The sequence below is a fragment of the Sphingomonas flavida genome, from assembly GCF_036663655.1.
Taxonomy (GTDB): domain Bacteria; phylum Pseudomonadota; class Alphaproteobacteria; order Sphingomonadales; family Sphingomonadaceae; genus Sphingomonas.
Genome location: NZ_JAXOJH010000009.1, coordinates 1 through 177,408, shown reverse-complemented (window position 1 = coordinate 177,408; position 177,408 = coordinate 1). Strand labels below are relative to the sequence as shown.

The window sequence follows — 177,408 nt, the reverse complement described above, 5'->3', positions numbered from 1 at the left end:
ACGATAGCCCACCCTCAACAGCCGCAACGACACGGTCCCGCAGATCACGTGATAAAGCTCGACCCATTCGCGCCAGCCTCCTTCCCCAGCACGGATCGTGAATCAGAAAACGGCCGTGGCTGTTGAAAAACTCGTTCGGCGCTGACCCCATCCCCCGTTGGAATTGGCGAAGGGGAAAATTTGAGTGTCCCGAAACCGATGCCTCCTCAAGTTTCAGGGCACCCATGGGTTCTGATCCGCTCGGTATTCCATCGCATCAGGTCCGGTAACGTAACGCCTCCAGCACTCTCACAACGGCGCCAGAGGCAAAGAGGCGGTCAACATGGCCCTGACCGCGATTGCCGGAGCGCCGAACGCAGCCATGGCTGTGGCGCAGAGAAACACTGCGAACCACTTCGACATTAATGAATACCCCTGTTCGCGGTCCCTTTGGCTGCATTATATTCGCGAGTATATCGAGTGTGTATCTGCTCTTATATAAAGAGTTGCTGCCAGCGGCCGATCGGGCTGCGCTCAGTCGTTCGTGACTAGGTCGTCGCGAAGGTATCGCCACAGCGTATTTATCGGTGTGCGTGGCGAAAACGGGAAGCAATTGTATTGTAGATTTCCAGTTGTGTAACGCAAAGATAACGTCACCAATCAGCGTTGGCGGCGTCGCGCATCAAGTGGTATGACTAGGTCGCATCGAGCAGGCATTTCCACCAGAATATGCCGGGTCAGTCGTTCATAATGGCTGACGAAGACTGCGATGGCGTCGTCGTCCATCACGCCCTGCCCCAGTGCACCACTGCGTTTGAGGGCGTGTTCCTGCTCAAGGCGCCAAGTGAGGACCGTCTCGAAATCGGGCGCGGCCAGCAAGATTTGCAGGTCGCATCGGGCGAACAGCGTCTGATAGTCTCCAGCGAGTGCCGCATTGACGTAGCGACGCCATACGCCGTGCGGGTCCTGCGTGCGCTCGAGATCGTTGACCGAAGCGACGAGGTCTGCCTCTGGCTGCGGCAAGGCACCGACGCACCAACCCTCAATAAGCACCGCCTGCGTGCCGGCAGGAGCAACTGGCCATTCGGACTGCGGCAGCCGATCGTCGATCGCCTTTGAAAAGCGCGGCAGCGGCGTTGCAACACCCGCCGCGATCCCGTCAAGCGTCGCCAACCCGAGCGCGACGTCGTGCGTGCCGGGTACGCCGCGCGTGCGCAGTAGCGGATGGACGTCGCGCGCCAGCTGCTCTCGTTCGGTGCGTGTCCGGTACAGGTCGTCGAGCGACAGCGTCACCGTGTCGTCCAGTCGGGCACAGAGCGCGGCGGCAAGCGTCGACTTACCGCTGCCCTGCGCGCCACAGATACCGACGACGATCGGGCGGTCGGGATGGGCCTTCGCCACTGCCTCGATCAGCGGCGCGACAGCTTCGTCAAGCGACACGGTTGGGAAGTTCCTCGCCGGCTTGGAAGGCGTCGATGTTGGCGATCACCTGCAACCCCATCGCGGTCCGCGTCTCGGTCGTTGCGCTGCCGAGGTGCGGCAGTAGCACAGAGCGAGGATGATCGAGCAGCCCGGGGTGCACCACCGGCTCGCGCTCATATACGTCGAGTGCCGCTGCCGCGATGGTACCGACTGTGAGCGCGTCGGCCAGCGCCGCTTCGTCTATCACCGGCCCGCGCGCCGTGTTGATCAGAATGGCGTCGGGCCGCATCGCTGCAAGGAACGCCGCATCGACCATATGGCGGGTCGCCGCTCCGCCGGGCACGTGGAGTGAGACGACGTCCGAACCGCCCGCCAACGCCTTCAAGCTCTCGGAACGCTCGGCCCCGAGCGCGGCAGCGATGGTCGGATCGGCGGGGGTACGGCTGTAGTAACGGATCGCCATACCCAAACCGCGGGCGCGGGCCGCAGTCGCCTGCGCAATCCGACCGAAGCCGACCAGCCCCAGCACCCGCCCGGTCAGGCCGATGCCGATCAGATGGGTCGGCCGCCAGCCGGTCCATTGCCCGGCACGTAGCTCGCGCTCGCCCTCGCCCGCGCGGCGCGCGGCCATCAGCATTAGCAGGATCGCCAGTTCGGCGGTCGCATCGGTCAGCGCGTCCGGCGTGTTGGTCACCGCTACGCCGGCGCGCTTGGCCGCGGCGAGATCGATATGGTCGACGCCTGCACCGAAATTGGCGATCAGCTTTACCCGCAAGCCCGGCATTGCGAACAGATCGGCGTCGATCCGGTCAGTGATCGTCGGCACCAGTATGTCGTAGCGTCGCATCGCATCGGCCAGCCCGTCGCGGTCGAGCGGCGCGTCGGTCGCATTCAAATCCGCGGAGAAGCGCGTTGACAACACCTCCTCGACTGCCGGCGGCAGGCGCCGGGTGACGCGGATCGCGCTAGGGGGGCCGGTCTCGGTCATTCCGTGGGGTCCTTGACGAAGCTTGTGTCCGACAGGCTGTCGGGTCGGATCAGTCCCTGCGCGACCAGGTCCAGCCAGAACCCTGACGGAATACGATGGCGATAGCCGGCCAGCGCCTGTTGCAGGCGGGCCGGGCTGGCGACGCCGGGCAGCACGCTGGCGACGCAGGGGTGCGCGAGCGGGAATTGCAGCGCCGCGGCGGCCAGTGGCACGGTCCATGCCTCCGCCACCGCTTCGATCCGGCGGACACGTTCAATGACCTCCGCCGGTGCTGGTGCGTAATTGAAGGTCGGCGTCGTGACGCCGCGCGTGCCCGTCGCCAGGATGCCGCTATTGTACGGCGCGCCGGCGACGACCGCGATGCCGCGGGCCGCACAGGCGGGGAACAGGGTGTCGAGCGGCACCTGCTCGAGCAGCGTGTAGCGATTGGCGAGCAGCAGCACGTCGAGCGGCGCGGCGTCGATCGCCTCGAGACACACTTCCACCTCGTTGACGCCGATGCCGAAGGCGCGGATCGCGCCCTGCTCACGCAACGTCGTCAACGCTGCGAAGCCACCGCCGCGCGTCAACTGCTCCCAACCCTCGGTATGCGCGTCGCCGCGGCTCCAGCGCCCGATGTCGTGGACGAAAAGCATGTCTATCCGGTCGAGCCCCAGCCGGTGCAGGCTGGCCTCGAACGAGCGGAAGATACCTTCGCGGGTATAGTCATGGAAAACGCGAAACGGCATCGGCGAGACGAAGCCATCAACTTCTTCGCCCAGTCCGCAGGTAGCGTCGGGGGTAAGCAGCCGGCCGACCTTGGTCGACAGCACCATCGTGTCGTCGTCCTGCTCACGCACGGCGTCACCGAGACGGCGCTCGCTCAGGCCGCGCCCGTAGAACGGCGCAGTATCGAAATAGCGGATGCCCGCCGCCCAGGCCGCAGCCACCGCATCGCGCGCCACATCGTCCTTGACCGGGCGGCCGGCATTGCCGATCGAGGCGGCCCCGAAGCCCAGTTCGGTAACGTGCAGCCCGGTGTCGCCGATCGGCCGCGTCGGCAGCGTAGGAGAAGGAATCATACGCGGTATCTTTCGCGAAAGGTCGACCGTGACCGCCGCCGGCAGCCACGGCCGAGGCCAGAGGTCAGTTCGCGGGCGAGGCCGCGACGAAATGCTGGTGCTGCTCGCCCAGCCCGGCGATGCCGAGGCGCACTTCGTCACCGGCCTTCAGGAACCATGGCGCAGGCTTCTGGCCGAGGCCGACACCCGGCGGCGTGCCGGTGGTGATGATGTCGCCCGCCTCCAGCGCCATGAATTGCGAGCAATAGGCGACGATCTCGGCGACGGTGAAGATCATCGTCGCGGTGTTGCCGTCCTGCAGTCGCTTGCCGTTGACGTCGAGCCACATCGACAGCGCCTGCGGATCGCCCACTTCGTCCGCCGTCACCAGCCACGGGCCGATGGGGCCGAAGGTCGGAAAGCCCTTGCCCTTGTCCCAGGTCGCGCCGCGCTCGGCCTGCCATTCTCGCTCCGAGACATCATTGATGACGCAATAGCCCGCAACATGGGTGAGCGCGTCGGCCTGGGCGATGTTGTGGCCGCCGGTGCCGATCACCACCCCTAGTTCGACCTCCCAGTCGGTCTTTACCGAGTTCCGCGGAATGGTGACGGGATCGTTCGGCCCCTGGATGCAGTTGACCCATTTGTTGAACACCACCGGCTCGTCCGGTATCGGCAGGTTCGATTCGGCGGCATGGTCGGCATAGTTGAGGCCGATCGCGATGAATTTGCGCGTGCCCGTGACCGGCGGGCCGTAGCGGACCGGCCCTTCGACCAGCGGTAGCGCCTCCAGGTCGAGCGCGGCCAGTCGCGCGAGCGCTTCCGGCCCGATCGAGTCAGCGCCGAAATCGGCGATCTGCGCGGACACGTCGCGGATGCGACCAGCGTCATCGATCAGGCCGGGCTTTTCCTGGCCCGCTTCCCCGTAACGGCAGAGCTTCATGATGATGGTTCCTTTAGTCGTGTCGGTTGGAGAGAATATCGCCGGTGATGGCGGGAACGGAGGCGACGCCGGTCAGCGTCATGGCGACGCGCATCTCCTGCGCCAGCATGGTCAGCATCCGGTCGACGCCCGCCTCGCCGTGTGCCGCCAACGCCCACAGCCACGCCCGGCCGAGCAGCACGCCCTTCGCGCCCAGCGCCAGCAGTCGCACGACGTCGAGGCCCGAGCGCACGCCCGAATCCGCCAGTACCGTCAGCCGATCGCCGACCGCTGCCGCGATCGGCGGCAGTGCCTGTGCGCTCGACAGCACGCCGTCGAGCTGCCGCCCGCCATGGTTGGAGACGACGATCGCCTCCGCGCCATAATCGGCGGCGGCGCGCGCATCCTCGACGTCGAGAACGCCTTTGATGATGAGTGGCCCGTCCCATTCGGCGCGCAGCCAGTCGAGATCGCGCCAGACGATGCCGGGATCGAAGTTCGCGCCCAGCCAGCCCATGTAATCGTTCATTCCGCTGTCGCGACCCAGCACGGGCTCCAGATTGCCGAGCCGGTGCGGTCGTCCGCGTAAGCCCACGTCCCAGGCCCAGCCGGGCTTGGCAATCGCCTGGATTACCCGCCGTGCCGGGCCGAAGCGTCCCGACATGCCCGAATGCGCGTCGCGATAGCGGATGCCGGGGATGGGCATGTCGACGGTGAACACGAGCGCCTCCGCCCGCACCGCCTTCGCCCGGGCGATCAGTTCGCGCATGAAGCCGCGATCGCGGATGACGTAGAGCTGGAACCACAAGGGCCCGTCGGGCACCCCGCCACGCAACTCGTCCATCCCGCAGATGCCGACGGTGGACAAGGTGAAGGGGACGCCATGGCGATGCGCCGCGCGCGCCGCCTGGATCTCGCCACGGCGCCGGAACATGCCGCCGATGCCGATCGGGCCGAGCATCACCGGCAGCGGCAGGTCGTGCCCCAGGATATTGGTGCTCAGATCGATCGTCGCGACATCGCGCAGCACCCGCTGCCGCAGCGCCAGCCGGCGCAGATCGTCGACGTTGTTGCGCAACGTCTCCTCGGCAAAGGCCCCGCCATCGGCATAATCGAACAGGAAGCGCGGCAGGCGCCGGCGCGCCGCGTTTCGGAAATCCGTCACGGATGCGATCGTCGCCACGGTCGTTACGCCATTGTCCAGCCACCATCGACCGCCAGCAGGCAACCGGTGGTGTAGGCGCTTTCGTCGCTGGCGAAGTACAGCGCTGAGGCGGCCACCTCCGCCGAAGTGCCGATCCGCCCCATCGGTTGGCGTGCGATGAACGCGGCGCGTGCCGCCGCCGCATCGCCTGTCGCCTCCAGCCGCTGGTCGAGCGATGGCGACTGGACGGTGCCCGGGCAGATCGCGTTGCAGCGAATGCCCTTAGCGACGAAATCGACCGCCACCGATCGGGTCAGCCCGGCCAGCGCGCCCTTCGACGCGCAATAGGCCATGCGGTTGGGTACGCCTATCATCGCCCCCGCGACCGAGGCGATGTTGACGATCGACCCCCGACCTGCCGTCACCATGGCCGGCAGGACCGCGCGGATCACGCGCATTGTCGCGCGGACGTTCAGGTCGAACGACAGGTCGTAGCCGTGATCATCGGCGTTCAGTATGTCGCCGGCATCGACATAGCCCGCGCAATTGACCAGCACGTCCAGCGTGCCCACCCGCGCTGCCAGCGCATCGACCTCGCCTCCGTTCAGCAGGTCGACGACCAGCGGCGTGCACCCTGCCAGTCCTGCCAGCCCATCGCCGTTTCGGTCGAGCGCGAACACCGTCGCCCCTTCCACTGCGAACAACTCTGCCGTCGCGCGGCCGATCCCCTGTGCCGCTCCGGTCACGAGCGCACGCTTGCCCGCCAGTCTGGTCATATCTTGTCCTTGTTCGAAAGGTGGTCGCTTTGCCGAAAGACGCGGTGCGCCTCCGGCCACGATATGCCGTCCGCCAAGGGCGGACGCTGCAGCGCGCCCATGCTCTGCTGCCAAGCGATCAGGTCGGGATGCTCGCGCTCAACGCAATGCAAGGCGTGGCCGTCGAAATCGTCGGCGAGCGTTAGGAGCATGACCAGCCGGTTGCCGACGCGGAAAATCTCCATGTCGAGGATGCCGTGGCGATGCTGCGCCTCAACTACCGCAGCCGGTGTCCGTCCGACGCGGTGAGCGTCGTCATAGGCGGCGATAGCCTCGGCATCGCTGTTGAGGTCCATGATTCGAACGACCCGGTGCACACCCATCACTTAGCCTTCCAGCCCATAAAATTGGGTAGCCGCGTCGCGGTACAGGCTCTCCCGCGAAAGCCCGCGAAAGCCTGTCAGCCAGTCGGCATCACTAAGCCATGCCCGGAAATCATCGCCCGACAGTCGCAGCACCGGCCAGTCGCTGCCCCACATCAAACGATCATCGAAGCAGGCAACGAGGTGATCGACATAGAGCCAGAGCTGATAGGCAGGCGCGCCCGGTGCCTGTTCGGTCCGCAAGCCGGAGAGCTTGCACCACGCGCCCCGTTCGGCGAGTGCCGCCATCTCCGCGCGCCACGGATCCAGCATACCCTGCAGGACGAACGGTTTAGCCGCGTGATCGATCACGACTGGCAACTCAGGCCAGCGATCCATGAACCGCGCCAGCATCGGCAGGTGACGCGGCTGCACCAACGCATCGAAGCGCAGGCTATGTTGCTGCATAGCTGCAATCGCCGGGGTCAGCGCCGGGTCGAGCAGCCAGTCGGTATCGTCGATCGCCTGCAACATCGGCCGCAACCCGCGCAGTTTCGGCGCAGCGGCCAAAGCGGCGATCCGCTCCGGCGCGTCCGGCGAGGCGAGATCGACCCAGCCGACGACGGCGGCGATGCGCGGATCGTCCGCCGCGACCGCCAGCATCCAGTCGGTATCGGCATCGGTCGGCTGCGACTGGACCAGCACGGTTGCGACCAGATCGACATCTCCCGCCGCCGCGACCAGATCGCGCATCGCGAAATCGCGGTGGATCGATGGTTCGGCAGCGGTCGGCCATTGGTGCCCTTCGGTGTCGAGCGCCCAGAGATGATGATGGGCGTCGATCACTTGCACGACGTCACGCCATGCCGAGAATCCGTTGCAACGCCTGCTGGAAATGGGCCGCGAGCGCCGCTTCCGCAGCGTCCGCATCGCGACTGGCGCAGGCCTCCAATATGTCGAGATGCTCGCGCAGGGTTCGGAGTGCCAGCGGCCGCGTCACCAGCCGGTCGAGCCGGACCAACGTGACATAGTTCTTCAACCGGCGCGCCGTCATTTCGATAAGCGGGTTGCGCAGCGACGAGATCAAGGCGCCGTGCAACTGCTCCTCGAGCAGGTTGAGACGGTCTTCCTCCGCAGAACCCATATCGCGCTGCTCCAGGTCGGCGATCAGGTCGCGATGTGCCGCGATCATCACTGCGATCTCGGCCGCCTCCCCCGTCTCCGCGAAGCTGCGCGCACCCGCGCGCTCGATCAGCGACCGGAACTGGTAGGTCGATCGAGACAGCTCGAGATCCGCCTTCACGAACCGGATACAGGATCGAGCGTGAATCGTGACCAGCCCCTCGGTTTCCAGCGTCCGCAGGGCGTCGCGCAGCGGTTGGATGGTAAGTCCCAGCATCCGCATCAGTTCGCCCTGCGACAGCTCCGCCCCGACCGGGATGGTCCGGTCGAACAATCCCTGCAGGATCGCGCGATAGGCTTTTTCGGCCAGCGGCGGTTCGAGACCCTTCGTACCCGACGTCGCGCCGGGCAGTGGATCGGTTGCCGGAGCGGCAGAGATTTTCGATCTTGGCATGGGAAAACCGAATGGCCTCATCACCGGGTAGGTTCAACCGCAAAGCCGCCGGCGGGCCGGGGATCGGACGATCGTTCATCGCACAGACCGGATCGGCAGGACGAAACACGCCCCCGCCAGCACGAACACCCCGGCGACGATGAACAGCAGCGGATAGTCGTTGCCGGTCGCGCCGAGCAGCATCGCGGCCAGCACCGGGCTGAGAATCTGGGGCACGTTGACCGCGGTGGTCAGGATGCCGAGATCCTTGCCGGTGTCGTCGCCAGCCTCTGTCTCGGGGAGCACCTGCGTCATCAGCGCAAGGTCGACCGACATGAAAGCGCCATAGCCAAGGCCGATCAGCACCGCATAAGCGAGCATGCCAGTAGCGTTCGGCTGCACCAGCGGCGCGGCGACGGCCAGCGCCATCACGATCCCCGCGACGAAGACCAGCGGCTTGCGACGCTGCCAGCGATCGGAGAGCCAGCCCGAGACAAGGCCGGAGAAAACGAGTGCGACGAACGTCACCGACGATAGCCGCGCAATGGTCGTATTGGCGTCGTCCTGGCTCAGCCCGATATGATCCTGAAGGATATAGAGCAGATAGGTGACGATCGCTTGATAGCCCATATAGATGGTGAAGCGGCCGAGAAACGCCCAGGCGAAATCCGGATGCTCGCGCGGGTCGATCCAGAAGGAGCGCAGGAACGCGCCGAGCCGGAACGGCGGCGCCGGCGGCAGCGACTGGCGCGGTTCGGGGTTTAGCGCCACGAACCCAAGACAGGCGACGATGATCGAGCCGCCGAGCATGCCATAGGCAAGCGGCAGGTCATGCGCCAGCAGCCCGCCATAGATGGTGCCCGCCGAGATGCCCGCGGTCATCGCCGCGCCGACCACGCCGGACACGAAGCCGCGCTCCTCCGTCACGAACCGGTCGGCGACGATCGTCGTGATCGCCGGTTGCATCGAATTGAGGCTGATCGTCGCCACCACCCACAGCGCGGTGACCGCGACGATGCCCGAGCCATAGGGTACGAGGATGATGGCGCTGCCGCCGACGATCGCGCCGATGACGATCCATGGCGTCCGGCGGCCGAACCGGCTGCGTGTCCGGTCCGAGAAGGCGCCCGCCAGCGGCGTCGCCAGCGTGCTGAAGACCGATGTAATCGCGAACACGATCCCCAGCGTCTTCGTCTTGGTTTCGGGAGACAGTTCCTGGATCTGGTTGGGCAACAGCACACCCAGCACGGCGGCGTAGAGGGTCAGCAGCACGAAGAAGACAATGCCCAGCGAGACGATCAGTCGCCAATCGCGCCGGCCGGTCGCGACGCCGTGGGCCGGGGGTGCGACGAAGGCGGTCATGCCGCCACCGCCGCCGCGAGGTGCGCGCAGTCGTCCTGCGCAGTCGGGCTGAGCCGCAGACCGTGGCCCGGCGCATCGCTGCCGAAGATCATGCCGTCGCGGATGGTGAAGGTCTGTTCGACCAGATGGTCGAAATTCTGGAAGCTGTATTCCAGCCAGCGCACGCCCGGCAGCGCGAGTGCCATGTTGACCCCGACTTCAAGGAAGCTGTTGCCCAGCGTCACCTCGACATTGTGTTCGCTGGCCAGCCAGCCCGCACGCATCACGTCGCCGATCTGGGCATGGACGTTCAGCATATCGCAGACCTCTTGTTCGAGCAGGCGGCGTTTGCCCGACAGGTCGAGATATTCGCCGGCATTGACCTGGGTCATGCCGGTCTGGCGGATCAGCTTCAGGCCCTGAATGTCGTCGCGTGGCACGGGGTCCTCGACCCAGTAGATGCGATGGCCAGCTCGCTCGAACGTCTTGAGCGCGTGGATCGTCTGTCCAGCGGTCCACGCCTCGTTCGGATCGATCATTACCGGACGGTCCGTCCCCACCGCGCGCCGGAGCAGATCGAGGCGGTGGACGTCCCGTTCCAGATCAGGATGGCCGACTTTGATCTTGAACCCGCGATAGCCTTGTTCGGCGGCGTTGCCGAACAATTCGGTAAATGCATGGTCGGACAGGTGGAAGTCTAGCCCGCTCGCATAGACCGGCACGCCCTGCCGTTCGGCGCCGAGCATCCGCCACAGCGGCATGTCCTGCTGCTGCGCGAACAGGTCCCACACCGCCTGCTGGATCGCCTCCTCGAACGGCAGTGACATGCGTCGGACATTACCGCCGCGCGGCCGCCGCACCGCCAAAGCGAGCGCGACCGGTTCGCGTCCATCCAGCGCAGGCCATGCTTGGTCGAGGAAGATTCGATCGATCTCCTCGGCTTCCGGCAGGGGACTGAACAGCGACTGGGCGAAGCCGAGGCCGACACGGCCTGCCGAATCGATCAGTTGAATCGCAGCGACATGGACGTCGGTTGTGTACACTTGCGAGTCGCCGACGGCGCGGTCGCGGGGATAGTGGAATCGGATAATCCGATATGCTGTGATCCTCATCCGCTACCCCATTACCTACGTTCTGATATCTCAGTTAAGCATTTCAGAAAGAGATGGTTCGCGCAAGCCGTTAAAATCACGATTGTCGCTCACCGTCGAAAAGGGTTGGCATAGGGGGTCTCCGCGTTCGCGATACCCCTTCTGTAAGGACAAAAGCCTAAAGCCCTTGCGCGCCAAATTTGCACTGAAATATCAGTAACAACTTCTGATCGATTTTTCTGCTTGCATGAAATATTGGATCACGGCATCAATCGCGTCAGCTGCGACGGTGGACCGATCGTGGATGGGGAGAGGATTGATGAAGAAAACCCGAATCATGTGTCTGTGCACTGCGGCCACGCTGTCGGTAGTGCAGGTGTCTGCTGCCTATGCTCAGGCCGGCGTCGCCGCGACGGTCCCGCCGCCCGGATCGCCGGTCCAGTCGCAGAACCCGGTCGACACGTCCACCGCACCGTCCGCTGCCACGACAACGGCACAGGATGCCGAAGCCGGCGATATCATCGTCACCGGCTATCGCGCCTCGGCCGCGCGCGCGGTCGCGGTCAAGCGCGAGGCGGCATCGGTGGTTGAGGCAGTGACCAGTCAGGATCTCGGCCGGTTCAGCGACGTCAGCATCGCCGACGTCCTGCAACGCGTGCCGGGCGTCCAGATCGAGCGCAACGACAGCGGGACGGCGGGCGACCGCGCCTCGATCCGCGGTCTCGGCCCAGGCTATACCCAGGTCACGATCAACGGACGCATTCCGTTGACCGGCGGCAACGAGGGCATCAATTCGCTGCGCCAGGTCAATCTCGATGTTCTGCCGACCGAGGTGATCTCGGGGATGCTGGTCTACAAGACGCCCACCGCCGACCTGGTCGAAAGCGGCATCGCGGGCGAGATCGACGTACAGACGCTCAAACCACTCGACTATCGTGCGCCCAGTGGCGGAACGTCGTTCGGCAGCCTGACCGTCCGCGCCGATTACGACGACCAGACGGAAAACTTCATCCCGCGGATCAGCGGCGTCGTCGGCACCAAGCTGCTTGACAACCGGCTCGGCCTCTACGTCGCGGGGCTGTGGTCGCGCGGCGACACGTCGAGTTCGGAACTGTTCTCGCGCTTCGCCACCCGCGACCTGTCGTTCGACGATAATTCGGATGGCCGCGTCGACCGGGTCGAGCGCGGCGTGCTGGTGCCTTCGCGGATCACTGCGTCCAAGAACGACGGCAAGATTGACCGTCTCGCGGCGAGCGGTGGGCTGCAGTTCCGCCCGGACGACCAGTGGGAGATCAACGTCGAGGGCACCTATTCTAAATATCTGAATCAGCAGTTCCGCCCGACCAACGACCTCCAACTCAACGGTGCCAGCAGCGTCTATGACGGCGTCGCCCGTCCCGGTGGCTACACGGTTCGCGACGGGCGCCTGCTCGCATTCGATACGTCAAAGCTGGTGTACGCCGGCGGTACCGGTCCGGGCGTTACGCTGGATCCGCAGCCGCTGAAACTGTTCAACAACCAATATGCGATCGTTGCCGGCGGCAACGTCAAATATAATGGCAACGGTTTCCGCGCGAGCCTCGACTATGGCTATTCAAACGGCCGCTACGATCAGGACCTGCGCCTGTTCTTTGGCGGGACCAGCGCCCCGAACCGCAACGTGCAATATGATGGCGTGCCAATGGTGCCGACGATCACCGGCATGACCAACGTCGTGACGCCGCCAGGCGGGGTCTTCAACGGCTTCTTCGGACGCAAATACTTCAATCGGTCCCACGCCCATGCGCTGCGCGGCGACGTCGCGTTCGATGCGTCGCCGGATACCGTACTGAAAGCTGGCATGCGCTATCAGGATACGACGATCCGGTTGCGCAGCACCTCGTTGTTCGTACCGGCGCCCGACGCGGCGACCGGCTTCACCACTGCGGTGTCGCAGCAGTTGCCGAGCGTGGTCTTCAACGGACAAGGCGCTGATTTCCTGACGCGTTTCAATTTCGGCGTGCCGATCCCGTTCCTCGATTATCCTGCCGCAGCCGACCTCGTGCCGGCACTGCGCGACGCGGCGATCGATCGGGAGGATGCATCTTTCGCTATCGCCGCGCATGAAAAGACCACTGCCGTCTACGTTCAAGCGGATAACGAGGGGACTCTGGGCGGGGTGCCGCTGAAGAGCAATGTCGGCATTCGTGCGGTCTATACCGACCTGACGTCGCAGTCGGCGCAGAGCACGACGATCCTGAACGGCCTCAACGCGACCCTCAGCCAGGTGCTGACGCCGACCAGCGATACCAATCGCTACTGGGAATTCCTCCCCTCGGCCAATCTCGACTTCAATCCCTCCGAACCACTGCACGTCCGGGTCGGCATGTCGCGGGTCATGTCGCGCCCGGAATATGAGGATACGGCGCCGCGCAACGCCGTCAGCTATTATGATCCGAACGACCCGCGCGTCGATCGCAGCCAGCGCGGCACCGCGACGCTCGGCAACACCCGGCTCAAGCCGCTCACCGCGTGGCAGTTCGACCTGACGCTCGAATATTACACCGGCGGCGGCGGTGCGCTGTATCTCGGCGGCTTCTACAAGGCGGTCGACGATTTCATCCTGCGTACGGTGACGCTGGACACCACGATCCCGGCGCAGGGTGCCACTCGCCTCGACGTGACCCAGCCGGTCAATGCGTCCAGCGGCCGGGTCCTCGGCGCAGAGGTCGGACTGAACCAGCCGTTCAGCTTCCTGCCCGCACCATGGGACGGGCTCGGGGTACAGGCGAACTATACCTATATCGACTCGAAGATCAGCATCGACAGCGAAGCGTCGACCACCTCCTACGGATTTCCGGGGGCATCGAAGCACAACGTCAACACCGTTGCCTATTATGAGAAGGGCCCGTTCGCGACCCGCATCGCCTATGCCTATCGCTCCAGCTATTTCCAGGCGTTGGGCGGCGGCAACGATCGTGCCGCGCAGCCGACCTTTACCAAGGGATATGGCCAGCTCAATGCCAGCATCTCGTTCCGTCCGCTCGATCATCTCGAACTGAGCGTGACCGGCACCAACCTGACCCGCGCCGACCGACGGGACTATATCGTCGATCCCGACATGTTCCGATCGTTCATCCAGCGCAGCCGCACGGTTGCCTTCGCGGTGCGCGGCTTCTTCTAAAATCCTGAGACGACACAGTTCCCCCTCCCTCTCCCCGTTCCACGGCATCCTTGACGCCGTGGAACGGGGTTTTTTTGTGCAATCCGAACGGACGGCTAGAGAACTTGCAGCGCACGGTGCGCTCGCCCGTCAGTCCTCCGATCGCGCGACGCGGCGGCCGTCGCAGTAGCGCACGCGCTCGTAAAGAGAACGAACGCGGCGTTCCTGAAAACGAACGATTGATGGGAAGTCGGCCACGCCGATCATGCTGACGGTCGCCCGTGAGGTCCGTTTTCCCAAAACCTGTTCCCGATTGCCTTTTCCCGAAACTGCCGGGTGAAGACGGAGAAACGGGAAAGGCGCGATCTTCCCCAACGGCACGTTTCGGGAATGCGGCACGCAAGCCAAGCGGCCGAAACCGACTACATTGAAACCGGGCGCTCAGCCGCTAAGAGGACCCAATTCCGGCCGTTCGCTGGTGCCTTCTCGCTTCCCGAAAGATGCCGCTCGTTCATATAAGCGGACCGGCTGCTTGAGCGAGCCCGATCGGCCCCTCGGAACGGCGAGGATGGGTGGTTAGCGGAGATTCCGCCGGTGCGCTAAGGGCGGTCCATGATTGACCGCACGATGCTCCAGTTCGACTATGATCAGGTTCATGGGGAAGTTGCGACCGCTGTGCTCGGCCGACGCGACGGAGCGGCTGGCTGGCGCGATGTCGCGGTGGTGATCGAGGACCGCGCAGTCATACTGCGGGTCGATGCGGATACCGACGAGATCGCTGTGGAGCTTGAGGTGGCGCCGACTTCGGATGACGGTTGGCAAGCTGTCCCCGAGTTGTCCGACTACGCAGGATCGGAACTAGGGTGGTGCTGGGTAGGTCGAAACTATCTGGGCTATCTCGACATGTTCACGCTGTCATTCGCTGACCTTGAGCCGCAGTTGTGCTTCACGGGCGAAGCGGCAGTCATCTGCATAAGGCGCATTCTGCCAGCCTCATGAACGTGTGCTAATGGGCGATGGCGGACGCTCCGGGAGTGTCAGGAATTTCGTGTGCGGGCGGGCATAAAGGGGAAGAAGGAGACCCGATATGTCCCGACGCAAAGAGCCTGCGATACCGAACGAGCTGCTTGATCAGCTACTGGCTGGCGCTGATGCTGGTACCGCCCTGGCGCAGGGCGGCCTGCTGGATGCGCTGAAGAAGGCGCTGACGGAGCGCGCTTTGAACGCGGAGATGGATCATCATCTGGCCGGAGACGAGGGCACCGGCAACTCGCGCAACGGCTACGGCCGGAAGACGATCACGACCGATACCGGCAAGCTGGCGATCGACGTACCACGTGACCGGCAGAGCAGTTTCGACCCGCAGCTGATCGCCAAATACCAGCGGCGCTTTCCGGGCTTCGATGAGAAGATCGTGTCGATGTACGCGCGCGGCATGAGCACCCGGGAGATCACGGGTCGCCGGACAGCATGGGAGTTCCTCGAACACCTGCTGAAGGCCGTGCCGTACCGCATCCACACCATTCTGACGGACAACGGCATCCAGTTCGCCGAGCAGCCTCGTAACCGCAACACCGCCTGGTCGCGCCAAATGCGGTTCGACATGATCTGCGAGGCAAACGACATCGAGCACCGTCTGACGAAGCCGAACCATCCGTGGACCAACGGACAGGTCGAACGGATGAACCGGACCATCAAGGAGGCGACCGTCAAACGCTTCCACTACGAGAGCCACAACCAACTGCGGATGCACCTCGCCGACTTCATGGCCGCCTACAATTTCGCCCGCCGGCTCAAGACGCTCAGCGGGCTTACACCCTACGAATACATCGCCAAGATCTGGACGTCAGAGCCAGATCGGTTCATCGTCAATCCGATCCACCAGATGCCAGGACTGAACACCTAGGGGTCACCAATGGCTGAAATCAGCCATTCTTGGCTATCTCCATAGCGACTTGTGTCTCCGACAAACCAATGATTTTGCCAGCGGTCATCCGGTTGGCAGCGCCACGGGCAACCATGAGGGCGCGGGTGCGCTTGCCATAGTGGGGGACGATCTCGGGCGACATGCCCAAGATTGAGCCTACTTCACTATCGTTCAGAGCCGTCTCCAACAGATAGCAGCAAGCATTCTTGCGTAGGCCGTGGAACGTGAATGTCGCCCCGTTCTTGATCGTCTTGCGTGCGATCAAATCCTCCAGGACCTCGCGCACTGGCTCCTTATCCATCAGCTTGCGCAAGCGCTCTTGGATCGCGCCGGTCGTCCTGAATGGTGCGCCCGTGAGCGTATGAACGACCTCGCGACTAGCACGACAGCTCAGTTCCGCGTGGTCAGGAGCGGTGCTGCCGCCTGCTTGGGATCGGGCGTCACCGGGTCCATGCCCTTGCCCGACGGCAGGGGGAGCGGCGGCGGATTCTCGTCCATCAGGTTGCGCACGAAATAGTCGCGCAGCTTGCGCCAGAAGAATGGCTGGTACACGAAGTGGCGCGTGTTGGGCAGGATGACTACGTCCACGTCGCGGCCCTTGGCGATCAGCGTGTTGGCGAGGCGGAAGCTCTCCGTCACGGGGACATTGTCGTCGATATCGCCGTGCACCAGCAACAGCTTGCCGACCAAGTTGCCCGCCACCGACATGTTGGAGTTGCGTTCCCAGACCTCGGGCGGGGCCAGGCCCATCGACACCTCCGGCCACCACGCCTTGTCGAGCCGCAGGTCGTGGTTGCCCGCGCCCGCGACGGATACCTTGAAGAAGCCGGGGCGCCGCAGGATGAAGCGCGCCGCGTCATAACCGCCCGCCGAGAAGCCGTAGACCCCGACCCGGTCCAGATCCATATAGGGGTAGCGCGCCGCCATCTGGCGCATTATCGCGATGTGATCGTCAATGCCGACCTCGCCCAGATTCTGATAGGCGGGCAGACGGAACGCCTGGCCCCGCTGCGACGTGCCGCGTCCGTCGATCGCAACGACGATCGCACCCAGCTGCGCGACGCTGTTGGTGTTCAGCCGCACGGCTGAGGCCCAGTCCTGGGGCACGACATGGGTGGTCGGCCCGGTATAGACATAGTCGATCACCGGATAGCGGCGGTTCGGATCGAAATTCGCGGGCCGCCAGATCATGCCGTACAATGGCGTGCGACCATCCGCTGCGACGCCGGTGAAGGGCTCCGGAGGCACGAAGCCGCTGGCAAACAGCGCCCTGGCATCGGCCTTGGCCAGCGTCTTCAGGATATGGCCATCGACCGCCGAACGGATGACGGTCACGGTCGGCTGCATCGGGCTGGACATGCTGTCGAGGAAATAGCGCCCGTCGAACGAAAGGCTGGTGACGTGATCCAGCGGTTCGGGCGTCAGCAGCACCGGCTGGCTGCCGTCCAGCACCACGCGGTAGAGTTGCCGGTAATAGGGATTGCGATCCGGCTCGCGCCCGATGCCAGTCAGCAGCAGCGTCTTGTCCTGCGGCCGATAGTCGGCGATGCCGGTCACCTCCCACTTGCCGCGCGTCAGCGGATAGCCGCCATCGGGATCGTCCGGCCGGACCAGATAGAGCTGCGCCCAGCCCGAGCGTTCCGACACGATCAGTTCGCCGCCCAGGTCAGGCGCGCTACGGAAGGACGTGGCGGTGACCGTCACCAGCGGCTTGACCGCCTCACGCGCGAGCAGCGTCGCGACGCCGGTATCGGGATCGGCGGAGAAGGATTCGATCTTCGAATAACCGCGCTCGGTCCGCTGGAAGCGGAGGTGCCCGCCCATCCAATAGCTTTTGATCTCGTCGGGATAGAGCCGCGCCTCAGGCGGCACCTGGATCACGACCGGCCGTGCCCGTCGCCGCTTCAGCGCATCCTCGACACTGACGGTATAGAGCGTGCTCTGCGGCACCTTCTCCGCGCCCGCGAGCGGGTAGATATAGCGGAAGCTGCGCGGATAGAAGCTGCCCGGCGGATTCTCCTGCGTGACCGACAGGAGCACGACCCCGCGCGTATCGAGCCGCCAGGTCACGACATAACGGCTGTCGGGGGACCAGCGGACCTGGACGGGCCGTTTGGGATCCTCCGTCCCCTGCTCCAATATGTCGCTGAGCTGGGGGATGGTCCGGCCATAGGATTGCTCGGGTGTGCCGTCGGTGGTCAGGGCGACCTCGCGCCCGCTCTTCCGGTCGCGCGCGACGAGATTGTCATGGCGGACAAGCACTTCGAACCGGCCGTCGGGTGATACCCCACCGTCACCCTGCGGCGGGCCGACCGGCGCCGCCACGACCTGGCCGTCCGCTCCCAGGGTCCAACGCCGCCCCGCGAAATTGAAAACCAGGGCACCCCCAGAATAGTCGAGCGCGTCCAGGACCATCTGCTTGGGATCGACCTCCTTGCCCGTCGCCCGGGCGAGCTGTGCGGCGAGCGCGTCCTCACCGATGATCCCGCGCGATGTGCCGCTGGCGAGGTCGTAATAGGTGAAGATGCGCGCACCGACCGTCCCCGCGCGATAGAGCACGCCCTTGCTGTCAAAGGTGAATTGCGGTCGCGGCATCGCATCGGCGAGCAGCGTGTCGAACGCGGGCGCCAGATATTTGTCGGCGAGCGCATAGCGTTCCGCGACGGAGGGCATTGCCTTCGGCGCGACGGGCAGCGACTGGGCAAGCACCGGTTCGACAAGAACCGACTGGGACAGGACAAGCGCTAGCAGCACCGGTCGGTGGATGGTCGTGGATATCATCATCATGCTCTTCGTCGTCCCGCAATCCCTTACGCCACGTCCCAGGTCAGCGGACTGGCACGTCAGCCAGCATCCGCAGCAGGACGGCGGCGAACTCGCGTGCCCGCTCGCCCACGCGACGATTGGTATAGGTGAGATGCGCTTCATAGCGGCGGCACAGATCGGGTTTGGCCGCCAGGAACAGCGCGGGGTAGCGAACCACCTCCCCGGCCTCGCGCGCGGGCGCTGCTTCCTCCCAAAGCCGCTCCAGCACCGCCTGGCTGCGGCGGTCGTCCTCGGCCGACCAGTCCGGCGTCGCCTCGATCTCCGCCAGATCGACCCAGCGGCGCAAGATGGCGGGCAGCGTCGACTGCCCGTTATCGGCGGGCCAGCACGCCGCTTCGCACATCAGGGTCGCCGACCGCTCCTGCCGATCCCCGGCGGGCGGCAGCGCCAGCACCGCTGCGCGGACCGTCTTCCAGCTCGTCCGGTCTGGAACATCCCCGTCATGGCTGCGCCGATGCAGCGCCCGCATGTCACCCAGCAGCGCGACCGCCGGGCCGGGACCATGTGCAAGCTCCGGCGCGTCGAGCAGGACGAGCGCCGCGCCGTTCGCCACGCGTGACAGGTCCGCACCGACCGGAATGGCCTTCAGTGCCGCGTGGAGAAAGGGCTCCCCGTCCGCCAGGGTCCGCACCCGCTCGGTCAGTGCCAGCAACAGCGCCGCCACGGGTATCGGCAACCCAGCCCGTGTCGCCAGCGCCTCCGCATCGGCGGGTGGTTCGGAGTCTTCGAGCATGCCCGACTTGACCGCCGGATCGCCATGAAACGCAGGGGTCACGCCGCCGCGTCCAGCATCGCCGACAGGCGGGCCCGCGACTGGACGCCGATCATGCGGTCGCGCATCTCCCCCCCGGAAAACAGCAGCAGGGTCGGCAGGGTCGAGACGGCGAAACGGTCGCGAAGGCCCGGCTCCTCCTCGACATTGACCTTCACGATGCGCGCCTCTTCGGCATGATCCTGCGCCAGATCCTCCAGCGTCGGCATCAGCCCCCGGCACGGGGCGCACCATGGTGCCCAGAAGTCCACCAGCACCGGCACATCCGCAGCCAATACCATATCGTCGAACGTGGCGACGGTCGCCACCTGTACGCTACTCACATCACCTCTCCCTGAATGTGATCATCCACCGCGACCGCCGACCATCATCGCATCGATGCGGATCGTCGGCTGGCCGACGCCGACGTCCAGCGTCTGCCCTTGCTTGCCGCAGGTGGCGACACCGTCGTCGAGCGCCAGGTCGTGACCGACCATGCTGATATGCTTCAACGCCTCGTGCCCGACGCCGATCAGCGTCGCGCCCTCGATCGGCGCGGTCAGGCGGCCGTCCTCGATCAGCCAGGCGGCCGTGGTCGAAAAATTGAACCGGCCGCTGGTGATGTCGACCTGTCCGCCGCCGAACGCGGTGGCATAGATGCCGCGCGAGACCGATCGCAGGATGTCGGCCGGATCGTCCTGGCCCGCGGCGAGATAGGTATTGGTCATGCGCGGCATCGGCAGATGCGCATGGCTCTGGCGACGGCCATTGCCGGTCGGTCGCGCGTTCATCAGGCCCGCGTTCAACCGGTCCTGCATCAGCCCGGTCAGGATGCCGTCGCGCACCAGCACGGTCTTCTCCGGCGCGGTCCCCTCGTCATCCATGCCGAGCGAGCCGATCCGACCGGGCAGCCCGCCATCGTCGATCACGGTGACGCCCGGCGCCGCGATCCGCTCACCGACCCGTCCGGCAAAGGCGGACAGCCCCTGGCGGTGATGATCGCCCTCCAGCCCATGGCCGACCGCCTCGTGGAACAGCACGCCGGGATAGCCGGGGCCGAGCACGATCGGGAACGTGCCTGCGGGTGCGGGTCGCGCGTCCAGATTGACCAGCGCCATGGTCGTCGCCTCGCTGACCGCGCGGGCGATCGCATCCTCGCGCAACCCCGACAGGTCGTGACGCCCGCCCAGCCCGCCAAAGCCGCGCGCGCGCCGTCCATTGGCCTCCGCGACGATGGTCAGGCGCAGCTGAACCATCGGCCGCACATCGGCACGCATGTGGCCATCGAGATCCGCGACGAGCACGACATGTTCGCTCGCCGACAGGTTCGCATCGACCCGAACGATGCGGGGATCGGCGGCACGCGCCAGCGTCTCTACGCGTTCGAGCAGCGCGATCCAGCGCGCCGCATCGGCGTCCGCCACCGGGTCGAGCGCGGGATACAGACCATGGTCCGCCGATGCCGCGTTCAACGTGATGGGTGCGGTGACGTGACCGCCACCGGCCCGGCCCAGCGCGTAAACGGTGTCGGACAGGATCGCCAGCGCCTCGGGCCGCATATCTGCGGAATAGGCGAAGGCGACCTCCGCTCCCCGAGCGATACGCGCGCCGACACCCTGGTTGATGCCGAAGCCCCCGGCGGTGACGCGGCCGTCCTCCAGCCGCCAGTTCCGCGAACTGCGCGTTTCAAAATACAGGTCGCCCAGATCGGCACCCCCGACCGCCAGCCTGCCAAGCGCACGCTCCACGTCTGTCCGGTCCAGCCCGGCGGGGGCGAAAATACGGGTGCTGGCCCGGTCCATCGCGGCGCTCGTCATGCGCGTCCTCCGATCTGCATATCGTCGACCAGAATGGACCCGGTACGCACCGCCCCCTGCCGTTCGCGGTCTCCGCCGACCGCCACGACGCGGCGCCACATGTCTGGCAGGCGACCGCCCAGCGTCACGTCGATGACGGGATGGACGATCTCGCCCCCCTCCACCCAGAAGCCGGAGACCGCCTGGGTCCAGTTGCCGGTCACCGGATCGCTGCCGCCACCCTGCAATTGCGTGACGATCAACCCGGTGTCCATCGCCTGGCGCATCGCCGCGGCGGTGCCGCCCGGCGCATGGCTCGACAGGGTCAGGTTCCACGGCCCGTCGGCATTGCCGGTCGAACGCATACCGAGCTTCCTGGCGGACCGGCTGCCGAGGAAATAGCCCTGGCACCGTCCACGCGCGATGATCGCGCGGCGGCTGCCCGCCACCCCTTCATGATCCCAGCCGCCGCTCGCCATGCCGAAGGGCTCGAACGGATCCTCGACCAGATCGAGATGGTCGGCGGCGATCGCCGTCCCCAGCGCGCCCGCAAGCCAGCTCGCGCGGCTGTGTTGCGCCTGACCGAACAGCGCCTGGGTCAGCGCATGAATCAGCGTCGGTGCGATCCGCGCCTCGAACAGGACCGGGGCGCGGCGCCCCGCGATCGAGCGTCCCCCGCGCTGTGCGACGGCGCGCTCCACCGCCTGTCGGGCCTGTGCCGATACCGGACCGAGCGCATCGAAGCGGCGATCGCTCGCCTGAGCATATTCGCGCACGCTCGGCCCGTTCGGGTCGTCCGCCAGCGCGGTCGCCCATTGGGTGTGGGTCGAGGCCGCGATCGACCGGCAAAAGCCCGCCGACGTCGCCAGCGCCGACAGATGATCGCTGGAGCCGACCGCCACTTCCCCCGCCCGCACGCTACCGCTGGCCTGCGCCGCGGCATCGGCGGTCAGGGCCTCCAGTTCCAGCGCACGCGCCATCAGGCTTTCAGGCGATTGTCCCGAATGGGCGAACATCTCCGGCGCCGGGCTGTCCCAGGCCAGCGTTTCGGGGTCGGCCAGCCCGGCATCGGCGTCGGGCTGGACCAGCCCGGCAATTGCATGCGCCTCCGCCACCACCCGCGCGATCGAGGCGTCGTCCAGCGCCACGGTGGAGGCCCCGCCGGTGCGGCCATCGCGGTACACGGTCAGCGACAGCGACTGATAGGCGTCGCGCACCGCGCTCTCCGCCACGCCGCCGCGCACCTTGATGCTGATGCCGCCGCCCGCGCGCACGGTGGCGGACGCCGCGTCGACGCCGAGCGCCCTGGCCTGTTCGACCGCCGCCGCCGCCGCGTCGCGCAGACTTGCCTCGTCGCGGGTGCAAAAGCCCGTCATTCCGTTTCCTCCGGGATCGTCGAACAGGCCGCCTGGCCGTCGGCGATGGTCAGTGCATGGCTGTGATAGCGGCGCAGCCGGTTGTCGTGGACCACGCTGACCAGCGTGATGTCGGGCAAGGCGGCCAGCAGTTCTTCGTGGAAGAAACGGGCATTGTCGGCATCTAGCGCGCTCGTCGCCTCGTCGAGCACCAGCAGGTCGGGGCGGTGAAGCAGGATACGCGCCATTGCCACGCGCTGCTGCTCGCCCGGTGACAGTTCCTCCTGCCACATCCGCACGGCATGCATGTGCTCGACATGCGCGGCCAGCCGGACGCGGGTCAGCAGCGCAGCGATGGTCGCGTCGTCATGGGCCTCGGCCGCATCGGGGAAACAGATGGCGGCCTTCAGATTGCCCAGCGGCAGATAGAGACGCTGCGGCACAAACATCACCGTGCCCTCGCCCTGCAACGTCACCGATCCCGCACCATCGGGCCACAGCCCGGCGATCGCGCGCAGCAACGTGCTCTTACCCGCGCCCGACGGTCCCTGCACCACCCAGCGCTCGCCGCGCCGCACGGTCCAGTCGCCGATGTCGAGCATCGCCTCGCCGCTGGGCCGGGCGATCCGCAGCCCCTGCGTCGCGATTGCGGTCGAGGGTCCGGCGTCGGGCCGGAAGGTGAAAGCGATCCCGCGCGGCCGCCGCGCATCGATCGCGTCGTCCAGCGCCTTCAGACGGTTGATGTTGGCGACCTGCTGGCCGATCCAGCTGAACTGCTGGACGAAGATGGACAGGTTCTGCACCATCGTGCCGAACGCATCGCGCGCGCCCATCACCTGGCCGAAGCTGATCGCTCCGGCAAAATAGCGCGGCACCAGCAGCATGATCGGAATGATCCCGCCGATCCGCTGGTAGACACCGTCACCCGCCTGGATGCCCAGCGTAGTGAGGATCAGCCGACGAAAATTGCGCCGGATCTGGTCGAAGGATTCGACAAGCGCGGCCTGCTCGGTCGCCACCGCGCCCGCAAAGCCGATCTGCGCGGCATTGCGCCGCACGTGCATCAGGTTACCACGAAAATCGGCTTCGACATGCTGCAACCGCATCGTCGCGCGGATGAAGGGGCGCCCGATCCACCCGATCACGAAGCTGCCGAACATGGCGTAAAGCACCGCGTACCAGACCGTGCCGCCGGGAATGGAGACGGCGGCACCGAACAGGCTGAACCGGATCGGCTCGGCCGTTTCCATCAGGATCATCGCGAAGGTGATGCTGCCGACGATACTGCCGACGAAGCCCAACGCGATGGTGACGACGCTGGGCATGTTGCCCTTCGTGCCCGTCAGCGCGCCGATATCGTCGGCGATGCGCTGATCCGGGTTGTCGATCATCCGCAACCGTTCGATCTCGGCATAACGGTTGTGCGACAGATAGCGCCCTATGTAACGATCCGTCAGATAGCGCCGCCAGCGGATGCCCAGCACCATCCTGATGAAGGTTTCGACCAGGCTGATCGACACCTGCAACGCCATGATGCCGAAAAACAGCATCATCAACCAGGCGAAGCGGCCTACCTCCCGCTTCTCGATCCCGTCGTAAAAGGCCTGTTGCCAGCGATTGGTCGCGACGAACAGATAGGTGGTGCCGAACTGGAAGCCGAGCAGCAGGATCACCGCGAACCACGCGAATTTCCAGTCCTTCGACGTCCAATAGGCCCCGACCAGCCGGAACGCATGACGCCAGCGCTCTCCGGCTGGTTGCGGAGGGGAAAGATGCGTCTCGCGACGCACCTCCCCGCTTTGTGTCGGTTGCGGCATCATGGCGGTTGCGTATCCCGTTCAGCGTATCGTTGGCTGCCGTCCTTACCGGAAGCGATAGGACAGCGTTGCGCGCACCGTCCGCGTCTCCTGAATCGGCAGATAGGTGGTGTTGTAGCTGATCCCGTAATTGCGCCGGTCGAACAGGTTACGGATGCCGATGTTCAGATCGAATTTCTGCCAACTCAGGAAGCCGTTGAGATCGATCTGGATGGCCGGAGGCACATAATAGGAACCCGTCCGCGTCACCGCCGCGCTCGACCGTCCGAACGCCCCCGCGCTGAGGCCCGCTGTCACGTCGTCCGACAGCTTGTGCCGATAGGAGGAATAGAGACTATAGGATTCGCGCGGCTGACCCTGTACCGTGTTGCCATACTGGCTGAGCGTCAGCACCTCGGGCTTGGCGTTCACATAGGAGCCGGAGATCATCCAGTTGGGCGTGATCTGGCCGATGATGCTCAGGTCGATGCCCTGCGACTGCAATCCCGGCGCCGCCGTCACATAGCCGGGATGCATCGGATCGGCGATGATCGCGACACTCTGGCGCAGCTTGAAATACGAACCTTGCAGCAGGACCTTGCTGTGGAACAGGTCGATCTTGACGCCCGCCTCGCTGTTGCGGGTCTCGACATCCGGCAGCAGGTTGCGATTGAAGTCCACCACCACCGTCGGCGTATAGCCATAAGCCAGCGTGCCATAGATGCTGACATTCTTCGTCACATCGAACACCGCGCCGAAATTGGGCGACGAGGAAGACCGGCCTTCGGAATTCGGCCGCCGGTTCGAGAAGAAGCGGATGTTGCTGCCGTAATCGTTACCGCGAACGCCCGCGACCAGCGAGAGCTTCCAGACGTTCAGCATATACTGGCCATAATAGCCGGTCTGGTGCGTCTTGGTGATATAATCCTGCTGGTCGATGGCGGGCAGCGGCGGCGGTGCCGGCGGCGTGAACAGATTATAGGGCGCCATGAACCCCTTCGACGCGCTGGCCGAGAGCGTCGAATTCTGGACATAGGTGCCGCCGGCGATGATCATGTGGCGCAGCGGGCCGGTCTTGAATTCGAACCGGCCATAACTGTCGACCGTGTCCAGCGAGATGGTGTTCCGGGCGTGTCCGCCATTCAACAGCACCGTGCCGGACCCGCTGAACACGGCGAACGGACCATAGGACGCCACGTCGGTTACGATGTCCTGATGCTGGCCGCGCACAACGAAGGTCAGCCAGTCCGTCACCTTCTGCGTCAGGTCGACATAGGCCTGCACCGTCTCGGTACGGGCACCCTGGTTCTTCTGCCCCCACAGCGGCTTGTCGAGGCTGACGTCGAACGGCTGGTTGGTATCGGGATTAAGCAGCGTATAGGGCGCCGCCGGGGTGAACTGGTCGCCCAGCGACACGCCCGCGATCACGTCGGTGGTCCCGTTCTTGAAGCGGATGCTGGGTGCGACAAGGTTGTCGCGAAGACCGGCATAACCGCCCCAGTTGCGATCCGCCTGGTTGACGCTGACGATCATGCGCGCGCTGACCGTCTTGCTGGAATTGACTGCGCCGAACGCGTCGCCGGTGAAGCGATACTGGCCGAAAGATCCCGCCTCGGCGGTGGCTTGGACAAAGGTGTCTGCGCTCGGCTTCTTGGTCACGATATTGATCGCGCCGCCCAGATTCTGCATCCCCGCCAGGATCGCGTCCGGCCCCTTCAGCACCTCCAGGCGCTCGACATTGGCGACCGGCTGGGTCGAGGCGCCCGCGACGCCCGTGGGCATGCCGTTGGTCAGCCCGCTGGTCGCGAAACCACGCACCGAATAGGTGACGCCGCCCTGCACGGTCGCCGTATTGACGGTCACACCGCCGACATTGCGCAGCGCGTCGAAGACCGACTGCGACTGCTGTTCTTCCATCAGCTTGCTGGAGATGATCTGCGCCGTGCGCGGCTGTTCGCGCAGCGACTTGCCGGTGCGGCTGGAGGTCGAAGTCGCCCGGACGAGGTAGTTCGTCTCCGCAGCATCGCGCCGCGCGACCACGAAGATGTCGTTGAACACCGCGAGGCGGCCGTCGCGCATCTCGACCGTCAGGCCGCTGTCATGCGTCGCCTCGCGGACCGCCTGCTCCGCCGTTCGGGCGGAGCGGACGGCGACGGAATTCTTGCCTCTCACCGCGTCGGGGTCAAAATCGACGGGGACGCCCGTCTCCCTGGAAATCTGGTGCAGCGCATCGGCGAGCGGCATTTCCGGCACCGATATGCGGCTGGATTGCGCCATCGCCGGTGCCGCGCCCGCGATCATCGACAAGGCGCTGCCCCCCACAGACAAAGACACCAGCATCAATCGTAGATTCTTCATCACCTGCCCCCTTCCCGTGCTGGCGAGATCCCACGATCTTCCATGCTTTGGACAAACAAGCCAAAGTCCCGTTTCGCGGGTATCCGCCCTGACGGTTGCCCATGATGATCCACGATCGGTTCTCAAGAACCGACCTTGCCCTGCCCGCAGGATCAGGATCACGCGCCTGCGGTAAATTCGGCGTCCCCTATATCCGACCTGTTCGGGTCGCGCTGGGTGCGTCCTCCTTCTGGAGAAACGATGCAAAGGAACAAGGATCAGGGCAAATCACTAATTATGATATATTCATCAGCCACATTGATGGCCGAAACAGTCACTCAGCAGGCCATGCCATTCGATGCCGGTCTTCAACGCATCGAGCACCCATTCCAGATACGGTGCACCGTCGAGATGGACCGGCCATTGGGCCGCAACAGGCATGGGTGACAGTTCGCCGGGCATAGGGATCAGCCGGATCGGCATGGTCGACGCATAATACTGCCCCGACCAGGAAGCGACCGTGGCGATCAGGTCGGTGCGTTCGACCAGCGCGGGGAGCATCGCATACATGCTGGTGCGGACCAGCACATTGCGGCGCGCCAGCAGGGGATGGTCGTGGATGCCCATATTGCCGTCCTCCATATCCTGGGACAGGGCGACGTGACGGCCGTTCAGATATTGTTCGACCGTCATGCGATCGCCCAGACTCGGATGATCGCGGCAGACCATGGCGGTGTGCGACATTTCGAACAGCGGCCGAACCGGCAGGGTCGGATTGACCATCCGTCCGGGCAGGATCGCAAGGTCGACACCGCGCTCGAACAGCGCCTCGACCGAACTATAGTTGAAGGGCACCAGTTCGACCCGCAATCCAGGCGCTTGGCGCAAAAGGCTGGGGATGGTGGTACGCAGCAACATCAGTTCGATTTCCTGGGGTGCCGCGATTACGATCACGCGCGACGTCGTGGCGGGGTCGAAATCCAGCCGAAGGTCCAGCACGTCGCCTGCCTCGCGCATGATGCGCATGATCCTGGGGCGCAGCGCCTCGCCCAGCGCGGTCAGACGGCGTTCGCCATGTCGGTAGACGACCAGCGGATCGTCGAAATTCTCGCGCAACCGCCGCAGCGCCATGCTCATCGCAGGCTGGCTAAGCGCGATCATCCGCCCCGCCTCGGTCAGGGTGGGCGCCCGCAGGATCGCCGCCAGCGCGTAGAGAAGGTTGAGATTCAGCCGCCGCAAAATCTGCTGAGGTGGCCCTCTGTCATCGCTCATTACGTTCCCGCCCCACTATCGTAGGCAGATCATCCAAGGCAGCGCGAAGCGTGTCAAACTGAGTAGCCCCTGGATTTCCGGACGCCTTGGATCCTAATTTTGAGGACAAGCGGCGATGATGGAGAAGCCTAATTTCAGCGATGAGTTCAAGCGCCAACGGCTACCCGGCGCCGTATCTGCTGACGCACAGCTGCCTGCCGTCGAAATGGGTCTTCCCCGGCCACCTCAACACCCGCAACGAAGCTGACCTGCTCCCCGGAAATCATGCCATTGGTAAGTTAGCTCGTCAGATGGAGACGAGCGATGCGGCGAGGCCGTTTTACCGAGGATCAGATCATAGGCGTGCTGCGTGAGCACGAGGCTGGCGAGAATACCACCTCGCGGCCTGTATCCCCACCGGGCCGGACCGGATGCGGCTGATCTATCGGCCGGGCGCAGGCAGTGCGGCTGGCCATTGTCCCAGCGCAAGCGCGCTGGCGGCGATTCCATGAAAAATCCCCGCCGGCATGGCCGACGGGGATAGGCATTTCGGGTCCTGGATCAGAAGTTCGTCGTGACCGAGAACTGAATGTACCGGCCATAGATATCGTAGAAATTGACCGGCGAATTCTGCCACCCGTTGATCGAGTAGGTATTGTTGCCGCCCCGCGCCGGGATGATCGGCGGGTCCTTGTCGAGCAGGTTGTTGATCGTCACGCCCAGCGTCATCCGCTTGGCGATGTTCACATTCGCCGCCAGGTCGAAATAGCTGTAATTGGGGATGCGCGCGAACGTGTTCTGGACCGTGCGACGCACGGTGCCGCTCTGGGTGGCCGAGATATAGCGCCAGTTCAGCGAGACCTGGAAGATCCCTTCCGCGCCGGTGAAGGTGCCGCGCAGATTGTGGCGCCACTTCGGAATGGGATTACCCACGCCGTCGCCGAAATAGCCGACATTGCCCGACTGGTTGGTGATCGAGGCCGCGCTGGTCACGAGACCGCCGTTGAAGTCGCTGGCAAAGGTGCCGCCAGCGACCGGCAGGTCGTAATGCGCCTGGAAGTCATAGCCGGTCGTGCCGATCTGGTTGGGCACGTTGAGCACCAGCGAGCTGACATAGCCCGAATTCGGATTGTTGATGTTGCCGAACAGCGTGCCGTTGCCGTTGCGCACGAACTGCTGGCACGAAATCCGGTTCAGCTCGGTCGGATCGGTCGCATAGTTGATGCAGTTGTTGACGATCGTATCCTGATCCAGCCCGACGATCTGGTTGGTGTAGCGGATCTCGTAATGATCCACCGAGAAGCTGAAGCGCGGCAGGAAGCTGGGCGTCAGCACCACTCCGTACGTCAGGGTGTTGGCGGTCTGCGGCCCCAACGCCGGATCGACTGCGCCGTTACGGTAGATACAGCCCGCATCGGGGCAGCGGATGGTCGTGCTGCCATAGCTGGCCGGGTTGAAGCCGGGCTGCAACTGGCACGCGGCCAGGCTGGCGAGCGGGGCACCGCCCGCGGCGGTCGACGCGCCGCAGATGTCGACGAAGTTCAGGCTGCGGGCGAAATTGATGTTCTCGGTTGCCTCGAACACGTTGGGCGCCCGCGAGGCGAAGTTGCGCGCCACGCGGAAGCGGATGTCGCGGATCGGCGCCCAGGTGCCCTCCAGCTTCCATGTGCTGAAGAAGGTCTTGGACGACGTGTCGTAGTTGGACGCGCGATAGCCACCGCTGAAGCCCAGCAAATGGGTCCAGGACTGATCCTGGATCAACGGCACCTGGATTTCGGTCGCCAGCTCCTTGGCGGTCTGGGTCCCGCGCGAGAAGGACGACGGGTTCGGCGTACCCTGGATGATCGTGTTATAATCGGCGCTGGTGAAGTTGTTGGCGATGTCGCGACGCAGTTCGGCGCCGAAGCTCACCTGCACGCCATCGGTCGCCAGTGGCGAGCGGATGCCGTATTTGCCCAGGTCGCCGCTGATATTGGCCTGCACGTCGAAGAAATAGCCGACATTGCGACGCGGCCCGTTGGGGCCATAGGCGAAGATATAGTTATAGGCAGCGGGATCGTTCGAATCCCCGCGGAAGATGTCGAGCGGCACGCAGTTCGGATCGGTGCCGTTGACCTTGGCCACGCAGGTCGGCACGCCGTTGACGTTGACGACGTTCAGAGCGCGCGCGATGTTGGTGCCGGAGGGTGCCCAGTTGCGGTTGATCGCGCTCTTGACCAGGCTCTTGGCCCAGACCCCGCCGACATCATAATGCCAGGCGCCAGCAAAGTCGCCGCGAACGCCCAGCGCCGCGCGGTTATAGACCTGCTCATAGTCGATCGTACGGGTCGGATAATGCTGGAAGCGATAACCGAAGTCGATCGGCACGGTCGCTGAGGTACCGGCCGCCGCGCCGCACAGCACCTGCGCCTGCTGCGCCGACATCAGCGGGTTGTTGCAGTTCAGCTGATAGCCGCCCGCGCCGTTGGTCCCCTCGCCGATCGTGGCGGGCAGGTACGTCCCCTGGCTGGTGTTGCGGGTGTACATGTAGCTGCCGTAGATTTCAGCCCAGTCGGTCGCCTTGAACGACAGGAAGCCGCCCGCATTGTACCGCTCGTTGGCGCGCAGCATCTGATAGCTGTCGTCCATGCGGTTCTGGCGGTCGGTGGTCGCGTCCTGCGTGTTGCGATACGGGCGGAAGACGCGGCTGCCGTCGCTGGCGTTGATCTGCGGCGTGCCCGGCGTACCGTTGTTCAGCCTGTAGATATAGCCGTAGCGCGAGTAGATCGTGCTGTCGCAGCTGAGCGCACCGTCGATCCCGTTCTGCAACAGGTGGCACGCCTGCGACGAGCGCGAATTGTACGGCAGATTGTCGGTCTGGCGATAGCTGAAATAGCCCGAGAGCGAGAGCCGGTCGTCGAACAGCTGCGTGCCCGCCGCCACGTTGATCGTCGCGCGCGCGCCGTCATTGGTCCAGCCCAGCGGGGTCGGGAAACCGCGTGATTGCGCGGTGTCGGTGACGATGTTGCGGCGATTCAGGTGATTGAAGAAGCCGTAATTGGCGTCGACCTGCACGCCCTTGAAGTTCTTCTTCAGGATGAAGTTGACCACGCCGGTCAGCGCGTCGGGGCCATAGACGGCCGCGGCACCGCCGGTCAGCACGTCGACCCGCTGGACGAGCGCGGGCGGGATCGAGTTGATGTCGGCCGCCACCTGGCCGCCGAGGCGCATGCCATCGAGCAGGATCAGCGCCGCCCCGCCCGAACCACCGATGTTGCGCAGATTGATGCGCCCGGTGCCGTTGCCCTCGTCATCGGCCTGCGGGGCGTAAGGTACGACCTGCGGCAGGCGGTTGAGAACATCCTCGATATTGACCGCGCCGCTCAGCTTGATCTCCTGCGCGGAGACGGCCTGGATCGGTGCAGCCGAGGCGAGGTTGGGATTGACGATGCGCGAGCCGGTGACGACGACGTCGCCTGCGGCCGTATCACCGCCCTGCGCCTGATCGCGACCGTCCGACCGGATATCCTCGCGCTCGGCGTTCTTGCGGCTCTCGCTCTTGGACGTATCCGACGTGCCGCCCGTCGTCTGTTGCGACTGTGCGGCGGCCGGAACGGCGCAGAGCGCCACCATCGCGCTGGTCGCAAACAATATTCCCGTGTTCTTCATGAACTCCCCCTTCTCAGTGATGATCGCGCCCCCGCGACTTCACCCTATGTCTTTTGAAGTCCGCCGATTTTTGGTCATCGGTCCGATTTTTCGCGAAGGCACCCGGCAATGACGGCGTTGCTTTCAGCCCGGCCTGGAATAGCAGGACCCGAATTCTGCGCCGTCATCACCGGGGACCATGCTTGCAGAAGGATCGGGGGCTTTCAATGGTATCCTACCAATGGCCACCATGTTCATTGCCCCAACCAATGCGCGATTATTATTTAATTTCATTAGCTTGTCTGATGAATAGACGTTTTCCGCATCGATTAAATAAATATGAAATCACTATTTTTTACTAGTCGATCGGCAAATTGGTATGCCCTGTCCGCATTGGTAATACTTGCGGCAAGCATCGATGAATGTTTCGTATTTTTAGTGCCTTACGCGAATTCGGATTAGCCGTATTGGCACCCCGCCTTCCTGACGGGATCGCGACGCTCCGATGCGCCGCCTGGCGCAGACGACTGCGGAAAATATGGACGCGCAGACGATTCGCATGAGGTCGTCCATCGGCGCCCACGCCGATGGGGCCGTGGAGCTATCCCGGGGTGGTGCTGCGCCCAGTCCCCTCAACCACCTCCCATGCGGGCGCGATGGAGATCAAGGGTCTCTGGTACCTGACCTATCACATCGCAGATGCGAAGGGCGGAGGCATTCCTGCCGTTCGGTTGCGATCGCCCCGAAGAGCTGGGACGACAGCGCCCCCCTCCCCGCCATCGGCCCGGCCACACCCACCGAGGCCCCTGTGCATTGTTCGAACACAGATCCACGGCAGCGGCTTGACAAGCAGCGGCACGAAGCCGTTGGCGTCGCGATCAAGGCGATCAGACTAGACGTAATCGCCAGTCAGATTGATGCTGTCCAAGCCAAGCGGCAAGAGCCGGGACAGCCTAGCCGCTCAGCTCCTGCTCGCCGATGATGCATATGACGCCGTACACTCGCGCCCCCTCATCGCTGAACGCGGCGCGGTGGCCGTCATTCCCAACACACCCCAGCGTGCCAGCAAAAATACATTCGAAAGCCAGCTCTGTTTCGAACACCACCTGTCGAGTTCTGCTCCTCCCGATCAACGCCATTCCACCGCGTCGCCACACGCTTCGAGAAAAACTGCGCGAACCTATCTCGCCATGGTCATTCTGGCCGCCACCATCCGACGGCTACCTGTCAAATGCGTTCGTATGGCAGTGAGCGAAACGCCGTTCGACGGGCTGGATCTGTCCTGACAGGCAACCGCATCGACCGGCCTGTTCGGCCGCGTGACTGGCTCGCTGCAAATCGCTTGCAAGTCTGCCACCTTAGCTCATACATTACGATTTAATGACACCCACCATCCCCGACACGTCACGGGACCGTCGAATAGAAGATCCGACAAATCTCTGGATTATCCATCCAGCGGCACGCTTTCTTCTGCCCTGGTTCATCGAGCGCGGAATCTCCGCCAATGCCGTTTCCCTGGCGGGGCTGGCTTTGGGCACGTCGGCGGCGCTGGCCTATACCCAGTGGGAAATGTGGCCATTCAGCTTTGTCGGCTTGCTGCTGTCGGTCTGCTGGCTTGTCGCCGACGGCTTGGATGGGATGATCGCGCGGGCGACAGGCACCGCCAGTCCGCTGGGGCGCGCGCTGGATGGGTTGTGCGACCACGGCGTTTTCATCCTGATCTATGTCTCGCTGGCCTTCTCCATCGGCACATTGGAAGGATGGGCACTGGCGGTGGCCGCAGGCTTCGCACATATGGTCCAATCCAATATGTACGAGAGCGAGCGAGCCCGCTTTCACCGTCGTCGCAATGCGGTGGCGACGATCGCCCGCCCTGCCCCCAGCCGCAATCCGCTTGTCCAACTCTACGATCATTGCTGGGGATTATTGGATCGCGTTGCCGCGCGGTTCGATCACGCACTGGGGCAGCACCGGGCTCCCTCTGAGCTTGCGGCAAGATATGCCGCTATGGCCGTCAGGCCCATGCGGCTGATGAGCCTGTTGTCCGCCAATGTGCGGGTCTATGCCATTTTCCTTGCCTGTTTTTTCGGCAATCCGCGCCTGTTCTGGTGGTTTGAGCTCATTCCGCTGAACATCGTCCTCATCCTCGGACTTTTCCAGCACCGCACTGTCGAAAACAGACTAACAGTGCCGGCAAATTCTTTTCCAGAAAATAAAAGGAATTAAACAGCAATGCCGGCCATAAATATCGCCATTATCGGGGTAGGAAACTGTGCCAGCTCTCTGGTGCAGGGGCTTTCCTATTATCGCGAGGGTGCAAATGAGACAGTCGGGCTCATGCATTGGGACCTGGGCGGTTACAAGCCGAATGATATCCGCGTCGTCGCGGCTTGGGATATCGATCAGCGGAAGGTCGGCAAGGACGTATCAGAGGCGATTTTCGCCAAGCCCAATTGCACCACCGTCTTTTGCGAAACCGTGCCTCCCACGGGGACCAAGGTCCAGATGGGGCATATCCTTGACGGCGTCGCCGAACATATGTCGGATTATGACGATCATCGGACATTCCTGATCGCGAATGAGAAGGAGGCGTCCAAAGCGGAAGTGGTCGCCGCCCTGCGCGAGACCAAGGCCGATGTGCTGATGAACTATCTGCCGGTGGGTTCGCAGGCCGCCAGCGAGTTCTATGCCGAATGCGCGCTCGAGGCGGGTGTGGCGTTCGTGAACAATATTCCCGTGTTCATCGCAAGTGACCCCGTATGGGCGGAACGCTTCACCAAGGCTGGCGTGCCGATCATCGGCGACGACATCAAGGCGCAGCTCGGCGCCACCATCGTTCATCGCGTGCTGACCGATCTGTTCGCCAAACGGGGCGTCAAACTGGAGCGGACCTATCAGCTGAACACCGGTGGCAATACCGACTTCCTCAACATGTCCAATCATCGCCGCCTCGCCTCCAAGAAAATCTCGAAGACCGAGGCGGTGCAATCCGTTGCTGCGGAGCGGCTGCATGACGACAATGTTCATATCGGCCCGTCCGATTATGTGCCCTGGCAGAATGACAACAAGATCTGTTTCCTGCGCATGGAGGGGACGATGTTCGGCGGTGTGCCGATGAACCTTGAGTTGCGCCTGTCCGTCGAGGACAGCCCCAACAGTGCGGGCGTCGCCATCGATATGATCCGGTGCGCCAAGCTGGCGAAGGATCGCGGTCTGGCGGGGCCGATCGACGCTGCATCGGCGTATTTCTGCAAGCATCCGCGTATTCAGATGACCGATGACCTTGCAGCGCAGGCGGTCGACGAGTTCATTGCCGTAGCGGCGGAATGATCGAAACCGGTATCGTTCTTGCGGCAGGCGAAGGCTCCCGCCTTCGCGCTGTCGCCCCGCTCAAGCCGCTCTGCCTGGTGGCCGGGCGGACACTGCTTGCCCATGCCGTGTTCGGCATGGCGCAGGCGGGGCTGGCCCGAACGGTCGTGGTAGTCGGCTATGAGGCAGAGACGATCGAAGCCTATGTCGCGGCGCAAGACTGGCCGATCAAAGTCGAAACGGTCCGGGTAGAAGATCATCGCGATCCCAACGGTTCGTCGTTGCTCGCAGCGGAACCTTTGCTGTGCGGTGAGGAAGCGATCCTTGCGATGTGCGACCATCTGGTCGAACCGGGATTCTATCGGCGAATGGCCGGTGCCGATACGGGCGGCGGTGCGTCGCTCGGTATCGACCGTCGGATCGATAGCGATTGGATCGATCTTGAGGATGTGACGTGCGTTCGGACGGACGGCGACCGCGTGGTCGGCATCGGCAAGGGCCTGGCGCTCTATGATTGCTTCGATACGGGCGTCTTCGCGGTTGGCCAGGGCCTCTTCGACGCACTGCGCGGATTGGAAAAGCCCTCTCTTACCGAGGGGATGCGGTGCCTGGCATCCGACCGGGCCGCTGGCATCCGCGATTGCAGCGATCTGGGATGGATCGATGTGGACGATGAGCGGGCATGGCTCATTGCAGAAACATGGCTCACCTCAAGTCGTCGTAGCGCAGGTGGCGCTTAACGCCCAAGCGGACAGCGGCTTGGCGGCCCCCTCCCAGTCTAACGCAAGCGCCGACACACACGCTGCATGCCGATCTTGAAGGGGTCGGCTCAGCGGCGCTTCAGTGGCATCAGACCCATCTGCACACGCCACTTCGGCCATTTCAGGGCATAGCCGTCGGCCGTGTCCAGATGTACAGCGCACAGCCGCCAAAGACGACGGCGACTATGATGCAGGCCATGGCAGTGGGATGCGCGGTCATAAGGAAGACGGCATAGCCGATCGCCATGCCGCCATAGGCCATCCCCTTGGCCCGGCGCCCCATGGCACCGTCGCGCCGCCACGCGCGAAGCGTCGGCCCGAAACGAGGATGGCTCAGCAACCGCGCCTCGAGACGGGGTGACGAGCGGGCGAAGCATCCCGCCGCTAGGATGAGGAAGATCGTGGTCGGCATCAGCGGCAGCAATGCGCCGACGATCCCCAGCCCGACGCAGAACAGTCCAAGCAACAGCCAACCGAATCGTATCGTCCGCCTGACACGGCTCCCCCGCCAAGCATCACGCAAAGCTGTCATCGGCCAGTGTCCGAACATAGAGGAAGGCGTCACGCGCACCGTTGAGCATCAGCGCATCGTCCACCTGATCCAGGTCCAGCGCATCCACGGCCGCCGTAAAGCTCTTCCAAGACTTGGCGCGTCCGTCCGGATGCCCGGCCAGATGACGGGCTCCGAAGGTTTCGTCGAGCCCCAATGCCACCGCGCGCTTCAACAGCGAGGCCGCGCCCAGCGTCGATCCCTCGGCGACCCACAACCATCCGATCGTCGTGGCGGGATCCAGCCGGGCCGCGTTGAACGGCGAAGGGAGGTCATCCGGCGGCGACCGACCGAGATCCGCCAGATCCTGCCGCACCTGATCCAGCCGCCCCCTGCCGGGCAGGTCCAGCGCCGGCGGGAGGGGCAGCGCCTTGCAGTAGAGCTCATGGATGGAGCGGTGAAAGCGATACTGCATCTCCAACAGCCGGACATAGTGATCGCGGTCCCGGAAGGGCTCGGCCGAGATGATCCGGTTGTCGAGCCCGTCATGCGCGCTTCGCGTGGCCTTCATCAGCCGCTGGGAGCGGGATATCGGGCGGGTTGGTATGGCCGCCGGGCTGCTGGAATGGGCTGGAGAAGCAAGCGGGTTCATGGCGATGTTCCTTGAACGAAGGGAAAGGATCAGCGGCGCAAGGCGAATTCGATCGGCACCTCGACGGTGACCGGATCGCCGGGAACGGCGTCATCGACGGCGGGCAAAGGCGCGGCGCGGCGCACCGTGTTCCGTGCCTCCATGTCGAGCAGCGGATATCCGGTGCCATGGACCAGTTCGACCGCGATCACCTCGCCTGATCGACTCAGGGTGATGGCAACCCGCGCGACGCCCTGTTGTCGCGTGGCCTCCGCCTGACGCGGATATCGGCGATAGCGTTTGAGATGGCCGAGCAGCCGTGCGCGCCAGTCCGCCGCAGCGGCGGGGGAGGTTGCCGCGGAGCTTTCGGCCGACTTCGTGCCGGATAGAGCCGATGGTGGAAGCGCGACCTCCTGCACCGATTGGGCAGGCGGCGCGGTGGAGGGCGCCGCGACCGATGACGGGACAGAGGTCGTGGGGACGGCCGAGGCCACCGATTGTGACGGCGGTTCTGCCGTCGGAAGCGGCGGTCTGGGATCGGCGGATGGCGGAACATGGTCCGATGGCTCCGGCTTATCGAGCCGAGGCTGCTCGAGATGCGGCTGGTCGAGTGGAATCGACTCCGCGACGAACACCGCCATTGGTCCGGCGTCGATGGCCGGGGTCGGCGGTGGGATTAACCGGATGCTGAGCAGTAGCACGCCGAGCAATCCACTCGCCACCAGCGCCGCCGTCCCGAACGCTCGCGCTTGCGCGGGCTGGCGATAGCCCGGGAGGGGTTCGTCAAAAGGCATGTTCCAGCCTGATGCTCGCAGCCGTGCGACGAAAGGAGTAGAGCCAGTCGACATTACTCATCACCCGATTGTGCTGAAGGAGGATGTTGGGCGTCAGCCCGGCGAAATGCAGCTTGGGCAGGCGCAGCACCGCGGTCAGGTTCACCTCGCGATCGTGGCGGACGGCGTCCAGCAATGCACTGTAGCTGCGGTAGTCACGCTGGCGGACCGATCCGATCACGGTCAGTTCGGCCCAGTCGGCAAAGCCGTGCACAACCCCCAGCCGCGCACCGACATAACGATAGGCGTTGGCACGCTCCGGCGCGCGCTTGTCGCCCGCTTCGACACCGCCGAACAGCGTCCAGCCGCGCGGACGCGACCACCAGCCGGTCAGGGTCGCTTCGGACAGCGCACCGTCGAGATCGTTAAAGCCCCGCCGATAATCGAACACCCGGCGCGCGATCTCCAGCCGCAGCGCGGTCGCTGGCGTCGGCGTGACCATCGCCTCGGCACGCAGGCCCGGCGCGGTATAGAGCAACCGGCTACCCAGTCCCGCCACGTCGATGGTCGGCGACAGGGTCAGGCTGCGCCTGGCTGTCTGGTGATCATATCCGATCTGTACGCTTAGTGTCGCCTGATTGAAGGCGCCGTGTCCGGGCCAGATATCGCCGTAGACGAACGCCCGGGCGAGCAATCCCCCCTGCCCCTTGAGCGCGACCCGGCGACTGAGGCTCCCCTCGATATTGAGGCCCACCGAGGCGATCGCAGGCGGCAGCGTGCGGTCGATCAGGCAAACGCCGTCCGCGCCGACCAGCAGACAGGTCTGGCTGGCGGATGTCTGATTGAGGTTACTGCTGTAACCCGGCCCGGCTGCGATCATGCCCTGCCATCCGTCGCGGCGCTTGAGCACGGTCAGGAAGGTGTCGACCGTCCGGCGGACCCCGGCAGCCCTTTCGCCTTGGCTGACCAGGTCCTGGCGGATCGCCGCAAATAGGCGCTTCGCCTCGCGATCCTTGCGGTTCTCGAACAACACGCGGCCGAGTTCCAGGCGGGCGGGCAGGAAGTCGGGCTGGATCGCCAGCAGGGCGCGATATTGCCGCTCCGCCTCGACCAGCCGCCCCTCGCTGCGCGCCAGGCCACCGCGCGCCCAGGCGACGAGCATCGGATCATGTCCGGTCAGCGTCCGGTAACGCGGCAGGAAGCGGCGGACATCGGACCAGTTCTTGCGCGCGACCGACAGATACAGCGCCCGGCCCAGATCGTCAGGGGTGTTGCCGACCGTATAGACCTGTCCGTCGATGGTGATGCGGTCGACCGGTTCGGTATGCTCGATCGCCGCACGTTCCTGCGGCGTGGTCCGGCGGTCGATGCCGGGATCGAGACGCAGGCGATTATCGTCGCTCCGCGCACTCTGGGCGGCGACGGCCGGAGCCAGCACGAGCGAGCCCGATATGGCAAGAAGAGGAAGGGTGGCGTTGCGCATCACGATCGGCACGGAACCGGGGCTCCCGCAAGGGAGAGACGAGAGCCCCAGCCCTTCGGCGTCAGTTCTTCGTGCCGCCGAACGCGGTGTCATGCTGGCGCGCACCGTCGAACTTGACGGTCCCGGCCAGCGCCGCGGCATTGGCGCCGAAGAACCGACCGCTCACCGCGCCGCCCGATGCGACGGCGGTTCCCGATCGGGTCGCGACGGCCCCGTTGCCCGTGAAGCTGGTCCCGATGATGCGGGCCGTGCCGATATCGACACCCGCGCCGGTCGAACTGTTGGCCAGGCTGCCGCTCAACGTACCCGACGTACCCGATCCGAAATTGGCGGTGAGCGTGCCGGTCAGCGCGCCCGTATTGCCGTAATCGCTGATCCCCTTGACCGTATAGGTCGCGGTGCCGCTGGTCGGCACGGTCGTGCCGCTGGTGTTGCCGACATAATAGACGGTGTGATCGCCCGCCGTGGCATTGCCCGTCTGCGACCATTCGCCGAACCACACATCCGCCGAGCCGACCCGCGCGAAGCGGAAGTCGCCATAGCGGCTATGATCCTGGGTGTTGCTGCTTGCCATGTTGAGATGGCGCACGCCGTTGAGATCGGGGACCGCGTAAAGGCTAAGTCCCTGGAAATCGACGCGCCGTCCGTCGGTGGCCGGCACGCCGATCCCGGCACGCCCTGACACATGGGGGCCGCCGTTCACATTGCTGGCGCCCACCGTCACTTTGCTGGGGTCGCTCGACCCGCCGGCGAACTGGGCCTGTGCCGTGCCGGCGGTCAGGACCGTGGCAAGGCCGGCGAGAAGGATGGTCTTCATCGTGATGGAGGTCATGCTATTACTCCTGCGGTTGTGTGCGCCCGATTGCTTCGGGCGCATCGATCCGGCCCCGCCATCCATGTCCGGCTTTCAGGATGGATCATGACGGCGGGGTCGAATTTCGGGATCGTCAGAAGCGGCCCGTCAGGCTCAGCCGAACGGTGCGCCCGGGGGCTGGCATCAGCGAACGGGTCAGCGGGTCCGCATAGTAACGATCGTTGAGATTGGTCCCGACCAGTTCGGCCGAAAAGCGATCGTCGAACCGGTATCGCACATAGGCGTCGGCGGTGACGATCTCGCCCCAGCTGAACGGCACGTTGAGCGAATAGACGTCGAGCTGCTGCTCGATCGGCAGGTTCGCGATCTTCTCGAACAGCGGATTGTTGTAGCGGCTATAATAGGTCAACCGCCCGCCCAGTTCGAGCCGCTTGTCGAAGAAGCGCCCGCCCATCGTCCAGTTGACCGTCTGTTCGGGGGTGGCCTGAGTCAGCAGAAAACCGTCCGGGAAACCATATTTGACGCAATTGGGGATGCTGCCAGTCTTGCGATCGGCCAGGGCGGCTGCGCTTTCGTCGCAGACCCGGTTGGTGGTCATGAAGGCCGCGCCAAGCTGGGTGTAGAAGCCGCCGGTGTCGATCCGCGCCTCCGCCTCGATCCCGGCGATCGTCTGTTCCTGGACATTGCTGAACTGGAGATTGGTGGATCGTTCGACCACATCGGTGATGTGGTTGCGGTAGAAGGTCAGCTTGAGGTCGGCACGCTGATCCGCCTGCGTCAGGTGCAACAGACTGCGCAGGTCGCGGACCAGCCCGACCTCATAGAGCCTGGCATGTTCAGGCCGCAGCGGCACGCCGGGGTTGAACGACGACGAGAAGCCCAGCGTGCTTTCGAACATGCTCGGGAATCGCCACGTCTCGATGTAGCGGGCATAGGCGCGCGTCTGTTCGTCGGCATAGACGGTGGCGGAGAGACTGGGAGCCCAGTGGTGGGCCGACCGGCGCGGTGCCGTGATCGGAACGGTCTCAACGATGTCCGACAGACGACAGCTTCCGTCGTTACCCGCGATGCTGTTGATCGCCCCGTTGAGGCAGGGATTGCCCGCGCGGCTGTAACGCCCCTGCGCATCTGGACGCCATGTCGGCCCCTTCTCCTCGAAAGAAATATTGTAGGGGTTGGCCAGGTATTCAGGCAACAACTCGGCAATCAGTGCATCGACCTCTTTCGGATCGACATCGGTCAACAAGCTGCGCCAGTATCGCTTGGCAATATCGGCGCCCGTACCGCTGACATTGAAGAATGATTCATATCCACGAAACATAGTCGAATTTAGGTTGGCATTTCCCTTGGCGATCTGGCTCCGCGCAAAATCGTCCACCGCCCAGTATCCGGCATAGCTCAGTCCCGCGTTCAGCTTCAGGAAGCTGGCGGGCCTCCACTCACCGTCGAGCCGGACGAGGAATTCCTCGCGCCGCCCTGCGCGCGGGAATTGACGCCACCCCTGGAAGCGCGCTGAATCATAGATGTCGCGCGACGCCAGCTTTTCATGCTGCCAGTTGCCACTCAGCGTCAGGTCGAAGGTCGAGCCGAACCGCATTCTGTTGCTGGCGTTCAGGCCATAGCGGTTGTTGATCGCATTGGCGCGGGCATTGTCGACGAGGATCGGATCGGCAAAGGTCGCGAAATTCGGCATGCCGCCCGAATTATAGGTGTCGCTCTTGGTATCGGTGGCCCAGAGATTGGCCTTCAGGTCGATCCAGCGGCTGTCCGGCTGCCACTTATATTCCCCATTATAGGCGCGGGCATGCACCTTGCTGAGCGGCCATTGGACATTGCCTTTGTCGATGGGGATGCGCGACGGCATGATCTCTCCGTATCGCGTCACGCTGTCGCGCAAGCTGACCAGCAGATACTGGTCGTCGGCGATGTGCCAGGTCGCCTTCAGCAGCACCGATTCCAGGTCGCTGGAGGTGTTGGGCACCTCGTTGCCCGGCGCGAAGGCCAGCGCCATGCGGCGGATGCGGTTCAGGTTGCGAGCGGGAAGCTGCGTCTGCTCATAATATCCCGGTGCGGACGTGCCGGAAAAATAATCGCCCCGTTCCCGAAAGGCATAGGCTCCGAACAGATCGAGCCCCTCGATCCGAAGCGCCCCGGCGACCCGCACCGCGCGATCGCCTAGCGAGAAGAAATGATTGTCGCCCCTGCTTCGCGGCACGACCACCAGTGAGGGATCGTTCAGCGCGAAGCTGGGCGAGTTTTGCTGGAAGCCCGGCACGGTGCGATAGTCGCGCCCCGTCAACAGCGTCGGCAGACGCGGAGCCGTCGAATTGTTGCCGCCCTCCAGCCGGACGTCGAGGCCGAAGGTTCGGCCGGGCCGCAGCACGTCATCGGCATCGAGCGTGTTGATGACGACCGTGCCGCCCGTCGAACTGCGGATATTGCCCTGATCGGTAGGGCCTCGCAGCACTTGGAGCCCGGAGATCAGGTTGGGATCGACATAGGCGCGGTTGCTGGCACCGTTATAACCGCGCCAGACGGTCAGCGCCTGTTCCGTCCCGTCGATCACCACCGGTACGCGACCGGGCCCCTGGATGCCGCGAATGCTCGGGTCCAGCGCGCCGCTGTTGCGGGCATCGCCGCTGAGGACGTTGACCAGGCCGGTCAACAGGTCGGACGTCGTGACGCCCTTGTACCGTTCGATCTCGGCGCGATCCTTGTAACCGCTGGCGAAGTCGGCGTCGAAGACCGCGTCATGGCCGCGCTCGGCGCGCGTCTTGGCGACATCATGCGGGGCGTCCTCGCCGTCCACCTGCAAGGCGTCGGTGACGAGCGGCGCTTTGGTCGCCGTGGCGCGCGCGGGCTGCTTTTGCAGAGTCAGCACGCCGCCCGCCAGCCGCCATTGAAGCCCCGATCCCGCCAGCAGCCGGTCCAGCGCGGCCGCGCGATCCATCCGCCCGACCACGCCGCCCGACCGCAACCCCGCGACCAGGGCGGCGTCGACCCCAAGTTGAAGATGCGCCTGCTGCGCGAACTGGGCCAGCGCGTTGCCCAGCGACTGCGCCGGGATGTTCACGTCGACGGTCACCTGCCGCGCCTGCGCCGCAACCGGCATGGCCGACATCGGAAACGTCGAGGCGGTCAGTAACAGCGCCAACCCCATCCGCTTCCCACGGAATGTCTTGTACCCGTTCGTCACCTGTAACCCCCAATTTGCAAGCTAGTATTGCTATTGCGTTTCGTTCGCATTCACGGGGTAGACGATGGTGCTTCAGGGTTTTTCGGAACTTTTTTTACTTTGGGTTGGAAAGTCGGCTCAGTCGGCGGTGACGACGGTAATCCATGGGGTAATCTGTCGCACCGTCACCCCATGCGCCCGACGCATCGCAGTCAGTGCCTGATCGGTATGGCGCAGGTCATAAACGCCCGTCACATGCCGGGCCATCCCCGCCCCGCCCGCCAGCAGCAACCCGTGATGCCAGGGACGCAAGGCCGCCACCACGTCGCGCAGCGGGCGATCGGTGACGACCAATTGCCCTTGTGTCCAACTCGCCATGGCGGAGGGTGCGGAGGTCGATGGCCGAGAGTGGCCCGCCGCACAGTCGATCGCTGCCATATCGCCAGATCGTAGATCGATGGGGGCGATGGCGCCGTCGCGACACATGGCGCGAACGCGCCCCTCCCGCACGGCGACATGCATCCCGTCATCGTCGTGTCGCACTTCGAAGGCGGTGCCAAGATCTGTCACCTCCGCCTCTCCCGCGAGAACTCGGAATGGATGAGCCGCGTCATGCCGCACCTGGAAAAAGGCTGTGCCGGACAGCAATCGCAACTGGCGGGACGGCCTGTCGAGCGTGATCGCGCTCCGCGCCGCCAAGGTGACGCGGCTGCCATCGGCGAGGCGCAGGACCCGCAATTGACCGGTTCCCGTGGTCACGTCCGCGAAGGCCAGCGGCAGGAAAGCCGATCCGGCGAACAGCCCGACGAAACAGGCCGCCATCGCTGCGGGCAGAATCGCTGTCTGGCGTCGAGCGAACCGGATCGGGCGCGCAGACGCCAACGCGCCGGTCTGCCGGATCAGGTCTCCAACATGATCGAGTTCCCGCCACGCCGCATCACAGGCCGGCTCCCTTCGCCATCGTTGGAATTCCGCCTGCACCGCACCATCGTCGGGCCGCTCCTGCAACAGGATCATCCAGTCCGCCGCTTCGCGTCGACAGTCGTCGCCGTCATTCATCCCGCCGCCTTTCTTCCGTGGAGTAGGGACGAACGGGAACGGGCATTTTTCAGCGTGTCCGTCAGTGTCGGCTCGATCGAAGGCATTTGCGGCACCGCTCGACCCCTTCGATTACCAAACTGTGAGCGGTGGTGACCGAAACGCCCAGTTCCGCAGCAATCTCGCGCAGGGGTGCGCCGGATAGACGATGAAGCTCGACCGCGCGACGCATCCGTGGCGGCATCCGGGCCAATTCCGCCGCGACCAGGGCCAGTTCCTGCCTTGCCATCAAGGCACGGTCGGCCCCTTCGGCATAGGCTGCCGGCATGTCCGGATCGTCGCCGACCTCGCATGCCAACACCGTTTCGCGCCGTTGCCGCTGGCGATATTCGTCCAGCGCCAGATTGCGCACGATCCGGCGGATATAGCCTACCGGCTCGACGATGTCGGTGGCGGCTGCATTCTGAGACAGGCGGATCCAGGCTTCCTGCACCACATCCTCCGCCGACGCCCGATCCCCCGTCATTCGCGCCGCCTCAGCGATGAGCCGTCGGCGCTGACTGGAGAAAAGAACCAGAAGGCGAGCGGGCCGCAGCATCAACGGCCGCCAAGTGTTCCATAGTAAGCCGAGGAGGCCCAACGCCCTCCTGCCTCTTGTCCCGGCTTCGTGACGATCAGCACGCCCTTCGGGTTATCTGTCCCGCCAAGACGACGCCGATGGGCGACAGGCGATGCCGAGACGACCGAAACGTTGATGCGCTGATCCTGCATGCTTCCTCTAGCGTGACATACGTCGCGGCCCCCGAGTTCAGGGCCCGAGCCTGCTATTCTGCATGTTACTGCGAGTCAATCTCATTAACTGCTACGCTGCCTTGGATGCCGCCACCTCTATCCAATAACCGGCTGTCGACGCGGACTATCGAGATAGATGAGGCCGGGATACGGCCATGCGCAGGCCGGTTGCAGGCGAACCGATCGGGCAGCTCAGTTTAGTCGATCGCGTAGGCATCGGTCGCATAAAGGCCGATCAGTTCGTCCTCGGCACCGATCACCACGACGGCGCGGACATGATCTGCTTCGGCGGGCGTGTCCGCGATCCGGCGACAGAGATTGTCGACATGCGTGGTGCCAAAAAGACGAAGCCACTCGACAGGATCGAGTGGCTCCATGGCGGAAGACTTTGCCTCGCTTGCCGCCGTCTACGATAGCGCCGACCTGATCCTGAAAGCCGAAAAGGGTTAAAAGCCGCCGCATTCAACCGTCCCACCTGCGATGTCACAACCGGACGGCTGTGTCGCCAGTGCCGGCGAGAACCCTGCAAAAACGCGCTTAACATTTTTGCTATTGATTAGCATTATGGTTGTTTGTAGCCCCTCGAAAAAGAGGGGCCACCATGAAACTGATCGCTTACCTGCTCTGCACCGGCACGTTGGTCGCTGCGACACCAAGCCTTGCGCAACAGGCGACTGCCGCCGCGCAAGACGGCCAACCGGGCGACATCATCGTCACCGGCGAGAAGTCGAACCGGACGCTTCAGGACACGACGACCAGCGTCGCGGTCACGACGCCGGAGCGCATCCGGCAGGAGAATATCCTGACGATCCAGGATATCTACAATCGCACCGCCAATGTCTCGGAGACCTATGGCGCCTCCGGTTTCACCATTCGCGGGATCAACAATCAGGGCGTGGGTGCCGGCGGCAATGCGGACACGGCGACCGTGTACGTGGACGGGGCACCCATCCCCCGTCAGGCGCTGTTCGGCGGCCCCACCGACCTCTGGGACATCGATCAGGTCGAAGTCTTCCGCGGGCCGCAATCCACCATCCAAGGCTTGAACGCGCTGGCGGGCGCGATCGTGCTGACCACGCGCGATGCGTCCGTCACCGACTACAGCGCCGATGGGCGTATCCTGTGGACGGACCGCAACGACCGCACCTTCTCGGCCGCAGCGGGCGGTCCGTTGATCCGCGACGAGCTGGGTATTCGCGTCTCGGCAGAGCATCGGGCCGACCGTGGTCTCATCCGCAACGTGACCCGGGGTGGGTATGACGACAGCCTGCGCTCGCTGAACCTGCGCGGCAAGCTCCACTGGACGCCGCGCGCGCTCCCCGGTCTCGATGTGACGGCAAGCTATAATCGCGTGCGGCGCGATGGCGGCTTCCTCTACGAATATACCAATATCACCACGCCCGACTTCTATGATCACCGCCGCTCGACCAGCGACCAGCCCAATCGCGGTCATGTCCGCTCCGACATCGCGGTGCTGAATGTCGGCTACGAGATCGCCCCTCGCCTGCGCCTGTCGAGCGTGACCTCGTTCAATCGGACGGCCACCCTGGCGCAAACCGATGCGGACGGCACGGCCGCCGATGTGCAATTCATCAGCAACGACAGCCGATACCGGACCTGGACGCAGGAACTCCGCCTCAATTATGATGGCGAACGGCTGAGCGGCGTGTTGGGCGCCTGGGCCTATCGGCGCTCCGGCGGGCTCGACGCCAACAACCGCCTGAACATCGCGACGCCCGTCACCACGATCGTCGGACTGTTGCAAGGTGGCGGCTTCCCGGCCGCTGCCGCACGGCAGATCGCAACCGCCTATGCCACCGCGCTGCCGCAGATACCGGTCCGTTACATCGCCGATCAGCCCTTGCTCGTTAGGAACGCCGCGCTGTTCGGCGATGGTCGCCTGCGTGTGACCGATCGCCTCTCGCTGCTTGCCGGATTCCGCTACGATCATGAGGACAATCGCTACGGCGCGGAAACGATCGCCACCTTCAACGGCACATTGCCCAATCCGGCCGCGTTCGGTGCAGCGGGCACCCCGCTCAACCTGGCGGTGACCGCGATCAATCGCGGCGTGCTCGGTCTGGTCGCGCAGGCGGCTTCGGCGCGGGCCAGCAACGCGCGCAGCTTCGACGCCTTCCTGCCGAAGGCCGGCGTCAGCATGGAGTGGACGCCTGACCTGACCACCGCCTTCACCGTGCAGCGCGCCTATCGCTCGGGCGGGTCGAGCCAGAATCCGGCGCGCGCGACGTTGGTCGCCTATGATCCGGAATATAGCTGGAACTATGAGGGATCGCTGCGCTCGCGCTGGCTGGGCGGCAGGCTGACGGTCAATGCCAACATCTTCTACGTCGATTGGAAGGACCAGCAGACGACCGCCTTTTTCGGCCTCAACGCCTATGACTATAATACGGTGAACGCCGGTAAGTCGCACCTCTATGGCGGGGAACTGGAGGTGCAGGGCCGCCTCAATCGCATATTCGACGCCTATGCCTCGGCGGGCTATGTCCGGACCCAATATGATCGTTTCGACCTGCCCGCGGGTTCGACCAGCACGGTCAACCTGGCCGGATCGCAATTCCCCTATGCGCCCCGCTGGACGCTGGCAGCCGGGATCAACGGTCGTGCCGGTGCCATCGTGGGCAACATCAACGCCAATTATCGCAGCGGCGTCTATACCGATGTCGGCACCACGCAGGGCCAGTCGCGCGTCTCGGCGCGCACGGTGGTGAATGCGCGGCTGGGCTATGACGCCGGTCGCTGGACGGTGTTCGCCTTTGCCCGGAACCTGCTGGACGAGGATTACCTCCAATACCGCACCCCGGACGGCAACCGCGCCATCGTCGGCGATCCGCAGACATTCGGTGCCGGTCTGGAACTGCATCTGTGACAGCCCTGGCCGCGCTCGTCGCCGTCATCGGTGGAGTGGCCGGTGCCACGCTGTTGCGGCGCGCATGGGCGGATCGGCAGCGCGAGCGTGTCGGCCTGATCGTAAGCGGTTGGGCGGTGCTCGTCGGCACCGTCCTGTTCGATGCGGCGTGGGTCGGCTGGGTCAAGGGAAGCGCGCTTGCCGTGGCCGGGATCGGCCTGGCCGCGCTGATCGTCGTGGTCCAGGGGCGAACCGTCCGTGCGGCGCGTGCCGGGCGAAGCGCGAGCCTTGCGCCCGAACCGCTCGAAGGACCATCGAAAGCGTGGCGCGGCTGGCTGAAGGCGCTGCTGGCCGGGCCGCTCGGCATGACTGCGGCCATGGGGATCGCCTTCTGCTACGCGACCTGGGCACCCGGCGACCCGCGAACCCGGATCATCATCGGCGGCCTGCTGATGCCGGTCGTCTGGGCGCTCGCCATGACCTGGACGCTCGCCGATCAGCGGCTCCTCCGTTCGCTGGCCGTTCTCCTGGGAACAACGGTCGCGGGCTTCACCCTGGCCGCAATGCGGGGCCTGGTATGAAAAACGCCGGTAAACAGGATGCGCCACGAGGCTGGCCATTGTCGCCGGGCACCGTGCGGGCGGTGCTGAGCGGCCACGGCATCCTCGGCCTGGCCTTCGCCGCGATCATCTATCTCGTCTGCCTGACGGGCACGCTGGCCGTCTTCGCCCATGACATAGCGCGCTGGGAACAGCCCGATGCGCCCTCGACCACCACGCTCGTTTCCGGCGCGCTCGACCGGGCCGTCCGATCCGCGCAGGCGAGCGGACCCGCTCATGCCACGCTATACGTCTCGTTGCCCTCGAGGGAGGAGGCGGAGGCGGGCATCATCGCCTATACGCCCGCGCTTCACCGCGAATGGGCGGCGGACCGGAACGGCACGCTGACCGAGCGACGAACGCCCATTGCCGACTTCCTGGTGGACCTGCATGTCGCGCTGCATCTGCCGCGCGCCTGGGGCGGTTTCATCGTCGGGCTGACCGGCGTGGCGCTGCTTTCCTCGCTGATTTCGGGCATCCTTGCGCATCCGCGCATCTTCAAGGATGCCTTCCACCTGCGACGGGGTGGCGCGCGACGGTTGCAGGAAGCGGACATGCACAACCGCCTGGGCATATGGGCGCTGCCATTCCATGTCGCCATCGCATTGACCGGCGCGCTGCTCGGCCTCAGCACGCTGATCGTGGGCGTTCTGGCAATGCTCCTCTACCGGGGCGACACGGCCAAGGTCTACGGGCTGTTCACGGAAGCGCCGCCTGCCGCGAACGCCACGACGGCACCGCTGCCGCCGCTGGAGCTGTTGCTGGCGCAGGCCAGGCAGCGAAGCGGTCGCGCCGAACCCATACAGATCATCATCGAGCGCGCGGGACGTGCAGACGCGCGCATCACCGTCACCTCCCGACGTGATCGCCTGCTCGTGCCGCAGGATATGACGATCTTCGACGTGCGGGGCAGGGTCGTGAAGGACCAGCATCCGGCCGACCTGGCGCTCGGCACCAGGATGCTGGGTGGGATCGGCCAGCTTCATTTCGGATGGTTCGGCGGTCTGCCGGTACGTCTGCTCTACGGCTTGCTGGGGCTGGCGCTCTGCATCGTCACATCGAGCGGCGTGACGATCTGGCTCGCACGGCGTCGCGATCGGGGCCGCGCCGTACCACTGTGGGAACGGTTGTGGGCAGGCGTCACATGGGGGCAACCCCTGGCCTTGGCGCTGACGGGAATCACCGGATTGGTCGCTCCCGCGCAAGGCGGCTGTCTAGTCTGGGTCTGGTTGGCAATAACGGCGGGCTCACTGATCATCGCCGGTGCCGCGAAAGGGTTCGATGCGTCGAACGGCGCTGCGCGAGTTCGCCATCTGGCCGCAATCAGCATTCTTGCGCTTGCCTTGGTCTATCTGGTCACCCGCCAGCCAGGCTTGTCGGGAATAGCCGTGGAGCTTGCGTTGCTGGCAGGCACCGGGCTGTTGTTCCGGCATCCGGCTACCAAATACCGGCGGGGAGGACAGACCGCCGGGTAACGGCAGGGTGCCGCACGCCCTGCCCTCTACACCCAAATTGATGCCCGGTGTCACAACCGGGGGCTGACACGGCATGCAATGCACGGTTCTCCGCGAGTTCACAGGTGTCAAAGTGTCGGGTTTTGGGATCGGCAGCGATGCGCTTCGATCACCGAAACGGCGTCCCACATTCGACGGCAAGGCACCGCGCAAGGCATTGCCGCGTAGCAAGGATGGCAGTGAAGCCAACCGAACTCCCCAAGAGGATTGAGGCCTCGCGCGGTTCTCCAGAGCTTTCCTTGCTGTTCTCCTTCATGCGCCGCACCTGATCCGCCGATATGCCCAGCCGTCGCGCGCGCCGTATTGGCAGGGCCGCCTCAGCCCCGGCGTATCGGTCGTCGTGTCCACCGCTTTCAAAATTTGGAGCCGAGATTTTCGCTCTGACCTCACCCGATGCTATTGCCGCACTTTGGTCCTACCAATACCGCTCAAACATGCGAAAAGTTACTATGGTGACGATTGAATTATGGTGGTACACTTCTCGTAGCTTGGAAATATTGGTTGGACCAAAATGAGCATGACCTTCTCTCCATGGCGAAACCCCGGCGCGGGCTTGCCCGATGCAGGCTGATACCCTGACCCGCCACAACAGCGGAGTCGTCGACCATATCGTCCGGGCGATCGAGGCGCTGATTGCGGAAGACCAACTGGCCCCCGGCCAGCGACTGCCCTCCGAACGCGCGCTGGCCGAGCGGCTGGGCACCTCGCGCGGGAGCTTGCGGGAGGCGATCCAGCGGTTGAGCGCCCGGGGGCGATTGTCGGTCGGAAAGCGGGGCAGCGTCATCGCCGCCCCGGTCGCCGAACATTGGGCGCAATCGACCATCTCGACGAAACTCGCCCCGTTGCTCGCGACCGATGCGGGGTACGCGCGCGATGTGCTGGAGACGCGGATGGGGCTGGAGCGGCAGGCGGCCTATCAGGCGGCGTTGCACGCATCGCCCGAGGATCACGACCGGATCCGGCGCAGCTTCGACGCGATGCAGGCCAGCCATGCGGGAGGCGATCCGATGGCCGAGGCGCAGGCGGACGCCGCCTTCCACCTGTCGATCGCGCAAGCGTCGCACAACGCCGTGCTCTATGCGGTGATGTCGAGCATGTTCGAGCTGCTGCGCGCCAGCATCTCCGACAGCCTGGCCAAGCTCTACACGGTGCCGCACACCCGCGAACAGCTGGCGGAGCAGCATCGCCGCCTGATGGACGCGATCCTGGCGGGCGACGCGGACAGCGCCCGCGACGCTTCGGACGACCATATCGGCTTTATCGAGGCGACGATCCGCCGGGTCGACGAGGAGCAGGCTCGCGTGGCACGCGCCTCGGCCCTGCATTCCTCCCTTCATGCACAGCAGGAGCATCGGGCGTGATCATTTCCGCTCCCACCGATTTTCGCGAGGCCGCACGGCGCCGCCTGCCCCCTTTCCTGTTCCACTATATCGATGGCGGCGCCAATGCGGAGCATACGCTGCGTCGCAATGTCGAGGACCTGGCGGACATCGCGCTGCGCCAGCGGGTGTTGCGCGATGTGGCCGAGTTGCGGCTTGATACCGCATTGTTCGGGCGGACACTGGCGATGCCGGTCGTGCTGGCGCCGGTCGGCCTGACCGGCATGTATGCCAGGCGTGGCGAGGTCCAGGCGGCGCGCGCCGCCGCGACGGCGGGCGTGCCCTTCACCCTGTCCACCGTCTCGGTCTGCCCGATCGCCGAGGTGCAGGCGGCATCGTCCGCGCCGATCTGGTTCCAGCTCTACGTGCTGAAGGACCGCGGGTTCATGCGCGACGCGCTGGAACGGGCGCAGGCGGCGGGCGTCGAGACGTTGGTCTTCACCGTCGACATGCCGGTGCCGGGTTCGCGCTATCGCGACCGGCATTCGGGCATGTCGGGTCCCAACGCGGCCTTTCGCCGGATGGTCCAGGCGGCGACCCATCCGCGCTGGGCATGGGACGTCGGCCTGCGCGGGCGACCGCATGATCTCGGGAACATCTCGGCCTATCGCGGCATGCCGACCGCGCTGGAGGACTATATCGGCTGGCTGGGCGCCAATTTCGATCCGTCGATCGCGTGGCGCGACCTGGAATGGATACGCGACCTCTGGAAGGGCTCGATCGTCATCAAGGGCATCCTTGATCCGGACGATGCGCGCGACGCGGTACGGTTCGGCGCGGATGGCATCGTCGTGTCGAACCATGGCGGACGCCAACTCGACGGCGTGCTGTCCAGTGCCCGTGCGCTGCCCGCCATTGCCGATGCGGTCGGCGGCTCGCTGAAGATCCTTGCGGATTCGGGCATCCGTTCGGGGCTGGACATGGTACGGATGATCGCACTGGGCGCGGATGCAGTCATGATCGGCCGCGCCTTCATCTATGCCCTGGCGGCGCGCGGCGAAGCCGGGGTCGCCGAGCTGCTGACGCTGTTCGCCACGGAAATGCGCGTCGCCATGGCGCTGACCGGGGCGAAGTCGGTCGCGGACCTCGATCGCGGAGCGTTGGCGGCATGAGCGCCCCGACACGGGATGCGGAGCTGATCGACGCGCTGATCGCGATCGTCGGCGCGGCCGAGGTGCTGACCGATCCGGCCCGCACGGCGCGCTTCCGCACCGGCATGCGCTTCGGCAACGGCCCGGTCGCCGCGGTCGTCCGCCCCGCCACGCTGGTCGAGCAATGGCGCGTGTTGCAGGCCTGTATCGCAGCCCACGCGGCGGTCATCATGCAGGCGGCCAATACCGGCCTGACCGGCGGATCGACGCCGGACGGTGACGATTACGGGCGGCCGGTGGTGGTCATCAATACGATGCGGATCACCGGGCTGCATCTGATCGACGCGGGGCGGCAGGTGGTCTGCCTGCCCGGCACGACGCTCTACGATCTGGAGCGCGCACTGGCACCGATCGGGCGCGAGCCGCATTCGGTGATCGGGTCGTCCTGCATCGGCGCATCGGTGTTCGGCGGCATCTGCAACAATTCAGGCGGCGCGCTGATCCGGCGCGGACCGGCCTATACGGAACTGGCGCTGTTCGCACGGGTCGACGCGGCGGGACGGCTGCATCTGGTCAACCATCTCGGCATCGCGCTGGGCGACGATCCCGAAACCATCCTCGACCGCGTGGAGCGCGGCGACTTCACCGCCGCCGACATCGCGCACGACCCGTCCCGCGCCGCCTCCGACCATCGCTATGCCGAGCATGTCCGCGCGATCGACGCTCCCAGCCCGGCGCGGTTCAACGCCGATCCGGGGCGGTTGTTCGAAGCGTCGGGCAGCGCGGGCAAGGTGATGCTGCTCGCGGCCCGGCTCGACACCTTCGCGCGCGACGCCGACACGGCGGTCTTCTATATCGGCACCAACGCCCCCGCCGAGCTGGAGGAGCTGCGCCGCGACATGCTGGGCGGGTTCGCCACCCTGCCCGTGTCGGCCGAATATATGCACCGCGACGCGTTCGACATCACGGCGGTCTATGGCAAGGATATCTTCCTCGCGATCCGCCATCTGGGGACCGACCGCCTGCCCGCGCTGTTCGCCATGAAGGCACGGGTCGATGCCCTGGCCACCCGGCTGCGCGTGCTGCCCCGGCATTTCAGCGACCGGGTCATGCAGGCCGCGTCCCGCCTGTTCCCCAGCCATTTGCCGGCGCGGATGATCGACTATCGCCACCGGTTCGAGCATCACCTGATGCTGCGCACCTCGGGCGACGGCATTGCCGAGACCCGCGCCTATCTGGCGGCAAAATTCCCGAGTGCGACCGGCGAGGTATTCGAGTGCACCGCGGACGAGGGCATCAAGGCCTTTCTCCACCGCTTCGCCGCGGCGGGGGCCGCGATCCGCTACCGCGACATCCATTCCGACACGGTCGAGGATATCGTCGCGCTCGACATCGCGCTGCGGCGGGACGACCGTGACTGGTTCGAGACATTGCCGTCCGCGATCGACGGGCAGATCCTGCGCAAGCTCTATTACGGCCATTTCTTCTGCCATGTGCTGCATCAGGATTATGTCGTGGCGAAGGGGTACGATCCCGCCGCCCTGGAAGAGGCGATGCTCGTCCTGCTCGACGCGCGTGGCGCGGAATATCCGGCCGAGCATAATGTCGGTCATCTCTATCACGCCAAGCCGTCGCTGGCCGCGCATTACCGCGCGCTCGATCCCTGCAACTGCATGAACCCCGGGATCGGCAAGATGACCAAGCGCCCGCATTGGGGAGCCTGATCATCACAGTTGCCCGCCTCGAACAGGCCGTCAGCCTGCTGGATACCGCAGCCAGAAGGGCCCGGCGGCGCGCCACCTGACCTTTCCTCGTCACCATTTGCACGGGAGCAGCGGCTTTTCGATCCGATCGCCTGCCTCTACAGGCGCACTCCCAAACCGATCCCGAACACCAGCGGGTCCAGCGATACGTTGACCCGCTGGCGCCCCAGCGCCGCCGTGTCGAGGCGGGCGTTGGTGTCGATATCGATGTACTTGACGTCGAGGTTCAGGAAGACCCGACGGGTAATGTCGACATCGATGCCCGCCTGCGCCGCCCAGCCTATGCTATCCTTGAGGTGTACCCTGGTCGGCCCCACCGCCGTCTGCAGCCCGTCCGACGCAGCCTCGTTCCAGAAGATCGTGTAATTCACGCCCGCCCCGACATAGGGGCGGATGTGCTGCGTCGGCGTGAAATGATATTGCACGGTCAACGTCGGTGGCAGGACCCAGGTGGAGGCGAGCTTGCCGATGCTGCCGGTCGTGCCCCGCACCCCGCTGACCGAATGCTTGGTGGTCGAGGCGATCAGTTCGACGCCGATATGGTCGCTTGCCATATAGGTCGCGTCGACCTCCGGCATGACGCTGTCGTCAACCTTCACCGGCTCGCCGGGGAAGCCGGGCAGGATACTGCCCGACCGTTCGTTGGGCGCGACGAGGATGGCGCGGGCGCGGAGCAGTACGTCTCCGCCGCGGACCCCGACCCGAGGGTCGTTCCCCGCGATATCCTGCGCCCATGCCGACGTCCCCATTCCCGTCGCGGCGAGCGCGAGCAGGACGGCGGCGGTTCTGGTAACGGTCATCGCTAGTCTCCTGTTGACGTACAGGAGGTCCGGATAGGAAGTCCCTGGCCACGCCGCCTTGACCATCGACAAGCGCCGGTTTGACGGCGGTCAAAGGCCCGCACGCGGCGTCGGGGCACGACATGGGCATGTGGCCCTATCATCCCGATCTGCTCGCCCGGCCCGTGCCGCGCTACACGAGCTATCCCACCGCCGCCGAGTTCGGCGACCATGTGGGTCATGCCGACATGGCGGCGGCGCTAGACGCGATAGGTGCAGACGAGATCGTGTCACTCTATCTGCACATCCCCTATTGCCGGGCGATCTGCTGGTATTGCGGGTGCAACACCGGGGCGGCCAACCGGACGGCGCGGCTGGATGCCTATCTCGCGCGACTGCATGACGAGATCGATCTGGTCGCCGCCCGGCTGTCGGGGCGCGGAAGGATCGGGCGGATCGCCTTTGGCGGCGGGAGCCCCAATGCGATCCCACCTGCCTCCTTTGCCGCACTGGTCGCCCATCTCCGCACGGCCTTCGCCAGCGACGATGCGATACTGTCGCTGGAGATCGACCCGCGCGGCTTCGACGCGGATTGGGCGGGTGTCATCGCGGACACCGGCGTCGCGCGGGTCAGCCTGGGCGTTCAAACCTTCGACCCGAGCCTTCAGGCTGCGATCGGCCGAGTCCAGCCACGCGACGACATTGTCCGCACCGTCACGCTGCTCCGCGCCGCCGGGGTCGGATCGATCAACATCGACCTGATGTACGGCCTGCCCGGTCAGGACGATGCGGCGCTTGGCGTAACGCTCGACGAGACCATCGCGCTGGCCCCGGAACGGCTGGCGGTGTTCGGCTATGCGCATGTGCCGCACCTCATCCCGCGCCAGCGCCGCATCGACGCGACCGCGCTTCCCGATGCGACGGCACGCTTCGGCCAGGCGGCGCTGGCGCATGACCGGCTGACGCGCGCAGGCTATCGGGCGGTCGGCTTCGATCACTTCGCACGAGAGCATGATCCGCTGGCGCGGGCGGCGGCGAACGGAACGCTGCGCCGCAATTTCCAGGGCTTTACCGACGACCCCGCCGACATCGTGATCGGCCTGGGGGCCAGCGCGATCAGCGCTTTTCCCGATCGGCTGCTCCAGAACTCCAAGAATGCGGGCGCATGGCACCAGGCGATCGCCGCCGGTCGGTTCGCGACCGCGCGCGGCATCCATCGCGGTCCGCTGGACCAACGCCGGGGCCAGGCTATTGCGGCTCTGCTGTGCCACGGCGTCGCCAATCTCGACGTCCTGCCGGAACGGGATGCCATTCGCGCACGGCTTCGTCGTTTCGAGGAGGTGGGGCTGGTCGCCTGGGAGGGCATGCGCCTTCGGCTGGCGACCGACGCCCTGCCCTATGCCCGCAGCATCGCGGCCGCCTTCGACGCCTGGCGCAACGAGGAGGATACGCGCTTCAGCCATGCCGTCTGACCTGCCGCCATGCTGTGCCGCCTGTGCCGCACGGAGCACGGCCCTGTGCGACGGCCTCGACGATAGGACCCTCACCGCGCTCCATCATATCGGGCGCCGCCGTCGGTTGCGCGCGGGGCAGGTATTTGGCTGGATCGGCGATCCTGCAAGCCATTGCGCCAATCTCGTCTCGGGCGTGCTCAAAGTGTCTCGCGTGGAGGCGGACGGCGGCGTCCAGATCGTCGGCCTGCTCTACCCCGGCGATTTCGTCGGCACGTTGTTCGCCGATCGCTCCGCCGATACGATCGCGGCGTTGAGCGATGCCGATCTGTGCGTCTATCCGCGCCGGGCGCTGGAGGAGATGCTGGTCAGCCACCCCGTGGCCGGGCGATTGCTGCTGCGCCGGACGCTGACGACGCTGGGCGAGGTGCGCCGCTGGACGCCGATGCTGGCCCGCGCGCGCGCCGATGCGCGAGTGGCCGCACTGCTGCTAGACATGGCGCGGCGGTGCGGGGTCGACGGCGACGACGTGTTTCGCCTGCCCCTGTCGCGGGGCGCGATGGCGGAGGCGCTGGGGCTGGCGGTCGAAACGGTCAGCCGCCACATGACCGCGTTTCGGCAGGACGGCCTGATCGCGCTATCCGGCCTGCGCGGCGTGCGCCTGATCGACAGGATGCGGCTTGCCCATATCGCGACGTAGGTCATGCGCCGCCCATCGCCACGCGCACAAGGCGGTGAGCACGGGGCAATGGCTGACCAGGATCATCCCCTGCCCGGTCCGCCGGAGCCGGGCATCCAGGCGGCAAGCGACCTCGGCCGCGACTTCGGCGTCCAGTCCCGCCCCCGGTTCGTCGAGCAACAGCCAGGGCGCGTCGGCCAGATAGGCGCGGGCGAGCGACAGCCGCCGTCGCTCACCACCCGACAACCGCGCCCCGTCATCGCCCAGCCATGTGTCGAGCCCATCCGGCAAGGCTCGCACCACCGCCTCCAATGCCGCATCGCCCAGCGCCTGCCACAGGCGATCCTCGCTTGCGTGAGGATCGGCCATCCGCAGATTGTCGCGAACCCTCCCCGCCATCAGCGCGGCATCCTGCGGCGCCCAGGCAAAGGTCGCGCGCAGGATCGCGGGCGCGAGATCGGCGGCATCCCGGCCGTCGATGCCGACCCTGCCGGGCCGCAGCGGACGCAGCCCCAGCAGCCCCTCGACCAGCGTCGTCTTGCCACAGCCCGATGGCCCGGTCAGCGCGATCCGGCTTCCCGGCATGAACCGGTCGCCATGAATGACGAGGATCGACTGGCCGCGCGATCCGATGGCCGGCGGCGCGTCCGTCGCCGCGTCGAACACCCCGTCCAGCCGCGCCTCCGCCTCGCAAAGGCGTCCGCTCTCGGTCAACGCCCGCAGGACGGGGGCGATGCCGTCGACGGTCATCGCCGCCGCTAGGGCCGCAAGCGCGACGATCGGTGCGCCGGCGTCAGACGACAGCATCAGGGCCGAAGCCGCCGCCAGGGCCACGCCGATCGCATGCAACGCCTCGAACCACGCAGCCACTGCGGCCTGCCGGACCTGCGCTTCGGACAGCCGGTCGCCCGTCGCTGCGACGCGCGCCGCCGCCCATTCCTCCAGCGCGAAGCAGCGCAACTCCGCCGCCGCGCCGCCGAGCATCGCCAGCTCCTCACGCAGCACGCCGGTCGCCTGTTGCACCGCGCGTCCCGGCTGTTCCAATCGACGTGCGCCATGGCGCGCCAGAGCCCATGTCCCTGCGGCACAGGCCAGCGTCGCCACCATCGCCCACCATCCCCCGAGCAGCGTCAAACCCGCCCCCGACATCACCGCCCCGATGACGCCCCACGGCCCCGACAGGCGAACGAAGCGCCATTCCACCGCATCGACATCGCCGATCAGACGCGCCGTCGCCTCGCCCCGTCCCAGCGCCAATGCGACCGATGGCGGCGCGGCGGTGATCGCGCGGTAAAGCGCAGGCCTCAGCCGGGCGAGCGCGCCAAAGGCTGCGCCATGGCTCGCCAACCGCTCACCATAGCGCGCGCCGGTCCGCACGATCGCCAGCAGGCGGATCGCGGCCGAGGGCAGCATGTAGTTGAACGCCTGTGCCGCGACGATCCCCGCCCCGCCCGCCAAGGCCGCGGCGCTCAGGAACCAGCCCGACAAGGCAAGCAGCAATATGGAGGCGATCGCCACCAGTGCGGCACATACGCCCGCCTGCCGCAGGCGACGCCCCTCCCTCCTGCGTTCGGTGGCGATCAGGCGATGAAGCGTCATGCGGCCGGTCCCAGATGAACGATGCGCGTCGCGATGGCGGCGAGCGCCGGGCTGTGGGTGGCGATCAGCGTCGTGCGCCCTTTCGCCGCGCGGGCGATCGTCGCGATCAGCGCGGTTTCGGCACCCGCGTCGAGATGCGCGGTCGGCTCGTCGAGCAGCAGGAACGGTGCGGGGTTCAGGAGGGCGCGGGCCAATGCGATCCGTCGCCGCTCCCCCCCCGACAGGCCGCTTCCCCGCGCGTCCAACACCGCGTCCAGCCCGCCCGGGCGTCGGTCGAGCATCGGCGTCAGCCCCGCCGCCGCGACCACGCGCCGGACCGCCAGGTCATCCGCCTGGGGGTGGGCCAGCAACAGATTTTCGCGGATCGTGCCCGCGATCAGCAAGGGATGCTGGCCCACCCAACTCGCCTGGCCCGCCAGGGTGGTGAGCGGGACACCCCCCGCCTCGACCGTTCCCGCCGATCGCGGCGCGAGGCCCAGCAGCAGATGCAGCACGCTCGTCTTGCCGCTGCCGGACGGACCCAGCAGCGCCACCGTCTCGCCCGCCTCGACACAGAAGGACAGGCCGGAGACGGCGGGCGCGTCGCTGCCGGGATAATGGATCGTCACATCCCGCAAGCTCAGGGGCGCCGCCGCCACGACCGGAACCGCCCGCACCGGCTCGACCAGCGGCATCAGCGTGTCGGCGGCCGTCTCGGCACCTTGCTTGTCATGATAGGCGGCGGCCAGGCGGCGCATCGGCCCATAGAATTCGGGCGCGAGGGCCAGCACGAAGAAGGCACGGCCCAGGGTCAGCGTCTCGGGAGCCGCAAAGGGCAGCAGGCCGAGCAGCGAAAAGCCGCAATAGACCGCGACCAGCGCGACCGATAGCGCCGCGAAGAACTCCAGCGCGGCCGATGACAGGAAAGCGACCCGCAACACGCGCATCGTACGCTCGGCCAGTTCCTGCGCCACCGCGCCGATCGCATCGGTTTCGCGCTCTTCGGCGCGGAAGGCCAGCACGACGGGCAGGCCGCGCACCCGGTCGGCGAAACGGGCGGACAGGCGGTGCAGGGCGATGAATTGCCGCCGCGACTCGTCCGCCGCCGCGCCACCCGCCAGGATCATCGCCGCCACGAAGGGCAGCAAGGTCGCCGCCAGGATGACGGCCGCGACCCAACTGGCGCAGGCCGTCGCCACAACAACCAGCAACTGCGCGATGGCGGCGGCGCGGCGCGCGGGCAGGAAGCGCGCGACATAACCATCCAGCGCCTCGGCCGCGTCCACCGCCTGCATCGCCAACAGACCGCTGTCGATCGGTGTGCCCGCCTGCCGATGGAGCGTGGCCGCGACGACCCGCCGCCGTTGCGCGCGCTTGACCGTGCCCGCCCGCGCGGCCCCCTGTCGCGCGGCCAGCATCGCGAACGACCCGCGCAAGGCCCCCATGCCGACCATCAACAAAGCCCAGGGCCACACCGCCCCCTGCCCCGCCACCGCCGCCACGGCGCCCGCAATCCCGGCCGCAAAGCCGATCGCGGCCAGTGTATCGAGCAGCAACAGGCCGACCGCCCCGTCACGGCCCCCGGCCACGTCCTTCAACCAGCGGTTTCGCATCCGGGCGGCCGGGGCGCTTTGGGCGATCGTCGTCATGGCCCGACCGTCGCCGCGACCGGCCGACCCGTCTTTGACCGCGGTCAATGTCGGCACAGAACCGCAAGCCTAGCGAGTCGGCCAGCAAGGGGCCGGGGGGCGGCTCCTGTTTTGGAGACATGCCATGGACCCCGGGGTCGTCGACCTGTCACGGCTGCAATTCGCCGCCACCGCACTGTATCACTTCCTGTTCGTGCCGCTGACGCTCGGCCTGTCGATGATGCTGGTCATCATGGAGTCGGTCTATGTCATGACCAACCGCCCGGTGTGGCGGGTGACCACGCGCTTCTGGGGCAAGATCTTCGGCATCAACTTCGTGCTGGGCGTCGCCACGGGCCTGACCATGGAGTTCCAGTTCGGCACCAACTGGTCCTATTTCTCGCATTATGTCGGCGACATCTTCGGTGCGCCGCTGGCGATCGAAGGGCTGATGGCCTTCTTCCTGGAGGCGACGTTCGTCGGGCTGATGTTCTTCGGCTGGGACCGCCTGTCGAAGCTGGGGCATCTGATCGTCACCTTCATGGTGGCGCTGGGCACCAATTTGTCGGCGCTATGGATCCTGATCGCCAATGGCTGGATGCAGAATCCGGTCGGGGCGAGCTTCAATCCCGATACGATGCGCATGGAAGTGGGCGACTTCGGCGCGGTGCTGTTCAATCCGGTGGCGCAGGCCAAGTTCGTCCACACCGTCAGCGCTGGCTATGTCTGCGCCTCGGTCGTGGTGCTGGGCGTGTCGGCCTTTTGGTTGCTCAAGGGCCGCTTCCTGCCGGTCGCGCGCCGGTCGATGACGGTGGCGGCGGCGTTCGGCCTCGCCTCCTCGCTGTCGGTCGTCGTGCTGGGCGACGAGAGCGGCTATGCGCTGACCGACAACCAGAAGATGAAGCTCGCCGCGATCGAGGCGGTCTGGCACACCGAACCCGGCCCCTCCGGCCTGACGCTGTTCGGCTATCCCGACACCGTCGCGCGCGAGACGCGCTACAAGGTCGAGATACCCTGGCTGCTCGGCCTGATCGCGACGCGCAGCCTGGACGGCACGGTCGCGGGCATGTCCGAACTGGTGCTGAAGGCGCAGGAACGGATCGCCTCGGGCGTCATCGCCTATGACGCGGTCCAGCAGTTGAAGGCGAACCCGACCGACCCGGTCCAGCGCGCCCGGTTCGAGGCGCACAAGCGGGACCTGGGCTATGCGCTGCTGCTCAAGCGGCAAATGGCCGACCCGCGCGCCGCCAGCCCCAAGCAGATCGAGGCGGCGGCATGGGATACGGTGCCCGATGTCGGCCTGCTCTTCTGGAGCTTCCGCATCATGGCGGCGATCGGCTTTGCGATGATTGCGCTGTTCGCGACCGCCTTCGTCCTGTGTTCGCTCAGGATGCACATGGACGCGCGATGGTTCCTCCGCCTCGCGGTGGCGGCGATCCCGCTGCCATGGATCGCGATCGAGCTGGGCTGGCTCGTCGCCGAACTGGGGCGTCAGCCCTGGGCAATCGAGGGCGTGCTGCCGACCTTCCTCGCGACCAGTTCGCTGTCACGCGGGGCGTTGTGGACCACGCTGGCAGGCTTCACTGCGCTTTATGGTGCGCTGGCCGTGATCGAGGTGCGGCTGATCCTCGCCGCCATCGCGCATGGGCCGGAGGAACGGGAGGGCAGGCTCGCCCCGGATCCCATCCCCGCCGCCATTCCCGTCACCGCCTGAAGGAAACCAGGACATGTTCGATTATGAGATGTTGCGCCTGATCTGGTGGGCGCTGCTGGGCGTGCTGCTGATCGGCTTTGCGCTGACCGACGGGTTCGACCTGGGGGTCGCCGCCCTCCTGCCCTTCGTCGCGCGCAGCGATGCCGAGCGGCGGATGGTCATCAACTCCATCGGGCCGACCTGGGAGGGAAACCAGGTCTGGTTCATCCTGGGCGGCGGCGCGATCTTCGCGGCCTGGCCGTTCGTCTATGCGGTCAGCTTTTCCGGCTTCTACCTGGCGATGTTCCTGGTGCTCGCCGCGCTGATCCTGCGGCCGGTGGGGTTCAAATATCGCTCGAAGAAGCCGGACCCGGCATGGCGTTCGCGTTGGGACTGGGCCTTGTTCGTCGGCGGCATCGTTCCGGCGCTGGTGTTCGGCGTGGCGGTCGGCAATGTCCTGCTGGGCGCGCCCTTCCGCCTCGACGGCGATCTGCGCGCCTTTTACGACGGCACGCTGCTGGGGCTGTTCACCCCCTTCACGCTGCTCTGCGGGCTGTTGTCGGTGGCGATGCTGGTGCTGCACGGCGCGGCGTGGCTGTCGATCAAGGTCGAGCATGGCGCCGTGCATGACCGGGCACGCGCGTTCGGGACGGTGGCGGCGATGGCGGCGATCCTGCTCTTCGCGGGTGGCTTGGCGTTCGTCGCCTGGGGCGACATGGGCTACCAGGTGGTCGGGACGGTCGATCCGCTGGGACCGTCCAATCCGCTGCGTATGACGGCTGAGCGGGCGAGCGGCGCATGGCTGGCCAACTATGCCACCCATCCGTGGATGATGGCGCTGCCTGTCATCGGCTTTGTCGGGCCCGCCCTGGCGCTGGTCGGCATCAGGAACGGACGCGAAGCCGTCGCCTTTGCAGGATCGTCGCTCGCCGCCACCGGCATCATCGCCACGGTCGGCTGTTCAATGTTTCCCTTCATCCTGCCGTCGAGCATCGACGCGCACAGCAGCCTGACGGTGTGGAACGCCTCGTCCACGCAAAAGACGCTGGGCATCATGCTGTTCGTCACCATCGTCTTCCTGCCGACCGTGCTCGCCTACACCGCCTGGGCGTACCGGGTGATGTTCGGTCGCGTGACGGCCGAGGCGGTGCGCACCAACCCCGATTTCTACTGAGAAAGGAACGACCCATGTGGTATTTTTCCTGGGTTCTCGGCCTCGGCCTGGCCATCGGCTTCGGTATCCTCAACGGCATGTGGCACGAATTCCACCTCCCGCAGGAAGACGACGTGTCGCCGCCGCGCTGACAGATAGGACAATCGGTCCGACGACAGGGGATCATGGCCACGCTATAAGACAAGGCCATGATCCCGAACGACGTTTGTGCCGACTGCGCGGTGCGCGACCGGGCCCTGTGCGGCAGCCTCGACGACCGTGAACTGATGGCACTCAATTCCATCGGTCAGCGTCGCCATGTCGCACGCGGCCAGACCATCGCCTGGGCGGGCGACGAGGCGGTCATTTGCGGCAACCTGTTGTCCGGCGTGTTGAAACTGGTCGCCTCCACCGCCGACGGGCGCGAACAGACGGTCGGCCTGCTCTATCCGGCGGACTTTTTCGGGCAGCCCTATGCGGGCGATGTCGACTTCACGCTGACCGCGCTGACCGATGCCGAACTCTGCGTCTTCCCACGCGCCGCCTTCGAGCGGGTGCTGGAAGATCACCAGCGCATGGAGCGCCTGCTACTCCGACGGACCTTCGAGTCGCTCAACGAAGCGCGTGGGCGAATGCTGGTGCTGGCGCGCAAATCGGCCGGGGAGAAAGTCGCGGGCTTCCTGCTCGACATGGCGGCGCGCGCGGGCTCCAGCGGATGCCGGGCCAGCCCCGACGGGCCGGTGACGTTCGACCTGCCGCTGACCCGCGGGCAGATCGCCGACGTGCTGGGCATGACGATCGAGACGGTCAGCCGCCAGCTGACCCGAATGAAGCAGAGCGGCGTCATCGGCCTGCCCGGCGGCCGCGCCATCACGATCAGCGACCCCGACGCGCTGGCCGCGCGTGCCGAGGCGGCCTGAAGGGTCAGGCCGCGACGCCGTCCGCCAGCGCATCGACCAGCAACGCGCGCGCCTCCGGGGTCAATCGATGCCCCGCCAGCGCGATGATGGTCAGGCCTTCGAAATCGACCGCGCGGCGGCACGCGGTGAAGAAGCTCCGCAGCATATAGCCCAGCGTTTCGGGGGTCGCGAACGCATCCCCCTCGTCAAGGGCGGCGATCAGCTCGCGGGCAGCGGCACCATCGGCCATGTGCCGATGGCGGACATGGTCGATCAGCGTCCAGGCCAGCGGGTCTTCGTGCCCGTTGAGCAGCATGGCCGCCAGGTAATCGCCATCGGCACGCTCGCCCTTCGTCACCAATTCCCGCAATGCCGTCAGGAATGCCGCCATTATCGGCTTGGCAGGACGGTCGGGCAGGCCATCCGCGATCGCCTCCGCCTGGGTGGCGAGGGCCAGCCGGTCGCGATGCTCCTGCATCAGGCGGATCAGGTCGATTTCGTGGATGACGTGCCAGCGACGCGCGAACGGCACGACGCTGCCTTGAAGCGGGTTGCGGTCCATCGCGCAGGGTCTCCTTCGCCGCCCTCGTGACGCGAAGGAGCGTCGACGACATTGACGATGGTCAAAATGCCGGTGGCTGGCCGTTCAGTGCCGACGCGCGAGATGCCGGTGAATGGTGCTGCGGTGGACGCCCAGTTGCCGCGCCGCCGCCGTGATATTGCCGCCGTAGGCCGCCAGTGCCGCGTCGATCGCCTCCGCCCGGTCGTCGGCCAGCGGACGCGCGACCGCCAGTTCGATGCCGCCACCCCGAGCGTCCGCATCCCAGCCGCCGATCAGCGTCGCGCCGTTGGCCAGCGTCAGACGCCCTCGCGCCGCTTCTCCGCGCATATCGAGCACCTCGCCCAGCGCGGTATCGTCCAGCGCCTCCCAGCTCCGCCCGACCAGCGACAAGCCGCGACGGTTGGCCGCGACCAGCCGGTCGTCGCGGAAGACCAATATCCCCTCGCGCGCGGTGCCCAGCATCGCCGCATCGTCGTGCATCCGCAGCACCTGGCAATCGGTGAAGCCAGAGCGGAACAGCCGGTGCTCGATCTGGTCGACCGCCAGCCGGATCAGGCCCAGCGCATGGCCGTGCCCACCGGCGAACGGGCCCGAAATGTCGAGCGCCCCGACGATCGCACCGCGCGGGTCGAGGATCGGGGTCGCCGCGCAACTCAGCACCGCATGTTCGGCGAAGAAATGCTCCGGGCCGTAAACCGCGATCGGACGACGCTCGGCGATGGCGGTGCCGATCGCATTGGTGCCGGTACTCGCCTCGGTCCAGGACATGCCGGGGCGCAGCGCCACCTGCGCCGCGCGCGACAGGAAGCCGGTGTCGCCGATACTGTCGAGGATCATGCCGTCCGCATCGGCCAGGATCACGACGCTGCCCGTCTCCCGCGCCTCCCCCGCCAGCATCTCCAGTTCGGGACGACACAGGCGGCGCAGTGTCTCGCGCCGCTGGCGAAGCGCGTGGAGTTCACTTTCGGTCAGCGGATCGCCGTCCCGCCGCCGACCCTGCGCCAGGCCCATATCGGTGCAGCGCAGCCAGGAGCGCAGCACCGGCTGGCGCACGCTTTCCAGCGGCAACTGCCCCTCGTCGAAATAGGCGCGTCGCCCCTGCTCTATTCCGGCGCCGTCCATCGCCGCATCCTTCTCCGCCACATCCTTCTCGGAGTGTCGCATATTGCGACACCGGCGCGTATCGCGCGTCGCGCCGTGCGACACATGCTACGCCTCCCGCGAAGAAAGTCCATCGTCGGCTACGCGCTTCGTCGCGGACCGGCTTGTCCCCGGTGGGACACAGGCAGACCTTTTGTTCAGACAAGACGAAGGAGAGGTTCCATGACGATCCAGGACGCCATCAAAGCCCGCACCGCGCCGTTCAAACAGCGTTACGCCAACTTCATCGGCGGTCGCTGGGTCGATCCGGTCGACGGTCGCTGGTTCGACAACCGATCGCCGATCGACGGACAGGTCATCTGCCAGGTCGCACGCAGCCAGGCCGCCGATGTCGAACTCGCGCTCGACGCCGCGCACAAGGCCAAGGACGGCTGGGGCCGCACCAGCGTCGCCGAGCGCGCGCTGATCCTCCACCGCATCGCCGACCGGATGGAGGAGAACCTGTCGCTCCTCGCCACCGCCGAAACCTGGGACAATGGCAAGCCGATCCGCGAGACGACCGCCGCCGACCTGCCGCTCGCCATCGACCATTTCCGCTATTTCGCCGGATGCATCCGCGCGCAGGAAGGCGGCATCTCGGAGATCGACCACGACACCGTCGCCTATCACTTCCACGAACCGCTGGGCGTGGTGGGACAGATCATCCCGTGGAACTTCCCACTGCTGATGGCCTGCTGGAAACTCGCGCCCGCGCTGGCGGCAGGAAATTGCGTGGTGCTGAAACCCGCCGAGCAGACCCCCGCCTCGATCCTGGTGCTGGCCGAACTGATCGGCGACCTGCTGCCCGAGGGCGTGCTGAACATCGTCAACGGATATGGCGTGGAGGCGGGCAAGCCGCTGGCGCAGAGCCCGCGCATCGCCAAGATCGCCTTCACTGGCGAGACGACGACGGGGCAGCTGATCATGTCCTATGCCTCGGAAAACCTGATCCCCGTCACGCTGGAGCTGGGGGGCAAGAGCCCCAACATCTTCTTTTCCGATGTCGCGGCGGCGGACGACGACTATTTCGACAAGGCGATCGAGGGTTTCGCCATGTTCGCGCTCAACCAGGGCGAGGTCTGCACCTGTCCCAGCCGCGCGCTGGTGCACGAATCCATCTATGACCGCTTCATGGAAAAGGCGGTCGCGCGGGTCGAGGCGATGATCCAGGGCGATCCGCTCGACCCCGCCACCATGGTCGGCGCGCAGGCCTCGCAGGAGCAGATGGACAAGATCCTCGGCTATCTCGACATCGGCCGCGACGAAGGGGCCAAGGTGCTGACCGGCGGCACCCGCAATCGGCCGGAGGGACTGGAGGGCTACTACGTCAAGCCGACCGTGCTCAGCGGCAACAACAAGATGCGCGTGTTCCAGGAGGAGATTTTCGGCCCCGTCGTCTCGGTCGCGACCTTCAAGGACGATGAGGAGGCGCTGCGCATCGCCAACGACACGCTCTACGGCCTGGGTGCGGGCGTGTGGACCCGCGACGGCACCCGTGCCTATCGCATGGGCCGCGCGATCCAGGCGGGGCGCGTGTGGACCAACTGCTACCACGCCTATCCCGCCCATGCGGCGTTCGGCGGCTACAAGCGGTCGGGCATCGGGCGCGAGACGCACCGGATGATGCTGGATCACTATCAGCAGACCAAGAACCTGCTCGTCAGCTATTCGGCCAAGAAGCTCGGCTTCTTTTGATCCCGGTCAAAGCGGGGACGGTCGATCACGCCCATCCCCGCTCCATCATCATCCGACAGGAGAAGATCCATGGCAAAAACCATGAAGGCCGCCGTCGTCCGCGAATTCGGCGCCCCGCTCACCATCGATGAAGTCCCCGTGCCGGAGGTCGGCGACGGCCTGATCCAGGTCGCGATCCAGGCGTCGGGCGTCTGCCACACCGACCTCCACGCCGCCGAGGGCGACTGGCCGGTCAAGCCCAACCCGCCCTTCATTCCGGGGCATGAGGGCGTCGGCTATGTCTCGGCGGTCGGCAAGGGCGTGAAGCATATCAAGGAAGGCGACCGGGTCGGCGTGCCGTGGCTCTATACCGCCTGCGGCCACTGCGTGCATTGCCTGGGCGGCTGGGAGACCCTGTGCGAGAGCCAGCTCAACACCGGCTATTCGGTCAATGGCGGCTTTGCCGATTATGTGATCGCCGATCCGAACTTCGTCGGCCACCTCCCCGCCAATATCGGCTTCACCGAGATCGCGCCCGTGCTGTGCGCCGGGGTCACGGTCTATAAGGGGCTGAAGATGACCGATACCAAGCCGGGTGATACGGTGGTCATCTCCGGCATCGGCGGTCTTGGCCATATGGCCGTGCAATATGCCGTCGCCATGGGGCTGAACGTCGCCGCGGTCGACGTCGACGACACCAAGCTGGACCTCGCCCGTCGACTGGGCGCGAAGGTCACGGTCAACGCCCGGACCGAAGCGGATCCGGCAGCGGCGATCAAGCGCGAGACCGGCGGCGGTGCGCAAGGCGCCCTCGTCACCGCGGTCAGCGAAAGGGCCTTCGCGCAGGCCGTCGGCATGATGGCGCGCGGCGGCACGGTGGCGCTGAACGGCCTGCCGCCCGGCGACTTTCCGCTCAACATCTTCGGGCTGGTGCTGAACGGCATCACGGTCCGCGGGTCGATCGTCGGCACCCGGCTCGACCTGCAGGAATCGCTCGACTTCGCCGCCGACGGCAAGGTGAAGGCGACCGTCTCCACCGCACCGCTGGCCGAGGTCAATCAGGTGTTCGACCGGATGCGAAAAGGTCAGATCGAGGGTCGTATCGTCCTCGACCTCGCCGCCTGATAACGGCGCGGGCGGCGGCTTTGGCCCCGCCCGTCGCACGGGGCATGACCATGTCCGGTCGCATGGCCTGACCAATCGAGCGACGCCGCTTTCTACCAGACAAGCGCGACGGGAATGATCGGCGCGACATCTGTTGCGGATCCGCGCGATATGATCGACCGCCACCCCTCGACCGATGCCTAAAAGACCTTCCGCAAATTGAAGCTGATGGTCCGCCCCAGCGGATCGAGATAGGCGGGCTGGTAGCTGAGCGGTGTCGTGCCGGTTCGGTCGCGAACGCGTGGCCGTATGTTGAACAGGTTGGTGACGCCCAGCGTGGCACGCATCCCCTTCACCCATCCGGGTGCTGCGGAACCGCCGAAGCGATCGGCAAGGTTGGCGAACACATTGAGGTTGACCGTTGCGAGACCGGCGAAGTGCAAATCGTCGCCGGCGCCGCAAATCTCGGTCCCGCTCCGCCATGTGGCCGCGACACGGGCCCCCAGGCCGCGCTTGAACGCTCCAGCCTGAAGCTCGACCTCGTGACGACGTCGGCCCCCACCGAAGTTGACCGCACCGCCGTTCAACAGATCGAGTGCGGGAAGTCCGCCGCGCAAGGTGATCGCATCCTCCAGATACCAGTTGTGATACAGGCTGACGAACACCCGGCTTGTCATATTGGCGGCGCTTCTCGCCATCGCGCTCCCAGGCTCGGCCTTGGTGAAGACGGCACCCGGCAATGCCCGCCGGGCTTCCGCTTCGCTGGCGAACACCCTTGTCCGAATGTTCTGCAAGCCCGGAGGCACCGGCCCCAATGGCCTGGTGAAGTTGATGCCCCAACGCACCTGCTGCTGACGAGCCTCCGCGAAATTGAGTGGCCGTGCATCGATCCGCTGGAGTCGCCCTTGGTCATCGCGTGAGAAGCGATCCGGGAAGGCCATCTCGATTTGCGGCGTCACGATGGGAAAGGCGGCGATCGGATCGTCGATGCGTGTGGCGACATAGTCGAGACTGAGGGTCAGGTCGGTACGGGCAAGGGGGTGGACATTAAGCCCCAGCCGGACGACGTGACGATCATCGGCGCGCAGGGCCGCATTGCCGCCGGAAACGCGCGTGACGTCGACCACCTCGCCCCGTCCGATATCCAACGTCCGGACATTGGGGGTGACCAGCAACGGCGCGCCGAGCTGCTCCAGCGTCGGCGCGCCCTGTTCGTCGGTAACGGAGGCAATGAAGCCCACCGCGTCGACCGGCGACCAGGCAAGACCATAGCCGAAGGTCCGCAAACCGCCCGCATCGGACAACTGCTCGACCGCGAGGTTCATATTGGCGGAAAGCTTGCCGATAGGAGATACCCCCCTGTCGGTGCGGCCCAGAAGCGGCAGGTCGATGCTGACCTGCGCCGCCGCACGATCGCGGGATAGAGTCGATCGACTGGCAAGGCCGACCCGCTGCGATCGGCCGTCAAAGTCGCGAGCATCGACACCGGCGCGCACACTTGCCGACAACGGCCCGGCAGGCAATTCCATGATCGGGCCGGTCAGCAGCAGGTCGGCATTGACCAGCCTATCGGTCGACCGGGCCAGATCGCGCCCGTCAGTTTCGTCGACGCGATCGGTAAGCACCTTGGTGAGGGTATGGTCGTAATTGCCGGTGAACGTCCATAGCCATCGGCCTTGCCTGCCGCCCAGCGTGGTGCCCAGATGCCCGACGCGCCGGTCGCTATCGCGGCGCAGTGGACCATCCTCGCCAAGCCCGAGCAAACTCTCGCTGCCAGTCACCTCGAAGCGGGCGTTCAGCGTCGCCGATACGTCACCCAGGACATGGCCGCTGACCAACCCGTTGATCGAGGCTTGTTCGCTTTTCGGCAACAGCGTTCGGAACTGCCCGAGCTCCGGCGAACCGGAAAACTGCCGTACATCCCGGTCGCTCTCCAACAGCGACGCGGTGCGATTGTATGTCGCCCCCAGACCGATACGGGTATCCGAACGAAGTCGAAGATAGTCGACATTGCCCACACCCGTGTCGCCTGCACCGTCGGTCGGTGCGAAATAACCGACCTGCCCAACCCGAGAGGTGAAACGCTCGTACGTCACCACGTTCACGACCTTCTGGTCGGCCCGATAGCCGTATTTGAGCGCCAGTTCCTCCGGGAACACCTCCATTCGCTCGATCGCCTCGGTGGGTATCCGCGCGATCTCGGAAAAGTCCGACACGCGCCGACCATTGAGCAACGTGACCGGGCCGCCATCCCCGCGCCCACGGTTGCTCGCCACCTGCGGGCCGATCGCTTCCAGCAGCGCGCCGATATTGTCGGCACCATAGGCCCTGATATCGAGCGGGCTGAACGTCCGCTCCGGCGGAAGATCGCCGACCACCGCACCGCGTGGCGTTTGTCCGGTCACGACGATGTCGCTTGTGTCCGTGCCAACACCGGCGGCCCCCGACGCCCTTTTCAGAAGCGCCGGGTTCTTGCGGAACTGCTCTTCGAGCCGCCGCTGGATTTCGGGGGGCAAGGGTTTCCCGTCGACACCACGGAACTCCATCCGGGGTGCGGCATCCTTGGACGGAAGCGGCGCATCGGTCGGCGTGTCCGTCCGGCTTGGCGGGGCCGGAACCTGGATTGGCGGAGGAGACGCGGCAGCCTCCCCTGACGTCTGCTGTGCGTGAAGCCCGCCCCAGGCCACCCCCGCCAGCAATCCCGCCACGACCTTATGCCCTACCTTCATGCCATTTCCCCCGACCATTCGTCAGGATGGCGTTCAAGCGGAGAAGGGTAGCGTGGTGATGGCCGTTCGGTAGCGGGCGATGATACGCAAATGCTACATGACCTTGGTAGAGCCATGTCCATGGAAGCCGATACCATAGCAGCCAGCACGATCCTTATCGTCGACGACGATGCCAGCATCCGAGATGCGCTCGCCGATTTCCTGGGCGGGCATGGCTATGCGGTCCGCGCCGTGGGCAACGCGGCGGCGTGCGAGCGGGAACTGTTGCGTGCGACGGCCGACCTGATCGTGCTGGACGTGATGATGCCAGGCGAGGACGGACTTTCCCTGTGCCGCCGTCTTGCGCCCGCCGGCACGCCGATCCTGATGCTCAGCGCGCTCGACGCCGTGACCGACCGCATCGTCGGGCTGGAGGTCGGCGCCTGGGACTATCTGACCAAACCGTTCGAGCCGCGCGAATTGCTGGCGCGGGTGCGTGCGCTTCTGCGCCGCCCCGGAGTGGAACGGGTCGACAGCGAGCGCACGAACGGCGGGATGGCTTTCGCCGGATGGTGGTTCGACATCGAACAACGACGGTTGCGCGACCCCGCCGGGCACCTCCTCTCGCTCAGCGAGGGCGAACATGCGCTTCTTGCCGCCTTTGTCCGGCGGCCGGGGCGGATTCTGACCCGCGATGCCCTCCTCGACCTGGCGCGTGGCTTGGACACGGCATCCTATGACCGAGCTATCGACATCGCCGTCAGCCGCCTGCGCCGCAAGCTTGCCGAGGCGCATCCTGCCCCGCTGATCGAGACGGTGCGCGGCGTCGGATATCGTTTCCTGCCATCGGTCCATCCGGCATGAAGCGCGCGCCCAGCGCGCTGGTGTCGATCGGCGGCTTCGGCATCGCCGTTGCGACGTTGAGCGTCGCGACCACGGCGACGATCGTCATCCTCGCGCCCCAGCCACCGGTGCAACGGATCAGCGTGGGGGAAGCGGTCGCGGCATTGCGGGCGCCCAAGCCGGGTTTCGAGCGTCGCCTAGTCGCCGGGCCCCCGCACGGCGCACGCCTGATGATGCTGGAAGGACTGATCGCAGCCGAACTGGGTCGCCAAACCAAGGATGTACAGGTGACATGGCCGGGCAGGACAGAACGGATCGGCGTGCATGTCGAGAAGGCAACCGTCAGCACGATGCTGCCCCCCGGTGCCAGGGCTCTTCCACCCTCGTTCGTCTTGCTGCGACGGGCGCGCGGCCGTTTCGAGATGGTCCCGCCCGGTGCCGCCAGCGGTGCGGTCCGCAAGGCGCTGATCGACTTGCCGATGACCGGCTTCACAACAAGCGTCCGCCAGTCGGATGGCCGATGGCTGAGCGTGGAGCCGGCCCGACCGTTTCTCGGTGGGTGGCAGCGCAACATCCTGATCGCACTGGCCGTCAGCCTGTTGCTGCTCGCGCCTATCGCATGGTTCTTCGCCAGACGGCTTACCCGCCCGTTTCGCGCGCTTGCCGGTGCGCTCGACGACGACACCGTGGAGGCGGTTCCGCAGGAGGGGCCGCGTGAACTGCGCGATGCGGCCGCGGCGATTGGCGCGATGCGCAACCGGCTGGCCATCGAGGCGACCGAACGCGCACGGATGCTGACCGCGATCGCCCACGACCTGCGCACCCCGTTGACCGGTCTGCGCCTGCGGATCGAAGCGACACCCGAGCCGCAGCGCGCGCGCATGGTCGCCGATATTGAGCGGATGCAGGCGATGATCGGCGAGGTGCTTGCGTTTGCGCGGGAAGCCGCGACACCGGCGGACGTGCTGGACGTTCGACCGCTGCTCGCGGCGATCGTCGAGGAGATGGCTCGGGACAAGGCAGCAGTCCGGCTCCTGCCGGGTGACGATGCCCAGATCCTGGTGGCCGAACCCGCATTTCGCCGAGCGGTCGAAAATCTGGTGCGCAACGCGATTGATTATGCGGGGGGTGGCACGATTGCGGTGCGCAACGACGACGCCACCATTGCCATTTCGATCGCGGACGACGGCCCCGGCATCCCTGCGGCGGACCGTGAACGCCTGTTGCGGCCGTTCGAGCGCGGCGACGCCTCTCGCAACCGCGACACCGGCGGTGTGGGCCTCGGCCTTAGCATCGTCCGCGATTTCGTGGCCCGGCATCGCGGTGAGTTCACATTGGCCGATGCTCCGGGCGGCGGGACGATCGCAACCCTGCGGCTTCCCTCGGCTTGACCTTCCGGCCCCCTCCCGGAGCCTGAATCAGATTGCCCTATCGGCGCATCGCCCTTCTGATGCTGTGATCGATGAACCTACTCGATCCCGACATGTTTCTTGTCTGGATTGCGGATAAGAACGGGCGCAGACCGCCATGATAAGGTACGGGGCCGCAAACGCCGGATCTACGACGGCATCTGGGAGAAATGGATTGCCTTCTTTCGCGACGGACGACGCCCTGACCGGCACGCGTGGACTGGACGATGTGCTCAGGGGCGGACTCGAACGGGCGCGGACCTTCCTGCTGGAGGGGAGCCCGGGCACGGGCAAGACGACCATCGCGCTCCAGTTCCTGATGACCGGCGCGGCGGCGGGCGAGCGGTGCCTGTACGTCACGTTGTCGGAGACCGAGGACGAATTGCGCACCACCGCGACGGCCCATGGCTGGGACCTGACCGGGGTTGAGGTCTATGAACTGATCCCGCCGGAAAACCTGCTCGACGACGACCAGCAGCAGAGCCTGCTCTATTCGTCCGACCTGGAACTGGGCGAGACCACCAAGCGCATCTTCGAGGCGTTCGAGCGGGTGAAGCCCCACCGCCTCGTCATCGACAGCCTGTCCGAGATCCGGCTGCTCGCGCAGAGCTCGCTGCGCTATCGGCGGCAGATCCTGGCGCTCAAACATTATTTCGCCAAGAGCCGGACGACGGTGCTGATGCTCGACGACCTGACCACCGACACCAACGACAAGACGGTGCATTCGGTGGCGCACGGCGTCATCCGGCTGGAAGAGCTCGCCCCCGAATATGGGGCCGAGCGGCGGCGGCTTCGCGTCGTCAAATATCGGGGGCGCCGGTTCCGTGGCGGCTATCACGACACGACGATCGAAACGGGCGGCATCCACGTCTTTCCACGCCTGGTGTCCGCCGAACATCGAACCAGCTTCGACCGCGACGTGCTGACCACCCAGTCCACCGAGCTGAACCAGTTGCTCGGCGGCGGGATCGAGCGCGGGTCGAGCGTGCTGGTGCTGGGCCCGGCGGGCACGGGCAAGAGCTCGATCGCGCTGACCTTCATCCAGACGGCGGTGGCGCGCGGCGAAAGTGCCGCGATGTTCGTGTTCGATGAGGAGGTCGGCCTGCTGATCGAGCGCGCGCTGGGGATCGGCATCGACCTTCAGGCGATGATCGACGACGGCAAGCTGCTGCTGCAACAGGTGGACGCCGCCGAGCTATCGCCCGGCGAATTTTCCTCCCGCGTACGGAGGTCGGTCGAGGAATATGGCGCCAGGACGGTCGTGGTCGACAGCCTCAACGGCTATCAGGCCGCGATGCCGGGTGAGCAGGCGCTGATCCTTCACCTGCACGAGCTGCTGCAATATCTCAATCGCCAGGGCGCAACGACGTTCCTGACGGTCGCGCAGCACGGGCTGGTCGGCGACATGAAGACGCCGGTCGACGTGACCTATCTAGCGGATACGGTGATCCTGCTTCGCTATTTCGAGGCGCTGGGCCGGGTGCGCCGCGCCATTTCGATCGTCAAGAAGCGCACTGGCCCTCACGAAAACACGATCCGCGAATACCGGATCGGCGGCAGAGGGATCACGCTCGGCGAGCCGCTGATCAAATTCCAGGGCGTGCTGCGCGGGGTGCCGACGCTGCATGGGACGAACGATCTGCTGAATGGTGACGATTTTTCGGACGGTGACGGGGCGTGAAGCGGACGACCGTTTCGGAACGTGCCCTGGTCCTGGCACCGCGCGGACGCGATGCGGTATTGGCGAGCGCGATGCTGGCCGAGGCGCATCTCGAAACCGCGATCTGCCCGTCCCTGCCGCATCTGGTCGCCGAACTCGACCAGGGCGCGGCGCTCGTCGTCGTCACCGAGGAAGCGATCGCGACCGCCGACCTGTCCGGCCTGTCGGATTGGCTCGGCAGCCAGGAGGAATGGTCCGACCTGCCGTTCATCCTGCTGACCCGCCATGGCGGCGGGCTGGAGCGCAATCCGGCTGCGGCGCGCCATCTCGAAGTGCTGGGCAACGTCACCTTCCTGGAACGCCCCTTTCATCCGACCACGCTGATCAGCATCGTGCGTTCGGCCGTCCGGGCGCGTCGCCGCCAATATGACGCACGCGCCCGCCTGATCGCGTTGCAGGACAGCGAGGCGCGCTACCGGACGCTGTTCGAGAATATCGAGGTCGGCTTCTGCATCATCGACATGATCTTCGACGAGGCGGGGCATCCGGTCGACTATCGCTTCGTCGAGGCCAATCCCGCCTTCGAGAAACAGGCCGGTTTTGAGCCTGCCGGCCGCCGGATCCGCGAGGTCGTGCCCCATCACGAACAGCATTGGTTCGATTTCTATGGCAGGATCGCGACGACGGGTATCCCTGACCGGGTGGAGGAAGGCTCCGCCGCGTTGAGGCGATGGTGGGATGTCCATGCCTTTCGCGTGGGCGATGCCGCCAGCCGCCGCATCGCGGTGCTGTTCAACGACATCACCGCGCGTCGCAACGTCGAGCTGCGTCTGAAGGAGATGAACGAAACGCTGGAGGCGCAGGTCGCCGCGCGCTCGGCGGAGCGCGACCGGCTGTGGAACCTGTCGCAGGACATGCTCGCCCGCGCCGATTATAGCGGGATGATGTCCGCGGTCAGCCCGGCCTGGAACTGGGTGCTCGGCTGGACCACCGAGGAATTGCTGTCGCGCGGCTATGCCTCATTCATGCACCCCGATGACACGGCCCCCACCCTCGCCGCGATCAAGACCATGGCGCGCACGGCACGGCCGACACGGTTCGAGAACAGGATCGCCACCCGTGACGGCGATTGGAAATGGATCGAGTGGACGGTCGCGCCGGAGCCCGACGGCGTCAATTTCATCGCGGTGGGACGAGACCTGAGCCATGCCAAGGCACGCGAGGCCGAACTCCAGACCGCGCAGGAAGCCCTGCGGCAAAGCCAGAAGATGGAGGCGATGGGCAGCCTGACCGGCGGCGTCGCGCACGACTTCAACAACCTGCTGACCCCGATCGTCGGATCGCTCGACCTGCTGCACCGCAAGGGGCTGGGCTCCGACCGCGAGCGGCGGCTGATCGACGGTGCGCTACAGTCCGCCGAGCGTGCCCGGACCCTCGTCCAGCGCCTGCTGGCGTTCGCCCGTCGCCAGCCGCTTCAGGCGATCGCGGTCGATGTGCCGCTGCTGGTGCAGGGGATGCGCGACTTGATCGGATCGACGCTGGGGCCGACCATCGCCTTGAACCTGGACGCGGCATCCGATCTGCCGCTCGCCAAGGCGGACCCCAACCAGCTGGAAATGGCGCTGCTCAACCTGGCGGTGAATGCGCGCGATGCCATGCCCGAGGGCGGCACGCTGACCATCGCGGTGACGCGCGAGTCCATCCTGGAGCCGCGTCCCGGCCTGGCGCGTGGTCACTATATTCGGGTCAGCGTCGGGGATACCGGCATCGGCATGGACGAGAAGACCCGCGCCCGCGCGGTCGAGCCGTTCTTCTCAACCAAGGGGATCGGCAAGGGGACCGGGCTGGGTCTGTCGATGGTGCACGGACTGGCGGCCCAGCTGGGCGGTGCGCTGACCATCGACAGCGAAGTCGGCCAGGGGACGATCATCGCGCTCTGGCTGCGCGTCGGCAACGACCTGCCCGAGGTCGAGCAGCGTTCGGCCCAGGCGATCGAGCATCACGACGCGCGCGGCGTGGCCCTGCTGGTCGATGACGAGGACCTGGTGCGCATGAGCACCGCACATATGCTGTCCGAATTCGGCTATGACGTGGTCGAGGCGCATTCGGGCGAGGCCGCCCTTCGGATGATCGAGGATGGGCTGGCCCCGAACCTTCTCGTCACCGATCACCTGATGCCGGGGATGACCGGGGCCCAGCTCGTCGAGACGGTAAAGGCGATCCAGCCCGCGCTGCCCGCCCTGATCGTGTCGGGCTATGCGGAAGCCGAGGGCATCGACCCGGCCGTGCCCCGGATCACCAAGCCGTTCCGGAGCAGCGAATTGGCCGAAACGCTCTCCGAAATCGTGAAGTGAGGCCGTAGAGGCAACGACGTCGATCCGTGTCCGCCCTATGCCACCTGCGGGCACCGCAAAGCCTTTGGCGGTCCGCCGGGCAGCGTCAGGTCAACGACAACAGGCGCTCGACGCCCGGCTGGCTCGCCTGCCAGTCGACGTCGCGCTCGGCCAGCCAGTTGTCGTCATAATAGGTGCAGCCATAGCGTTCGCCCCCATCGCATAGCAGGGTGACGACCGCCCCCCGCTCGCCCGCCGCCGCCATCTCTTCGATCAGTTGCGCGCAGGCGATCAGGTTGGTGCCGGTCGACCCGCCGACGCGCCGCCCCAGCCGGGTGGACAGCGCGCGCATCGCGCCGATGCTGGCGGCGTCCTCCACCGCGATCATCCGGTCGATCACGGAGGGGATGAAGCTGGGCTCGACGCGCGGACGGCCGATCCCCTCGATCCGGCTGGCGCAGCCATCGGGCAGCGATGTCACCGTGCGATCGCCGAAATGGCGATGAAAGACCGAATGGACCGGATCGGCGACGCACAGCCGGGTCGCGTGACGCTGATACCCGATATAGCGGCCGATGGTCGCCGACGTGCCCCCCGTCCCCGCGCCGCAGACGATCCAGGCGGGAATGGGATGCTCCTCGTCCGCCATCTGGGCGAAGATGCTCTCGGCGATATTGTTGTTGCCGCGCCAGTCGGTCGCCCGCTCGGCATAGGTGAACTGGTCGATGTAGTGGCCGCCCGTCTCGCTCGCCAGGCGATGCGCGACGTCATAGACGGTGCGGGGGTCGTCCACCGCATGGATTTCGCCGCCATGGAAACGGATGGCATCGAGCTTGGGCGCGGCCGTGGTCGCGGGCACGACCGCGATGAAGCGCAAGCCCAGCATCCGGGCAAAGTAAGCCTCGCTGACCGCCGTCGATCCCGATGACGCCTCGATGATACAGGTGTCGGGGCCGATCCAGCCATTGCACAGCGCATAGAGGAACAGCGAGCGCGCCAGCCGGTGCTTCAGGCTGCCGGTGGGATGGCTGCTCTCGTCCTTCAGGTATAGCGTGATCCCCGGATAGCGCGGCAGATCGAGCCGGATCAGGTGCGTGTCGGCCGAGCGGTTATAGTCCGCCTCGATCCGCCGGATCGCGTCGGTCCGCCAAGCGCGGACGGCGGCCATGCCGGCGTCAGCGGACATCGACGGCCAGCCCATGGCGCAGCAGCATCGCGGCCGGGTCGGCATCACGCCCACGGAACGCGCGGAAGCTGTCGGCCGCCGGACGGCTCGCCCCGCGCGCCAGCACTTCGTCGCGGAACCTGGCGGCGGTGAAACGATCGACCAAGCCCGCCTGGGCAAAACACTGGAAACCGTCCGCCGCCAGCACCTCGGCCCAGAGATAGCTGTAATAGCCCGAGGCATAGCCGCCCGCGAAGATATGGGTGAAGGCATGCGGGAAACGGTGCCACGATGGCGGGCGGACCACCGCCACCTCGTCGCGGACCGCTTCGATCACCTCCATCGGGTCGCTGCCCATCGTGCCCATGTGCAGGAGCAGGTCGAACAGCGCGAACTCGACCTGGCGGACGATGAACATGCCCGACAGGAAATGGCGCGCCGCCATCAGCTTGTCGAACAACGCGTCGGGCAAGGGCGCGCCCGTCTGGTGATGACCCGACATGTCGCGCAGGACATCGCGGTCCCAGGCGAAATCCTCCATCAACTGGCTGGGGAGTTCGATCGCATCCCATTCGAACCCGTTGGTGCCGGCGATATTGGGCCGGTCGACCCGGGTGAACAGGTGATGCAGACAGTGCCCGGTCTCGTGCAGGAAGGTCACGACCTCCTTGTGGCTGAGCAGCGAGGGGTGGGCGTCGGTGTTCGGCGCGAAATTGCAGACCAGATAGGCCACCGGCACGCGCTGGACATTGCCGTCGTTCAGCCGCGGCCGCGCCTGCGCCATCCACGCCCCGCCGCGTTTGCCGGGACGCGCATGAAGGTCGACATAGACGCCCGCGAAGACCGCGCCATCCTCGTCCGCCACGTCATAATAGCAGGCGTCCGGGTGATAGACGGCAATGTCGGGCCGCGCGACCAGGCGGATGCCGAACAGCCGATCGAGCAGCCGCTGCCACCCGGCCACGACACGGTCGACCGGGAAATGGGCGCGAACCTGCTGCTCGTCCACGGCGTAGCGCGCCTGGCGCAGCCGCTCGGCGACATAGGTCATGTCCCAGGGCTTCAGGTCGGTCAGGCCCAGATGCCCGGCGGCATAGTCGGCCAGCGAATCCACCTCTTCCTGCGCCGCCGGTTTCGCGCGCGTCGCCAGATCGCGCAGGAAGCGGATCACCTCGCCCGCGTCCGGCGCCATCTTGGTGGCGAGCGACCATTCGACGGGGGAGGCAAAGCCCAGCAGCCGCGCCGCCGCGCGCCGCCGGTCGAGGATGTCGGCGATCCGGCCGCTATTGTCGAACCGGCCCGCATCGGGGCCCTGGTCCGACGCGCGCGTACCCGATGCGGTATAGACCCGTTCGCGCAGGCCCCGATCCTCGGCAAAGGTCATGACCGCGTTGACGCTGGGCATCTGAAGCGTGACCAGCCAGCCGGTCAGCCCCTTGGCGCGGGCCGCATCGGCGAACATCGCCTTGTCCGCCTCGGACAGGCCCGCGAGCAGGCCTTCGTCCTCGACATGCTCGGACCAGGCATCGGTCGCGTCGAGCACCGCATTGCCGAAGGTGGTCGAGAGTTGCGACAGCTCGACCGACAATGCGGCGAAACGCTCGCGCTCCTCGGTCGCCAGCGCGACGCCCGACAGCGCAAAATTGCGGACCATATGCGTCACCGCCATGCGGTCGGCATCCGACCGGGCGGCGAACGCCGGGGTTTCCGTCAGGGCGACCAAGACGTCGTACAGTGCCTGGTTCTGCATGACGTTCAGATGGTTCTCAACCAGCCGCTTCTGCCCGGTGGCGAAGGCGGCGCGCAGGTCGGGCGTGTCGGCGACGCCGTGCAGGTGCGACACCGCCGACCAGACGGCGGAAATGGCCGTGTCCGCACGCTCCAGCGGCATCCAGGCCGTATCGAAATCGGTCGGGCGGGTTTCGACGATCCTTGCCACGACGGCCTGATGATCGGCGATCACCCGGTCGAGCGCGGGCGCGATGTGATCGGGTTCGATCTCACCGAAGCGAGGCAGATCCAGCGTGTCGAGCAAGGGGTTCGTCATCATGTCTTCCCTTCAAACCAGCAGGTCGGCGTCGGCGCCTTCGGCCGCGATCGCATGGGTGCTGTGCCCGGCCAGATAGCGTTCGGCCTCCAGCGCGGCCATGCAGCCCATGCCCGCCGAGGTGACGGCCTGGCGGAACAGCTTGTCCTGCACATCGCCCGCCGCGAACACGCCCGGCACGCTGGTCGCGGTCGAGCCCGGCTGCACCAGGATATAGCCCTCGTCGTCCATCGCGAGCTGCCCCTTGAACAGCGACGTCGCCGGGTCATGGCCGATCGCGACGAACAGGCCGTGAACCCCCAGCTCCGTCTCGTCGCCGTTGCGGGTATCGCGCAGCGTCACCCCCGTCACGCCACTGGCGTCGCCCAGCACCTCGGCCACCTCGGCGTTCCAGATCATCTGGATCTTCGGATTGGCATGGAGCCGCGCCTGATTGGTGCGGTCGGCGCGCAAGCTGTCGCGGCGATGGATCAGATAGACCTTCTCGGCGAAGTTGGTGAGGTACAGCGCCTCCTCGACCGCGGTATTGCCGCCGCCGACGACCGCGCAGACCCGGCCGCGATAGAAGAAGCCGTCGCATGTCGCGCAGGCCGATACGCCACGCCCGCGATACTCGGTTTCGCTGTCCAGCCCCAGCCAGCGCGCCGACGCGCCGGTCGCCACGACGATGGTATCGGCGGTGTAATGCGTACCGCCGTCGCCGACCGCCAGGAACGGCGTGGCGGTCAGGTCGACCTCCACGATCAGGTCGCTGACGACCGCGACCCCTGCCTTGCGCACCTGTTCGCCCATCCGCGCCATCAGGTCGGGGCCAAGCACGCTTTCGTCACCCGGCCAGTTCTCGACCTCGGTGGTGATGGTCAGCTGGCCGCCGGGCTGTGGCCCCTCGATCAGCATCGGGGACAGGGCGGCGCGGGCGGCATAGACCCCGGCGGTGTAGCCTGCCGGGCCCGAGCCGATGATCAGGACCTTGCTGTGCCGGGTCGCGGATGCGGTGTCGCTCTGCATCTCAGGCCTCCACGCTCGCGGGGCTTGGTATCGATGCGACGATGGGGGCCGTCTCCATCAGTTCGATCGCACGCCAGGCGACCGCGCGACACTGTTCCGACGACTGCCCCATGCGCTCCAGCCGCGTGCGAAATCCCGCCGCAAGCGCCGGATGATCGGCGTCGAGGATCGCAAGCAGGCGTTCCAGGCCGGAGAACTCGGCCTTGTAGCCGTCTTTTTCGGCCTGCTCGCGAATGCGGAAGACCTGGCCTTCCTTCTCCATGGTCCACCCGACCTCGGCGAGCGCGCGCGTCAGGCCGAACGAACTCCGCGCGGTCAGCGTATCGCGCAGGACCGTGCGCATCGTGCCGGGCCATGCCGCCGCCTCGACGACATTGCCCGCCTGGCGATCTAGCGGCGCATCGCCCACAGCGTCCGTGGCCGCGACCGCCTTCAGCCGCAGCGCCTTCCAGGCCTTGCGATCGGGCATCTCGCCAGCGAGCGCGCGTCGGTGCAGGTCTACGATCCCCGCACGACAATGTTCGAGGTCGGGGTGGACGCCGATGGTCTCCACCAGTTCGACGTCGTCGAGAAGTTCCACCACCAGTTGCGAGACGATGTGTGACAGGTCCGCCCCCACGGGCGTGCGCGCCAGCCAGGCCTCGGCAAAGATCGCCGCATCTTCCCGTTCGCCAAAGCCGTCATTGACGAACTTCGGCAGGGTCTCGGCCAGGGCGAAGGGATAGCCCAGCGTCTGGGCATAAAGCGGCGTATCGTCGGCCTCGACGACCGCGCCGATCACATTGGCATTGCCGTTTTCCCAGGCGGGAAAATAGACGAAGGTCCCGGCGGTGACGTGTCGGTGCAGCCGCTCCTGCGCCTGCGCCTTGACGGCGGGGTCGCCGTGGAATGCGATGTCGGCCATCATTCCGCCCCGATATGTGCATCGACGAACGCGTCGAGACGGCTGCGCGACATGGTGCCGAAGGCGCGAGCGGTTTCCGCCCCCTCCTTCACGATCAGCAGCAGCGGGATACCGCGCACCTCGAACCGTTCGGCCAGCTTGGGATTGGCGTCGATATCGACCTTCACGATCTCCATCTCGTCGGCATATTCCTCCGCCAATTCGTCCAGCGTCGGGGCCAGCGCCTTGCACGGCGCGCACCAGGGGGCCCAGAAGTCGACCAGCACCGGCTTGTCGTTCTTCATCACGATGTCGTCGAAATCCTGCTCGGTCGCGTTACGCATGATACTGTATCCTCTGGGGAAAATGGGGTTCAGCCGGCCTGTCCGCCGACCATCATCCGGTCGATGCGCAGGGTCGGCTGGCCGACGCTGACATGAAGCTGCTGGCCCTGCTTGCCGCAGGTCGCCATGCCGGTATCGAGTTCCAGGTCGTTGCCGATCATCGAGATATGGCGCAGCGCCTCGTGCCCGACGCCGATCAGTGTCGCGCCGCGCACCGGCGCCACCAGCCGGCCGTTCTCGACCAGCCAGGCCTCGATCGTGGTGAAGTTGAAACGACCGGTGACGATATCGACCTGCCCGCCGTCGAACTCGGTGGCGTAGATGCCGCGATCGATCGAGGCGATGATATCGTCCGGTTCGGCGGTGCCGTTTGCCAGGAAGGTGTTGGTCATGCGCGGCATCGGCAGATGCGCATAGGACTGGCGACGGCCATTGCCGGTCGAACGCGCGTTCATCAGCCCGGCGTTCAGCCGGTCCTGCATCAATCCGGTCAGCACCCCGTCCTCGACCAGCACCGTCCGGTCGGGCGCGCTGCCCTCGTCATCCACGCCCAGCGAGCCCAGCCGACCCGGCAGGCCGCCATCGTCGATCACCGTCACGCCGGGCGCGGCGATCCGCTCACCGACCTTGCCGTCGAACGCCGACAGGTGCTTGCGGTGGTGATCGCCCTCCAGGCCATGGCCGACCGCCTCGTGGAACAACACGCCCGGATAGCCCGGGCCGAGCACGACCGGCATCTCGCCGACCGGCGCGGCGATGGCGTCCAGATTGTTCAGCGCCATGTTGACCGCGGTCGCGACCATCGTGTCGACCTCGGCCGTCGGAAAACCCTCCAGCCCGGCGCGACGCCCCAGCCCCGCCTGCCCGCGAGCGCGTCGACCATTCTGCTCGGCGATCACGACCATCGACAGGATCGTCATCGGCCGGACGTCACCCGCGAGCAGGCCGTCGGCCTCCGCCACCAATATGGTGGTGTCGGTGGCACGGACATTGGCATCGACCCGCACGATGCGCGCGTCATGCGTGCGTGCCTGTTCGTCGATATGCTTCAAGATCGCGATCCAGGCGGTCGCATCCTCGACCGCGACCGGGTCGATCGCCGGATAGAGCGCATGCGCCGCCGCCCGGCGGTTGAGCGCCAGGCCGTGCGGGTGGCTGGCCACCGCGCCCCGCCGTTCCAGCGTCCGCACCGCGCGCGCCGTGTCGAGCAATGCGGCTTCGCGAATATCGGCCGAGTGCGCAAAGCTCACCTGGCCGCGATGCGCCGACCGGGCACCGACACCCTGCCGCATCGAGAAACCGCCCTGGGTGACGCGGCCCCCTTCCAGATGCCAGCTGCGCATGCTGGTCGCCTCGAAATACAGCTCGGCAATGTCCGCGCCGCCGCTCGCCAGGACGCCCAGCGCCCGGCCGATCGCCGCCTCGTCCAGTCCCGCCGGGCCGAGCAGCCGTATCCGCGCGCGGTCGAGCGCCGTGTCGCCGCCGTTCATGCCCTGCCTCCTACCTGCATATCGTCGATCAGGATCGCGCCCGTTCGGATCGAACCCAGCCGTTCCACGTCGCTGCCCACCGCGCGAATGCCGTTCAGCATCGCGTCCATCGTGCTGGCCAGCGTGACGTCGTTGACCGCATGGACCACCCGCCCGTCCTCGACCCACAGGCCGCGAACCGCCTGGGTCCAGTTGCCGCTGGCAGGATCGGTCTTGCCGCCCTGGAACTGGCTGACGACCAGGCCGGTGCCCAGCCTCCGCAGCATCGCCTCCCAGTCGCCGCCCTCCGCGCTGCTCGTCAGCCGCAGATTGTAATAGCCATCGGCATTGCCGGTCGAGGCGAGGCCCAGCTTGCGCCCCGAGAAGCTCGATAGGAACAGCCCCTCGACCACGCCGTCGCGCAGGATGGCGCGCGACGATCCGGCGATGCCCTCGCTGTCGAAGCCGCCGCTGGCCAGCCCCAGGGGCTCGAACGGGTCTTCGTGCAGGCTCAGATGCGGGGCCGCCACCCGGCGTCCGATCGGATCGGGCAGGAAGCTCATGCGCCGATAATGCGCCGCGCCGGTCAGCGCCCCCGCCAACTCGCCGACCAGGGTGGCGGCGGTACGCGGCTCGAACAGCACGGGACAGCGGCGGCTGTCGACGGCCTTCGCCCCCAGCGAACCGCGCGCGCGCTCGGCGGCCAGGGTCGCCAGATGCTCGGCGGAAAGCAGGTCTTCGACCCGGCGCTGCTGCGACTGGGCGAAGTCGGAAATGCTGCCGCCCGCATCCTGTGCCAGCATCACCGTCCAGCGCGTGTCGTTGGAACGCATCACGCTGCGGCAGAAACCGTCGCTGGTCGCCAGCGCCCACAGCCCCTCGGTCGCCACCGCCACCGACTCGCCCGCGCGCAACCGGCTGTCCGCTGCGGCGATGCCGCTCGCCACCCCGTCGAGCGTGGTCGCGGCGTCGAGCAACGTCTCGGGCCCGCGCGGGCTGTCGGCGTAGATCGTCGGGATCATGCCCGCAAAGGCCAGAGCGTACGCCGGGGGCATGTCGGCGTCGGGATCGGGCTGAACATGGCCCGCGATCAGCATCGCCTCCTCGACCAGTCGCGCGATCGAGGCCCGGTCGAACGCGGCGGTCGAAGCCGATCCGCGCCGCCCCTCGTGAAAGACGGTCAGGCCCAGGCCCTGGCTGCCGCTACGCTCGGCCGTCTCGACTTCACCGGCGCGCACCGCGATCTTGGCGATGCCCTCGTGATGGACCGAGGCACGGGCGCGCGCGCCGCGCTTGCCCGCCAGTTCAACCGCCATCTGCGCCGCGTCGCGCAGGTCGGCCTCGGTCTGGGTCAGCAACATGGTCATGATTCCACCTCGATCCGGGCCGGGGTCGCATGGCCGTGATGCAGTTGCAGGCGGTGGGTGTGATAGGAGGCGAGCTTGTCATTGTGCACGACGCTGACGATCGTGGAGTCGGGCATCGCCGCCAGCACCGTCTGATAGAAATAGGCCGCATTGTCGGCATCGAGCGCGCTCGTCGCCTCGTCCAGCACCAGCAGGGTGGGCCGCTGGAGCAGGATGCGCGCCAGCGCCACGCGCTGCTGCTCGCCGGGGGACAGTTCGTCCTGCCACATGCGCAGTTCGTGCATCGCGTCGACATGCGTTTCCAGTCGGACCGTTTTCAGCAGCGCGGCGACCTCGGCATCGTCATGATCCTCCGCCTTGTCCGGGAAGCAGATCGCGGCCTTCAACGTGCCGAGCGGCAGGTACAGCCGCTGCGGCACCAGCATCGCGGTGCCCGCGCGCGTCATCGCCACCTGCCCCGCCCCATCGGGCCACAGCCCGGCGATGGCGCGCAGCAGCGTCGTCTTGCCGTTGCCCGACGGCCCCTCGATCACCCAGCGCTCGCCATGGCGGATCGTCCAGTCTGCCACTTGCAGCAAGGGCTCGCCGTTCGGGCGACGCAGCATCAGCCCGGTCGTGCTGATCGCCACGCCATCGGGCGTGCCGCCCGGCGTGAAGCCGATCCCGCGCGGGCGTTCGTAATCGATCGCGTCGTCGAGCGCCTTCAACCGGTTGATGTTGGCGACCTGCCGCGCGATGCTCGGGTAGGACTGGACGATGAAGGACAGGCTGGAGGCGAATTGCGTGAAGGCATCGCGTGCCCCCTGAACCTGGCCGAAGGTGATCGCGCCGGCGAAGTATTTCGGCACGGTCAGGAACAACGGCACGACCTGCATCGTCCGCTGATAGATGTCCTGACCCGCGCTCAGCCCCGCATTGGCCAGCATCAACTGATAGAAGTTGCGGCGGATATTGGCGAAGGCGTTCTTCAGGCCGTCCTGCTCGATCGCCCGCGCGTTGGAAAAGGCGATCTGCTCGCCGTTGCGGCGGACGTGGAGCAGGCCGGCGCGGTAATCGGCTTCGTAATGCTGCTCGCGCATCTTGCGCCGGACGAACGGCTTGCCGATCCAGGCGATGAAGACCGTACCGAAGACGACATAGGCGATCGAGAACCAGATCAGGTCGCCACCGGGAAGCGGGATGCGATAGCCGAACAGCGGGATGGCGATGGGCGACGAGGTTTCCAGCAGGATCGCGGCAAAGGCGACCGCGCGCACCAGGCTGAACACCATCGAGATCGTGATGCTCAGCGGCGAATTGCCATATTCCAGGCCCATCGACGTGAAGGCCCGCAGGTCTTCGGCGATACGCTGGTCGGGGTTGTCGATCATCCGCAACCGCTCAATCTCGTAGAAACGGTCGCGCGCGAACCAGCGTCCGAGATACCAGTTGTTCAGCCACCGCCGCCAGCGGATCGACAACGTCCAGCCGACGATATTGTGCAGGAACTGCGTCCCGATCGCCAATCCTGAGATCATCATGAACGTCACGACCAGCGACAGGAACAGTCCGCCCTGCCGCTGCTCGATGGTATCGTAGAACTCACGCTGCCATGTGTTGGACAGCAGGAAGACGGAGGTCGTGCCGACCTCGATCACGCAATAGCATGCGACGAGGAACCACGCCCATTTCCAGTCGTCCGACACGAAGTAGCGCGTGCTGAGCCGCCAGGCATGGGCCCATCGTTCGCGCGCGGGCTGGGCGGGCTGGAGACCCGCCTCGCGGCGGGTCTCCTCGACATTGGCTGGGGGTGGCATCATGGTTCGCGTTTACCCGATCAGAACAGGCGCTTGGAAATGCTGAGACGGACGCTGCGCGGCTCGCCGACCGGCACATAGGTGAAAAGCGAGGTCGAACCGTAGTTTCGGCGGTCGAACAGATTGCGGACACCGATGTTGATGTCGAAACCGCGCACGCTCACAAAGGCGTTCATGTCGAACTGCCGCGACGGCGGGACGACATATTGTCCGAGCTGATTGGCGTAGGAACTGGATCGGCCGTACAGCCCCCCCGATACGCCGCCGGAAACGCCCTCGGCGATCTTCGTGCGATAGGTCGAGTAGACGCTGTACGTATCGCGCGGCTGGTTCGCCACGACGGTCTGCAGGGAATTGGTGGTCAGCAGCGCATATTTGGTACGCGTCAGCGACGCCAGCACCGACCAGCCCGGCAGCAACTGCCCGGCGATGTTCAGGTCGATCCCGCGTCCCCGCTGGCCCGGCCCCGGGAACAGGTTGGTCGGGTCTGCGGGATCGCGAACGATGATGTTGTCCTGCTGGATGTCGAAATAGGACGCATTGATCGTCGCGCGCTTGCCGAACAGGTCGAGCTTGACGCCCGCTTCCTTGTTGTTCGTGATGATGTTGGGCAGGATGGAGCCATCCTTGGCCGCCGTGAACGTCGCCTGCTCGCCGCGCGCATAGTTGGCGAAGATCGACAGGTTGTTCGTGGCGTCGAAGATGATGCCGCCGCTCGGCGACAGGCCGTTCTTGCGCTGCACCACCATTGGCGACGGGCCCGCGAAAAAGGTCTGCGACGTGCTTTCGAACCAGTTCTTGCGCACGCCGCCGAGGATCTTGATCTTCCAGAACTCGATCAGGGCCTGGCCATACACCCCCTCCTGCTTGCCGCCAGTGCGAATCTGTACATTGCCAAAGGGCGACCACGGCACGACGACCAGCGGCGTGGCCGCCGTGAGCGACGGGTTCGTGGCGCGGTTGTAGACCGTTCCGCTCTGCTGCTCGCCGGAACCGTCGCTGTAGTTATAGCCGACGTTGAAACTGGCCTTCACGTCGTCACCGATATGCGTCTTGATCCGCACGAAGCCGTCGAAGGCATTGGACGAGCCGTCCTGCCGCGAACCCTGGGTATCGGCGATCAGGGCGCCCGCACGGCTGTAACCGACATTTGCGGCCCGCGTCGTCAACAGGGTCTGGTCATGCATACCGCGCAGGACGAGGTCGATACCGGGTATGACCTGCCGCGTCGCATCGAAGTAGAAACGGCTCGTGTTGATCCGAATGCCCTGATTGTCGGCATAGATCGGACGCGATGGATCGCGGTCGATGATCTGCCGCGTCTTGTTGTCGAACAGGGTGAAGGCACCGATACCGCTGATACCCTCGTTGATGCTGGCGCCGACCACGATATCGGTCAGGCGATCCTTGTACCGCAGCGTCGGCGCGAACAGCCAGTTCTTGTCGCCGGTATAGCCGCCGTAGTTATGGTCCATCGTCTGTGCACTGGCGATGACGCGCCCCGACAGCTTGTTGTCGGCGGTGATCGCCTTGTTGGCATCGATCACCCCGCGAACCAGTCCGAACGAACCCGTGTCGACGCCGACCGCCAAACGCTCCTCGGCGCTCGGCTTCTTCGTCACGACGTTGATGTTGCCGCCCAGATTGCCGAACCCGGCGAGCAGCGCATCGGGCCCCTTCAGGACTTCGACCCGCTCGATATTGGCGACCGGCTGATCGGCCCCTGCGTTGACGCCATATTGCGATGTCGTCGTCAGGCCGTTGACCAGGCCACCCGCCGAGAATTCGCGAATGGTGTAGCTCGCGCCGCTGTTCGGGGTGTTGCCGAACGTCGACACGCCGCCCGCATTGCGCAGGATGTCGGTGATGCTGAGCGCCTGCTGCTCTTCGATCGTCTTGGCGGTGATGATCTGCGTGTTACGCGGCTGGCCGCGCAGCCCCAGGCCGTTGCGGTCGGAGCTCGACGCCTGGCGGACCAGCACACTGGTCTCCGCCTCGTCGCGCCGCGCGGTCACGACGATGTCGTTCGCGACGACAAGCCCACCCTGCACCGCCGGAAACACGGCGAGGCTCGTGCCCTTGATCGCCGCGCGGATCGCTTCCTTCGCCGAGTGTGCGCCGCGAACCGGGCGCGACGTAAGACCCTTGACTGCATCGGGATCGAAGTTGACGTTCTCGCCGGACTGGCGGCCGATGGTGTCCAGCGCGCGGTCCATCGCCATTGCGGGAACATCGATGGTGCCCGTCCGCGCGGCTTGCGCCAGGGCGGCGGAAGGAACCCCCACGCCGAGTGTCGCGATGATGCTCAGGCTGGCAAATCCCAGCAGACGACGCCCCTTAACGGTCAGATCCAGCATAAAATCCCCTCCCCAGGGCACACGCCACCCCCGCACGGCGAAGCCGCACGCTGGACAGAACGAACCCATGGTTAGACAAACGGTTAACGCCTTGCGGCGAACAATGCGGCGACGCCCCATGGGGCTGCGACCGCGGCCGTACTCCTGCTGACGATAGTCCGTGTCTTGGCCGTGGTGACGAACCAGCCGGGCTTTCTGTCATGGGAAAGGCTATGCTTCACTCATGTGACAGGCAAATTCGAAATGTTCATGCCCCCATGAGCCATATCGATCATGGCGGTGGTCGACGTTCCTGGCGGAAATACTCCTCGATCTGCCGGGCGAACCAGCCCAGCATCGGATCGCGCCGCTTATGGGGCGCGCATTGGGCAACGATCATCGTCCGTGGCCGCTCGAAGGGTGCCGCCACTACCTTCACCGGCAGGATGGAGGCGTAATGCTGGAACAGCCACACGCTGCCCGTGGCGATCAGGTCGCTGCCGATGATGATGCCGGGCAAGGCCGCCTGCGACGTCGTGCGCATCACGATCCGTCGCGCGCCCAGCAGCTCCAGCGCGTGCGCGTCGCCTGCGAACCCGGACAATCGCTCGTCGCGCGCCGTGATATGGCGCGCGGCCCGGTAGGTTTCCTCGTCGATCTCGTATTTGCCGTGCAATGTCGAATGGCCGGTCCAGACCATGCAGGACATATGATCCTCGATGATCGGCACCCGCTCCAGTTCGGGCAACGCCTCGGCGACGGGCAGCAGCAGCAGGTCCGCGCCCTGGTCCAGGACGCGACGCGGATCGCGGGGATCGAGCGGGATGACGTTCACCACCAGCTTTGGCGCACTTTCCACCAGCAACTGCTGCATCCGGCCGAGCAGTATCTGTTCGATGGCATCCGCCGCGGCCACGGTGATGGTGCCCGCCGAGGTCAGGGGATCGAAGACCAGCGAGAAATTGAACGTGCCATCGACCTCCCGCATGACGCGGCGGACTTCGTCGCGCAGCGCGACACCGAGCGGCGTCAGCTGCTTTTCGCCGTTCAGATAGGTGATCAGGTCATCGGCGAAATGCTCGCGCAAGCGACGCAGCGCGTGGCTCATCGCCGACTGGCTCAAACGCACGCGCCGCCCCGCTTCGGTCAGGGTCGGCGCATGGAGGATCGCATCGAGCGGGTAGAGCAGGTTCAGGTTGAACCGATGCACGGGCACCTGAAGGTCGCTGCTATCCGCCGTCAATGCCTGGACCTTCCATAACGATATGCCGCGAGCGGCATTATCGACCGGTTTCGCGACAGGCGAAAGCGCTCATTCGGCCGCTGGTGGCGACACCCGCAGATATTGTTCCGATCACGCTGCCATGATCGTGGACGGCACGTCTTCGGCGTCCGGTCCCTGTTTCTTGCGGCCGCGTCCTGTGCCGTTTCGACGCGGACGCGGTACGGCAGGCCCCGCCTGGACGATTGTGGGCACTGATCCCGCGGGATATGGCTTGGGCATCACGGGGGACGAAAATTGGCGGACAAGCGCAAAAGAATATTGGCGGTCGCGTCCGGCGGCGGTCATTGGGAGCAGATTCTGCTGCTGCGCGATGCGTTTACCGGCCACGACATCACCTTCGCCACGACGATGAACGGCCTGGGCGAGCGCGCCGGGATCGCGGGCGTGCGTGTGATCCATGATTGCAACCGCAACAGTCCGATGTCGGCCGTGCTGTGCACCCTGGACCTGTTGCGCGTCATCGCACGGGTCCGTCCGCAGGTGATCGTCAGCACTGGTGCGCTTCCCGGCTTCTTGACACTCGCGATCGGGCGGCGGTTCGGGATCAGGACGGTGTGGGTCGACAGCATCGCCAATGCCGAGGAACTGTCGATGGCCGGGCAAAAGGCCCGCCCGCATGCCGATCTGTGGCTGTCGCAATGGCCGTTCGTCGCCGAACGGACGGGCGCGGGCTATGCGGGGTCGGTGCTGTGATCTTCGCGACGGTCGGCACCCAGTTGCCCTTCCCCCGCTTCGTCGGAGCGCTCGATGCGATTGCCGGGCGGCGCGGCCTGCGCATCGTCGCGCAGACGTGCGGCGACACCGACGCCCGCCCGCACCTGGACCGGCACGAGCATCTCGATCCCGTCACCTTCGACCGGTTCGTCCGAGAGGCCAGCGTGATGGTCGGCCATGCGGGCATCGGCAGCATCCTGAGCGCGGGCCGCGCGGGCAAGCCGATCATCCTCTATCCGCGCCGCGCCAGCCTGGGCGAGCATCGCAACGAGCATCAGTTGGCGACGGTGGCCGCATTGTGCGACCGCCCGGGCATCCATGTCGCGCATACCGACGAGGAACTCGAGGCGCTGCTGACCACGCCCGACCTGACGCCCTTCCAGCTGGAACAGAGCGCCAACCGTACCGCGCTGGTCGACCGACTGCGCGCCTTCATCGCGGCGTGAATTTGCCACGGGGAATGAAGACGATGACAATGATCGACGAGAATAGCGGGCGCGCCATTCCTCGGCTCATCCATCAGATTTGGCAGGGCGACGAACTCCCCCCGGCCTGGCGGGAGACGATCGACAGTCTGAAGCAGCAAAATCCGAACTGGGTCCATCGCCTCTATGACGAGGCGGACGTCGAGGCGCTGATCCAGACGCACTATGGCACGGACATGCTGAAAAGCTACCGACTGCTCGATCCCCGCTATCATGCGGCAAGGTCGGACTTCTTCCGATATCTGGTCGTGCACGCCCTGGGTGGTGTTTATCTCGACGTGAAGAGCGGTGCCACACGACCGCTTGACGATATCATCGCGGACGAAGACCAGTTTCTCCTCTCCCTATGGTCGCCCAACTCACGCCCGGCCGAAGCGGGTTTCGGGCGTCACCGCGACCTCAAGCACATTGCCAGCGGCGAATATCAGCAATGGCATGTCATCGCCGCGCCGGAGCACCCCTTTCTGGCGGCGGTGATCAACCGGGTGGTCCACAATATCGCCAATGTCCGCTGGTGGCAGCGCAATGACGGGCGGATGGGCGTTTTGCGGACAACCGGCCCGGTGGCCTATACGCTGGCGATCGATCCGATCCGCGAACGGCACCCGCACCGCCTGATCACGGGCAATGAGGAAGCGGGCCTGCGCTACAATGCGTCGACCACGCCCAGCAGCGGACGCAAAGGCCATTACACCGTGCTGAAGGCACCCGTCGTCATGCGCCCCTGGTATCGCGAACGGATCCACGAGGGCGTTCGCCTCGCTCGCGAGACCGCCAAAACGATCATCCCCCGCTAAACCACGCATAGTGCGTGGCGTGGCACCAAAAAAATGCTTACGAAGCCGCTGTCCTACAGGAACATAAAAAGAACATAGTGGTAGCGACTCAGGGGGGAGCTACATATGATTCGTGTCTTTGGTTTCCTGACGCTAGTTTTGGCGTCATGGATCGGCGGCGAGGGCCTCCAGGCCCAGACCATGGGCAGTTCGGTCCAGTTTCCCGGCGGCTATGCCCCCGGCTCGGCGCCGTGTGTGCGACAGGCGGATGGCAGTTGCGTGCCCGTCGGTCCAGCGGCCCCCCTGCCGGTTGCGGGAAAACAGGAAAGCCTGGTCCTCGCCGCCGCCAACAGCGCGGCCGCGGCGCAGGTCGTTTACGGCGGCGCCTATGTCTTCGGTCAGGCCTGCGGATCCTATAATGGCGGGACGCTGGCGCTGCGATATCGCGGGCCGGACGGGGTCGCGATGCTGACGCTATTGACCCGGGGGAGCAGCGATGCGGCGGGCGGCGCGGCGCTGGTGACGCTAGGCAGCCATGCGATCGTCGACGTGGTCCTGCCGACCGGTGCGACCGAATGCGCCGCCACGCTCGCGCGGGTGCCGTGATGCGGCGGCTCTCGATGATGATCGCCGCATGGGCGGCGCTTTTCGGCGGACCGCTATCGGCGCAGGTCGTCGGCACCGTGCCGGTCGCCACCGCGAACGGCCAGCCCGCAGGCACGCCCAGCGGCCCGGCCTGGATGTTCGGCACCTCGTCCTTTCGGACCGCAGGCGCGGACCTGTACCGGATGGTCGCGTCGGACGCGAACCGGCTGACCGAATTGTCCGATCTCTATCTGACGCCGCAGCCGGCGGGGTGGCGCGTGGTATTCACCAATTTCGGCCTCGATCCTAATTCGCGCCCGGCAGGAACGGCGCGCGAGTTGCGACCGGGCAACGCCAACATGCTGGACTATGTCGTCGCGTTTACCGGTGCGAACGGCACCGGCACACGCATTGCGCTGACCTTTGGCGGGGCGGGCAGCGTGGTGATCGGCGATGGCGGCTTCGTCATCAGCGATCCCGTGCCGACGCCGTGGCCGGGCGGCTTCCTGCGCACCTCGATCAGTACCGCCATGGGGGCCGCGCGTCCGCGTGGTTTCACCAGCATGGGCCAGATCGGCGAGGCGCGGCGGCATCTGGCGGCGGCGAACCCGGCCTATGCCATGGGCGGCTCGATCACGAATGTCGGGCTGACCGCGAACACCACCAACGGCTATTCGCCCGTCGCGGTGCTGGTCCCGTGGACGCGGCAGCCGTCCATCCTGGAAATCGGCGACAGCATCACCCAGCAGGACGACCTGCCCCAGCTCGCCAGTGCGCGCGGCATGGTGGGCGGGGTCACGCGCGGGCTGGACGACGATGCGACGACCGGCCGCTTCGGCATCGGCAATTTCGGCCACCACGGCGCGCAGATGGCCGATTTCATGGATCTGGCCGAGGGGCGCTTCGGCCTGCGCTATGCCCTGCTCTCGCATATCCACACCGTGTTGAACGGGGGACAGGCCTGGCCGTTCTCGGCGATCTGGAGCCAGGGACTGCGCAACGACTTCTCGTCCATGTCCCATGCGGAGGGCACCGCGCCCGACATCGCCGTCAACGACATGGAAGCACGGGCGACCGCCTGGTGGAGCTTCCTGGCCAAGACCTTTCCCGGCATACCGATCATCCAGTCCACGGTCACCCCGCGCACCATCGACACGACCAGCGGCCGTACCGTGCCGTCGGCGCAGACGGGCAATGGCCTGGCCAGCCAGTCGCCGCTGCAGACCGTTAACGACTGGATCATGACGCGCCCCGCCCCGCTGGCGCTCGCGGTCGATCTGCGTCCGGCCTATCAGGCGGCAGACGACGGCACGGGCACGCCGAAATGGAAGCCGACGCCGGTGGCCGCGTCCGGCGGCGGGACGCTGGCCGCCGCGCTCATTATGGGGACCGATATTTCCGGTGCCGGGATACGGATGACCGCCACCGTCGCGCCCAGAGCGGGCGAATATCTGGTGTTCGAGCCGGGCGGCCCCAACATGGAAATCGCGTCGCAGGCCCTGTCGGTCGTGAACAATGGCGACGGCAGCTATACGGTCAGGACACCCTATTATGCCGCACGCAAGGCGCATCCGGCCGGGTCCATGGTCTCGACCTCCAACAGCGCGGATGGCACGCATCCAGGATCGGCCGCACAGCAGGCGGCAGCCGTCCCGGTAATCGCGGCCAAGCCGAAGATCGCGACGCTCGTCGCACGCTGATCCGCGCACGGACGGAGCCGGGGCGCAGGCGAAATGCGCGCCCGGCCTGCCCTGTTTCGAGAATGTTCGGGCCGCCAAGACCGTCGCATGGCCGGGGAAACCTCGCTAGGTCCGCGACATGGAGCGGATGGGCGACGGGCAGGTCAAGACGGAGTGGGGATCGAGGCGGACACGGGCCGCGGCGATCCTGTTGGCGGGACTGCTGACCGCCGAACAGCTGGCACTTGGCGCGAACGGTCCGCTGCTCGCGATCCTGGCGGCGGGCGCACAGATCGCGCTGGCCATCGCGGTCCTGATCCTGCTCGCGCCGCCCGCCGCCTTCTGGCGTCCGGCTGCGCCCGTGCTGATCCTGGCGCTGGCCACCATCGGCTGGATCGCGCTGCACGCACTGCCGGGGCGAGCCATTGCTCCCGATCTGGTCGCGCCCGGCCTCGTCCGGGCCATCGGTCTGCTCGCCTTGCTGCTGGCGGCGGCCTGGATCGGCTATCGTCGGGGATTGATGCGCATCGCGATCGGGTGGATCGTGCTGTTCGGACTGGCCCAGATCGCCACCGGCCTGATCCTGCGCGGGATCGATCCCGGCCATGTCTGGGGCGTCGGCAAGGGTATCCTGGCCGATCGCTTCACCGGCACCTCGCTCAACGCCAATGCCAGCGCCTGCCTGTTCGGCGTCATCGCGCTGCTGGGGCTGGGGCGCTGGCTGACGCTGATGCGGGAGAGTGGCGAGGATCGCGATAGCGGCATCGTCGCGCGGATCGCCGCGCTGCTCGGCCTGACCATGGGCACGGGCGCCTGTTTCATCACCGGTTCGCGTACCGCGCTGTTGCTGCTGATCGCCGGGCTGGCCTTTGTCGCGGGACGCGATCCGTTGCTGCGGCGACGGCTGCTCCGGCCGCGGGGCCTGGCGATGCTGGCGGTTGCCGGGTTCGTGCTGGTCATGCTGGCGCTGACCATCGGCGACGTGACGCTGGAGCGGATGGCGATGACCACGACCGATGCGGTCACGCGGGTCGAAATCTGGCGCCATTATGCCGGGCTTGCGGAGCGGTCCTGGCTATGGGGCTATGGGCCGCTGAGCTTTGACGAGGTCAATCTGATGAGCCTGCGGACCGCCGCGCAGGCCAGCCTGCTATGGTATGTCCACTCCGCGCATAACGAGATCCTGTCGCTGCTGCTGGAGGGCGGTGTCCCCTATCTGGTGCTGGCGACGGCGACGATGGCGGCGATCCTGCTGGCCATCCATCGCCAGCGCGACCCGAAGCGCGCCGATCCGCTGTTGCGCGCGATGATGGTCGCGACGACCTTCGTGCTGGCCTGCGCGATGGTCGACATCACGCTCGACGTGCCCGCCATGGCCGCATTGCAGGTGGTGCTGCTCGGCCTGCCCTGGGGCCGCGCGGTGCGACGCATGGTCGATCTGCGCCGGTCGGCGGAGCGTCTGCCCCCGCCGACCGGCGCTGCGCTTCACAGCCCGCGATAGCCCGGCGAGCGATAGTTCAGCCCCGCCGCGCCGTTGCGGACGAACTCACCGACCGAGGGCTGGCCGACCAGCGCGCTTCCGCTGATTTCCTTGATCGTCGGCCAGGTCAGGACATTGCCCTTCAGGACCGCGCCGCCCAGCTTGTTCCAGGGAATCTTGTTGCTGGCGGGCCAGACCACCTGTTCCTGCACCATCCCTGCCTTGTACGACCAGCTGCTGGTGCCGACATAGACCTGGTCGAGCAGGACCGGCTGGCGTTTCTGGTTCTGGTCGTCGAACAGCCAGAGCAGATAGCCGCTCTGTGCGGTCGGATCGATATAGCGCAGGTCGACCCGGTGCAGCTCGACACTGCCCAGCAGATGCTGGGGCGACAGGAACAGTCCCTGATATTGCGAGGTGCCGGTCAGCTTGTCGATGCGCAGGTTGCGGCACGATCCATATAATTGGACGAGGTCGGCGTGCAGGCCGCTGGTCGTCGACATCGCGCCCAGCAGGCGGACATTCTGGATCGTATAGTCGGGCCCCGGCACCGCCTGGTCCCACCCGCCGATCTCGATCGCGTCATAGCCATAGGACTGGCCCAGATCGATCTTCACCCCTTCGATGAAGGTCGTGCTGCCGCTGGGCTGGCCCGAGAATTTCAGCGCGGCGCGCGGGTGCAGGCCGACATAGCGCCATGTGACCGTGCCGTCGGTGATCGACGTGCCGGTGCCCGACGGGGTCGAGGATGCGCCCGTGCGGCCGCCGGTCGTCGCCTGGTACATCGGGAACGACCCCGTCGACAGGACGACCAGGTCCCCCTTGGCGACCGACGCGCCCGCCGCATAGGCCTTGACCGCCGGGACATGGATTTCGCCGCCGACCAGCACGATGTTGCGCCCGCCGATGATCTGCAACGGCTCCTCGACCGCCCGGTTGGTCGGCAACAGGATGCGCAGATCCTGCTCATAGGGGAATTTGTACGACGCCTCGAGATGCGCGACCGAGCGCAGGTCGACGACCTTCTCCTTGGTCAGCGTCGGGGGCGCCCAGCGCAGCGCATCGCCCACCGGAACGGACGACACCGCATCGCCCTGCGCCAGGGTCGACGCATCGGCGGTGACCGGTGCGGGCGTCGGCGTGGGGGTCGCCGCGGGCGTGGGGGTCGGGGTCGGAGTGACGACCGCAGGCGCGTTCACCACCGTGATCGACGACGGCGTGCTGGCGGTCGTTCCCGATCCCCCTCCGCAGGCACCGAGCATAAGGCATGATAGAAGCGTCGCGGGCATCGGGCGCATGATGACACTCTTGCAGTTCGATTGTCTGCAATCGTTTTGGACGCCCCGGCTTCACCGGGGACTTTCGCGCCGAGGTTAACGCGCCGTTCGCCGTGATTTTGCTTATAGGGTCCGAGCGATCCGATCGTTCCACTGCGGGGCAGGCCGCCGCGCATCGCCCCTTGCGGCAGGGCGACGGGGCGATAGAGCCGGGGGGGACGCCGGTGCGCCCGAACCCCGTGCGCGCGAAACAGGACATCGCATGTGATCGGTTACCTCATCCAGGCCCATGCGAACCCCGCACAGTCGCTGCGACTGGTCGAGGCGCTGCAATCGCCGGTCGCGCGCACCTGGATCCACATCGACCGCAAGGCCGACCGCGCCCCGTTCGAAACCGCGATCGGCGCGCGGGCGACGTTCGTGGACGACCGGGTCGAGGTGCACTGGGGCGGCTGGTCGCAGGTGCAGGCGACGCTGAACCTAATGCGCCGCGCGCTGCGCGACGCGCCGGACCTGACCCACCTTGCACTGCTGAGCGGAGCGGACTATCCCCTGTCCTCGCCCGAGACGTTGCTCGATTATCTGCGCAAGAGCGGACAGGAGCATATCGACACCGCCCCCTTCCCCTCGGTCGAGCTGAAAAAGCCGTGGAGTCGAATTTCCAAGCGCTTCGTCGAGGGTGGCGACCGGGGCGGCAGCGTGAAGGCGCGCGCCATCCGGCTGCTCAACCGCGCGTTTCGCCTGTTGCCCGACCGCGCCGTCGACCGGCGACTGGGCGGTTTGACGCTCCACACCGGCGGCAGCTGGTGGGTGATGTCCGCCGATGCCGCCCGTGCCGTGCTGGACCTGGTCGATAGCGGCCACCCCAGCCTCGCGCTGTTCCGCTCGGCGCGCTGCCCGGACGAGATGTTCTTCCAGACCTTGCTCTGCTCGGGGCTGACCGGCCGCCCGATCGGCTGTGCGCTCACCTGGGCTGACTGGAGCCGCCGAAGCGCCAGTCCCGAGGTGCTGAACGACCGTCACGTCGCGCTGTTCGCCGACCCCGATTTCCGCCTGGATGGCATTCACGGCACGGGGCCATGCTTCTTCGTGCGCAAGATGCCCGCCGACGATGCGGACATGGCCGACCGGCTGCGCGCATTGTGGCGCAAGCCGAATATGACGACGACCTGACCCATATTGGCCCGGTCGGGCATCGGATCGTTGCTTTTCGGGAACGCCCCGTACCGTTATGGCGCAGTGACAAGGGGGAAGGCTTCGTCTGGGCAGAATTCCGTGCCCAGGGGCCGACTAGACAGTCTATGGCCAGTCTCAACAAGTTCCTGTGGCTGCAACGCTCGCTGATCCGCGCGCGGCTCTATTATTACAACCGTATCTGGGGTATGTCGCTGCACCCGACGGTGCGCATGTCGATGACCGCAAAGTTCGACCGCACCTATCCGCGCGGCATGCATATCGGCGAAAAGACCTACGTCGCGTTCGGCGCGGCGATCCTGACCCATGACATGACGCGCGGCATGTATGTCGACACCGTGATCGGCCGCCACTGCTTCATCGGCGCCAAGAGCCTGATCATGCCCGGCGTGCGTATCGGCGACGAGTCGATCGTCGCGGCGGGCGCGGTGGTGACCAAGGACGTGCCGCCCCGCTGCATCGTCGCGGGCAACCCCGCCCAGATCGTCCGCCGCGATATCGAGGTCGGGCCCTATGGCCGCTTTCGTTCGGTCGACGCGCCCAAGCCGGTGGTCGCGGATGCCGCCGAACAGGCGCTTCGGCATGGCTGATCGCCACACCGATCCCGGCAGAGGCGGTCGGCGATGACCAGCCCGGCCCTGAACCTCGCCGTCGAGCGCCCCGGCATCCCGGTGGCGCGGACGAAACCGTCACTCAGCCCACGCGAAAAGCGCTTTCGCGGCCTGTTATGGGCCGCGTTCCTGCTTCAGCTTGGGGCGTTCCTGTGGCTCTATACCGGCGGACAGTATCAGCTGGATGCCGCGCAGTCGGGCGGTGCGCGCTATTTCTCGCTCGCGCGCTATGCCGTGCTGCTGCTGCTGGGCGGCCATGTCGTCCTGACGCTCAATCGCGGAGCGGACTTTCGCGCGCTGATCCGGGAGAATGCCGCCTCCTATGCGGTGATCGGGATGATGATCGTCTCGGTCGCATGGTCGTCCTATCCCTGGGACAGCATTCGCGGCGCGACGCAGTTGCTGCTCGCCAATGTGATCGCCACCGCGCTGTTCCTGGAAAGCCCGACGACGCTCGGCCTGGCGCGGCTGCGGTCGATGGCGGCGTGCTTCGTCGTGCTGAGCGCGCTGTTCTCGGCGGCGTTCCCGCATCTGGCGACGATCGCGGGCGGTTATGGCGACGTGTACAAGGGCGCGCTGCGCGGCATCCTCAGCGACAAGAATCCCTTCGGCAATGCGTTGTCGAGCTGCATGGTCGTGCTGGTCCTGACCGCGCGGATCGGCCCCGGCTCCTGGTTCCGCACGCCCTATATGGCGTGCATCGCCGCCGGGCTGGTCATGCTGGTGCTCAGCCAGTCGGCGACCAGCATGATCGCGTTCCTGATCCCCGCCCTGCTCTTCGCGGTAAACCGCACCGTGCTGGCACAGACGCCCAATGCCGGGCTTCGCCTGCTGCTGGTGGCGATCGGCACGCTGGTGGCGGGCTTCGTCGCCTTTGTCGGCCCGACCCTGCTGGCCGAGGCGAGCGGCACCGTCGGTCGCGATGCGACGCTGACCGGCCGGACCGAGATCTGGGAGCTGACGTGGAACGCCGCGCTCCAGCGCCCGCTGCTCGGCCATGGCTATCTGTCCTTCTGGCAGGATTATATCGGCGAGAACGGCATGCTCGCACGGCTGGGCATGTGGGAAGTCGCCGAGGCGCATAACGGCTTTATCGAGGTGCTGCTCAGCGCCGGGTTCGTCGGCCTGACATTGGTCGTCATCGTGCTGCTCTATCTGCTGGCGCGGTCGTTCACCGGCATGATCCTGCAACCCCGCAACGGCAGTGCCGAGGCGGCGCTGCTGCTGGTGTTGAACATCGTGCTCGAGAACTTCACCGAGTCCGTCTACCTCGCCCCCAATTACGCCGCGACCACGATGATCGCGGTGGCCTGCATCCTGGCGCATCGGCGCGACTATAGCACGGGCCCGACATGACCTCTTCGCTTGACCAACAGGCCAGCGCCCCGCGCGACGGGGCCTGTCCGCCCATCATCCTGTTCTCCACGACCGACGGGCGCGGCGACCGGATCGCCATGCTCCAGCGCATGGTCGCCTCCGTCGCGCACTTTCGCGCGGCGACCGGCGCGTCGGTCCGCCTGCTGCTGCTGCGCCAATGTGCCGAGGACGGGTCGATCGACCTGCCCTCCTGGGTCGAGGTCAGCGAGGTCACCGGCCACCTGCCCCTGTCGGTGGCGCGCAACCGGTTGATCGAATCGGTCACGGTCCCGGCGGATGCCGTGGTCGCCTTTCCCGACGACGACGCCTGGTACCCCGACGGCGCGCTGGAGCATATCGTCGCGCGGTTCCGGACGCAGCCGACGCTGGACTTCTGGTTCTGCCGCTATGCCAATGCGCCAGTCGCGGTCGACGCCGCGTGCGAGCGCAAGCCCGTGCTGCAGGATGTGCTGCGCGAGGCTTCGTCGAACACCATCGTCGTGCGCGGCCGCCTGTTGAACGCGATCGGCGGGTTCGACCCCGAACTGGGCGTGGGCGCCCCGCTGGGTTCGGCCGAGGATACCGACTTCGCGATCCGCGCATTCGGCTCGGCGCGGGCGTCGTGCATGCTCGACGCCGCCGTGATCGGGCATCGCGACCGGAACACCGCGATGCGCGCCCGCTATTATCGCGGCGCGCTGATCACCATCATCCGTCACGCCCGCACTGTCCCCGGTGGTCGGAAGGCGGCGTTGCGCAAGGTCGCGGTCGGCATGGCTCTGACCGTGACGCGGTCGATGTCAGTCAAGGACTTCCGCCGGGCGATGCGCGAAGGCGCCGCCGCCTGGCGTCACGCGCCGCACACCCGCCCGGCCGCCTGACGAAGAAGGCGAACATGCTCATGCCCACCTCTCCCACCGTCTCGATCATCATTCCGGTCCGCAACCGGCCCGTGCTGATCCGCCGCGCGATCGAAACCTGCCTGGCGCAGACGCGACCGGCCGAGCAGATCGTCGTCGTCGATGACGGCTCGACCGACGACACCGCCGCCGTGGTCGAGGAATTGCGCGCGACGGTCGACACGCTCGTTCTGGCCCGCCGCCCGGTCAGCGGCGGTGCGGCGGTGGCGCGCAACAGTGGTGCTGCGGTGGCGACGGGCGATTATCTCGCGTTCCTCGATTCCGACGACGAGTGGGAACCGACCAAGCTGGAACGCCAGATGGCGCTGGCCGCCGCGCATCCCGAATGCCCCGGTATCTTCTGCGGCATCCTGTACCGCTATGCGGGCCGGGCCGAGCGACAGCTGATGCCGCCGCCGGTGGTGACGCGCCGCCAGCTCGAGATCGAGAACACCCTCGCCTCGACCTCGACCGGGCTGGTCCGCACCGACGCCTTTTGTGCGGTCGGCGGCTTTTCCGAGGATCTGCCGAATTGCGAGGATTGGGAATTGTGGCTGAAGCTCGCCGGGATCGGGTCGCTGCGCGTCGTCCAGGAACTGCTGCTGCATTATACCTTCGATGCCAACAACAAGCTGTCGCGCGATGCCGAGAAGCTGCTGCGCGGGCATGAGATGGTGTTCGCGCGGATCGTCGCGGCCCTGCCCGCCGCCGCGCCGCATCGCTGGATCGCGGCGATGCACGAATTGAAGCGGGCGGAACAGCATGTGCGCGTGACCGGCGATCATAGCCGGGCGTGGCGTCACCTGGCGGGTGCGGTCACGCGCTATCCCTCGCTCTCCGTGATGAAGCGTGCGCTGCACTTGGGCATGGTCGATATCCGGCACGGGCGGCGTAACTGACGCACCGCCCGGCCCGACCGGGGGTCAGCGGCGACGTTTCACCGCCACGCGCGCCGTATCCAGCACCCGCATCGGCAGCGAACGCTGCCCCGCCACGACGGCGGCCACCGTCGCCTCGTCCATGTCGCAGCGGATCGAGGTCCGCGGCCGCAACCAAGCACGCGCACGGGCCAGGCCGCAATCGCTGGTATAGACATGCCGGAACGGCCGCCGCCGCAGCGCGTCGATCACCCGTCGATCGTAACGGCCGAACGGGATCGCCGCCTCGGTAATCGGCGCGGCGATCAGGTCGCCCAGGATCGCGCAACTCTGGTCGAGTTCGGCGTCCAGCCGGGCATCGTCGCAATCGGGCCAGGCCGGATGGTGCAGGCCATGCGTGCCCACGCCCATCCCCTCGCGCGCCAGCGCACGGACGGCAGCGGGGTCGAGAAAGCCGCGCTCGTCCAGCATCCCCGCCAGCACGAAGAAGGTCGCGGTCAACCCCCGCCTGCGCAGGCCGGGCAGGCCGATGGCCACATCCGACATGTTGCCGTCGTCGAACGTGATCAGGTAGCGCCGCCGATCGCGCGCATCGGCGATGCGGTCGAGGATCGACTCATAGCGCGCCTCGCTGACCCAATAGGGCTTTTCGTCGTCGGGCACCGGCCGATCAGGCTCACCGATGCCGTGGAAGTTGATGATGATGGTATCGCCGAACATCGGGATCAGCCTTTCAGCGAAAGGGAGGCGGGCAGACCACCGGACCGAACACCCGGCCGCCGGAGGGCACGAAGCCCCAGTAGGAAGTCGCTAAGCGCCAGCTTGCGCTTGGCGACCAGCGACAGGCCCGAGATCAGCTTGCGCACATACTCGCCCGCCAGCCCCGGACTCGCCCAGGCATTGCGTGCCAGCACGGTCGCGGACCCGGCGAAGTAGCGCGCCCGGTTGGCCGGGTTCCAGTCCCGATGCCCGATCAACGCGTGACCACAGGCCAGCCCCTTGCCCCCCGAACGATAGAGGCGAACGGCGAAATCGGTATCCTCGCCACCGTTCAGCGCGGTGCCGACGCCCAGCCCCTCGTCGAACAAACCGACCCGTGCCATCAGCGAGCCGCGAATGACGAGCGTGATCGACGAACTGCGCCGCACCACGTCGCTGGCCCGCGCGCGGTGCGTCGCGCCGAACAGCGCCGGGTCGGCGGCGGGCGACGATCCATAGCGGCAGAACCAATATTGCAACTGCGGATCCGTCACGAACATTTGCCCGACCATGGGCAGATAGGTGTCGGTAAACCAGCAATCGTCATCCGGGAACAGCACCAGCGAGCCGTCCGCAAAGCCCTCCTCCGCCGCGATCGTCCGCAGGATCCGGTTGCGTGCCTGCGACAGCGACATGCGCGTATCGGAGGTCATGGGCCGGACGAAGCCGGGCAGCGCCGCGATCGCGCGCATCGCCCGTGCATCGGGTCGCTGGAACAGGGTGATCAAGGTCAGATCGACCTGTCCGGCGACCATCTGCAACGACGACACCAGTCGCTGATAATCGTCGCTTACCCCATCACGACTATCGGTCGTGCATACCAGCCAGATCATAGCCCCCCCTTTATTTCAGGAAGGCGGATAATCAGTCGCGATCGCCAATAATAATGAATGTTAAGCCGGGTCATTTGTCATGTTCATGAAATTTCATGACATGTATCCGTAACTTCCGTTTCATCTCCAATTCATCTTGAGATGTCCGCTTTGCCAAGGCGCTGTGCAAAAGGATTTTTTGCCCTGGTCACGCGACAGGTGCGAAATCTGGCAAACGTCCATTACACCGCGTAACGGCGTCATGTTCCGTTCATCGCCGCCCCAATGCGGTACAGCGGTCATACGAATTTCCCGACAGCGCCTAGCCCCGCCGCGACTGCATTCGTGCCATGGCGGTCCCGCTGCGATACACTCGCGCCGTCATGCGCATGCTCCGTTCCGACTCGCACATTGCGTGCGGCGCGGGACGGCGGCACTACCCGCATGGCATGGCGCATAGCGAACCGCTTCGGATGCGGCCGTGCTCAGGGGGCAGAAGACCAGGCATGAAGTCGATTGTCATCGGTATTCCGACGTTCAACCGTCAGCTGTTGCTCACGAAGCTGCTCGACAGTCTGGCCGACGAAATACGGTCCGAACCGGCGGTGCTTCGCGTCATCGTCGCCGACAATGAATGTTCGGACCGGACGCGGGCCATCGTGACGGGGCGCCACGACCTGCCGACCCATTATGTGCCCGTCCCCGAACGCGGCCTGTCGCATGTGCGCAACGCCATCATCGGCGCGGCCTGTCAGCAGGTGCCCGACTGGGACTGGCTGGTCATGCTGGACGACGACGGCACCGTCACGCCCGGCTGGTTGCAGGCGCTGGTCGGCTGTGGCGAGCGGTTCAGCGCCGACCTTGTCGGTGGACCGGTCGATGGCATGGTGCCCGACGATGCGCCGGTGCTGGCGCGGGTCAGCCACTTTGCCGGGCGCGAAAGCCATCCGACCGGCCCGATCGACCGGCTCCAGACGACACAGAACCTGGCCATCTCGCGCCGGATCGAGGGGCTGATCGGCTTTCCGCTGTTCGACATCCGCTTCAACGGATCGGGCGGCGAGGATTACGACCTGTTCCGCCGGACCCAGCATGCGGGCGGCAAACTGGTCTGGTGCGACGAAGCGCTGGTGCTGGAACCGACCCCGGCCGAGCGACTGACCAACCACGCGCTGCTCAGCCGCGCCTATACCACGGGCACCTATATGGGGCAGTTGCGCCGCCTGCATGACGGGACTTGGCACGAGGCGACGGGTGCGGCACGTGGCATGGTGTCGAGCGTCGCGAAGCTCGGTCTGGGGCTGGTGTCGCTGAACGCCAGGCGTACCGCGCGCGCCAGCCTGGACGTGGCGCATGCCGTGGGGCGGGTCGCCGGGCTGATCGGCCGCCGGACGTCACGCTATATGTGACGCACGGACGGCGACGCTCAGGCCGGTCGCCGGCGCAGTCGCGCCACACCGCCGTCGATGATCTGCCGGACAAAGCCGACCACTTCGAACAGCGCGGCGCGCACGTCCCCGAACATCGCCAGGATCGCCCAGGTCGCGGCATAGGCCAGGGCATAGCCGATCACGAGCGCCACCAGTGTCGGCCCCGTCCACAGCGCACGAAAAACCAGCAACAACCCCGCCGCCGCCGCCAGCGCCATGGCGAAGGGAGCGATCAGCCAGACCAGATCGGACCGCGACACCGGCCCCTTGCGCCCGACGAACCAGCAGGCCGCCGGCGTGCGGATCAACACTTCGCTCGCCGAATAGGCGATCGCCACGCCCAGCGGCCCCCAGGGCAACCCGCCGACGAACGCGATGATGCACACGGTCGTATTGACCAGCGCCCAGGTCGCCAGGTCCGACGAGCGGCGCTGCGTGATCATCAGCCAGCCCAGCGTGCTGCCGAAAATCTCCAGCAGCCCGGCCATCGCCAGTGCGCGAAAAATCGGCACGACCTCCGCCCAGCGCGATCCCAGCACCAGGTCGACGAACCAGTCGGCACAGACCATCGTCGCCAGGATGGCGGGTGTCGTGAACAGCGCCATCATCCGCACCACGCGCAGATAGGCGTGGCGATAACGACGCGGCTCTTCCAGCAGGCCCGCCAGCGCAGGTTCCATGACCCGCTGGATCGGGTTGTTGACCTGGCGCAGCGGGAACAGCAGCAGCTTGTACGCGCGGTCGTACAGGCCCAGCGCCACGCTGCCCCAGACCTTGCCGATCAGGATATTGTCCAGGTTGCGCGACAGGAAGTTGAAGATATTGGCGCCCGTCACCCCGGCCCCGAAATTCAGCATGTCGCGCCCGTCCGGGTCGCGGCGCGGTCGCGACGGCAACCACCGCGTCGCCAGCATCATCCCCGCCCCCGTCGCCAGCGTGGTGGTCAGCGACAGGACGAACACTGCCCAATAGCTGCGCAGGAACCAGGCGGCGGTCAGCGAGGCGACGAAGCCGATCACGCCCGCCGCCCCCTCGACAATGGCCAGCTGGCTGAACCGCATCTGGCGGGTCAGCAGCGCGCTGTGCTGGGCGTAGCAGCCCGACAGGAAGAACAGCGGCGCATAGGCGGCGAGCAGGTGGAAGACGCGCGGGTCGCCGTAGAACCAGCCGACGACGGGGCTGATCGCCAGCGCGACGATGCACGTCGCCGCCGCGAACACCACGTTCAGCCAGTAGAGGGTGCTCGCCTGGCGCTGGGTCAGCACGCGGCGCTGGACCGCGGCCTGGCTGAGCCCCAGGTCCTGGAAGATCATCATGAAGCCCAGCACTGGGCTGGTCATCGCGACGACGCCGAAATCGGACGGCAGCAAGAGCCGCGACAGCACGACGACCGAGGCCATCTGCAACACCACGCGCAGGCCCTGGAGCGCGGCCGTCACCGACACGCCCGACGCGACACGCGCGCGCAGCTGCGTGTTGACGGGATCGAAGATCGACCGTTCGTCGTCCAGGGCGTCAGTCATGGCGGTTCATAGCGATCGGAACGTCTCTCGAAACAGGGCCATGGGCCACCGGATATGCCGGGATACCCCCGGTCGTCATGTGCGCGGCCGTAGCAGGCGACCCCAGCGGGTGCACGACACGTAATGCAACGCGGCCCCCGGATGCTTCAGCGCCAGACGAAGCATCGGGCCATGATCACGCGCATGGCGATAGCGCGCCAGCCAGTGGGCATGGGCATACATCACCTGCCATTCGCGATAGCGGCGGAGGATCGCCATCTGTGCCGCATCCGCCGTGTCGCGGTAGCGGGCGATCAGCGTATCAGCCAGATCGATGCGGATTTCGGGCCGGAAGTTCGTGCGCGTGCCGCTCGACTGCTGACCGCTGCTCGCGCCCGTCTGCGTCGTATAGACATACAGCGCCTCACGCAGCAGCGCGGCCCGCGCGCCGTGCAGCAGCAACTCGGCGACCAGCATGAAATCCTCCGCCAGCCGGATATCCTCGGAATAGCGGATAGAGTGCGTCTGCAGGAACGCCTGGTCGATCAGGGGTTTGAGAAAGCCGTAGTTGAACGGCGAATGCGGCCGCTCGCTCATGACGAAGCGTTCGAAGTCGAGCGGCTCCTGCGGCGCGGCCAGCGTCAGGGCATGGCCGGTGATGCAGTCAGCCGCCTCGTCATGGAACAGCATGTCGTCGAACACGAGGTCGAACGCCCCCGCCTCCGCCGCCGCGACCATATGGGCCAACCGCTCCGGCAGGAACCGGTCGTCGGCGTCGAGGATGGTCACCCACTGGCCCTGCGCCGCGTCCAGCGCACGGTTGCGCGCCGCACTGGGCCCCGAATTGCGCTCCATCGCCAGAACGCGGATGCGGGGATCGGCCTTCGCATAGTCATGCAGCACCGCCAGCGTATCGTCGGCCGAGCCGTCATCGACCGCCAGCAACTCCCAGTCCGCCAGCGTCTGGTCGAACAGGCTGCCGATCGACACCGGCAGATGCCGCGTGACGTTGTAGCACGCCATGACGACCGACACCTTGGGCCGTGACGCGGCGGGTTGCTCGGGGCGCGGCGCAGGGGGCGACAAATCGTTCACCGGGTCATCTCTTGGCTGAAGCTGCGCCTAGGCCGCGACGGACGCGGGCCGGGCGGCCGGGGAAACGGACGGCGGCTCATGGCTGCCTTGGTGAAGCATGCGGGCCCGAAAGACCGCACCCGCCGGGCTGGCACGAAACGCCTCGGTCATGGCATCGAAGCGGCCTTGCGACAGGCCCGCTTGCCAAACACCTTCATCGAGGACCCGTCCGCGCAGGTCGGCGGTCAGCCAGGGCCACGCGGCCAGTCCGAACCGCACGCGCCATTCGCCTTCTTCGGGCAGGAAGGGCGCGGCGCGGTAGCTGGCGGCAAGCGCCCGGTGCGCGCGCGGACTGGCCACGCCGCCCTCGACATAATCCAGGAAGACCCGCCCCACGAGCGCGGCAGGCCAGACCCGGCGCGCCTGGAGCGCCGCATCAATGTCACGCCGCGCCGCCGCGATCAGGGCATCGCGCCGCGCCGCCGTTTCGCCAAATGCGGCGGCGGCCTTCATCAACCCGCGTGACAGGGCCCCGCGTGGCGGCAGCGGCCTTTCCCGGTTTAACAGATCCGGTGCGGAAAACACCGCCTGGCCGCTCGACTGCGCCGCGCGCTCGGCGACCAGATGCTGGACGCGCCATTCCGCGACTCCGACCGACGCGGCCCAGGCCAGCGCCGCGCCAAGCACCGTCAGGCACGCCAAACGCGTCGCCGCGTCGGCTGGACCAGCCGACGCGGCGCGCGCCCGCGAAGCGGGGACCCCGTCGTCATTCGGCGCGGTAATATTCGGCATATTTCTTGGAATAATAAAGCGCGCCATACGCCTCGACCGAGCGGTCGACCATGGTCATCAGCGCGCCGACGACAGGCGCCTTGTCGCGGGCCAGCCAGTTCAACCCGGTCGCGATCGCGTTGCGCGGCGTGGCGTTCCACTTGATGACCAACAACACCGCGTCGGACAGCAGCGCCACGGTGCGTGCGTCGGCGACTCCCAGCAATGGGGCACAGTCCAGCACGATCCGGTCATAGGAACCGCGCACCTGCGCCAGCAGCTCGGCCATGGCCTCGCCGCTGAACACATCCTCAGGGCTGTAATTGGCGTGCGCGACCGGCAGAAGATCGAGACCCTCGACCTGATCGGCGATCACCACCTCGGCCAGCGTGACGTCGCCGTGCAGCAACTCGACCAGGCCGCGCTCGGGCGTGATGCCGGTGACATCGCGCAGGCCCGCCCGGCGCAGGTCGGTGTCGATCAGCAGGGTCTTCTCGCCCGCCATCGCCATGATCCGCGCCAGCGACAAGGCGCTCGTCGTCTTGCCTTCATTGGGCAGGGTCGAGGTGATCGCGATCACCATCGGGCGGCCGCTCGATGCGGAGGCCAGCGAACGGCGGGTCACGCGATAGGCCTCGGCAAACGAGCTCATCGGCTTGCCGATCACCTCGTCAGCGGGCGACGTATGGCCACGACCCAGACGCGGCACGGTCGCCAGCACGTCGAGACCCAGCCGCCGCACGTCCGCGATCGAGCGCAGCCCGCGCGAGGTCAGTTCCTGAAGACACACGACACCCAGCCCGGCGAGCAGCGCCCCCAGGAAGGTCGCCGCCAGCAGCAGCCGCTTGTTCGGCTTGCTGGGGCTGCCCGGTGGCGTCGCATTCTCGATCACCTGCGCCTGCGACAGCGAGCTGCTGGCCGCCTGGTCGCTGGTCTGCGCCTGCTGCGCCAGTCGGTCATAGGCCTGCTTGCTGGAATCCGCCTGCCGCTCATAGGTTTCGGCCATGGCGGAGGCGCGCGTGGTCGAGGCCTGGCGGCCGCGCAGGACGTTCAGATTGGCCTGAAGGCTGGCGGCGCGGGCGGACGCGGCGCGCGCTTCGCTTTCCAGGCCGCCGATCACGCGGTTCGCCTCGTCCAGGATCTGCTGGTCGATGGTGCGGATCTGCTGCGCGATACGCTGCGTCTCGGGATGCTTCGGGCCGTAGCGGGTCGATACTTCGCCCTGTTCGGACAGCAACTGCGCGCGCTGGCTGCGCAGGTTCTTGATGACTTCGGAGTCGAGGACCGCCGACACCGCGTCGATGCCGCCGGTGCGGATCTGCGCCCGCGCCGCGGCGACCTTCGAGGCCGCGGCCGCCGCGTCGGACTGGGCGGTGGCGAGCTGTCCCGCCAGCGGTGCGATCTGCTGGTCGATGACGCTCGTGCTGCCGCCGCCGGTCTGCACCACGCCGCTGGCGGCGCGGTAGGAGGCCAGCCGCTCGTCGGCGGCGGTCGCCTGCGCGCTCAGGCTGCTCAGGCGCTTCTGGAGGAATTCGGCCTGGCGGCTGGCGGTGCCGTTGCGCCGCGTCAGGCTGGCGTCGATATAGGTCTCGGCAAAGGCATTGGCGATGCGCGCGGCCTTTTGCGGATTGGTCGAGGTGAAGCCGACTTCGACGATATAGGTCGCCTTTTCGCGCGAGGCCGACATGCGGCCGAGCACCGCCTGCGCCACCGCTTCGGTCCGGTCGGCGATCTGGGCGGGCGTCGCGCGCGGCCCCAGCGGCGGCATGCCCCTGGTGAATTCGGGATCGTTCAACAGATGCTCGCGCGCGACCACCGCCGCGGCGATGTCGTGCGAGCGCATGACGCTGACCTCGGTTTCGACCACCGACTGGTCGGGGATCGAGCTGGCCTGATCGGTGATCTGGCCCAGCGCCGCGCTCTTCGACGGGTCGATCTTCACCCGCGCCGTCGCCTGATAGCGCGGGGTCAGCATCATGGTGTAGGCGGTGCCCAGCACGGCGATCGTGATGAACGTCGCCGCCAGCGTGCGCCAGCGCAGTCGCAGGATCTCCAGCACCTGGCGGTACATGGACGAAATTGTCTCGGGCTCTCCCCCCGCCGGGGAAGACAGGCCGGTATTGGCCATCACGTCCATAAAAGATCCTCGAATGCTACTGGGCTCAAGGGTGGTAGGAGATGCCTACCAGCGCCTTGACCTGGGACAGTTCCGGCCCCGCCAGGGGGCTGTTGGTGGTGCGGCGCCCGTAGAAAAGCTGGCCGTTGAACGACAACTGGTGGTTGACCAGATACTGGCCGCCCGCCGACGTGCGGAACGAGGTCGCCCGGCCCGAAAAGTCGCGGTAATCGTCGAATTCCAGGTCCGCACCCAGATTGACGAGCAGGTTGCGGAGCAACTCGTGATCGATGCGCAGCGCGGCGTTGGTCGCGAAGAAGCCGCTGGTGCCGATCAGGCTGGCATCGTCCACCTCGCGCCGCCCCGACAGGGTGACGGTGGTCAGCTGCGACGGGAAATATTCGACCTTGCCGTTGAACGACAGGCCCGCCACCGTGCGATACCGCGCCGCGTCGTAATTGCGGTTGATATAGCCGATGCCGATGCTGCCGCGCAGAAGCTCGCTGAGATCGGTCGACAGGCCCGCCAGCACCTGAACCTGGTTCGACGAGCGGTTAGGCACGCCGGGGAACAGCTCGGTGCGATAGCCGGTATTCGTATAGACCAACTCGCCGAAGACGCCCGTGTCGGGGGTCAGGCCATATTCGGCATGGCCGATCGCACGCGCGATGCCGCGGTTACGGCTGTTCTGGCTGAACGGCGAGCCGTCGCTGGCGATCACCGTCTGATAGGCAAAGTCGGTATAGTCGCCGGACACCACGGTGCGCAGACGCGAGAAGCGGAAATCGGCGACCGCACGCGCCACCGACAGCTGGATCGGCACCGAGCTGCGCACATTCTGAAGCGCTGAGCCCGAAAACTGCGATTCATAGATCTTGCTGGTGCGCGCACCCAGCGTGACCGAATCGTCGCCGCCGATGTCGAGCCGACCCTGCGCGCCGGTGGTCCAGCCATTCTCGTCGCGAGGTGACTGCTGGAAATAGCGCGTGATCGTGCCGGCGCCGTCGATCGTCAGGCTGTGGCGCGACCAGTTGGACTGGACGTTCAGCGACGGATTGACGGTGACCAGACCGTCGCCGGTCTTGTTGGTCGGGGCCTGATAGACGTTGTTGTCATAGCCCGTCGTGACCGACAGCGCCGGGAACAGCGTGAAGCCTCCGGCGGTGATGCCGAGCGGCTGGAACAGCGGACGCGGCCGGTCGAGCACGCTCTCATTGCGGCCCCGACGATAGTCGAAGGGGATCGCGGACTGGAATGCGGGCGTGCCGATCATGACCGGCGGCGGCGGCGCCACCTGAGCGGCGGCGGGCGAAAACGCTACGACGCCAAGACCGGCGACGCAGGGAAGAAACTTGGAGGTCCAAGGCATGACAGCCCTCCGTTATGATGGGGGACGTGCCTTACGGGCGACGCGAATAATCCGACGTGCCGCCGCCGCCGCCGGAGGGACCGGCACCCAGCGACTGACTGGAAAGCGCCTGCGACGCCTGCGCCAGCGCGCCGGTGCCCGCCTCGCCTTCGCCGCGTGCGACCTTCTGGGCATAGCTGCCGACGGCGGCGGCCATCTTGGGCGACTGGCTCGCCACCTGCTTCAGGGCGGCCAGGACGACGGCGCGCGGCTGACCCGATTGCGACACCGCAAAGGCGATCGCGGCCTCGACATCCGCCTTGGAGGCGTTTGCGGGAAGCGCGGTCAGCGCCTGCTGGATCGCGCCAGCCAGTGCGGTGACGGCCGCGGCATCGACCTGCACGGGAGCGGCGGCGGGCGCCGCCTCCTGCGCCTGCGCCGTGCCAGCGACCATGAGCCCAAGCGCCGCCCAGGCGGCCAACCTCGTTGCCGTCATAAAACCCCCCATTTCGCCTTTCGGCTTTCGGCTTTTATTTCACGAAAATGCCGGCCAGCGACCGGTCAGAAATATCGTTCACCGATACGCAACGTGTCACCGGGCCTGATCTCCAAGCCATCGAGATTGACTTCCTTTTCCGCGGACTCGCCGGCGTGCTTCAGGAACACCTTGCGCTTGTTGGCGCGGTAGGTGAACCCTTGGGCACGCGCCACGGCGTTCAACGCGGTCAGCCCGTTGGAATAGGCATATTCGCCTGGCTTGGTCACCTCGCCCAGGATGTAGAACGGGCGATAGGTCAGCACGTCTAGGCTGACCCGCGGTTCGCGCAGATACCCATCGGCGAGCTTCGCCTGGATATCCGACGACACCTCGCGCGGCGAACGGCCACTGGCGGGAACGTCGCCGATCAGCGGCAGCGACAATGTGCCATTGTCGCTGACCGTAAATTCGCCGGACAGGCTCGGTTCGTTATAGACGATGACCCGGACCTTGTCGGCCGTGCCCAGCCGGTAATCGCCAGCGGGCTCCGCCGACGTCCCCGCACCGGCCTGCTGCACCGGAGCGGCGGCATGGCCTGCCGTCGAACCGGAAGGCGTCGCCGTCGTCTGGGCAATGGCAGGCATCGTGCAGCCGACTAGCAACAAGATGACCCCGGCAAACCGCATGAAAAACTCCACCTGACCGATCGTTGGATACGGGAACGCCCGCACCGCAGCAACCGCGCAGGTTCCGCATCGTCCCATTCATGGACAGTGGATGGCATGTCGACAGGCGTGGCACGGCGGGTCCCACGCTAAGACAGACGCCATGACCATGCGACCGATCTACCGGGGGGTACTGGCCCTGATGTTCGCGGCGAGCGCGACGGCGGGGATCGCCCAGTCGAACCGCCGTCCGATGCCCGTGCCCGATGCCGATATGGTGGATCCTGCACTCGACACCCGTTCACCCGATGCCCGCAAGCTGGAGGTGGCGGCGGTGGCCAACGCGCGTACCCTGCCCGAGTTGAGCGCCGGTATGGCGCGGGTATGCCGCGTCCAGTCCTGGCAGTTCGCTCTGATCCCGCTGCTCAACCACGCGGTGCGAATGGACGTCTCGCCGACGCTGGGCAAAGGCGAGCAGGAATGTCTGCGCAGCGTCGTCTATGCCAGCCGCTATCACTTCAACCGGCGCTGACGACGGCCCGCTCAGGCGAGTTGCAGAACGATCTCGGCGACACCCGCCCAGGCAAAGACCGACACCCCCGCCAGCAATGCCAGAGTCGCAACCGGGCTGATCCGGCCGCGCAGGAAGGACGGCGGCGGCGTGGTCGAAACCTCGGCCCCGTCATCCTCGGCCAGCAACAGCCGGGTGATCGCGCCCGCGGGCAATGGATTTTCGAACCGGCAGCCATAGGCGCTCGCCGAACGCCAGACGATCCGTCCACTCACTGGGCCCAGCCCGGCCAGGTCGATCTCGACCTGCTGGTGCGGCTCAAGTTCGACTTCGACGCTCAAGGCGCAGCCCTCGCGCGCGACGTTCACCAGTTGTACCGGCGATGGCGCCTGACCTTCGCGCCGCAGGACACTCCGTTGTCCGACATGGGTTCGCGCGGACGCCCGCCGGTCGGGGAAGGGATAGCTGAGACGCGAGGCGAGCTGTGTCATATCGAGACGATCCGACCGTGATGGGTGCGCGCCTATACTGCCCCTGGGTCACTTAACATGGCGTTAATCCAAGGCTATTCCGATATCGCGATAATATGTATTGCCGTCAATAATTCTCATTACGCGCTTAAGCGACTACGATGTATCGATAAATCCAGCTTACTGCCCAACGCCTTTGTTCATCATGTCCAGCCGTGGTGGCCTGACACATCCGCGAAACGGCAGTGCCAGGCACCGCTCCGCTTCCCATTTTTTCGTCCGTTGTCCGGTTGGGGCTTTTGTAATAGCCCCACATCGGACGCTCTGCCGGATGGGGGTATACATTTCGTGCGTGCGTCCGACGCTAGATCGCATTGGTATATTGGAGCCTTTGGTTGACCCGAGGGAGTGAGCACTTGGTGGAGCGTGCGCCTGTGCATGTCGCGGGTCGCGGCATGGCGGAACGCGATGCGGAGCGTGGCCGGGGCCTGACTCCCTTCACCCTGCGTCTGCGCCTCACCTTCCTGCTCATGGGTGTCGATCTGGTCGCGTTCATGCTGGCCTTTGCCATCATCGAGCCGCTGAAGACGCTGGTCGGCAGCTGGTTCTCGATCATGGCGATCGCGATGCCGGTCTATGTCGGCATGGCTATGGGCACGATGGCCTATGGCGGCCGCGCGCTTCGCGCCAAGGCGGGAAGCCTGTCGGCCGCGGTGCGCGCCGTGCTCTTCACCTTCGCGATCCTGTTCCTGATCTCCTATTTCTTCCGGGTCGAGCAGCAGATTTCGCGGCTGGCGCTGGCGAGCGTGATGGGGTTGACCGTCCTGCTGATCGTCATCGGCCGCCTGACCTTCCGTACGACCGTCGCGCGGATCTGGCCGACCCAGATCTGGCGCGAACTGGTGATCGTCGACGGCGTCCAGGCCGCCCCCGTGCCCGGCGCGGAAATGATCGACGCCGCCGCGATCGGCCTGGTCCCCGACCTGCGCGATCCCGCCATGTTCAACCGGTTCGCGGCGCTGTTGCACGGCATCGACCGGGTGGTCGTCATCTCCACCGCCGAGCGCTACCAGAACTGGGCCATGATGCTGAAGGGCGGTCATGCACGGGGTGAGATCGTGGTCGATACGCTGGGGCTTTTCGGCGCGATCGGGCTGGGCAAGCTGGCGCATTACGACACCGTCAAGGTTGCCGCCGGTCCGCTCGACGTCCAGCAGCGGCTGCTCAAGCGCGTCTTCGACCTCGCGCTGTGCATCCCGATCATCGTCGCGCTGGCGCCCGTCCTGATCCTGGTCAGCCTCGCGATCAAGCTCGACAGCCCCGGCCCGGTCTTTTTCCGGCAACGGCGGATCGGGCGCAACAACGCCTATTTTGACATCATCAAGTTCCGCTCGATGCACGTCGCCCAGGCCGATACACAGGGCGCACGTTCGACCCAGCGGCAGGACAAGCGCGTCACGCGGGTCGGCCGCCTGATCCGCAAGACCAGCATCGACGAATTGCCGCAGCTCCTTAACGTGCTGGGCGGCTCGATGAGCCTGGTGGGCCCGCGCCCGCATGCCCTGGGGTCGCTGGCCGGGGACCGGCTGTTCTGGGATGTCGACGAGAGCTATTGGCATCGCCACGTCCTGAAGCCCGGCATCACCGGCCTGGCCCAGGTGCGCGGCCTGCGTGGGTCGACCCTGCTGCGCGAGGACCTGACCAAGCGGCTCCAGTCCGATCTGGAATATGCCTCCAACTGGTCGCTATGGCGGGACGTGCGCATCCTGTTCATGACCTTCGGCGTCGTCGTCCACCACAATTCCTTCTGAGGCAGCGGCGCACGCCTGCCCACCACGAGACGGCTTTTCATTTGTCGGAGTTATGCGCTAAGACCGCATCAGCGGCCACCATCGAATGGCCGGAACGATAAGGCACCACCGATCCCCAATCGCGGCGACGGCGGTCCGTGGCGGAGGATGGGACATGCTGAACCGACGTTTATTCCTGGCCGGGGCGACGACCGCCATGGCCGCGCCCGCCGTGCTTCAGGCCCGCAGCGCCCCCACCATCGTCAATCCCGTCGTCCGCCAGCGCGCCGACGCGCAGGTGTTCCGTCACACCGACGGCTGGTACTACATGACCGGCTCGGTTCCCGAATATGACCGGCTGGTGCTGCGTCGCTCGAAGACGCTGGCGGGACTGGCGACCGCCCCGGAGCGTGTGCTGTGGCGTCACCTGGCGAGCGGCCCCATGTCCGGCTTCATCTGGGCGCCCGAACTGCACCGGATCGACAATCGCTGGATCATGTATTTCGCGGCGGGCCCCAGCGGTGGCGGCGAGGACGTGTTCCGCATCCGCACCTTCGCGGTCGTTTGCGACGGCCCCGATCCGATGGCGGGCAAGTGGTCGGTGCTGGGCCAGCTTCAGACCGAATGGGACAGCTTCACCCTCGACTCCACCAGCTTCGTGCACAAGGGCCGCCGCTATCTCGCCTGGGCGCAGGCCGAGCCGGGGATCGCGACGAACTCCAACCTGTACCTGGCACCCCTCGCCACGCCGCTGACGCTCGCCGCCAAGCCGGTTCGGCTGTCGGTCCCGACGCTGGAATGGGAGGTCCAGGGGTTCAAGGTCAACGAGGCCCCCGCCCTGCTCGCGCGCAATGGCAAGCTGTTCATGACCTATTCGGCAAGCGCGACCGATGCGCGCTACTGCATGGGCCTCCTGACCTGTGACGCCAACGCAGACCTGATGAATGCGGCCAACTGGTCCAAGTCGCCGGTGCCGGTCTTCCAGACATCGGTCGCGAACAAGGTCTTCGGGCCCGGCCATAACAGCTTCACCGTCGACGAGCGCGGGCGCGACGTGCTGGTCTATCACGGTCGCGACTATGCGCAGATCAAGGGCGATCCTCTGTTCGATCCCAACCGCCATACGCGGATGCAGTATTTCCGCTACCGCGCCGACGGCACGCCGGATTTCGGCGAGCCGGTGGCGAACGGCCCGTTGCGGGTGGGTTGAGCGGGCTTCCCGCCACCTCCCCTGCAAGGAGAGGAATGAAGGGGATCGTCGCCCGCACGGATGCCCCTTGGGCACCGCGTGCCGCTCGGCTATGACCGGGCATGGATTTCGATCAACTGCTTATCCGCTTCTTCGGCACCGAGGATATCGGCAACCTCACGCCCGACCAGCTGTCCGCCGGGATCGACCGGCTGCGCGTGCAATTCGGGCTGGAACGCGACAGCGGCCGCCGCTTCGCGCTCTGGTGCCTGGCCTATATGCTGGGCGTCGCACCCGACCTGGACGAGGCCTTCGACAACGAGGAAGACAAGGAAGCCGCGCGCGACTTCATGGACACGGTCGACCGCGAAATGGACGAAGACGAAGACTGATCAACGGACACCATCCTCACCCTTCCCAACCTGCACTCTCCGCCCAATGGAAGCGGAAGGGAGGTGCGAAACACCGGAAGGGTGAGGGTCGAACAGCCATGAAGAAGGGGGCCGTACCTCGCGGTACAGCCCCCTTCCCTTTGCCCGTCGCGCAGGATCAGATGTCCATGCGACCGGCGTTCATCACCTTGTCCCACGCCTTCACGAAGTCGCGAACGAACGGCGCGTTCGAGTCCGAGCAGGCATAGGCCTCCGCCAGCGCGCGCAGTTCGGAGTGGCCACCGAAGATCAGGTCGACGCGGGTCGCCGTCTTGGTATGCTCCTTGGTGCGGCGATCGCGGCCGTTGAAGCGGTTGTCGTCGTCGGTCGGCTCCCACTCGGTGTTCATGTCGAGCAGGTTGACGAAGAAGTCGTTGGACAGCGTGCCCACCCGGTCGGTGAACACACCCTCGGTCACGCCCGGCGCATTACCGCCCAGCACGCGCAGGCCACCGACCAGCACCGTCATCTCCGGCCCGCTGAGGTCGAGGAGCTGGGCACGGTCGACCAGCGCTTCCTCGGGCGCCATGAACTGGAAGCCCTGGCGATAGTTGCGGAAACCATCGGCCATCGGCTCGAGCACCGCGAAGGACTCGGCGTCCGTCTGGTCCTCGCGCGCGTCCATCCGGCCCGGCGTGAAGGGCACCGCGACCTCGACGCCGCCGTCCTTGGCGGCCTTCTCGACCGCTGCGCAACCGCCCAACACGATCAGGTCGGCGATCGACACCTTCTTGCCACCCGTGGCCGAGGCGTTGAAGTCGGCCTGGATCGCCTCCAGCTTGGCCAGCACCTCGGCGAGCTGCGCCGGGTTGTTGACCTCCCAGTCCTTTTGCGGCGCCAGACGAACGCGCGCACCGTTCGAGCCGCCACGCTTGTCCGACCGGCGATAGGTCGAGGCCGAGGCCCAGGCCGCACCGACCAGTGCCGGCACCGACAGACCCGAAGCCAGGATATTCGCCTTCAACGAGGCGATATCGGCGTCATCGACGACCGGATGGTCGAGCGGATCGACGCGGTCCTGCCAGATCAACGGCTCCTGCGGCACGAGCGGCCCCAGATAACCCTCGACCGGCCCCATGTCGCGGTGCGTCAGCTTGAACCAGGCGCGCGCGAAGGTCTCGGCGAAATAAGCCGGGTCCTTGTAGAAGCGCTCGGAAATCTTGCGATATTCCGGGTCCTTGATCATCGCCAAGTCGGAGGTCAGCATACGCGGATGCTGCTTCTTCGACGGGTCGTGCGCATGCGGCACGTCGGCGGGGGCGGACTTGGCCTCCCACTGCCAGGCGCCGCCCGGGCTCTTCACCAGCTCGAACTGGTCCTCATATTCGAACAGGTTGCGGAAATAGTTGTTCGACCAGCGGGTCGGCGTCTGGCTCCAGGTGACTTCCAGGCCCGAAGTGATGGCATCGCCGCCAAGACCCGTCTCATGCTTGGAGCGCCAGCCCAGACCCTGGTCCTCGATCACCGCGCCCTCGGGCTCCGGCCCCACGAAGGACGGATCGCCCGCGCCGTGCGTCTTGCCGAAGGTGTGGCCACCGGCGTTCAGCGCGACGGTTTCCTCGTCGTTCATCGCCATGCGCGCGAAGGTCGAGCGGATGTCGCGGGCCGAGGCGACCGGATCGGGCGTGCCGTTCGGACCTTCGGGATTGACGTAGATGAGGCCCATCTGCACCGCGCCCAGCGCCGGGTGCAGTTCACGCTCGCCCGAGTAACGCTCGTCACCCAGCCAGCTTCCCTCGGGACCCCAGTACAGTTCCTCGGGCTCCCAGGTGTCGGCACGACCACCGGCGAAACCGAAGGTCTTGAAGCCCATCGATTCCAGCGCGACGTTGCCGGTCAGCACATAGAGGTCGGCCCAGCTGATCCTGGCGCCATACTTCTGCTTGATCGGCCAGAGCAGGCGACGCGCCTTGTCGAGATTGGCATTGTCCGGCCAGCTGTTGAGCGGCGCGAAACGCTGCTGCCCGCCGCCCGCGCCACCGCGACCATCGGTCACGCGGTACGTGCCCGCCGAGTGCCACGCCATACGGATGAACAGGCCGCCATAGTGACCGAAGTCGGCGGGCCACCAATCCTGGCTGTCGGTCATCAGCGCGTGGAGATCGGCCACCAGCGCGTTCAGATCGAGCTTGGCAAACTCTTCAACATAGTTGAAATTCTCACCCAGCGGGTTCGACCGCGGGTTATGCTGGTTCAGCCCTTCCAGGCGGAGCCGCTCGGGCCACCATTCCTTGTTGCCGGGACCGCCGCGACCGCCGCCGCGCTTGCCAGGGCCATTGCCGCCGCCGCCATGGGCGACGGGGCAACCGCCCTGATTCTGGCCCTGATTGTCTTCGACCTGGGACGCCATCTTCCACTCCTCGGTTCAACTCGTCGGGCAGGCGCAAGGCATCGTGCCCCTGCCCGTCAGACCGACATAAGGGGCCAGATCGGGAACAGAGTAAAACCGACTATCTTCGTCAGTCTGATTGAGTGGTCCGAACAGGCGTCGGCGGGAGCGTGCTGGCCTCCGGCAGCACGCGGATTTCGAAACCGGGTTGGGCAGGCCCCGCGAACCGGGCAAGGACGGCACGCACTTGGTCGGCGGTCACCGCCTCGCGGGTGGCGACACCCTGTCGGATCAGGTCGACCTCGAACGCATCGTCCAGATCGAAGCCCAGGGCTGACAGCCAATAGCCGTTCTCGGTCCGCGCCCGCGTGAAACCGCCCAGCATGGTGGTCTTGGCGCGGGCGAACTCGTCCGGCTTGGGACCATTTGTGGCGAGATCGGCCAGCGCCGCGGACAGCACCCGCTCGAAATCGTCGATCCGGTTCGTCGCCAGCTGCGCCCCGACCATCAGGCGGCCATAGTTCGGCAGGTCGACCGGGCTATAGGTCGTGGCGAACGGGGCATAGGAGCCGCCCTGCTTCTCGCGAAACTCCTCGGTCAGGCGGGTGCGGATGATCGTCGCGGCGACGTCCATCGCGCGGGTGGAGGGCACGTCGGCCCGGACGCCCTGCACCGGCCAGACCCGCGCGACCAGCGCCTGCCCCGCATCGCCCCGGTGGTAGAGCGTGACCGGCGAAGCCGCAGGGGGCGTCGGGCGCACCCCGCGTTGTGCCGCGGTCACCCCCTTATCGATGCGCGACGCCAGCGTGCCGAAGCTCTTGGCGACCGCATCGACGATCTGGTCGCGATCGAAATCGCCGACCACCACGATCCTGATCGGCCCCGCCGACAGGCGTGGTTCCCAATAGTCGCGGAAGGCGGACAGGGTCAGCCCCTCGATCTCCGTCCGGGGCGGGTAGCCCCGAAACCGCATGTCGCCGCCAAACAGATAGGGATTGCCGAAGACCTGAAGAACCGAGCCCGGCTGGCTGTAGACCGACTGGTAATTGGCCATGATCTCGTCGCGGAACTGGGCGATGCCGTTGGCCCGGTACTGCATCTGGGTGACCCCGGCGGTCATGACCTTCAGGAGATCGGCGACGTTCTGGCGATCGCTGCTGCCGTCGACCTTCAGGGCGTCATTGGTCATGCCCGCGATGAAGCTGATGTTGCGTCCGGCCAGCACGCGGGTCAGTTCGTTGGCATTGAACGGCCCGACGCCACTGCGCATCAACTGCGCGCTGGTCCAGGCAAGGCCGGGATCGCCCGGTGCCTCGCCGATCAGGCCGTGACCGATCGACACGCTGACGCGGATGCGATCCTTTTCGAAGTCGGTCCGCTTCATGGCGATCTCGACGCCGTTCGACAGGGTGACGCGCTCGACCCCCAGATCGTCGATCCGGCGGGTCGCAGTCACCGTCGCCGGGGTGCCGGGCAGTTTCAGCTCGTCCCACGACACCGCGCGCACCGGGCGTTCGCGAATGGCGATCGCCTTGCGCGCTTCCGCCAGCGCCGTCGTCAGCGCCGCGTCCCCGCCCTCAACGGGCGTGGTGGAATAGAGGATCAGCCGGGGATCGGGGGCGAGCAGCCGCCGGACCGTCGCCTGGACCATGGCGGGGGTGAACGTCTTGCGCTGCGCGGCGAACAGGTCGCGGTAGAAGGTCTCGGGCGCGGACACGTCGCCCTGGTCGATATCGTTGACATAGCCATTGGCGAGGCCCGGCGAGGTGGCGGTCGGTCGCCCGGCGACCTGCTGGTCCAGCGTGGTGGCGATGCGCAGCGCCTGCATGTCGATCTCGTCCTGCGACGGCGGCCCGGCCAGCGCGCCGTTCAGCACGCCGGTCGCCTGGTTCAGCGCCGCCTTCCACTGGCCCGGCTTGAACCGCAGACTGAGGTTGACCTGATCCTGGATATGGCGGCTGGCCCCGATCGTCATCCCTGCGCCGACCAGCGCCCCGCCCTTCTGCGCCTCGCTCGACAGGCGCTGGTTCAGGACGGCCAGCGCGATCCAGTTCTCATATTGCCGCTGCTGGCGCGCGATCGTCCACGGCCGCTCGTCATGCCGGGTGATATAGGCCAGATGGACGCTCATCGCGATCTGCGGGTCGACCACCGCCGCCGCGTCGCGCGGGGGTGTGGTCGGCGCGCCGAAATCGGGCTTGGGCGGGGCCGCGCCCACCGCGTGCCACGCCCCGAAGCTCCGCCGGATCTCGGCCTCCAGCATGGCCGGATCGGCATCGCCGACGACGATCACCTGCGCGTGCGAGGGGCGATACCAGGCCTTGTAATAGGCGCGCAGCCGGTCGGCATCGGCGGCGGACAGGGTAGCATCGGTCCCGATGATGTTGCGTACCGCCGCCTTGGTCCCGGCCAGCATGATCGGGTTCGTCACCGCCTGCACCTTCTGCGCGATCGGCGGCAGGCGCAGCGCGCGTTCGGCAAGGACGACCTTGCGCTCGGTCTCCAGCGCGGCCGGACTGATCGTCGCGCTGCCCATCATCTGCGCCAGGACCTTCATCGCCTGTGCGTAGGATGCGGCATCGCTGCGCGGCAGGTCCAGGACATAGGTGGTCGAGGTCAGCGACGTAAAGGCGTTGGTATCGGTGCCGAAGCTGGCGCCCAGGCGCTGCCAGATCTTCACCCCCTCGCCATCGGCGAAGTCCTTCGTGCCGCGAAACACCATATGTTCGAGCAGATGGGTCCAGCCCTGCTGCTCGTCATTCTCCATCAGCGCGCCCGCATCGATACGGACCCGCACGGAGATCGAGCCGGGCGGCCGCTTCGCCTGTCGGACCGCATAGCGCAGGCCGTTGGGCAAGATGCCGGTGCGCCACGCCGGATCGGACGGCAGGTCACTGCCCGCACCCTGCCACGACAGGGCAGGCACCGCGGGTGACGTTTGGGCCGTGACCGGCGCCACCAGTGACGCCGCCAGAACCCACAAAAGCGCCGTCGACGGCTTGCTAACGAGCATGATGAATCTTGTCCCCCAACACGAGCAGCAACGCTGCCCCAGGGGGGCGGGTGCTGGCAAGGCGGTCATGTATGACAATTACGCCATGCACGGCGGCGTCATGCCAAACTCAGTCGCTGTCATTCTCATCGCGAAGGGTTCTGCCCGCCATGATGATTTCGGCCACGAAGCAGGTCAGGCCGCCGACCGCACAGACCAGCCCCCCGCCGAAGAACAGGAACAGTATCCCCGAATGCCCCGACGCGCGCAGCACGCCGAAGAACAGGGTGATCGCCGCGCAGCAGGTCATCACCCCCGCCGCCGCCGCCAGCGTCACCGCGACGTCCAGCGTGCGCGAGCGCAGGCGCAGCCGGTTCATCTCGGCGCGGCTGGCATGTTCGTCCTTCTTCAGGGCATGGATACGGTCGCTGATCCGCCCCAGCCGGGTTGCGAACACGTTGAGCAGCGCGCCCACCGCCGTCAGCAGGAAGATCGGCGTCAGCGCCAGCTGGATGACATGCGCCGCCGCGCTCAGCGGTTCGTTCAACATGGCCGCCGCTCCAACCGGGCCAGCGCCTCGCCGTGCGCGGCATCGCGCCGCGCCGCCAGATCGGCGACCGTCACGCCCGCCAGGTCGAAGCGCAGTTCGTGCATCGTCATGCCCGATCGATACCCCTCGGGCCAGACCGCCATTTCCTCGAACCCGCAATGGCGAAAGAAAGGCGCGATGGCGGGCGAGGTATCGACGGTGACATAGCGGGTCGGCGGGTCGGCATATTGCGCGATATGCAGCAACCGCTCGAACAGCAGCAGCTTGCCCAGCCCGCAGCGGTGATAGCGTCGCGCCGCCATGCCCCAATAGAGCAGCGCCTTGTTGTAATGCTCCCAAAGCTCATAGCCGCCGAACGCCGCGACCTCGCCGTCCACCGTCACCACGAAGCCCGGACCGTCCGGCTCGTCCAGCGTCTCGATCAGCCATTCCCGGTCCCCCGCCCCGAAATATTCGCGCAGGTTGCTGTCGAAGATCGCCAGCACGCCCGTGCGATCGGCTTCGCCATAGGGCCGGACCCGAAGCTGGGTCATGCCGCGTCTGCCCAGAGCGCGACCGTCTCGATCGCCTCACCACGGTCACGGGTCCAGCAACGCGACAGCCCGTCATGCTCCGCCGTTGCGTGGACGGGATCGATCAGCCGCGTCTCGATCACCTCCGGCGCGATGCGGCGGGGCGTGCCGATCAGCTTGGCGTGCGCCTCCTTGATCGTCCAGCGACGCAGCCATTGGCGCGCGCGATAGGCCTCGGACGCGGTACGTACGGCCGCGGTCTCCTGCGCCGTCATCATGTCCCAAAGGGGCGGGGCGTCGTCGACCACCTCACGATCCACGGCAACGGGACGCCGGGCGGCAGCGATCAGGCAGAGGCCACCGCGCCCCGAAAGGCTGATAAACCAGCCACCTGGCGACAGGACCTGCGGCTTGCCCTCGCCATCACGGGCCAACATGGCGTCTTCGCCCGACAGGCCGCGCAACAGCATCGTCACCAGCGACGCCCGCTCGCCCCGGCCGGGATCGGCGCAGCGCCACACGATGGGCGAGCGTCCGTCCCAGGCCAGCGTGTCGAGCGGGCCGTCATGCCAGACGGGGCTCATCCCTCGGTCACGATCCGCGCCGGGCTGCCTTCCCAGTTGGTCCCGGCGGGCAGGCTTTCGCCCTTCATCACGACCGACAGGTCGCCCAGCTGCGCATCCGCCCCGATCTCCGCATCATAGAGAACGATCGCCAGCGACCCGATGGTGGCGCGGTCGCCGACCGTGATCGCGCCGACCTTCATCACCCGGTCCTCGAACAGATGCGTCTGGAGGCCTGCATAGTCGTTCAGCGCGACATCGTCGCCGATCGTCACCAGGTCATGCTCGGTCAGGTCGGTGGTGTCGATATAGCAGCGCTTGCCGACCTTGGCCCCCATCAGCCGCAGATAGAGGCCGATCCAGGGCGTGCCCCGCAGCGGCTCGAGCAGATTGGCCACGGCGAGGTTCTCATAGGTCGCGGTGACCAGTTCGGTCCGCCAGACGAAGGTGCTCCACAAGGGCGCGGTCCGTGCCTTGTAGCGCCCGACGACCAGCCATTTCAGCGCCAGCACGAACGCCCCGCAGGCGAGGCAAAAGCCGACATAGAGGAACGGGAAGGCGCTGATGATGACCAGCCCGCCGCGTTCCAGGTCATCGAGATCGCCGACCACCGACAGCAAAGCGCTGAAGAACACCAGAAAGGCCGTCAACGACAAGGTGGTGCGGATCGCCTCGATCGACAGGCGCGTCGCGATCAGGCCGCGCGACGGATTGAAGCGCGCACCTTCGTCGAACATCGTCGCGACCTGCCGCACCGGCAGCTTGATCGCGGGCGAGCCGAACCAGGTGCTGCCCGCCTCGGTGGCCAACACCGGGTCCTCGGGCGGCTTGGACAGGACGCCGATCAGCACCTCGTCGCCGATCTGCGCGCCGGTGGGGAGCAGCGCGGAGTTGCCGATGAAGCTGCGGCGGCCGATCCTGGTATGCGCGAGTTCGATGGTGCCATGCCCAATCTTGGCCGCGCCGAAGATCACCGAGTCCGCGATGAAGCTCTCCGGCCCGATCTCGACCAGATCGGGGACGATGGCGCTGGCGGTCGAGATTTCCGCCCGCCGCCCGACCTTGACGCCCAGCGCACGATACCAGGGGATGACGTAGAGCGTGGCGAAGATCGGATGCAGCAGCCGCAGGGCCAGATCGTTGATCTGCCGCACCATCCAATAGCGGACATAGAACCAGCTATCGAGGCGATAGACGCCCGGCTTGACGCGCCCGAGGATCAACCGCTTGGCGAGCACGGTCAGCACGCACATCATGACGATATAGGTCGCGGCCAGCAGCGGCGAGACGAGCATATAGCCATAGCCGGTGGTCGCCCAGTCCAGCTCGATCAGCGCGATCAGGCCCGGCGCGATCGGCAGGATGGCGATGATCGGCAGCAGCAGCGCACCGATAAGGATGGCCAGCGACGGCCCCGTCCGCTTGGCCTTGGCGTGCACCTGGCCGGGCTCGACCATCCGATCGAAGGCGGCGGGCGATCCCGTCCAGCGCTGGCGTGCCGGGATCACCGTCTCGGCCGGGAGCGCGGCCATGTCGTCGAGGATGGCGTCATCCTCCAGCGCCGCGTTGCGACCGACCACCGCCTGCCCGCCGACGAACGCACGATTGCCCAGCGTCACCGTGCCCAGCCGCAGCAGTCCGCGCTCGACCGAGCTGGTGGCCATCACTGCCTGATCGCTGACGATCGCATCGTCGCCGCATGCGAACAGATCGGCGGTGTCGATGACGCCGTTGCCGATATAGGCGCGCTTGCCGATCTTCGCGCCGAGCATCCGGTAATAGCCCCGGATCATCGGCGTCCCCGCCAGATAGGGGGTCGCCGTCACCGCGATGATCCGTCGCACCAGCCACCAGCGGAAATAGGTCCCGCCCCAGAGCGGATAGTCGCCCGCCTTGAACCGCCCCGCGATCAGCCACTTGGCCGCGATCGAGAACAGCATCGAGGCGACCGGCACGATGGTGAAGAACAGGGCGCTCAGGATCAGCGCGTCGATACGCGGCATCCGCCCGGCCAGATGCGTATAGGCGACATAGGGAAAGAACCACTGCAACCCGGCAATGGTATAGACCGGCAGCAGCGCCACCGTCTGCGCCGCGACGCACAGCCAGCGTTTCCATTCGGGGACGCGGTGGAAGCTGTCCTCGGTCACCACCGCGACCGCCGCCGCGCCGCCGATCCGGACCGCCAGCGCGCGGATGGTCGGCGCGGCATAGAGGTCTTCCAGCGACAGCCCCTCCAGCCCGGGGACCTTGCGCGCCGCCGATACCAGCCGCGCGGCCTTCAACGAGTGGCCGCCCAGATCCTCGAACAGGTCATCCGTCACCGACACCGGTTGCGGCGCGAAGGCTTCCGTCCAGATGGCGTAGAGCTTTTCCTCCATCGGGGTGGCGGGCGGCTCGATCGTGCGGCCGGTATCGACCGTGATCTCGGGCTTTACCAGCGCCTTGCGGTCGACTTTGCCCGAGGCGGGCAAGGTCGGCAGCGCCGTCATCACCTGATAGGCGGCGGGGCGCATGTAATTGGGCAGGCGTTCGGTGACGCGCGCCTTGATGTCCGCCGTGTCGATCGGCTCGCCCGAGCGGGCGACCAGGAAGGCCGCCAGAAACTCGGAGCCGTCGGCGTCGGTGAACAGGTGGACCACCGCCTGCGCGACGCCGGGCGCCTCGCCGATCACCGCCTCGATCTCGGCCAGTTCGACGCGGAAGCCGCGGATCTTCACCTGCGTGTCGATGCGCCCGACGAAATCGATATCCCCCGCCGCATCCAGCCGGACGAGGTCGCCCGAGCGATAGATACGCTCCGGCCCGCCCGACACGGTGTCGAACGGGGTCATGGTGAACTTCTCGGCGGTCAGGTCGGGCCGGTTGACGTAACCGACACCGACGCCGGGGCCGCCGATCACCAGCTCGCCCTCCTGCCCCGCCTCGACCGGCCGAAGCGCCTCGTCGACGATCCAGGCGGTATAGCCGGGCAGCGGCTTGCCGATGGTGATGCGCTTGCCCGGCTGCACCTCGGTCCAGGTCGCCGTCACCGAGGTTTCGGTCGGGCCATAGGTGTTGAGCAGTCGCAGTCCGGGACGGGCGAGCCGACGCGGCAAATCGGCCGGACACGCCTCGCCCCCCATGTTGATCAGGCGGAGCGTCGGCACCGGATGCTCGACCAGCGCGATCAGCGAGGGGACGACGTGCCAGATCGTCGTCCCCTCCGCCGCCAGTGCGATGGCGACGTCGGGGCCGCTGGCCGCCAGCGGATCGGTCGCGACGAGCAGCTTCGCACCGACGAAGAACGCGCTCCACATCGTCTCGACCGACATGTCGAAGGCCAGGCTGAACCCGCCGAACACGATGTCGCCCGGCTCCAGCGCCAGGATCGCGCTTTCGGAGCGGACCAGGTGGCAGGCATTGGCATGGGTGATCATCACCCCCTTGGGCCGCCCGGTCGTGCCCGAGGTATAGATGATATAGGCCAGATCGTGGCGGTCCGATCCCGTCACCTCGCGCCCCATCGCGACCGGCGGTTCGGCGGCCAGATCGCCCAGTTCGGCGTCGAGCGCCAGCGTCGCCCCCGGAATCTCCCCCGCCCGCGCACCGGTGGTGATGGTCAGCGCCGCGCCGCTATCCTCGATGATGTAGGCGATGCGGTCTTGCGGATAGCCCCAGTCGACCGGGACATAGGCCGCGCCCGAGCGCAACACGCCCAGGATCGCCATATATTGGTCGAGCCCGCGCGGCAGGCACAGGACGACCCGGTCGCCCTTACCCACCCCCAGGGCGCGCAGCCGATGCGCCAGCGACAGGCTGCGCTGGGCCAGCATGTCATAGGTCCATTCGGTCGAACGATCGAACTCCTCATCCGCGCCGATCAGCTTCAGCGCGGTCGTCCAGCCGCGCGTCCGACAGGTCGCGTCGAACAGCTCGTGCAGCAATTCGTCGCGGGCATAGGGGCGATCGGGCCGCAGCGCCGGGGCCGGGGCGATCGAGGCATGGATGCTCGGCGCGACGGAGACTTCGGAATCTGCGGACATCAACACGCTTTCATGGGCAAGGACGGCCGGCTCAACTGCGCCGGATCAGTGCCCGTGACAATCGCCGATCTTCGAGCGAATAGTAAAGCCAGATACCGTCCTCCCCGACGACGACCGAGGCGGCGAAGGCGATATCGGTCGCGCCGCGATCGTCGGCGGGCGGCGGCAGGATCAACGGCTCGATCCCGCGCGCGACGACGCGGCTATAGTCCGCATCGAACGCGACCCAGCCGATCCGCCAGCGCGCGTCCCGCGTCGCGCCGTTGTAGAACATGACCGGACAATCCCTGTCGTCGGTCAGCAGCGGCCCGGTCGACAGATGCCAGTCGTCCCAGCTATCCTCACGCGGCATGAAGGGGGTCGGCTGCTCGGTCCAGGGGCCCGCCCCGTCCTCGCCGATCGCCAAGCCGATACGCGACGCCTCGTCGGCGGCATATTCGTAGAACAGCCGCCAGCGGCCGTCCGCCGTGCGGTCGACGGTCGCCTCCTTGGTATTGCCCTCCGACTTGGACGAGGCGAGCGCGACGCCGCTCTTGACCAGCCGGTCGATCGACGGCCCGGTGGCATACGACAGCTCGCCATGCGCGTGATCGGCCAGCACGCCCGAATAATAGACGAGATAGCCGTCGTCGCGGCGCACGACGGTCGGGTCCTCGACCCCGCCCGCGTCATGTTCGCCCGGCCCCGGCGCGATGGAGGGCGCGTCCAGCATGGTGAAATGCCGCCCGTCCTCGCTCCACCCGGCCCAGATCACGCCGGTATCGGTCAAGGTCTCGCCGGGGCGAACCACGGCGCGGACCATCATGCCCCAGCGGCCATCCGCCTCGCGCCAGACATAGGGGCTCATCAGGTCGCGGGCCATGAGTTCGGGTGGCCCGTCGAGCGTCACCGCCTCGATCCGCTTGACGTTGAAGTCCAGGTCGAAGGGTGCATCGGCCACTTGGTCCTTGACGTGCGGATCGGCGACCGGGCCGTTCGCGTCCGGGGCCATCATGCGCCGAGCGCCTGCATCAGCGACAGGCCGCCATCGATCACAATGCGCGCGCCGGTGATGTACTTCGCCCTGTCGGAGGCCAGGAAGACGGCAAGGTCGGCGACCTCCGAAGCGTTGCCTGCCCGGCCCATCGGGATATTCTTCTCCAGGCTGGCGCGATACGCGGGATCCGCCTGGGCCTTCGCGTTCATCGGGGTCAGGATCATGCCCGGTTCGATCGCGTTCACCCGGATGCCGCGCGGCGCTTCCTCGATCGCCAGCGTCTCGACCAGGTTGGTCAGCCCGCCCTTGGCCGCGCAATAATCCGCGCCGCCCGCGCGCACGGCATAGGCGTGGATCGACGAGATCTGCAGGATCGTCGCGTCGCCCTTCGCCTCGCCCCGCCCGGTCAGGAAGCGGCGCGAGGTCAGGAAGGCGCCGGTCAGGTCGGTGTCGATCATGCGGCGCCAATGGTCCAGCGTCATGTCGCGCACCGCCACGCCTGCCATGTTGACGCCCGCGGAATTGACCAGCACGTCGGCCGCGCCCCATTGCTTCTCGACGGTGGCGAATGCCCGATCGACCGAGGCTTCGTCGTCGACCCCCACCTGAACCGTGATCGCCTCGCCGCCCGCCTTGCGCACCGCCTCGGCCGTGACGTCGGCGGCGGCCTGATCGCTGTGGTAGAGGACCGCGACCCTGCCCCCGGTCGCGCCGAACGCCTGGGCACAGGCCGCGCCGATCCCTGACTCGGCTCCCGTCACGATCACCGTCTGCGCTGCCACCGGCTTCCTCCCATCATGGATGAACGCCGCCAACGATCCTTATCCGGGATTGTTGCTGGAGAAGAACGACATTAACGATCCGTCATTCGTCGCCACCGCTGCGTTCATGATGCCCGCTCATCGCCGCACCCGCATCCGGGGTGAAACGCCGGTTCCAGATGACCGCCGAGGCCGAGATGATCGCCACCACGACGAACGCCGCCGAGAAACTGCTGAGCGTCGGCCCGCCCTTGCCCTCGATCACCGTGCCCAGTTCCAGCACGGTCGCGGCGGTGCAGATGCCCAGCGACAGGGTCAGTTGCTGGAAGGTCGCGTAGAAGCTGGTCGCCGCGCTCATCCGGTTCTTGTCGACATCGGCATAGGCGATCGCGTTGAAGCCGGTGAACTGGAACGAGGTGAAGAAGCCCGACAGCGCCAGGATGAACGTGATCAGCGGGATCGACCAGTCGGGGCGGAACAGCGCACAGGTCGCATAGCCCGCGCTGCTCGCCAGTCCCGACACGATCAGGCTGCGGCGAAAACCCCAGCGGCGCAGGACGCGCGGGGCGAGCGCCTTCATCGCCAGCGCGCCGACCGCGCCCGCCATGGTGATCGTGCCGGTCTTCGCCGCGCTCAATCCGAAGCCGAGCTGGAACATCAGCGGCAGCAGGAAGGGCTGCGCGCCCTGCGTGATCCGGGTCAGCGAGCCGCCGATCACCGACAGGCGAAAGGTCGGCACCCGCATCAGCCTGGGGTCGAGGATCGGATCGGCGGTATGGCGCGCATGGCGGATATAGAGCCAGCCAAAAACCGCACCGACGACCAGCAGCCCGATCGCCAGCATACCGGTGCCGGGTCGGCTCGCCAGCTCGAACCCGAACAACAGACAACCGAGCGCGATGCCCGAGAACAGGAAGCCCGACACGTCGAACCGCAACCGCGCATCGCCGCGCACCTCGGGCACCAGCATCCATGCGCCGATCATGCCGATGACCCCGATCGGAATGTTGAGATAGAAGATCCAGCGCCAGTCGAGCCAGGTGACGATGAACCCGCCCAGCGGCGGTCCCAGGATCGGCCCGATCAGCGCGGGCATCACCAGCCAGGACAGCGCCTGCACCATGTCCGCCTTGGCGACGCTGCGCAGCAGGACCAGCCGCCCGACCGGCACCATCATCGCGCCGCCAATGCCTTGCAGGAAGCGCGCGGCGACCAGGGTCGGCAGCGATCCCGACTGCGCGCACAGGACCGAGCCGATCAGGAACACCCCGATCGCCGAGCAGAAGATGGTGCGCGACCCGAACTTGTCGGCCAGCGTCCCGCTGGCGGGAATGAACAGCGCCAGCGCCAGTAGATAGCTGGTCAGTGCCAGGCTGAGGCTGGTGGCGGGCGTCGCGAGATCGCGTGCCATGGTGGGCAGCGCGACGGTCAGCACGGTGCCGTCCAGCTGCTGCATGAACAGGGCCGAGGCGACGACCAGCGCGATGACGCGATAGCCGCGCGTCTGAACCGGTTCTTCCGAACGCGGCGCGCCACTGGTCACCGCTTCGACGCCGGGGGCCAGACCGTCATTCACATCCGCACTCATCGAGGCCAGGTTACGTCGTCGCCACCGCATGTCGTTCCATTTGTCAATCGCGTGACCCCCGAGGTTCCTCAAACGCGATAGCGGGCCCCGTGATCAAGACCCGTGACGAAGTTTTGCTGTCATCGACCAAAATTCCTCGTTCCTCCCCTTGCCGAAGAGAGATGGCACCTCCGACCCCGTGAACCGCCCGGATCGCCCCGGCCGCCGCAAGACGAATGGAACGGCGTCAGGCCGACGGGGTTTGGAAACGGTCCATGCAAAGGGTCTTTTCCACCGATGCCGACGATCACCACCGACCATCTTTCCATCGCCTATGACCTGTACGGGGCCGAGGGCGATCCCGTCGTCCTGCTGCTGCACGGCTGGCCCGACGATGCGACCACCTGGGACCGGGTCGCGCCGCGCCTGGCACAGGCGGGCCTTCGCGTGGTGGTGCCGACCCTGCGCGGCTTTGGCGCCACCCGCTTCCGCTACGACCATACGCCGCGCACCGGCGACAGCGCGATCCTGGCACTGGATGCGATCGCGCTGATGGACGCGCTGGGCGTTAATCGCTTCATGGTGGCGGGGCATGACTGGGGCAGCAACATCGCCGAGGCGCTGGCGGTCGGCTGGCCCGATCGGGTCCGGCGGCTGGCGATGCTCGGCACGCCGCCGCGACTGGGGGGGATGCCGACCCCGTCCTTCGATCAGGCGCAGCGGCAATGGTATCACTGGTTCATGGCCACCCGGCGCGGTGCGCAGGCGGTGCGCGACGACCGGCGCGGCTTTGCCCATGTCCACTGGGTCAACTGGTCGCCCCCCGGCTGGTTCGACGAGGCGACGTTCGACCGGGTGGCCCGTTCCTTCGACAATCCCGACTGGCCTGCGGTGACGATCCACAGCTACCGCGCGCGCTGGGACGAGGCGCAGCCCGATCCGCGCGGGACTTGGCTGGCCGACCGGGTAAAGGCGACCAAGACGCTGTCTCTGCCCACGCTCTATATCCACGGAGCCGTGGACGGCGTGAACCCGCCCGCGACCGCGCGGGACGTAGCGGGCAAGTTCACCGGGCCGTTCAAGATGGTCGAGCTGCCCGGCGTCGGCCATTTCCCGCAGCGGGAGAATCCGGAGGCCGTGACGCGGCATCTGCTGGACCTGTTCGTCGACGCGGAACAGGACCACGGCCGTTGGAAGATCGCCGCCGGGGTCGCGGCGGCGGGGCTGTTGGCCGCCGCCATCGGCCTTGCCTGCACCCGCCGGACGGAGGATGATTCGGGGTCCGATCCTTCCTCCCCCGCGAGCGGAGGTGGCAAGCCGGAGGCCTGACGGGGGTGGCGCGGTTGGTGGCCTTGCCCCCTCATCACACCCGATGACACCCCTCCACCATGTTCCGCACGGTCCCCTTCCCCTGACAGGGGAGGGACGGATTTGCCGAATGTGTCACGTCATGCGACACGAACCCCAGGGTGTTCGTGGATGAGCCACGGGCAGGATGATCGCTGGTCGGGCCGCCAGCGAGGACCAGTCCTGCCGGAGCCATAGGCCGATGACCCGTCACCATCCCCTGCGCGTCAGCGCGATTCGCCCCGTGCGCGTCAGCGCGATCCGCCGTTTTCTCGAATCCCAGACCGCGGCCGGACTAGTGCTGATGGCCTCTGCCGCCATCGCGCTGGTCCTCGCCAATTCGCCGTTCGCGGCTGGTTATACCGCGCTTCTCCACCGGCATCTGGGACCACTATCGGTCGAGCATTGGATCAATGACGGGCTGATGGCGGTGTTCTTCCTGCTCGTCGGGCTGGAAATCAAGCGCGAGGTTCTGGACGGACAGCTATCCACCTGGCCGCGCCGTATCCTGCCGGGGCTGGCGGCGCTTGGCGGCATGGTGGTGCCCGCTCTCGTCTATCTCGCCTTCAATCGCGGCGGCACCGCATCGGGCTGGGCGATCCCGGCGGCGACCGACATCGCCTTTGCGCTGGCGGTGATCCGCCTGGTCGGCGACCGGGTCCCTGCGTCGTTGCGCGTGTTCCTGGCGGCATTGGCGATCATCGACGATCTGGGCGCGGTGGTGGTGATCGCGGCCTTTTATTCGTCCTCGCTATCCTGGATCGATCTGGGCGGCGCGGCGGCGATGCTGGCGCTGCTGGTGGCCTTCAACCGCTTGGGGGTGAAGCGACTGTCGCCCTATCTGCTGGTCGGGCTGATCCTGTGGGTCTTCATGATCCGGTCGGGCATCCACGCCACCATCGCGGGTGTGCTGCTGGCCTTCACCATCCCGATGACGCGCACCCCGGCCCGCCCCGATTGCGAGGACGATACGCGCGACAGCCCGCTCCACCGGCTGGAACACGCGCTGCACAAGCCGGTCGGGTTCCTGATCGTCCCGATCTTCGGGCTGGCCAATGCCGGGGTGTCGGTGCTGGGGCTGCCGGTGGAAGCCTTCGCCGCGCCGGTCACGCTAGGCGTCGGCCTGGGACTGTTGCTCGGCAAGGTGGTCGGCGTCTTCGGCATGACGATGCTGGCGGTCCGCACCGGCCTTGCCGATGCGCCCGCCCATGCCGGCCCGGTCCAGATGCTGGGCACCGCGCTGCTCTGCGGCATCGGCTTTACCATGAGCATCTTCATCTCCCTGCTCGCCTTTCCCGGCGATCCGCTGCTTCAGAGGGAAGCGAAGCTGGGGGTGCTGGCGGGGTCGCTGGTGTCGGGGTTGTTGGGATATGCGGTTTTGCGCCGCGCCGGGCGATAGGGGCGTACGTTCACTTTCTTTTGCAGGGGTAGCGACCCCTTACTCGCCCCCCGTGAGCGGGGCCGCCGCCCTTTCTTACTCCCCTCCCGCAGGCGGGAGGGATTGGGGGAGGGAAAGCCTCAAGCACCTCCCCCTTCCTCCCGTCCTCATGTCCCGCTACCCCTGGCGAATGATACGGCTCGGCTGGCTTGTATTGGGGTGCCTGTTCGTCGCGCTTGGCGTGATCGGGGCGATCCTGCCGCTGATGCCGACGACGATCTTCCTGATCCTGGCGGCGGGGTGTTTCGCGCGGTCGTCCCCCCGGCTGGAGGCGTGGCTGCTCGACCATCCGCGCTTCGGCCCGACCTTGCGTGCCTGGCGGGAGCGGGGCGCGATCGGGCGGCGGGGCAAGGTGATGGCGTGCGGTGGAATGACGCTGGGCTATGGCCTGTTCTGGCTGGGCGCGCGGCCGCATTGGCCGCTGGCGCTGCTGGTCGCGGTCGTCATGCTGGCTTGCGCGACCTTCGTCTTGACCCGACCGACCGTCTGACCCGGCTTGCGCCGATACCATATGAAGCATATACGTTTCATATATGGGTATCGTAAAAATCGACGACCAGCTTCACGAAGAGGTCCGCCGCGCCAGCACCGTCATGTGCCGCTCGATCAATGCGCAGGCCGAGTTCTGGATGAAGATGGGCATGCTGGCCGAGGCCAATCCGACGCTGAGCTTCCACGAGATCGTCAAGGCGCAAATGGCCGCCGCCGACGTTCCCCTGCCCCAGCCGCTGGTCGCCTGACATGGTGAAGACGGCCGAGGAGCTGGCGCTGATGCGCGTGTCCGGGCGATTGCTGGCGCAGGTGTTCGAGATGCTCGACGGCGTGAGCCTGGCGGGTATGTCGACGCTGGCGATCAACGATCTGGTCGAGCGGTACATCACCCACGACCTGTCGGCGCGCCCGGCGAGCAAGGGCCAATATGGCTTTGCCTATGTGCTCAACAGCTCGATCAACCAGGTCGTGTGCCACGGCGTGCCCAGCGCCGACGACGTGGTTCGGGACGGTGATATCGTCAATCTCGACATCACGCTGGAGAAGAACGGGTTCATCGCCGATTCCAGCAAGACCTATATGGTCGGCGAGGTCTCGCCGGTCGCGAAGCGGCTGGTCCGCGTGACGCAGGAGGCGATGTGGAAGGGCATTGCCCAAGTCCGCCCCGGCGCACGGCTGGGCGATGTCGGCACGGCGATCGAGAAACATGCCAAGGCCAACGGCTATTCGGTGGTCCGCGACTATTGCGGCCACGGCATCGGGCGGGAGATGCACGAAGCGCCCGACGTCATGCACTTCGGACGGCCCGGCACGGGTGTGCCGCTGCGTGAGGGCATGACCTTCACCATCGAGCCGATGATCAACCAGGGCACGCGCAAGGTGTCGACCGGGGATGACGGCTGGACGGTCGTTACCGACGACGGAAAGCTCTCGGCGCAGTTCGAGCATACGGTCGCGGTGACGAAGACCGGGGTCGAGGTGCTGACCCTGCGGACGGGCGAGACGATGGGGTGATCCAATTCCTCCCCGTACCGGGGAGGAATTTCTACCCCTCCACCCGCAACCTGTATCCCACCCCCAGTTCGTTCGCGATGACGCTCCCCACCGGCTGCGGCGCTTCGAGTTTCTGGCGCAGGTTGCGCACGACGATGCGCAGGTAATCGATACGCGGGTCCTCGTCCCCGCCCCAGGCGGCGTCGATGATCTTGTCATGCGTCACCACCCGGCCGGGATGACGCGCCAGAACGGCCAGCACATCATATTCCTTGCGGGTCAGATGCTGTTCCTCGCCCCCGCGCGTCACCACCCGCCGGTCGAGGTCGATCGCCAGATCGCCGGTCCGCACTACGCTGGGCGCTGCCTCCGCCGCGCGCCGATGGCGTAGCGCCACACGCAGCCGCGCGAGCAGCTCGTCGGTGTCGAACGGTTTGGTGACATAATCGTCCGCGCCCAGGTCGAGCGCCGCGACCTTCTCCTCGGTCGCCTCGCGCGCCGACACGACCAGGATCACCCGCTCTCCCGCACGCAGCAGCGGGATCAGGCTCAATCCGTCGCGGTCGGGCAGGCCCAGGTCGAGCAGCACGGCATCGGGATGATCCGCCGCCGCCCGCGCCAGCGCCTCGCGCCCGTCACGCGCCTCGACCACCAGATGCCCCGCCTGTTCCAGCGTGTTGCGCAACAGGCGGCGGATCGCGATTTCGTCATCCACCACCAGGATCGTCGCGGGCATCAGGCCATTCCCTCCGGCGCACCATCGCGCATGATATGGTCGCGCGGGAAGCACAGGGTGAACATCGCCCCTTCGCCATCGTCGCGATTGCCCGCCTCTACGCCCAGACCCATGGCCTCGGCAAAGGCCTTGACGATGGCGAGGCCCAGTCCGGTGCCGCCCGCCACCCGGTCCGAACCCTCCAGCCGGCGGAACGTCTCGAACACCTCGTTCTCGCGACCCGGTGGCAGGCCGGGGCCGTGGTCGAGCACCGACAGGCGCAGCGTGCCGTGGCGATGCCGCCCTTCGATCACGATCTCGGTTCCCGGATCGCCATAGCGCCCGGCATTGTCGAGCAGGTTGAGGAGGCAATGGTGCAGCAACTGCGGATCGGCGCGGACCAACGGCAGGTCGGGCGGCACGTCGAGGCGCACCGAATGCCCCTCCAGCGCACGGCGGGCGTCATGCGCCGCGCCGGTGACGGCATCGCTCAGGTCGATCGCCTCGATCTTCAGCTTCAGCGCCCCCGCCTCGACCCGTGCCATGTCGAGCAGATTGGCGACGAAGCGGTTCAGCCGCGCCGCCTCCCCCTCGATGGTGGCGATCAGGTCGGGCGTCGCCCCCTGCCGCAGTTGCGCGGCGGCGGCCATCACGGCGGTCAATGGCGTGCGCAAGTCGTGGCTGACCGACGACAACAGCGCGGCGCGCAGGCGATCGCGGGTGCGCACCGCATCGACATCACGCACCTCGGCCTCCAGCCGCAGCCGTTCGAGGATCAGCGCGGCCTGGTCGATCAGCCCGGTCAGCAGCGGCAGGCGGTCGGCGCGCACCGGCTCGCCCCCCGCATCGCGCGCCAGTCCCAGCACGGCGAGCGTCCGGTTGCCCGCCTTGAGCGGCTGGAACAGCCATTCCGACGCGGCCAGCGTCGCCGATCCCTTACCCGCGGGCGTGCCGGTGTCGAAGGCCCAGTGGGCGGCCGCCATCTCCATGGTTTCCAGCCGGTAATCGGGCTTGGTCGCCGCCTGCACCGCCAGCCCGGCGGGCGACGGGGTAAGCAGCACGGCCTGCACCTCGAACAGCAGCGCGATATCATCGCAGATCACCCGCGCCGCCTCGGCCGGGTCGGCCAGACCGCTCAACCGGTGGAGAAACCCCGCCAGCGTGGCATTGTCCCGCGCGCTCGCCGCCGCCAGATCGGCCTGCGCCCGCACCCGCGAGGTCAGCTGGCTGGTCGCGACCGCGACGCCCAGCAGGACGAAGATCGATATGATATTCTCGGGATTGCTGACGCTCAGCGTGCCCACCGGGGGCAGGAAGAAGAAGTTGTAGGCAAGGCTCGACACGATCCCCGCGAACAGGCCGGTGCGCAGGCCATAGAGGCTCGCCGCCGCCATGACCGGCAACAGGTAAAGCAGCGCGACATTGCCCAGGTTCAGGATATGGAACAGCGCGCTGGCCAAGGCGGTCACCGCCGTGACCCCTGCCAGCGTCAGCGCATAGCCAGCCGGCGATCCCCATTGCCCGCGCGGCCGAACCCGATCGCGCGGATCGGCGGTGACCTCGCCGACGGGCAGGACATGCACGGTGACACCCGGCGTCTCGCGCACCAGCCGGTCGACGACCGATCCGTGACGCAGCTCGAACCAGCGCGAGCGCTTGGCCTTGCCCACGACCAGCTGCGTGGCGCGTGCATCGGTCAGGAAGGCGCGGATACCCTCGACCACACTCGGCGCGGGCACCGTCGCCACCGCCGCGCCCAGTTGCGTCGCCAGCGTCATCGACGCCGCCAGCCGCCGATGCTGCGCCTCGCCCAGCGTCGCGGTGCGCGGCGTGTCGATGAACAGCGCGGTCCAGGGCGCGCGCAGGGCATCGGCGGTACGCTTGGCGGCGCGGACCAGTTCGTCGGCACCGGGCAATTCGCTGACCGCGACGACCAGCCGCTCGCCCGCCGCCCATTGCCCGCCGACGCCGAGCGACCGGACATGGTCCAGCATCTGCGCATCGACCGCCTGCGCCGCGCGCCGCAGCGCCAGTTCGCGCAAGGCCGACAGGTTGGACTTGGAGAAGAAGTGCGACAATGCGCGCGTGGCTTCCTGGGGAAGGTAGACCTTGCCCGCCTTCAACCGCTCGATCAGTTCGTCGGGGGGGATGTCGACCACCTCGATCTCGGCGGCCTCCAGGATACGGTCGGGCACCGTCTCGCGCACCCGGACACGGGTGAAGCTGGCGACGACGTCGTTCAGGCTTTCGATGTGCTGGATGTTGACCGTCGAATAGACGTCGATCCCGGCCGCCAGCAGTTCCTCCACGTCCTGATACCGCTTGGGATGGCGGCTGCCCGGAGCGTTGGTGTGGGCGAGTTCGTCGACCAGCGCGAGGCGCGGCGCGCGGGCGAGGACCGCGTCGATATCCATTTCGTGCAGCGTCCGCCCCTCATAGGGAACGGCGCGGCGGGGCATGACCTCCTGCCCCCGGACCAGGGCCTCGGTCTCGACCCGGCCGTGCGTTTCGACGACCGCGACGACGACATCGACACCGTCGCGCCGTCGTGCGGCCCCTTCGGACAGCATCTCGAACGTCTTGCCGACGCCCGGTGCTGCCCCGAGGAAGATCTTCAGGCGGCCGCGCCCCTCGCGTTCGGCGACGCGAAGCAGGGCCTGCGGATCGGGACGCGACTCGCCTGCCGTCATCGCTTACCGAGCGCGTCCAGCGCGCGGTTGAGGGCGAGGACGTTGACATGGGGGTCGCCCAGCACCGAGTCCTCGGTGTGCGCGACGACCAGTGCGCGGACCTGTTCCGCGCCCAGGCCGCGGACGCGGGCGACCCGTGCCGCCTGCGCCTGTGCCGCTTCGGGCGACAGATCGGGGTCGAGGCCCGAACCACTGGTGGTGACCAGGTCGGCGGGCACCGGCCCCATCACGCCCTCGGCGCGGCGCTTGGCGACATCCGCCTTCACCCGGTCGGCCAGGGCCTGCGACGTCGGACCGAGGTTCGAGCCCGACGAGGCCAGCCCGTCATAGCCCTTGCCCGCTGCCGAAGGGCGCGTCTGGAAATAGCGGTCGCTGACGAATGCCTGTCCGACGACCTCCGAACCGATCACCCGGCCACCGACCTGAACCAGGCTGCCATTGGCCTGATGCGGGAAGATCGCCTGGCCGATCCCGGTCATCGCCAGTGGATAGGCGATGCCGAGCAGGACTGCGAACAGGATCGTCATCACGATCGCGGGCCGCAAGGCGGAAGTGAAATCCTTACCCATGACAATGCTTCCTTATGCGAGGCCGAGGCCACCGACCACAAGGTCGATGATCTTGATGCCGACGAACGGCGCGATCAGGCCGCCCAGGCCATAGATCGCCAGGTTGCGCGCCAGCAGCGGGCCCGCCCCCATCGGCTTGTAGGTGACGCCCTTCAGCGCCAGCGGCACCAGGAGCGGAATGATCAGCGCGTTGAAGATGATCGCCGACAGGATCGCCGATTGCGGCGTCGCCAGACCCATGACGTTCAGCACGCCGAGGCCCGGATAGAGCGCCACGAACATCGCCGGGATGATCGCGAAGTACTTCGCCACGTCATTGGCGACCGAGAAGGTCGTCAGCGCCCCGCGCGTCATCAGCAACTGCTTGCCGAGGCCGACGACCTCGATCAGCTTGGTCGGATCGCTGTCCAGATCGACCATGTTGCCCGCTTCGCGCGCGGCCTGGGTGCCGGTGTTCATCGCCACGCCCACATCGGCCTGGGCCAGCGCGGGCGCGTCGTTGGTGCCGTCGCCGCACATCGCAACCAGCTTGCCGCCCTGCTGTTCCTTGCGGATCAGGTCGAGCTTGTCCTCCGGCGTCGCCTGGGCGAGGAAGTCGTCGACGCCCGCTTCGGCGGCGATCGCGGCAGCGGTCAGGGGATTGTCGCCGGTGATCATCACCGTGCGGATGCCCATGCGGCGCAGCTCGCCGAAGCGTTCGCGAATGCCCGCCTTGACCACGTCCTTCAGGAAGATCGCACCCAGCAGACGGCCATTCTCTGCCACCGCCAGCGGCGTGCCGCCCGCGCGCGCGATCTCGTCGGTGATGCGACGGAGTTGCGTCGCCGCCGCCGTCTCGCCCACACCGGGATGGGCGCGCAGGATCGAGTCGACCGCGCCCTTCTGGATCAGCCGATCACCGATCTTCACGCCCGAGATACGGGTCTGGGCGGTGAAGGGAATGATCTCCGCGTCCGCAGGCAGGCTGGCGATCGAAACCTTGAACTGATCGCGCGCCAGGACGACGATCGAGCGGCCTTCGGGCGTCTCGTCGGCCAGGCTGGCCATCAGCGCAGCTTCGGCCAGCGCGTCGACATCCGCGCCGCCGACGGCGCGGAATTCGCTCGCCTGACGGTCGCCGATGGTGATGGTGCCCGTCTTGTCGAGCAGCAGCACGTCGACATCGCCCGCCGCCTCGACCGCGCGGCCCGACTTGGCGAGCACGTTGAAGCGGACCAGACGGTCCATGCCCGCAATGCCGATCGCCGACAGGAGCGCCGCGATGGTCGTCGGGATCAGCGTGATCAACAGCGCCGCCAGGATCGCCACCGGGATGCTGCCACCGGCATAGGAGGCAAAGCCCGGAATGGTGCCGACCGCGATCAGGAAGATGATGGTCAGGCCGACGAGCAGGATGGTCAGCGCCACTTCGTTCGGCGTCTTCTGCCGCTCGGCGCCCTCGACCAGCGCGATCATGCGGTCGAGGAAGCCTTGGCCGGGATTGACCGTCACCTTCACCCGGATCTCGTCCGAGATGACGCGGGTGCCCGCCGTCACCGCCGAACGGTCGCCGCCCGCCTCACGGATGACGGGCGCGCTCTCGCCGGTGATCGCGGCTTCGTTGACCGAAGCCACACCGGCGACAACCTCGCCATCCGAGGGGATCAGGTCGCCGGTCTCGACCAGCACCACGTCGCCGATCTTCAGCGCACTGGCGGGGACATTCTCCCACTCATGGCCAGCGCCCCTCAGCCGCTTGGCGGTCAGTTCGGCCTTGGCGGCGCGAAGCGACGCCGCCTGCGCCTTGCCGCGCCCTTCGGCCAGCGCTTCGGCAAAGGTGCCGAACAACACGGTCAGCCACAGCCAGACGACCAGTTGCAGCTTGAACCCGGTGGTCAGCCCGTCATGCCCGACGACGAGCAGGACGGTCAGGAGCGCGGCGACCACCGCGGTCACGAACATCACCGGGTTGCGGATCAGTTCACGCGGATTGAGTTTGACGAACGACGCCTTGATCGCCGGGAGCACGAGCTCAGCGGTGAACAGGCTCTTGGTAGGGGAATTGGCCACGACTGGCGCTCCCGATCAGAAGAGTTGACCGCGGATCATCGCAAGATGATCGGCGATGGGACCAAGGGCGAGGCTCGGCAGGAAGGTCAGGCCGCCCAGCACCAGCACGATGCCGACGAGCAGACCGATCCACAGAACACCCGTGGTCGGGAAGGAACCGGCCGAGGCGGGGACATGCTTCTTCGCCGCCAGGCTACCCGCAATGGCGAGCATCGGCACGATGATGAAGAAGCGGCCCACCCACATGGCGACGCCCAGCAGACCGTCATACCAGGGGGTCGCGGCGGTCAGGCCACCAAAGGCCGAACCGTTGTTCGCCACCGCACTGGTAAAGGCATAGAGGATCTCGCCGAAACCATGCGGCCCCTTGTTGAGCGGCCCGGCCAGCCCCTGCCCGGTGACGCATGACAAAGCGGTCAGCCCCAGGATGAACAGCGGCAGGACGGCGATGGCGAGGACGGCGAGCTTGACCTCGCGGCTCTCGATCTTCTTGCCGACATATTCGGGCGTGCGACCGACCATGAGCCCTGCGACGAACACCGCCAGGATGGCGAACAGCAGGAAGCCATAGATACCGGCACCGACACCGCCGATGACGACCTCGCCCAGCTGCATGTTGAACAGCGGGATCATTCCGCCAAGGGCCGTGAAGCTGTCATGCATCGCATTGACCGCGCCGCACGACGCCGCCGTGGTGACGGCCGCGAACAGGGCCGAGGCGGCGACGCCGAAGCGAACCTCCTTGCCCTCCATATTGCCGCCCGCGACGCCAAGCTGGTGCAGCACGGGGTTGCCCGCCGCTTCCGCCCAGTAGCAGACCGCCGCGCCGCCCAGGAACAGCAGGATCATGGCCGACAGGATCGCCCAGCCCTGGCGCGTGTTGCCGACCGCCTTGCCGAAGCACCAGGTCAGGCCGAAGCCGATCATGAAGATCGACAGCATCTGGATGAAGTTGGTCAGCGCAGTTGGGTTCTCGAACGGATGCGCGCTGTTGGCGTTGAAGAAGCCGCCACCATTGGTGCCGAGCATCTTGATCGCTTCCTGGCTGGCCACGGGGCCGAGCAGGATCGACTGGCGCACGCCCTCCAACGTGTCGACGCTGACGACACCGGCCAGGGTCTGCGGCACGCCGCTGGCGATCAGGAACACGGTATAGACGACGCAGAGCGGCAGCAGCAGATACAGGGTGATGCGCGTCAGATCGGCCCAGAAATTGCCGAGATTCTTCGTCTCACGCCCCGCAAAGCCGCGAAACAGCGCGAAGGCCAGCGCGATGCCGGTCGCCGCCGACAGGAAGTTGTGGATGGTCAGGCCCAGCATCTGCGACAGGTTCGACATGGTCGACTCGCCGCCATAGCTTTGCCAGTTGGTATTGGTGGTGAAGCTTATCGCGGTGTTGAACGCCAGATGCGGGGTCAGCCCGGCCAGCCCCTGCGGATTGCCCGGCAGGTAATATTGCACGCGCAGCACGATATAGGTCAGGACCATCAACGCGACGTTGAAGATCAGCATGTGCAGCGCGTAACGCCGCCAGCCCTGCTGCGCGTCCGGGTCGATCCCCGACAGCTTGTAGAAGCCGCGCTCGACGGGGCCGAGCACGAGGTGAAGGGGCGTGCGCCGCCCCTCGTAGAGCGCGAACAGCCACGCACCGACCGGCTTGGTCAGCGCGAGGAGGATCGCAACGAAGCCCAGGATCAGGGCCCATCCTTGAAGCGTCATGGTGCCGCCTCCTTCAGAAGCGTTCGGGGCGGATCAGCACCGCCACCAGATAGACGAGAAGGCCAAGCGCGGTCAGCGCCGCCAGCCAGAGGTCGAGGGTCATGGTCTCGCCCCCCTCACGCGTGGTCACACAGCCGGGCATAGGCGAGCGTCGCCGCCACCAGCCCGGCCATGACCAGCAACCAGATCAGATCGTCCATGTGCGATGCTCCTCAGAAGGCGGCGGTGAGGGTGGCGAGGAAGGTGCTGCCCGCGATATTGCCGGTGCCGTCCTGCCCCTTGCTGAAGCTCGGCCGCAGATAGGCGGCCTTGCGGTCGGAAATGTTGGTGTCGACCCACGACAGGCCCAGGGTCAGGTTGTGCCAGCTGGTGTCCGCGCCCAGCGACCAGTCCCAATAGTCGCCGGTCGGCGTCGGGGCGGTCGCGTTGGGGCCAAGCCCGTCCATGCCCCAGCTATGGCCGATATGCGCCTTGGCGGTGAACGGCGTGCCCGCGATCGCAGCCGCGCCGTCGCCCCACAGGTACAGGTTGTCGCTCTTGGCGCCGGGATTGTCATAGACACCGGCCGCGGCGCTTGCGCCGTTATTATACCACTTGCCGATCGCCTGCTGCTTGGGCGCATAGGCGACACCGGCGGTCAGCGAGACCGGGCCGGTCGTGCCCGACAGCTTGGCGAAGGGTTCGGCATAGTCGGTCTTGTTCGCGCCGCCCGGATACATGTACCAGGTCAGGCCCACGTCCAGCGTCCCGTTCGGCGTGATCTTGGTCTTGTACCCGCCGATCAGGTCCAGTTCCATGTTCGCGCCGCCGAAGGTCCCCCACCCCGCCAGGTTCGACGCCCAGGTGCCGACGTACACGCCGCTTTCATGGGTCGCCGTGATGCCGGCCTGCACCGCCATATGCTCGTCCGACTGCGAAATGCCGCGCAGGCGATAGTCCGAGACGATCGCGGCCGACCCGCTGACCGTCACCGGCGACGGCGGCGCGGTCTCGGCGGTCTGCGCCGATGCGGCGGCCGGAAACACGAACAGCGCCGTGGCGGCGCTCAACATCATGGTCTTCATACATGCCCCTATGGACAGGCCGCCACGAGTGAGTTGGGCGACCTCCAGGACCGAGCAATTAGGCCTGGGCGCCGTAGCATTGCGAGGGCGATCCCCCGGTTTCGCATATAGACGGCGTATAGTGGCCGCTCATTCCTCCCCTGGAAGGGGAGGTGGCAGGGCGGAGCCCTGACGGAGGGGTGTCACCCTCTCGATAGCGGGACACCCCTCCGACGCGCTGCGCGCGCCACCTCCCCTTGCAGGGGAGGAAAAGAAAGGCGTCACCAAAACGTCAACGATCTCCGCCATGGGCGGGCCGATGGTCACCTTCTCCCGCCGCTCCCTCCTCTCCGCTGGCGCCGCCCTGGCCGGGTCCGCCGCCCTGCCCCCGGCCATCGCCCGCGCCGCCGCGATTCCGCCCGACCGGCGCACGGGCACGATCCGCGATGTCGAGCATGTCGTCATCCTGATGCAGGAGAATCGCGGCTTCGATCATTATTTCGGCACGATGCGCGGCGTGCGCGGGTTCGGCGACCGCTTCCCCATCCCGGTGGCATCATCGGACGGAGAGCCGCGCACCGTCTGGCAACAACAGGACCGCACGGCCAAGGACGGCCCGCGCCTCGTCTCGCCCTTCCACCTGGACACGGACAGGGAGTTCGCGTTGATGCGGATGGCGGGCACGCCGCACACTTGGCCCGATGCGCAAGCCGCATGGGACGAAGGCCGCATGGCCCACTGGCCCGAGGCGAAGCACCAGCGTGCCATGGGCCATTATGCCCGCGCCGACCTGCCCTTCCAGTTCGCGCTGGCCGAGGCGTTCACCCTGTGCGACGCCTATCACTGCGCGGTGCAGACGGGGACGAATACCAACCGCCTATTCCTGTGGACCGGCACCAACGACCCTTCCGGCCAGGCGGGCGGCCCGGCGATCGGCAATTCGCATGACAGCTTCGTCGAGAATGGCGGCGCGGCCGATCCGTATCGCTGGACCACCACGCCGGAACGGATGCAGGCGGCGGGCATCGACTGGCGCATCTATCAGGACATGGCGGACAATTTCACCGACAACCCGCTGGTCGGCTTCCACGCCTATCGCGAGGCGCATCACGGGCGCGGCGACCCGACGCTGAAGGACCGGGCGCTGACCACGCGCGGGCTGGACGCGCTGAAGGCCGATGTGCTCGCCGGACGATTGCCGCAGGTGTCCTATGTCATCGCCACCGCCGCCGGGTCGGAACATCCCAATCCCTCCAGCCCGGCCCAGGGCGCGGCCTATACCGCCGAGCTGCTCGACGCGCTGACCACCGATCCGAAGGTCTGGGCGCGCACCGTGCTGTTCGTGATGTTCGACGAGAATGACGGGTTCTTCGATCACGTCCCCCCGCCCGCGCCGCCCTCTCGGGATGCGGACGGCCGGCTGCTGGGCGGGTCGACCGTCGATCTGGCCGGGGCCTATCATGACGTGGCCTCGACCGGCGATGCGGACCTGGACAGGCCCGCCTATCGCGGTCGCCCTTATGGCCTGGGTCCGCGCGTGCCGATGTACGTCGTCTCGCCCTGGAGCCGGGGCGGCTGGGTCAATTCGGAAGCGTTCGACCACACCAGCGTCATCCGTTTCCTGGAGACGCGGTTCGGGTTTCACGAACCCAATATCGCCCCTTGGCGGCGCGCCATCTGTGGCGACCTGACCAGTGCGTTCGACTTTGCCGGGAGCGATGCCGGACTGCCTATGCTGCCTGACCCGCGCGCGCTGGCCGTCCGCGCCGCCGCGATCAAGGGACAGGTCGACCCGCAGGCACCCGCCGCGACCGGCGCGCCAAGCCAGGAACCCGGCATCCGCCGTGCCCGCCCTTTGTCATACCGGCTGGACGTGCAATGTAGCGCCGACCCAGCGGGCGTTCGCCTGCGTTTCCGTGCGCAAGGCGCGGGCGCGGTCTTCCATGTCTATGACCGCCACGCCCTGGACCAAGTCCCGCGCCGCTATGTGCTGGCGGCGGGCACCGAGCTGGAGGATGTCTGGCCCGCCCCCCATGACCTGTGGGTGCTGGGCCCCAACGGTTTCCACCGCCATTTCGCCGGGCGCGCTTTGGCCGTCGAGACGCGGCTGGAGGACGACGCGCTGATCGTGACCGTGCCGCCGACGCTGGCCGACCTGTCGATCGTTCGGCGCGAACCCGGCAAAGCCTCGCCAGCGCCTCGCCCGCTCAAGCCCGGTCGCCAACGCTTATCGCTGGACAAGGCGCTGGGCTGGTATGACGTCACCCTGACGCGGGCGAACGATCCGCACTATCGCCTGCGGTTGGCCGGACGGCATGACAGGTCCGGCCGCGCGACGGTCAGCGATCCGTTCCGTGCCTGACCTTCAGCCGAGACGGCATTATAAGGAGTTATGCCGAGCGCCCCCCCAAGGATTCCTCTGCGAAATTTTCCCAGCACCACCCCGGCCTTCTCCGGGGTGGTCCATGGTCTTGGGCGATGTTGCGACTTTCGGAGAAATTTTTCCGGGGGGTGCGGCGATCGAATTTCGTCGCATGTCATTCCCTCTTTCGCACCCGCCGGACCAGCGATAGGGTAGCGTTCACACAAATGAATTTTGTTATTGGGGGACGGATATGCGGGGCAATGCGCGCGCCATGGCGCTGGGCGGTCGGTGGGCCTTGGCGCTATCGGTCCTGCTGGCGGGCGTTGCTCCCGTCGCTCTCACCGCCGATCCGCTGGCCACCGTCGAGCGTAACGGCGCGCTCGTCTCGGTCGAGCCTTACGCTCCCGGCATCGTCCGCGTCACCATCGCCACCGATCGCAGCGAGGCGGAAGGAAAGCCCGGCTATGGCCTGAGCGCGAAAAGCAACGCGAGCGGCTGGTCCCACCGCGCCGACACGACCGGCGACGTCTTCGCCTCTCCCGGCATGACCGTGACGGTCACCGCCCAGCCCTGGCCCAAGCCGCCCAGCCAGATGGAGCGGTATTTCGCGCCCTCGCTGCCGCCCGTGTCGATCAGCTTTGCCGGGCCCGACGGCAAGCCGCTGACGGCCATGAACGGCTGGGAAAAGGCGCCGCACACCGTCTCGGGCGAAAAGACCTTCCGCGTCGGGGCCAGCTTCGTCGACACGCCCGACACCCATTATTATGGCCTGGGCCAGTATCAGGACGGCGTGCTCGACTTGCGCGGACGCACCATCGACTGCCGCCACGACTATGACCGCCCCGGCGGCGAGTCGGTCTGCGTGCCGTTCATGGTGACGGACAAGGGCTATGCGATCCTGTGGGACAATCCGTCCGCGACGACCGTCTCGCCGGGTCTGATGAACGCGACCAAATTCGCCTCGAACGTCGGCGAGCGGGTGTCGTTCTTCGTGATCGCGGGCAAGACGACCGACGAACTCTATGCTGGTTACGCCCGGCTGACCGGCGCCACGCCGTTGCCGCCCAAGGCCGCGTTCGGCCTGATCCAGAGCAAGGCGCGCTACGAGACGCAAGGGCAGTTGACCGAGATCGCCGACGGCTATCGCAAGCGCGGCCTGCCGCTCGACATCATGGTGCTCGACTGGTTCTACTGGACCCGGATGGGGCAGCTAGACATCGACCGCACCGCCTTTCCCGATCCGGCGGGCATGAACGCGCATCTCAAGTCGATGGGGATGCAGAGCATCATCAGCATCTGGCCACGTTTCGAGCGCGAAAGCCGCTGGTTCGACACGCTGGCGGCCAAGGGCTGGCTGATGAAGGACAAGGACGGCAATCCGGTCGACGGCCTGCCGATCCGCTCCGACCGGGCGGGCGCGTTGATCGACAGTACCAATCCGGAGGCGCGCGCCTGGTTCTGGGACAAGATCCGCGACAATATCTTCTCCCAAGGCTTCGACTATGCCTGGCTGGACGAGACCGAGCCCGATCTGGTGCCCGAGGGGCATTTCTATGCCATCGGCTCGGGCGATCGCTATCGCAACGTCTATCCGCTGCTCCACACGTCGAGCGTCGCCGAGGGCTCGGCGCGCGACCGGCCGGACAAGCGCAACATGATCCTGTGCCGCGCCGCCTATCTCGGCACCCAGGCCAATGGCTGCCTGTTCTGGTCGTCCGACGTGCAGTCCAACTGGGAAGCGCTCAAGCGGCAGGTGCCCGCAGGCTTGGGCATGACCGCCAGCGGCATCGCCTATTGGTCCAGCGATACCGGCGGCTGGCAATGGCCGAACGGGCCGGAGGCACGGCACCCGGTGCTGGTCGATCCGGCGGGGGCGACGGCGATGGCGCCGTCGTACCGCGACTACCCCGAACTGTTCGTCCGCTGGTTCCAGTATAACGCCTTCACGCCGACGCTGCGCATCCATGGCCAGCGGCCGGGCACGGCTTTGTGGGATTACGGCACCGCCGCCGAGCCGATCCTGGCGGGCAGCCTGCGCCTTCGCTACGCGCTGATGCCGTATATCTATGCGCTGGGGCGGCAGACCAGCCAGACCGGCGCGCCCTTCATGCGCGCGCTGTTCATGGACTTCCCCAATGATCCGGCGGTCAAGGATCTGGGCGACGAATATATGTTCGGACCGGCCTTCCTGGTCGCCCCCGTCACCGAACAGGGCCAGACGTCGCGCCGCGTCTACCTGCCCGCCGGGGCCGACTGGTATGACTGGTGGACCGACAAGCGCCATATCGGCGGCCAGTGGATCGAGGCCGCCGCGCCGATCGACCATATCCCGCTGTTCGTCCGCGCCGGTTCGATCGTGCCGATGGGCACCCAGGTGCCCAGCACCGCGACGACGCAAGCGCTGGAGAGCGTCCGCGTCTATCCCGGACGCGATGCCGATTTCACGCTTTATGACGATGACGGCGCCACCAACGCCTGGCGCAAGACCAGCGGGCGCAGCGCGACGCTGCGCTGGGACGACAAGGCCCGTCGCCTGACGGCCAGCGGCCGCCTGCCGACCGGTCAGCCAGTCGAGCCGCTGGTCAAGATCATCGGTCGGTAACGGCACGCCAGGCTCGCCGAACAGGCGGCTTGGCGCCTGTTGCCCGCGCGGTACAATCGTTTTGCAACGGACCGGAATATCCGGCCGACAGGAGGGAGAAGGATGATGATCGGAGTGATTGCCATGCTGGTCGCGGCCCTGCCGACAGGGGCTGCGGGCCAGGCCGCCCCTATGGGCGCGCCGAGTGCCGCGGCACAGCCCAGCATCTTCGACAAGGCGATCAACACGCCGGGGATCGGCTGGACGCCCTACGGTCCGAACCAGACCGCCAAGCAGGTGCCCGCCGCCGGAATCCCCGGCGGCAACGCCGTGCAGGTCAGGATCGCCAAGGCCGGGGCCAATCCCTGGGACAGCGGCGTCACCTATCCGACGGTCAAGCCGATCGCATCGGGCGACACGCTGGTCACCATGATCTTCCTGCGCGCGCCGAACGCGCCCGAGGGGCAGGCGGTGACGATCCCCGTCGCCATGGGTGGCTCCGAGCCTCCCTATCCGACGATCACCAGCGAACCGCTTCAGGTCGGATCGACATGGAAACGCTATTTCGTGACGGGCGTCGCGGGCCAGGCCTTTGCGGCGGGCAAGGCGAACGTCTCGGTCCAGCTGGCGGGGGCGAAACAGGTGGTCGAGGTCGGTCCGGCATTCCTGCTCGACATGGGGCCGAAATTCGATCGATCGAAGCTGCCCGCGAACTGATGCGGCGGGGTGGCCGGGGCGGTGTGTCTGCCGCGTCGGCCATCCCGTACCCTACACTCCGCTCGGGCCGAGCGGAGGTTGGTATGAAAAAACCGCCTGCCTCCCCTTGGGGACGCAGGCGGTTTTCTGTTTCAACACGTACCGGCCGAACCCCGAAGGATCCGGCCGGCAAGCCGGATCAGAACGTGCCGCGAAGCGCGAACGAGAAGCGGCGGTCGTTGACGATGTACGAGCGCGGCGCGGTCGCGGTCGAACCGCTGATATAGGCCTGCTCGGTGCGGATGACCTGGTTGGCCAGGTTCACGCCCTGCACGCCGATCTTGAGATACTTGTTCAGGTTGATGAACGCCGAGGCGTCGAGCTGCCCGCCCGCATCCTGATAGATCGAGGTGTACGGGAAGATCACGTCCGCCGGGGTCAGCAGATACTTGGAGCGCCAGTTATACGCCGCACGCAGCGAGACCGGACCCTTTTCATAGAACAGGGCCGCATTGACCGTGTGCTTCGACAGACCCTCGAGCGGGATGTTGCCCGGCTTGATGTTCGACGTGTTGGCAGGCGCACCACCGTTCAGGAACGAGTTGGGCAGGCCCGAGCTGTCGATATAGGTGTAGCTGCCGCTGGCACCGAAGCCGCTGAGCAGGCCCGGCAGGAAGTCGAAAGTCTGCTGATAGGCAACCTCGGCACCCTTGATCTTGCCGGTGCCGTCGAAGTTGGACGGGCCACGGACGAGCACCGACTGGGTAATGCCGTTGCTGGTGATCGAGCGGTTGGTGACCGACTGGTAGAAGAAGTTCTGCACCGACTTGTAGAAGACGTCGACCGAAAGCTGTCCGACGCGCGCGAAATACCATTCGACGGTCGCGTCGAACTGCCACGCGGTCGCGGGCTTCAGATAGGGGTTGCCCGCCGTCGCCGTGATCTGACCGCTATTGGCATCGAAGCCCAGCTGCAGGAAGTTGCGGATGTTCGCAAAGTCCGGACGGGTCATGACCTTCGACGCGGCCAGACGCAGCACCACGTCGCGCCCAATGCCGAACTTCAGGTTCGCGCTGGGCAGGAAGTAATGATACTGGTTCCGCGCCGTGTCCGGTACGGTGATGCCGGTCGAGAAAGCGGCGATGTTATTGTAGGCCGCCTCGCCCAACTGGCAGATGCCGGCCGGACGCCCCGTGACGGTGGTGCCGTCCGGACGGGTGGTGGTCGTGATGGCGCAACGCGTCGCGAAGGCATCGGTCGTGCCCGTCTGCTGCTGGGTCGGCGCACCAATCGAGCCCGCCGAAGTCAAGTCGGTCAGGACGTAACGCACGCCGACATTTCCGCTCATGCGGACATTGCCGAACAGGTTGCCCGGGGTGGCGAAATTCAGCTGGCCGTACAGGTTCTTGTCCTGCTGCGACACGTCCTGGATTTCCGAAGGCAGATACGGCGTACCCGCGACCACGCCCGCCCGCTGCGCCAGCGGCGACCAGGTGGTGGCGGTCGAACCGTTGGCGGTCTTCCACAGATTGCCGATCGACTGGATATAGGCCGCCGACTGCTGGTAACTCCCGCTCAGGTCACCCGTATAATAATAGGCCGACGGCGCACCGTTGGTCGCGCCACGGAAGAAGTTCGGGAAGGTATACAGCTCGGTCTGGCCGGGTGCCTGCGCGAACGACACCGGGTTCGTGCCCGACCACACTTCCGACAGGGCACCCCAGTTATAGGTGGTGTAGCGGACCTGCGACGAACGGTCGGCATAACGCGCGCCGAATTTGGCGTGGGTGAAGAAGCTGCCGTCGTCGAACTTATAGTCGACATCCGCCTTGAACGCATATTCGCGGCCCACGCTGTCTTCCAGGTGGTCCATCGCCGCGCGCCAGAACTGGACGTTGCGGTTGGCGAAATACTGCGAATCGGTCTGCTGGTTCAGCGTCGGGTTGGGCGTGGCCCAGCTTGCCTGCAGCGTCGAGGGCTTGTGCGGGGTCACGATCGGCAGGCTGCCCGACAGGTCGAGCTCCGAATCCGCGAAGGTCGAACCGAACACGCGGAAATCGGTGCTGGTCTTCTTGGCGCGGGTATAGTCGCCGTCCAGGTTGATCGACAGGTGATCGTTCAGCTGGGTCTTCAGGTTCAGACCGAAATCGGTGACGGTGTTCTCGTCACGGGTCATGCCACGCGCCAGCGACTGCTGCGTACCGCCGGTGGGAACCCAGCAGGTCGCCTGGCCGCTGCACGATGCGCGGTAACCGTTGCCCGGTGCCGTGATATAGCCCGACTGGAACAGGCCGTTCGCGTCATAGGCATAGTTCTTGGTCGTGCCGGTGGGGCACTGCGCAATCGTCGAGTTGGCGGGCCCCAGATTGTTCTGGAGACAGCCGACTGGGAAAGTGTTGTATTCGGCCAGATCGGGCGCGGTTTCGAAAGTCCGCTCCGAGGTGTTGTTGATCGTGTGGGTACGCAGGAACTGCGCGGTCAGGACGGTACGCTCGTCGGTGCTCTGCCACTGGCCCGCCAGCGCGATACCGTCACGCTTGCGATCGAACTCCTGCGTCGCGAACTGGCCGCCGATCGGGGCATAACGCAGCGATGCCGGGTCGAGATTGCCGTCCGCACCCGGCGTGCTGGCCGCGCCGCACGCAAAACCGGTCGTGCCGCCGACGGGCAGCGTCGTCTGGTCGACCGTGCCGGGCAACGGGTTGCGGCAGTTCTGTGCGGTCGTCGAGTTCGCCGCCAGCGCCAGCGTGTTGTCGCGGGTCTGGATGTTGGTGATGCGGATGCTGTCGGCGCGGCTGCGAACGCGCGAATAGGACACGTTGCCGAGCAGGCCGAAACGGCCGATGCCGGTGTCCCAGGTATCGCTGACCAACAGCGAGCCGGTCGGCGACCACTTCTTCTTGAAGTCGCCGTAATTGCCCTCGGCGGTGAAGCCCAAGTGGAAGCCCTTGTTGTCGAAGGGCTTGCGGGTGTTCAGGTTAACGGTACCGGCAAGACCACCCTCGATCAGCTCGGCGGTGGCGTTCTTGTACACCTCGACCGAACCCAGCAGTTCGGCGGGCACGTCCGAGAAGTTGATCGCCTGGCCACCGATACCGGCCGAGAAGGTGTCGCGGCCGTTGAATTCGGAGCGGACGAAGGTCAGGCCGCGTACCGCGACGCCCGAACCTTCGACCGAGAAGTGGTCGGGGTCGTTGGCGGCGGCGAAGCGGCTGATCGACACGCCGGGAACGCGCTGAAGCGCCTCGGTGACCGAACGGTCGGGCAGCGCGCCGATGTCGCTGGCGGTGATTGCGTCGACGACCGTGTCCGAATTGCGCTTGATCGACTGGGCGTTGGCCAGGCTCTGGCGGATGCCGGTGACGACGACTTCGTTGGTCGTATTCTCGGCATCGCCGGCGGGCGGCTGCGCCCCGGCGGCCTGGACGCTGGCGCTGGTGCGCGGCGTAGTGGATCCTGCCGTACCCTGACCCGCGACGGCACCGGTCGGCGACGAAGCGCTCTGGTCTGGATCGGTCGTGGTCTGTGCGAAGGCGGGCGTGGTCAGCGCGGCGATGCACAAAGCACCGGCGGACGCGCCGAGCATAAGCCGATTGAAACGATAAGCATTGGCATTAAGCGGCGCAGCGCTGCGCATATCGGTCATCCCCCCCTGGTCGCGCGCCCCATTGGCGTCACGTTATATTAGGTCGCGTTCGTGCCTATTGGCCTGATCCGCAGACTCGTGATTGCGCTACCAGCAACATTTCGACAAGATGTTTAACTTATAAGCGTCCGATCCGGGACAAGGTGCGACATTCCTGCCACGCTGGCTTTCAGGGTGGATTGCAGGAAGCCGTAACCCACGCCATGGAATGAGAAAAATGGCCTACGAATTCGGTGGGTCGGGAGTGGATGACGAAGGTGACAAACGACAAGGTTCGGGTCGTCATTGTGGGCGGCGGTACGGCAGGCTGGATGGCCGGCGCCGCGTTCACGCGTCTCCTTTCGGGACAGTGCAGCGTTCGATTGATCGAATCGGACGCGATCGGCGTGGTCGGCGTGGGTGAGGCCACCCTGCCCCATATCCGCGCGTTCAACGAACGGCTGGGCATTTCCGAGGCCGATTTCATGGCGCGCACCGCCGCCACCTTCAAGCTGGGTATCGAGTTTCGCGACTGGGGCCGGATCGGTGACAGTTATATCCACCCCTTCGGCACGTTCGGACGCGGGGTGGGCGCGGTCGACTTTCACCATTATTGGGCGCGGCTGATGCGCGAGGGGCACGACCTGCCGCCGCTTGACGACGTATCCTATGCCTGCAAGCTCGCCCGTGAGGCCCGGTTCGATCATCCCAACCAGGTGCGGGGCGGCCTGCCCTCGACCTTCGGATATGCCTATCAGTTCGATGCGCTGCTGTTCGCGCCCTATCTGCGCCAGCTCTCCGAGGAAGCGGGCGCGGTGCGGACCGAGGGGATGGTCGTCGATGTCGAGCGGGACAGCGAAAGCGGCCTGATCCGCGCGGTCGTGCTGGACAGCGGCGAGCGTGTCGAGGGCGACCTGTTCATCGACTGTTCGGGCTTCCGCTCGCTGCTGCTCGGCCAGACGCTGGAGGAGCCGTTCGAGGACTGGTCGAAATGGCTGCCGACCGACCGCGCGGTGGCGATGCCGTGCCGGACCGAAACCGCCGTCACCCCCTATACCAGCGCGATCGCCATGCCCGCCGGATGGCGCTGGCGCATCCCGCTCCAGCATCGCACCGGCAACGGCTATGTCTATGCCAGCGACTTCATCAGCGATGCCGACGCGGCACGCGCGCTGGAGCAGGCGGTCGAGGGCGCACCGCTGGCCGCGCCGCGCCAGCTTCGCTTCAAGGCGGGTCGTCGCCGTCGCAGCTGGGTCGGCAACTGCGTCGCCATCGGACTGGCCAGCGGGTTCCTGGAACCGCTGGAATCGACCAGCATCTATCTGGTGCAGCAGGCGATCACCGCCCTGATCGAGCTGTTCCCAACGCGCGAGATGGCCGCGTCCGACCGCGACGAGTTCAACCGGATCATCGACCTGGAATATGACCGGATCCGCGACTTCCTGATCCTGCATTACCACGCCACGACGCGCGACGATTCGCCCTTCTGGAACTATGTCCGCACCATGCCCATCCCGGGCAGCCTGGCCGAGAAGATGGAGCTGTGGCGCAGGCGAGCGCGGGTGGTGAAGTATCGCGAGGGCGTCTTCCTGGATGCCAGCTGGATCGCGGTCTATCTGGGCCAGGGAATCGTTCCCCAAGGCTGGGACCCGCGCGCTGATACGGCCGCCGCCCCCGATCTACTGCGCGCCGTCGGCGATCTTCGCGCCGAGATCGCCGCCGATGTCGGCACGCGGCCGGGCCACCGCGCCTTTCTGGAACGCTATTGCCCGATGGCTGCGGCATGAGCGCCGCCGATCGCATCGGCCATGTGCTGGTCGCCGGGGGCGGGCTGACCGGCTGGTACGCCGCCGCCGCGCTGAAGCGCCGGGCACCGTTCCTGACCGTGACACTGCTCGCCACCCCTCCGGCAGCGGATGCGCTGGCCGACTGCATCGCCTGCACCCTGCCCTCGCTGCCCGGTTTTCAGGCCGATCTGGGCATCGGTGAGGATGACGGGGTGACCCGCACCGGCGCAGGCTATCGGCTGGGAACGCGCTTCGTGGGTTGGGCGGAGGGACGGCCGGATTATGTTCATGCCTATGACGGCTATGGCCACCCCATCGGATCGGCGGCGTTTCACCTCCACTGGGTTCGCGCGGCGCAGGACGGCGCGGTTGCGCCCTTCGATACATTCTCCCCAGCCGCGCAGTTGGCCCGCGCCGGGCGGTTCGTGCCGCCGACGCCCGACACGCCCTTTGCCGGGCATGATTACGGCCTGACCCTCGACCTCGATCGTCAGCGGGCGATGATCCGCGCCTTCGCAACCCATGTCGGCGTGATCGAGATGCCGGGCGAGATCGCCGAGGTTTCGGTCGATACGCGTGGCTTCGTGACCGGCGTGACGCTGGTCGACGGGCGGACCGTGACGGCGGACCTGTATGTCGACGCGACCGGCCCCGCCGCCACGTTGCGCGGTGCGGTGGACGAGGAATGGCGGGACTGGCAAGCATGGTTGCCCTGCGACCGCGTGCTGCTGGCGATGGCCCCGGCGGGCGAAGGTGCGACTGTCCTGACCGAGGTGACCGCGCACGGGGCCGGATGGCGCTGGTCGAGCGGGGAGCAGCGCGGCATCGCCTATAGCGCATCGCATCTGTCCGACGCCGATGCCGCCGCGATGCTGGGCACGACGGCCGACGCAGTCATCGCGATCCGCCCCGGCACCCGCCCCTGCCCCTGGCGCGGCAACTGCATCGCCATCGGCGACGCCGCCACCCAGGTCGAGCCGCTGGAATGGTGTAACCTCCATCTGGCGCTGAGTGCGATCGACCGGCTGATCGCGATGCTGCCCGACCGCCACATGGCCGAGGTCGAAGCCGCCGACTTCAACCGCCAGACGCTGGCCGAGGCCGAGCGGGTGCGCGATTTCCTGGCCGCGCATTACCGCACCGCGCACCGTCCCGAGCCGATGTGGCAGGCGGTCGCCGACACTGCACCGCCGCCCGGCCTGGCGCATACGCTGGCCCAGTTCGCCGAACGCGGTCGCCTGCCTTTCTATGAGGAAGAGACCTTCACCCGCGACAGCTGGGCCGCGATCCTGCTGGGTCAGGGGTTCCTGCCGCGCCGGGTCGATCCGCTGGTTCATTCCATCTCGCCCGAGGACGTGCACCGCGCGATGGCGCGGATGACCGACGCGATCGCCGCGGCCCTTCCGCACACCCCCGCCCATGCCCAGTGGCGTGCGGCCCAGATGAGGCGCCTTGCCCGATGACCCCCAAGCATGACCAGATGATCCGCCGGGTCGTGATCGTCGGCGGCGGCACGGCGGGGTGGATGGCCGCCGCCGCCTTCGCCCGGTTGCTGAACAACGGCTATACCCAGATCACGCTGGTCGAATCGGATGAGATCGGTACGGTCGGCGTCGGCGAGGCGACGATCCCGCCGATCATCACCTTCAACCAGATGCTCGGGCTGGACGAGAACGACTTTCTCGCCAAGACCGGCGGCACCTTCAAGCTGGGCATAGAGTTCGTCGACTGGGGCCAGCGCGGCGAGCGTTATTTCCACCCCTTCGGACGCCATGGCCAGGATTTGCAGGGCGTCCATTTCCACCAGCTCTACCTGCGCGAACGCAGCCGCCGCGCGCTGCCCGACATCGCCGACTGGTCGATGAGCGCGATGGCAGCGCGGAGCGGCAAGTTCGGTCGCGCCAAGGCCGATGCGCGCTCACCCATCCGCGAACTGTTCTACGCCTTCCACTTCGATGCCTCGCTCTATGCGCGTTACCTGCGCGGCTATGCCGAGCGCGGTGGCGTGACGCGGGTCGAGGGGCGGATCGACACGGTGAACCTCCGCCCGGAGGACGGCTATGTCGAGGCGGTGACGCTGGCCGATGGGCGGCGGATCGAGGGCGACCTGTTCATCGACTGCTCGGGCTTTCGCGGTTTGTTGATCGAGGAGGCGCTGGAAACCGGCTATGAAAGCTATGCCCGGTGGCTGCCCTGCGATTGCGCGGTCGCGGCCCCCTGCGCCTTGCCCGACCCGGCCGAGCCCGATCCCTTCACCCGCTCGACCGCGCGCGATGCCGGGTGGCAGTGGCGTATCCCGCTGCAACATCGGATGGGTAATGGCTTGGTCTATTGCAGCGACTATCTGGATGCCGAGGCGGCCGAAACCCAGTTGCTCGGCAGCTTGGAAGGCGAGCAGTTGGGCGATGCCCGCCATCTGCGCTTCACCGCCGGACGGCGGCGGCAGAGCTGGAACCGCAACGTCGTGGCGCTCGGCCTGTCGAGCGGATTTCTCGAACCACTGGAGTCGACCAGCATCCATCTGGTCCAGGCCGCGATCCAGCGGTTGGTGGCGCTGTTCCCCGACAAGCGTTTCGATCCGTCCGAACGCGACGAGTTCAATCGCCAGATGCACGATTTGTATGAGGATGTGCGCGACTTCATCATCCTGCATTACAAGGCGACCCGGCGCGACGACACGCCCTTCTGGAACCGCGTGCGCACTATGGACGTGCCCGACAGCCTGGCGCGCAAGATGGATTTGTGGGCAGGCAAGGGACGGTTATTCCGCGAAGGCTATGACCTGTTCAGCAACCCCAGTTGGGTCGCGGTCTGCCTGGGCCAGGGGATCGTGCCCGAAAGCTGGGAACCCGCCGTCGACGCGCTGGACGAAAATCTCGTCGCACAGGCGCTTGAACAGATGCGCGCCGGTTATGCTGATGTCGCCGCGCGCCTGCCCAGCCATGGCGACTTCCTGCGCATGACCGCCCCCTCGCCACTCGCCCCCGCCATGGCCAAGGGGCGACCCGCCGATAGCGGGTTCGACTTCGCCCGTGCGCCCGGCGGCGGCACCGGCAACGGCCCGCTGTTGTGAAGCGCCTTGCCCTGCCCTTGCTGGCACTGGCGAGTATCGGCGCGACCGATGCGCCGGGGCCGCACCTCAACCAGGTCGGCTTCCGACCCGACACCGCCAAGCGCGCGATCATCGCCGCCGGGGGGTCGAAGCCGCTGGCATGGGACGTGCTGGACGAAGCGGGCAGCGTCGTCGCGCGCGGACAGGCCGTGCCGTTCGGCCCCGACGCCGCCTCGGGCGACACGGTGCAGCAGATCGACTTCGCCACGGTGCGGACGCCCGGCACCTATCGCCTGCGCATCGATGGCCGGGTGAGCCACACCTTTGCGATTGCACCCGATATCTACCGCCCGCTGGCCCGCGCCGCACTGAACTTCTTCTACCAGCAGCGCGCCGGGACGCCGATCGAGGCGGGTTTTGCCGGGGGTGCCGAATGGGCGCGCGCGGCGGGGCACAGCAAGGAAGTCGTGTCCTGCTTCAAGGGCACCGACCAGTCCGGCACGATCTGGCCCGGCTGCCCTTACACGCTCGACGTGACCGGCGGTTGGTATGATGCGGGCGACCAGGGCAAATATGTCGTCAATGGCGGCATCTCGCTATGGATGCTGCAAAACCTGTACGAGGCCAATGCCGTCGCGCCGCCCTTTGCCGATGGCAGCGCCGCCTTACCCGAGGCGGGGAACGGCATCAACGACCTGCTCGACGAAACACGTTGGGAGATGCGGTTCCTGCTGTCGATGCAGGTGCCCCAGGGGCAAACCCTGTCCCTGCCGGTCGGGCCGCAGGGGCGCGGGCCTTATCGGCTGACGCCGGTCGATGCCGGAGGCATGGCGCATCACAAGGTCGCCGACCGCCACTGGACCACCCTGCCCACCGCGCCCGCCGACGACCGCGAGGAGCGGCTGCTCTATCCGCCCAGCACCGCCGCGACGCTGAACCTGGCGGCGACCGCCGCGCAATGTTCGCGGATCTGGCGAAACGTGGACAAGGATTTTGCCAGGCGCTGCCTGACGGCGGCGGGCAAGGCGTATGAGGCGGCGCTGCGCAATCCCGACATCTATGCCGCGCAAGCCTTTACCGGCAGCGGCGGTTACGGCGACGACAACCTGTCGGACGAGCTCTATTGGACGACCGCCGAGCTTTATGCCGCGACCGGCATGCCCGAACTGGCCGAGGCGCTGCACCGGATGCCGCTCCACACTGCGCCGCTGTCCGGCGAGCCTAGCTGGGCCTCGACCGCCGCGCTGGGCACGATCACGCTGGCGACCGCGAGCGGCGTGGCACCCGACGAGCGGGCGGCGGCGCGTGCGAAACTGGTCGCGCTGGCCGACCGGTTCCTGGCCGAGGAAGCGCGCTCGGGCTATCACATCCCCTATGCCTCGACCGCCTATAGCTGGGGCTCGAACAGCGGCATTTTGGGGCGCGGCATGATCCTGGCGCTCGCCGCCCGCTTCACCGGCGAGGCGCGCTACCGCGACGGCGCGGTCGATGCGATGGACTATGTGCTGGGCCGCAACCCGCTCGACCAGAGTTATGTCAGCGGTTTCGGCTGGAAACCGATGATGCACCCGCATCACCGTTTCTGGGCGCATCAGGTGGATGCCCGGATGCCCGGCCCCCCGCCCGGCGTGCTGAGCGGCGGCGCGAACAGCACCAGCTTTCCCGAAGCCTCGGCATCGCTGCAGGGTCGCTGCGTGGGCATGCGCTGCTGGATCGACGATGCGCGCGCCTATGCGCATAACGAGGTTGCGATCAACTGGAACGCGCCGCTCGTCTGGCTGGCGAGCGACCTGGCCGCGCCAGTCCGATAGATTTCCACCAACACCAATTTCAATATTTCGGAGGGGACGTAAAAATGGATCGTCGTAATTTCATGAAGTCCGGCATGACGCTGGGCGGGGCCGCGCTGGCCACCGGTGGCGGCACGCTGGCGGCCAGCGGCGCGGCGGCGGCGACCGCGTCGGACCTGAGTTTTCCCAAGGACTTCCTGTGGGGCTGCGCCACCGCCTCGTACCAGATCGAAGGCGCGGTGAAGGAAGACGGGCGCGGCCAGACCAACTGGGACGTGTTTTCGCATACGCCGGGCAAGATCGCGAACAACGACACCGGCGACGTCGCCTGCGACAGCTATCACCGCTATAACGAAGACATCGCGCTCCTGAAGAATCTGGGTGTGAAGGCGTATCGCATGTCGATCGCCTGGTCGCGCATCTTCCCCGAGGGTCGCGGCAAGCCCAACCAGAAGGGCCTGGATTATTATAACCGCGTGATCGACGCACTGCTGGCGGCGGGCATCCAGCCCAACGTCACCATGTTCCACTGGGACCTGCCCCAGGCGCTGCCCGGCGGCTGGCAGAATCGCGACACGGCCAAGGCGTTCGCCGACTATGCGGGCTTCATGGCGGGCAAGCTGTCCGACCGCGTCCACCGCTTCATGACGGTCAACGAGCTGCGCTGCTTCACCGATCTGGGCCATATGGTCGGCATCCACGCGCCGGGCCTGAAGCTGCCCCAGGGACAGGTGAACCAGGTCCGCCACCATGGCTGTCTGGCGCATGGCCTGGGTGTCCAGGCGATCCGCGCCAATGCCAAGGCGGGCACCGAGGTCGGCATCGCCGACAATGCCAGCATCTTCGTCCCCGTCATCGAGACGCCCGAGCATATCGAGGCGACGAAGAAGGCGATGCGCGAAGAGAACGCCATGTTCCTGACCGCCGTCATGGAGGGCAAATATACCGACGCCTATCTGAAGGGCGCGGGCGCCGATGCGCCCAAGGTGCAGGCGGGCGACATGGCGGCGATCGCCAGCCCGCTCGATTTCGTGGCGCTCAACATCTACACGCCGACCTTCGTCAAGGCGAACCCGGAGGACCCGCGCGGCTATACCCCGCTGCCGCACCTGCCCAACTCGCCGCGCATGGCCTCGCCCTGGCTCTATGTCGGCCCCGAGGCCGCCTATTGGGGCGTGCGCGCGGTCAGCGAGATGTGGAGCCCCAAGGCGATCTACATCTCGGAGAACGGCACCTCGGCCGACGACAAGCTGAACGACAAGGGCCTGGTCGATGACGGCGACCGGATCATGTACCTGCGCAACTATCTGGGCCAGTTCCGTCGCGCCGCGACCGAGGGATATCCGCTCAAGGGCTATTTCCTCTGGAGCCTGATGGACAATTTCGAATGGGCCGACGGTTATGGTCTGCGCTTCGGCCTGCACCATGTCGACTATGCGACCCAGAAACGCACCCCCAAGCTGAGCGCGCAGTGGTATAAGGAGCTGATCCGCCGCAACGCGCTCGTCTGATCCCGCCGACCTGACCAAGACGAAACCCCGCCGGTCGCAGGACCGGCGGGGTTTTTCCGTGGTCGGGGCGCTCTCCCCCCTGCCCGCCAGGAAAAAGGGCCGGAACGGCCCGTGCCGTCCCAGCCCCGAAGGTGCCCTTGCGGGCGTGGCGGGTGGGGCGATGCCCACCCGACCGGATCAGAAGCGGAAGCGCAGACCCACGCCGTAATAACGACCCTCGTCGCGAATATCGCGCGGGTAGCGCAGGCCATCACCATATTGCGCATAGTTGTTGAACGGCTGCGCCAGCAGGTTGGCCACGTCGAAGGTTACGGTGACCTCCTTCATGATGTTGTAGTTGAACGAGAAGTCCAGGCGCTGAATCTGTTCGACACCCTCGCCGTTGTATACGCCCTGCGCGTTGACGAAGTTGCTGTTCAGATACGCGTCACGATTGTTCAACGACAGGCGGGTCGAGACATCGCCCTTTTCGTAGAACAGCGCGACATTGTACGTCCAGCGCGACAGGCCCGGGATGTTGACGAACGGCGGCTCGGTCGTGCCGCCAGCGCTGGCGAACACATTGGCCGGATATTGCTGCTCACCGATCAGATAGGTCGTGTTCGCCTGCACGCCGAACCCGCTCCACAGCCCCGGCAGGAAGTCGAAGAAGGTCTGCGCCCCCAGCTCGAAGCCCTTGATCTTGCCGCGACCGGCATTTTCGGGACGGTTGATCTCCAGCAGGCCGTACACCGGATCGATCGTCCGGTTTACATAAGTGCTGATGAAACCCTTCAGGTCGCGATAGAAGGCGGCGGCGGTGATCGAGGCGGTCGGCGAGAAGTAATATTCGATCGTGGCGTCGTAATTCTTCGAGGTCAGCGGCTGAAGGTCCGGGTTGCCACCATTACCGAATGCGTCGGGGCGTCCTTGCAGGCCCGGGCCGAAGCGGGTGTCGGGCAACTGGTCGGGAACGGGCGTTGCCGTATTCTGCGAAATGAAGATCGCCGGGTTCAACTGATTGAATTCGGGTTTGGTGCGGGTGATCGTAAAGCCGAAGCGCACCTGCAACTTGTCGTTCGGACGCACGCGCAGACTGAAGTTGGGCAGCACGTCGACATAATTCGCCTTGGTGCTGCGCGGCTCTGCACGGGTCACGCCGTTGAACGTGACGCTCGACAGGCCGCTATACCGGCCGACCGTGTTGACGACGCGCGTACCGACCAGGCCGTCGACACGGACCGCGCCGATATCGAATTCATATTTGGCCTGCCCGTAAAACGCATAGGTCTGCTCCGTGGCATAGAATTCCTGCAACGGATCGAACTGGACCTGTGGCGACTGCCAGCGGTTCAGCGCGTCGCGATATCCCTGGTCGGTCGGGTTGCCGGCGATGATCCGCTGGAGCGCGTCGATCGAGAATTGACGCAACTGACTGGCGTTGCCCGCAATACCCTCACGCGACGGCATCAGCCAGCTGGTGAAGCCCTGGTTGCCGCGGAAGGCGTTCTGGGTCAACGCCAGGGTGCCGGTCGGCGTCTGGTTCAGCGGGATGCCCAGCCATTCGGTATAGGCATAACGATTGCCGCGTTCCAGCGAGGCATCGCGATCGGTCCAGCGCACGCCGATCTGCAGCTTGGGGACCAGCGACAGGTTGGTGTCGAAGTCCAGATCGCCGCGCCACTGCCAGCCCTTGCCCTGGACCCGGTAGATGCTCTCGAAATAACCGCGCCAGATATAGTTGGCGGGGTTGGACGCATCGAAACCCGGCAGGCTGAAGGACGAGCCGCCATCGACGAAGAAGCGGACATCGGCCTGCGGCGCGCCCGCGAACGCCGTGTCGAAGCTCCATTCATTGGTGCCATATTGCGACGTCGTATAGGCCAGGTCGGTCGAGAAATGTGCCGGACCCAGGTCCCACTTGCCGCCGACGGCCACCTGATAGGTGTCGGTATAGCCCTTGTTCGTGCTGCGATAGGTTTCGGGCCGGACGCCGCCCGTCTTCGTCAGGCTTTCGACCTGACGCGCCTCGCCGTCCCGCAGAACGACATTGCTGAAGCTGGGAGAACCGTCGACCAGCGGCACGCGCATCCAGTCATTGGCGGTTTCGCCGCGATAGCTCTGGTAGAGGAAATCATAATAGATTTCGAGATTGTGCGCCGGGCGCCACTGGACGTTGGCGTTGACCGCCGGGCGCCAGCGCTTGCCGCTGTCGTTATAGACGCCGACCGCCGCCGGGATCGCCCAGGTGCGCCCCACCGAGGACGGGCTGACCGTCGAATTCGCGCCGGGGGTCGTCACGAAGCCATCGGCCCAGCGCACGGCGTTGCGATACTGGGCCTGCGTATAGGCCGCGTTGACCAGCCAGCCGATTTCACCGATCGCCGTATCGGCACGCTGGCTGATCAGCAGGTTCCCCAACGGGTCGAACTTCTTGGACTGGTCGTTATACGTCCCGCGGATGCCGCCTGCGATCGTGAAGCCCTTCTCGAAATCGAAGGGACGGCGCGAGCGGACGTTGATGAGGCCCGCCAGGCCTGGTTCGAGCAGGTCGGCGGTGCCCGACTTGTACACTTCGAGACCCGCAAGCGCACCGGCCGGAAAATCCTGGAGCGCGGCGCGGCGGTTCTCGGCGGTGAAGATGTCGCGGCCGTTGAAGGTCGTCGCCACGTCGGGCAGACCGCGCACGAGAACCTGCGTCACTTCGTCGCTGAACCGGCTGACCTGGACGCCGGTGACGCGGGCGAGCGATTCCGCCGCCGTATTGTCAGGCAGCTTGCCGATGTCCTGCGCGACGATGGCGTCCAGGATCGCATCGGAATTGCGCTTGATCGCCTGCGCGCTGCCCAGGCTGGCGCGGTAGCCGGTGACGACGATGTCGCGCGGGTCGACATTGTTGTCGAGATTTTCGGTCGCCTGCGTCCCCGGACTGCGTCCCGCCGCACTCGCCGTCGCCTGTTCCTGGGCGACGGGGGCCTGTGCCTCGATCGGTGCGTTGGGATCGGCCGCCTCGGCCTTTTGTTCGGGCGTGGCGGTCTGCGCCATGGCAGGCGCGGCCAGCAGCGCGAATGACGCAACCGAAAGCAACAAGGCGTGACGCTTCATCAGGAAATCCCCTCTGGTAGGCCCGACCTTTCGGTGCCCTTCGACGCCATTTGTCTGACTAGCGGAGGATTTGGTCAAGCCTGCCATGACAAAATAATGATGCGGCTGTCATGTCGTGGATTTTAAGTCACAGTCAGAAGTGACGCCGATCTGTGGATGTTAGCGCCATCAAAGATATAGTTTTCGGAAAAATACGATCGCAGCGATAGCGCTTAACAGGATTTGGACCGGGTCCGTCTTGTCCGTCTTTTTACAGCGCAGACGGCGTCAGGGTTACCGGTCGACCACCGGCCAGCCCGCCGAGTCCCAGCGCAGCCGGGCGATCCGTAAGGTGGCGGCACCGGCTGCCGCCGAGTCATACGCATGATAAATCAGGTAATCGCGGCCATCGCGGTCGTGAAGCACGCCCGCATGGCCCGTGCCCCGATACCGGTCCCGCCCCTCGGCATCCGCCCAAAGCAGGACGGTTCCGCCCCCTTCGCGCATCGCCAGGCCCGCCCGGTCGAGATAGGGCCCCTCGACCTTGCGCGCGTGGCCGACGCGCAGATGGTAGCTGCTCTTCTCGCCGCGACAGCAATAGTCGAACGAGACGATCAGCCAGTACCAGCCACCATGATCGACGATAAAGGGCGCCTCGATCGCATTTTCGCGCTCGGTCGGCCCGCGCCGCGCGATCATCACCGGCTTGGCGCCACTGGCCGGTTTGCCGTTACGCGGATCGAGTCGGATCAGCTGGATTCCGCCCCAGAAACTGCCGAAGCTCAGCCACTCGCCACCCTGCCGGTCGCGCACGAAATGGGGGTCGATCGCATTATAGGGGTCGCCCGCCTGCGAGCCGATCACCAGCCCTTCGTCGCGCCAGCCATGATCGGGGCCATCGGGGTCCAGTGTCGAGGCGGTCGCCAGCCCGATGACCGAGCTTTGCTGTCCGAAACGAGACACTGAGTAATAGAGGCGGTAACGATTGCCGACCTTGGCGATGTCGGGCGCCCACATCTCGCTGGCGCCAGGCACGCGCGCCAGCGCCCAGTCGGGGATGGTCGCCAGTGGCGAGGCGATGGCGGTCCAGTGCCGTAGATCGCGCGAGGTGCGAGCGACCAGGGGCTGCCGTTCACGCTGCCCGGTCGAATAGGCGTAATAGCGGCCGCCTTCGCGGATCAGGACCGGATCGTGCGCGGGCACGATATCGCCCGACAGCGGCAAGGCCGCGGTTCGGGCGTCCTGCGCGGCGCCGACCGCTTGCGGCGCGGATCGCAGCGCCTGGATGCCCACCACCATCGCCCCCGCGACCAGCATCAGGCGCAGCACGCGCAGGCTCGGCGATCGGCCCAGATCACGCATCGACGACATCCCCCCGCTCTGTCATCGGACGGGATCGACCCGAACCATGTGACCTTGCCCACCTATAGTCCGACATTTCGCCACGCAAGCGTGATTGTCCGCCACGCCGCCCTTGTCGAGCGGCAAATGACGCGGCATCAAGCCGCCATGCGGATCGCGATCATCGATACCAGCAGCACGCGCGCGGCGATCATCTCCGATGGCTTGTGCGAGGCGGGGCTGACCGATCTGGTGGTGATCGATCCCACCGGACCGCTGGCCGCACAGGTCGAGCGGGCCGCGCCCGAGGTCGTCCTGATCAACCTGGAAAATCCCAGCCGCGACGTGCTGGAGGATTTCTTCGCCATGTCGCGCGCGCTCGACCGCCCGATCGCGATGTTCGTCGACCAGTCCGAACCCGAGACGACGATGGCGGCGATCGATGCGGGCGTGTCGGCCTATGTCGTCGACGGCCTGGCCAAGCAGCGGATCAAGCCGATCCTCGACCTGGCGGTGCGCCGCTTCCAGGCCTTTTCGCGGCTCCAGGCCGAACTGGCCGAGGCGAAGACCGCGCTGGCCGACCGGCAGGTGATCGACCGCGCCAAGGCGATCCTGATGCGCCGGCGGGGGCTGGGGGAACCCGCCGCCTATGCCCTGCTGCGCAGCCACGCCATGACCAGCAACCGCCGCATCGCCGACGTGGCCGAGGCGATCGTGACCAGCGAGCAGCTGATGGGAGATTTGCCATGAGCCTCGACCCGTTCCGCATCGGCTTCCTGCCGCTGGTCGACGCCGCCCTGCCCATCCTGGCGCGCGAACTGGGCTTCGCCGAGGCCGAGGGGGTGGAGATCGCGCTGGTCCGCGACGTCACCTGGGCGGCGGTGCGCGACCGGCTGCTCTATGGCCATACCGACGCGGCGCATCTGGTCGCGCCGCTGGCGATCGCCACCGCGCTTGGTCGTGATCGCCCGGCGGTGCCGATGGCGGTGCCCTTCGTCCTGGGGTTGAACGGCAATGCCGTCACCGTGTCGACCGCGCTGGGCGACGCGATGGGCCTGGGCGAGACGCTGGGCGATCCGGCCGCGATCGGCGCGGCCCTGAAGCGGGTGGCATTTGCCCGGCGCGATGCGGAGCGGCCCTTGCGCTTCGGCGTGGTGCATCGGCATTCCAGCCACAATTACATGCTGCGCTACTGGCTGGCCGGGGTCGGCATCCGCCCGGACAGCGACGTGACGATCATCGTGACCAGCCCGCCCTTCGCCGCCGACGCGCTGGCCGCCGGAGAGGTGGACGGCATCTGCGTCGGTGAGCCGTGGAATGCGATCGCGGTCGATCGCGGCGTCGGCCGCATCGCGCTGGCGACGGCGCAAATCTGGCGGCGCGGCGTGGAAAAGGTGCTGGCGATGCGCGCCGACCGGGCCGAGGAGCGTCGCGACGGCGTCCTCCGCCTGATCCGTGCGCTGCACGCCGCGGCGGCGCATTTCGTCGATCCCGAGACGGTCGAACACAGTGCCGCCATCCTGTCCCGCCCCCAATATCTCGATGCGCCGGTCGCCGCGATCCTGCGCGCGATCACCGACCGCATCCGCGTGGTGCCGGACGCCGAGCCGGTCCATTATCCCGACTTCATGTTCCAGTATCGCGAGGCGGCGAACTTCCCCTGGCGCAGCCAGGCGGCATGGCTTTATGCGCAGATGGTGCGGTGGGAGGGGATGACCTTCGCCGCATCCGACGCCGCCACCGCGCAGGCGGTGTTCCGTCCCGACCTGTACCGCGCCGCACTGGCCGGATCGGGCGCCCCCCTGCCCGGCGCCAGCTCCAAGCTGGAGGGCGCGCTGGTCGAGCCGATCGGGGCGGGATCGACGCAAGGGCGGCTGGTGCTGGGCAGCGACCGGTTCTTCGACGGGCGCGCGTTCGATCCGGACGATATTCCCGGATATCTGGCGAGCCTCCCCTGATATTTCTCCGCCGCGAGGGGGAGGAATGGAGATGCGATTGCTGCGATTGCGAAAGGGACTTGCGCGCCGCCTGCGAATCAGGCAACTTTCCACTCGTCCGGCAATGGCGTCGGACACGAGATAGCAGCGTAAGCCACTCCAACGACGGGGTGGCACGCTGGCGGATACGGGGACGTCCCCGTTTTCCGCTTGGAGGCAATGAAGCCGCCAGGATGCGACCCGCGAAGGGCCCCGCGTCCTGGCGGCTTTTTTCGTTTTGGGGCCAGGCCCCACGGAGGCGGCACGATGGCGACGGCATTCTGGAACGACACCGAAAAGAGAAAGGCGGATGACGGCAGTTTCTGGTCGAGCGGCCATACGCCGACCCTGATCGCGGCATTCCTCTATTTCGACCTGGCCTTCATGGTCTGGGTGCTGCTGGGCCCCCTCGCCCCGCAAATATCGGCCAGCCTGGGCCTGACGCCCGCCCAAAAGGGCGTGATGGTCGCCGTACCGACGCTGGCGGGCGCGGTGCTGCGGGTCGTCAACGGCCTGCTGGTCGACCGGATCGGGCCGAAGCGTGCCGGGGCGATCAGCCAGATCATCGTGATCGCGGGTCTCTTTTCCGCCTGGGTGCTGGGGGTGAACAGCTTTGGCGGCACGCTGGTGCTGGGCGTGATCCTGGGCTTTGCGGGCGCCAGCTTCGCCATCGCGCTGCCGCTGGCCAGCCGCTGGTATCCGCCCGAGCATCAGGGCAAGGCGATGGGCCTGGCGGGCATGGGCAATTCGGGCACGGTGCTGGCCGCGCTGTTCGCGCCGGGCCTGGCCAAGATCTTCGGCTGGAACGCGGTGCTGGGCCTGGCCTGCCTGCCGCTCGGCCTGGTGTTCGTCGCCTATATGGTGATGGCGAAGGATGCGCCGGGCGCGCCGCCGCCGCGCCGCCTGGTCGAGTATCTCGCGCCGCTGAAACAGGCCGATGCCTGGTGGCTGATGGGCTTTTACGCCGTCACATTCGGCGGGTTCGTGGGCCTCGCCGCCAGCCTGCCCATCTATTTCACCGACCGTTTCGGGCTGACCCCGGTGCAGGCCGGTTACGCCACGGCGGCTTGCGTCTTTGCCGGGTCGCTGGTGCGGCCGATGGGCGGGGCGCTGGCCGATGCGATCGGCGGGGTGAAAGCACTGCTCGCGGTGTTCACCGCCGCCGCCGTCACGCTGACCGGCGTGGCGATGGTCGACGGGTTCGCCGCCTCGCTGGCGCTGTTCGTGCTGTCGATGCTGGCCCTGGGTGTCGGCAACGGATCGGTGTTCCAGCTGGTGCCGCAGCGTTTCGCCGCCGAGATCGGCGTGATGACCGGGCTGGTCGGCATGGCGGGCGGCATCGGTGGCTTCTACCTCGCCTCGTCGCTGGGCCTCGCCAAGCAGTGGACGGGCAGCTTCTCCAGCGGGTTCCTGATCTTCGCCGCGCTCTCGCTGGTGGCGCTGGCCGGGCTGATGCTGGTCAAGGGCCGCTGGCGGCGCAGCTGGGGCGCGGCCGATGGCGTGCGGATCTGATGCTTCCTCTCTTCCACGGATCGAACCGATGAAACACGAAGTCGTCACCCCTGCGAAGGTGGACACCCGCGAACATCTGGTCGTGATCGGCAACGGCATGGCCGGTTGCCGCGCGGTCGAGGAATTGCTGGCCCGCGATCCCGACCGCTACCGCATCACCATCTTCGGCGCCGAGCCGCTGGTGAACTATAACCGGATCATGCTGTCGCCGGTGCTGGCGGGCGAGAAGACGTTCGACGAGATCGTCATCAACGGCCATGACTGGTATGCCGATCACGGCATCGCGCTGGTCAGCGGCGATCCGGTGACGGCGATCGATCGCGACGCGTGCACCGTCACCACGCGCGGCGGCATCGTCACCGGCTATGACCGGCTGCTGATCGCGACCGGCTCCGACCCGTTCATCATCCCGGTGCCCGGCCACGACCTGCCCGGCGTCATCAGCTTCCGCGACATGCAGGATGTCGAGCATATGCTCGCCGCCGCCGAACGGGGCGGCAGCGCGGTGGTGATCGGCGGCGGCCTGCTGGGGCTGGAGGCGGCGCATGGCCTGAGCCTGCGGGGCATGACGGTCACCGTCCTCCACCTGATGCCGACGCTGATGGAGCGGCAACTGGACGAGGCGGCGGGCTGGCTGCTGAAACAGGCGCTGGAGGCGCGCGGCCAGACCGTGCTGACCGGTGCCGACACCGCCGCGATCCTGGGCGACGGCAAGGTCGAGGCGATCCGCCTGAAGGACGGGCGCGAGATCGCCGCCGACCTGGTGGTGATGGCGGTCGGCATCCGCCCCTCGGTCGCGCTTGCCCGCGCCGCCGGGCTGGAGGTCGGGCGCGGCATCAAGGTCGACGACCATATGGTCACGTCCGATCCGCGCATCCTGGCGGTCGGCGAATGCGTCGAGCATGACGGACAGGTCTATGGCCTGGTCGCGCCGATTTGGGACATGTGCCGCAGCCTCGCCGATGCGCTGACCGACGCACCGTCCGGCTATCGTCCCACCGCCACCGCGACCAAGCTGAAGGTCGCCGGGCTCGACGTCTTCTCGGCGGGCGATTTCGGCGGCGGCGACAGCGCGGAGGATATCGTGCTGCGCGACGCCGCGCGCGGCATCTACAAGCGCGTCGTGGTCAAGGACGACCGGATCGTCGGCGCGGTGCTGTATGGCGATACCGCCGACGGCAACTGGTATTTCGACCTGCTGAAAAAGGGCGAGAGCATCGGCGACATCCGCGACGCGCTGATCTTCGGCCAGGCCTTCGCCTCGGGAGGGGGGCAAGCGGACCCTAAGTCGGCCGTTGCGGCGCTCTCCGACACGGCGGAGATCTGCGGCTGCAACGGCGTCACCAAGGGCCAGGTCGTCTCGTGCATCGCCAAGGGCGCGCACAGCCTCGACACCGTCCGCGCCACCTGCAAGGCGTCGGCGAGCTGCGGCTCGTGCACCGGGCTGGTCGAGACGCTGCTCGCGCTCACGCTGGGCGACGAGGTGGAAGCGGGCCCGAAGACGATGTGCAAATGCACCAGCTTCGGCCATGACGATGTGCGACGCGAGATCGTCGCGCAGGGCATGCGCTCGATCCCGGAGGTGATGCAGAAGCTGCACTGGTCGACGCCGGACGGCTGTTCCTCCTGCCGCCCGGCGCTCAATTACTATCTCCTCTGCGCCCTGCCCGGCGACTATGTCGACGACCAGCAGAGCCGCTTCGTCAACGAGCGGATGCACGCCAACATCCAGAAGGATGGCACCTATTCGGTGGTGCCGCGCATGTGGGGCGGGATCACGTCGCCGAAGGAACTGCGCGCGATCGCCGATGTGGTCGAGAAGTTCAACGCGCCGATGGTCAAGGTGACCGGCGGGCAGCGGCTCGACATCTTCGGCATCAGGAAAGAGGATCTGCCCGCCGTCTGGGCCGATCTGAACGCCGCGGGGATGGTCAGCGGCCATGCCTATGGCAAGTCGTTGCGCACGGTGAAGACCTGTGTCGGCTCCGAATGGTGCCGCTTCGGCACGCAGGATTCGACCGGGCTGGGCGTCAAGCTGGAGCGGGCGACCTGGGGGTCGTGGATGCCGCACAAGTTCAAGATCGCGGTGTCGGGCTGTCCGCGCAACTGCGCCGAGGCGACGATCAAGGATTTCGGCGTGGTCTGCGTCGACAGCGGCTACGAACTCCATGTCGGCGGCAATGGCGGGATCAAGGTCCGCGCCACCGACCTGCTCTGCAAGGTCGCGACCGAGGCGGAGGCGATGGAGATGTGCGCCGCCTTCGTCCAGCTCTACCGCGAGGAGGCGCGCTATCTGGAGCGGACCGCGCCGTGGATCGAGCGGGTCGGGCTGGCCTACATCCAGTCGCGCCTCCTGCCTGACGAGGCGGCGCGCGCCGAACTCGCCCGCCGCTTCTTCTTCTCGCAACAATTCTCGCAAGAGGACCCCTGGGCCGAGCGCGTCGCGGGGGCCGAACGCGAAATCCATGCGCCGATGGCGCGCTTCCAGCCGGTTGGAGAGATGGCATGATCGGTGAATGGCTCGATATCGGCTGGGTGAACGAAATCCCGGTCCGCGGCAGCCGCACGGTTCAGGTCGAGGGCGGCAACGACATCGCCGTCTTCCGCACCGGCGAGAACAAGGTCTTCGCGCTGCTCGACCGCTGTCCGCACAAGCATGGGCGGTTGAGCCAGGGCATCGTTCACGGCGGCGCGGTGGCATGTCCGCTGCACAACTGGCGTATCAGCCTGTCGACCGGCGAGGCGCTGGGCGAGGACAAGGGCTGCACGCCTGTTGTGCCGGTGAAGATCAGCGGCGGCCGCGTGCTGATCTGCCGCGCCAGCACCCTGAAGGCTGCGGCGTGATGATCCTCCCCGGCACGGGGAGGGGGACCATGCGCAGCATGGTGGAGGGGGGGCGCCGCAAAGGCTTCACTCTCCATAATGCCGTCAGCCTCTCACCGCACGCCCCCTCCACCAGCTTCGCTGGTCCCCCTCCCCGTGCCGGGGAGGATTTATGATCCGCACCACCTGCGCCTATTGCGGCGTCGGCTGCGGCATCCGCGCCACCGTGACCGGCGACCGCAGCGTCAGGATCGAGGGCGACCCCGACCACCCCGCCAATCGCGGCAAGCTCTGTTCCAAGGGCACGCATCTGGGCGAAACAGTGGGCCTGGAGGGCCGCCTGCTCCATCCGATGATCGGCAAGCGCCGCGCCGGTTGGGACAAGGCGCTCGATCTGGTCGTCCAGCGATTCCGCCAGACCATCGCGCAGCACGGCCCCGACAGCGTCGCCTTCTATGTCTCCGGCCAGTTGCTGACCGAGGACTATTATGTCGCCAACAAACTGATGAAGGGCTTTATCGGCTCGGCCAATATCGACACCAATTCGCGCCTGTGCATGTCGAGTGCGGTCGCGGGGCACACCCGTGCGTTCGGCGAGGATATCGTGCCCGCCTCCTATGAGGATATCGACGCTGCCGACCTGATCGTGCTGGTCGGCAGCAATACCGCCTGGTGCCACCCGATCGTCTATCAGCGTATCCGCGAGCGGTGCGATGCGGGCGCGAAGCTGGTCGTCGTCGATCCACGCCGCACCGAGACGGCGGAGCAGGCCGACCTTCACCTAGCCATCCGGCCCGGTAGCGACGTGGCGCTGATGAACGGCGCGCTCGCCTGGGCGCGGACGGCAGGCGTGGTGGACGAGGATTATCTGCGCGCGTCGGTCGCGGTGCCGGAGGAATTCTGGGCTGTGCTGGAGGAGGGCAGCGATCTCTGGTCGGTCGCCAGGACCTGCGACGTCGCGCCCGCCGATCTTCGCCGCTTCTACGAGCTGTTTGCCGCAACCCCCCGTACCGTCACGCTATTCAGCCAGGGGATCAACCAGTCGACGGCTGGCACCGACCAGGTCAACGCGATCCTCAACCTCCACCTCGCCACCGGCCGGATCGGCAAACCGGGCGCGGCCCCCTTCTCGATCACCGGACAGCCCAATGCGATGGGCGGGCGCGAGGTGGGCGGCCTCGCCTCGACTCTTGCCGCGCATATGGATTTCGCACCCGAAAACCGCGCGCGGGTGCAGCGTTTCTGGGCCTCCCCCACCATCGCGCCCAAGCCGGGGCTGAAGGCGGTCGACCTGTTCCGCGAACTGGGCCAGGGCCGGATCAAGGCGCTGTGGATCATGGCGACCAATCCCGCCGTCTCGATGCCCGACGCCGGGTCGGTGCGCGAGGCGCTGGCCGCCTGCCCCTTTGTCGTGGTCAGCGACGTGGTCGCCGAGACGGACAGTTCGGTGAACGCCCATGTCCGCCTGCCCGCCGCCGCCTGGGGCGAGAAGGATGGCACCGTCACCAATTCTGATCGCACGGTCAGCCGCCAGCGCGCGCTGTTCCCGCTGCCCGGCGAGGCCAGACCCGATTGGTGGATCGTCAAGGAAGTCGGTCGTCGCATGGGCTGGAAAACCGCTTTCGCCTTTGACCGTCCAGCCGAGATCTGGCGCGAGCATTGCCGCCTATCCCGTTATGAAAACGACGGTTCGCGCCTGTTCGCTCTGCCCGGCCGGTCAAGCGGCGGCAATGGGGATTATGACGTGATGGCGCCGTTCCGATGGGGCGATGTGCCCTTTGCCGATGGTCGTTTCCCCACGCCCGACGGCCGCGCCCGCCTGGTTTCCGTGGCTCAGAAGGCGCTCCCTGCGCCGCTGCGCGACTGGCCGATGACGCTGAACACCGGGCGCTACCGCGATCATTGGCATACGATGACCAGAACCGGCCTTGCCCCCAAGCTGGCCCGGCACCGCGAGGAGCCCTTGGTCGAGGTACACCCGGATGACGCAGCCCGCCTGAACCTGACCGATGGCGGATTGGCGCGGGTCGGCACGCCGCAGGGGGAAAGCCTCTATCGCGTGTCGGTCAACACGGGCCAACGGCCGGGCGAGCTGTTCGTGCCCATCCACTGGACCGACCGAACCGCGACCGGCGGGCGTACCGGCCTGCTCCCCCGCCCGCTGACCGATCCCCATTCGGGCCAGCCCGGCTTCAAGCGCACGCCCGCCAGCATCGCGGCCGTCATGCCCCGCTGGCGGGGCTTTGCGATCCTGACCGGTGAAGCGATCGCCGCACCCGACTGCCTCTGGGCGACGCGCATCGCGGTTCCGGGCGGCTGGCTGTGGGAAGTGGCGGGCGACGGCGACCCGGCGCAGCTCGACGCCCTGCTGCCCAAGGGCCAGCGGATCGAAGCCACCGACCCCGCGCGGGGATCGCGCCGCGTCGCGGTGATCGCCGGAGCTCGCCTGGTCGCTGCCCTGTTCCTGACCGAACGCGGCGAACTGCCCGCCCGCGACTGGCTGATCGCACAACTAACCGCCGCCGAAGTCGCGCCCACGATCCTGGCCGGACGCGCGCCGGGCGCACAGGTCGATCGCGGCGCCATCGTCTGCGCCTGTTTCGACATCGGCGTGCGCACCATCGTCACCGCGATCCGCGACCAGCAATTGGCCGACGTTGCCGCGATCGGCGCGGCGCTGGGCGCGGGCACCAATTGCGGATCGTGCCGCCCCGCCCTCACCCGCCTGCTCGGCGAAACCCAGGAGCCTGCCCATGCGCATGGATGACTTTCCCGCCGGTTCGGTCTGGCTGGTCGGGGCGGGCCCCGGCGATCCCGACCTGCTAACCCGCAAGGCGGAACGGCTGATCGCGGCGGCCGACATCGTCTTCTACGACGCACTGGTCGGCCCGGACATCCTGGCGCTCGTGCCCGGGACGGCGGAACTGTCGAGCGTCGGCAAGCGATCGGGCCGCCACTCCAGAAATCAGGGCACGATCGACGGGCTGATCGTCGCCGCAGCCTTGTCCGGCAAGCGCGTCGTCCGGCTGAAAGGTGGCGACCCGTCGATCTTCGGCCGTTCGACGGAGGAGATCGACGCCTGCCGTGCCGCCGGTATCCCGGTGCGGATCTGTCCCGGCATCACGGCCGCAAGTGCGGCGGCGGCGTCCGGCCTGATCTCGCTGACCCTGCGTGGCCTGTCCCGCCGACTGACCCTGGTCACCGCGCATCTGCGCGCAGGCGAGCCGCTATCGCTCGACTGGTCGGCGCTCGCCGCGCCGGATGCGACGCTCGCCGTCTATATGGGCCGCGCCGCCGCCCCCGAAATCGCACGCCAGCTGATCGCCGCAGGCATGCCTGCCGAAACGCCGGTGATGATCGCGGTGAACATATCGCTCCCCACCGAACGCCTCATCACCGGCCGCCTGGATGCCTTGGGCTTCCTGACTCGGACCATCGGCCACAAGGACCCCGCGCTGCTCCTGATCGGCGAAGCCGTCGGCGCCCGACGCATCCCGGCCCATGGCCGACCGCACGATATGGTGCAGGTCGATGCCCCGTCTTGACCGGAAGTGGTGCCCCTGGCCGGATGAAACTGGATACTCCGATCGTTGGGAAATTTCGGTTCCACGGCGCTGAACCGCCATGCGGTGTTCGCCCGTGATGGTGAATGCCCCCTCCTACGCCGTCTCTTGTGGGATACTAGGCCGGATCGACATTCATCGTAGCCAGATCATGGCGGCGGCGAGGTGGACGAAGCCGGTGAAGTGGATGATGCGGCGGTCGTAGCGAGTAGCGAAGCGTCGGAAATGCTTGAGG

General features: G+C 66.6%; 136 protein-coding genes and 1 pseudogene. 61 read left to right on the top strand and 76 right to left on the bottom strand.

Annotated features, from left to right (window positions below; all coding sequences use genetic code 11):
- Window positions 1-639: 639 nt before the first annotated feature.
- The 11 genes from U1703_RS12045 to U1703_RS11995 form a co-directional block, all read right to left on the bottom strand.
- A complete protein-coding gene (locus U1703_RS12045) occupies window positions 640-1,419 on the bottom strand; it encodes an AAA family ATPase (RefSeq protein ID WP_443025802.1) in 780 nt (259 codons plus the stop codon).
- A complete protein-coding gene (locus tag U1703_RS12040; RefSeq protein WP_332785889.1) occupies window positions 1,409-2,389 on the bottom strand; it encodes a 2-hydroxyacid dehydrogenase in 981 nt (326 codons plus the stop codon). Before U1703_RS12040 ends, U1703_RS12045 begins: the two co-directional genes overlap by 11 nt.
- Complete coding sequence (locus U1703_RS12035; RefSeq protein ID WP_332785888.1) at window positions 2,386-3,450, bottom strand: aldo/keto reductase; 1,065 nt, start codon at window positions 3,448-3,450, stop codon at window positions 2,386-2,388. The genes U1703_RS12040 and U1703_RS12035 overlap by 4 nt, the downstream gene beginning before the upstream one ends.
- A 64-nt stretch (window positions 3,451-3,514) precedes the next feature.
- Window positions 3,515-4,372 (bottom strand): fumarylacetoacetate hydrolase family protein, encoded by an 858-nt coding sequence (locus U1703_RS12030; protein ID WP_332785887.1) that lies wholly within the window; start codon window positions 4,370-4,372, stop codon window positions 3,515-3,517.
- A gap of 13 nt (window positions 4,373-4,385) precedes the next feature.
- The gene (gene lldD, locus U1703_RS12025; protein ID WP_332785898.1) at window positions 4,386-5,525 is read right to left on the bottom strand and encodes an FMN-dependent L-lactate dehydrogenase LldD; all 1,140 of its coding nucleotides are present in this window, start codon (window positions 5,523-5,525) and stop codon (window positions 4,386-4,388) included.
- A gap of 14 nt (window positions 5,526-5,539) precedes the next feature.
- Window positions 5,540-6,271, bottom strand: a complete 732-nt coding sequence (locus U1703_RS12020) for an SDR family oxidoreductase (RefSeq protein ID WP_332785886.1) — start codon at window positions 6,269-6,271, stop codon at window positions 5,540-5,542.
- Window positions 6,268-6,606 (bottom strand): L-rhamnose mutarotase, encoded by a 339-nt coding sequence (locus U1703_RS12015; RefSeq protein ID WP_443025801.1) that lies wholly within the window; start codon window positions 6,604-6,606, stop codon window positions 6,268-6,270. Before U1703_RS12015 ends, U1703_RS12020 begins: the two co-directional genes overlap by 4 nt.
- A 30-nt stretch (window positions 6,607-6,636) precedes the next feature.
- Window positions 6,637-7,458, bottom strand: a complete 822-nt coding sequence (locus U1703_RS12010; RefSeq protein WP_332785885.1) for an amidohydrolase family protein — start codon at window positions 7,456-7,458, stop codon at window positions 6,637-6,639.
- A gap of 10 nt (window positions 7,459-7,468) precedes the next feature.
- A complete protein-coding gene (locus tag U1703_RS12005) occupies window positions 7,469-8,188 on the bottom strand; it encodes a GntR family transcriptional regulator (RefSeq protein ID WP_332785884.1) in 720 nt (239 codons plus the stop codon).
- Between the two features lie 75 nt (window positions 8,189-8,263).
- Entirely contained in the window at window positions 8,264-9,529 is a 1,266-nt protein-coding gene (locus U1703_RS12000; RefSeq protein WP_332785883.1) for an MFS transporter, read from the bottom strand.
- On the bottom strand, window positions 9,526-10,551 hold the full coding sequence (locus tag U1703_RS11995) for a mandelate racemase/muconate lactonizing enzyme family protein (RefSeq protein WP_332785882.1): 1,026 nt from the start codon (window positions 10,549-10,551) through the stop codon (window positions 9,526-9,528). Before U1703_RS11995 ends, U1703_RS12000 begins: the two co-directional genes overlap by 4 nt.
- Window positions 10,552-10,918: 367 nt before the next feature.
- Between U1703_RS11995 and U1703_RS11990 the strand changes: the two genes are divergently transcribed.
- From U1703_RS11990 to U1703_RS18985, 3 genes are all read left to right on the top strand, one after another.
- Window positions 10,919-13,762, top strand: a complete 2,844-nt coding sequence (locus U1703_RS11990) for a TonB-dependent receptor (protein WP_332785881.1) — start codon at window positions 10,919-10,921, stop codon at window positions 13,760-13,762.
- A 591-nt stretch (window positions 13,763-14,353) separates the two neighbouring features.
- Window positions 14,354-14,740: a DUF6334 family protein gene (locus tag U1703_RS11985; protein WP_332785880.1), complete on the top strand. Its 387-nt coding sequence runs from the start codon at window positions 14,354-14,356 to the stop codon at window positions 14,738-14,740.
- Between the two features lie 88 nt (window positions 14,741-14,828).
- Complete coding sequence (locus U1703_RS18985) at window positions 14,829-15,647, top strand: transposase (RefSeq protein WP_443025800.1); 819 nt, start codon at window positions 14,829-14,831, stop codon at window positions 15,645-15,647.
- 19 nt (window positions 15,648-15,666) lie between these two features.
- Here the strand turns inward: U1703_RS18985 and U1703_RS11970 are convergent, their stop codons facing one another.
- From U1703_RS11970 to U1703_RS11925, 10 genes are all read right to left on the bottom strand, one after another.
- Entirely contained in the window at window positions 15,667-15,981 is a 315-nt protein-coding gene (locus U1703_RS11970; protein ID WP_332785879.1) for a hypothetical protein, read from the bottom strand.
- A gap of 77 nt (window positions 15,982-16,058) precedes the next feature.
- Window positions 16,059-18,455 (bottom strand): S9 family peptidase, encoded by a 2,397-nt coding sequence (locus U1703_RS11965; protein ID WP_332785878.1) that lies wholly within the window; start codon window positions 18,453-18,455, stop codon window positions 16,059-16,061.
- 40 nt (window positions 18,456-18,495) lie between these two features.
- A complete protein-coding gene (locus U1703_RS11960) occupies window positions 18,496-19,269 on the bottom strand; it encodes a hypothetical protein (protein ID WP_332785877.1) in 774 nt (257 codons plus the stop codon).
- Complete coding sequence (gene trxA, locus U1703_RS11955) at window positions 19,266-19,589, bottom strand: thioredoxin (RefSeq protein ID WP_332785876.1); 324 nt, start codon at window positions 19,587-19,589, stop codon at window positions 19,266-19,268. The genes U1703_RS11960 and trxA (U1703_RS11955) overlap by 4 nt, the downstream gene beginning before the upstream one ends.
- A 21-nt stretch (window positions 19,590-19,610) precedes the next feature.
- The gene (locus U1703_RS11950) at window positions 19,611-21,062 is read right to left on the bottom strand and encodes a metallopeptidase TldD-related protein (protein ID WP_332785875.1); all 1,452 of its coding nucleotides are present in this window, start codon (window positions 21,060-21,062) and stop codon (window positions 19,611-19,613) included.
- Window positions 21,059-22,417, bottom strand: coding sequence for a TldD/PmbA family protein (locus U1703_RS11945; RefSeq protein WP_332785874.1), 1,359 nt, complete (start codon window positions 22,415-22,417; stop codon window positions 21,059-21,061). Before U1703_RS11945 ends, U1703_RS11950 begins: the two co-directional genes overlap by 4 nt.
- Window positions 22,414-24,213 carry an ABC transporter ATP-binding protein/permease gene (locus U1703_RS11940; protein ID WP_443025805.1) on the bottom strand — a complete coding sequence of 600 codons (1,800 nt, stop codon included), beginning with the start codon at window positions 24,211-24,213 and terminating at the stop codon, window positions 22,414-22,416. Before U1703_RS11940 ends, U1703_RS11945 begins: the two co-directional genes overlap by 4 nt.
- Before the next feature lie 45 nt (window positions 24,214-24,258).
- A complete protein-coding gene (locus tag U1703_RS11935) occupies window positions 24,259-26,493 on the bottom strand; it encodes a TonB-dependent siderophore receptor (protein WP_332785895.1) in 2,235 nt (744 codons plus the stop codon).
- 345 nt (window positions 26,494-26,838) lie between these two features.
- A complete protein-coding gene (locus U1703_RS11930) occupies window positions 26,839-27,801 on the bottom strand; it encodes a LysR family transcriptional regulator (RefSeq protein WP_332785872.1) in 963 nt (320 codons plus the stop codon).
- Between the two features lie 540 nt (window positions 27,802-28,341).
- Window positions 28,342-31,428 carry a TonB-dependent receptor domain-containing protein gene (locus U1703_RS11925; RefSeq protein ID WP_332785871.1) on the bottom strand — a complete coding sequence of 1,029 codons (3,087 nt, stop codon included), beginning with the start codon at window positions 31,426-31,428 and terminating at the stop codon, window positions 28,342-28,344.
- Between the two features lie 896 nt (window positions 31,429-32,324).
- Here U1703_RS11925 and U1703_RS11920 point away from each other — a divergent pair.
- From U1703_RS11920 to U1703_RS11905, 4 genes are all read left to right on the top strand, one after another.
- Window positions 32,325-32,693 carry a hypothetical protein gene (locus tag U1703_RS11920; RefSeq protein WP_332785870.1) on the top strand — a complete coding sequence of 123 codons (369 nt, stop codon included), beginning with the start codon at window positions 32,325-32,327 and terminating at the stop codon, window positions 32,691-32,693.
- Between the two features lie 94 nt (window positions 32,694-32,787).
- A complete protein-coding gene (locus U1703_RS11915; RefSeq protein WP_332785869.1) occupies window positions 32,788-33,633 on the top strand; it encodes a CDP-alcohol phosphatidyltransferase family protein in 846 nt (281 codons plus the stop codon).
- Between the two features lie 6 nt (window positions 33,634-33,639).
- The gene (locus tag U1703_RS11910; protein WP_332785868.1) at window positions 33,640-34,737 is read left to right on the top strand and encodes an inositol-3-phosphate synthase; all 1,098 of its coding nucleotides are present in this window, start codon (window positions 33,640-33,642) and stop codon (window positions 34,735-34,737) included.
- The gene (locus U1703_RS11905; protein WP_332785867.1) at window positions 34,734-35,456 is read left to right on the top strand and encodes a phosphocholine cytidylyltransferase family protein; all 723 of its coding nucleotides are present in this window, start codon (window positions 34,734-34,736) and stop codon (window positions 35,454-35,456) included. The genes U1703_RS11910 and U1703_RS11905 overlap by 4 nt, the downstream gene beginning before the upstream one ends.
- A 142-nt stretch (window positions 35,457-35,598) precedes the next feature.
- On the opposite strand, the gene U1703_RS11900 is transcribed toward U1703_RS11905, so the two are convergent.
- From U1703_RS11900 to U1703_RS11860, 9 genes are all read right to left on the bottom strand, one after another.
- Complete coding sequence (locus tag U1703_RS11900; RefSeq protein ID WP_332785866.1) at window positions 35,599-36,009, bottom strand: YbaN family protein; 411 nt, start codon at window positions 36,007-36,009, stop codon at window positions 35,599-35,601.
- Window positions 35,993-36,538, bottom strand: coding sequence for a biliverdin-producing heme oxygenase (locus tag U1703_RS11895; protein WP_332785865.1), 546 nt, complete (start codon window positions 36,536-36,538; stop codon window positions 35,993-35,995). Before U1703_RS11895 ends, U1703_RS11900 begins: the two co-directional genes overlap by 17 nt.
- Before the next feature lie 110 nt (window positions 36,539-36,648).
- Window positions 36,649-37,392: an energy transducer TonB gene (locus tag U1703_RS11890; protein ID WP_332785864.1), complete on the bottom strand. Its 744-nt coding sequence runs from the start codon at window positions 37,390-37,392 to the stop codon at window positions 36,649-36,651.
- A complete protein-coding gene (locus tag U1703_RS11885) occupies window positions 37,382-38,866 on the bottom strand; it encodes a surface lipoprotein assembly modifier (protein WP_332785863.1) in 1,485 nt (494 codons plus the stop codon). Before U1703_RS11885 ends, U1703_RS11890 begins: the two co-directional genes overlap by 11 nt.
- Window positions 38,867-38,915: 49 nt before the next feature.
- Entirely contained in the window at window positions 38,916-39,686 is a 771-nt protein-coding gene (locus U1703_RS11880; protein ID WP_332785862.1) for a Slam-dependent surface lipoprotein, read from the bottom strand.
- 115 nt (window positions 39,687-39,801) lie between these two features.
- Window positions 39,802-42,864 (bottom strand): TonB-dependent receptor, encoded by a 3,063-nt coding sequence (locus U1703_RS11875; RefSeq protein WP_332785861.1) that lies wholly within the window; start codon window positions 42,862-42,864, stop codon window positions 39,802-39,804.
- 117 nt (window positions 42,865-42,981) lie between these two features.
- Window positions 42,982-43,860: a FecR family protein gene (locus U1703_RS11870; protein ID WP_332785860.1), complete on the bottom strand. Its 879-nt coding sequence runs from the start codon at window positions 43,858-43,860 to the stop codon at window positions 42,982-42,984.
- A gap of 103 nt (window positions 43,861-43,963) precedes the next feature.
- Complete coding sequence (locus U1703_RS11865; RefSeq protein WP_332785859.1) at window positions 43,964-44,479, bottom strand: sigma-70 family RNA polymerase sigma factor; 516 nt, start codon at window positions 44,477-44,479, stop codon at window positions 43,964-43,966.
- 391 nt (window positions 44,480-44,870) lie between these two features.
- Window positions 44,871-45,050, bottom strand: a complete 180-nt coding sequence (locus tag U1703_RS11860) for a hypothetical protein (RefSeq protein ID WP_332785858.1) — start codon at window positions 45,048-45,050, stop codon at window positions 44,871-44,873.
- Window positions 45,051-45,274: 224 nt separating this feature from the next.
- Here U1703_RS11860 and U1703_RS11855 point away from each other — a divergent pair, with 224 nt between their 5' ends.
- From U1703_RS11855 to dld, 6 genes are all read left to right on the top strand, one after another.
- Window positions 45,275-47,560, top strand: coding sequence for a TonB-dependent receptor (locus tag U1703_RS11855; protein ID WP_332785857.1), 2,286 nt, complete (start codon window positions 45,275-45,277; stop codon window positions 47,558-47,560).
- The gene (locus U1703_RS11850) at window positions 47,557-48,120 is read left to right on the top strand and encodes a hypothetical protein (protein ID WP_332785856.1); all 564 of its coding nucleotides are present in this window, start codon (window positions 47,557-47,559) and stop codon (window positions 48,118-48,120) included. Before U1703_RS11855 ends, U1703_RS11850 begins: the two co-directional genes overlap by 4 nt.
- Entirely contained in the window at window positions 48,117-49,613 is a 1,497-nt protein-coding gene (locus U1703_RS11845) for a PepSY-associated TM helix domain-containing protein (protein WP_332785855.1), read from the top strand. The genes U1703_RS11850 and U1703_RS11845 overlap by 4 nt, the downstream gene beginning before the upstream one ends.
- 599 nt (window positions 49,614-50,212) lie before the next feature.
- Window positions 50,213-51,013, top strand: coding sequence for an FCD domain-containing protein (locus tag U1703_RS11840; RefSeq protein ID WP_332785854.1), 801 nt, complete (start codon window positions 50,213-50,215; stop codon window positions 51,011-51,013).
- Window positions 51,010-52,143: an FMN-dependent L-lactate dehydrogenase LldD gene (gene lldD, locus U1703_RS11835; protein WP_332785853.1), complete on the top strand. Its 1,134-nt coding sequence runs from the start codon at window positions 51,010-51,012 to the stop codon at window positions 52,141-52,143. The genes U1703_RS11840 and lldD (U1703_RS11835) overlap by 4 nt, the downstream gene beginning before the upstream one ends.
- Window positions 52,140-53,846 carry a D-lactate dehydrogenase gene (gene dld / locus U1703_RS11830; RefSeq protein ID WP_332785852.1) on the top strand — a complete coding sequence of 569 codons (1,707 nt, stop codon included), beginning with the start codon at window positions 52,140-52,142 and terminating at the stop codon, window positions 53,844-53,846. The genes lldD (U1703_RS11835) and dld overlap by 4 nt, the downstream gene beginning before the upstream one ends.
- Before the next feature lie 137 nt (window positions 53,847-53,983).
- Here the strand turns inward: dld and U1703_RS11825 are convergent, their stop codons facing one another.
- Window positions 53,984-54,685, bottom strand: a complete 702-nt coding sequence (locus U1703_RS11825) for an OmpW/AlkL family protein (protein ID WP_332785851.1) — start codon at window positions 54,683-54,685, stop codon at window positions 53,984-53,986.
- A 128-nt stretch (window positions 54,686-54,813) separates the two neighbouring features.
- Between U1703_RS11825 and U1703_RS11820 the strand changes: the two genes are divergently transcribed.
- Both U1703_RS11820 and U1703_RS11815 read left to right on the top strand, forming a co-directional pair.
- Complete coding sequence (locus U1703_RS11820) at window positions 54,814-56,136, top strand: radical SAM protein (RefSeq protein WP_332785894.1); 1,323 nt, start codon at window positions 54,814-54,816, stop codon at window positions 56,134-56,136.
- Window positions 56,126-56,815: a Crp/Fnr family transcriptional regulator gene (locus tag U1703_RS11815; RefSeq protein ID WP_332785850.1), complete on the top strand. Its 690-nt coding sequence runs from the start codon at window positions 56,126-56,128 to the stop codon at window positions 56,813-56,815. The genes U1703_RS11820 and U1703_RS11815 overlap by 11 nt, the downstream gene beginning before the upstream one ends.
- Here U1703_RS11815 and U1703_RS11810 read toward each other — a convergent pair.
- Window positions 56,753-58,393: an amino acid ABC transporter ATP-binding/permease protein gene (locus U1703_RS11810; protein WP_332785849.1), complete on the bottom strand. Its 1,641-nt coding sequence runs from the start codon at window positions 58,391-58,393 to the stop codon at window positions 56,753-56,755. The genes U1703_RS11815 and U1703_RS11810 overlap by 63 nt on opposite strands.
- A complete protein-coding gene (gene cydD / locus U1703_RS11805; RefSeq protein ID WP_332785848.1) occupies window positions 58,390-60,021 on the bottom strand; it encodes a thiol reductant ABC exporter subunit CydD in 1,632 nt (543 codons plus the stop codon). The genes U1703_RS11810 and cydD overlap by 4 nt, the downstream gene beginning before the upstream one ends.
- A 124-nt stretch (window positions 60,022-60,145) precedes the next feature.
- Here cydD and U1703_RS11800 point away from each other — a divergent pair, with 124 nt between their 5' ends.
- The 4 genes from U1703_RS11800 to U1703_RS11785 are packed head-to-tail and all read left to right on the top strand — an operon-like array spanning window position 60,146 to window position 63,766.
- Window positions 60,146-61,714, top strand: coding sequence for a cytochrome ubiquinol oxidase subunit I (locus tag U1703_RS11800; protein WP_332785847.1), 1,569 nt, complete (start codon window positions 60,146-60,148; stop codon window positions 61,712-61,714).
- Window positions 61,715-61,727: 13 nt separating this feature from the next.
- The gene (gene cydB, locus U1703_RS11795) at window positions 61,728-62,867 is read left to right on the top strand and encodes a cytochrome d ubiquinol oxidase subunit II (RefSeq protein WP_332785846.1); all 1,140 of its coding nucleotides are present in this window, start codon (window positions 61,728-61,730) and stop codon (window positions 62,865-62,867) included.
- A gap of 14 nt (window positions 62,868-62,881) precedes the next feature.
- Window positions 62,882-62,998: a cytochrome bd-I oxidase subunit CydX gene (gene cydX / locus U1703_RS11790; RefSeq protein ID WP_332785845.1), complete on the top strand. Its 117-nt coding sequence runs from the start codon at window positions 62,882-62,884 to the stop codon at window positions 62,996-62,998.
- Between the two features lie 57 nt (window positions 62,999-63,055).
- Window positions 63,056-63,766, top strand: coding sequence for a Crp/Fnr family transcriptional regulator (locus tag U1703_RS11785; protein WP_332785844.1), 711 nt, complete (start codon window positions 63,056-63,058; stop codon window positions 63,764-63,766).
- A gap of 4 nt (window positions 63,767-63,770) precedes the next feature.
- On the opposite strand, the gene U1703_RS11780 is transcribed toward U1703_RS11785, so the two are convergent.
- Window positions 63,771-64,307, bottom strand: a complete 537-nt coding sequence (locus U1703_RS11780; RefSeq protein ID WP_332785843.1) for a hypothetical protein — start codon at window positions 64,305-64,307, stop codon at window positions 63,771-63,773.
- 84 nt (window positions 64,308-64,391) lie between these two features.
- Window positions 64,392-65,471 carry a sigma-54-dependent Fis family transcriptional regulator gene (locus U1703_RS11775; RefSeq protein WP_332785842.1) on the bottom strand — a complete coding sequence of 360 codons (1,080 nt, stop codon included), beginning with the start codon at window positions 65,469-65,471 and terminating at the stop codon, window positions 64,392-64,394.
- A gap of 159 nt (window positions 65,472-65,630) precedes the next feature.
- Between U1703_RS11775 and adh the strand changes: the two genes are divergently transcribed.
- Window positions 65,631-67,142, top strand: a complete 1,512-nt coding sequence (gene adh / locus U1703_RS11770) for an aldehyde dehydrogenase (RefSeq protein ID WP_332785841.1) — start codon at window positions 65,631-65,633, stop codon at window positions 67,140-67,142.
- A 69-nt stretch (window positions 67,143-67,211) separates the two neighbouring features.
- Window positions 67,212-68,246: an alcohol dehydrogenase AdhP gene (gene adhP, locus U1703_RS11765; protein ID WP_332785840.1), complete on the top strand. Its 1,035-nt coding sequence runs from the start codon at window positions 67,212-67,214 to the stop codon at window positions 68,244-68,246.
- 179 nt (window positions 68,247-68,425) lie between these two features.
- Here the strand turns inward: adhP and U1703_RS11760 are convergent, their stop codons facing one another.
- Window positions 68,426-70,954, bottom strand: a complete 2,529-nt coding sequence (locus tag U1703_RS11760) for a TonB-dependent receptor (RefSeq protein ID WP_332785839.1) — start codon at window positions 70,952-70,954, stop codon at window positions 68,426-68,428.
- 120 nt (window positions 70,955-71,074) lie between these two features.
- Between U1703_RS11760 and U1703_RS11755 the strand changes: the two genes are divergently transcribed.
- The 4 genes from U1703_RS11755 to U1703_RS11740 all read left to right on the top strand — a co-directional run bounded on the left by U1703_RS11755 (window position 71,075) and on the right by U1703_RS11740 (window position 77,199).
- Window positions 71,075-71,797: a response regulator gene (locus tag U1703_RS11755; RefSeq protein ID WP_332785893.1), complete on the top strand. Its 723-nt coding sequence runs from the start codon at window positions 71,075-71,077 to the stop codon at window positions 71,795-71,797.
- Complete coding sequence (locus tag U1703_RS11750; RefSeq protein WP_332785838.1) at window positions 71,794-73,167, top strand: sensor histidine kinase; 1,374 nt, start codon at window positions 71,794-71,796, stop codon at window positions 73,165-73,167. The genes U1703_RS11755 and U1703_RS11750 overlap by 4 nt, the downstream gene beginning before the upstream one ends.
- Before the next feature lie 193 nt (window positions 73,168-73,360).
- Window positions 73,361-74,866, top strand: coding sequence for an ATPase domain-containing protein (locus U1703_RS11745; RefSeq protein WP_332785837.1), 1,506 nt, complete (start codon window positions 73,361-73,363; stop codon window positions 74,864-74,866).
- Between the two features lie 71 nt (window positions 74,867-74,937).
- Window positions 74,938-77,199: a hybrid sensor histidine kinase/response regulator gene (locus U1703_RS11740; protein WP_332785892.1), complete on the top strand. Its 2,262-nt coding sequence runs from the start codon at window positions 74,938-74,940 to the stop codon at window positions 77,197-77,199.
- A gap of 85 nt (window positions 77,200-77,284) precedes the next feature.
- Here the strand turns inward: U1703_RS11740 and U1703_RS11735 are convergent, their stop codons facing one another.
- The 10 genes from U1703_RS11735 to U1703_RS11690 all read right to left on the bottom strand — a co-directional run bounded on the left by U1703_RS11735 (window position 77,285) and on the right by U1703_RS11690 (window position 90,836).
- Window positions 77,285-78,364 (bottom strand): PLP-dependent cysteine synthase family protein, encoded by a 1,080-nt coding sequence (locus U1703_RS11735; RefSeq protein ID WP_332785836.1) that lies wholly within the window; start codon window positions 78,362-78,364, stop codon window positions 77,285-77,287.
- Entirely contained in the window at window positions 78,354-80,393 is a 2,040-nt protein-coding gene (locus U1703_RS11730) for a M3 family metallopeptidase (RefSeq protein ID WP_443025799.1), read from the bottom strand. The genes U1703_RS11735 and U1703_RS11730 overlap by 11 nt, the downstream gene beginning before the upstream one ends.
- A gap of 9 nt (window positions 80,394-80,402) precedes the next feature.
- Window positions 80,403-81,398: a thioredoxin-disulfide reductase gene (gene trxB / locus U1703_RS11725; protein WP_332785834.1), complete on the bottom strand. Its 996-nt coding sequence runs from the start codon at window positions 81,396-81,398 to the stop codon at window positions 80,403-80,405.
- 1 nt (window position 81,399) lies between these two features.
- Window positions 81,400-82,302 (bottom strand): hypothetical protein, encoded by a 903-nt coding sequence (locus U1703_RS11720; RefSeq protein ID WP_332785833.1) that lies wholly within the window; start codon window positions 82,300-82,302, stop codon window positions 81,400-81,402.
- Window positions 82,302-82,625, bottom strand: a complete 324-nt coding sequence (trxA, locus tag U1703_RS11715; protein WP_320452431.1) for a thioredoxin — start codon at window positions 82,623-82,625, stop codon at window positions 82,302-82,304. Before trxA (U1703_RS11715) ends, U1703_RS11720 begins: the two co-directional genes overlap by 1 nt.
- A gap of 29 nt (window positions 82,626-82,654) precedes the next feature.
- On the bottom strand, window positions 82,655-84,115 hold the full coding sequence (locus tag U1703_RS11710; protein ID WP_332785832.1) for a metallopeptidase TldD-related protein: 1,461 nt from the start codon (window positions 84,113-84,115) through the stop codon (window positions 82,655-82,657).
- Window positions 84,112-85,461 carry a TldD/PmbA family protein gene (locus U1703_RS11705; RefSeq protein ID WP_332785831.1) on the bottom strand — a complete coding sequence of 450 codons (1,350 nt, stop codon included), beginning with the start codon at window positions 85,459-85,461 and terminating at the stop codon, window positions 84,112-84,114. The genes U1703_RS11710 and U1703_RS11705 overlap by 4 nt, the downstream gene beginning before the upstream one ends.
- A complete protein-coding gene (locus U1703_RS11700; RefSeq protein ID WP_332785830.1) occupies window positions 85,458-87,260 on the bottom strand; it encodes an ABC transporter ATP-binding protein/permease in 1,803 nt (600 codons plus the stop codon). The genes U1703_RS11705 and U1703_RS11700 overlap by 4 nt, the downstream gene beginning before the upstream one ends.
- A gap of 17 nt (window positions 87,261-87,277) precedes the next feature.
- Window positions 87,278-89,614, bottom strand: a complete 2,337-nt coding sequence (locus U1703_RS11695) for a TonB-dependent siderophore receptor (protein ID WP_332785829.1) — start codon at window positions 89,612-89,614, stop codon at window positions 87,278-87,280.
- A gap of 271 nt (window positions 89,615-89,885) precedes the next feature.
- On the bottom strand, window positions 89,886-90,836 hold the full coding sequence (locus tag U1703_RS11690; protein WP_332785828.1) for a LysR family transcriptional regulator: 951 nt from the start codon (window positions 90,834-90,836) through the stop codon (window positions 89,886-89,888).
- A gap of 276 nt (window positions 90,837-91,112) precedes the next feature.
- Between U1703_RS11690 and U1703_RS11685 the strand changes: the two genes are divergently transcribed.
- The 6 genes from U1703_RS11685 to U1703_RS11660 all read left to right on the top strand — a co-directional run bounded on the left by U1703_RS11685 (window position 91,113) and on the right by U1703_RS11660 (window position 96,618).
- Entirely contained in the window at window positions 91,113-91,571 is a 459-nt protein-coding gene (locus U1703_RS11685) for a UDP-N-acetylglucosamine--LPS N-acetylglucosamine transferase (protein ID WP_332785827.1), read from the top strand.
- Complete coding sequence (locus tag U1703_RS11680) at window positions 91,568-92,038, top strand: glycosyltransferase (RefSeq protein ID WP_332785826.1); 471 nt, start codon at window positions 91,568-91,570, stop codon at window positions 92,036-92,038. Before U1703_RS11685 ends, U1703_RS11680 begins: the two co-directional genes overlap by 4 nt.
- A gap of 14 nt (window positions 92,039-92,052) precedes the next feature.
- A complete protein-coding gene (locus U1703_RS11675) occupies window positions 92,053-92,874 on the top strand; it encodes a glycosyltransferase family 32 protein (protein ID WP_332785825.1) in 822 nt (273 codons plus the stop codon).
- Window positions 92,875-92,979: 105 nt separating this feature from the next.
- A complete protein-coding gene (locus tag U1703_RS11670) occupies window positions 92,980-93,459 on the top strand; it encodes a hypothetical protein (RefSeq protein WP_332785824.1) in 480 nt (159 codons plus the stop codon).
- Complete coding sequence (locus U1703_RS11665; protein ID WP_332785823.1) at window positions 93,429-95,138, top strand: hypothetical protein; 1,710 nt, start codon at window positions 93,429-93,431, stop codon at window positions 95,136-95,138. The genes U1703_RS11670 and U1703_RS11665 overlap by 31 nt, the downstream gene beginning before the upstream one ends.
- A gap of 118 nt (window positions 95,139-95,256) precedes the next feature.
- Window positions 95,257-96,618, top strand: a complete 1,362-nt coding sequence (locus tag U1703_RS11660; RefSeq protein ID WP_332785822.1) for an O-antigen ligase family protein — start codon at window positions 95,257-95,259, stop codon at window positions 96,616-96,618.
- On the opposite strand, the gene U1703_RS11655 is transcribed toward U1703_RS11660, so the two are convergent.
- Window positions 96,603-97,859, bottom strand: coding sequence for a hypothetical protein (locus tag U1703_RS11655; RefSeq protein WP_332785821.1), 1,257 nt, complete (start codon window positions 97,857-97,859; stop codon window positions 96,603-96,605). The two genes, U1703_RS11660 and U1703_RS11655, sit on opposite strands and share 16 nt — an antisense overlap.
- A gap of 279 nt (window positions 97,860-98,138) precedes the next feature.
- On the opposite strand from U1703_RS11655, the gene U1703_RS11650 reads away from it, so the two are divergent.
- The 5 genes from U1703_RS11650 to U1703_RS11630 all read left to right on the top strand — a co-directional run bounded on the left by U1703_RS11650 (window position 98,139) and on the right by U1703_RS11630 (window position 102,833).
- A complete protein-coding gene (locus U1703_RS11650; RefSeq protein WP_332785820.1) occupies window positions 98,139-99,047 on the top strand; it encodes a beta-1,6-N-acetylglucosaminyltransferase in 909 nt (302 codons plus the stop codon).
- A 128-nt stretch (window positions 99,048-99,175) separates the two neighbouring features.
- A complete protein-coding gene (locus U1703_RS11645) occupies window positions 99,176-99,658 on the top strand; it encodes an acyltransferase (RefSeq protein WP_332785819.1) in 483 nt (160 codons plus the stop codon).
- Window positions 99,659-99,691: 33 nt separating this feature from the next.
- A complete protein-coding gene (locus tag U1703_RS11640; protein WP_332785818.1) occupies window positions 99,692-101,035 on the top strand; it encodes an O-antigen ligase family protein in 1,344 nt (447 codons plus the stop codon).
- Window positions 101,032-101,916: a glycosyltransferase family 2 protein gene (locus tag U1703_RS11635; RefSeq protein WP_332785817.1), complete on the top strand. Its 885-nt coding sequence runs from the start codon at window positions 101,032-101,034 to the stop codon at window positions 101,914-101,916. Before U1703_RS11640 ends, U1703_RS11635 begins: the two co-directional genes overlap by 4 nt.
- A 20-nt stretch (window positions 101,917-101,936) precedes the next feature.
- Window positions 101,937-102,833 (top strand): glycosyltransferase family 2 protein, encoded by an 897-nt coding sequence (locus U1703_RS11630; protein ID WP_332785816.1) that lies wholly within the window; start codon window positions 101,937-101,939, stop codon window positions 102,831-102,833.
- 24 nt (window positions 102,834-102,857) lie between these two features.
- Here U1703_RS11630 and U1703_RS11625 read toward each other — a convergent pair whose 3' ends face one another.
- On the bottom strand, window positions 102,858-103,532 hold the full coding sequence (locus tag U1703_RS11625; RefSeq protein WP_332785815.1) for a polysaccharide deacetylase family protein: 675 nt from the start codon (window positions 103,530-103,532) through the stop codon (window positions 102,858-102,860).
- A gap of 5 nt (window positions 103,533-103,537) precedes the next feature.
- Complete coding sequence (locus U1703_RS11620) at window positions 103,538-104,404, bottom strand: glycosyltransferase family 2 protein (RefSeq protein WP_332785814.1); 867 nt, start codon at window positions 104,402-104,404, stop codon at window positions 103,538-103,540.
- 485 nt (window positions 104,405-104,889) lie between these two features.
- Here U1703_RS11620 and U1703_RS11615 point away from each other — a divergent pair, with 485 nt between their 5' ends.
- Window positions 104,890-105,792, top strand: a complete 903-nt coding sequence (locus U1703_RS11615; RefSeq protein WP_332785813.1) for a glycosyltransferase family 2 protein — start codon at window positions 104,890-104,892, stop codon at window positions 105,790-105,792.
- 17 nt (window positions 105,793-105,809) lie between these two features.
- Here the strand turns inward: U1703_RS11615 and U1703_RS11610 are convergent, their stop codons facing one another.
- The 7 genes from U1703_RS11610 to U1703_RS11580 form a co-directional block, all read right to left on the bottom strand.
- On the bottom strand, window positions 105,810-107,336 hold the full coding sequence (locus U1703_RS11610; RefSeq protein WP_332785812.1) for a lipopolysaccharide biosynthesis protein: 1,527 nt from the start codon (window positions 107,334-107,336) through the stop codon (window positions 105,810-105,812).
- Window positions 107,337-107,411: 75 nt separating this feature from the next.
- Window positions 107,412-108,410, bottom strand: coding sequence for a glycosyltransferase family 2 protein (locus U1703_RS11605; RefSeq protein ID WP_332785811.1), 999 nt, complete (start codon window positions 108,408-108,410; stop codon window positions 107,412-107,414).
- Window positions 108,411-108,437: 27 nt separating this feature from the next.
- Window positions 108,438-109,181: a hypothetical protein gene (locus U1703_RS11600; protein WP_332785810.1), complete on the bottom strand. Its 744-nt coding sequence runs from the start codon at window positions 109,179-109,181 to the stop codon at window positions 108,438-108,440.
- Window positions 109,156-111,297, bottom strand: coding sequence for a GumC family protein (locus U1703_RS11595; RefSeq protein WP_332785809.1), 2,142 nt, complete (start codon window positions 111,295-111,297; stop codon window positions 109,156-109,158). The genes U1703_RS11600 and U1703_RS11595 overlap by 26 nt, the downstream gene beginning before the upstream one ends.
- A 25-nt stretch (window positions 111,298-111,322) precedes the next feature.
- On the bottom strand, window positions 111,323-112,645 hold the full coding sequence (locus U1703_RS11590) for an outer membrane beta-barrel protein (protein WP_332785808.1): 1,323 nt from the start codon (window positions 112,643-112,645) through the stop codon (window positions 111,323-111,325).
- Window positions 112,646-112,676: 31 nt separating this feature from the next.
- On the bottom strand, window positions 112,677-113,120 hold the full coding sequence (locus U1703_RS11585; RefSeq protein ID WP_332785807.1) for a hypothetical protein: 444 nt from the start codon (window positions 113,118-113,120) through the stop codon (window positions 112,677-112,679).
- Window positions 113,121-113,185: 65 nt separating this feature from the next.
- A complete protein-coding gene (locus U1703_RS11580; protein ID WP_332785806.1) occupies window positions 113,186-113,746 on the bottom strand; it encodes a polysaccharide biosynthesis/export family protein in 561 nt (186 codons plus the stop codon).
- A 184-nt stretch (window positions 113,747-113,930) separates the two neighbouring features.
- Here U1703_RS11580 and U1703_RS11575 point away from each other — a divergent pair, with 184 nt between their 5' ends.
- A complete protein-coding gene (locus tag U1703_RS11575; protein ID WP_320452459.1) occupies window positions 113,931-114,299 on the top strand; it encodes a hypothetical protein in 369 nt (122 codons plus the stop codon).
- Between the two features lie 11 nt (window positions 114,300-114,310).
- Here U1703_RS11575 and U1703_RS11570 read toward each other — a convergent pair whose 3' ends face one another.
- Window positions 114,311-114,769 (bottom strand): hypothetical protein, encoded by a 459-nt coding sequence (locus tag U1703_RS11570; protein ID WP_332785805.1) that lies wholly within the window; start codon window positions 114,767-114,769, stop codon window positions 114,311-114,313.
- 398 nt (window positions 114,770-115,167) lie between these two features.
- Between U1703_RS11570 and U1703_RS11565 the strand changes: the two genes are divergently transcribed.
- The 3 genes and pseudogenes from U1703_RS11565 to U1703_RS11555 all read left to right on the top strand — a co-directional run bounded on the left by U1703_RS11565 (window position 115,168) and on the right by U1703_RS11555 (window position 118,119).
- Window positions 115,168-116,559, top strand: a complete 1,392-nt coding sequence (locus U1703_RS11565) for an exopolysaccharide biosynthesis polyprenyl glycosylphosphotransferase (RefSeq protein WP_332785804.1) — start codon at window positions 115,168-115,170, stop codon at window positions 116,557-116,559.
- A 196-nt stretch (window positions 116,560-116,755) separates the two neighbouring features.
- Window positions 116,756-117,736: pseudogene (locus U1703_RS11560) on the top strand (glycoside hydrolase family 43 protein); the annotation flags it as partial.
- 113 nt (window positions 117,737-117,849) lie between these two features.
- Window positions 117,850-118,119, top strand: coding sequence for a hypothetical protein (locus U1703_RS11555; protein WP_332785803.1), 270 nt, complete (start codon window positions 117,850-117,852; stop codon window positions 118,117-118,119).
- A gap of 157 nt (window positions 118,120-118,276) precedes the next feature.
- Here U1703_RS11555 and katG read toward each other — a convergent pair whose 3' ends face one another.
- The 9 genes from katG to U1703_RS11510 all read right to left on the bottom strand — a co-directional run bounded on the left by katG (window position 118,277) and on the right by U1703_RS11510 (window position 132,454).
- On the bottom strand, window positions 118,277-120,508 hold the full coding sequence (gene katG, locus U1703_RS11550; RefSeq protein WP_332785802.1) for a catalase/peroxidase HPI: 2,232 nt from the start codon (window positions 120,506-120,508) through the stop codon (window positions 118,277-118,279).
- Window positions 120,509-120,617: 109 nt separating this feature from the next.
- The gene (locus U1703_RS11545; RefSeq protein ID WP_332785801.1) at window positions 120,618-123,446 is read right to left on the bottom strand and encodes a M16 family metallopeptidase; all 2,829 of its coding nucleotides are present in this window, start codon (window positions 123,444-123,446) and stop codon (window positions 120,618-120,620) included.
- 163 nt (window positions 123,447-123,609) lie between these two features.
- Complete coding sequence (locus tag U1703_RS11540; protein WP_332785800.1) at window positions 123,610-124,029, bottom strand: DUF2721 domain-containing protein; 420 nt, start codon at window positions 124,027-124,029, stop codon at window positions 123,610-123,612.
- On the bottom strand, window positions 124,023-124,562 hold the full coding sequence (locus U1703_RS11535; protein WP_332785799.1) for a GNAT family N-acetyltransferase: 540 nt from the start codon (window positions 124,560-124,562) through the stop codon (window positions 124,023-124,025). Before U1703_RS11535 ends, U1703_RS11540 begins: the two co-directional genes overlap by 7 nt.
- Entirely contained in the window at window positions 124,559-125,125 is a 567-nt protein-coding gene (locus U1703_RS11530) for a 4'-phosphopantetheinyl transferase family protein (protein ID WP_332785798.1), read from the bottom strand. The genes U1703_RS11535 and U1703_RS11530 overlap by 4 nt, the downstream gene beginning before the upstream one ends.
- On the bottom strand, window positions 125,122-129,129 hold the full coding sequence (locus U1703_RS11525) for a Pls/PosA family non-ribosomal peptide synthetase (RefSeq protein WP_332785797.1): 4,008 nt from the start codon (window positions 129,127-129,129) through the stop codon (window positions 125,122-125,124). The genes U1703_RS11530 and U1703_RS11525 overlap by 4 nt, the downstream gene beginning before the upstream one ends.
- 31 nt (window positions 129,130-129,160) lie before the next feature.
- Window positions 129,161-129,991, bottom strand: a complete 831-nt coding sequence (locus U1703_RS11520; protein WP_443025804.1) for a glycoside hydrolase family 130 protein — start codon at window positions 129,989-129,991, stop codon at window positions 129,161-129,163.
- A gap of 128 nt (window positions 129,992-130,119) precedes the next feature.
- On the bottom strand, window positions 130,120-130,887 hold the full coding sequence (locus tag U1703_RS11515; protein ID WP_332785796.1) for an SDR family oxidoreductase: 768 nt from the start codon (window positions 130,885-130,887) through the stop codon (window positions 130,120-130,122).
- Window positions 130,888-130,969: 82 nt separating this feature from the next.
- Window positions 130,970-132,454, bottom strand: coding sequence for an MFS transporter (locus U1703_RS11510; protein WP_332785795.1), 1,485 nt, complete (start codon window positions 132,452-132,454; stop codon window positions 130,970-130,972).
- A 276-nt stretch (window positions 132,455-132,730) separates the two neighbouring features.
- On the opposite strand from U1703_RS11510, the gene U1703_RS11505 reads away from it, so the two are divergent.
- The 5 genes from U1703_RS11505 (at window position 132,731) to map (ending at window position 136,724) form a co-directional block, all read left to right on the top strand.
- Window positions 132,731-133,762, top strand: a complete 1,032-nt coding sequence (locus U1703_RS11505; RefSeq protein ID WP_332785794.1) for an alpha/beta fold hydrolase — start codon at window positions 132,731-132,733, stop codon at window positions 133,760-133,762.
- Between the two features lie 220 nt (window positions 133,763-133,982).
- Entirely contained in the window at window positions 133,983-135,179 is a 1,197-nt protein-coding gene (gene nhaA, locus U1703_RS11500; protein ID WP_332785793.1) for a Na+/H+ antiporter NhaA, read from the top strand.
- 169 nt (window positions 135,180-135,348) lie between these two features.
- Window positions 135,349-135,708 (top strand): YbaN family protein, encoded by a 360-nt coding sequence (locus U1703_RS11495; protein ID WP_332785792.1) that lies wholly within the window; start codon window positions 135,349-135,351, stop codon window positions 135,706-135,708.
- A gap of 43 nt (window positions 135,709-135,751) precedes the next feature.
- Complete coding sequence (locus U1703_RS11490; RefSeq protein ID WP_332785791.1) at window positions 135,752-135,958, top strand: ParD-like family protein; 207 nt, start codon at window positions 135,752-135,754, stop codon at window positions 135,956-135,958.
- A gap of 1 nt (window position 135,959) precedes the next feature.
- Window positions 135,960-136,724 (top strand): type I methionyl aminopeptidase, encoded by a 765-nt coding sequence (gene map, locus U1703_RS11485; protein WP_332785790.1) that lies wholly within the window; start codon window positions 135,960-135,962, stop codon window positions 136,722-136,724.
- Window positions 136,725-136,755: 31 nt separating this feature from the next.
- Here map and U1703_RS11480 read toward each other — a convergent pair whose 3' ends face one another.
- The 7 genes from U1703_RS11480 to U1703_RS11450 form a co-directional block, all read right to left on the bottom strand.
- Entirely contained in the window at window positions 136,756-137,439 is a 684-nt protein-coding gene (locus tag U1703_RS11480; protein ID WP_332785789.1) for a response regulator transcription factor, read from the bottom strand.
- A complete protein-coding gene (locus U1703_RS11475; protein ID WP_332785788.1) occupies window positions 137,439-140,108 on the bottom strand; it encodes a DUF4118 domain-containing protein in 2,670 nt (889 codons plus the stop codon). Before U1703_RS11475 ends, U1703_RS11480 begins: the two co-directional genes overlap by 1 nt.
- Complete coding sequence (kdpC, locus tag U1703_RS11470) at window positions 140,105-140,677, bottom strand: potassium-transporting ATPase subunit KdpC (protein ID WP_332785787.1); 573 nt, start codon at window positions 140,675-140,677, stop codon at window positions 140,105-140,107. The genes U1703_RS11475 and kdpC overlap by 4 nt, the downstream gene beginning before the upstream one ends.
- 12 nt (window positions 140,678-140,689) lie before the next feature.
- Complete coding sequence (kdpB, locus tag U1703_RS11465; RefSeq protein WP_320452479.1) at window positions 140,690-142,726, bottom strand: potassium-transporting ATPase subunit KdpB; 2,037 nt, start codon at window positions 142,724-142,726, stop codon at window positions 140,690-140,692.
- 15 nt (window positions 142,727-142,741) lie between these two features.
- Window positions 142,742-144,445 (bottom strand): potassium-transporting ATPase subunit KdpA, encoded by a 1,704-nt coding sequence (kdpA, locus tag U1703_RS11460; RefSeq protein ID WP_332785786.1) that lies wholly within the window; start codon window positions 144,443-144,445, stop codon window positions 142,742-142,744.
- A 13-nt stretch (window positions 144,446-144,458) separates the two neighbouring features.
- The gene (gene kdpF, locus U1703_RS11455) at window positions 144,459-144,548 is read right to left on the bottom strand and encodes a K(+)-transporting ATPase subunit F (protein ID WP_037531783.1); all 90 of its coding nucleotides are present in this window, start codon (window positions 144,546-144,548) and stop codon (window positions 144,459-144,461) included.
- A gap of 109 nt (window positions 144,549-144,657) precedes the next feature.
- Window positions 144,658-145,509, bottom strand: a complete 852-nt coding sequence (locus tag U1703_RS11450; protein WP_332785785.1) for a TorF family putative porin — start codon at window positions 145,507-145,509, stop codon at window positions 144,658-144,660.
- 286 nt (window positions 145,510-145,795) lie between these two features.
- Between U1703_RS11450 and U1703_RS11445 the strand changes: the two genes are divergently transcribed.
- From U1703_RS11445 to U1703_RS11435, 3 genes are all read left to right on the top strand, one after another.
- Window positions 145,796-147,850 carry a phosphocholine-specific phospholipase C gene (locus U1703_RS11445; protein WP_332785784.1) on the top strand — a complete coding sequence of 685 codons (2,055 nt, stop codon included), beginning with the start codon at window positions 145,796-145,798 and terminating at the stop codon, window positions 147,848-147,850.
- 253 nt (window positions 147,851-148,103) lie between these two features.
- Entirely contained in the window at window positions 148,104-150,455 is a 2,352-nt protein-coding gene (locus U1703_RS11440) for a glycoside hydrolase family 31 protein (protein WP_443025798.1), read from the top strand.
- Window positions 150,456-150,560: 105 nt separating this feature from the next.
- Complete coding sequence (locus U1703_RS11435; protein WP_332785783.1) at window positions 150,561-151,151, top strand: hypothetical protein; 591 nt, start codon at window positions 150,561-150,563, stop codon at window positions 151,149-151,151.
- Window positions 151,152-151,329: 178 nt separating this feature from the next.
- Here U1703_RS11435 and U1703_RS11430 read toward each other — a convergent pair whose 3' ends face one another.
- On the bottom strand, window positions 151,330-154,716 hold the full coding sequence (locus U1703_RS11430; protein ID WP_332785782.1) for a TonB-dependent receptor: 3,387 nt from the start codon (window positions 154,714-154,716) through the stop codon (window positions 151,330-151,332).
- Between the two features lie 308 nt (window positions 154,717-155,024).
- On the opposite strand from U1703_RS11430, the gene U1703_RS11425 reads away from it, so the two are divergent.
- Genes U1703_RS11425 through U1703_RS11405 form a run of 5 tightly spaced genes read left to right on the top strand, consistent with a single transcriptional unit; the run spans window position 155,025 to window position 162,895 of the window.
- On the top strand, window positions 155,025-156,542 hold the full coding sequence (locus U1703_RS11425; RefSeq protein ID WP_332785781.1) for a tryptophan halogenase family protein: 1,518 nt from the start codon (window positions 155,025-155,027) through the stop codon (window positions 156,540-156,542).
- Window positions 156,539-158,005, top strand: a complete 1,467-nt coding sequence (locus tag U1703_RS11420; protein WP_332785780.1) for a tryptophan halogenase family protein — start codon at window positions 156,539-156,541, stop codon at window positions 158,003-158,005. The genes U1703_RS11425 and U1703_RS11420 overlap by 4 nt, the downstream gene beginning before the upstream one ends.
- Complete coding sequence (locus U1703_RS11415) at window positions 158,002-159,615, top strand: tryptophan halogenase family protein (RefSeq protein WP_332785779.1); 1,614 nt, start codon at window positions 158,002-158,004, stop codon at window positions 159,613-159,615. Before U1703_RS11420 ends, U1703_RS11415 begins: the two co-directional genes overlap by 4 nt.
- Complete coding sequence (locus U1703_RS11410) at window positions 159,612-161,405, top strand: glycoside hydrolase family 9 protein (protein WP_332785778.1); 1,794 nt, start codon at window positions 159,612-159,614, stop codon at window positions 161,403-161,405. Before U1703_RS11415 ends, U1703_RS11410 begins: the two co-directional genes overlap by 4 nt.
- Before the next feature lie 44 nt (window positions 161,406-161,449).
- Window positions 161,450-162,895 carry a GH1 family beta-glucosidase gene (locus tag U1703_RS11405; RefSeq protein WP_332785777.1) on the top strand — a complete coding sequence of 482 codons (1,446 nt, stop codon included), beginning with the start codon at window positions 161,450-161,452 and terminating at the stop codon, window positions 162,893-162,895.
- A gap of 177 nt (window positions 162,896-163,072) precedes the next feature.
- On the opposite strand, the gene U1703_RS11400 is transcribed toward U1703_RS11405, so the two are convergent.
- Window positions 163,073-165,979 (bottom strand): TonB-dependent receptor, encoded by a 2,907-nt coding sequence (locus U1703_RS11400; RefSeq protein WP_332785776.1) that lies wholly within the window; start codon window positions 165,977-165,979, stop codon window positions 163,073-163,075.
- Window positions 165,980-166,252: 273 nt separating this feature from the next.
- A complete protein-coding gene (locus tag U1703_RS11395; RefSeq protein WP_332785775.1) occupies window positions 166,253-167,320 on the bottom strand; it encodes an arabinan endo-1,5-alpha-L-arabinosidase in 1,068 nt (355 codons plus the stop codon).
- 147 nt (window positions 167,321-167,467) lie between these two features.
- On the opposite strand from U1703_RS11395, the gene U1703_RS11390 reads away from it, so the two are divergent.
- From U1703_RS11390 to cobA, 7 genes are all read left to right on the top strand, one after another.
- Entirely contained in the window at window positions 167,468-168,049 is a 582-nt protein-coding gene (locus U1703_RS11390) for an ANTAR domain-containing response regulator (protein ID WP_320452774.1), read from the top strand.
- Window positions 168,046-169,257, top strand: a complete 1,212-nt coding sequence (locus tag U1703_RS11385) for a CmpA/NrtA family ABC transporter substrate-binding protein (RefSeq protein ID WP_332785774.1) — start codon at window positions 168,046-168,048, stop codon at window positions 169,255-169,257. The genes U1703_RS11390 and U1703_RS11385 overlap by 4 nt, the downstream gene beginning before the upstream one ends.
- Window positions 169,258-169,542: 285 nt before the next feature.
- Complete coding sequence (locus U1703_RS11380; protein WP_332785773.1) at window positions 169,543-170,787, top strand: nitrate/nitrite transporter; 1,245 nt, start codon at window positions 169,543-169,545, stop codon at window positions 170,785-170,787.
- Window positions 170,788-170,815: 28 nt separating this feature from the next.
- Entirely contained in the window at window positions 170,816-173,296 is a 2,481-nt protein-coding gene (gene nirB / locus U1703_RS11375) for a nitrite reductase large subunit NirB (RefSeq protein WP_332785772.1), read from the top strand.
- The gene (gene nirD, locus U1703_RS11370) at window positions 173,293-173,631 is read left to right on the top strand and encodes a nitrite reductase small subunit NirD (protein ID WP_175310516.1); all 339 of its coding nucleotides are present in this window, start codon (window positions 173,293-173,295) and stop codon (window positions 173,629-173,631) included. The genes nirB and nirD overlap by 4 nt, the downstream gene beginning before the upstream one ends.
- Before the next feature lie 151 nt (window positions 173,632-173,782).
- Complete coding sequence (locus U1703_RS11365; RefSeq protein ID WP_332785771.1) at window positions 173,783-176,377, top strand: molybdopterin-dependent oxidoreductase; 2,595 nt, start codon at window positions 173,783-173,785, stop codon at window positions 176,375-176,377.
- Window positions 176,370-177,155, top strand: coding sequence for a uroporphyrinogen-III C-methyltransferase (cobA, locus tag U1703_RS11360; protein WP_443025803.1), 786 nt, complete (start codon window positions 176,370-176,372; stop codon window positions 177,153-177,155). The genes U1703_RS11365 and cobA overlap by 8 nt, the downstream gene beginning before the upstream one ends.
- Window positions 177,156-177,408: the final 253 nt, after the last annotated feature.

Bases quoted from the DNA above. Each gene is read 5' to 3' on its own strand.
- trxA (WP_320452431.1), bottom strand. From the start codon at position 82,625: ATGCGTAACGCGACCGAGCAGGATTTCGACGACATCGTGATGAAGAAC.
- nirB (WP_332785772.1), top strand. From the start codon at position 170,816: ATGAAACACGAAGTCGTCACCCCTGCGAAGGTGGACACCCGCGAACAT.
- U1703_RS12000 (WP_332785883.1), bottom strand. From the start codon at position 9,529: ATGACCGCCTTCGTCGCACCCCCGGCCCACGGCGTCGCGACCGGCCGG.
- U1703_RS11710 (WP_332785832.1), bottom strand. From the start codon at position 84,115: ATGAACGGCGGCGACACGGCGCTCGACCGCGCGCGGATACGGCTGCTC.
- U1703_RS11675 (WP_332785825.1), top strand. From the start codon at position 92,053: ATGAAGACGATGACAATGATCGACGAGAATAGCGGGCGCGCCATTCCT.
- U1703_RS12020 (WP_332785886.1), bottom strand. From the start codon at position 6,271: ATGACCAGACTGGCGGGCAAGCGTGCGCTCGTGACCGGAGCGGCACAG.
- U1703_RS11695 (WP_332785829.1), bottom strand. From the start codon at position 89,614: ATGCTGGATCTGACCGTTAAGGGGCGTCGTCTGCTGGGATTTGCCAGC.
- U1703_RS11510 (WP_332785795.1), bottom strand. From the start codon at position 132,454: ATGAGTGCGGATGTGAATGACGGTCTGGCCCCCGGCGTCGAAGCGGTG.
- U1703_RS11475 (WP_332785788.1), bottom strand. From the start codon at position 140,108: ATGACGGCAGGCGAGTCGCGTCCCGATCCGCAGGCCCTGCTTCGCGTC.
- U1703_RS11705 (WP_332785831.1), bottom strand. From the start codon at position 85,461: ATGACCATGTTGCTGACCCAGACCGAGGCCGACCTGCGCGACGCGGCG.
- U1703_RS11950 (WP_332785875.1), bottom strand. From the start codon at position 21,062: ATGACGAGCGCCGCGATGGACCGGGCCAGCACCCGTATTTTCGCCCCC.
- U1703_RS11530 (WP_332785798.1), bottom strand. From the start codon at position 125,125: ATGAGCCCCGTCTGGCATGACGGCCCGCTCGACACGCTGGCCTGGGAC.
- U1703_RS11450 (WP_332785785.1), bottom strand. From the start codon at position 145,509: ATGAAGACCATGATGTTGAGCGCCGCCACGGCGCTGTTCGTGTTTCCG.
- adh (WP_332785841.1), top strand. From the start codon at position 65,631: ATGACGATCCAGGACGCCATCAAAGCCCGCACCGCGCCGTTCAAACAG.
- U1703_RS11395 (WP_332785775.1), bottom strand. From the start codon at position 167,320: ATGCGTGATCTGGGCCGATCGCCGAGCCTGCGCGTGCTGCGCCTGATG.
- U1703_RS11845 (WP_332785855.1), top strand. From the start codon at position 48,117: ATGAAAAACGCCGGTAAACAGGATGCGCCACGAGGCTGGCCATTGTCG.
- U1703_RS11505 (WP_332785794.1), top strand. From the start codon at position 132,731: ATGCCGACGATCACCACCGACCATCTTTCCATCGCCTATGACCTGTAC.
- U1703_RS11580 (WP_332785806.1), bottom strand. From the start codon at position 113,746: ATGCCTGCCATTGCCCAGACGACGGCGACGCCTTCCGGTTCGACGGCA.
- U1703_RS11920 (WP_332785870.1), top strand. From the start codon at position 32,325: ATGCTGTCCAAGCCAAGCGGCAAGAGCCGGGACAGCCTAGCCGCTCAG.
- dld (WP_332785852.1), top strand. From the start codon at position 52,140: ATGAGCGCCCCGACACGGGATGCGGAGCTGATCGACGCGCTGATCGCG.
- nirD (WP_175310516.1), top strand. From the start codon at position 173,293: ATGATCGGTGAATGGCTCGATATCGGCTGGGTGAACGAAATCCCGGTC.
- U1703_RS11630 (WP_332785816.1), top strand. From the start codon at position 101,937: ATGCCCACCTCTCCCACCGTCTCGATCATCATTCCGGTCCGCAACCGG.
- U1703_RS11900 (WP_332785866.1), bottom strand. From the start codon at position 36,009: ATGACAGCTTTGCGTGATGCTTGGCGGGGGAGCCGTGTCAGGCGGACG.
- U1703_RS11860 (WP_332785858.1), bottom strand. From the start codon at position 45,050: ATGGAGCCACTCGATCCTGTCGAGTGGCTTCGTCTTTTTGGCACCACG.
- U1703_RS11495 (WP_332785792.1), top strand. From the start codon at position 135,349: ATGATACGGCTCGGCTGGCTTGTATTGGGGTGCCTGTTCGTCGCGCTT.
- U1703_RS11775 (WP_332785842.1), bottom strand. From the start codon at position 65,471: ATGCGACACTCCGAGAAGGATGTGGCGGAGAAGGATGCGGCGATGGAC.
- U1703_RS11935 (WP_332785895.1), bottom strand. From the start codon at position 26,493: ATGATCGCGGGCGCGGCACCGGCGATGGCGCAATCCAGCCGCATATCG.
- U1703_RS11610 (WP_332785812.1), bottom strand. From the start codon at position 107,336: ATGACTGACGCCCTGGACGACGAACGGTCGATCTTCGATCCCGTCAAC.
- kdpA (WP_332785786.1), bottom strand. From the start codon at position 144,445: ATGACGCTTCAAGGATGGGCCCTGATCCTGGGCTTCGTTGCGATCCTC.
- adhP (WP_332785840.1), top strand. From the start codon at position 67,212: ATGGCAAAAACCATGAAGGCCGCCGTCGTCCGCGAATTCGGCGCCCCG.
- U1703_RS11595 (WP_332785809.1), bottom strand. From the start codon at position 111,297: ATGGACGTGATGGCCAATACCGGCCTGTCTTCCCCGGCGGGGGGAGAG.
- U1703_RS11785 (WP_332785844.1), top strand. From the start codon at position 63,056: ATGATCCCGAACGACGTTTGTGCCGACTGCGCGGTGCGCGACCGGGCC.
- U1703_RS11730 (WP_443025799.1), bottom strand. From the start codon at position 80,393: ATGATGACGAACCCCTTGCTCGACACGCTGGATCTGCCTCGCTTCGGT.
- U1703_RS11600 (WP_332785810.1), bottom strand. From the start codon at position 109,181: ATGCCGAATATTACCGCGCCGAATGACGACGGGGTCCCCGCTTCGCGG.
- U1703_RS11555 (WP_332785803.1), top strand. From the start codon at position 117,850: ATGGATTTCGATCAACTGCTTATCCGCTTCTTCGGCACCGAGGATATC.
- U1703_RS11990 (WP_332785881.1), top strand. From the start codon at position 10,919: ATGAAGAAAACCCGAATCATGTGTCTGTGCACTGCGGCCACGCTGTCG.
- U1703_RS11800 (WP_332785847.1), top strand. From the start codon at position 60,146: ATGGACCCCGGGGTCGTCGACCTGTCACGGCTGCAATTCGCCGCCACC.
- U1703_RS11760 (WP_332785839.1), bottom strand. From the start codon at position 70,954: ATGAAGGTAGGGCATAAGGTCGTGGCGGGATTGCTGGCGGGGGTGGCC.
- U1703_RS11740 (WP_332785892.1), top strand. From the start codon at position 74,938: ATGCTGGCCGAGGCGCATCTCGAAACCGCGATCTGCCCGTCCCTGCCG.
- U1703_RS11430 (WP_332785782.1), bottom strand. From the start codon at position 154,716: ATGCTCGGCGCGTCCGCCGGTGCTTTGTGCATCGCCGCGCTGACCACG.
- U1703_RS11815 (WP_332785850.1), top strand. From the start codon at position 56,126: ATGCCGTCTGACCTGCCGCCATGCTGTGCCGCCTGTGCCGCACGGAGC.
- U1703_RS11440 (WP_443025798.1), top strand. From the start codon at position 148,104: ATGCGGGGCAATGCGCGCGCCATGGCGCTGGGCGGTCGGTGGGCCTTG.
- U1703_RS11385 (WP_332785774.1), top strand. From the start codon at position 168,046: ATGAGCCTCGACCCGTTCCGCATCGGCTTCCTGCCGCTGGTCGACGCC.
- U1703_RS11635 (WP_332785817.1), top strand. From the start codon at position 101,032: ATGACCTCTTCGCTTGACCAACAGGCCAGCGCCCCGCGCGACGGGGCC.
- U1703_RS11590 (WP_332785808.1), bottom strand. From the start codon at position 112,645: ATGCCTTGGACCTCCAAGTTTCTTCCCTGCGTCGCCGGTCTTGGCGTC.
- U1703_RS11890 (WP_332785864.1), bottom strand. From the start codon at position 37,392: ATGCCTTTTGACGAACCCCTCCCGGGCTATCGCCAGCCCGCGCAAGCG.
- U1703_RS11910 (WP_332785868.1), top strand. From the start codon at position 33,640: ATGCCGGCCATAAATATCGCCATTATCGGGGTAGGAAACTGTGCCAGC.
- U1703_RS12030 (WP_332785887.1), bottom strand. From the start codon at position 4,372: ATGAAGCTCTGCCGTTACGGGGAAGCGGGCCAGGAAAAGCCCGGCCTG.
- cydX (WP_332785845.1), top strand. From the start codon at position 62,882: ATGTGGTATTTTTCCTGGGTTCTCGGCCTCGGCCTGGCCATCGGCTTC.
- U1703_RS11755 (WP_332785893.1), top strand. From the start codon at position 71,075: ATGGAAGCCGATACCATAGCAGCCAGCACGATCCTTATCGTCGACGAC.
- kdpF (WP_037531783.1), bottom strand. From the start codon at position 144,548: ATGACCCTCGACCTCTGGCTGGCGGCGCTGACCGCGCTTGGCCTTCTC.
- U1703_RS11895 (WP_332785865.1), bottom strand. From the start codon at position 36,538: ATGAAGGCCACGCGAAGCGCGCATGACGGGCTCGACAACCGGATCATC.
- U1703_RS11400 (WP_332785776.1), bottom strand. From the start codon at position 165,979: ATGAAGCGTCACGCCTTGTTGCTTTCGGTTGCGTCATTCGCGCTGCTG.
- U1703_RS11435 (WP_332785783.1), top strand. From the start codon at position 150,561: ATGATCGGAGTGATTGCCATGCTGGTCGCGGCCCTGCCGACAGGGGCT.
- U1703_RS11665 (WP_332785823.1), top strand. From the start codon at position 93,429: ATGCGCCGCCACGCTCGCGCGGGTGCCGTGATGCGGCGGCTCTCGATG.
- U1703_RS11365 (WP_332785771.1), top strand. From the start codon at position 173,783: ATGATCCGCACCACCTGCGCCTATTGCGGCGTCGGCTGCGGCATCCGC.
- cydD (WP_332785848.1), bottom strand. From the start codon at position 60,021: ATGACGACGATCGCCCAAAGCGCCCCGGCCGCCCGGATGCGAAACCGC.
- U1703_RS11735 (WP_332785836.1), bottom strand. From the start codon at position 78,364: ATGTCCGCTGACGCCGGCATGGCCGCCGTCCGCGCTTGGCGGACCGAC.
- U1703_RS11625 (WP_332785815.1), bottom strand. From the start codon at position 103,532: ATGTTCGGCGATACCATCATCATCAACTTCCACGGCATCGGTGAGCCT.
- trxB (WP_332785834.1), bottom strand. From the start codon at position 81,398: ATGCAGAGCGACACCGCATCCGCGACCCGGCACAGCAAGGTCCTGATC.
- U1703_RS12015 (WP_443025801.1), bottom strand. From the start codon at position 6,606: ATGGACCTCAACAGCGATGCCGAGGCTATCGCCGCCTATGACGACGCT.
- U1703_RS11940 (WP_443025805.1), bottom strand. From the start codon at position 24,213: ATGCCGCAACCGACACAAAGCGGGGAGGTGCGTCGCGAGACGCATCTT.
- U1703_RS11380 (WP_332785773.1), top strand. From the start codon at position 169,543: ATGGCGACGGCATTCTGGAACGACACCGAAAAGAGAAAGGCGGATGAC.
- U1703_RS11810 (WP_332785849.1), bottom strand. From the start codon at position 58,393: ATGACGCTTCATCGCCTGATCGCCACCGAACGCAGGAGGGAGGGGCGT.
- U1703_RS18985 (WP_443025800.1), top strand. From the start codon at position 14,829: ATGTCCCGACGCAAAGAGCCTGCGATACCGAACGAGCTGCTTGATCAG.
- U1703_RS11585 (WP_332785807.1), bottom strand. From the start codon at position 113,120: ATGACGGCAACGAGGTTGGCCGCCTGGGCGGCGCTTGGGCTCATGGTC.
- U1703_RS11535 (WP_332785799.1), bottom strand. From the start codon at position 124,562: ATGACCCAGCTTCGGGTCCGGCCCTATGGCGAAGCCGATCGCACGGGC.
- U1703_RS11575 (WP_320452459.1), top strand. From the start codon at position 113,931: ATGACCATGCGACCGATCTACCGGGGGGTACTGGCCCTGATGTTCGCG.
- U1703_RS11720 (WP_332785833.1), bottom strand. From the start codon at position 82,302: ATGGCCGACATCGCATTCCACGGCGACCCCGCCGTCAAGGCGCAGGCG.
- U1703_RS11915 (WP_332785869.1), top strand. From the start codon at position 32,788: ATGACACCCACCATCCCCGACACGTCACGGGACCGTCGAATAGAAGAT.
- U1703_RS11965 (WP_332785878.1), bottom strand. From the start codon at position 18,455: ATGATGATGATATCCACGACCATCCACCGACCGGTGCTGCTAGCGCTT.
- U1703_RS11925 (WP_332785871.1), bottom strand. From the start codon at position 31,428: ATGAAGAACACGGGAATATTGTTTGCGACCAGCGCGATGGTGGCGCTC.
- U1703_RS11660 (WP_332785822.1), top strand. From the start codon at position 95,257: ATGGAGCGGATGGGCGACGGGCAGGTCAAGACGGAGTGGGGATCGAGG.
- U1703_RS11540 (WP_332785800.1), bottom strand. From the start codon at position 124,029: ATGTTGAACGAACCGCTGAGCGCGGCGGCGCATGTCATCCAGCTGGCG.
- U1703_RS11780 (WP_332785843.1), bottom strand. From the start codon at position 64,307: ATGGACCGCAACCCGCTTCAAGGCAGCGTCGTGCCGTTCGCGCGTCGC.
- cobA (WP_443025803.1), top strand. From the start codon at position 176,370: ATGGATGACTTTCCCGCCGGTTCGGTCTGGCTGGTCGGGGCGGGCCCC.
- U1703_RS11525 (WP_332785797.1), bottom strand. From the start codon at position 129,129: ATGTCCGCAGATTCCGAAGTCTCCGTCGCGCCGAGCATCCATGCCTCG.
- U1703_RS11420 (WP_332785780.1), top strand. From the start codon at position 156,539: ATGAGCGCCGCCGATCGCATCGGCCATGTGCTGGTCGCCGGGGGCGGG.
- U1703_RS11825 (WP_332785851.1), bottom strand. From the start codon at position 54,685: ATGACCGTTACCAGAACCGCCGCCGTCCTGCTCGCGCTCGCCGCGACG.
- U1703_RS11670 (WP_332785824.1), top strand. From the start codon at position 92,980: ATGATTCGTGTCTTTGGTTTCCTGACGCTAGTTTTGGCGTCATGGATC.
- U1703_RS11415 (WP_332785779.1), top strand. From the start codon at position 158,002: ATGACCCCCAAGCATGACCAGATGATCCGCCGGGTCGTGATCGTCGGC.
- U1703_RS11620 (WP_332785814.1), bottom strand. From the start codon at position 104,404: ATGATCTGGCTGGTATGCACGACCGATAGTCGTGATGGGGTAAGCGAC.
- map (WP_332785790.1), top strand. From the start codon at position 135,960: ATGGTGAAGACGGCCGAGGAGCTGGCGCTGATGCGCGTGTCCGGGCGA.
- U1703_RS12035 (WP_332785888.1), bottom strand. From the start codon at position 3,450: ATGATTCCTTCTCCTACGCTGCCGACGCGGCCGATCGGCGACACCGGG.
- U1703_RS11820 (WP_332785894.1), top strand. From the start codon at position 54,814: ATGTGGCCCTATCATCCCGATCTGCTCGCCCGGCCCGTGCCGCGCTAC.
- U1703_RS11700 (WP_332785830.1), bottom strand. From the start codon at position 87,260: ATGATGCCACCCCCAGCCAATGTCGAGGAGACCCGCCGCGAGGCGGGT.
- U1703_RS11480 (WP_332785789.1), bottom strand. From the start codon at position 137,439: ATGCCCGCGACGATCCTGGTGGTGGATGACGAAATCGCGATCCGCCGC.
- U1703_RS11750 (WP_332785838.1), top strand. From the start codon at position 71,794: ATGAAGCGCGCGCCCAGCGCGCTGGTGTCGATCGGCGGCTTCGGCATC.
- U1703_RS11445 (WP_332785784.1), top strand. From the start codon at position 145,796: ATGGGCGGGCCGATGGTCACCTTCTCCCGCCGCTCCCTCCTCTCCGCT.
- U1703_RS11855 (WP_332785857.1), top strand. From the start codon at position 45,275: ATGAAACTGATCGCTTACCTGCTCTGCACCGGCACGTTGGTCGCTGCG.
- U1703_RS11640 (WP_332785818.1), top strand. From the start codon at position 99,692: ATGACCAGCCCGGCCCTGAACCTCGCCGTCGAGCGCCCCGGCATCCCG.
- U1703_RS11840 (WP_332785854.1), top strand. From the start codon at position 50,213: ATGCAGGCTGATACCCTGACCCGCCACAACAGCGGAGTCGTCGACCAT.
- U1703_RS11390 (WP_320452774.1), top strand. From the start codon at position 167,468: ATGCGGATCGCGATCATCGATACCAGCAGCACGCGCGCGGCGATCATC.
- U1703_RS11570 (WP_332785805.1), bottom strand. From the start codon at position 114,769: ATGACACAGCTCGCCTCGCGTCTCAGCTATCCCTTCCCCGACCGGCGG.
- U1703_RS11905 (WP_332785867.1), top strand. From the start codon at position 34,734: ATGATCGAAACCGGTATCGTTCTTGCGGCAGGCGAAGGCTCCCGCCTT.
- U1703_RS11870 (WP_332785860.1), bottom strand. From the start codon at position 43,860: ATGATCCTGTTGCAGGAGCGGCCCGACGATGGTGCGGTGCAGGCGGAA.
- U1703_RS11615 (WP_332785813.1), top strand. From the start codon at position 104,890: ATGAAGTCGATTGTCATCGGTATTCCGACGTTCAACCGTCAGCTGTTG.
- U1703_RS11945 (WP_332785874.1), bottom strand. From the start codon at position 22,417: ATGACGGGCTTTTGCACCCGCGACGAGGCAAGTCTGCGCGACGCGGCG.
- U1703_RS11865 (WP_332785859.1), bottom strand. From the start codon at position 44,479: ATGCTGCGGCCCGCTCGCCTTCTGGTTCTTTTCTCCAGTCAGCGCCGA.
- U1703_RS11985 (WP_332785880.1), top strand. From the start codon at position 14,354: ATGATTGACCGCACGATGCTCCAGTTCGACTATGATCAGGTTCATGGG.
- U1703_RS11490 (WP_332785791.1), top strand. From the start codon at position 135,752: ATGGGTATCGTAAAAATCGACGACCAGCTTCACGAAGAGGTCCGCCGC.
- U1703_RS11930 (WP_332785872.1), bottom strand. From the start codon at position 27,801: ATGAGCGATGACAGAGGGCCACCTCAGCAGATTTTGCGGCGGCTGAAT.
- U1703_RS11520 (WP_443025804.1), bottom strand. From the start codon at position 129,991: ATGGCCCGCGACCTGATGAGCCCCTATGTCTGGCGCGAGGCGGATGGC.
- katG (WP_332785802.1), bottom strand. From the start codon at position 120,508: ATGGCGTCCCAGGTCGAAGACAATCAGGGCCAGAATCAGGGCGGTTGC.
- U1703_RS11405 (WP_332785777.1), top strand. From the start codon at position 161,450: ATGGATCGTCGTAATTTCATGAAGTCCGGCATGACGCTGGGCGGGGCC.
- U1703_RS11645 (WP_332785819.1), top strand. From the start codon at position 99,176: ATGGCCAGTCTCAACAAGTTCCTGTGGCTGCAACGCTCGCTGATCCGC.
- U1703_RS11425 (WP_332785781.1), top strand. From the start codon at position 155,025: ATGACGAAGGTGACAAACGACAAGGTTCGGGTCGTCATTGTGGGCGGC.
- U1703_RS11655 (WP_332785821.1), bottom strand. From the start codon at position 97,859: ATGCTCGGTGCCTGCGGAGGGGGATCGGGAACGACCGCCAGCACGCCG.
- U1703_RS12040 (WP_332785889.1), bottom strand. From the start codon at position 2,389: ATGACCGAGACCGGCCCCCCTAGCGCGATCCGCGTCACCCGGCGCCTG.
- U1703_RS11880 (WP_332785862.1), bottom strand. From the start codon at position 39,686: ATGACCTCCATCACGATGAAGACCATCCTTCTCGCCGGCCTTGCCACG.
- nhaA (WP_332785793.1), top strand. From the start codon at position 133,983: ATGACCCGTCACCATCCCCTGCGCGTCAGCGCGATTCGCCCCGTGCGC.
- kdpC (WP_332785787.1), bottom strand. From the start codon at position 140,677: ATGGGTAAGGATTTCACTTCCGCCTTGCGGCCCGCGATCGTGATGACG.
- U1703_RS12005 (WP_332785884.1), bottom strand. From the start codon at position 8,188: ATGCCAAGATCGAAAATCTCTGCCGCTCCGGCAACCGATCCACTGCCC.
- cydB (WP_332785846.1), top strand. From the start codon at position 61,728: ATGTTCGATTATGAGATGTTGCGCCTGATCTGGTGGGCGCTGCTGGGC.